The organism is Sphingopyxis sp. UBA6723 (assembly GCF_002454115.1).
GTDB lineage: Bacteria > Pseudomonadota > Alphaproteobacteria > Sphingomonadales > Sphingomonadaceae > Sphingopyxis.
Window position 1 is genome coordinate 167,865 of the sequence record NZ_DKIH01000013.1, and the last position, 226,540, is coordinate 394,404.

At 62.4% G+C, this 226,540-nt stretch carries 209 protein-coding genes, 8 tRNA genes and 1 riboswitch (2 of these 218 only partly in view); of the genes, 108 read left to right on the forward strand and 109 right to left on the reverse strand.

Features of this window, described 5'->3' with window-relative positions:
- The 3 genes from B4F07_RS14155 to B4F07_RS14165 all read left to right on the forward strand — a co-directional run.
- On the forward strand, positions 1–1,430 hold the 3' portion of the coding sequence (locus B4F07_RS14155) for a histidine kinase dimerization/phospho-acceptor domain-containing protein (protein WP_293697004.1). 235 nt of this gene lie to the left of the window's left edge; the window shows 1,430 of its 1,665 coding nt (coding positions 236–1,665); the start codon falls outside the window, past its left edge; its stop codon occupies positions 1,428–1,430.
- A gap of 79 nt (positions 1,431–1,509) precedes the next feature.
- Positions 1,510–2,484 (forward strand): polysaccharide deacetylase family protein, encoded by a 975-nt coding sequence (locus B4F07_RS14160; protein WP_293697001.1) that lies wholly within the window; start codon positions 1,510–1,512, stop codon positions 2,482–2,484.
- Between the two features lie 55 nt (positions 2,485–2,539).
- Positions 2,540–2,615 (forward strand) — tRNA-Ile (locus B4F07_RS14165).
- A 17-nt stretch (positions 2,616–2,632) separates the two neighbouring features.
- On the opposite strand, the gene B4F07_RS14170 is transcribed toward B4F07_RS14165, so the two are convergent.
- Complete coding sequence (locus B4F07_RS14170; RefSeq protein WP_293696998.1) at positions 2,633–2,911, reverse strand: hypothetical protein; 279 nt, start codon at positions 2,909–2,911, stop codon at positions 2,633–2,635.
- A 224-nt stretch (positions 2,912–3,135) separates the two neighbouring features.
- Between B4F07_RS14170 and B4F07_RS14175 the strand changes: the two genes are divergently transcribed.
- The gene (locus B4F07_RS14175) at positions 3,136–4,611 is read left to right on the forward strand and encodes a M20 family peptidase (protein WP_293696995.1); all 1,476 of its coding nucleotides are present in this window, start codon (positions 3,136–3,138) and stop codon (positions 4,609–4,611) included.
- A gap of 28 nt (positions 4,612–4,639) precedes the next feature.
- On the opposite strand, the gene B4F07_RS14180 is transcribed toward B4F07_RS14175, so the two are convergent.
- A tRNA-Pro gene (locus B4F07_RS14180) sits at positions 4,640–4,716 on the reverse strand.
- 16 nt (positions 4,717–4,732) lie between these two features.
- Positions 4,733–5,080: a hypothetical protein gene (locus B4F07_RS14185; RefSeq protein ID WP_293696992.1), complete on the reverse strand. Its 348-nt coding sequence runs from the start codon at positions 5,078–5,080 to the stop codon at positions 4,733–4,735.
- Positions 5,081–5,489: 409 nt separating this feature from the next.
- Between B4F07_RS14185 and ettA the strand changes: the two genes are divergently transcribed.
- Together ettA and B4F07_RS14195 are read left to right on the forward strand one after the other, a co-directional pair.
- Positions 5,490–7,169 carry an energy-dependent translational throttle protein EttA gene (gene ettA, locus B4F07_RS14190; protein WP_293696989.1) on the forward strand — a complete coding sequence of 560 codons (1,680 nt, stop codon included), beginning with the start codon at positions 5,490–5,492 and terminating at the stop codon, positions 7,167–7,169.
- Positions 7,170–7,255: 86 nt separating this feature from the next.
- The gene (locus tag B4F07_RS14195) at positions 7,256–7,633 is read left to right on the forward strand and encodes a PaaI family thioesterase (protein ID WP_293696986.1); all 378 of its coding nucleotides are present in this window, start codon (positions 7,256–7,258) and stop codon (positions 7,631–7,633) included.
- A gap of 9 nt (positions 7,634–7,642) precedes the next feature.
- On the opposite strand, the gene B4F07_RS14200 is transcribed toward B4F07_RS14195, so the two are convergent.
- Positions 7,643–8,281 (reverse strand): carbonic anhydrase, encoded by a 639-nt coding sequence (locus B4F07_RS14200; protein ID WP_293696983.1) that lies wholly within the window; start codon positions 8,279–8,281, stop codon positions 7,643–7,645.
- A 62-nt stretch (positions 8,282–8,343) separates the two neighbouring features.
- Here B4F07_RS14200 and lipA point away from each other — a divergent pair, with 62 nt between their 5' ends.
- Together lipA and B4F07_RS14210 are read left to right on the forward strand one after the other, a co-directional pair.
- Entirely contained in the window at positions 8,344–9,279 is a 936-nt protein-coding gene (lipA, locus tag B4F07_RS14205; protein ID WP_349681330.1) for a lipoyl synthase, read from the forward strand.
- A 7-nt stretch (positions 9,280–9,286) separates the two neighbouring features.
- Positions 9,287–9,766: a type II toxin-antitoxin system RatA family toxin gene (locus B4F07_RS14210; RefSeq protein WP_293696980.1), complete on the forward strand. Its 480-nt coding sequence runs from the start codon at positions 9,287–9,289 to the stop codon at positions 9,764–9,766.
- Here B4F07_RS14210 and B4F07_RS14215 read toward each other — a convergent pair.
- Both B4F07_RS14215 and B4F07_RS14220 read right to left on the reverse strand, forming a co-directional pair.
- Entirely contained in the window at positions 9,709–10,266 is a 558-nt protein-coding gene (locus B4F07_RS14215) for a CinA family protein (protein ID WP_293696977.1), read from the reverse strand. The two genes, B4F07_RS14210 and B4F07_RS14215, sit on opposite strands and share 58 nt — an antisense overlap.
- A gap of 2 nt (positions 10,267–10,268) precedes the next feature.
- Positions 10,269–11,447: a bifunctional 2-C-methyl-D-erythritol 4-phosphate cytidylyltransferase/2-C-methyl-D-erythritol 2,4-cyclodiphosphate synthase gene (locus B4F07_RS14220; protein ID WP_293696974.1), complete on the reverse strand. Its 1,179-nt coding sequence runs from the start codon at positions 11,445–11,447 to the stop codon at positions 10,269–10,271.
- Positions 11,448–11,542: 95 nt separating this feature from the next.
- On the opposite strand from B4F07_RS14220, the gene dusB reads away from it, so the two are divergent.
- The 7 genes from dusB (at position 11,543) to hflX (ending at position 20,754) form a co-directional block, all read left to right on the forward strand.
- The gene (gene dusB, locus B4F07_RS14225; RefSeq protein ID WP_293696971.1) at positions 11,543–12,541 is read left to right on the forward strand and encodes a tRNA dihydrouridine synthase DusB; all 999 of its coding nucleotides are present in this window, start codon (positions 11,543–11,545) and stop codon (positions 12,539–12,541) included.
- Positions 12,538–13,629: a two-component system sensor histidine kinase NtrB gene (locus B4F07_RS14230; RefSeq protein ID WP_293696968.1), complete on the forward strand. Its 1,092-nt coding sequence runs from the start codon at positions 12,538–12,540 to the stop codon at positions 13,627–13,629. Before dusB ends, B4F07_RS14230 begins: the two co-directional genes overlap by 4 nt.
- Positions 13,626–15,035, forward strand: a complete 1,410-nt coding sequence (locus tag B4F07_RS14235; protein WP_293696965.1) for a sigma-54-dependent transcriptional regulator — start codon at positions 13,626–13,628, stop codon at positions 15,033–15,035. The genes B4F07_RS14230 and B4F07_RS14235 overlap by 4 nt, the downstream gene beginning before the upstream one ends.
- Before the next feature lie 93 nt (positions 15,036–15,128).
- On the forward strand, positions 15,129–17,420 hold the full coding sequence (locus tag B4F07_RS14240) for a sensor histidine kinase (protein WP_293696962.1): 2,292 nt from the start codon (positions 15,129–15,131) through the stop codon (positions 17,418–17,420).
- Entirely contained in the window at positions 17,410–18,789 is a 1,380-nt protein-coding gene (locus B4F07_RS14245) for a sigma-54-dependent transcriptional regulator (RefSeq protein ID WP_293696959.1), read from the forward strand. Before B4F07_RS14240 ends, B4F07_RS14245 begins: the two co-directional genes overlap by 11 nt.
- 76 nt (positions 18,790–18,865) lie before the next feature.
- Entirely contained in the window at positions 18,866–19,405 is a 540-nt protein-coding gene (gene hfq / locus B4F07_RS14250; RefSeq protein ID WP_293697499.1) for an RNA chaperone Hfq, read from the forward strand.
- A gap of 8 nt (positions 19,406–19,413) precedes the next feature.
- Positions 19,414–20,754, forward strand: coding sequence for a GTPase HflX (hflX, locus tag B4F07_RS14255; RefSeq protein ID WP_293697497.1), 1,341 nt, complete (start codon positions 19,414–19,416; stop codon positions 20,752–20,754).
- Here the strand turns inward: hflX and mazG are convergent.
- The 10 genes from mazG to B4F07_RS14305 form a co-directional block, all read right to left on the reverse strand.
- Positions 20,729–21,457 carry a nucleoside triphosphate pyrophosphohydrolase gene (mazG, locus tag B4F07_RS14260; RefSeq protein ID WP_293696957.1) on the reverse strand — a complete coding sequence of 243 codons (729 nt, stop codon included), beginning with the start codon at positions 21,455–21,457 and terminating at the stop codon, positions 20,729–20,731. The genes hflX and mazG overlap by 26 nt on opposite strands.
- A 159-nt stretch (positions 21,458–21,616) precedes the next feature.
- Positions 21,617–21,793, reverse strand: coding sequence for a hypothetical protein (locus tag B4F07_RS14265; RefSeq protein WP_293696955.1), 177 nt, complete (start codon positions 21,791–21,793; stop codon positions 21,617–21,619).
- Positions 21,790–22,554, reverse strand: coding sequence for an MBL fold metallo-hydrolase (locus tag B4F07_RS14270; protein ID WP_293696953.1), 765 nt, complete (start codon positions 22,552–22,554; stop codon positions 21,790–21,792). Before B4F07_RS14270 ends, B4F07_RS14265 begins: the two co-directional genes overlap by 4 nt.
- 13 nt (positions 22,555–22,567) lie before the next feature.
- Entirely contained in the window at positions 22,568–23,344 is a 777-nt protein-coding gene (locus tag B4F07_RS14275) for a TatD family hydrolase (protein ID WP_293696950.1), read from the reverse strand.
- A complete protein-coding gene (gene metG, locus B4F07_RS14280; RefSeq protein ID WP_293696947.1) occupies positions 23,344–24,921 on the reverse strand; it encodes a methionine--tRNA ligase in 1,578 nt (525 codons plus the stop codon). Before metG ends, B4F07_RS14275 begins: the two co-directional genes overlap by 1 nt.
- A gap of 38 nt (positions 24,922–24,959) precedes the next feature.
- Positions 24,960–25,946, reverse strand: a complete 987-nt coding sequence (locus B4F07_RS14285; RefSeq protein WP_293696944.1) for a DNA polymerase III subunit delta' — start codon at positions 25,944–25,946, stop codon at positions 24,960–24,962.
- Positions 25,937–26,557, reverse strand: a complete 621-nt coding sequence (tmk, locus tag B4F07_RS14290; protein ID WP_293696942.1) for a dTMP kinase — start codon at positions 26,555–26,557, stop codon at positions 25,937–25,939. Before tmk ends, B4F07_RS14285 begins: the two co-directional genes overlap by 10 nt.
- Before the next feature lie 78 nt (positions 26,558–26,635).
- Positions 26,636–27,637 (reverse strand): D-alanyl-D-alanine carboxypeptidase family protein, encoded by a 1,002-nt coding sequence (locus B4F07_RS14295; RefSeq protein ID WP_349681331.1) that lies wholly within the window; start codon positions 27,635–27,637, stop codon positions 26,636–26,638.
- Positions 27,612–28,544 (reverse strand): septal ring lytic transglycosylase RlpA family protein, encoded by a 933-nt coding sequence (locus B4F07_RS14300; protein WP_293696939.1) that lies wholly within the window; start codon positions 28,542–28,544, stop codon positions 27,612–27,614. Before B4F07_RS14300 ends, B4F07_RS14295 begins: the two co-directional genes overlap by 26 nt.
- Positions 28,545–28,557: 13 nt before the next feature.
- A complete protein-coding gene (locus B4F07_RS14305; protein ID WP_293696936.1) occupies positions 28,558–29,619 on the reverse strand; it encodes a lytic murein transglycosylase in 1,062 nt (353 codons plus the stop codon).
- Between the two features lie 148 nt (positions 29,620–29,767).
- Between B4F07_RS14305 and B4F07_RS14310 the strand changes: the two genes are divergently transcribed.
- Positions 29,768–29,857, forward strand: a tRNA-Ser gene (locus B4F07_RS14310).
- A gap of 5 nt (positions 29,858–29,862) precedes the next feature.
- Here B4F07_RS14310 and rsgA read toward each other — a convergent pair.
- The gene (gene rsgA / locus B4F07_RS14315) at positions 29,863–30,855 is read right to left on the reverse strand and encodes a ribosome small subunit-dependent GTPase A (protein ID WP_293696933.1); all 993 of its coding nucleotides are present in this window, start codon (positions 30,853–30,855) and stop codon (positions 29,863–29,865) included.
- Positions 30,856–31,073: 218 nt separating this feature from the next.
- On the opposite strand from rsgA, the gene B4F07_RS14320 reads away from it, so the two are divergent.
- The 4 genes from B4F07_RS14320 to B4F07_RS14335 all read left to right on the forward strand — a co-directional run bounded on the left by B4F07_RS14320 (position 31,074) and on the right by B4F07_RS14335 (position 38,443).
- Positions 31,074–34,286 carry an autotransporter outer membrane beta-barrel domain-containing protein gene (locus tag B4F07_RS14320; RefSeq protein ID WP_293696930.1) on the forward strand — a complete coding sequence of 1,071 codons (3,213 nt, stop codon included), beginning with the start codon at positions 31,074–31,076 and terminating at the stop codon, positions 34,284–34,286.
- Positions 34,287–34,372: 86 nt separating this feature from the next.
- On the forward strand, positions 34,373–35,041 hold the full coding sequence (locus tag B4F07_RS14325; protein ID WP_349681332.1) for an RNA polymerase sigma factor: 669 nt from the start codon (positions 34,373–34,375) through the stop codon (positions 35,039–35,041).
- On the forward strand, positions 35,031–35,963 hold the full coding sequence (locus B4F07_RS14330) for a FecR family protein (protein WP_293704865.1): 933 nt from the start codon (positions 35,031–35,033) through the stop codon (positions 35,961–35,963). The genes B4F07_RS14325 and B4F07_RS14330 overlap by 11 nt, the downstream gene beginning before the upstream one ends.
- Before the next feature lie 122 nt (positions 35,964–36,085).
- A complete protein-coding gene (locus tag B4F07_RS14335) occupies positions 36,086–38,443 on the forward strand; it encodes a TonB-dependent receptor (protein WP_349681333.1) in 2,358 nt (785 codons plus the stop codon).
- A 142-nt stretch (positions 38,444–38,585) separates the two neighbouring features.
- On the opposite strand, the gene B4F07_RS14340 is transcribed toward B4F07_RS14335, so the two are convergent.
- Together B4F07_RS14340 and B4F07_RS14345 are read right to left on the reverse strand one after the other, a co-directional pair.
- Complete coding sequence (locus tag B4F07_RS14340; protein ID WP_293700436.1) at positions 38,586–39,725, reverse strand: acyl-CoA dehydrogenase family protein; 1,140 nt, start codon at positions 39,723–39,725, stop codon at positions 38,586–38,588.
- Between the two features lie 107 nt (positions 39,726–39,832).
- On the reverse strand, positions 39,833–41,026 hold the full coding sequence (locus tag B4F07_RS14345; RefSeq protein ID WP_293700438.1) for an acyl-CoA dehydrogenase family protein: 1,194 nt from the start codon (positions 41,024–41,026) through the stop codon (positions 39,833–39,835).
- A gap of 164 nt (positions 41,027–41,190) precedes the next feature.
- Here B4F07_RS14345 and B4F07_RS14350 point away from each other — a divergent pair, with 164 nt between their 5' ends.
- Positions 41,191–42,267, forward strand: coding sequence for an MBL fold metallo-hydrolase (locus tag B4F07_RS14350; RefSeq protein ID WP_293700440.1), 1,077 nt, complete (start codon positions 41,191–41,193; stop codon positions 42,265–42,267).
- Here the strand turns inward: B4F07_RS14350 and B4F07_RS14355 are convergent.
- The 5 genes from B4F07_RS14355 to B4F07_RS14375 all read right to left on the reverse strand — a co-directional run bounded on the left by B4F07_RS14355 (position 42,264) and on the right by B4F07_RS14375 (position 47,650).
- Entirely contained in the window at positions 42,264–43,163 is a 900-nt protein-coding gene (locus tag B4F07_RS14355; protein WP_293700442.1) for a PAS domain-containing protein, read from the reverse strand. The genes B4F07_RS14350 and B4F07_RS14355 overlap by 4 nt on opposite strands.
- A 96-nt stretch (positions 43,164–43,259) precedes the next feature.
- Complete coding sequence (locus B4F07_RS14360) at positions 43,260–44,888, reverse strand: TadG family pilus assembly protein (RefSeq protein WP_293700444.1); 1,629 nt, start codon at positions 44,886–44,888, stop codon at positions 43,260–43,262.
- A gap of 2 nt (positions 44,889–44,890) precedes the next feature.
- Complete coding sequence (locus B4F07_RS14365) at positions 44,891–45,325, reverse strand: TadE/TadG family type IV pilus assembly protein (protein ID WP_293700445.1); 435 nt, start codon at positions 45,323–45,325, stop codon at positions 44,891–44,893.
- Positions 45,326–45,505: 180 nt separating this feature from the next.
- Positions 45,506–46,381 (reverse strand): glutathione-dependent disulfide-bond oxidoreductase, encoded by an 876-nt coding sequence (yghU, locus tag B4F07_RS14370; protein ID WP_293700447.1) that lies wholly within the window; start codon positions 46,379–46,381, stop codon positions 45,506–45,508.
- 90 nt (positions 46,382–46,471) lie between these two features.
- Positions 46,472–47,650: a CaiB/BaiF CoA transferase family protein gene (locus tag B4F07_RS14375; RefSeq protein WP_293700449.1), complete on the reverse strand. Its 1,179-nt coding sequence runs from the start codon at positions 47,648–47,650 to the stop codon at positions 46,472–46,474.
- A gap of 140 nt (positions 47,651–47,790) precedes the next feature.
- Between B4F07_RS14375 and B4F07_RS14380 the strand changes: the two genes are divergently transcribed.
- Together B4F07_RS14380 and B4F07_RS14385 are read left to right on the forward strand one after the other, a co-directional pair.
- Entirely contained in the window at positions 47,791–51,030 is a 3,240-nt protein-coding gene (locus B4F07_RS14380) for an amidohydrolase family protein (protein ID WP_293700451.1), read from the forward strand.
- Between the two features lie 161 nt (positions 51,031–51,191).
- A tRNA-Ser gene (locus tag B4F07_RS14385) sits at positions 51,192–51,281 on the forward strand.
- A 79-nt stretch (positions 51,282–51,360) separates the two neighbouring features.
- Here the strand turns inward: B4F07_RS14385 and B4F07_RS14390 are convergent.
- Positions 51,361–51,996: a Yip1 family protein gene (locus tag B4F07_RS14390; protein ID WP_293700452.1), complete on the reverse strand. Its 636-nt coding sequence runs from the start codon at positions 51,994–51,996 to the stop codon at positions 51,361–51,363.
- A 187-nt stretch (positions 51,997–52,183) separates the two neighbouring features.
- Between B4F07_RS14390 and hspQ the strand changes: the two genes are divergently transcribed.
- Positions 52,184–52,558: a heat shock protein HspQ gene (hspQ, locus tag B4F07_RS14395; protein ID WP_293700454.1), complete on the forward strand. Its 375-nt coding sequence runs from the start codon at positions 52,184–52,186 to the stop codon at positions 52,556–52,558.
- 6 nt (positions 52,559–52,564) lie between these two features.
- Here the strand turns inward: hspQ and B4F07_RS14400 are convergent, their stop codons facing one another.
- Positions 52,565–53,437: an ABC transporter permease gene (locus tag B4F07_RS14400; RefSeq protein WP_293700455.1), complete on the reverse strand. Its 873-nt coding sequence runs from the start codon at positions 53,435–53,437 to the stop codon at positions 52,565–52,567.
- A gap of 117 nt (positions 53,438–53,554) precedes the next feature.
- On the opposite strand from B4F07_RS14400, the gene B4F07_RS14405 reads away from it, so the two are divergent.
- Together B4F07_RS14405 and B4F07_RS14410 are read left to right on the forward strand one after the other, a co-directional pair.
- Positions 53,555–54,250: a GcrA family cell cycle regulator gene (locus tag B4F07_RS14405; protein ID WP_293700456.1), complete on the forward strand. Its 696-nt coding sequence runs from the start codon at positions 53,555–53,557 to the stop codon at positions 54,248–54,250.
- Between the two features lie 10 nt (positions 54,251–54,260).
- Entirely contained in the window at positions 54,261–54,659 is a 399-nt protein-coding gene (locus B4F07_RS14410; protein ID WP_293700457.1) for a PaaI family thioesterase, read from the forward strand.
- A 57-nt stretch (positions 54,660–54,716) separates the two neighbouring features.
- On the opposite strand, the gene B4F07_RS14415 is transcribed toward B4F07_RS14410, so the two are convergent.
- Complete coding sequence (locus tag B4F07_RS14415; protein ID WP_293700459.1) at positions 54,717–55,547, reverse strand: outer membrane protein; 831 nt, start codon at positions 55,545–55,547, stop codon at positions 54,717–54,719.
- 168 nt (positions 55,548–55,715) lie between these two features.
- Between B4F07_RS14415 and parE the strand changes: the two genes are divergently transcribed.
- Both parE and B4F07_RS14425 read left to right on the forward strand, forming a co-directional pair.
- Positions 55,716–57,695, forward strand: coding sequence for a DNA topoisomerase IV subunit B (gene parE, locus B4F07_RS14420; RefSeq protein ID WP_293700460.1), 1,980 nt, complete (start codon positions 55,716–55,718; stop codon positions 57,693–57,695).
- A gap of 10 nt (positions 57,696–57,705) precedes the next feature.
- Positions 57,706–59,022, forward strand: coding sequence for a serine hydrolase (locus B4F07_RS14425; RefSeq protein WP_293700462.1), 1,317 nt, complete (start codon positions 57,706–57,708; stop codon positions 59,020–59,022).
- A 10-nt stretch (positions 59,023–59,032) separates the two neighbouring features.
- Here the strand turns inward: B4F07_RS14425 and B4F07_RS14430 are convergent, their stop codons facing one another.
- From B4F07_RS14430 to uvrC, 8 genes are all read right to left on the reverse strand, one after another.
- Positions 59,033–59,512 (reverse strand): YkgB family protein, encoded by a 480-nt coding sequence (locus B4F07_RS14430; RefSeq protein WP_293700464.1) that lies wholly within the window; start codon positions 59,510–59,512, stop codon positions 59,033–59,035.
- Positions 59,513–59,573: 61 nt separating this feature from the next.
- A complete protein-coding gene (locus B4F07_RS14435) occupies positions 59,574–60,368 on the reverse strand; it encodes a LysR family transcriptional regulator (protein ID WP_293700466.1) in 795 nt (264 codons plus the stop codon).
- A complete protein-coding gene (apaG, locus tag B4F07_RS14440; protein ID WP_293700945.1) occupies positions 60,365–60,766 on the reverse strand; it encodes a Co2+/Mg2+ efflux protein ApaG in 402 nt (133 codons plus the stop codon). The genes B4F07_RS14435 and apaG overlap by 4 nt, the downstream gene beginning before the upstream one ends.
- A gap of 17 nt (positions 60,767–60,783) precedes the next feature.
- The gene (locus B4F07_RS14445) at positions 60,784–61,989 is read right to left on the reverse strand and encodes a trans-sulfuration enzyme family protein (RefSeq protein ID WP_293700467.1); all 1,206 of its coding nucleotides are present in this window, start codon (positions 61,987–61,989) and stop codon (positions 60,784–60,786) included.
- A 5-nt stretch (positions 61,990–61,994) separates the two neighbouring features.
- Complete coding sequence (leuB, locus tag B4F07_RS14450; RefSeq protein WP_293700468.1) at positions 61,995–63,041, reverse strand: 3-isopropylmalate dehydrogenase; 1,047 nt, start codon at positions 63,039–63,041, stop codon at positions 61,995–61,997.
- Positions 63,042–63,089: 48 nt separating this feature from the next.
- The gene (gene recO / locus B4F07_RS14455) at positions 63,090–63,827 is read right to left on the reverse strand and encodes a DNA repair protein RecO (RefSeq protein WP_293700470.1); all 738 of its coding nucleotides are present in this window, start codon (positions 63,825–63,827) and stop codon (positions 63,090–63,092) included.
- Positions 63,815–64,189: a PaaI family thioesterase gene (locus tag B4F07_RS14460; RefSeq protein WP_293700472.1), complete on the reverse strand. Its 375-nt coding sequence runs from the start codon at positions 64,187–64,189 to the stop codon at positions 63,815–63,817. The genes recO and B4F07_RS14460 overlap by 13 nt, the downstream gene beginning before the upstream one ends.
- 168 nt (positions 64,190–64,357) lie before the next feature.
- Entirely contained in the window at positions 64,358–66,292 is a 1,935-nt protein-coding gene (gene uvrC / locus B4F07_RS14465) for an excinuclease ABC subunit UvrC (protein ID WP_293700474.1), read from the reverse strand.
- A 70-nt stretch (positions 66,293–66,362) separates the two neighbouring features.
- On the opposite strand from uvrC, the gene B4F07_RS14470 reads away from it, so the two are divergent.
- Both B4F07_RS14470 and B4F07_RS14475 read left to right on the forward strand, forming a co-directional pair.
- The gene (locus B4F07_RS14470; protein WP_293700476.1) at positions 66,363–67,082 is read left to right on the forward strand and encodes an SDR family oxidoreductase; all 720 of its coding nucleotides are present in this window, start codon (positions 66,363–66,365) and stop codon (positions 67,080–67,082) included.
- An 18-nt stretch (positions 67,083–67,100) separates the two neighbouring features.
- Entirely contained in the window at positions 67,101–67,526 is a 426-nt protein-coding gene (locus tag B4F07_RS14475; RefSeq protein ID WP_293700478.1) for a hypothetical protein, read from the forward strand.
- A gap of 58 nt (positions 67,527–67,584) precedes the next feature.
- On the opposite strand, the gene B4F07_RS14480 is transcribed toward B4F07_RS14475, so the two are convergent.
- From B4F07_RS14480 to B4F07_RS14515, 8 genes are all read right to left on the reverse strand, one after another.
- On the reverse strand, positions 67,585–68,118 hold the full coding sequence (locus B4F07_RS14480; protein ID WP_293700479.1) for a F0F1 ATP synthase subunit B: 534 nt from the start codon (positions 68,116–68,118) through the stop codon (positions 67,585–67,587).
- A complete protein-coding gene (locus B4F07_RS14485) occupies positions 68,111–68,608 on the reverse strand; it encodes an ATPase (RefSeq protein WP_293700481.1) in 498 nt (165 codons plus the stop codon). The genes B4F07_RS14480 and B4F07_RS14485 overlap by 8 nt, the downstream gene beginning before the upstream one ends.
- A 71-nt stretch (positions 68,609–68,679) precedes the next feature.
- Positions 68,680–68,910, reverse strand: coding sequence for a F0F1 ATP synthase subunit C (locus B4F07_RS14490; RefSeq protein WP_037515205.1), 231 nt, complete (start codon positions 68,908–68,910; stop codon positions 68,680–68,682).
- A gap of 42 nt (positions 68,911–68,952) precedes the next feature.
- Positions 68,953–69,705 (reverse strand): F0F1 ATP synthase subunit A, encoded by a 753-nt coding sequence (locus tag B4F07_RS14495; protein WP_293700946.1) that lies wholly within the window; start codon positions 69,703–69,705, stop codon positions 68,953–68,955.
- Positions 69,706–69,767: 62 nt separating this feature from the next.
- Entirely contained in the window at positions 69,768–70,097 is a 330-nt protein-coding gene (locus B4F07_RS14500) for an AtpZ/AtpI family protein (RefSeq protein ID WP_293700483.1), read from the reverse strand.
- A 208-nt stretch (positions 70,098–70,305) separates the two neighbouring features.
- On the reverse strand, positions 70,306–70,710 hold the full coding sequence (locus B4F07_RS14505) for a YdbL family protein (RefSeq protein WP_293700485.1): 405 nt from the start codon (positions 70,708–70,710) through the stop codon (positions 70,306–70,308).
- 14 nt (positions 70,711–70,724) lie between these two features.
- Positions 70,725–70,940, reverse strand: a complete 216-nt coding sequence (locus B4F07_RS14510; protein WP_293700487.1) for a YnbE family lipoprotein — start codon at positions 70,938–70,940, stop codon at positions 70,725–70,727.
- Positions 70,937–74,104, reverse strand: coding sequence for a YdbH domain-containing protein (locus tag B4F07_RS14515; protein ID WP_293700489.1), 3,168 nt, complete (start codon positions 74,102–74,104; stop codon positions 70,937–70,939). The genes B4F07_RS14510 and B4F07_RS14515 overlap by 4 nt, the downstream gene beginning before the upstream one ends.
- A 203-nt stretch (positions 74,105–74,307) precedes the next feature.
- Between B4F07_RS14515 and radC the strand changes: the two genes are divergently transcribed.
- Positions 74,308–75,006, forward strand: coding sequence for a RadC family protein (gene radC, locus B4F07_RS14520; RefSeq protein ID WP_293700491.1), 699 nt, complete (start codon positions 74,308–74,310; stop codon positions 75,004–75,006).
- A 76-nt stretch (positions 75,007–75,082) separates the two neighbouring features.
- Here the strand turns inward: radC and B4F07_RS14525 are convergent, their stop codons facing one another.
- On the reverse strand, positions 75,083–75,535 hold the full coding sequence (locus B4F07_RS14525) for a calcium-binding protein (RefSeq protein WP_293704927.1): 453 nt from the start codon (positions 75,533–75,535) through the stop codon (positions 75,083–75,085).
- A 42-nt stretch (positions 75,536–75,577) separates the two neighbouring features.
- Complete coding sequence (locus tag B4F07_RS14530) at positions 75,578–75,871, reverse strand: hypothetical protein (protein ID WP_293700494.1); 294 nt, start codon at positions 75,869–75,871, stop codon at positions 75,578–75,580.
- 202 nt (positions 75,872–76,073) lie between these two features.
- Here B4F07_RS14530 and purB point away from each other — a divergent pair, with 202 nt between their 5' ends.
- From purB to B4F07_RS14570, 8 genes are all read left to right on the forward strand, one after another.
- Positions 76,074–77,390, forward strand: a complete 1,317-nt coding sequence (purB, locus tag B4F07_RS14535; RefSeq protein ID WP_293700496.1) for an adenylosuccinate lyase — start codon at positions 76,074–76,076, stop codon at positions 77,388–77,390.
- Between the two features lie 65 nt (positions 77,391–77,455).
- A complete protein-coding gene (locus B4F07_RS14540; protein WP_293700498.1) occupies positions 77,456–77,809 on the forward strand; it encodes a LapA family protein in 354 nt (117 codons plus the stop codon).
- Positions 77,806–78,480, forward strand: coding sequence for an orotidine-5'-phosphate decarboxylase (pyrF, locus tag B4F07_RS14545; RefSeq protein WP_293700500.1), 675 nt, complete (start codon positions 77,806–77,808; stop codon positions 78,478–78,480). Before B4F07_RS14540 ends, pyrF begins: the two co-directional genes overlap by 4 nt.
- Before the next feature lie 114 nt (positions 78,481–78,594).
- Entirely contained in the window at positions 78,595–79,224 is a 630-nt protein-coding gene (locus B4F07_RS14550; protein ID WP_293700502.1) for a phosphoribosylanthranilate isomerase, read from the forward strand.
- Positions 79,221–80,453 carry a tryptophan synthase subunit beta gene (gene trpB / locus B4F07_RS14555; RefSeq protein WP_293700504.1) on the forward strand — a complete coding sequence of 411 codons (1,233 nt, stop codon included), beginning with the start codon at positions 79,221–79,223 and terminating at the stop codon, positions 80,451–80,453. The genes B4F07_RS14550 and trpB overlap by 4 nt, the downstream gene beginning before the upstream one ends.
- Positions 80,450–81,241 (forward strand): tryptophan synthase subunit alpha, encoded by a 792-nt coding sequence (gene trpA / locus B4F07_RS14560; protein WP_293700506.1) that lies wholly within the window; start codon positions 80,450–80,452, stop codon positions 81,239–81,241. Before trpB ends, trpA begins: the two co-directional genes overlap by 4 nt.
- Entirely contained in the window at positions 81,238–82,089 is an 852-nt protein-coding gene (accD, locus tag B4F07_RS14565) for an acetyl-CoA carboxylase, carboxyltransferase subunit beta (RefSeq protein WP_293700508.1), read from the forward strand. The genes trpA and accD overlap by 4 nt, the downstream gene beginning before the upstream one ends.
- 142 nt (positions 82,090–82,231) lie before the next feature.
- A complete protein-coding gene (locus B4F07_RS14570) occupies positions 82,232–83,572 on the forward strand; it encodes a bifunctional folylpolyglutamate synthase/dihydrofolate synthase (protein WP_293700510.1) in 1,341 nt (446 codons plus the stop codon).
- Positions 83,573–83,735: 163 nt separating this feature from the next.
- Here the strand turns inward: B4F07_RS14570 and B4F07_RS14575 are convergent, their stop codons facing one another.
- Positions 83,736–85,298 carry an AmpG family muropeptide MFS transporter gene (locus B4F07_RS14575; RefSeq protein WP_293700511.1) on the reverse strand — a complete coding sequence of 521 codons (1,563 nt, stop codon included), beginning with the start codon at positions 85,296–85,298 and terminating at the stop codon, positions 83,736–83,738.
- Positions 85,299–85,411: 113 nt separating this feature from the next.
- On the reverse strand, positions 85,412–85,849 hold the full coding sequence (locus B4F07_RS14580) for a response regulator (RefSeq protein ID WP_293700513.1): 438 nt from the start codon (positions 85,847–85,849) through the stop codon (positions 85,412–85,414).
- Positions 85,850–86,003: 154 nt separating this feature from the next.
- Here B4F07_RS14580 and B4F07_RS14585 point away from each other — a divergent pair, with 154 nt between their 5' ends.
- The 4 genes from B4F07_RS14585 (at position 86,004) to B4F07_RS14600 (ending at position 91,076) form a co-directional block, all read left to right on the forward strand.
- Positions 86,004–86,867, forward strand: coding sequence for a pseudouridine synthase (locus B4F07_RS14585; protein ID WP_293700514.1), 864 nt, complete (start codon positions 86,004–86,006; stop codon positions 86,865–86,867).
- A gap of 5 nt (positions 86,868–86,872) precedes the next feature.
- Complete coding sequence (rsmD, locus tag B4F07_RS14590) at positions 86,873–87,415, forward strand: 16S rRNA (guanine(966)-N(2))-methyltransferase RsmD (RefSeq protein ID WP_293700515.1); 543 nt, start codon at positions 86,873–86,875, stop codon at positions 87,413–87,415.
- A 54-nt stretch (positions 87,416–87,469) separates the two neighbouring features.
- On the forward strand, positions 87,470–89,782 hold the full coding sequence (locus B4F07_RS14595; protein WP_293700517.1) for an ATP-dependent helicase: 2,313 nt from the start codon (positions 87,470–87,472) through the stop codon (positions 89,780–89,782).
- A 130-nt stretch (positions 89,783–89,912) separates the two neighbouring features.
- Entirely contained in the window at positions 89,913–91,076 is a 1,164-nt protein-coding gene (locus B4F07_RS14600) for an acyl-CoA dehydrogenase family protein (protein WP_293700519.1), read from the forward strand.
- A 17-nt stretch (positions 91,077–91,093) separates the two neighbouring features.
- Here B4F07_RS14600 and B4F07_RS14605 read toward each other — a convergent pair.
- A tRNA-Ala gene (locus tag B4F07_RS14605) sits at positions 91,094–91,169 on the reverse strand.
- Between the two features lie 96 nt (positions 91,170–91,265).
- Here B4F07_RS14605 and B4F07_RS14610 point away from each other — a divergent pair.
- On the forward strand, positions 91,266–92,282 hold the full coding sequence (locus B4F07_RS14610) for an NADP-dependent oxidoreductase (RefSeq protein WP_293700521.1): 1,017 nt from the start codon (positions 91,266–91,268) through the stop codon (positions 92,280–92,282).
- A 206-nt stretch (positions 92,283–92,488) separates the two neighbouring features.
- Here the strand turns inward: B4F07_RS14610 and B4F07_RS14615 are convergent, their stop codons facing one another.
- Entirely contained in the window at positions 92,489–93,898 is a 1,410-nt protein-coding gene (locus B4F07_RS14615) for a DEAD/DEAH box helicase (protein ID WP_293700523.1), read from the reverse strand.
- 121 nt (positions 93,899–94,019) lie between these two features.
- A complete protein-coding gene (locus tag B4F07_RS14620) occupies positions 94,020–94,544 on the reverse strand; it encodes a hypothetical protein (RefSeq protein ID WP_293700524.1) in 525 nt (174 codons plus the stop codon).
- A 178-nt stretch (positions 94,545–94,722) separates the two neighbouring features.
- Between B4F07_RS14620 and B4F07_RS14625 the strand changes: the two genes are divergently transcribed.
- From B4F07_RS14625 to B4F07_RS14635, 3 genes are all read left to right on the forward strand, one after another.
- Positions 94,723–96,147 carry an FAD-binding oxidoreductase gene (locus B4F07_RS14625; protein ID WP_293700526.1) on the forward strand — a complete coding sequence of 475 codons (1,425 nt, stop codon included), beginning with the start codon at positions 94,723–94,725 and terminating at the stop codon, positions 96,145–96,147.
- 111 nt (positions 96,148–96,258) lie between these two features.
- Complete coding sequence (locus B4F07_RS14630) at positions 96,259–97,038, forward strand: SapC family protein (protein WP_293700528.1); 780 nt, start codon at positions 96,259–96,261, stop codon at positions 97,036–97,038.
- A 14-nt stretch (positions 97,039–97,052) separates the two neighbouring features.
- A complete protein-coding gene (locus B4F07_RS14635) occupies positions 97,053–97,607 on the forward strand; it encodes a cytochrome b (protein ID WP_293700530.1) in 555 nt (184 codons plus the stop codon).
- Positions 97,608–97,640: 33 nt separating this feature from the next.
- Here B4F07_RS14635 and B4F07_RS14640 read toward each other — a convergent pair whose 3' ends face one another.
- Positions 97,641–97,907, reverse strand: a complete 267-nt coding sequence (locus B4F07_RS14640) for a DUF1674 domain-containing protein (protein ID WP_349681334.1) — start codon at positions 97,905–97,907, stop codon at positions 97,641–97,643.
- On the opposite strand from B4F07_RS14640, the gene B4F07_RS14645 reads away from it, so the two are divergent.
- The 5 genes from B4F07_RS14645 to B4F07_RS14665 all read left to right on the forward strand — a co-directional run bounded on the left by B4F07_RS14645 (position 97,906) and on the right by B4F07_RS14665 (position 103,466).
- Positions 97,906–99,201 carry an RsmB/NOP family class I SAM-dependent RNA methyltransferase gene (locus B4F07_RS14645; RefSeq protein WP_293700532.1) on the forward strand — a complete coding sequence of 432 codons (1,296 nt, stop codon included), beginning with the start codon at positions 97,906–97,908 and terminating at the stop codon, positions 99,199–99,201. The genes B4F07_RS14640 and B4F07_RS14645 overlap by 2 nt on opposite strands.
- Before the next feature lie 56 nt (positions 99,202–99,257).
- Positions 99,258–100,568 carry an MFS transporter gene (locus tag B4F07_RS14650; protein WP_293700534.1) on the forward strand — a complete coding sequence of 437 codons (1,311 nt, stop codon included), beginning with the start codon at positions 99,258–99,260 and terminating at the stop codon, positions 100,566–100,568.
- 148 nt (positions 100,569–100,716) lie between these two features.
- Entirely contained in the window at positions 100,717–101,385 is a 669-nt protein-coding gene (locus B4F07_RS14655; RefSeq protein WP_293700536.1) for an RBBP9/YdeN family alpha/beta hydrolase, read from the forward strand.
- The gene (gene cysK / locus B4F07_RS14660; RefSeq protein ID WP_293700537.1) at positions 101,382–102,302 is read left to right on the forward strand and encodes a cysteine synthase A; all 921 of its coding nucleotides are present in this window, start codon (positions 101,382–101,384) and stop codon (positions 102,300–102,302) included. The genes B4F07_RS14655 and cysK overlap by 4 nt, the downstream gene beginning before the upstream one ends.
- Before the next feature lie 9 nt (positions 102,303–102,311).
- Complete coding sequence (locus B4F07_RS14665) at positions 102,312–103,466, forward strand: cell wall hydrolase (protein WP_293700539.1); 1,155 nt, start codon at positions 102,312–102,314, stop codon at positions 103,464–103,466.
- A gap of 255 nt (positions 103,467–103,721) precedes the next feature.
- Here B4F07_RS14665 and B4F07_RS14670 read toward each other — a convergent pair whose 3' ends face one another.
- From B4F07_RS14670 to B4F07_RS14690, 5 genes are all read right to left on the reverse strand, one after another.
- Entirely contained in the window at positions 103,722–104,852 is a 1,131-nt protein-coding gene (locus B4F07_RS14670) for a zinc-binding dehydrogenase (protein ID WP_293700541.1), read from the reverse strand.
- 159 nt (positions 104,853–105,011) lie between these two features.
- Complete coding sequence (locus B4F07_RS14675) at positions 105,012–105,755, reverse strand: 3'(2'),5'-bisphosphate nucleotidase CysQ (RefSeq protein WP_293700948.1); 744 nt, start codon at positions 105,753–105,755, stop codon at positions 105,012–105,014.
- Position 105,756: 1 nt separating this feature from the next.
- Positions 105,757–107,661 carry a sulfate adenylyltransferase subunit CysN gene (gene cysN, locus B4F07_RS14680; protein WP_293700542.1) on the reverse strand — a complete coding sequence of 635 codons (1,905 nt, stop codon included), beginning with the start codon at positions 107,659–107,661 and terminating at the stop codon, positions 105,757–105,759.
- A complete protein-coding gene (cysD, locus tag B4F07_RS14685) occupies positions 107,661–108,566 on the reverse strand; it encodes a sulfate adenylyltransferase subunit CysD (protein ID WP_293700544.1) in 906 nt (301 codons plus the stop codon). The genes cysN and cysD overlap by 1 nt, the downstream gene beginning before the upstream one ends.
- 82 nt (positions 108,567–108,648) lie before the next feature.
- A complete protein-coding gene (locus B4F07_RS14690) occupies positions 108,649–109,551 on the reverse strand; it encodes a LysR family transcriptional regulator (RefSeq protein ID WP_293700546.1) in 903 nt (300 codons plus the stop codon).
- A 101-nt stretch (positions 109,552–109,652) separates the two neighbouring features.
- Here B4F07_RS14690 and B4F07_RS14695 point away from each other — a divergent pair, with 101 nt between their 5' ends.
- The 8 genes from B4F07_RS14695 (at position 109,653) to B4F07_RS14730 (ending at position 116,817) form a co-directional block, all read left to right on the forward strand.
- Positions 109,653–110,822, forward strand: coding sequence for an isovaleryl-CoA dehydrogenase (locus B4F07_RS14695; protein WP_293700548.1), 1,170 nt, complete (start codon positions 109,653–109,655; stop codon positions 110,820–110,822).
- Positions 110,819–111,169: a hypothetical protein gene (locus tag B4F07_RS14700; RefSeq protein WP_293700550.1), complete on the forward strand. Its 351-nt coding sequence runs from the start codon at positions 110,819–110,821 to the stop codon at positions 111,167–111,169. Before B4F07_RS14695 ends, B4F07_RS14700 begins: the two co-directional genes overlap by 4 nt.
- Positions 111,166–111,459: a hypothetical protein gene (locus B4F07_RS14705; RefSeq protein ID WP_293700551.1), complete on the forward strand. Its 294-nt coding sequence runs from the start codon at positions 111,166–111,168 to the stop codon at positions 111,457–111,459. The genes B4F07_RS14700 and B4F07_RS14705 overlap by 4 nt, the downstream gene beginning before the upstream one ends.
- The gene (locus B4F07_RS14710; protein WP_293700552.1) at positions 111,456–113,054 is read left to right on the forward strand and encodes a carboxyl transferase domain-containing protein; all 1,599 of its coding nucleotides are present in this window, start codon (positions 111,456–111,458) and stop codon (positions 113,052–113,054) included. The genes B4F07_RS14705 and B4F07_RS14710 overlap by 4 nt, the downstream gene beginning before the upstream one ends.
- Positions 113,055–113,066: 12 nt before the next feature.
- Complete coding sequence (locus tag B4F07_RS14715) at positions 113,067–113,330, forward strand: hypothetical protein (protein ID WP_293700554.1); 264 nt, start codon at positions 113,067–113,069, stop codon at positions 113,328–113,330.
- Positions 113,327–115,261 (forward strand): acetyl/propionyl/methylcrotonyl-CoA carboxylase subunit alpha, encoded by a 1,935-nt coding sequence (locus tag B4F07_RS14720; protein ID WP_293700555.1) that lies wholly within the window; start codon positions 113,327–113,329, stop codon positions 115,259–115,261. Before B4F07_RS14715 ends, B4F07_RS14720 begins: the two co-directional genes overlap by 4 nt.
- 168 nt (positions 115,262–115,429) lie before the next feature.
- On the forward strand, positions 115,430–115,879 hold the full coding sequence (locus B4F07_RS14725; protein WP_293700557.1) for a MaoC family dehydratase: 450 nt from the start codon (positions 115,430–115,432) through the stop codon (positions 115,877–115,879).
- 86 nt (positions 115,880–115,965) lie between these two features.
- Positions 115,966–116,817 carry an HpcH/HpaI aldolase/citrate lyase family protein gene (locus B4F07_RS14730; protein WP_293700558.1) on the forward strand — a complete coding sequence of 284 codons (852 nt, stop codon included), beginning with the start codon at positions 115,966–115,968 and terminating at the stop codon, positions 116,815–116,817.
- Between the two features lie 99 nt (positions 116,818–116,916).
- Here the strand turns inward: B4F07_RS14730 and B4F07_RS14735 are convergent, their stop codons facing one another.
- From B4F07_RS14735 to hisI, 5 genes are all read right to left on the reverse strand, one after another.
- Positions 116,917–118,428: a phospholipase D-like domain-containing protein gene (locus B4F07_RS14735; RefSeq protein ID WP_293700560.1), complete on the reverse strand. Its 1,512-nt coding sequence runs from the start codon at positions 118,426–118,428 to the stop codon at positions 116,917–116,919.
- A gap of 45 nt (positions 118,429–118,473) precedes the next feature.
- Positions 118,474–120,276 carry an acyl-CoA dehydrogenase C-terminal domain-containing protein gene (locus tag B4F07_RS14740; RefSeq protein WP_293700561.1) on the reverse strand — a complete coding sequence of 601 codons (1,803 nt, stop codon included), beginning with the start codon at positions 120,274–120,276 and terminating at the stop codon, positions 118,474–118,476.
- A 54-nt stretch (positions 120,277–120,330) separates the two neighbouring features.
- Entirely contained in the window at positions 120,331–120,762 is a 432-nt protein-coding gene (locus tag B4F07_RS14745) for a MerR family transcriptional regulator (RefSeq protein ID WP_293700562.1), read from the reverse strand.
- A 66-nt stretch (positions 120,763–120,828) separates the two neighbouring features.
- Positions 120,829–121,371 carry a hypothetical protein gene (locus B4F07_RS14750; protein ID WP_293700563.1) on the reverse strand — a complete coding sequence of 181 codons (543 nt, stop codon included), beginning with the start codon at positions 121,369–121,371 and terminating at the stop codon, positions 120,829–120,831.
- Positions 121,355–121,735, reverse strand: coding sequence for a phosphoribosyl-AMP cyclohydrolase (gene hisI, locus B4F07_RS14755; protein ID WP_293700564.1), 381 nt, complete (start codon positions 121,733–121,735; stop codon positions 121,355–121,357). Before hisI ends, B4F07_RS14750 begins: the two co-directional genes overlap by 17 nt.
- Before the next feature lie 142 nt (positions 121,736–121,877).
- Between hisI and purF the strand changes: the two genes are divergently transcribed.
- The 3 genes from purF (at position 121,878) to B4F07_RS14770 (ending at position 124,522) form a co-directional block, all read left to right on the forward strand.
- Positions 121,878–123,335 carry an amidophosphoribosyltransferase gene (gene purF / locus B4F07_RS14760; protein WP_293700566.1) on the forward strand — a complete coding sequence of 486 codons (1,458 nt, stop codon included), beginning with the start codon at positions 121,878–121,880 and terminating at the stop codon, positions 123,333–123,335.
- Between the two features lie 4 nt (positions 123,336–123,339).
- Positions 123,340–124,074 (forward strand): SDR family NAD(P)-dependent oxidoreductase, encoded by a 735-nt coding sequence (locus tag B4F07_RS14765; RefSeq protein WP_293700567.1) that lies wholly within the window; start codon positions 123,340–123,342, stop codon positions 124,072–124,074.
- Between the two features lie 61 nt (positions 124,075–124,135).
- Positions 124,136–124,522 (forward strand): hypothetical protein, encoded by a 387-nt coding sequence (locus tag B4F07_RS14770; RefSeq protein ID WP_293700569.1) that lies wholly within the window; start codon positions 124,136–124,138, stop codon positions 124,520–124,522.
- A 77-nt stretch (positions 124,523–124,599) separates the two neighbouring features.
- Here the strand turns inward: B4F07_RS14770 and B4F07_RS14775 are convergent, their stop codons facing one another.
- The 6 genes from B4F07_RS14775 to B4F07_RS14800 form a co-directional block, all read right to left on the reverse strand.
- Positions 124,600–125,676, reverse strand: a complete 1,077-nt coding sequence (locus B4F07_RS14775) for a serine hydrolase (protein WP_349681335.1) — start codon at positions 125,674–125,676, stop codon at positions 124,600–124,602.
- A gap of 116 nt (positions 125,677–125,792) precedes the next feature.
- Complete coding sequence (locus B4F07_RS14780; RefSeq protein WP_293700571.1) at positions 125,793–127,073, reverse strand: SAM-dependent methyltransferase; 1,281 nt, start codon at positions 127,071–127,073, stop codon at positions 125,793–125,795.
- A gap of 35 nt (positions 127,074–127,108) precedes the next feature.
- On the reverse strand, positions 127,109–128,497 hold the full coding sequence (locus tag B4F07_RS14785) for a cryptochrome/photolyase family protein (protein WP_293700572.1): 1,389 nt from the start codon (positions 128,495–128,497) through the stop codon (positions 127,109–127,111).
- Positions 128,494–129,453, reverse strand: coding sequence for a metal-dependent hydrolase (locus B4F07_RS14790; RefSeq protein ID WP_293700574.1), 960 nt, complete (start codon positions 129,451–129,453; stop codon positions 128,494–128,496). The genes B4F07_RS14785 and B4F07_RS14790 overlap by 4 nt, the downstream gene beginning before the upstream one ends.
- Positions 129,454–129,540: 87 nt before the next feature.
- Complete coding sequence (locus tag B4F07_RS14795) at positions 129,541–130,578, reverse strand: 2-oxoacid:ferredoxin oxidoreductase subunit beta (protein WP_293700575.1); 1,038 nt, start codon at positions 130,576–130,578, stop codon at positions 129,541–129,543.
- Positions 130,575–132,437 (reverse strand): 2-oxoacid:acceptor oxidoreductase subunit alpha, encoded by a 1,863-nt coding sequence (locus B4F07_RS14800; protein ID WP_293700577.1) that lies wholly within the window; start codon positions 132,435–132,437, stop codon positions 130,575–130,577. The genes B4F07_RS14795 and B4F07_RS14800 overlap by 4 nt, the downstream gene beginning before the upstream one ends.
- Before the next feature lie 198 nt (positions 132,438–132,635).
- Between B4F07_RS14800 and B4F07_RS14805 the strand changes: the two genes are divergently transcribed.
- Positions 132,636–133,583, forward strand: coding sequence for an alpha/beta hydrolase (locus B4F07_RS14805; RefSeq protein WP_293700578.1), 948 nt, complete (start codon positions 132,636–132,638; stop codon positions 133,581–133,583).
- Positions 133,580–134,056, forward strand: coding sequence for an RNA pyrophosphohydrolase (locus B4F07_RS14810; protein WP_293700580.1), 477 nt, complete (start codon positions 133,580–133,582; stop codon positions 134,054–134,056). The genes B4F07_RS14805 and B4F07_RS14810 overlap by 4 nt, the downstream gene beginning before the upstream one ends.
- On the opposite strand, the gene B4F07_RS14815 is transcribed toward B4F07_RS14810, so the two are convergent.
- A complete protein-coding gene (locus B4F07_RS14815; RefSeq protein WP_293700582.1) occupies positions 134,017–134,706 on the reverse strand; it encodes a uracil-DNA glycosylase in 690 nt (229 codons plus the stop codon). The genes B4F07_RS14810 and B4F07_RS14815 overlap by 40 nt on opposite strands.
- A gap of 23 nt (positions 134,707–134,729) precedes the next feature.
- On the opposite strand from B4F07_RS14815, the gene folK reads away from it, so the two are divergent.
- The 4 genes from folK (at position 134,730) to galE (ending at position 137,622) form a co-directional block, all read left to right on the forward strand.
- The gene (gene folK / locus B4F07_RS14820; RefSeq protein WP_293700584.1) at positions 134,730–135,251 is read left to right on the forward strand and encodes a 2-amino-4-hydroxy-6-hydroxymethyldihydropteridine diphosphokinase; all 522 of its coding nucleotides are present in this window, start codon (positions 134,730–134,732) and stop codon (positions 135,249–135,251) included.
- Between the two features lie 42 nt (positions 135,252–135,293).
- A tRNA-Lys gene (locus B4F07_RS14825) sits at positions 135,294–135,369 on the forward strand.
- Between the two features lie 168 nt (positions 135,370–135,537).
- Positions 135,538–136,542 carry an NAD-dependent epimerase/dehydratase family protein gene (locus tag B4F07_RS14830; RefSeq protein ID WP_293700586.1) on the forward strand — a complete coding sequence of 335 codons (1,005 nt, stop codon included), beginning with the start codon at positions 135,538–135,540 and terminating at the stop codon, positions 136,540–136,542.
- Positions 136,543–136,605: 63 nt separating this feature from the next.
- Positions 136,606–137,622: a UDP-glucose 4-epimerase GalE gene (gene galE / locus B4F07_RS14835; RefSeq protein WP_293700588.1), complete on the forward strand. Its 1,017-nt coding sequence runs from the start codon at positions 136,606–136,608 to the stop codon at positions 137,620–137,622.
- On the opposite strand, the gene B4F07_RS14840 is transcribed toward galE, so the two are convergent.
- From B4F07_RS14840 to B4F07_RS14875, 8 genes are all read right to left on the reverse strand, one after another.
- Positions 137,619–138,191: a TMEM165/GDT1 family protein gene (locus tag B4F07_RS14840; RefSeq protein ID WP_293700589.1), complete on the reverse strand. Its 573-nt coding sequence runs from the start codon at positions 138,189–138,191 to the stop codon at positions 137,619–137,621. The two genes, galE and B4F07_RS14840, sit on opposite strands and share 4 nt — an antisense overlap.
- 17 nt (positions 138,192–138,208) lie before the next feature.
- Positions 138,209–138,393, reverse strand: a riboswitch (yybP-ykoY riboswitch).
- On the reverse strand, positions 138,365–138,586 hold the full coding sequence (locus tag B4F07_RS14845; protein WP_293700590.1) for a hypothetical protein: 222 nt from the start codon (positions 138,584–138,586) through the stop codon (positions 138,365–138,367). It overlaps the preceding riboswitch by 29 nt.
- Positions 138,586–142,815 carry a translocation/assembly module TamB domain-containing protein gene (locus B4F07_RS14850; protein WP_293700591.1) on the reverse strand — a complete coding sequence of 1,410 codons (4,230 nt, stop codon included), beginning with the start codon at positions 142,813–142,815 and terminating at the stop codon, positions 138,586–138,588. The genes B4F07_RS14845 and B4F07_RS14850 overlap by 1 nt, the downstream gene beginning before the upstream one ends.
- Positions 142,815–145,073, reverse strand: a complete 2,259-nt coding sequence (locus B4F07_RS14855) for an autotransporter assembly complex protein TamA (protein WP_414711759.1) — start codon at positions 145,071–145,073, stop codon at positions 142,815–142,817. Before B4F07_RS14855 ends, B4F07_RS14850 begins: the two co-directional genes overlap by 1 nt.
- A 220-nt stretch (positions 145,074–145,293) precedes the next feature.
- Positions 145,294–146,478, reverse strand: a complete 1,185-nt coding sequence (locus B4F07_RS14860; protein WP_293700594.1) for a nucleotide sugar dehydrogenase — start codon at positions 146,476–146,478, stop codon at positions 145,294–145,296.
- A gap of 95 nt (positions 146,479–146,573) precedes the next feature.
- Complete coding sequence (locus B4F07_RS14865; RefSeq protein WP_293700595.1) at positions 146,574–148,037, reverse strand: protein adenylyltransferase SelO; 1,464 nt, start codon at positions 148,035–148,037, stop codon at positions 146,574–146,576.
- 478 nt (positions 148,038–148,515) lie between these two features.
- Positions 148,516–149,163 carry an acetyltransferase gene (locus B4F07_RS14870; protein ID WP_293700596.1) on the reverse strand — a complete coding sequence of 216 codons (648 nt, stop codon included), beginning with the start codon at positions 149,161–149,163 and terminating at the stop codon, positions 148,516–148,518.
- Between the two features lie 34 nt (positions 149,164–149,197).
- The gene (locus B4F07_RS14875) at positions 149,198–149,794 is read right to left on the reverse strand and encodes a sugar transferase (RefSeq protein WP_293700598.1); all 597 of its coding nucleotides are present in this window, start codon (positions 149,792–149,794) and stop codon (positions 149,198–149,200) included.
- Positions 149,795–150,128: 334 nt separating this feature from the next.
- Here B4F07_RS14875 and B4F07_RS14880 point away from each other — a divergent pair, with 334 nt between their 5' ends.
- The 5 genes from B4F07_RS14880 to B4F07_RS14900 are packed head-to-tail and all read left to right on the forward strand — an operon-like array spanning position 150,129 to position 155,879.
- Positions 150,129–151,166 (forward strand): polysaccharide biosynthesis protein, encoded by a 1,038-nt coding sequence (locus B4F07_RS14880; protein ID WP_293700600.1) that lies wholly within the window; start codon positions 150,129–150,131, stop codon positions 151,164–151,166.
- Positions 151,163–152,290: an NAD-dependent epimerase/dehydratase family protein gene (locus B4F07_RS14885; RefSeq protein ID WP_293700618.1), complete on the forward strand. Its 1,128-nt coding sequence runs from the start codon at positions 151,163–151,165 to the stop codon at positions 152,288–152,290. The genes B4F07_RS14880 and B4F07_RS14885 overlap by 4 nt, the downstream gene beginning before the upstream one ends.
- A 4-nt stretch (positions 152,291–152,294) precedes the next feature.
- Positions 152,295–153,449, forward strand: coding sequence for a non-hydrolyzing UDP-N-acetylglucosamine 2-epimerase (gene wecB / locus B4F07_RS14890; protein ID WP_293700620.1), 1,155 nt, complete (start codon positions 152,295–152,297; stop codon positions 153,447–153,449).
- Positions 153,450–153,467: 18 nt separating this feature from the next.
- Positions 153,468–154,682 (forward strand): glycosyltransferase family 4 protein, encoded by a 1,215-nt coding sequence (locus B4F07_RS14895; protein WP_293700622.1) that lies wholly within the window; start codon positions 153,468–153,470, stop codon positions 154,680–154,682.
- A 21-nt stretch (positions 154,683–154,703) separates the two neighbouring features.
- Positions 154,704–155,879 carry a DegT/DnrJ/EryC1/StrS family aminotransferase gene (locus tag B4F07_RS14900; protein WP_293700623.1) on the forward strand — a complete coding sequence of 392 codons (1,176 nt, stop codon included), beginning with the start codon at positions 154,704–154,706 and terminating at the stop codon, positions 155,877–155,879.
- A gap of 59 nt (positions 155,880–155,938) precedes the next feature.
- Here B4F07_RS14900 and B4F07_RS14905 read toward each other — a convergent pair whose 3' ends face one another.
- From B4F07_RS14905 to B4F07_RS14935, 7 genes are read right to left on the reverse strand one after another with little or no spacing between them, the layout of a single operon-like run.
- A complete protein-coding gene (locus B4F07_RS14905; protein ID WP_293700625.1) occupies positions 155,939–157,258 on the reverse strand; it encodes an O-antigen ligase family protein in 1,320 nt (439 codons plus the stop codon).
- On the reverse strand, positions 157,255–158,370 hold the full coding sequence (locus B4F07_RS14910; RefSeq protein ID WP_293700626.1) for a glycosyltransferase: 1,116 nt from the start codon (positions 158,368–158,370) through the stop codon (positions 157,255–157,257). Before B4F07_RS14910 ends, B4F07_RS14905 begins: the two co-directional genes overlap by 4 nt.
- 6 nt (positions 158,371–158,376) lie before the next feature.
- Positions 158,377–159,423, reverse strand: a complete 1,047-nt coding sequence (locus B4F07_RS14915) for a hypothetical protein (RefSeq protein WP_293700627.1) — start codon at positions 159,421–159,423, stop codon at positions 158,377–158,379.
- Between the two features lie 43 nt (positions 159,424–159,466).
- Positions 159,467–160,894, reverse strand: a complete 1,428-nt coding sequence (locus B4F07_RS14920; protein ID WP_293700628.1) for a lipopolysaccharide biosynthesis protein — start codon at positions 160,892–160,894, stop codon at positions 159,467–159,469.
- A 24-nt stretch (positions 160,895–160,918) separates the two neighbouring features.
- On the reverse strand, positions 160,919–161,686 hold the full coding sequence (locus B4F07_RS14925; protein ID WP_293700629.1) for an FkbM family methyltransferase: 768 nt from the start codon (positions 161,684–161,686) through the stop codon (positions 160,919–160,921).
- Positions 161,683–162,609 (reverse strand): FkbM family methyltransferase, encoded by a 927-nt coding sequence (locus B4F07_RS14930; RefSeq protein ID WP_293700949.1) that lies wholly within the window; start codon positions 162,607–162,609, stop codon positions 161,683–161,685. Before B4F07_RS14930 ends, B4F07_RS14925 begins: the two co-directional genes overlap by 4 nt.
- Before the next feature lie 5 nt (positions 162,610–162,614).
- Entirely contained in the window at positions 162,615–163,601 is a 987-nt protein-coding gene (locus B4F07_RS14935; protein WP_293700630.1) for an NAD-dependent epimerase/dehydratase family protein, read from the reverse strand.
- A 352-nt stretch (positions 163,602–163,953) separates the two neighbouring features.
- Here B4F07_RS14935 and B4F07_RS14940 point away from each other — a divergent pair, with 352 nt between their 5' ends.
- The 8 genes from B4F07_RS14940 (at position 163,954) to B4F07_RS14975 (ending at position 171,492) form a co-directional block, all read left to right on the forward strand.
- Positions 163,954–164,616, forward strand: coding sequence for an FkbM family methyltransferase (locus tag B4F07_RS14940; protein WP_293704868.1), 663 nt, complete (start codon positions 163,954–163,956; stop codon positions 164,614–164,616).
- Between the two features lie 217 nt (positions 164,617–164,833).
- Entirely contained in the window at positions 164,834–165,649 is an 816-nt protein-coding gene (locus B4F07_RS14945) for a glucose-1-phosphate cytidylyltransferase (protein WP_293704869.1), read from the forward strand.
- Positions 165,640–166,743 carry a CDP-glucose 4,6-dehydratase gene (gene rfbG / locus B4F07_RS14950; RefSeq protein WP_293700635.1) on the forward strand — a complete coding sequence of 368 codons (1,104 nt, stop codon included), beginning with the start codon at positions 165,640–165,642 and terminating at the stop codon, positions 166,741–166,743. Before B4F07_RS14945 ends, rfbG begins: the two co-directional genes overlap by 10 nt.
- A gap of 36 nt (positions 166,744–166,779) precedes the next feature.
- Positions 166,780–167,964, forward strand: coding sequence for a glycosyltransferase (locus B4F07_RS14955; protein WP_293700950.1), 1,185 nt, complete (start codon positions 166,780–166,782; stop codon positions 167,962–167,964).
- On the forward strand, positions 167,951–168,823 hold the full coding sequence (locus B4F07_RS14960) for an NAD-dependent epimerase/dehydratase family protein (protein ID WP_293700636.1): 873 nt from the start codon (positions 167,951–167,953) through the stop codon (positions 168,821–168,823). Before B4F07_RS14955 ends, B4F07_RS14960 begins: the two co-directional genes overlap by 14 nt.
- A 112-nt stretch (positions 168,824–168,935) precedes the next feature.
- Complete coding sequence (locus B4F07_RS14965; RefSeq protein WP_293700637.1) at positions 168,936–170,087, forward strand: N-acetyl sugar amidotransferase; 1,152 nt, start codon at positions 168,936–168,938, stop codon at positions 170,085–170,087.
- Positions 170,084–170,695 (forward strand): imidazole glycerol phosphate synthase subunit HisH, encoded by a 612-nt coding sequence (gene hisH, locus B4F07_RS14970; protein ID WP_293700638.1) that lies wholly within the window; start codon positions 170,084–170,086, stop codon positions 170,693–170,695. Before B4F07_RS14965 ends, hisH begins: the two co-directional genes overlap by 4 nt.
- Positions 170,674–171,492: an AglZ/HisF2 family acetamidino modification protein gene (locus B4F07_RS14975; protein ID WP_293700639.1), complete on the forward strand. Its 819-nt coding sequence runs from the start codon at positions 170,674–170,676 to the stop codon at positions 171,490–171,492. Before hisH ends, B4F07_RS14975 begins: the two co-directional genes overlap by 22 nt.
- Positions 171,493–171,521: 29 nt before the next feature.
- Here B4F07_RS14975 and B4F07_RS14980 read toward each other — a convergent pair whose 3' ends face one another.
- The 6 genes from B4F07_RS14980 to B4F07_RS15005 all read right to left on the reverse strand — a co-directional run bounded on the left by B4F07_RS14980 (position 171,522) and on the right by B4F07_RS15005 (position 180,141).
- Positions 171,522–172,778 (reverse strand): hypothetical protein, encoded by a 1,257-nt coding sequence (locus tag B4F07_RS14980; protein WP_293700641.1) that lies wholly within the window; start codon positions 172,776–172,778, stop codon positions 171,522–171,524.
- Complete coding sequence (locus tag B4F07_RS14985) at positions 172,778–174,955, reverse strand: GumC family protein (RefSeq protein ID WP_293700642.1); 2,178 nt, start codon at positions 174,953–174,955, stop codon at positions 172,778–172,780. The genes B4F07_RS14980 and B4F07_RS14985 overlap by 1 nt, the downstream gene beginning before the upstream one ends.
- A gap of 58 nt (positions 174,956–175,013) precedes the next feature.
- Positions 175,014–175,772: a polysaccharide biosynthesis/export family protein gene (locus B4F07_RS14990; protein WP_293700644.1), complete on the reverse strand. Its 759-nt coding sequence runs from the start codon at positions 175,770–175,772 to the stop codon at positions 175,014–175,016.
- Positions 175,773–175,780: 8 nt separating this feature from the next.
- Entirely contained in the window at positions 175,781–177,112 is a 1,332-nt protein-coding gene (locus B4F07_RS14995; protein ID WP_293704871.1) for an O-antigen ligase family protein, read from the reverse strand.
- 89 nt (positions 177,113–177,201) lie between these two features.
- Complete coding sequence (locus B4F07_RS15000) at positions 177,202–179,178, reverse strand: polysaccharide biosynthesis protein (RefSeq protein WP_293700647.1); 1,977 nt, start codon at positions 179,176–179,178, stop codon at positions 177,202–177,204.
- 198 nt (positions 179,179–179,376) lie between these two features.
- Positions 179,377–180,141 carry a metallophosphoesterase family protein gene (locus B4F07_RS15005; RefSeq protein ID WP_293700649.1) on the reverse strand — a complete coding sequence of 255 codons (765 nt, stop codon included), beginning with the start codon at positions 180,139–180,141 and terminating at the stop codon, positions 179,377–179,379.
- A 241-nt stretch (positions 180,142–180,382) separates the two neighbouring features.
- Here B4F07_RS15005 and wecB (B4F07_RS15010) point away from each other — a divergent pair, with 241 nt between their 5' ends.
- The 12 genes from wecB (B4F07_RS15010) to B4F07_RS15065 all read left to right on the forward strand — a co-directional run bounded on the left by wecB (B4F07_RS15010) (position 180,383) and on the right by B4F07_RS15065 (position 192,204).
- On the forward strand, positions 180,383–181,504 hold the full coding sequence (gene wecB, locus B4F07_RS15010) for a non-hydrolyzing UDP-N-acetylglucosamine 2-epimerase (protein ID WP_293700651.1): 1,122 nt from the start codon (positions 180,383–180,385) through the stop codon (positions 181,502–181,504).
- Entirely contained in the window at positions 181,491–182,786 is a 1,296-nt protein-coding gene (gene wecC, locus B4F07_RS15015) for a UDP-N-acetyl-D-mannosamine dehydrogenase (RefSeq protein WP_293700653.1), read from the forward strand. The genes wecB (B4F07_RS15010) and wecC overlap by 14 nt, the downstream gene beginning before the upstream one ends.
- 45 nt (positions 182,787–182,831) lie before the next feature.
- Positions 182,832–183,638: a class I mannose-6-phosphate isomerase gene (locus B4F07_RS15020; RefSeq protein WP_293700654.1), complete on the forward strand. Its 807-nt coding sequence runs from the start codon at positions 182,832–182,834 to the stop codon at positions 183,636–183,638.
- Between the two features lie 55 nt (positions 183,639–183,693).
- Positions 183,694–184,260, forward strand: coding sequence for an ATP-dependent protease subunit HslV (hslV, locus tag B4F07_RS15025; protein ID WP_293700656.1), 567 nt, complete (start codon positions 183,694–183,696; stop codon positions 184,258–184,260).
- A 5-nt stretch (positions 184,261–184,265) separates the two neighbouring features.
- Positions 184,266–185,567 carry an ATP-dependent protease ATPase subunit HslU gene (gene hslU / locus B4F07_RS15030; protein ID WP_293700657.1) on the forward strand — a complete coding sequence of 434 codons (1,302 nt, stop codon included), beginning with the start codon at positions 184,266–184,268 and terminating at the stop codon, positions 185,565–185,567.
- A 143-nt stretch (positions 185,568–185,710) separates the two neighbouring features.
- A complete protein-coding gene (locus tag B4F07_RS15035) occupies positions 185,711–186,577 on the forward strand; it encodes a helix-turn-helix domain-containing protein (protein ID WP_293700658.1) in 867 nt (288 codons plus the stop codon).
- Positions 186,578–186,691: 114 nt separating this feature from the next.
- Entirely contained in the window at positions 186,692–187,636 is a 945-nt protein-coding gene (locus B4F07_RS15040) for a tetratricopeptide repeat protein (protein WP_414711700.1), read from the forward strand.
- Complete coding sequence (gene tilS, locus B4F07_RS15045; RefSeq protein WP_293700661.1) at positions 187,590–188,594, forward strand: tRNA lysidine(34) synthetase TilS; 1,005 nt, start codon at positions 187,590–187,592, stop codon at positions 188,592–188,594. The genes B4F07_RS15040 and tilS overlap by 47 nt, the downstream gene beginning before the upstream one ends.
- An 81-nt stretch (positions 188,595–188,675) precedes the next feature.
- A complete protein-coding gene (gene ftsH, locus B4F07_RS15050) occupies positions 188,676–190,622 on the forward strand; it encodes an ATP-dependent zinc metalloprotease FtsH (RefSeq protein ID WP_293700663.1) in 1,947 nt (648 codons plus the stop codon).
- A gap of 126 nt (positions 190,623–190,748) precedes the next feature.
- Positions 190,749–191,057 carry a hypothetical protein gene (locus tag B4F07_RS15055; RefSeq protein WP_293704873.1) on the forward strand — a complete coding sequence of 103 codons (309 nt, stop codon included), beginning with the start codon at positions 190,749–190,751 and terminating at the stop codon, positions 191,055–191,057.
- A gap of 33 nt (positions 191,058–191,090) precedes the next feature.
- Positions 191,091–191,576 (forward strand): hypothetical protein, encoded by a 486-nt coding sequence (locus tag B4F07_RS15060; RefSeq protein WP_293700666.1) that lies wholly within the window; start codon positions 191,091–191,093, stop codon positions 191,574–191,576.
- A gap of 22 nt (positions 191,577–191,598) precedes the next feature.
- On the forward strand, positions 191,599–192,204 hold the full coding sequence (locus tag B4F07_RS15065; RefSeq protein ID WP_293700668.1) for a DUF3800 domain-containing protein: 606 nt from the start codon (positions 191,599–191,601) through the stop codon (positions 192,202–192,204).
- A gap of 52 nt (positions 192,205–192,256) precedes the next feature.
- On the opposite strand, the gene rpoZ is transcribed toward B4F07_RS15065, so the two are convergent.
- The gene (gene rpoZ / locus B4F07_RS15070; protein WP_088443692.1) at positions 192,257–192,601 is read right to left on the reverse strand and encodes a DNA-directed RNA polymerase subunit omega; all 345 of its coding nucleotides are present in this window, start codon (positions 192,599–192,601) and stop codon (positions 192,257–192,259) included.
- Between the two features lie 140 nt (positions 192,602–192,741).
- Between rpoZ and B4F07_RS15075 the strand changes: the two genes are divergently transcribed.
- Positions 192,742–193,938, forward strand: coding sequence for a phospholipase D-like domain-containing protein (locus tag B4F07_RS15075; protein ID WP_293700672.1), 1,197 nt, complete (start codon positions 192,742–192,744; stop codon positions 193,936–193,938).
- Here B4F07_RS15075 and B4F07_RS15080 read toward each other — a convergent pair.
- A complete protein-coding gene (locus B4F07_RS15080; RefSeq protein WP_293700674.1) occupies positions 193,935–194,573 on the reverse strand; it encodes a class I SAM-dependent methyltransferase in 639 nt (212 codons plus the stop codon). The two genes, B4F07_RS15075 and B4F07_RS15080, sit on opposite strands and share 4 nt — an antisense overlap.
- Before the next feature lie 152 nt (positions 194,574–194,725).
- Here B4F07_RS15080 and B4F07_RS15085 point away from each other — a divergent pair, with 152 nt between their 5' ends.
- A complete protein-coding gene (locus B4F07_RS15085; protein ID WP_293700676.1) occupies positions 194,726–196,036 on the forward strand; it encodes an MFS transporter in 1,311 nt (436 codons plus the stop codon).
- Here B4F07_RS15085 and B4F07_RS15090 read toward each other — a convergent pair.
- Positions 196,033–198,360 carry a CDC48 family AAA ATPase gene (locus tag B4F07_RS15090; protein WP_293700678.1) on the reverse strand — a complete coding sequence of 776 codons (2,328 nt, stop codon included), beginning with the start codon at positions 198,358–198,360 and terminating at the stop codon, positions 196,033–196,035. The two genes, B4F07_RS15085 and B4F07_RS15090, sit on opposite strands and share 4 nt — an antisense overlap.
- 154 nt (positions 198,361–198,514) lie before the next feature.
- Between B4F07_RS15090 and B4F07_RS15095 the strand changes: the two genes are divergently transcribed.
- Positions 198,515–199,393, forward strand: a complete 879-nt coding sequence (locus tag B4F07_RS15095; protein WP_293700680.1) for a LysR substrate-binding domain-containing protein — start codon at positions 198,515–198,517, stop codon at positions 199,391–199,393.
- Between the two features lie 22 nt (positions 199,394–199,415).
- Here the strand turns inward: B4F07_RS15095 and B4F07_RS15100 are convergent, their stop codons facing one another.
- The gene (locus B4F07_RS15100; protein ID WP_293700682.1) at positions 199,416–199,583 is read right to left on the reverse strand and encodes a hypothetical protein; all 168 of its coding nucleotides are present in this window, start codon (positions 199,581–199,583) and stop codon (positions 199,416–199,418) included.
- A gap of 400 nt (positions 199,584–199,983) precedes the next feature.
- Here B4F07_RS15100 and B4F07_RS15105 point away from each other — a divergent pair, with 400 nt between their 5' ends.
- On the forward strand, positions 199,984–201,024 hold the full coding sequence (locus tag B4F07_RS15105; protein ID WP_293700684.1) for an acyltransferase family protein: 1,041 nt from the start codon (positions 199,984–199,986) through the stop codon (positions 201,022–201,024).
- A 190-nt stretch (positions 201,025–201,214) separates the two neighbouring features.
- On the opposite strand, the gene B4F07_RS15110 is transcribed toward B4F07_RS15105, so the two are convergent.
- Entirely contained in the window at positions 201,215–202,435 is a 1,221-nt protein-coding gene (locus B4F07_RS15110) for a hypothetical protein (RefSeq protein WP_293700686.1), read from the reverse strand.
- 1,187 nt (positions 202,436–203,622) lie between these two features.
- Between B4F07_RS15110 and B4F07_RS15115 the strand changes: the two genes are divergently transcribed.
- Complete coding sequence (locus B4F07_RS15115) at positions 203,623–205,599, forward strand: hypothetical protein (RefSeq protein ID WP_293704875.1); 1,977 nt, start codon at positions 203,623–203,625, stop codon at positions 205,597–205,599.
- On the opposite strand, the gene B4F07_RS15120 is transcribed toward B4F07_RS15115, so the two are convergent.
- On the reverse strand, positions 205,574–206,239 hold the full coding sequence (locus B4F07_RS15120; protein WP_293700689.1) for a hypothetical protein: 666 nt from the start codon (positions 206,237–206,239) through the stop codon (positions 205,574–205,576). The genes B4F07_RS15115 and B4F07_RS15120 overlap by 26 nt on opposite strands.
- Before the next feature lie 119 nt (positions 206,240–206,358).
- Positions 206,359–206,433, reverse strand: a tRNA-Thr gene (locus B4F07_RS15125).
- A 106-nt stretch (positions 206,434–206,539) separates the two neighbouring features.
- Here B4F07_RS15125 and B4F07_RS15130 point away from each other — a divergent pair.
- A complete protein-coding gene (locus tag B4F07_RS15130) occupies positions 206,540–206,680 on the forward strand; it encodes a hypothetical protein (protein ID WP_293704877.1) in 141 nt (46 codons plus the stop codon).
- On the opposite strand, the gene B4F07_RS15135 is transcribed toward B4F07_RS15130, so the two are convergent.
- Complete coding sequence (locus tag B4F07_RS15135; protein ID WP_293700692.1) at positions 206,670–206,984, reverse strand: DUF1905 domain-containing protein; 315 nt, start codon at positions 206,982–206,984, stop codon at positions 206,670–206,672. The genes B4F07_RS15130 and B4F07_RS15135 overlap by 11 nt on opposite strands.
- A 122-nt stretch (positions 206,985–207,106) precedes the next feature.
- Positions 207,107–208,027 carry a peptidylprolyl isomerase gene (locus tag B4F07_RS15140; protein ID WP_293700693.1) on the reverse strand — a complete coding sequence of 307 codons (921 nt, stop codon included), beginning with the start codon at positions 208,025–208,027 and terminating at the stop codon, positions 207,107–207,109.
- A 73-nt stretch (positions 208,028–208,100) separates the two neighbouring features.
- On the opposite strand from B4F07_RS15140, the gene B4F07_RS15145 reads away from it, so the two are divergent.
- Positions 208,101–208,191, forward strand: a tRNA-Ser gene (locus B4F07_RS15145).
- 59 nt (positions 208,192–208,250) lie between these two features.
- Here the strand turns inward: B4F07_RS15145 and B4F07_RS15150 are convergent.
- Positions 208,251–209,231: an NAD(P)H-dependent flavin oxidoreductase gene (locus tag B4F07_RS15150; RefSeq protein WP_293700695.1), complete on the reverse strand. Its 981-nt coding sequence runs from the start codon at positions 209,229–209,231 to the stop codon at positions 208,251–208,253.
- A 133-nt stretch (positions 209,232–209,364) separates the two neighbouring features.
- Here B4F07_RS15150 and B4F07_RS15155 point away from each other — a divergent pair, with 133 nt between their 5' ends.
- Genes B4F07_RS15155 through B4F07_RS15170 form a run of 4 tightly spaced genes read left to right on the forward strand, consistent with a single transcriptional unit; the run spans position 209,365 to position 213,732 of the window.
- The gene (locus tag B4F07_RS15155; protein ID WP_293700696.1) at positions 209,365–210,459 is read left to right on the forward strand and encodes an acyl-CoA dehydrogenase family protein; all 1,095 of its coding nucleotides are present in this window, start codon (positions 209,365–209,367) and stop codon (positions 210,457–210,459) included.
- Positions 210,456–211,661 carry an acyl-CoA dehydrogenase family protein gene (locus tag B4F07_RS15160; RefSeq protein ID WP_293700698.1) on the forward strand — a complete coding sequence of 402 codons (1,206 nt, stop codon included), beginning with the start codon at positions 210,456–210,458 and terminating at the stop codon, positions 211,659–211,661. Before B4F07_RS15155 ends, B4F07_RS15160 begins: the two co-directional genes overlap by 4 nt.
- Positions 211,662–211,674: 13 nt before the next feature.
- Entirely contained in the window at positions 211,675–212,457 is a 783-nt protein-coding gene (locus B4F07_RS15165) for an SDR family NAD(P)-dependent oxidoreductase (RefSeq protein ID WP_293700700.1), read from the forward strand.
- Positions 212,458–212,481: 24 nt separating this feature from the next.
- Positions 212,482–213,732 (forward strand): acetyl-CoA C-acetyltransferase, encoded by a 1,251-nt coding sequence (locus B4F07_RS15170; protein WP_293700702.1) that lies wholly within the window; start codon positions 212,482–212,484, stop codon positions 213,730–213,732.
- Positions 213,733–213,742: 10 nt separating this feature from the next.
- On the opposite strand, the gene B4F07_RS15175 is transcribed toward B4F07_RS15170, so the two are convergent.
- The gene (locus B4F07_RS15175) at positions 213,743–215,083 is read right to left on the reverse strand and encodes an alkaline phosphatase PhoX (RefSeq protein ID WP_293700704.1); all 1,341 of its coding nucleotides are present in this window, start codon (positions 215,081–215,083) and stop codon (positions 213,743–213,745) included.
- Between the two features lie 116 nt (positions 215,084–215,199).
- Here B4F07_RS15175 and B4F07_RS15180 point away from each other — a divergent pair, with 116 nt between their 5' ends.
- Positions 215,200–216,330: a CaiB/BaiF CoA transferase family protein gene (locus tag B4F07_RS15180; protein WP_293700705.1), complete on the forward strand. Its 1,131-nt coding sequence runs from the start codon at positions 215,200–215,202 to the stop codon at positions 216,328–216,330.
- A 110-nt stretch (positions 216,331–216,440) separates the two neighbouring features.
- Here B4F07_RS15180 and B4F07_RS15185 read toward each other — a convergent pair whose 3' ends face one another.
- The gene (locus B4F07_RS15185; RefSeq protein WP_293700707.1) at positions 216,441–217,160 is read right to left on the reverse strand and encodes an acyl-CoA dehydrogenase family protein; all 720 of its coding nucleotides are present in this window, start codon (positions 217,158–217,160) and stop codon (positions 216,441–216,443) included.
- The gene (locus B4F07_RS15190; protein WP_293700709.1) at positions 217,157–218,296 is read right to left on the reverse strand and encodes an acyl-CoA dehydrogenase family protein; all 1,140 of its coding nucleotides are present in this window, start codon (positions 218,294–218,296) and stop codon (positions 217,157–217,159) included. Before B4F07_RS15190 ends, B4F07_RS15185 begins: the two co-directional genes overlap by 4 nt.
- A gap of 50 nt (positions 218,297–218,346) precedes the next feature.
- Here B4F07_RS15190 and B4F07_RS15195 point away from each other — a divergent pair, with 50 nt between their 5' ends.
- Both B4F07_RS15195 and B4F07_RS15200 read left to right on the forward strand, forming a co-directional pair.
- Positions 218,347–219,150, forward strand: coding sequence for a crotonase/enoyl-CoA hydratase family protein (locus B4F07_RS15195; RefSeq protein ID WP_293700711.1), 804 nt, complete (start codon positions 218,347–218,349; stop codon positions 219,148–219,150).
- Between the two features lie 2 nt (positions 219,151–219,152).
- Entirely contained in the window at positions 219,153–219,935 is a 783-nt protein-coding gene (locus B4F07_RS15200; RefSeq protein ID WP_293704879.1) for a tyrosine-protein phosphatase, read from the forward strand.
- Positions 219,936–220,040: 105 nt separating this feature from the next.
- On the opposite strand, the gene B4F07_RS15205 is transcribed toward B4F07_RS15200, so the two are convergent.
- From B4F07_RS15205 to B4F07_RS15235, 7 genes are all read right to left on the reverse strand, one after another.
- The gene (locus B4F07_RS15205) at positions 220,041–221,366 is read right to left on the reverse strand and encodes a metal-dependent hydrolase family protein (RefSeq protein ID WP_293700715.1); all 1,326 of its coding nucleotides are present in this window, start codon (positions 221,364–221,366) and stop codon (positions 220,041–220,043) included.
- Between the two features lie 84 nt (positions 221,367–221,450).
- Entirely contained in the window at positions 221,451–221,879 is a 429-nt protein-coding gene (locus tag B4F07_RS15210) for a hypothetical protein (RefSeq protein WP_293700717.1), read from the reverse strand.
- Positions 221,880–221,923: 44 nt separating this feature from the next.
- On the reverse strand, positions 221,924–222,577 hold the full coding sequence (locus B4F07_RS15215; RefSeq protein ID WP_293700719.1) for a phosphatase PAP2 family protein: 654 nt from the start codon (positions 222,575–222,577) through the stop codon (positions 221,924–221,926).
- 46 nt (positions 222,578–222,623) lie between these two features.
- Complete coding sequence (locus B4F07_RS15220) at positions 222,624–223,241, reverse strand: hypothetical protein (RefSeq protein WP_293700721.1); 618 nt, start codon at positions 223,239–223,241, stop codon at positions 222,624–222,626.
- Between the two features lie 229 nt (positions 223,242–223,470).
- Positions 223,471–224,883 (reverse strand): dihydrolipoyl dehydrogenase, encoded by a 1,413-nt coding sequence (lpdA, locus tag B4F07_RS15225; RefSeq protein ID WP_293700723.1) that lies wholly within the window; start codon positions 224,881–224,883, stop codon positions 223,471–223,473.
- Positions 224,876–225,286: an endonuclease domain-containing protein gene (locus tag B4F07_RS15230; RefSeq protein WP_293700725.1), complete on the reverse strand. Its 411-nt coding sequence runs from the start codon at positions 225,284–225,286 to the stop codon at positions 224,876–224,878. Before B4F07_RS15230 ends, lpdA begins: the two co-directional genes overlap by 8 nt.
- 118 nt (positions 225,287–225,404) lie before the next feature.
- Positions 225,405–226,540: the 3' portion of a pyruvate dehydrogenase complex dihydrolipoamide acetyltransferase gene (locus B4F07_RS15235; protein ID WP_293700727.1), read on the reverse strand. 202 nt of this gene lie beyond the right edge of the window; 1,136 of the gene's 1,338 nt are visible here — the last part of the coding sequence; the start codon falls outside the window, past its right edge — the gene reads right to left on this strand; its stop codon occupies positions 225,405–225,407.

Below are 226,540 nucleotides of genomic sequence, written 5' to 3' on the forward strand. Positions count from 1 at the left end.
TGGTCGCGTTTTACGGCAACGACGTCCCCGCCGTCGCGGCGATCATGTTGCGCGGCGCGCAATTGTCGGAAGCGGACTGGCTGGCGATGCTGCCAGCGACCAATGCCATGGCGCGATCGGTGCTCGCTGGACGGACGGATCTACCGCAGGGTGTTTATCGTGCGCTGGCGAGTTTGGGCAGCGGGTCGGTCGCGCTGCCGCGGCCCGTGGTGGACGCCGAAGCCGCCCCGGCACCGGTGTTGTCGCTGCACGCGGCACCCGATGCTGCGGTGGAAAATGGCACCAGCCAGATCAGCGAACTTGTCCGCCGGATCGATAAATATCAATCGACCCGCAGCCAGCCTGACGCAGCCAGGTCCATCGCCGCACAGACGCCGCGATCGGCGTTCCTGTTCGAGACCGGCCCCGATGGCGTGATCCATTGGGTTGACGGCGTGACCCGAGGCGCGGTGATCGGCCTGTCGATCGCCGAGGCGGCATTTGGCGGCGAACCCGGCACCGACGGTGTCGCGGCAGGCGCCTTTCGTCAACGGGCCGAGATCCTCAACGCGCGCATGATGCTCGAAGGCACGCCTGCGGACGCAGGCGAATGGCGCTTTTCGGCGCTGCCATGGTTTGACCCGGCCACCGGGCAGTTCCGCGGCTATCGCGGCAGCGCCCGCCGCCCGAACCGCAACGAGACCCCTTATGGCCGCCCGGTGGCCGAAGATTCGGGCGACTCGATCCGTCAGTTGATCCACGAACTGCGCAGTCCGCTCAACGCCATTTCGGGCTTTGCCCAAATCGTTGCGGGTCAGATGTTCGGGCCGGTCAGCCAAAGCTATCGCACGATGGCCGACACGATCGTTGCCGACGCCCTGTCGGTGCAAACGATCATCGACGATCTGGAGACAGCAGCGCGCAGCAACGCCATCGCCGCGATCGATCCGGCGCCGGGCGAAATCGTCGATATCGGTGCGATCGTGACCCAAGTCGAAAGCGACCTGGCGGCGTTGCTGGCCGAACAGCGCGTTGATCTCAGCATTTCGCGCGTCGGCGGGCCGTTCAGAGGGCTGGCGAACGATGCCAATGCGCGCCGCATGATCGGCCGCTTGCTGACCGCACTGATCGATGTATCCGAAACGGGAGCGATACTGGTCGGCCAGCTCGTCACCGAATCGCCGCATGACGACATGCTTCAGCTGCGGATCGTTCGGCCCGCGACGATTCGTTTCGCCACCGCATCCGACCTGCTGGACCCCGGTTTCAGCCCTGAGGGCGAGGCGCCGGGCGCCGCGGTGCTCAGCCTTGGCTTTTCCTTGCGGCTAGTCGACAGCCTGGCCCGTGCGGCGGGCGGACGGCTCGACATCGGGCATAACGCCTTGACCTTGCACCTACGCTCGGCCAACTCGAAGGCCGAAGCCGGGCTGGAGGCCCAGCAAGGCGAATAGCCGGGGCGGTTGCGGAGCAAAGGGGAGCGTGGTGCAGCCTGCGGGCAATTTCTTTGCTGAGCCGGCACGGTCCGACCTGGTGGAACTTGCAGCGGACGAGCGACCGCGGTTCTGGGTCACGATCGATACCGAAGAAGATTTCGACTGGGAGGCGCCCTTTGCGCGCACGGGCTATGGCCTTGCGTCAGTCCCGGCGCTCGCCGACTGTCAGGGCTATTTCGAACGTGCGGGGGTAAGGCCGATATATCTGGTCGATTGGCCGATCGTTGCCGACGACCGCGCGTTGGAAATCCTGGGCGCAGCGCAGGCCAATGGCGCGTGCGAGATTGGGGCGCAGCTTCATCCGTGGGTGACGCCGCCGCATGACGAGGCGGTCAGTGCCCGCCACAGCTATACCGGCAATCTGCCCCGCGACCTGCAACGCGCAAAGATGACCGCGCTGCGCGATGCGATCCGGGATCGCTTCGCAGCCGCGCCGACCGTGTATCGCGCCGGGCGCTATGGGCTCGGCCCCGACACCGCGACGATGCTCGCCGAACTTGGCTTTCGCTGTGATACATCGGTGCGGTCGGGGTTCGATTATCGCGCTGGTCATGGTCCCGACTATCGCAGCGCACCGCTGCATCCCTGGTGGGTTCGGACGGAGGCAGGGGCGGTGCTAGAGATGCCGGTGACAACCATCTTCAGTGGTCTGCTCGGCGGCGCTGGCCGCGCGGTTTACCATCGCCTCGCGCGCAACGGTACGCACGTCGGCGCGGCGCTGGCGCGGCTTGGAATGGTCGAGCGGATCGCGCTGACGCCCGAAGGCATTCCTGCCGCGCGGGCGCGCGAGGCGATCGACATCGCCGTCGATCGGCGCCTGCCCGTGCTCAACTTCTCGTTCCATTCGCCATCGCTGCAACCCGGCAATACCCCCTATGTCCGTACGCAGGACGATCTCGACCTGTTCTACCGCTGGTGGGATGTGGTGCTCGACCATTTGGCGCGGCGCGGGGTCGAGCCGACGACGGGGGCCGAGATTCTGGCGATGGCAGAGCGCAAGGCGATCGCTTGAGCCTTGGTGCTTGCCAACGCGCCGCGGCCTCCGCTATCGCCGCATCTCCCCACGGGGGCCTGTAGCTCAATGGTTAGAGCTGGCCGCTCATAACGGCTAGGTTGCGGGTTCGAGTCCTGCCGGGCCCACCATTTCCTGTTGGCATGCGCTAGGGGGCCTTTGTCCGGAGTCGCTGCGCCGCGGTCAGGTCGCGCAGCACCTGCGCCCGCATCTCAAGCTCGCGCCGTTCGGAATCGGACAAGCCATCGCGCGCGTAACGGTCAGCCAGCGTCGAAATTTGCGCGGCTTCGCGGCGGAGCGCGCGGGCTTCGCGTTTCGACAATTGACCACTGTCGCGACCATTGCTGATCCGCTCACGGGTTTCGCGAAGATCATGGCCGACCGTCGACTGGCCATGCTGCCTGCCCATATCGGAGATCCCCGGCATTCGATCGCCTGGGGACGGGGCTCGCGGTAGGAACTGCGCAAGTGCGAGGGTCGGCGCCAGCAGGGCGGCAAGAAGGATCAACAAGCGCATGGTCGGTCTCATCTTCAGTGGTGCGCCGAAAATCGCGCCGATGCCATGAACGCGTCATGAACCCGAGCCCGCCCGTATTCTGCTTGCAAATCGAAACCGATGGAGGTCCATTGCGGCGGGAGAAGGAGAGGGACATGCGAAAACGGCGGATCCTATTGCTGGGCGGGCTGGCGGTCATTGCAGTGGTGGCGGGAACGGTCGCGGTGCGCACCGCCAGCTTTGCGCCGACGGACATCGCCGATGGCAGCGATATCCGGCTGGCCGCGGCTCCCAGCTATAATCTCGACACCGCGGTTGCGAACCTCAGCGCGGCGGCGCAGATCCGCACGATCTCGCATCAGGATCCCGCGGACGATGACGTCGCCGAATGGGACCGCTTGCACGCGTGGCTCGCCGCGACCTACCCCGCCACTCACCGTGCGATGACCCGCACCATTTTGCCGAACCGGACGCTGATCTATCATTGGCCGGGTAGCGATGCTTCGCTGGCGCCGATCATCGTCATGGCGCATCAGGATGTGGTGCCGGTGACGGAAGGGACCGAAGGCGACTGGAAATATCCGCCCTTCGCGGGCATGATCGCCGAAAAGGCGGTGTGGGGGCGCGGTACGGTTGACGACAAAGGATCGCTCGTCGGCCTGTTCGAAGCGTTGGAAGCGCTTGCAGGGCAGGGCTTCCAGCCCAAACGGGGAATTTATCTTGTCTCCGGCCATGACGAAGAGGTCGGGGGATCGGGCGCCGCCGCGGCAGCGGCCAAATTGAAAGCCGAGGGGGTACGCGCCTTGTTCACTCTCGACGAGGGCAGCGTGGTCCTGCGCGACACCCCTGTCATCAACGGTCCCGCGATCCTGATCGGGGTTGCCGAAAAGGGCTATGCGACGCTGAAAGTGACCGCCAACGCACCCGGCGGGCATAGTTCGATGCCGCCAGCCGAAACCGGGGTGACGACGCTGGCGCGCGCGGTGCTGGCAATCACGGAAAATTCCTTTCCGATGGAAATGCGCGGGCCCGGCGCGGCAATGGTGGAATCGCTTGCTGCGCATAAGGGCGGCACGACCAAGATGGCGGTGGCCAATCAATGGCTGTTTGCGCCCCTTCTGAAGCGCCAGCTCGGTGCTTCGCCTTCGTCGGCGGCAGCGTTCCACACGACGATTGCCCCGACGATGCTGGAGGGAAGCCCGAAAGAGAATGTCCTGCCGCAATCGGCCACCGCGCTGATCAACTATCGCATCGCGCCATGGAACACGTCGGCCGACGTCATGGCGCGGGCGAAGGCGGCGGTGGGCGAGGCACCTGTGGAGTTCAGCTGGGTCAAACCGCCGAACGAGCCGTCGCGCGTGTCATCGACCAGCTCGCAAGGCTGGAAATATGTTGTGGCGGCAGCGCGTGCCGACGCGCCGGATGCCGTCGTTGCGCCTTTCCTGGTGGTAGGCGCAACCGACAGCCGCAGCATGGCGCCGATTTCAGAGGATGTGTACCGCTTCATGCCGATGCACTTCTCGCTGAAAGAGACGGCGATGATCCATGGCACCAACGAACATATGACAATCGACAGCTTCAAGCGCATGGTCGATTTCTATGCGCGGCTGATCGCAACGTCCGCCGGATAAACGCGGCGGGGATAATGTGGGAAGACAGTGGTCGGGGAGACAGGATTCGAACCTGCGACATCCTGCTCCCAAAGCAGGCGCGCTACCGGGCTGCGCTACTCCCCGACTACTGGGGGGCGCCTTAGACAGCGTGGGCGCGCAAGTCTATCCCGCCCGTGCAAAAGGCAAAGAAAAAGGCGGCCTTCCCGAAGGAAGACCGCCCGTTTCTCGTTTCAGTCAACGCCCCGAAGGGCTGCGACTTACTTCTTTTCTTCAGCCGGAGCGGCAGCGGCATCAGCCGGAGCAGCAGCGGCATCAGCCGGAGCAGCCATGGCATCAGCCGGAGCAGCAGCAGCGTCGGCACCAGCGGCAGCAGCTTCGGCACCAGCAGCAGCGGCGTCGGCGCCAGCAGCAGCGGCGTCAGCGCCTTCTTCAGCAACAGCTTCAGCAGCCGGGGCTTCCGTGGTGGCTTCTTCAGCAGCCTTTTCACCGCAAGCGGCGAGGGCGAACATGCTGGCAGCAACGGCGATAGCAGCAAATTTCTTCATGATGTGTGGGCTCCCTAAAATGCCTTACCGCGATGGGGAAACTTCCCGTCCCGCGAGCGGCGGGATTTAGCCGTTCCGTATGGATCGTCAACAAAAATAATTGAGATGTCCCGCGCTGGCGGAAATCTGTCATTCTTGCGCAACAAATAGGCTGGCCTGCTATAGCGGCGCGGAACGAGAATCGCGAAAATCTGATGGCCCGATCGCATGGGAGCATCGCAGCAACCTCTGCCTGCCGCCGCGCGAGCCGGGTAGGGCAGGCGCCGATTGCCAAGCGCGCGCCCATTCGCTAACCGGCGCGCAATATCTCTCCCGGCCGCACGCGGCCGAGCCACTCATCGGAGCATATCCATGGCCGCCCAATATAGTTTCGTGATGAAGGGTCTGAACAAGACCTATCCCGGCGCGCAAAAGCCGACGCTCAAGGATCTCAGCCTGCAATTCTACCCCGATGCCAAGATCGGCATCGTCGGGCCGAACGGCACCGGTAAATCGACGCTGATGAAGATCATGGCCGGCATCGACACCGAATTCACCGGCGAGGCCTGGGCCGGCGACGGGATCACCGTCGGCTATCTGGCGCAGGAGCCCGAGCTCGACCCGACCAAAACGGTCAAGGAAAACGTCATGGACGGCGTCCGCGGCGTTGCCGACATGATGGACCGCTTCAACGAGATCAGCACCCTGATGGCCGATCCGCCCGCCGACGCCGATTTCGATGCGTTGATGGAGGAAATGGGGACGCTCCAGGAAAAGATCGACGCGGTCGACGGCTGGACGCTCGACAACCAGCTTGAGATCGCCATGGAAGCCTTGCGTTGCCCGCCGGGTGACATGGGTGTGCAGAGCCTGTCGGGCGGCGAAAAGCGCCGCATCGCGCTCACCCGCCTGCTGCTTGAGAAGCCGTCGATCCTGCTGCTCGACGAACCGACCAACCATCTGGACGCCGAAAGCGTGGCCTGGCTCGAAAAGCATCTCGTCGATTATCCGGGCAACGTCATTCTGGTGACCCACGATCGCTACTTCCTCGACAATGTCGTGAACTGGATCCTCGAACTCGATCGCGGTCGCTATTTTGTCTATGAAGGCAATTATTCGACCTATCTGGAAAAGAAGGGCAAGCGGCTCGAACAGGAATCGCGCGAGGATGCCGGTCGCCAGAAAGCGATCAAGGACGAACTCGAATGGATCCGGCAGTCGCCAAAAGCCCGTCAGGCCAAATCGAAAGCGCGTATCAAGAGCTTTGACCAACTGGTCGAGGCGCAGGAAAAGCGCATCCCGGGCAAGGCGCAGATCGTCATTCAGGTGCCGCAGCGTCTGGGCGGCAAGGTGATTGAGGTCGAAAACATTTCCAAAGCCTATGGCGACAAGCTGCTCTTCGAAAATCTGTCCTTCTCGCTGCCCCCGGGCGGCATCGTCGGGGTGATTGGCCCCAACGGCGCAGGTAAATCGACCTTGTTCAAGCTGATCACCGGGCAGGAAACCCCCGATAGCGGCAAGGTTGTCATCGGCGACACCGTCCACCTTGGCTTTGTCGATCAGAGCCGCGACGATCTGAAACCCGACAACAATGTCTGGCAGGAAATTTCAGGCGGCGCCGAGATGATGAGCATCGGCAAGCACGAAATGCAGACGCGGGCCTATGTCGGCGCGTTCAACTTCAAGGGCGTCGATCAGCAGAAGAAGGTCGGCCAGCTGTCGGGTGGCGAACGCAACCGGGTCCATATGGCCAAGATGCTGAAACAGGGTGGCAACGTGCTGCTGCTCGACGAACCGACCAACGATCTCGACACCGAAACCCTTGCAGCGCTCGAAGAGGCGCTCGAAAATTTCGCCGGCTGCGCCGTGGTCATCAGCCACGACCGCTTCTTCCTCGATCGCCTCGCGACCCATATTCTGGCGTTTGAAGGCAACAGCCATGTCGAATGGTTCGAGGGCAATTTCGAATCCTATGAAGAGGACAAGATCCGCCGCCTTGGCGACGATGCGACGCGCCCGCACGCGACGTCGTACAAGAAACTGACGCGCTGATCGCGATGGGGGAGGGGCAGCCGCCGATCTCGGAGCCAATCTCTTCAGGCGCCATTCGACTTGATGCCGATGCGCTCAACGCATTCATGGCCAAAGCCTTTCCCCATTCGGCGCCCGGCGCGCGCGGAACCGTCGTGTCGGCTGTACCGGGGCATATTCGGGCGCGGATGGACCCTGGCGACACGGCGCTGCGTCCTGGCGGGCTGATTTCCGGCCCGACCCAGATGGGGTTTGCCGATATGGCGGCCTATGCGCTGGTGCTTGCGCATATCGGACCCGTCGCGATGGCGGTGACCAGTGCCCTAAACTATCAGTTTCTGCGTCCGTGCCGCCCGGGATCACTGTTCGCCGATGCGTTTTTGCTGCGCCTTGGCAAGCGGCTGGCCGTTATGGACGTGCGGATATGGACCGACGACGCCGACAAGCCGGTCGGGCAGGCAAATGTGACCTACGCAATACCTTGAGTTTGCGGATCAAGCTGCGCGGAATTCGCCGGTCGTATCGTCCAAAAGATGCAGTACCCCGTCGCTGATTGCGAAAAAGGCGCCGCGTAGCCGCAGCCTGCCGCGCTGTTCCTTGTCCTGAATGCAGGGGAAGGTGCGCAGATTGTTCAGGCTAACGCGCACGGCGGCCATTTCCATCGCGCGACCGGCGTCGCGGTTGTCGATGTCGGCATAATCGCGCCGTACTTGCGCGCTGGCGTCGTCGAGCAGCGCGATCCAGTCGGCGATAAATCCGCCACGGCCCGGTTCGGCACCTGCCATCGATCGGTGCAGCGCGGCATGGCAACCGCCGCACAGGCCATGGCCCATGACGACGATTTCTTCGACCTTCAGGAATTGAACCGCGAATTCGAGCGCAGCGGACACGCCGTGGCGCCCCGGTGTCGTTTCGAACGGCGGTACCAGCGCCGCGACGTTGCGGACGACAAAAATTTCGCCGGGGTTGGTGTCGAAAATCTGCGACGGTTCGACGCGACTGTCGGAGCAGGCGATCACCATCACCTTGGGCGCCTGTCCCTCGGCCAGTCCCTCCCAGCGCTCACGCTGTTCCTGCCAGCCGCCGCTACGGAAACGACGATAACCGTCGATCATGTCTGCAAAGTGAGTCATGCTCGGCCCTTAGCATAGGTACAGAGGTTGAGAAGAGGGACACACGCGACTATGTGGGCGAAATGAACGCTCCCACACAGCCCGTTTTGACGCCCAGCCAGCGCACCCGCAAGCCCGACTGGATTCGCGTCAAGGCGCCCACCAGCCCCGGCTACGCCGAAACGCGCAAGCTGATGCGCGAGCTGAACCTCAACACCGTGTGCGAAGAGGCGGCGTGCCCGAATATCGGCGAATGCTGGACCAAGAAACATGCGACGGTGATGATCCTGGGCGATACCTGCACCCGTGCCTGTGCGTTCTGCAACGTCAAGACCGGGATGCCGCGCGCGGTCGATCCGCTCGAACCTGAACATACTGCGATTGCGGCGGCCAAGATGGGGCTGAGCCACATCGTCATCACCTCGGTCGACCGCGACGACCTGCCCGACGGCGGCGCCAGCCAGTTCGTCAAGGTGATCAACGCGTTGCGCCGCGAAACGCCGCAGACGACGATCGAGATCCTGACCCCCGATTTCCGCAACAAGCCCGAAGGCGCGATTGCGGCGATCGTCGATGCGCGACCCGACGTGTATAACCATAATCTCGAAACCGTGCCGCGGCTCTATCCGACGATCCGCCCGGGTGCGCGCTATTATGCGTCGCTGCGCCTGCTCGAAAGCGTCAAGCGCCGCGATCCGTCAATCTTCACCAAGTCGGGCATCATGCTGGGGCTGGGTGAACAGCGCATGGAAGTGCATCAGGTGATGGACGATATGCGCAGCGCCGACATCGATTTCATGACGATGGGCCAGTATCTGCAACCAACGCCGAAACATGCCAAGGTGATCGACTTTGTGACGCCGCAGGCTTTCGACGCCTACGCCCAGATCGCGCGCGCCAAGGGCTTCCTGCAGGTCGCATCGTCGCCGCTGACGCGCTCCAGTTATCACGCGGGCGACGATTTCGAGCGGATGCGCGCGGCGCGCGAGGCGCAGCTGGCGCGCGCCAGCGCTGGCTGAACCTGCGTTGCCGAGGCATCACGAAACCCGCGTCCTGCCGTATAGCGACGAGCAGATGTTCGCACTCGTTACCGATATCGAGCGTTATCCAGAGTTCCTGCCCTGGGTGATCGCGCTGCGAATCCGGAGCGACAGCGAGGATGAAGCGGTCGCCGACATGATTGTCGGCTTCAAAGGGTTGCGCGAGAGTTTCTCTTGCCGCGTTCACAAGGATCGCCCGCGCGCCGTAACGGTCAGTTATATCGACGGCCCGATGCGCCATTTGAGCAACGAATGGCAATTCACCGCCGTCGATGGCGGCGCTTGCCGCGTCGATTTCATGGTGGATTTCGCGTTCCGCAACCGGATGTTCGAAGCGCTGGCCGGTCAGATGTTCGACAAGGCGCTGCGCAAGATGATCGTCGCGTTCGAATCCCGCGCCGATGATCTTTATGCGGCGGGCAAAGTGAAATCGTCAGAAGGACGCAGCGCGTCCTTTTCCGGATGAAGCAAATCGAGCGCGAATAATGTTGCATGATGGCGGATCGCAGCACGATCGCCGCCTTCGAATTGCACCCGCTGGGTAAAATAATCATCCGAACTTTGGCCGCGCAACGCGCGGGCAAAAATGACCAGCCCGACCGGTTTCTTTTCCGATCCGCCGCCTGGACCGGCAATGCCGGTAATCGCGACCGCAATATCGGCATCGCTGTTGGCGAGCGCGCCAGTCGCCATCGCCCACGCGGTCGCGAGCGATACTTCGCCGAAAGTCTCAAGGATTTCGCTGCTGACGTCGAGTTGGCTTTGCTTGGCATGACCCGAATAGGTGATGAACCCCGCGGTGAACACGTCCGAACTGCCGGCAATGTCGGTCAGCGCGGCGCTGACCATGCCACCGGTGCAGCTTTCGGCAACCGCGACTTTTCGCCCCGCAGCGCGGTTATTGGCTAGCACGCTGGTCGCCAGCGCGTTGCGCACGGCAAGCCGCGATTCATCGTCAGGCAGCACGGTCAATTCTCCGGAAGTTGCAAAGTCGCGACAGCCTGCGCAGCGATCCCCTCGCGGCGACCGGTGAACCCCAGCCGCTCGGTCGTTGTCGCCTTCACACTAACCCTTTCGAGCGGAATCGCAAGGATTTCAGCGATTCGTGCCCGCATCGCGCCGCGGTGCGGACCGATTTTCGGTGCCTCGGCAATGATCGTCAGATCGACATGATCGATCCTCCCGCCCCGCTCCGCCACCCGTTCCGCAGTAAAGCGCAGGAAGCGATGCGATGCGGCGCCGCGCCATTGCGGGTCGCTGGGCGGGAAATGGTCGCCAATGTCGCCGTCGGCCAGCGCGCCGAGGATTGCATCGGTCAATGCATGAAGCCCGACGTCAGCATCGCTATGACCTTCAAGTCCATGACTATACGCGATTTCTATGCCACAAATCCAGAGCGGCTTATCCGCGACAAGGCGGTGAACGTCATAGCCCATGCCGACCGCGGTACGTGTCATCGTCTCAATCCCCAGCAATCCATTCAGGACCGCCATATCCTCGGCATAAGTCAGTTTGTGGAGCCGCGCGTCGCCCGGCACCGTCGCGACAGCGACACCCAGACGGCGGACGAGCTGCGCGTCGTCGGTCGCCGTGGCGTCGATAGCTTGGGCATGGGCGCGGCGGAGCGTCCCAAGATGAAACGCTTGCGGCGTCTGAACGCGCGCAAGGGCACCGCGATCGACGACGTCACCGGCAACGCTCCCGCCTTGTTCAACCAACGTATCGGGAACGGGCAGGGTGGGGATTGCGGCTTCCGCAATATCCAGCGCGGCAAGCAGTCGATCGATAAGCTCGGCGATCACCCCCGGCCGCGCGGCATCGTGCACCAGCAGCGGCGTCTCGTCCTCGCGGTCAGCCAGCGCGGCCAGTGCGTTGGCCACCGACTGCTGTCGCTCGGTTCCGGGATTGGCGGAAATCCAGCCATCCGGCAGCGTCCCAAGCGCCGCCATGACGTCATCATTGGCCACCAGCACGCCGCCGCGGATCGCCGGATGCGCGGCAAAAGCGTCGAGGCTCCAGCGGAGTACTGGTTTGGACCCGAGCATCGCCAACTGCTTTGGCATGGCGAAGCCGGCACGGCTGCCCTGGCCACCCGCGAGCAATATGACGATCGCGCACGGCGCGGAGGAAGGGGCGGACTCGGCCATTATGCGCGCCGGTTAGCGCAGCCGCGGCTTGCGGGAAAGCGGCTTAGCGTGTACGGGCTGCTCAAATTTTAGGCAATCAGACGAAAGCTCCCGCCATGGCGCCGCTTCGGCCCATCCAGATCGGCAATATCACCATCGCGGATCCCGTGATCCTGGCGCCGATGACCGGCGTCAGCGATATGCCGTTTCGTACCCTCGTGCGCCGTTACGGCTCGGGGCTGAACGTTACCGAGATGATCGCGAGCCAGGCGGCGATCCGTGAGACGCGTCAGTCGATCCAGAAAGCGGCGTGGCATCCGGTCGAAGAGCCCGTGTCGATGCAGCTGGTCGGCTGCACCCCGTATGAAATGGGCGAAGCGGCGAAGCTCAACGAAGATCGCGGCGCCGCGATCATCGACATCAATATGGGCTGTCCGGTGCGCAAGGTGACGAGCGGCGATGCGGGGTCGGCGCTGATGCGCGACCTGAAACTCGCCGCAGCGCTAATCGAAGCATGCGTCAAGGCGGTGCAGGTGCCGGTGACGGTCAAGATGCGGATGGGCTGGTGCCACGACAGCCTGAATGCGCCAGAACTCGCGCACATCGCGGAGGATCTGGGCGCCAAGCTGGTGACGGTCCATGGGCGAACCCGGAACCAGATGTACCGGGGTGAGGCCGACTGGAGCTTCATTCGCAAGGTCAAGGATGCCGTATCGATCCCGGTGATCGCCAATGGCGATATCTGCTCTGCCGACGATGCCCGCACCGCGCTGGCACAGAGCGGTGCGGACGGCGTGATGATCGGCCGCGGTGCTTATGGTCGCCCATGGCTGCTGGGACAGGTGATGGCGGCGCTGCGCGGGGAGGGCGATCGGCCTGACCCCGGCATCGACGAACAATATGACGTCATTACATCCCACTATCGCGCGATGATCGACCATTATGGCGAGATTACCGGGGTCAATATGGCGCGCAAGCATCTCGGCTGGTACGTCAAGGGCCTGCATGGATCGGCCGAGTTTCGCAACATGGTCAACCAGATCCCCAGCAGCCGCGACGTGCTCGACGCACTCGAACGCTTCTACACGCCCTTCCTGAGCAAGGCCGCGGCGTGAGCGCGCTCACGTCGAGCATTCCGAGCATCGACCACGACGAACTGATCCATTCGCACCCCGTTCCGACGCTGTTGATCGACAGAGGCGGGGTCGTCCTGTTCGTCAACGCGGCGGCCGAGCAGATGTGCAACATGAGCCGGTCGGCAATGATCGGGCGTGTCGTTTACGACGTCATCGACATGGATCGCAGCTATCGCCAGCGGATGAGCGACGCCGCGACGTCGGCGTTGTTTGCGCATCGCGCCGAAATTTCGGTCGGCAGTCGCAAAACGATCTTTGTTGATATGCAGATGGTCCCCTATGGCCAGAGCGGCCATCGGATCCTGGCGCTGATCCCGGCGCAAAGTGACGCCGAGCTGATGGGCGGTGCCATCGGCCGATCGGGGCGCGCCGCTGGCGGGGCCGCATCGATGCTGGCGCATGAGATCAAGAACCCGCTTGCGGGCATCAAGGGCGCGGCACAGCTCTTGGCGCGCAAGACCGACGCCAGCGGCGAACGCTTCACCACGCTGATCGTGGCGGAGGTCGATCGGATCGCGACATTGATCGATCAGATGGAGCATTTCTCGCGCGGTCAGCCGATCGCCTGCGGCCCGATCAATCTGTACCAGCCCATCCACCAAGCCATCGAAACCGCGCGCGCACGGCAGTTTCCGGGGGTTCGCTTTGCCGAGGATTTCGACCCGTCGCTGCCGCTGGTGCATGGCAACCATGACGCCATGGTGCAGATCTTGCTCAATTTGGTGACGAATGGCTGCGAGGCGCTGGGCGGCCGCGACGACGGCGTCGTGCGAATTGCGACCGCCTACCGCCACGGTCTGTCCATCGACAATGGCGACGGGCGCGGGCGGATCGCGCTGCCGATCGAGGTCAGCGTCAGCGACAATGGTCCGGGCGTTCCCGCCGATATTCGTGGCGATCTGTTCGACCCGTTCGTGACCACCAAGCGCGAAGGGCGGGGGCTGGGATTGGCGCTCGTCGCCAAGCTGGCGCGTGACATGGGCGGCACAGTTCAGCATATGCGCGACGGCGAATGGACGCGCTTTCGTGTTCATCTGCCGGTCGCGCAAAAGGGAGCTGCAGCATGAGCAGCGACAAAACCATCCTGCTGGTGGAGGATGACCCCGCGATTGCGATGATCATTCGCGAGACGCTGATCGGCGAATGCGCGCATTTCGCGTCGGTCGGAAGCATCGCCGAGCGCAATGCCTGGCTTGCCGATCGCCGCCCTGATCTTGTTATCACCGATGTGGTTTTGCCCGATGGCGACGGTATCGATTCGCTGCGTGTGGATGCCGGGACCCCCGTGATCGTGCTGTCGGCGCAGAACACGCTCGACACCGCGGTGCGCGCGACCGGGATCGGCAGCTATGATTATCTGCCCAAACCGTTCGACCTCGACGAGCTGACTGCGAGCGTTCGCGCGGCCCTACAACGCCGCGCCGAGCCGACGGCACGAACTGACGTTGCGCCCGCCGACAGCCACGGCCTGGTCGGCCGTGCGCCCGCGATGCAGGCGGTGTATCGAACCATCGCGCGCCTCGCTTCGAACGATCTTGCGGTGCTGATCCTGGGGGAATCGGGTACCGGCAAGGAGGTCGTTGCCCGCGCGATCCACGCCACGGGGCTGCGTCGAACTGGCCCGTTTGTCGCGATCAACATGGCGGCGATCCCGCGCGAGTTGATTGAGGCCGAGCTGTTCGGCCACGAAAAAGGCGCCTTTACCGGTGCACATAGCCGCAATGCGGGCCGGTTCGAGCAAGCCGCAGGTGGTACCTTGTTTCTTGATGAAATCGGCGACATGCCGCTGGAGGCGCAGACACGGCTGCTCCGCGTGCTGCAAAGCAACGAGTATACGACCGTCGGCGGCAATCTGGCGCTCCGCGCCGATGTCCGCGTCATCGCGGCCACCCATCGCGATATGCGGACGTTGGTCGCCGATGGCCGCTTCCGCGAGGATCTGTTTTATCGCCTCAACGTCATTCCGGTAACACTGCCGCCGCTGCGCGACCGGCGCAGCGACATTGCCGCATTGGTACGCCATTTCGTCGATGCGGGGCGTGCTTCGGGCCTTCCCGACCGCCAGTTCGCGCCTGCGGCGATGCAGTGGCTCGAACGCTATGACTGGCCCGGCAACGTCCGCGAGCTGGGCAATGTCGTTCAGCGGCTGGCGGTTCTGTCGCGCGATACCGTTGTCACGGTGCGCGATGTGGAGACGGTGCTGCACGAAAGCGGCGAAGGCGGCGGCGCGGCGGCGCCCGCCGACCTGATCGCCCGCGCCATCGACGATTGGGCGCGCGAGCAGATGGCGAGTGACGCACCCGACGGTGAACTGCACGGCCAGCTTGAAGCGATCGTCGAAGCGGCCCTGTTTCGCCGCGTCCTGCGCGATGTGCGCGGTAATCAGCTGGAGGCCGCACGGCGGCTCGGAATCAATCGCAACACGCTGCGCAAACGGCTTGGACAGCTGGATATCGACCCCACACACCCATGAAGCGGGACCACGAGCGTATAATAGCGGCGTTCGACCGTCCCAAGCGCAGTTTGTGTGTTTTCTATGCAACAGGTTTGTCGTAGCTTAGCAACAATGGCGCAAGCGGCACCCCTGACTCACGATATTGACCCAGCCGAGGAGCATGTGCGCTCGGGCTTTTGGCGTTTCGCGGTGCCCGAGTATTACACGCTCGCGCTCGTGGTCAGCGTCGGCATCGCGACCTATGTCTTTGTCACGGGTGATGCGCAGAGCGAGCAGTTGCTCACCCCGGCGCTGGTCGCGGCGATCATGGTTGCCAATCTGGTGCCCGCAATGGCGCTGATCGTGCTGATCGGAAGTCGTGTCGCGCGCGCGCGCGCGGTGCGATCGATGGAGGGCGGTAATGGTCGCCTCCATGTCCGGCTGGTCGCACTGTTTTCGCTAATTGCAGCAGCGCCGACGTTGCTTGTGGTGATTTTTGCTTCACTGCTGTTCCAGTTCGGGGTCGATTTCTGGTTTTCGGACCGGTCGCGCGGGATGTTCGAGAATGCAGCCAATTTGGCTGAGGGTTATTATCAGGAGAACCAGCGGCAGGTCGGTGACAACACGTTTGCGATGGCCCAGGATCTTGGAAACCGTTTGACTGCCTTTCCCATCAATAGTCCAAATTTTTCGAGCTATTATTTGCAGCAGGTTGTCGTACGCAGCCTCAATGAATCGGCCGTTATCGAAATCGGCAAAGACGGCGTCGCGCGTACTGCGGTCGCTATCGATCCCGACGACCGTGCGGCGGAAAATCGGCTGAATGACGAGATGGTCCAGCGGCTCGACGCTGGCGAAGATGTCGTGGTGGTTCGCCAGGAAAATCGCATTGAAGCCGCGGCGCGGTTGCCCGGGACCGGGAGAGCCTATGTTTATGCATCGCGGGACACCAATGTTCCCGGTTTCCAGCAGTCAGCCCGAGCAGGCGCAGTTCTTGCAGATTACAACGCACTGTTTCAACGCTCGCAATTACTGCAGCTGCAATTCAACGGCGCCCTCTACCTCGGTTCGCTGTTGCTCCTTGCGCTGGCGGTGATCGCCGCAATCGTCGTCGCCGACCGCATCGTTCGTCCACTCGGCACGCTGATCGGCGCGACGCGGACTGCGGCGGGCGGCGATCTGTCGGTCCGCGTCACCCCGCCGGCGCGCGATGACGAGATTTCGGTGCTGACCCGCGCGTTTAACCGGATGACCGAGCAGTTGCAGGGACAGACCGGCGCGCTGGTGAGCGTCAACGAACAGCTCGAGGCAAGGCGCAGCTTTATCGAGGCGGTCCTTAGCGGTGTGTCGTCGGCGGTGGTGTCGGTCGATGCCGACCACCGCATTCAGCTCGCGAACGCCGCCGCCGAGCGCTTGATTTGCGAATCGGCCGATTGCCTGACTGGTCGCCCCTTGGCCGAGGTGGCGCCCGAACTTGCGCGGTTGTTGGTCGGTGACGAGCGCGAGGCAATAGTTCAACTGGCGCGCCCCAACGCCGAACCTGCAACACTCGCGGCCAAGGCAGTCGCGCAGGGCGACGGCTTTGTGCTGAGTTTTGAGGATATTACGCAGCAATTGCTCGATCAGCGGCGCGCCGCCTGGTCCGACGTTGCGCGGCGCATCGCGCATGAGATCAAGAACCCGCTGACCCCGATCCAACTTGCCGCCGAGCGACTTCAGCGCCGGTTCGGCGACAAGATCGAAGGCGACAGCGCGACGTTCAAAAAGTTGACCGATACGGTGATCCGTCAGGTTCACGATATGCGCCGAATGGTCGACGAGTTTTCGAGCTTTGCCCGTATGCCCAAGCCGACCTTTGGGGTCGAGGATGTCCGCGACATCCTGCGTCAGGCGGTGTTCCTGTTTGAAGTCGCCAAGCCCGATATTGTCTTTGCGGTAAAAACCCCGGACGAAATCGAGCCGATCGTTTGCGATCGTCGTCTGTTGTCGCAGGCCATGACGAACATCGTCAAGAATGCTGTAGAAGCGATTGAAGAAAATTCGAAAAATTCGGAATCAACTCCCATCGGACATATTCATGCCGAGCTGGCGAGCGGGCTGCGCGGTGAGGTTGTGATCCGCGTTGCCGACGACGGGATCGGTTTGCCGCAGGCGCGCGATACCATCGCCGAACCCTATATGACGACGCGGCAGGGCGGCACCGGATTGGGCCTCGCGATCGTGAAAAAGATCGTCGAGCAACATTATGGCGAGCTCGAGTTTTCGGACAATCCGGCGGGGCAGGGGACGTGCGTCACGCTGACGCTTCATCCTGACCGGCTGCAAGGATTGGCAGGGAAGGGCGACGAAACAAGCATGGGGTACGCAGAATCGGTTCCGGGGCGGATCCGCAACCGACAGGACAGAGAAGAACATGGCGCTTGATATTCTGATCGTCGACGACGAGCGCGACATTTGCGACCTCGTCGCCGGCGTCATGGAAGACGAAGGGTATGAGGCGCGGATTGCCTCCGACAGCGATTCTGCGCTCGAAGCGATCCGCCAGCGGCGTCCGTCGCTCGCCCTGATCGACGTGTGGTTACAGGGGTCGCGGCTCGACGGGCTGGGGCTGGTGGAGGCGATCAAGGCCTTCGATCCCACGCTGCCGATCATCGTGATTTCGGGTCATGGCGGGCTCGACACGGCGGTCGCGGCGATCCGCCGCGGCGCTTATGATTTCATCGAAAAGCCGTTCGAGGCATCGCGCCTGCTCCATTTGGTGGCGCGCGCGACCGAGAGCGAACGGCTGAAGTTCGAATATGAACAGCTGCGCGAGAAAGCCGGGCCTTCGGATGAGCTGACGGGGACCAGCGCCGCCATCAACAACGTCCGTGCGACGCTGAAGCGCGTGGCGGGGACGGGCAGCCGGGTGCTGATCACCGGTGCCGCGGGGGTCGGCAAGGAAGTCGCGGCGCGCGTGCTCCATGGGTGGAGCGGACGGCACAATGCGCCGTTCCGCGTCATTTCGTCGGCGCGCATGGATCCCGAAACGGTCGAGAACGAGTTGTTCGGATCGGAAAGCGACGACGGCGCGATCCGCGTCGGGCTGCTCGAACAAGCGCATGGCGGAACCTTGTTTCTCGACGAGGTCGCCGACATGCCGCTGACGACGCAGGGCAAGATCCTGCGCGTGCTAACCGATCAAAGCTTTACCCGCGTCGGCGGCCGCACGATGATCCGCGTCGATGTGCGGATCATTTCGGGATCGGCGCGCGACCTGACGACCGAAATCGCCGAAAGCCGATTTCGCGAAGACCTCTATTATCGGCTCAACGTTGTGCCGGTCCACATTCCGCCGCTCCGGGAACGCCGCGACGATATTGCCAGCCTATGCGACCATTATATCCGCCGCTATGCCGCCGATCGCCGCGTACCGCCGCCCGAAATCAGCTCGGAAGCGATGGCGGCGTTGCAGGCGCATGAATGGCCGGGCAACGTCCGCGAACTGCGCAACGTGATCGAGCGGGTGATGATCCTGGCGCCGAGCGACCGGCTGGCGCGGATCGACGCCGATATGCTGCCCGGCGAGTTGGTGCGGGGCGGCACCGACATTCTGCCTAATTCGGAGTCGATCACGGCAATCCCGCTGAAAGAAGCGCGCGAAAATTTTGAGCGCGAATATCTGCGGATCCAGATCAACCGCTTTTCGGGTAATATCTCGCGCACCGCGACCTTTATCGGCATGGAACGATCGGCGCTGCACCGCAAACTGAAACTTTTGGGGCTCACGGAGAGTTCAGACGGCGAGGGATGAGGCTTTGCGCTAGACCTTGGGCAAGCTTTGCCGCATATTGACAGAGATACGAAGGTCTTAAAGCCGGAAAACCGGTATATACCCGCGGTCGTACCGCCAAAAACAGGAGGCAAATGTGTCCGATAAGAACCAGAATCTCCAAGATATTTTTCTGAACGCGTTGCGCAAGAGCAAAACGCCGGTCACGATGTTTCTTGTCAAGGGGGTGAAGCTTCAGGGCATCATCACCTGGTTCGACAATTTCTCGTTGCTGCTGCGCCGCGATGGTCAGTCCCAGCTCGTCTACAAGCATGCGATCTCGACGGTGATGCCGTCGCACGACTTCGACCTGTCTTTGCTCGGCAGCAATTTGCGCGAGGCGCCGGCCAGTAAGGGCAAGGCGTTGCAGGATGTATTCCTGAATGCGGTGCGCAAATCAGACGAGTCCGTGACAATGTTTCTGGTCAACGGGGTAATGTTGCAGGGCGATATCGTCGCATTCGACCTGTTCTGCATGCTGCTTGAGCGCGAGCGGCAGGTGCAGCTCGTCTATAAGCACGCGATTTCGACGGTGCAGCCGAACGGCCCGATCAACCTGACCGATAGCGAGCCGGACGCAGAAGCGGACAACGCCTGATCGCCTCGATTATTGACAGTCCGGAAGAAGTCACCCGCGGCGCCGCCGCGCTCCTCGTTGTGCCCGAATGGCATAGCCAGCGGCTAGCGCGCGATCTTGACGCGCGGGCCGAGGAGGCGAAGGGGCTAGCGCTGGCGATCGGGCTCGACGTAGTTGCAGTCCACACCTTACGGCTGCGCCAGACGCGCGCTGCAACCTTGCTGGGCGTTGGTCAGATCGAAGCCATCACGCCCGACATCGAAAAATACGGCGTTCAGCTGGTTGTCGTCGATGCGGCGCTCAGCCCGATCCAGCAGCGCAATCTGGAAACGGCATTCGGTACCAAGGTCATCGATCGCACCGGTCTGATCCTCGAAATTTTCGGTGAGCGCGCTGCCACCGCCGAGGGGCGGATGCAAGTTGAACTCGCGCATCTCGATTATCAGGCGGGGCGGCTGGTGCGCAGCTGGACCCACCTGGAACGCCAGCGCGGCGGCTTCGGCTTTCTCGGTGGACCGGGCGAAACCCAGATCGAGGCCGACCGGCGGATGATTCGCAACCGCATGGCGCGGATTCGGCGCAGCCTTGACGATGCACGGCGGACCCGCCAGTTGCAGCGGTCGAAGCGACAGCGCGCACCGTGGCCAGTGGTTGCGCTCGTCGGCTATACCAACGCTGGGAAATCGACGTTTTTCAACCGCTTGACCGGTAGTGACGTCATGGCGGAAGACATGTTGTTCGCGACGCTCGATCCCACCATGCGCGAAATCCGGCTTCCCGGCATCGACAAGGCGATCTTGTCCGACACGGTGGGTTTTGTGTCGGATCTGCCCACCGAACTGGTCGCGGCGTTCCGTGCTACTTTGGAAGAGGTTACGACGGCCGACCTGATCGTCCATGTCCGTGACATCGCCCATCCCGACAGTGACGCGCAATATGATGATGTGCGCGCCATCCTCAACTCGCTGGGGGTAAATGGACCGGACGATGACGGGGAGGGTGATGCACTCCCGGCGATCCCCCAGCTCGAAATCTGGAACAAGATCGATACCGCGGACGCCGATGCGCGCGCCGCGATTGCCGAAATGGCGGGGAAACGCTCTGACGTCGCGGTGATATCGGCCGTAACGGGCGAAGGCGTTGAGGCCGCGCGCGTGTTGATGGCGGCGCAGCTGACCGCACTGCATAAGGTCCAGCGGATTTACCTCGATTATCAGGATGGCGAAGCGGCGGCGTGGCTTCACGCGCGCGGTGAGGTGCTGGCCGATGAACCGGAGGGTGAGGGCCATGTGTTGACCGTCCGGCTCGATCCTGCCGACAGCGCTCGGTTCGAGCGGCTGTGGCCTACGGACGGCGCTCCGACACCTTGACCGCGACCCAATGGGCTTCCTGTTCGTCGAGCGACAGGCCCGCCAAGCTGCCGCCTGCGCGATCTTCCATCGCGGCAAAACGGCGCGCGAATTTGGTGTTGGCATCGCGCAGCGCGCTTTCGGCGTCGACTCCCAAGTGGCGTGCATAATTGACGACCGCGAGCAGCAGATCGCCGACTTCCTCATGCCGCTCGGCGTCCGTTGCCGCGGTCGCTACTTCGGCCAGTTCCTCAGCGATTTTGTCCCGCGGACCGTTAATATCGGGCCAGTCGAAGCCGACGCGCGCGGCGCGTGACTGGAGCTTTTGGGCACGCAGAAGCGCTGGCAACGACAGCGCGACTCCCGACAGTGCACCCTTGGGGCCATCCGCCGCGCGCTCGTCGGCCTTGATCTGCTCCCATTGCTGACGGACGTCGTCGGTCTTGCCGTCACCAAAGATGTGCGGATGGCGACGTTCCATCTTGTCGCTGATAGCCGTGGCAACGTCGTCAAACCCGAACAGGCCCGCGTCGGCGGCAATCTGGCTGTGGAATACGACCTGAAGCAACAGGTCGCCGAGCTCGTCGCAAATCGCGGCCGGATCGCCGCCTGCGATCGCATCGGCGACTTCATAGGCTTCCTCAATCGTGTAGGGCGCGATCGTCGAAAAAGTTTGCGCCAAATCCCATTCGCAGCCGCCGTCGGGGTCACGCAATCTGGCCATCACAGCGAGCAGGCGATCGATGGGGGACTGGAGCGTCGCGTCAGACATCATCTTATCCGATAATATATATTATGTTAAATTTCACTTCTGATGGGGAGGACTGGACCCCCCTCCCGTTGAAATCACGTGATTTTGATCCGCCTTGTGCTTGCACCGCAATCAGGTCACCACCTGCCAAGTCCGGATAACCAGAAACACCAAGCCGAAAATCGCAACCCAGGCTAGCGCCATCTTGAACCAGTCGGCCATCGGCAGTCGCCGCGCCAACAACGAACTGACTACCAGCGCAAATGCGCCGACGAACCAGACCAGTTGCACCCCAGTCTCACCGCTCATAGTTGCACCTCCAGCCCGTCATAGCCCGGCTCGACGCCGGGCGGCAATTCGGCCGCCAAGTCGTCATAATCCATCGTATTGTCCATATGCGTGATGATCGCGCGGGGGTTGCCGCATTTTTCGAGCGCCGCGAGCGTCATCGCCAAATGCGGATGCGTCGGATGCGGATAGCGGCGCAGCGCGTCGATAACAAACAGGTCCACACCTTGAAAGAAATCGACCATTTCGTCGGTAAACTTTGAAAAATCCGTGGCATAACCGATCTTATGGACACCATCGCTAAAGATCAGTCCGCTGGCTTTGATCGGCCCGTGCGGCATTTCAATCGCCGAGACCTCGATCGGGCCAATCGATTGGTGATCCAGCAAATCGATCGGATCGACCAACGCCGGATAGCCGGCGTTTCCGGCAAAGGCATAGGTGAAACGCCACTTGAGCGTGTCGAGCACATGGTTGCGGGCATAGGCTGGGACCAGCGAGCCGCGTAAATGCATGATCTGGCGCAAATCATCGAGCCCGTGGCAATGGTCGGCATGCTCGTGGGTCCAGATGATCCCGTCGACGGCGCCGACCTCGGCATCGAGCAATTGCAGCCGCATTTCGGGACTGGTGTCGACGAGCAGGCGAAAGCCGCCGAGCGAGATCAGGATCGAGGACCGACTGCGCAGGTTGCGCGGATTGTCCGGGTCGCACTGCCCCCAATCGTTGCCGATCCGCGGTACACCCGACGACGTGCCGCAACCCAGGATGCGAACCTTCATGGAGCGTATGACGTCATGGCGCCGCCTTGTTGAATAGCGCGTAGAAATTCGCGCTCGTCGCCGCGCCTAGGGCTTCGGGATCCTCATCGCGAAGTGTAGCGAGAAACGCCAGCGTGTCGGCAACAAACGCCGGTTCGCCGGTCTTGCCGCGGTGCGGGACCGGGGCGAGGAAAGGGGAGTCGGTTTCGATCAGCAGCCGGTCCTGCGGCAGCCATTTGGCGGTCGCTTGCAGATCGGCGGCGTTCTTGAAGGTCACGATGCCCGAGATCGAAATGTACAGGCCGAGGTCGAGCGCCTGGCGCGCGAAATCGTCGCTCGCGGTGAAGCAATGGATCACGCCCGGGTAGGTCGCCCTGCCCATTTCCTCGCCGAGGAGCCCCAACGTGTCGGCCTCGGCGTCGCGCGTGTGGACGATGATCGGCAGCCCGGTCACCTGTGACGCGTGGATGTGGCGGCGGAAGCTGTCCTGCTGCCGCACGCGGTCGCTTTTGTCGTAATAATAGTCGAGGCCGGTCTCTCCGATGCCGATCACACGCGGGTGTGCGGCGCGCTCGACGAGCTTCGCGGTGTCGACGTCGGGATGATGATCGGCGTCATGCGGATGGATGCCGACGCTGGCCCACACGTCGGTATTGGCCTCGGCCGCCGCCAGCACGTCGTCCCATTCGCTTTCGCGCGTCGCAATGTTGAGCATCGCGGTGACACCGCGCGCGCGAGCGCGGTCCAGCACCTCGCCCTGCTGTTCGGCGAGCCCCTTGTAATTGAGGTGGCAGTGTGAATCGACGAGCATCAGGCCTCCCCTTCCCCTTCGGGCAGATCGAGGCGCGGGAAGAGGGGGATTGGCTGACCAACGACAAACCCGCTCGCGGCAAGGTTCGCAAACCAGTCATCGTCGTCGAGAGCGGCGAAGTTGCGTGCGTCGTCGCCAATGCCCATCTGGTCGAGCAGCGTGTCGGCTGCGGTCGGCACCACCGGGCGGATCGCGATTGCCAGCGTGCGGACGACCTGGAACAAGGTCATCAGCACCGCGCGCATCCGGTCGGGGTCGGTCTTGCGCAGCGCCCAAGGGGCTTGCGTATCGACATATTGGTTGCACGCGAACACGGCACGGAGCCACTCCTCGATCCCGACCGAGAAAGCGAGCTGTTCAAATTCGCGCGGCAGCAGGTTGCGGCACGCATCGTTGACGATCGACAGCAGCGCGCGATCATCATTGTGCACCGCATAGTCTGCTGTCAGGATGCCGTCCAAATTCTTGAAAATCATCGACAAGCTGCGCTGTGCCAGATTACCGAAGCTGTTCGCCAGATCGGCATTGGCCGTGCGCACGATAGATTCTGCCGAGTAAGTGCCGTCCTGCCCAAAGCTCACTTCGCGCAGCAGATAATAGCGCAGCGGATCGACCCCGAAGGTGTCGGCGAGCGCCATCGGATCGACGACATTGCCCAGCGACTTCGACATCTTTTCGCCGCGGTTCAGCAGGAAGCCATGGCCGAACACCTGTTTGGGCAGCGGCAAACCGGAACTCATCAGGAAAGCCGGCCAGTAAACGGCATGAAAACGCACAATATCCTTGCCGATCATATGGATACTGGCGGGCCAGAATTTGCCAAAATCGCCATCGCGATCGGGATAGCCCAGCCCGGAAAGATAGGTGGTGAGCGCATCGACCCACACATACATCACATGCCCCGGCGATCCCGGCACGGGTACCCCCCAGTCGAAGCTGGTGCGCGAGACGCTGAGATCCTTGAGCCCGCCCTCGACGAAGCGCATCACTTCGTTGCGGCGGCTTTCGGGGCGGATAAAATCCGGCTTGTCGTTGTAGAGCGCGAGCAGCTTGTCCTGATAATTCGACAGGCGAAAGAACCAGCTTTCCTCGACGGTCCATTCAACCGGAGTGCCCTGCGGCGACAGGCGGACGCCCCCTTCCCCGTCGACCAGTTCGCTTTCGTCGTAAAAAGCTTCGTCGCGAACCGAGTACCAGCCTTCGTAGCGATCGAGATATAGATCGCCATTGGCCTCCATTGCGCGCCAAATCGCTTGCGAGGCCGCATGATGCGCCGCATCAGAAGTCCGCATGAAATTATCATAACTGATGTTCAGCTTGGCATACATCTCACGGAAATAAGACGACATTTCATTGGCCAGATCAATCGTTTCGCGGCCTTGGTCGCGCGCCGTCTGGAACATCTTGAGCCCATGTTCGTCGGTGCCGGTGATCAGCCGCACGTCGCGGCCGCGCGCGCGCTGGAACCGTGCCATCACGTCGGTGGCGATCGCTTCATAAGCGTGGCCGATGTGCGGGCGGCCATTGGGATAGCTGATCGCGGTGGTGATATAGAAAGGGGCGCTGTTTTCGGACATGGCCGCGCCTTAGCCGCTGGCGCGCGTGAGGGAAAGCGTCAGCGTGCCGAGTGCGCCGAACGCGGCGCCAGTTCGGCGAGGCAGTTACCGATTTCAAACCCGACCATCGTGCCGTCATAGGAGCCGCGGATCGCATCGCGCACGGTCCGCTGGACACGGTCCCATTGCGCGAGGATCGGCGCGATCTCAGCCACCGAACGCTCGCGCGCCAACTGCGCGAGCAGCCCGGGAACGATGTCGATAACGAGTTCAAGCTTTGCGCGGTTGGCGGTGCCGCCGACCTCGCGCGCCAGGGCCTCGCGAAGCCGGTTTTCTGGATCACCCGAACTGGCAATCGCCAGTAGTTTTTTCTCCATCGCCGCAACATCGCTCTCGATCAGCGCCAGCGCCTTGCCCGGCACCCCGCCCGACGCGGCGACGATCGCCCGCACCTCGGCAATTTCGAGCATCGGGCGCAGATTATGCAGCCAAGCTGTCATGACGTCACGATCAACCGGTTGAAAACGCAGCGGTCTGCATCGCGACCGGATCGTCGGCAGCAAGCGCCCTGGTGAGTGGCTGACCAGCAGGAACAGCGTTTTTGCTGGCGGTTCCTCGAGCGTTTTGAGCAGCGCGTTGGCGGCGTCGGTCTCCAGATCGTCGATCGCATCGACGATAATGACGCGCCAGTCGCCGAGCGACAGCGACAGATGCAAGCGGCGGATCATCGCCCGCACCTGATCGATCGTGATGTTGCGCGCGAGCTCTTTGCTCTTGTCCTTGAGCTGGCGCGTCAAGTGAAGGATCTCAGGGTGATTGCCTGCGTCGACCAATCGCCCAGCGGCACTGTCGCCCGGATCGTCGAGCGCAACGGCCTGCCCGTCGCCGCCGCGGCCATGGGTGACGAGGAAGCGCGCGACGCGGGCGGCAAAAGCCCCCTTCCCCATCCCCTGCGGCCCGGCGAGCAGCCAGGCGTGATGCAGCCGGCCCCCCTGCCAGCCTTCGAGAAAGGTCGCCTCGGGGTCATGATGGCCGATCATAGCCATTCTGCTAGTCCTGCCAGGATTGCTGCCGTTACCTGCTTCGCGGGGGCATCGGCGTCGATAATCCGCCAGCGTTCGGGCTCCGCCTCGGCCATTTCGACGAAGCGCGCGGCCAAACGCGCCTGATAATCCGCGGGCTTGCTGCCCATGCGGTCGCTGCCGCCGCGTGCCGCAAGGCGGCGTGCGGCTTCGGCGGGGCTTACGGTGAGCAGGAAGGTGCGGTCAGGCAACAAGCCTTCGGATCCTACGCCGTGAAGCGCCAATATGTCCGCGTCGGTGAGACCGCCACCACCGCCCTGATAGGCGCGGCTCGAATCGACGAAGCGGTCGCATAGCACCCACGCGCCGCGCGCCAGCGCCGGGCGGATCGTGCGTGCGACATGGTCGGCGCGCGCCGCCGCGAACAACAAGGCTTCGCTGCGCGCGTCCCAGCGGTCATCGCTGCCTTCCATCAGCAGCGTCCGGATCGCTTCGGCGCCGGTGCTCCCACCGGGTTCGCGCGTGGTGACGACGTCGATGTTACGTGCGGCCAGTGCCGCCGCCAACGCCCGGATCTGCGTCGATTTGCCGACCCCCTCCCCGCCCTCCAGCGTGATGAAGCGCCCGTGCGTCATGCCGATAACCTGCAAGGTTGGAAAAGGACGAAGCGCACGTGCATTATGTGGCGGTAGCCGCCAGCAGGCGCTTTGTCATCACGGTGCAGCGCGGCCGCTGCCACTCGCGGCTTTTTTGCCCGTGCTGCCATCGTTCGCCGCCAGCGGTACCCCGAACCCCCAACGCATCAGCCGCTCGGCCTCGTCGCGGCGGGCCTTGTCGCTCGGCAGCCCGGCAACGACCATGATCAGCCGCCGCCCGTCGCGCTTAGCTGAACCCAGCAAACAATAACCTGCTTCGGACGTATAGCCCGTCTTTAACCCATCAGCCCCCAGCACCCGCCCGAGAAGCGGATTGCGGTTCGCCTGAACGATCGGCTTGCCCTCGGGCGACGTGCCGTGCTGAAGCTTCGGCATTGAGAAATAGCGCGCGTAACCGGCGGGGTGATCGCGGATTAGTCGGTCGGCGAGCGTGACGAGGTCGCTAGCGCTCACCTTGGTCACCCCGCCGTCGGGCCAGCCGTTCGGCGTGCCGAAATTGCTCGATTTCATGCCAATTTGTGCGGCTACAGCGTTCATTCTTTTGATAAACGCCGCTTCATTGCCGTCGATCCCCACCGCCAGCGCAGCGGCGGCGTCATTCCCAGATACGGTGATCAAGCCTTTGAGCAGATCATCGACCGAAACCTTTTCGCCAGGGCGCAGGAACATTGTCGATCCGCCGTTGTTGCCTCTCCATTTCTTCCACGTCGCTTCGCTGACGGTGAATTGCTTGTCGCGCGCCAGTTCGCCCTTTTTGATCAGGTCGAGCACGACATAGGCGGTCATTACCTTCGCCATGGAGGCTGGTGCAAAGCGCTTGTCAGCCCCGCGCGAAAACAGGATTTCGCCCGAATCGAGATCTTTGAGCATCACGATTGGCGCCTGCGTGGTGTAGGACGGACGCGCTGTCGCCGTACTTTTTGGACGTGGGTCGTCCGCGGCAGCCGCGGGCATCGCGAGCGTCAGTGCAAATCCTGCCAACATCGCAGCGCTCTGGATTGGAATCTTTGAGAGTTTTATCACGCGTTGCCCGTTACCGATCGCGCTGGACCACTGCATCGCGGAAACCCTTGGCCTTCGCCGTTCCGAGTGCACCGCGCGCGTCGGCGTCGCTGGCGAAGGGGCCGATCCGCACCCGCCATAGGTTGCCTGCCTTGCTGACGGTGCCGCTGACCGATTTTGCCGCGGCATTGGCGCGGCTTTCGCTGCTGAACGCGCCGACCTGAACGACATATTTGCCGCCAGCGGTCGTGGTCGGCTGGGCTACCGATTTCGCAGGCGACGCTGCATCAACCGCCATCCGGTCATCGCCGGGCTTGGCCTTTCCTGACGCAATTGGGGCAGCGGGCTGCGCTTCAACCGGCGGCGCGGCGGCGAGTTGCTTCGGAACCGGCATGGCTTTCAGCTTCGTGCGCAGAATCGATAGCAGCGAATCGGGCGTGGCAATGCGTTCCGGCACTGCGCGACCAGCGCGTAGCTGCGCCCGTTCGGCGAGAGGCGGATTGGTGCGGCGTACCCGCACGGCGGACACACCGTCGGTCAAGCCCAGTTGCTCGGCGGCGCCGCGCGATAGGTCGATCAGTCGGTCGCCGACCATCGGGCCGCGATCGTTGACGCGCACCAATATCGTGCGTCCGGTATCGAGCGCGGTCACCTCGACATAGCTGGGCAGCGGCAGCGTCTTGTGCGCGGCACTGATCCCGGCGGGATCGAATATCTCGCCATTGGCGGTCGGTCGTCCGGCCAATTCATCACCATACCAGCTGGCATAGCCGACATCGTCATAATCGGCGATGTCCGACGGGGTGTAGGTCGTACCGCCGATCGTATAGGGATCGCCAATCTTGACCGGCGTGTCGCTTACGCCGCTGGCCGATTGCGCGGGGGCTGGGCTGGCGGTCGGCCCGCCATCGCGCTCGCCGCCGAAACTGCCGCATCCGGCGAGCAGCAGCATTGCCCCCGCCATCAGCGCCGTTTTTCTACCGATCGATTTCATCCGCCAGCAACCCCACTGATAGTGCATAAAAATTGGAACAATTATAGTCCAATATCGCACGATAGTTACCGGTCAGCAAATATGCGGTCCGTCCGGGGCCATCGGGTTCCAGCAGCACCGCCTGAACCTGTCCGTCGGGCCAGCGGCCGCCGATCGGCTGAATGCCGTCGGCGCGCCATTCGGCCATCGAGCGCCAACGGCTGTGGCGCGCGAAAACGCGGGGGCAACGAGTGGGGTTGAGGCGGCTAGCGAAACGATTGCGATCAAAGCTGCTCGGCACCGTCACGGCCACGCCCCACGGCTGTCCGGCGCGCCAGCCGGCGCGGCGCAGATAAGCGCCGATCGATTCGATGGCATCGGCTTCGCTCGACCAGATGTTGGCACGACCGTCACCGTCGCCATCTTCGGCGACCGCCAGATAGACCGAAGGCAGGAACTGCGGATAGCCAAAAGCGCCGGCCCAACTTCCCTTCAGCACGTTGCGCGGCACACCCTTTTCCACCATTTCCAGCGTCGCGATGAATTCGGGCTCGAAGAGGCTACGGCGGCGTCCTTCATACGCCAGCGTCGCCAGCGCTTCGGGCAGGTCAAAGCTGCCGGTGACCTGGCCGTAGGCGGTTTCGTGGCCGTAAATCGCGATCATGATGCTGGTCGGCACGCCAGTACGCGCCTCGATGCGCGCGAGCAAAGGCAGCAGTCGGTCATGAACGCGGCGGCCGCCATTGATCCGCGCTGCATCGACATGCCGTGCCTTATAGGGCGCGAAGTTCGGGATCGGCGTGTCGTTGGTCGGCGGACTGCCCAGATTGTCCCGGTCGAGCGCGATCACCCGCGGATTATAGCGCAAACCCGCAGTGACGCGGTCGAACGTCTGTCGGGAGACCCCGCGCGCCTGCGCCTTGGGCCATAACGACTGGACATAGGCATCGAAGCCGCTGTCGCCGCCCTGCGCGTGTAACGGCGCCGATGCCGTGAAGAGGCTGGCCGACAGGACGGCGGCGGCGAGAGCAAAAATGCGCCCGATTTTCGAAATGATAGCATGCATGACGTTCCCACCCATAAGATGTGTCTCGCACAGATGCGAGCGCCTTGGCTAGGCAATGGCGGGACGAGCCGAGTCATCTGCGCGACAGGCCGATCGAAGAAGGTTTTTCTTGCCGCATCGGCCCATCGCGCTATGGCGGCGGCCGTGCGGACAGGTGGCCGAGTGGTTTAAGGCAGCGGTCTTGAAAACCGCCGTGGGTGCAAGCTCACCGTGGGTTCGAATCCCACCCTGTCCGCCAAATGGCTATCGGCGGCGCTTTGGCGGATTGGCTGCGGCGCGGTCCTCGGCAGCCAGTTTCTGCCAGCGATCGAAGCGGTCGGCGGTCAGTGTGCCAGCGTTGATGGCGGCGCGGACGGCGCAGTCCGGCTCTGCGTCATGCGCGCAGTCGGAAAAGCGACATTGCTCTGCCACCAGAATGAAATCGTCGAACATCTCGGCAATGCCCACCGCCGCTTGCGGCAGTTGGAGCTCGCGCATCCCCGGCGTGTCGAGCAACCAGCCGCCGTGATCGAGCCGGTGCATTTCACGGACGGTGGTTGTGTGGCGTCCGGTATCGTCGTGCGGGCGGATCGCCTGGGTGGCGATATCGCTCGATCCGCGCAATGTGTTGACCAATGTCGATTTTCCGACGCCCGATGAGCCAAGCAGCGCCACAGTCTCGCCCGGCCCGCACCATGCTGCCAGGCGCGCAACGCTCGCAGGATCGCGGCCATTGACCGGTTCGACGCGCAATCCCGGTTCGATCGCGCGCGCGGCGGCGACGAATTTCCCAGGATCATCGGTCAAGTCGGTCTTGGTCAAGACGACGACCGGTTTAACCCCCACTTCGCGTGCCAGAACCAGATAGCGCTCCAGCCGCGCAACGCTGAAATCCTGATTGCAGGACGCGACGACGAACAGCGTGTCGACATTGGCCGCGATCATCTGCTCGCGGTTCGGATCGCCGGGTGCGCGCCGCTTGAACAGGTTCTGCCGTTCCAGAACGCGGGCAGCCTCCTGTGTACTCCGATCGATGAGCAGCCAGTCGCCGACGGTCGGGTGGGGGTCGGATGGCCCGGCACCGACGATATAAGGAGAGATAAGCTGCTGTCCGCCCGCACCTGCGACGGAAATCTGACCGCGGTGAACCGTCATGACCCGGACCGGTAGGCATGTCGCAACCTCATCATCAGTCATCTGCTCGGCAAAATAAGGACGCCAGCCGAGTGTTTCCAAAATTTCGTTGGCAGATGTCATGGGGTGCTGATGCGTCTTTCTGTTGCGGCCTGCGCATATGTCGCCCGCGACCGCGCTAGGCCTTTTCGGCGCTTTGCGCTGCCGTGGCAACCGCATTGGGTGCTGCGACGCGGCGCTGGTGGGACGGGGTGATCTTAATTCCAAGGCTGAGCCGCAGGGGCTCCGTCTTGTGATTGTCGCCGGGATGCCATCCCGGCCCCGATCACAAGAGGAACCCGATGCGCAACACCTTGCTGGCCACCACATGTCTGGCCGCCCTGCTTTCGACGACGGCCCAGGCCGAAACGACGATCACCACCGCGACCACCGCGCCGGTGCGGACGTCGACGATCAAATCGGGCGCGCCTGATGATATCAAGATCACGTCTGCGGGCTCGGTGAAGCCGACGGGCGGCACCGCGGTGACGATCGACAGCAATCACAAGGTCATCAACGAAGGCACGATCGAGATCAGTAACGTCAACGGCGCACGCGGCATTGTAGCCAATGCCGGGACGGTCGGTGCGATCACCAATGCCGCAACCGGCAAGATCATCCTCGACGAGCCCTATGCCCCGACCGACATCGACAACGACGGCGACATCGACGGCGCCTTTGCGCTGGGCAGCAACCGCGTCGGCATCGCGACGCTCGGTGCCTTCACCGGCAATATCGTCAACAGTGGGGCGATCACGATCGAGGGGAATGATTCGGCAGGGATCCGCTTGGGCGGGCCGCTGACCGGCAATTTCACCACCGACGGCACGATCTCCGTGCTCGGCGATCGCGCGCTCGGCGTCGGGTTGCAGGATGTGACCGGCAATGTCCGGCTGGCTGGCACCATCACCGCTACCGGCCTCGACGCGACGGCTGCGCGGCTGGCAGGCAACATCACGGGTGCGCTCGTCGTTCAGGGCAATCTCACGGCCACCGGCTATCGCTTCACAACGCCGCCGGCCGATCCCTCAAAGCTTGATGCCGACGATCTGTTGATCGGTGGTCCGGCGCTGTCGATTGAAGGCAATGTGACCGGCGGCATCGTCCTCGCGGTCCCGCCCAAGGACAACAGCACCACCGACAATGACGAGGACAAGGACGGTATCCCTGATGACAAGGAGGGCAGCGTCGCGGTGCGGTCGTTCGGATCGGCCGCCGCGGTACGGATCGGATCGGCAACCCAAAGCGTCACCATTGGCCCGGTCGCCGGTACGGGAACCGGGCTTGGCTTGATCATTGATGGGTCGGTGATCGGCAACGGACTTTATGCCGGCAAGGACGGCAACGGCATGCAGATCGGCGGCTTGGGCGGCGCCGTGACCATCGCGGGTGGCATCGGCATCGGCGCAACCGGCAGCGTCGCTGCGCTGTCGAGAGATGTTGCGGCGACGGCGATCCGGATCGGCAGCGGGGCGACGACCCCCGAATTGCGCAACGCGGGCAAGGTTGAGGCGACGACCGCGGGCAATGTCGCCGGTTCGATCGCGACTGGGGTACTGGTCGAGGCAGGCAGCGACGTGGCGCTGATCCGCAACAGCGGCACGATCGCGGCGAAAACCGGCGGCGACAATGGCACGGCCCGCGCGATTGTCGATCTTTCCGGCAATGTCGATGTCGTCGAGAATAGCGGTGCGATCAGCGCCACCGGCGCGCTGGCCAGCTCCGACCGCAACGTCGCGATCGATCTGGCAGCCCATGCGACCGGCGCAACGGTGAAACAGACCGCCGTGGCATCGGGCATCACCGCCCCGAGCATCGTTGGCGACGTGCGGTTCGGCGGCGGCAATGACGTGTTCGACATCGCCGACGGCTCGGTGAAAGGAAACAGCTTCTTTGGCGGCGGCAACAACCGTCTGGCGCTGTCGGGCGACGCCACTTATGCGGGCAACGCACGCTTTGGGGCGGGCAATGACAGCATGACGCTGGCCGGAACATCCAGATTCACCGGCGCTGCCGATTTCGGTGGCGGCAACGACACGCTGAGCATCGGCGGCACGTCCATCTTTTCGGGTTCCTTGGCCAATGCGCAGGGTCTTGCCGTGTCGGTCAGCGGGGGGACCTTTGACGTATCCGGCGCGGCGCAAATTGCCTCGCTGGCGGTCACCGACAAAGGGACGCTGGGCGTTCTGCTCGACACCGGCAGCACCGGTACGGCGTTGCAGGTGACCGGGAACGCCAGCTTCGGTGCCGAATCCAAACTGGCGTTGCGGCTGACCAGCATCGAACAGGCCGAGGGACGCCACATCGTCCTGACCGCGGGATCGCTGACCGGGGCAAGCAATCTCACCGCATCGCAGACGCTGCTGCCGTTCCTCTACAAAGGCACGCTGACGTCGAACGCGACCCAGTTGATCATCGATGTAGCGCGCAAAAGCACCAGCGATCTTGGGCTCAATCGATCCGAAGCGGGTGCGTTCAATGCGGTGATTGATGCCGTGGTGGCGGACCAGAAGGTCGAAGACGTCTTCCTTGGCATCACCGATGGCGATCAGTTCCGCGCCCAACTGGGCCAGATGTTGCCGGAACATGAAGGCGGCGTGTTCGAAACCGTTACCTCAGGCTCGCGTGCGCTGTCGCGCTACCTGCAGGATCCCAATGCGCCGTTCCAGGATGAAGGAAAATGGGGCTATTGGGTTAATCAGGCAGTGTGGGGGACGTCGAAAAGCATTGGCGATACGGCCAGCTATGACGTCAGCGGCTGGGGCATCGGCCTTGGCGCGGAAATCAAGAGCGATGTCGGCAATTTCGGCGGTTCCATCGCTTTCCTCAGCGGCAAGGACGGCAATGGCAGCAATGCCAATGAGGTTAGCACCAGCCAGTTCGAAGGCGCGTTGCATTGGCGCTTGCGATCCAAGGGCTTTATGGCCAACGCCCGCGTATCGGGTGCCCCGATCAGCCTGAAAGGCACCCGTATTTTCAGCGCGGAGGCCGGCGCCGACGATATCGAAAAGACGATGAAGGGCAAATGGGACGGCACTTTGTGGTCGGCTTCGGGCTCGCTCGCCTATGATGCGCACGCCGGCGGGATCACGATCCGCCCGATGGTTGCAGTCGATTATTTCAAGCTGACCGAAAAAGGCTATCAGGAAACCGGCGGCGGCGATGCGCTCGACCTGAAAGTGCTCGGCCGCGATAGCGACGAGTTGGCCGTGTCGGGCACCGTTGCCCTTGGCATGGATTTCGGCGGCCTCGACCAATATGACGGCTGGACGCGCTTTGAGATTGAGGGCGGGCGCCGCCAGATTGTCGGCGGCACGCTGGGTTCGACCACCGCGTCGTTCAAGGACGGCACGCCGTTCACCCTTACCCCTGATGATCGCACGAGCGGCTGGGTCGGCCGTCTCCGTGGCATTGCTGGCAATTCGGCCTTTCAGGTCGCTGGCGAAATGTCCGCGGAGGAACAGCAAAACCGCGTTGGTTGGGCGTTCCGTGCGAGTCTGCGGGTCGGCCTCTAGCCCCCCGGCCGGCCCCGCGTGCAAGGGGGAGGCACATCCCTACCCCCGCCTCCCCCTTGCTTAGACAGAAATGAACGAAGGTACCGATGCTTGCACTGCCCCTCCTCTCATATCCGCCGCCGCAGTTGCGCGGCGAGACATGGGCGCTATATGACGGCGACATCGGGGGAACCTATGGCGTGCGCCGGGGCGGCGCTGACCGGCGGAAAATGGCGTTCCAGAGCAAACAATCGATGACCAGTTCGCGTGACCGAACCGATGCCGCGCAAGGCATCGAAGGCGTATTGCTCGCCAACCGGGACCGGATCGTCCGGTTCTTGCACGTACGCGGCGCGGGCGATGCGGCCGAGGATCTGTTTCAGGATCTGTGGATGCGGCTGACCGATCGCCCGATGGGACCAGTCGCGGATCCGCTGCCCTATGTGATGCGCGCCGCGAACAATCTGATGCTCGACCGCTATCGCTCGGCGCGACAGAGCGCGCTGCGTGACAAGGCGTGGGGTGAGGCCGCGGCGGGACATCACCCCTCCGCCGAGACATCACTGATCTCGCGTCAACAGCTGGAACAGGTCGATGCAGCGATTGCCGCCACCGGCGAGCGGGCGGCGCGTATTTTCAAACGGTTCCGGATCGACGGGGTGGCGCAGCGCGATATAGCCCAGGAAATGGGGGTCAGCCTGAGCACAGTCGAAGCCGATTTGCGCAAAGTCTATGCCGTACTTGCTGCGCTACGGAGGCAGTTTGATGCATTCTGACATGAACAGCATCGAAGCGCGCGCCATCGACTGGCTGATCCGCCAGCGTGATCCGGCTTTTGACGATTGGGACGGCTTCGCCGACTGGCTCGCCGAGAATTCCGAGCATGTCGCGATCTATGATGCGGTGGCGAGTCTTGATCAGGATCTCGACGCGCTGACCCAGGTCGCCAAGCCCGTGCCCCTGGCCATGCCGACCACCCCGCGCCGTCCGTCGCGTCGTGCCTGGGTCGGCGGAGCGATCGCAGCCGCGTTGGTCGCGGTGATCGGCCTATCAACGCTGAACCCGTTTGGTAATGCCAACCGGATCGAGACTGCGGCGGGGGAACATCGCACGATCGAGCTCGCCGACGGATCGCGGATCGAAATCAACGGGGGCTCGGTAGTCGAAATTGACAAGGATCGCCCGCGCTTTGCCCGGCTGGAAGCGGGCGAAGCGATGTTCCATGTCGTCCATCGCGACGACGACCCCTTTATCGTCGAAACGGGCAACGACCGGATCGTCGACCTTGGTACCGCATTCAACGTCGTACGGCGCGAACGGCAGACATTGGTCGCGGTGTCGGAAGGCATTGTCCTCTACAATCCCGACCGCGACAAGGTCCGCCTCGTCGCAGGCAAGGCGATCGAGGCCCGCGACAACGATAGCCAACCCCCGGCAGTACAGGACGTCGATATCGCCAGCATTGGTGGGTGGCGAACCGGTTTGCTGGTTTACAATGACGCGCCGCTTGCCGTTGTTGCCGAGGATCTGAAACGCACCGCCGGAATCGAGGTCCGCATTTCGCCCGGCGCGGCCGACCTGTCGTTCCGCGGCGCGCTGATTATCGACAAGAACCGCAATCGCACGATCGCCGATCTTGCCGCCCTTTCGGGAACGAAGGCCGAGCGGCAGGGCGACGGCTGGATCCTGATCCGCTGAGCATCTCATCGCGCCTTTCCCTTGTCGCCGCTGCGACGCTGCTGAGCCTGCCCGTGCAGGCTTTGGCGGCCGAGGAGCGCGCGTTCGACGTGCCAAAAGGGAGTCTGTCAACCGCCCTACCCGTGATCAGTCGTCAGGCCGGGGTCAGCATCAGCGTCGTCGATGCCAAGTTGTGGCAGGCACGGGTCAAACCCGTTCGCGGTCGGATGCGCGTCGAGGACGCCATCCGGCGTCTGCTCAAGGGTTCGGACGCCCGCGCCGTCCGCGTCAGCGCCACCAGTTGGCGGATCGAGCGCCGCCCCGCTGCCCCGCGGATCGCACAACGCCCTGCCCCGCAACCGGCGCCGCAGCACCGCGCGCGCGAACCGGCGCACGACATGGTCGCTGGCGTGCAGGACGAAATCATCGTTACTGCTTCGAAAACCGACCTCCCCTATTCGCATTTTGCCGGCGTCGTCACCCAGCTGAGTGGCGGCGATTTGGCGTTTGGCGGCGAACGCGGGATGGAATCGATCCTGTCGCGGACCGCAACCGTTTCGTCGACCCATTTGGGATCGGGGCGCAACAAGCTGTTCATCCGCGGCATCGCCGATTCCAGCTTCACCGGTCCCACACAATCGACGGTCGGCCAGTATCTGGGCGATATCCGTCTGAGTTATAACGCGCCCGATCCCGACCTGCGGCTCTACGACGTCGACAATGTAGAAATCCTCGAAGGTCCGCAGGGGACACTCTATGGTGCCGGATCGCTCGGCGGCATCATTCGGGTTGTCCCCAAAGCCCCTGATCCGCGTGCGATGACGATACAGGCGATCGCGGGCGTTTCGCTGACCCAGCATGGCGACCCCGGCGGCGACATCGCTGCGATTGCCAATCTGCCGGTCGGGGACAAGGGTCATGCGCTGCGGCTGGTCGGCTACATGCTGACCGACGGCGGCTATATCGATAACCCGCTGCGCGGTCAGAACGACGTCAATCGTGTTCATGTCCGTGGTGGTCGCGGGACTTTTCGCTTTGAAGCAGGCAATGATTGGACGATCGATCTGGGCGGCGTTTACCAATCGATCAAGTCCAACGATGCACAATATGCCGACAAGGCCGCCGACCCGTTGACCCGCAATTCGATGGTCGAACAAAATGCGTCGGCGCGTTATGGTCTCGGCACGGTCGTCGTTATGAAGGATTGGGGCGACCTGCATTTCCAGTCGTCCAACGCCTTCATCGACCACCGCCTGTTCGAACGCTTCGACGCCAGCCTGCCCGATGCACCGCCCGGCACCGTCATCACGACGGGCGCGGTGGATGTCGAACGCCTGTTCGCGCCGGTTCAGGTGACGCCGCTCAGCACCGTGCCGCGGGTGCTCGACCAGCGCAACGCCACGCGCATGTTCGTCAGCGAGAACCGACTGTCGCGCCCGTATCACGACGGTCTCGGCTGGGTCGTCGGCGCGAGCGTCATCGACAATCGCGCCCGGCAGGACCGCGAATATGGCTATGGCACCCTCCGTGCCGTGTTGCCCGGCGTGACCAACAAGATCACTGAGGTCACTGGCTATGCCGAGGCGACGGTCGAAGTCATGCCTGACCTCGTCGCCTCGGGCGGCGTGCGTTTGTCGCACGCGCGGCTCGGCGGCATGGCGGAAGGCGTGAGCGTCGCCCTCGCGCTGGCGGGACGGGCAACGACCGCGTCGCGCAATGAAACCGACCTGTTACCGTCTTTTTCGCTGCTCGCGACACCGCTGCACAATGTCCGCGTTTATGCGCGCTATCAGGAGGGTTTCCGTCCCGGCGGTTTGGCGGTCGATGGCAATTTTGTCCGGCGATTCCTGAACGATCAGGTTCGGACATGGGAGGCCGGGGTGCGATTCGGCGACAAAGGGCAAAGCCTGTTCGACGCCAGTCTTGCCATATCGCACAGCCGCTGGCGCAACATTCAGGCGGATTTCATCGACAGCACCGGCTTTCCGACCACCGCCAATATCGGTGACGGGCGCATCACCAGCATCTCCGCCGCGTTAGCGATGCGGCCGACCGAGACGCTGACGTTCGAACTGGGCGCGGTCCATAATCACAGCCGGGTCGATGATCTGGCGCTGGAGATCCTGCCGGTCTTCGCCGCGGCGCCGGGCCGCCTCGGCCGCATCCCCAATGTCGCGAGCCATGCAGTGCGTGGATCGGTCAACTATGCATTGGTCATCGGTGATGAGGATTTCCGCGTAAACGGCTGGGCCAATTATATCGGGCCATCGCGGCTCGGCATTGGTCCGGTGCTGGGCGAGAGTCAGGGCGACTATATCGACACCGGGCTGGCAATGCGCATCGGCAACGACCGCCGCGGGTTGTCGCTGACGCTGACCAACCTGTTTGACTCGCGCGGCAACCGCTTTTCGCTCGGAACTCCGTTCGTGGAGGGTAACGAAGGCTTCATGACGCCGCTTCGGCCTAGGACGCTGCGGATCGCGGTGGATGTAGCGTATTAATTTGATCCTCCCTGTGGCGCAGTCATGGGGAGGTGGCAGCGCGAAGCGTTGACGGAGGGGCTTTGACGCGGCCGTTGCGGCCCCTCCACCCCTCGCTTCGCGAGCGGTCCCCCTCCCCATCGCTGCGCGACAGGGAGGATTATCAATCCGCCAGAACCAAACGTTCGTACCGGTCCATGTGATAATCATGGCTCCCGAACTGGCTCTCGATCATCGTGGCGCGCTTGAAATAATGGCCGATTGCCAGCTCCTGCGTAATGCCGATGCCGCCGTGGGTCTGGATCGCATTCTGGCCGACGAAGTTGGCGCCGCGCGCGACCTTCGCCTTGGCGGCGGAGACCGCGGCCATGCGCTCGTTCGCTGGCAAATCGAGCTTGAGCACGCCCATGATCGTCATCGAACGCGCCTGTTCGACCTCCATGAACATATCGACCATCCGGTGCTGGAGCACCTGGAATTTGGCGATCGGCACCCCGAACTGCTTGCGCTGTTGGGTATATTCCAGCGTGCCTTCGTGCAGCTTCTGCATCACGCCGGTCGCCTCGGCGCACACCGCGACGGTCGCTTCATCGACGATCTGTTCGACCAGCGGCAGGCCGGTGCCTTCGCCGCCGAGCAGCGCGTCGCCAGGGATCGCGACATTTTCGAAATAGATTTCCGACGCGCGGCTGCCATCGACGGTCGGATAGTCGCGGCGGACGATGCCGGGCAGATTGGCTTCGATCAGGAACAGCGATACCCCCTCCCGGTCGCGCGTGCCGCCACCGGTGCGCGCCGTGACAAGCAAATGGGTTGCCCAGGGCGCGGCATAAACGACACCCTTGTGGCCGTTCAGCACATAGCCCGCGCCGTCTTTCTTGGCGGTGGTGCGCAAATTGGCGAGGTCGTAGCGCCCCTGCGGTTCGGCATAGGCAAAGGCGACGATAACGTTGCCGGCAATAATTTCGGGGATGATTGCATCGGCCTGTGCGCCGCCCACGGCCTTCAGCGCCCCGCCGGCGATGACGACGGTCGGGAGATAAGGTTCGATCCCGATGACCTTGCCCAGTTCCTCCATCACAATCGCGTTTTCGAGCGCGCCACCGCCCAGCCCGCCGTGGACTTCGGCAAAAGGTGCCCCAAGCATACCCAGTTCCTGCGCCAGCGCCGTCCAGATCGCCGGATCGCGGCCGCTGTCCGAATTGATGAACTTCTGGCGCGTGTCGAAATCATAGGTGTCGCTGAGGAAGCGCGCGAGCGTGTCGCGGATCATGTCCTGCGTTTCGGTGTAGGTGAAATCCATTTTTACATCCCCGTCGCCCCCGCGAAGGCGGGGGCCGCTATAGGTTTATACTGCGGCGCCGAGTCAGGCCGATTGCGGCCCCCGCCTATGCGGGGGCGGCGCGTGCATCAGAGACCCAGAACCATCTTCGCGATGATGTTGCGCTGAATCTCGTTCGACCCGCCATAGATCGTCGTCTTGCGCATGTTGAAATAGGTCGGCGCGGCGCGGTGGGCGTAGTCGGGGCCGATCGGATGCTCGTTGTCGCCCTCGCCGAAACCGCGGAAATAGGGCGCACCATAATGTCCGACCGCTTCCAGGCTGAGTTCGGTCAGCCGCTGCTGGATCTCCGATCCCTTGATCTTGAGCAGGCTCGATTCCGGGCCAGGTCCGCGTCCGGCATTCGGGCCGGCCAGGCTGCGCAGCTCGGTGAATTCCAGCGCCGCCAGATCGACTTCCAGCTCGGCCACCTTGCGCTTGAAAAACGCATTGGCGAGCAGCGGCTTGTTGCCGTCGACTTCGGTGCGGGCAATCGCCTTGACCTTCTCGATCCCGCGCTTCGACGCCGCGACCCCAGCGATCCCGGTGCGTTCGTGGGCGAGCAGGAACTTGGCGCAGGTCCAGCCCTTGTTTTCTTCGTACACGCGGTTGGCGACGGGGACGCGGACATCCTCCAGCCACACTTCATTGACCTCATGCTCCCCGCCCAAGGTGATGATCGGGCGCACGGTGATGCCGGGCGACTTCATGTCGATGAGGAGGAAGGAAATGCCTTCCTGCTGCTTCGCATCCTTGTCGGTACGGACGAGGAAAAAGCCCCAGTCCGCGTGCTGCGCCAGCGTCGTCCAGGTTTTCTGTCCATTGACGATATAATCATCGCCGTCGCGCACGGCGGTGGTGCGGAGCGAAGCGAGGTCGCTGCCCGAACCAGGTTCCGAATAGCCTTGGCACCACCAATCCTCACCCGACAGGATGCGCGGCAGGAAATGGGCCTTCTGTTCGGGCGTGCCAAAGGTGTAGATCACCGGGCCGACCATCGCGAGGCCGAAGGGCATCAGCCGAATGCAATCGGCGCGCGCGGTTTCTTCGGACCAGATAAAGCGCTGTGTCGGGGTCCAGCCGGTGCCGCCATATTCGACCGGCCATGCGGGCGCGATCCAACCCTTTTTGTGCAGGATCTTGTGCCAGACGAGGAAGTCCTCCTTGGACATTTCCTCGCCCTCATCCTGCTTTTCACGCAGATCGGCGGGGTAATTTTCGGCGATGAAGTCGCGCACTTCCTGCTGGAAGGCGAGATCTTCGGGGCTGAATTCCATGTCCATCACGAATCTCCCGTTGGGTAATGGCGCGCTTATACTGCGCGCTCACCTTTACGTAAACGGCAAGTTGCGACTTGCAACTTTCCTTGGCCCAATGATTGCGCGTAACATCGCCGCTTGTCCAGCGCGTGCATTCGTCACGGGCGGACAAAGTTGGGGGATGGGATATGACAAAAGGCACGCGTACAGCGCTCTGGGTGGCAACGATCCTTGGCATCGCGCTTCTGTCGGCGTGGTTGTTTCAGCGACCGATCGGCCTTTGGCTCTTCGAGCGCGCGGTCGAACGCGCGGCGGCGCGCGACACGCTCAAGGATCTGCCAGACGGATTGCACGTCGGTCTCTGCGGCACCGGCTCCCCCCTCCCCAGCCGCGAACGCGCGGCGTCCTGCACCGTCGTGATCGCGGGCAAGGCGATGTTTGTTGTTGATGCCGGAGAGGGCGCGGCGCGCAATATCGCGCAGATGGGTTTGCCCAATGGCCGCATCAAGGCGATGTTCCTGACCCATTTTCATTCGGACCATATCGACGGGATGGGGCCAATGATGCTGCTGCGCTGGACCGCCAGCGGCAACAGAAGTCCCCTGCCCGTTTATGGCCCGCCGGGTGTCGAGCAGGTTATTGCCGGGTTCAACGCCGCCTATGCACTCGATAACGGCTATCGCACCGCGCACCATGGCGAGGCGATCACACCCCCCGCAGCTGCCGGTGCCACAGCGATCGCCTTTGCGCTCCCGGCGGCACCGACGGTCATCTACGACGCGGCCGGCCTTCGCGTCACCGCTTTTGCCGTCGATCACCGCCCGGTGCAGCCGTCGGTGGGTTATCGTTTCGACTATAAGGGACGCAGCCTCGTCGTCAGTGGCGACACGGCGCCATCGAAGTCGCTGGAAGTAGCTTCCAAAGGCGCCGACCTTCTGATTCACGAGGCATTGAACCCCGCGATGGTCAAGACGCTCGCAGCCAAGCTCGACAAGGCGGGCCGCAAGCAGACTGCACAGATCATGCGCGACATCCTCGATTATCATGCCAGCCCGACGCAGGCGGCCGACAGCGCGCGCGTCGCAGGGGTTCAGATGCTGGTGCTCAGCCATGTCGTGCCGTCGATGCCGTCGTCCTACTTCAATGGAGCCTTCCTCGGCGGCGCCGAAAGTCACTTCGACGGGCCGATCATCGTCGGCGAGGACGGCCAATCCTTCTCGCTGCCCGCTGGCAGCAAGACAATCGAACGCGGCAGCTGGTTCTAGGCGGCGCGCCGGGTGACCAGAACAACCGCACCATCGCTGGCATAAGGTCCGCGGACTTCGGCGATCGTCAGATCGACGTCGATGGCGTCGCCGTCGCGCGTCACCATCTGGGACGCAATGCACACGGGCTGACCCGAACGGAACAGCGCCTCCAGTCCCTCAGAAAAAGCCGGACGATCGCTGACCGCCAACAACGCCGAAAAACGCACCCGCCGGATCGCGGCGGCATCGACCCCGAGCATAACGAGTAGCGTGTCGTTCGCCGCCTCGACTGCTCCGCGCACGGATATACGGGCGTGACCGATACGGCCCTGCGCCTCGATCGCCCTGGCCAACGCCTGGCGCGCGTCGTTCGCGGCAAAGTCGGCCAGCGCGTCGCTGACATCGCGCAGGATGATCGCCCCGCCGACCGGCACAGGAACCAGGTCAACACGCAGCCATTGGCGCGGCCGCAAGATGTCCGGCAGGTCGCCGGAAAAGCGCTCGCGATGATCGATCAGGCGGATCATATGCTGCGCCAGCAAGCTCCCCTTGATCCGCGGCACGGCGGTCATTAACGGCTCTCCGATCAGGGCAGCGCACGCGCTTTCCAGCATGTCGGACGCGGCGGGATTGACCGTCACAATTCGCCACTGCCGGTCGATCAGAATCACCGCGTCGCGGATCGATTCGACGACCCCCGCAAGCGAAGACTGTGGGCAATCGGGCGTCCGAACGGCGTCGGGTCCATCACGGTCCAGACGACGATAATCGTCGAGCGAGATGAGTACATGCGCGTCTTTGCCGTGATGCGTCACCACGACCGGCTTGCGCGCCGATTGCAGGCGCCAATTGGCAAAGCCGCGGATGAAATCTGCCGCCGAGACGCGCTGTGGTTCCTGGGTTGCTCGCACCATGGCCTCCCCGATTGTCGGATCACTGTTGATCCTTTTGGGGTGGATCGCGCGAAGATGGCCAAAAACTTTGTCCGCCGCGACGCCGATATGGCGCAATCATACCAGCTTGGCTTTCCCGCAACGCAGCGCGTTGACCCGCGCATCGGCCTGCCCGACGTGCACGCCAAGCAACCCGGTCAGATCAGCCAGCACCGTGTCGAGCACCGGCGCTGCGAGCGCCACGGTGTCACCGACAACCGTTCGCAGCGCATTGAGGTTCAGGCCTAGCCCCAGCACGTTCACGCGTAAGTCCATACGATCCGAAAGCGACTTTGCGGCACCCGCGACCAACCCGGAGCTCGACACGGTCTTGACCCGTCCGTCGTCTATGTCGCTGCGCGAAAAGGGGACCTGTTTTTCGTTCAGGTCCGACAGCACCAGTTCGGCTTCAGCATCGACGCTGGCGAGCGGAAGCTTAATCACGCGAGCCGATCGGGGATCGAGCGGGCGCTGCATGTTCTGAAAATCGGCAGCGTCCACGGTACCGATCGCCAGCATCGCCGGCGAAGTAACGACGGCAAGCGAGACCGCGGCGCTGCTGTTGGGGCCGCAATCGATGTCGGCAATTCGCGCCGATGCCGATCCCAGTTCGGCCAAGACCGGGATATGGACACTCGCCAGCGGTGTCTGGACCTTGGTGTCGAGTTTCAGCCGCACCTGTGCGGTGCGCACGATCACGTCGTTGGTGTCCGTCACCGCGATCAATGGCGAATGCGCGGGTGGCTCCCCGATCAACAGCGCGATGTCGATTCCCGATCCTCCCGGCAAGTTGCTCGCCACGGCCAGGTCGACCTGACGATTGGCGCTGCCGAGCAGCAGCATTGCGCGCAGCAGGCTGAGCGCGTTGACCTTGACCGGATTGGCGGGATCGACGCGGATGCTTGACGAGCGCGGCCCCAGATCGATCGCGCGCGAAGGAAACAGGCCGCGCGGCAGGGCGCGATCGGCGATATGTTCCAGCGCGCTCGCGGCTTGCCCCTCCGACGAACGCGCCAGCGCCGAAATCACCTGCGGCATCGTCACCTGACTGTCGAGCGTCTGGCCAAAGGTCAGCACTTCGGCGTCGATTTCGGTTCGCAGCGCGTCAGAAAACGCCAGCAGATCGATGTCTGTGCTGGCCAGCGCGTTATAGTCCATCACCGAGAGATTGATGTGGCTGCCCGTCAATCCCGACAGAAGCGCATTGGGCAGGCCGCCATTAACCGCCGCAACCCGCGAACCGAGCGAAAAGGCGGCATAGCCACGCCGCGCTCCGGTCGCGGTGGCTTGGATGATGCTTTCGCTGCTGCCCGTCAAAAAGCGCCCGAAATAGAGGGGACGGTCGCGGGTCAGGACGATCCGCACCGCATTGGCCGAAGCGCCGCCCGCGGCAAATCGCTGTTCGGCCGCAATCGCGGCGTCGGGGGTGTAGGTACCCGTCGTCAGCGCCGCAATGCGGATGCCGCAATCGCAGTTCGCCGCGATGATCCGCTGCGCCGCTGCCTGCTCTTCGCCCGGTCGGCCCGCCGCCGCCATCGCCGCGGCATCGGCGATCCCCTGCAGTTTGCGGCGGTCGAGATAGAGCGAGCCGACATCGACCGCGAGCGCCGCGGCGCCGATCAGCATCGTCATGGCGAACGCCGTCGCAATGCTGATCCCCGCCCGGTGATCTTTGGCAATGGCGCGAAGGATTTCCAGCAGCGCCATGATCAGTCCACCGGCAATTCAAAGGTCGCGCGCGAACGAATGACATAGGTGGGCGACGGGATCAGCGACGAGCGCAGAAAACTCTCCTCCGGGGCGGTATAGGTCACCACGACGGTGATTGCCTCGCTCGTTTCGGACACCGCCACGCTGTGCGCTCCGCTCACCGCTTGCAGGCTGCGCCCGACCGCTCGCGTGGCAACTGCCCGGCGGTCGGCCGCGTCGAGCCCGACGATGGCGGCGCGGGCGCCATCGTTCGCCGCCTGCTGGACGCTGTGCGCCAGCATGAAATACTGACCGTAAACAAGCACCCCCATCAACAGCGCGAGGAGCAGCGGCAGCACCAGCGCCATTTCGACAATAGCGGCACCGCGCTCTTCATCGACCAAAGGGCGTGCGGGTTTGCGGGCATTCCGCGGCAAGCGAAGGGAAGCTGTCATGCCGCGCAGCATGTGGTCGCCGGAGTAAAAACGGCGTCGAAAGAGCCCGACGCCGTTTTTGCGCAATTTGCTAATTTTTCCGGCGTCGCGCGAAACCGATATGCCAACGATTCCGGGCAACCCGACGCTTTGCTTACAAAATGCTAATCGCGCCCAAAGCTGGCGCTGCGCAGAATATGTCTATTCAGCCGCCTCCAGCTTGTCCTGCGTTCGCAGGTCAAAGTCCGACGCATCATGCCGTTCGCGCAGCTGACTCGCCGGGTCGCCGGTCACCCGGTTGACCATCCGCCCGCGCTTCACCGAGGGACGGGTCGCAAGCTGATCAGTCCAGCGCTGGACGTTTTTATAGTCCTGCACCTGCAGGAACTCGCCCGCATCATACACCAAACCCTTGGCGAGCGCGCCGTACCACGGCCAGATCGCCATGTCGGCGATCGTGTAGTCGGCGCCCGCGATATATTCGCTTTCCGCCAGCCGCCGATCGAGGACATCCATCTGGCGCTTCACCTCCATCGCATATCGATTGATCGGATATTCCTGCTTGGTCGGCGCATAGGCATAGAAGTGGCCGAAGCCGCCGCCGAGGAAGGGGGCGCTGCCCATCTGCCACATCAGCCACGACAGCGTCTCCGCGCGCTTTGCCGTCTCGGTCGGCAGGAAGGCGCCGAATTTTTCGGCAAGGTGGATCAGGATCGCGCCCGATTCGAACACCCGGATCGGCTCGGCATCGCTGCGATCGACGAGGACCGGAATCTTGCTGTTCGGATTGGCCGCGACATAGCCGCTGGAGAATTGATCGCCCTCACCGATATTGATCAGCCACGCGTCATATTCGGCGCCGCTATGTCCTGCCGCGAGCAGTTCCTCCAGCATCACCGTGACCTTCACGCCATTGGGCGTGCCGAGCGAATAGAGCTGGAGCGGATGCTGGCCGACCGGCAGATCCTTGTCGTGCGTCGGTCCGGCAATCGGGCGATTGATATTGGCAAAGCGTCCGCCGCTGTCCTTGTCCCAGGTCCAGACCTTTGGCGGCACATATTCGGCTTGATCGCTCATCTCGACACTCCTGGCTTGTTTGGGGGGCAGGTGAATTTCGTACTGATCGGTATTTAAGATGTCAGGGCGCCACCGTCCACCCCATGCGGCTCAAATAATCCTTGCCGCGCGCAAAGCCGAAATCTCTTCGGCGTCATAGCCAAGTTCGGCCAGGATTGCGTCGCTATGCTCGCCAAGCTGCGGTGCTCGTTCGGACGCGACCTTGGCGATCTCGGACAATCGGATCGGAGCCCGGATGACGGGCGCCTCGGTCGTAGTTCCCGGATAGATGGCGGGCTCGACCAGCCCCATCGCGGCCACCTGCGGCTGCGCCAGCGCCTCGTCCGCGCGCAGCACGGGCGCGGCGGGAACGCGCGCCGCGCCCAATTCGGTAATCGCATCGGCGCTGCTGCGTTCGCTGCACCAGTTCTGCATGATGACGCTCAGCGCCGTACCGTTGTCGCCGCGCAAAATGTCGCTGGCATAGAGCGGGTCATCGACCAGTTCGGGTCGCCCGACCAGATTGGCCCAGCGTGCAAAGATGCCGCCGCCGACGATCTGGGTCACGATCCACCCGTCGCGGGTGCGGAAGATGTCGGTGGGTGCCGAGCTGTAACTGCGATTGCCAATCGGTTGGCGCTCTATGCCGTTAAGCGCGTGATCGATCGTCAATGCGTTGGAAAAGGCGAGCGCGGTGCCGAGCAGTGATCCCGAAACACTTTGCCCCCTCCCCGTTATCTCGCGCTCGCGCAGCGCCAGCATTACGCCGAAGGCGGTGTGCAGCGCGGTACCGAAATCGACATAATTGACCTGCGCGCGATACGGCTGATCGGGCGTCCCTGTCAGATGCACCGCGCCCGACATCGCCTGTCCGACCGCATCGAAGCCGACGTTTTGCGCCAGCGGTCCCTCGCTGCCAAACGCCGAAGCGGTGGCCAGGATGATGCGCGGATTGATTGCCGACAGGCTGGCATAATCCAGCCCCAATTTGGTCAGCGTATCGTGCGGCAGATTGGCGACGACGACATCGGCCGTTTCGACCAGCCGCCGCACAATCTCGCGGCCTTCGGGGCTGCCCGGTTTCAATGTCAGGCAACGCTTGCCCCGGTTCATCTGCATGAACATCGCGCCCGATCCATCGTCGGCGACCGGTACCGTATAGCGATCGTCATTGCCGCCCGGCGCTTCGATGCGGATGACGTCGGCGCCATAATCGCCGAGTAGTGCGGCGCAATAGGGTCCGGCGATATAGCGCCCGAAATCGAGGACTCGTATTCCCTTCAGCGGCACGCCTTGCTCTCCCCGACCTGGTCTTTCGACCGCGCTAGCAGTCGCTCGTCGACGCTGCCAGTTCTTCGTCGAAACCTGTCGCTTGCATGTTCGTTACAGGGTCATATGGTCGGCAGATAATTTCAAACGGGGATAACATCATGGCGCGCTTCGCTCTCGCCCTTGCGGCGACTTTGGCTTGTTCGACTTCGGTTTTTGCACAGCAGGCAGCGCCTGCGCCCGCCGCCGATGCGAAGGCCGATAAATGGGACGTCAATGCGCCGCCGGGGATGGCGACGCGCAAGGTGCCGATTGCGGTCGATGAAGGCAGCTGGATGAACATCGACGTCGCGCCCGACGGCCGCACCATCGCGTTCGATCTGCTCGGTGATATTTATACAATGCCAATCGAAGGCGGCACCCCGACCCGGATCGCCGAAGGGCTGGCGTTCGAGCATCAGCCGCGCTTTTCGCCCGACGGCAATCGTGTCGCCTTTGTTTCGGACGCAGGCGGCGGCGACAATATCTGGCTGATGAACCGTGACGGCAGCGGCAAGGTGCAACTGAGCAAGGAAGATTTCCGCCTGCTCAACCAGCCGAGCTGGAGCCCCGACGGCCAGTTCATCGTCGCCAAGAAACATTTCACCACCGGCCGCTCGCTCGGCACCGGCGAGGTGTGGATGTATCATGTGTCAGGCGGCGCGGGTGTGCCGCTGGTCAAGAAACCCAATGATCGTCATCAGAAAGAACTCGGCGAGCCGATCTTTGCTGCCGACGGCAAGAGCGTGTTCTACACGCGCAACGTCACCCCCGGCCCCATCTTTGAATATGCGCAGGACAGCAACACCGATCTGTTCCACATTGAACGCTATAATCTGCAGGAGGCAAAGGTCAGCACGGCGGCGTCGGGCGCGGGCGGCGCAGTTCGCCCCACCCCCTCACCCGACGGCAAATATCTGGCGTTCGTGCGCCGCGAGGCGACGCAGTCGAAACTGTATGTCAAAGACCTCGCGTCGGGCACCGAGCGCAAGGTGTATGACGCGCTCGACCAGGATGTGCAGGAAACCTGGGCGGTCACCGGCGTCTATCCCAACATGGCGTGGACCCCGGACAGTCGCGACATTCTGTTCTGGGCGGGCGGCAAGCTGCGCCGCGTGAGCGGTCAGGGCGGCGAGGCGCGCGTCATTCCGTTCAGCATCAACGACGACCGCGTGATCATCGACGCCACTCATCCCGTGGTCGAGGTCGCCCCCGACAGCTTCACGACGCAAATGCCGCGCTGGGCCGAAGTGTCGCCCGACGGGCGCAGTGTCGTCTTTGAAACGCTCGGCAAGCTTTATGTGCAGCCCGCCAGCGGCGGCACCGCGCGTCGGCTGACTGCCGCGAAGGACGATGCGATGGAGGCGTGGCCGAGCTGGTCGCGCGATGGCAAGTCGCTGGTCTTTGTACGCTGGACCGACACCGGCATGGGGGAAATTCACACCATCGGTGCGGGCGGCGGAGTGTCGCGCAAGGTGACGAGCGTCCCCAGCCTCTATGCCGAACCGCGCTTCTCACCCGACGGCAAGACGATCGTTTTCGAACGGCGTCGCGGCGGTGGGCTCACGTCGGCGCGCTGGAGCGAAGATCCCGGCGTCTATCGCATCGCTGCAACCGGCGGTACCGCAGAGCGGGTGAGCGCCGACGGTGCCAAGCCGCAATTTGGCGCGACCAGCGACCGCATCTTCATGGTCACTGCGGGCGACGGCAAGAGCCAGCTGGTCAGCACCGATTTGAGCGGCCAGGACAAGCGCACCCACGCCAATGGCGAACTGGTCAGCGATTATGAGATTTCACCCGACGGGCGCACGTTGGCGTTCCGCCAGAATTACGACGCCTATGTGACGCCGCTGATGCCCGGCGGGCAGGATATCGCGCTTGGCACCAAAAGCGGCGCACTGCCGGTCACGCGCGTCAGCGGCAGCGGGGCTGAATATATTCACTGGTCGGACGGCGGTCGCCGCCTCCACTGGAGCCGCGGCGCGACGCTCTTTAGCGCCGATCTCGCCAGGCTGTTCACCAACGCGCCCGCCGACGACAAGGCGCCCAAATTCTCGCCCCCGACCGATGGCGTCTCGCTCGCGATGACGCAGGCGGCGGCCAAGCGGCGCGGCACCGTCGTCATCACCGGGGCGCGGATCGTCACCATGGCGGGCGCCGACGGCGGTATCATTGACGATGGCGCGATCGTCATCGAAGGCGACCGCATCACCGCGGTCGGGCCGCTGGCGTCGATCACTATCCCGGCGGGCGCCGTTACCGTCGATGCGGTCGGCAAAACGATCGTCCCCGGCTTCGTCGACGCCCATGCACACGGACCCCACGGCGACGACGAATTGATCCCCCAGCAAAACTGGTCCGAAATCGCTAACCTCGCCATGGGGACCACGACCAGCCACAACCCGTCATCGCGCGCGTCCGAAATCTTCGTCTCGTCCGAAATGCAGCGCGCCGGACTGATCCTGGCGCCGCGCATCTTTTCGACCGGCGAGATCATCTATGGCGCGAAGGCAGCAGGCGTTTATGCCGAGATCAACAGCTATGACGACGCGCTCGCCCATATCCGCCGCCTGAAAGCGCAGGGCGCGCACAGCGTCAAAAACTATAACCAGCCACGCCGCGATCAGCGCCAGATGGTCGTCAAGGCGGCCCAAGCCGAGAACTTGCTCGTCGTGCCCGAGGGCGGCTCGCTCTACACGATGGACGTGTCGCTGATCCAGGACGGCAATTCGACCGTCGAGCACAACATCCCGCTCCACACCTTCTACAAGGACCTGGTCCAGCTGTGGGGGCAGACGCAGGTCGATTACACCCCGACGCTGGTCGTCACCTATGGCGGCCCGGCGGGTGATCCTTATTGGCGTGCCCACACCAATGTGTGGGAGCATCCGATCCTGACCAAACATATCCCGCCTGCGCAGCTGGCGGCCAACAACAAGCGTCGCACGATCGCGCCCGAGGGCGATTATGTCGACGATGATTCGGCGCGCGAGGCGGGCAAGATTGCCGCGGCCGGTCGGATGGTGTCGATCGGCGCCCACGGCCAGCAATCGGGCCTCGGCGCACATTGGGAAATCTGGTCGTTCGTGCGCGGCGGTTGGAGCAATATCGACGCGCTGCGTGCCGCAACGATCATGCCTGCGACCTCGTTGGGCTATGGCAAAGACGTCGGCTCGCTCGAAGCGGGCAAACTCGCCGACCTGCTGATCCTCGACGCCGATCCGACGCAGGACATCCGCAACACCGAACGCATCCATCGCGTCATGCTTGGTGGGCGGCTCTACGATCCGCTGACGATGAACGAGGTGACGACAGGCAACCGCAAGCGCGCTGCCTATTGGTGGGAAGCGGAAAAGCCATAACCCATTGTCTGTCACCCTGGCGTAGGCCGGGGTCTCGCCGTTGCGTCATGAAGCGACGTAGAGATCCCGGCAGACGCCGGGATGACGCAATTCTGAGAAGGTTTGTGACGAGAGGGTTGCAACTCGTACGGACCGCCGCTAGGGGCGTCTCCTCTCAGCGAGGAGAGTTGGCTGAGTGGTCGAAAGCGTCGCACTCGAAATGCGAAGTGCCGGCAACGGTACCGAGGGTTCGAATCCCTCACTCTCCTCCATTTTACCCCTGATCTGACCACCACTCGACCATCACGAGGGCAACCGCCCCGGCCCTACCGCCTGGACGGCTGATCCTCCTTAAATGCTGATGCCGGGCAGCGACGGTGCTGTTAGCGAGGCGACGATCGCGCCGACGATCAGGAACAGCACGATCGCGACGATGATCACGACCACGGTGTAGCCTAGCGCCTTGTCCTGCGGCACTTTCATGAGGATCGGCAGTCCCAGAAAGAGCAGATAGAGGCTGTAAAGGCCAAGCAGCCCCAGAATGGCGAGCGCCGGGATCAGGCCGAATATGCCGGCAAGCCAACCGGCCGTCGCCGAATAGGCGGCGACTTTCAGCGCCTGAATCTGGTTCTTTTGGCCCCCGAAATTCGGCGCCAGCCCATCAATCACCAGCGAAAGCGCAAAGACCGTCGCCAGCGCCAACCCATAGGAGAGTATCGCCGATACCAGCGCGGTGCCGATCGGCGGGTGGAAATTGATGCCAAAGGCGCCGTAACCAAAAACTTGGCCACCGATGAACTGCGCGATTGGCCCGATCGCGGCCAGCACCAGCACGTAGGGCATATAGATCGATTGGGTCGTCGCGGGTTCAGCGTCGATTGCGACCCACGTTTCTTTGGGTTTGAGGATGATATTCTTAGCCCGCTCGATAATGCCCGATGCGGGGCTAGGCGGAGGCGTCGGGTTGCTCGTTGGTAAGTCGCTCATGCTATGCCTTTCCCTGTTGCAATCAACACGGCCCGCAATCCAGCCTGGTACACCGGCGGCCGAGCAGGCAAGGTAGCTCGGCGTGCGTCATCGTCTGTAACGCCTATCACAGCCGGGATTCGACCCACCGGCGGGCAGCCGAGTGTAACAGGGTTGAAACAACAGGGAATAGCCATAGATTAGGATCATGATGTCCGAATCCCCCTCCGCGCGGCGCGCGAGCGTCACCGCACCGCTGATCGGCGCCGCCACTTTTGCGCCAGGCGACATCGTGCGCCATCGCATGTTCGATTTTCGCGGCGTGGTGTTCGACATCGACCCGGTCTTTGCCAACAGCGACGAATGGTATGAAGCGATACCGGAGGAAATCCGTCCGGCGAAAGAACAGCCCTACTACCATCTGCTCGCCGAAAACGGCGGTTCATCCTACATCGCCTATGTCAGCCAGCAGAATCTGGTGCCCGATGCCGAAGGCGGGCCGATCGACCATCCGCAGATTGAAGCGATGTTCGAAGGGCTCAACGACGGCCGCTACCGCGTCCGCGCCATCCATCGCCACTGAGTTCGGTCAGGCTTTCAGTTTCCAGCCCGATGCCAGCAGGCGATAGGTCAGCAATCCCAGCACGATATTGACCCCGACCAGCACCAGGATCGCGGTCAACACCGGGTTGGCGATCGTCGAATCGACCGTGCCGATGAAGCCGTAGCGAAAGCCCATGATCGCATAATAGACAGGGTTCCCGTGCGCGACGGTCTGGAACCACGGCGCCAGACGATCGACCGAATAAAATGTCCCGGAAAGCAGCGCGAGCGGGGTGACAACAAAGTTGGTCACCGCGGCGGCATGGTCGAATTTCTCTGCCCAGACTGATGTGATCAAGCCAAGGAAACCGAGCATCGACGCGCCAAGCACGCCGAATACCGCAACCGCCCACAGATGCTCCGGCATCACGCTGACCCCGGGCCACAGCGACATCGCCAGCCATAGCGCCAGCCCGACAAGGATCGCGCGGGTGATTGCAGCGCCAACCAGCGCGATGATCAGTTCACCGACCGCGAGCGGCGGCATCAGATAATCGACGATCGTCCCCTGAATCTTCCCGACGAGGAGCGAGAAGCTCGAATTGGCGAAGCTGTTCTGCAGCATCGCCATCATGATCAGCCCTGGCGCAATGAAATCGGCGAAGGGAACGCCAATGACTTCGCGCCCCGCGCCGCCCAGCGCGACGGTGAAAATGACAAGGAACAAGAGCGTGGTGATGGCCGGCGCCCAGATTGTTTGCAACTGGACCTTGAAAAACCGCTTTACCTCCTTGACATATAGGGCCTGCATCCCGGGCACATTGAGCGTCCGGATGTGCGGCACCCCCGGTTCGGCAAAGGGCGGGGTTGCCGCGAATTTAGCCGAGTCGGGTCGCGAAATTTGGGGCTGGTCGTTCATGGCGTTCTCGCCTATCGCCTCCCCGATCTTACCGCAAGCTGGGCAGTGGCGCCGGTCCGCAAGGATCGTATCGATAACCGCGACATAGCCCGCGGCGTGGAATGATAAGGAATTGATATGTCATGGACCGATGAGCGCATCGAAAGTCTGCGCACGATGTGGGAAAAGGGGCTGACCGCCAGCCAGATCGCCGAAGAACTCGGCGGCGTCAGTCGCAATGCGGTGATCGGCAAGGCGCACCGCCTGGACCTGAAATCGCGCCCCTCACCTGTCAAGGCGACCGACAAGGTCAAGCCGGCCAAGGCGGCGGCTCCTGCGGCGCCCAAGCCGGTAGCACCAGCTGCGCCGCCGCGCGCCGCCGCGACTGTCGCTCCGCGTCCGATCAACACCGCGCCGCCGAAATCCGAAGCGCGCCCGACGGTCGATACACCGACCGCCGATGGTTCGGTCGGTGAACAAATCCCCAAGGCCGACCAGCCGCGCATCGTGTCGATCGGCCCCGGCGGCTTTATCCGCCAGGGTCCGGGCGATCAGCAGGCGCCGATCCCACCCGCGCCGCCGCGCCGCCTTGTCCCCGCCAAACCGAGCCCGGAAATCGCCGACAAGACGACTTTGCTCGACCTCAACGACCGCATCTGCCGCTGGCCGATGGGCCACCCAGGTGAGCCCGACTTCCATTTCTGCGGTCAGGCGGTGAACCCCGGCTTCCCCTATTGCGTCGAACATTGCGGTCGCGCTTATCAGGCGCAGCTGCCGCGCGGCACGCGCCGCCCGCCACCGCCGCCGCCGTTTGGAGGTCCCCGAGTTCGTTAGGCCGCGTTCGGTGAAGCCGTTCGCGCAAGAGTTCGAATTCGCGCGCGCGCTCGGCCTGCAAATGGTCGAGCGCGGCGACGGTCGCTGCACGATGGCGATCGATGTCAATCCGCAGCAGCATTTTAGCCCGCAAGGCGCCGCCCATGGCGGCGTCGCTTATTCGCTTGCCGACACCGCCATGGGCGGCGCTTTGACTAGCTTGCTCGATCCAGAGCAATGGTGCGCGACGCTGGAAATCAAGTTCAACTATCATGTGCGCGTCGGCGAAGGCCGCCTGACTTGCAAGGCCGAAGTGCTGCACCGCGGCAAGCGCGTGGCGAACATTGAAGCGAAACTTTATCAGGACGACCGCCTCGTCAGCAGCGCCAACGGCAATTTCGCCATCTTCGCGGCGCCAACAGCGAAATAACCGAAAGGCGCCGGACCTTTCGATCCGACGCCTTTCAATTGCTGCATCTATATTGGCTTAGAAGCGGAAGCTCAGCGTCCCGCGCACGCTGTGGGTGCGGAAATGGTCGCTGCTGCGCTTCATATCAGTCCCGCCGCCATTGAGCAGGAACGGGTTGGTCGCGGGTGCGGTACCCGGGCCGACGTTGACGACAAAATCGTCATCCTTGATGTCTGTGTAGAGATACTCGAGGCCAAGGGCGATATTGTTCGTCACCATGACTTCAGCGCCGCCACCAGCGGTGTAGCCCCAACCATGGGTCTTGCCATTATCGGCAAAGCTATTGGCACCGTTGCTGGTCGAGAAACGGTTGTCGAGGCGCGCGTAGGCGCCGCCGCCGGTCACATAGAACAGCGCGCCGCCACCGGGCGTGTAACCCGCGCGGAGGCGAGCATTGGCCTGATAATCCGCTTCACGGCTGAACGTGTAGCTCGCAGGCGTTGTCGAGAAAGCCGAGACGCTGTCCCGCGCTTCGCTACGACCGCCTTCGATCACCGCGCCGAGAACGAAATTGCCCATGCGCTTGTCGAAACCCAGACGCGCAAAATACTCGGGACCGTCCTTGTCATTGCGGCAGTCGATATTCGCGCTGCTGGTCGCGGCGCCATTACAGAAGCCGGTCGAAAACGCGTTCAGACCGCCGACGGTGGTGACCTGGTCGCCATAGGTGCCGTCGCGGTTGGTATCGAACAGCACGGTTTCGCCGCGATCATTGCCCTGCAACGTGCCGCCGCCGCCAATGCTGATGTAAGGACCATCAAAGTCCTGCGACGGGTCGCGGTCCTGTGCGAAAGCCGGGACGGCAACGGTGCTGGCCGCCAGAATGGCGAGGAGAGAGAGAGTTTTCATTTTATACTCCGCTTTTTGAATGACTTTTTAGTCTCCGGCCAAACCCCCTCCCCGTTGCCAAAGTTCCATGGTGACAGATAAACGGGATCAGCCGAGTGGCGATCACTGCGGTTGAAGGCGCCAAAACCACGCTTGCCAGCGGGCTTTCCTGCCCCCTATAGCCATGCCATGAGTCACGATTTGTTCGACACCGCGACCCCGGCCACCGACAGCTACAATGCGTCGCAGATCGAGGTGCTGGAGGGTTTGGAGCCCGTTCGCCGCCGCCCCGGCATGTATATCGGCGGCACCGACGAACGCGCGTTGCACCACCTTGCCGCCGAAGTGATCGACAACAGCATGGACGAAGCCGTGGCCGGCCATGCGAACCGTATCGAAGTGACGCTGGAAGTTGACAACCGGCTAACCGTCACCGACAACGGCCGCGGCATCCCGATCGATCCGCACCCTAAATTCCCGGGCAAATCGGCGCTGGAGGTCATCATGACCACGCTCCATTCGGGCGGCAAGTTTGAGGGTAAGGCTTATGCGACATCGGGCGGCCTGCACGGCGTCGGGATCAGCGTCGTCAATGCGCTGTCGGTCGAGACGGAAATCGAGGTTGCGCGCAGCAAATTGCTCTATCGCCAGCGATTTGCGCGCGGCACGCCGGTGGGCGGCCTTGAAGAGCTTGGCTCGACGCCAAACCGCCGCGGGACCAGCGTGTCCTTTATTCCTGACCCCGAAATCTTTGGCGATCATCAGCGGTTCAAGCCGCAGCGCCTCTACCGCATGGCGCGCTCAAAGGCCTATTTGTTTGCGGGCGTTGAAATCCGCTGGAAATGTGCGCCTGAGCTGATCGGCGACGACACCCCCGCCGAAGCGATTTTTCAGTTCCCCGGCGGTCTCGCCGATCATCTGAAGGAACAGATCGGCACCCGCGAATGCGCGACGGCCGAGCCGTTCATCGGGCGCCAGGATTTTCCGGGCGACCAAGGCCGCGCCGAATGGGCGATCGCCTGGCCTTTGTGGTCCGACGGATCGTACAGCTGGTATTGCAACACCATTCCGACACCCGCCGGGGGTACACACGAGGCCGGGCTGCGTTCCGCGCTGACCAAGGGTTTGCGGGCGTTTGGCGAGTTGATCGGACAAAAGAAAGCGGCACAGATCACCGCCGAGGACGTCTTCAACGGGGGCGAGATGATGCTGTCGGTGTTCATCCGCGATCCCCAGTTCCAGAGCCAGACCAAGGACCGCCTCTCCAGTCCCGAAGCGGCGCGCTTGACCGAAAACGCGGTGCGCGATCATTTCGACCATTTCCTGTCGGACAATATGGACCGCGGCCGCGCACTGCTCGGCCTGATCCTCGACCGCATGGACGAGCGCTTGAAACGCAAGGCCGAGCGCGAAGTGAAGCGCAAGACGGCGACCAGCGGGCGCAAGCTGCGCCTACCTGGAAAGCTCACGGACTGTGCGAATGACGGTCCTGAAGGCACGGAATTATTTATCGTCGAAGGCGATAGCGCTGGCGGCAGCGCCAAGCAGGCGCGCGACCGCAAGACGCAGGCGATCCTGCCGATACGCGGCAAGATCCTGAACGTCGCCAGCGCCAGCAACGACAAGATCCGCGCCAATCAGGAAATCGCGGATCTCGCGCTCGCGCTTGGCTGCGGGATGCGCAAGGATTGCGACGCCGACCGGCTGCGGTACGAAAAAATTGTGATTATGACTGACGCCGACGTGGATGGCGCGCATATCGCGACCCTGCTGATGACCTTTTTCTTTCAGGAAATGCCCGACATCGTCCGAAAAGGGCATGTTTATCTGGCGCAGCCGCCGCTGTATCGCATCACGTCGGGCAGCACCTCGGTGTACGCCCGCGACGATGCGCACCGCGCCGAAATCGAAGCGACGCAGTTCAAGGGCAAAAAGGTTGATGTCGGGCGCTTCAAGGGGCTGGGCGAGATGAACCCGAACCAGCTCAAGGAAACGACGATGGATCCCGCCACGCGCTCGATGCTGCGTGTCACGCTGCCGCAGGAATATGAGGAGCGGCATCTGGTCAAGGATCTGGTCGACCGGCTGATGGGCAAGCACCCCGAACACCGCTTCCAGTTCATCCAGGCCAACGCGGCGACGCTCGACGAGGCGGCGATCGACGCCTGAGGAGGGCGGCATGGTACGTCGGACTTCATGGGTAATGGCGGTGTCGGTTTTGGCCGTTCTCGTGCCGCTCTCCTCCGCAGCCCAATCGCCCACGGCGGTAGCCCCGGCCACCCAGACCCCATTTGATCGGCGCGCGGCGCAGTTGGTGGACGTGCTGCGCGGCAGCCTCGACTTTTCCGACTATTTCGCCCCGTCGTTCCAGACCGCAATCCCCGAGGCGCAGTTCAAGGCCATTTCCGCCAGCTTGATCGCCCAATATGGCCAGCCGCTTCGCATCGATAAAGCAACATCGACCGACGGCCAGTCGGGAACAGTCCTGTTGCGGTTCGAAAAAGGGGTCGGCACGATCGTGCTCGACGTCGATACATTGACCGACGAACGCGTCACCGGGCTGCGATTGACGGGCTTTGTCGTCGCCAACGACAGCTATAGCCAGATCGCGGCCGAGATGGCGGCGCTGCCCGGGAAAACCGGGTTTCTTGTCGCCGAACTTGGCGACGCCGATATGCGCACCCTCGCCGCCGCCAATGATGACGTGCAGTTTGCGGTCGGATCGGTCTTCAAACTCTATGTCCTTGCCGAACTCGCGGCGCAAATCGAGGCGGGCCAGCGGCGCTGGTCGGACGTTGTGCCGCTTTCGCATTTCAGCTTTTCGTCGGCGGCCACTGCAAACTGGCCCCGGGACACCCCGGTGACGTTGCAAACGCTGGCCAATTGGATGATCTCCGTCAGCGACAACGGTGCCGCGGATACGCTGATCCACCTGCTCGGCCGGGAAAATATCGAAGCCCGGATGCGCGCCGCAGGGCATAGCGCTCCGTCCCGGAACATCCCTTTCCTGACAACGGTTGAAGCCTTTGCCCTGAAGGGCAATAATTTCGGCGACGTGCGCCCACTCTTTATCGCTGGGGACGACACCGTGCAGCGGCGGCTGATCGCCGACCATCGCGACCGGTTGATCCTGCCCAATGTTGACGGCGTTAGTTTTACCGCTGGACCGCGTTTTATCGACAGTCTCGAATGGTTCGCCAGCCCAAATGATGTCGCGCGATTGATGACTGACCTGCGCGCGCGACGGGCGGAGCCGGTGCTTGCCGCGATGGCGATCAATCAGGGTGTTGGTCCGGTCGCCGCCGCAGATTGGCGCTATCTGGGCTATAAGGGTGGATCGGAAAATGGCGTGCTGTCGATGGCGCTGCTCGGCGAACGCAAGTCGGACGGTCGCTGGATCGTGGTCACGGCGAGTTGGAACAATTCCGACGCCAATGTCGCACCCGAACCGCTGATCGGGCTGGTAACGCGGCTGTTGACCTTGGCCGCCAAATAAGCGGAAGCGATCAGTCCGCGCCCGCGACACCCCGCAGACGGAGCGCGTGTCCGGCGTGCAGCGTCAGCACCAGACATCCGGCCAGCAGGACGGCATCCTTGAACAGGAATTGCGCAAGCGATCCCATGAAGGGAAAACCATAGCCCTCTTCCCACAACGGCACGCCAAAGGTGAAGCTTAGTGTCACCAGAAAGGTTGCCATTCCCATCAGGCCACCGATCAGTCCGGCGCGGTGCGACCATGCCCCCAGTGCGATCAGGGCGCCAGTCACCAGTTCGATGCTGCCGATGACATTGCTGGTCCCCTGTTCGCCGATCAGCGGATACATCCACGCGAACAGCGGGTAGTGCATGGCGATACGCGCGACCCCCTCGGCTTCATAAGCGGCGAATTTCGCGATTCCGAAAAGCGTGAAGACGAAAAGCAGCGACCAGCGAAGTGCGCTGATCCCCACCCCCTGCTGCGGCAGTTTGTCCAGAATTTTTAGCATGAAATTGGTGCCCCGAATGACCGTTCCCGACCTATTCGGCTGCTACGCGATTTTGGTTACATCAATCGGCCGTCAGCGCCGCGACCAGCGCCTTTACCTTGGCCTGTCGCCATTGCGGCGTCGGGGCGACAAGCCAGTAACCGCGCTTCACCGGCGTCGGCTCACCAACCTGCCGCACGCGGCCCGCTGCGATGTCGGCCTCGGCCAGCATCGCTGGGACATTCGCATGTCCCAGCCCGTTCGCTGCTGCGTCGATTGCCAGTCCGGCATCGCCCAACCGCAGCGCGGGTTCGCCATCGGCCACCGGGCAGCCCGGCCAGGCGATGCGCGTGTCGCTGCTGCTGCCGGGACCGGCGACAGTGACCATCAGCGGTTCAGAAAGCGCCACGCCTTCATGGTCACCGACACCGTCGGACCAGAAAATCGCGAGATCCAGATTGGCCTCGGTAAAGTCGATACCACCATCAGCCGACACCAAGGTGAAGCGCACGTCTGGCGCCTGCTGGCTGTACCGCGCCAAACGCGGCGCCAGCCATTTGGCGGTCAGGTCGCGCGGTGCGGCGATCGTCAGCGACTGCGACGACTGCCCCGCCTGCATCGCGCGCACCGATTCTTCAAATTGCAGGAACCCCTGGCGCAGGGCGTCCAGGCCTGCATCGGCCTCGCCTGTCAGCTCCAGCCCCTTCGGCGTGCGGCGAAACAGCACGACGCCCAGCATATCTTCGAGCGCGCGGATTTGCTGCCCCACGGCGGCAGGCGTCACCGCCAGCTCGTCGGCGGCGCGCGTGAAGCTGAGGTGCCGGGCCGCGGCGTCGAACACGCGCAAGGCGTTCAGCGGCAGGTGCGTACGCTTCATGCCGCGGTCGCAGGCGCCACAAGCGGGAAATGCGGGATGGCGACCAGCATTTCCGATCCGTCGCCAAGCTCCATCGCATAACTGCCGACCATCGACCCCTCGGGCGTCGGGAGCGGACAGCCCGAAACATAATCATAAGCCCCGCCCGGTGCGATCAGCGGCTGTTCGCCAACAACCCCCTCGCCCTCGACTTCGCTGATCTGGCCGCGCCCGTCGCTGATCCGCCAGTGGCGGCTGATCAACTGGACCGCGACGTCGCCATGATTCTCGACCCGGACATGATAGGCCCAGAACCAGCGGCCGAGCGCCGGATGCGACTGTTCGGGCAAATAGCTGACCGACACGCGCACGGTGACGGGGCCGGTCGTTTCGGCAAAGGGGAAGAAGGAGTCGATCATCACGCGGCCAAGGTCGCTCAAAGCCCGACCTTGGTCAATGCCTGGTCCAGGTCGGCGATCAGATCGCGCGGATCCTCCAGCCCGATGTTGATCCGCAGCATCCCGTCGACAACGCCCATGTCGGCGCGCGCTTCGGCGCTGACGCTATAGTGGGTGGTCGACGCCGGATGGCAGCACAGGCTGCGCGAATCGCCGATATTGTTCGAAATGTCGACGAGTTGGAGCGCATTGAGGAACGCCATCGCCTGTTTCCGATCTTCGAGAATGAACGAAAAGATAGGTCCGCACGCCTCCATCTGGCTCATCGCCAGATTATGTTGCGGATGGCTCGCGAGTCCCGGGTGGAGGATCTTTGGTACCCTCTTTTCAACGAACTTGCCGACCGCTAGCGCATTTTCGGACTGCCGCCGCGCCCGCAGATCAAGCGTTTCGAGGCCTTTCAGCACCACCCACGCGTTGAACGGCGACAGGTTGGGGCCGGTGTTGCGCTGGAACGGCAGCAGCACGTCGTTGATGAACTTCTCGGTCCCGCACACCGCACCGGCCAGGACGCGGCCCTGCCCTTCCATCAGCTTGGTCGCCGAATAGGCGACGACATCGGCGCCAAAATCCATCGGTCGCTGGAGCACCGCGGTCGCAAAGGCATTGTCGACGACCGAGGTTATGCCATGCGCCCGGGCGACGCCGCAGACGTGCTTCATGTCGACGATGTCCATCGTCGGATTGGCCGGGGTCTCAAAGAAGAAAACCTTGGTGTTCGGCTGGATCGCCTTTTCCCACGCGTCATTGTCACGCCCGTCGATCACCGTTGTTTCGATCCCGAAACGCGGACAGAGCTGATCGACCAGCCAGCGGCACGATCCAAATGCGGCCTTCGCCGCAACGATATGATCGCCCGCCGACAGCTGGCACAGCAGTGCCGTGGTCATTGCTGCCATGCCCGTCGCCTGCGTCCGGCACGCCTCGGCACCCTCCATCAGCGCGATGCGCTCCTCGAGCATCGCCACGGTCGGGTTCTGGAGCCGCGAATAGGTCATGCCGGTCTCTTCACCGGCAAAGCGCGCCGCGACCGTCTCGGCGTCGTCATAGGTGTAGCCCGACGTCAGGAACAGCGCCTCCGACGTCTCGCCATGCTCGCTGCGCCAGGTGCCGCCTCGCACCGCCTGCGTCGCCGGGTGCCAATGGCGGGTAGTGTTGCGATCGAAACCCGTGGTTTTCTTCATTCCATCTATCCGTTCAAAGCCATAACAACCGCATCGCCCAGCGCGGCTGTGCCCATCGTTCCACCCAGATCAGCGCCGCGGCACCCGTCGGCCAGCACTTTTGCCACCGCGGCCTCGATCCGCGCCGCACTCACTTCGTCGCCGCCCGAATGGCGCAGCAGCATCGCCAGCGACAGGATCATCGCCAGCGGATTGGCGACGCCCTTGCCCGCAATATCAGGCGCGCTGCCGTGGATCGGCTCGTACAGCCCCTGCGTGCCTTCGCTCAGCGAGGCCGAAGCAAGCAGGCCGATCGACCCGACGCACATCGACGCCTGATCGGACAAGATGTCGCCGAAGAGGTTGCCGGTCACGACGACGTCGAACTGGCCGGGGTTGCGCACCAGCTGCATCGCAGCATTGTCGACGTACATATGGGTCAGCACGACATCGGGATAATCGGCCGCAACCTCGATCACGACATCGCGCCACAGCTGCGACGTTTCCAGCACATTCGCTTTATCGACCGAACACAGGCGACCTTTGCGTCCCTGCGCCGCGCGAAAGGCGACGTGGGCGATCCGCCGCACTTCGCTCTCGGTGTAGGACATGATGTCATAGCCTTCGCGCTGTCCATCGGCGGTCGTGCGCGTGCCTTTTTCGCCGAAATAGACGTCGCCGTTGAGTTCGCGCACGATCAGCAGATCGATTGCCGACGCGACTTCGGGGCGCAGCGCCGAGCTGTCTTCCAGACCGGTGAACATCTTGGCGGGGCGGAGATTGGCAAATAGGCCAAGTTCGGCGCGGAGGCCCAGGATCGCCTGTTCGGGACGCAAATGGCGCTCGACATTGTCAAAGCGCGGATCGCCGACGGCGCCGAACAGGATGGCGTCGGCGGCTTTCGCCTTTGCCAGCGTCTCGGGCGGCAGCGGATGGCCGGTCGCGGCATAGGCGGCGCCGCCGACCAGCGCACGGTCGAGCGTCACCGGCAGCGCGAGCGCGGTCAGCACCTTCTCGGCCTCGACCATGATCTCCGGACCGATTCCGTCCCCGGCCAGCAACAGGATGTTCAACGCATCGCCCTTTCGTGTCTCGCCCGCCGCTTAGACAGCGGCGGCGCATCACGCAACCGCCCTGCCCAGCCGATCGATCAATCGCGCGCGAACGCTAAGCAAATCACGCGCGCGGCCGTCGAGCAGATCGCGGTCGATGAAATACCCCGTGATCGCCAGTCCGTCGATGACATCGCCCAGCGATGGGCTGGAATCGGCACCGCGGAGGAAGGGTGGCAGGCGTAGCAATCGCTCCTCGTAGCCCGCCGCTGCGGCCAAACTCACGGCGCCGCCCGTTTTGGGGCTGACGAACGCCAGATCGCTCGCCGTTCCCGTCACCACACATTCGTCGAGATCAAGCCCGAACCCCAGTTCGGCAAGCAACAGCAATTCATAGCGCGCCAGCGCCGCCGCCCATTGCCGCGCCGACGATGCAACGCCGATTGCGTCGAGCAGTCCCGACAGCGCCGCATAGAGCGCCGGATAGGGCTGGCTTTCGGGCAGGATCGTCGCGGTGACGCTGGTCACCCAGTCAATCGCCGCCGCCGCCAGCGGTTCGGCGAGCAGCGGTGCGCGGCTGGTCAGCAGTTCGGCGGTCGCGCTCGCCAATTGCTCCTCGGTGCGCGCGCGCAGTTCGAGCGCGATCAGATTGCCCGCCATCAAGATCGGACGCAGCCGCGTCGATCGCCCGCCGCGGACATAGCCCGCGACCAGCCCCGCCTCCTCGGTCAGCGCGCGCAATATCGCCCCGTGTTCGCCATGCGCGCGCACCGCGCAGACGATCGCCGGGGCGGTCAGGCTGGCCAAAGCACCAGCTGCGTCTGCGTCACCAGCGCGACATCGGCACCTTCCTCGGTCGCGATACGCGTCTGCCACACTGACAAGCGTTTGCCGATCTTCACGGGGGTCGCTTCGCCCACCAGCACCGATCCGACCGGCCCGGCGCCCAGGAAATTGGTCTTGCTTTCGATCGTCGTCGTCCCGCTCGCGCCCTCAGGCAGCGTCAGAAACGCGCCGACCGCGCCCAAGCAATCGGCGAAGGCCATGATCGCGCCGCCATGGACTATCCCGCCCGCGGTGCAGATGTCGGGGCGCACGGGCAGCTTGCCCGCGACGCGGTCTTTGCTGCCTTCGTGGATGGTCAGCCCGAGTGTGGCGGCCAAGGGCATTATTGCGGCGAAATCCATACTCATCCTCTCAAGGCAATTGGGGGCTGCAATCAAAATTCCGTTCGCCCTGAGCTTGTCGAAGGGCCGTTCTTTCTTCTGATGGCGTCAAAGGCAAGGACGGTGCTTCGACAAGCTCAGCACGAACGGATGTGGAGTAGCGCAGAAAGTTCACCGCCCCGCATGATAGAAATCATGCACCGCCTGCGCCACCGCAGCGCTCACCCCTGGCGCCTTCTGCAAATCCTCCAAGCTCGCGCCGCGCACCGCCCGCGCGGTGCCGAAATGCATGAGCAGCGCCTTTTTGCGCGACGGGCCGATCCCAGGCACTTCGTCGAGCGGCGAGCTGCCCATCGCCTTGGCGCGCTTCGCCCGGTGCGCGCCGATCGCAAAGCGGTGCGCCTCGTCGCGCAGCCGCTGGATATAGAACAGCGCGGCATTGTTCGGCGGCAGGGTGAACTCGCGCCCGTCGGGCCAGTAGAAGGTCTCGCGCCCGGCGTTGCGATCGGGGCCCTTGGCGACCCCGACGAAGGGCAGATCGTCGATCCCCAGCTCGGCGAACACCCCGGCGACCGCCGACACCTGCCCCTTGCCGCCATCGATCAGCACCAGGTCGGGCCATTCGCCCTTGGTGCGCTCGGGGTCTTCTTCGAGCGCGCGGGCAAAGCGGCGCTGGAACACCTCGCGCATCATCGCAAAATCGTCGCCCGGCATCGTCTCGGCGCGTTTGATGTTGAACTTGCGATACGCGCCCTTGATCCACCCCTCCGGGCCCGCGACGACCATCGCGCCCAGCGCATTGGTGCCCTGGATATGGCTGTTGTCGTAAATCTCGATCCGCTGCGGCGGGTGTTCCAGATCGAACAGTTCGGCGAGCTCGCGGCCCAGCTTGGCCTGCGAACTGCTCTCGGCGAGCCGTCGGTCGAGCTCCTCACCGGCATTGCGCACCGCCTGTTCGAGCAGGCGGCGGCGGTTGCCGCGCTGCGGCACACTGATCTCGACCTTGCGCTCGGCGACTTCGCCCAGCGCCTCGGCGAGCAGCGCCATCTCGGCGGGTTCGCGATCGACGAGGATCGTCTTGGGCGGCGGCACGCCTTCGTAAAACTGCATCAGGAAGCTCGCCATGACTTCCTCTTCGGGTACGCCTGAGACATGCGCCGGAAAAAAGCTGCGATGCCCCCAATTCTGCCCGCCGCGGATGAAGAAGCCAGCGACGCACAACTGCCCGCCCTTCGCCGCCAGCGCAAAGACATCGGCATCACCCAGCCCGTCGGCATGTACCGACTGGCTGCCCTGAATGAAGGTCAGCGATTTCAGTCGGTCGCGCAGCACCGCCGCCTGCTCGAAGTCCATCGCTTCGGCTGACTTGGTCATCGCGTCGCCAAGCCGTTTCTGCACCGCGGTCGAGCGGCCCTCCAGAAAGTCCTGCGCATCGCTGACCAACGCCGCATAATCCTCTTTCGTAATGCGATCGACGCACGGCGCGCTGCACCGCTTGATCTGATACAACAGGCATGGTCGCGAGCGGTTGGCGAAGAAGCTGTCGGTGCAGCTGCGCAGCAGAAAGGTCTTTTGCAACGCGTTCAGCGTTTTTGTGACCGACCCCGCGCTCGCGAATGGCCCATAATAGCGCCCTTTGGCGCGCCGCGCGCCGCGATGCTTCTGCACCCGCGGAAAATCATGGTCCATGCGCAGCAGGATGAAGGGGAAGCTTTTGTCGTCACGCAGCAGGACATTGTACGGCGGGCGATAGCGTTTGATCAGCTGTGCTTCGAGCAACAGCGCCTCGGCCTCGCTCGTTGTCGTGACGATTTCCATCGCGCGGGTCTGCGACACCATACGCTGGAGCCGCTGCGGCAACCGCGCGACCTGCGTATAATTGGTCACCCGGTTCTTGAGCGCCCGTGCCTTGCCGACATACAGGACATCACCGCGCGCATCGAGCATGCGATAGACGCCGGGCCGCGTCGGCAGTTTGCGCACGACGCTGCGGATCGCCTCGGCGCCGCGTTCCAGATCGGGCTTGTCATCGGCCTCGCCGCTGCCGCGGATGACGTAGGTGGCCTTCTCTTCGTTGAATCGGTCGGGAGCGTTCGGGCGAGCCATGATTTTGCATGTAGGCGAGGACGATGCGACCCGCCATAGTGTGTGAGGTAAACAACATGGGAGGGGTCGCATGGACGTCAGAGGAAAATTGGCACTGGTTACCGGTGGCAGCGACGGCATCGGGCGCGAGATCGCGCTGCAATTGCAGGCGGCGGGCGCAGATGTGATCGTGACGGGGCGCTCGGCCGAGAAGTTGCAGGCGATGGCGGCGTTGGGGTTTGGGACGATAGCGGGCGACTTGTCGACCGCTGCGGGGATCGATGCCGTGGTTGAGGGGGTTGCAGGCAAGCTGCTGGCGCTGCTGGTCAACAATGCCGGGGTGGGCAGCGAATATGAACTGGATGACGCCGCGACGCTGGAAAGCGCGGCGCACTGCATCCGCACGAACCTCGACGCGCCGATCGCACTCTGCACCCGTTTGCTCCCGACGCTGCGCGCCCAGCGCGAGGCGGCGATCGTCAATGTGACGTCGGGGCTCGCCATTGCGCCGCGCGCGGGCGGATCGATCTATTGCGCGACCAAGGCGGGGCTGCGGAGCTATACGCAGGCGATCCGCTATCTTCTCAAAGACAGCAATGTCCGGGTGATCGAAGCGCTGCCGCCGGTGGTCGAAACCAACATGACGGCGGGCCGCGACGGCAAAAAGATGAGCGCGCACGACTGCGCCGCCGAAATCGTCCGAGGTATCCGCACCGGTAAAAGCGAGGTCAATGTCGGGATGGTGAAGATATTGCAGTTTGTCCACAGCATCTCGCCCTCACTGGCGCGGCGGATCATGATCAAGTTTTGATTTTCGAAGGACGCTCACTTGAAAATCTTGCTGTGGATTGCGCTGCTTCTCTCGCCGGAGAGAACTTCACCGCCGTCGATGGACGCATACTCCTGTGCGATGGAAGGTCGCCCCGGCGGCGAGAAGTTTACGCTGCTGATTCGATCAGGTTCTGGCCAGAGCTGGATTTCCGATGGCGGCGGCCTCCAACGTCACAGCGTCAAGAGATCAACGGAGACCATCACAATTGGAGAGGAGGTTGCGCCCGCGTCCGACGGCGGTGGGTTTGAGATCGCTTATGAGCTGGATAGGAAGACGCTTTTTATCCGACTGCTTGTGCTCGTGGGCGGCAAGATCGACGCATCGCTTCAGGGACGCTGCGAACAGTTCAAACACGTCGCAACTCCACCCGGTCTCAAACGGGCAACGCCAATAGCCCCGGCTCCGATCATGCCGCGCAACTGACACAGCAAAACGCCCGCGGAAATCCGCGGGCGCCTTGTCTCAGCGATGTCGAAGCATGTCAGCCCCTGGCGACACCCGCAATCGCCTGATCGACCAGTGCCTTGTCGGCAGCGGCGTTATGCTTGTCGGCGATCAGGGCCGCCGCAGCAGCGGTTGCTGCCTTGGCTGTAGCAGCGCGGACTTCGCTCAGCGCGGTGGCTTCGGCCGCGGCGATGCGGTCTTCGGCCATTTGCTTGCGGCGACCGATCAGCGCAGTGGCGTCGGCCTTCGCCTTGGCAACCAGCGTTTCGGCTTCGGCTTCAGCACGGGCGCGCATATCGTCGGCTTCCTTGGCTGCAGCGGCAAGCTTTGCCTCATATTCGGCCTTCAGCGATTCGGCGTCGAGGCGCAGCTGCTCGGCCTCGGTGAGCTGCTTCGAGATTTCGGCAATCTTGTTGTCGAGGATGCCTGCGACCATCGCCGGCACCTTTTTCCACAGCAGGATACCGATAAAGATCGCCATCGCGATCGAAACCCAAACAGTCGCCGTCACAAACCCGAACGATGCCGGTTCGGCAACGCCTTCAGCCAAAATCAGAGAAAAATCAGCCATGGAGCACCGCCTTCACCGCCGCTTTGGCGTCCGCCGCGGCCACCTTCACGCCCGACAGCTTCGCAACGAGGTCGCTCGCTGCGTCCGCCGCGACCGATTCGATCTCGGCCATTGCCGACGTGCGCGCTGCCGAGATATCGGCCTCCGCCGCCGACAGCTTGTCGGACAATTCGGCATCGACTTTGGCAAGACGCTTTTCCGCGTCCTTTGCAGCCTTGTCCTTGGCATCAGTCACCGCCTTTTGCGCAGCAGCGCGGCTTGCGTCACTCTGCTGCCGGTAGCTTTCTTCCAGACTGTCTGCGGCGGCATGAGCGGCTTTTGCCGCAGCCAAATCGTCGGCTACCTTGCGGTCGCGCGCATCCACCGTCGCTTCGATCTTCGGCAGCATACCGCGGCCGATGACGAAAAAGACGAAGCCGAAAGTAAGCAGCACCCAGAAAATCTGCGACGCGGCGTACCAGCTTTCAGCGAATTGGCTGATTTGAGGCATGGATTTACTCGACCAACAAAAGGAAACGCAGTCGCGGGACCGACCCTAGCGAGCCGGCCCCGCCGACGAAATCAGGCTGCCTTGAGGTACAGCAGGATCGCGATCAGGAACGACAGCAGGCCGAGAAGTTCGGCAGCCGCGAAGCCGATGAACAGGCGACCCTGCTGGCCGTCCGCCGCAGCCGGATTACGCAGCGCGCTTTCAAGGAAGCTACCGAACACGTTGCCCACACCGATGGCGGCCATACCGGCACCGATAGCGGCCAGACCGGCGCCGATGAGCGAAGCAGCTTGAACGTCCATTTTATACTCCTTGGGAAAAACAGTGATTACGTGGTTGAAATATCAGTGCAGATTGATCGCGTCATTGAGATAGAGCGACGTCAGCAAGGCGAACACATAAGCCTGGATACCGGCGACCAGCAGCTCAAGGCCGCTGATGCCGACCATTAGCGCCATGCTGGGAATACCGACGCCCAAACCGACCAGCGGCCCCGCGGCAACGCCATCGATGATGAACGACGCGAACACCTTCATCAGCACGTGCCCCGCCGTCATGGCGACGAAAAGTCGCAGCGCGAGGCTGAACGGGCGGACGAGAAACGACACCAATTCGATCACGGGGATGAGCCACAGCAGCCACCAGGGCGTGCCATGCGGGACGAACAGCGAGAAGAAATGCAAGCCGTGGCGCCAGAACCCGACGATCAACACGATTGCAAAGCTGAGGATCGCGAGGAAACCGGTGATCGCGAAGTGGCTCGTGACCGTAAAGGGATGCACGCCGAACAGTCCGAGCGGCATCAGGCCGATTACGTTCAGCATCAGGATGAACATGAAGAGTGAGAAGACATAAGGCGTATATTTACGCCCTTCGGGACCGATGTTGGCGTTCATCATGCCCGAAATAAAGCCGGTGAAGCCTTCGACCGCGACCTGCCAGCGACCGGGGACCAGCTGGCGCTTCATCCCGCCGATCATGAAGACCCACAGAAGCAGGCCAGCGATGACCATCCACATGGCACTGGTGGTAAATGCGACCTCGTGATTGCCGACATGGAACATGTCGAACATCTTCTGCACCTCGAACTGGTGCATCGGGTCCACTTTGCCTTGATCCGCCACGCGATACCTCGCCTAAATCCCAAGTCAGTCCAGCGTCAATCCGGCTTTGAAGGCCGGATATTCGCAATTCGAAATATGTTCCTGAAGGCGACAGCTACTCCTAGGAATAGCACCACCAACAGGCCCCAAGGTGCGGTGCCAGCAAAATAGTCGATCGTCCATCCGACCAACGCGCCGCCACCGATACCGCCCAGCAGTTCGGCCAGAACGCGGTTGCCGAGCCGGTAGTTGGCATCGGATTCCGGTCCGGCGTTCACCGCGGTCCGTTCCGCCTCTGCGGCTTCGGCCCGGTCCAATCGCTCGGTGAGCGAGACCAGGCGCGAATCCTCCGAGCCAAGTTCCGGATCGCTGCCGTTCCCCGTCATTTTGTGCCATCCTCCTGAAACAGAACCGGAAAGTCCCGATTCCGCCTGCGAAAAAAGGCCCGAAAATTCGGGGGACCCCTAAGGCGCGGTTCGTTTAGGAATGACGCCCGATGAAGTCAATGCTTGTGCGCAACTGCACAAAAATGCCGCCGCGTTTAGGGGCGCGGCGGCATGTGACGCCCGCGGGCGCCTTTGGAAGACCGAGAGCTTACGGGCAGCTGGCGTTGCGCACCGGCGGACTGTCGTCACGCGTCAGCCAGCGGCCGTCGGGCGCCTGATATTTCTCGCCCGGTTTTGTGTTTGCAATCAGGTTGCAACCGCTGGTGAAGGCAAATTGTTCGACGGTGCTGCCGGTCGCCTGCGCGCGTTCGGTATAGGCAGCCTTGCGCTTGATATTCAGATCCTGAACCAGCGCCCGGATTGCCGGGGTCGGGGTGCTGGCAAAGCCCAGATAGCCATCGGGCTGCTCGCCAATCTGGCCCGCGGCGCGCGCCGCGGCATAGGCGGGATCGCGCTGCGCCATCGCAGACGGCACCGCGAGGGCAACGGCGGCGGTCGCCGCGATCGCGGCCAGCGCCAGTCCGGTCGGTTTCCACATCTTCAAACGCATCATATCATTCCCTGTCATCAGAATATCTCGCTATTCTGTTCGATGAGCTTTTTGGCGTCACCATCCAACCTGTACACCACTTCCTGACGAATGTTGATGTTCAGGTTGATTTCGATTGGCTTGTCGGGCGTTTCGATCTGGACGCAGCCGCTCAGGACTGTCGCACCGATCAGAGCCGCCAGACCGTAACCGACGATGGCCCGCCTCCTTGCTTCTGTCTTGGGTGTGTTCATCGCATAGGCTCGCTTTCTGGAGGCTGAACGGGGGCAGATCGGGCTTTTTCGGCCGCTTCGGCTTCTTCCTGGGCGCGCATCAGCGCGGGCAGATTTTGTTCGATCAGCAGCGACGGATCGTAAAATCCTTTCGCCGAAGTCAGCAACTGGCGGAACGGCGCGGTAATCTTCACATTGAACACGAGCGGGATCCTGGCCACGGCATTGGTCAGGAAATTTCGCGTCGCGCCTTCGCCCTGCCCCACGCCGCCAAAGCGGATGTCGGTCACCATTTCGCCATCGAGATCCCCGTTCAGCACGATCGTGAGATCATCATATTTCAGGCTGCGGAGCGCGCCAAAGGCAAAATTGGCGATTACCCCCAGATTGCGGTTCGACAATTCGCCGACATAGGCGAGCGTGCCGCCGCCAGCGCGCGAATCGATGCGTCCGCCGACAATGCGCCCGCCCAGCCCGCTGAATTCTACGGGCAGTGTCCCGTCGAATTTGCCGGTCGCGTTGATATTGTCGAACCCGAAACTTTGCAGGAACACGGCGGCATCAACCCCGACGATGTCAAACGACAGCCGACGCGTCTGCTCGGCGCCAAAGTCGAGCGTCGTCGGGTGGAGCAACAATTGGCCCCCAGCAAAAGGCCAGCTGCCGCCCTCGACCCGCACCCGATTGTCGCCGAGCAGCTGATATTCGATTTCGCCGTCGAGCACCGGGATGCCGGGATTGATTTCCCTGATTTTCGCAATCTGGCCGGGCGCCGAGCGCAGCCCGATCAAGTCTTCGAAGGTCAACGTCGACGTCAGCCCGCTCACCGGGCCGAACGCCGCCGCCAGACTCGCGTCGGCGGTCGCAAAAGTGCCGCGGCTGGTCACGCCGTCGGCAGTCCACGCGATGCGCCCGTCGCCGACGACAGATCCTTGAACATTGGCGACCACGCCGAGCGCGAGGCTGGTCAGCTGGTCGGGCTGAAACCGCTCGTCGAACCGCAGTTCCTTGACCAGCAAGTCCGCCGAACCGCTGCTATCGGCCAACCGGTGCCGAATGACGGTATCGAGGATCTTTGTGCCGGTTTGCCTTTCGTTGAAGCCCGCCCTGGCGTCGATCAGCCCATTGGCGAAGCGCAAAGTCGCGTCATTGCTGACCAACGGCGCAAAGCGCGCCTCCGGCGCTGCATCGGTCAGCAGCAGCCCACCGTTGAGCGTCAGCGCCCCATCGGCCCAGCGCCATGCGCCACCGATCTCGCCCATATTGAGCGGTACTGCACCAATCTTGCCGCTGGCGCCAACCAGCTCGCCGACCATGCCCTGCGCCGTGGCCCGTCCGGTGATGCTCTGGGCGCTAAAGCGGGTGACGCTCTCCCCCTCGCCCAGCCGGAAATCGGCGAGCGCGAGCGACCAGCGCATCGCGGTCAGATCGACATTTGCCGGACCGCTGGTCACCGTGAACGGTGAACTACCGCTGGTGCCGCGCAGATTGGTGCCGGGGATGCGAATATAGCCGCGCAGCCCGCCTGGTCCTGCGCTGAGCAGCGGCGCGCCGGGACGACTGCACAGATTGATCGCGCTTTGGCCAAGCTGGAAACCCGACACGGTGATGCGGCCCGCGCTCACCCGGCTGCATCCACCGTCGAGCGCCAGCGCGCCGGTCGGCGCCAGAAAGCCGTTCAGGGGGACGTTCAGCCGCTCGATTCGGCCACCGGCCAACGGCCCCGACAACTCGGCGCGTGTCGCGAAGCGCAGCAGGCCGGTGCTGTCGCCCGAAAAGCGCACCGGCGCCAGCGCGAGTCGGGCGCCATTCGCCTGATAAGGATCGAGGTTCGCCAGCCCGGTGATCGATCCGTCACCGCGGCGATCGAGGCTGAGCGAACCCGTCGGCAGGTCGCCGCCGCCAAAACTCCAGCGACCCGTCGCCAGAACCGCGGGCTGCGCGGCTCCATAAACATAGCTGATGCGGCTGTCGGCGTTGCCGGTAAAGCGCGCGCCGCTCGCGCTCGCCAGTTGCGGCGCGACCAAGTCGATGCGTGCCAAATCTGCTTCGCCAGCCAGCGTGAAATCGGCGCTGCCGCCGACATCGGCCAGCATCCGACCGAGTGCGGCGCTGGCTTTGGTCGCCAGCGGCCCGAGCGGCGTTTCAGCAATGCTGCCGACACTCTCTGTCAGCGCGCGCCGCATTGCCGCGCTGCCGCTGGCCCGTGCAAAGCGGATCTGGCCGTCTAGTTTCGGTGCGGCGCTACCGACGACACCCTTGGCATTGATGCTCACCATGCCGGCGGCAAAGTCGGCACCGCTGACCCGCGCCATATCGGCGTCCACGTCGAGCTTGGTGGCCGCCGCGGTGCCTTCAAACTTGGCCAGCAGCCCCAATCGATCCGCCCGCACCGGTCCCGCGACCAGCGCCGCAACGCTGGCGTCAGCCTCACCCTTCCAGCTTTGCAAATCTTCCGACAGCGACACGTCGAGCGCCATCTGCGGCGAAGCGGCGGTCACCCTGCCATCGGCGCAGGACAGATTACCCCCGCGCAAAGGGCCGACGAACTGCGGACGAACATCGCGAACGAGCAAAGTGCCGTAAAAACTGATATCGCGGCCGCGGCATCCGGCAGCCGCAACATCGGGCGCGACAAGCGCGAGCTTGCCGGTGAAATCGCGGCGCAGATTGCCGCCGCCGTTCAGCGCCGCACCGACATTGCCCCATGGCGTTTCGACCCGCGCCCGGGCATCGCGCAGCACGACGGTCAGGTCGGGCAAGGCGAACGGGTCGGTGCTGGCCGGGTCGCGAAACTTGTCGAGCGCACCGAACGACAGCCGGTCGTCGATGAAACGGCCATAAAGCCGGACGCCCTCAGCGCGGATTTCGGTGACATACGGGCCGGACCAGCCATAGCCCAACAGCACTTCGACCTTTTTTGCCGTCAGATCGGGATTGGCGGGATCGCCGATGACGACGTTCGACAGCCGCTCGCTGCGGAAACCGATCGCATCAATCTGATAATGTGCGGGTACGCCGCGGCTGCCGAGCTGATCGGTGATGAAGCGATCGGCAATCGGCTCGCGCGCTATCCACACCCCGGCGATCACCACGATAACGGCGCCTGCGGTCATCCAGCGCTTCTTGAACAGCACCGTCCGGTGATGCCATTTGCGCCGCGGCGCCTCCCCTGCGTCAATCATGGCAATGCCGCAACGCGCCGGAATTATCGCATGATCGCAGGGCGGCAGCTGACGTCATGGCGTTCAATTCGTCCCTCGACCCGCGGGTTTCCATCAGAGCAACGCCAGAAATCCTGTTTCGCTGCAACAAATTGGTCCGGATCGCCATCATCGGTGTCCTATGCCCGTTGAGTGCGCCTCACAAGGCGGTTATTCGGACAGCGATGGCCGATGCCGACACGCCCGCTCCTCCCCCCGACCATGCGGGCCACCGCGCGCGTTTGCGCGGTCGGCTGCTTGGCGGCGACGCTGACGGAATGGCGGATTATGAGCTGGTCGAATATCTGCTGGCCCTCGCCATCCCGCGCCGCGATACCAAGCCGCTGGCAAAGGCGCTGCTGCGTGAATTCGGCTCGCTGGCCCAGCTGGTCAGCGCCGATCCTGAATCGTTGCGCCGGGTCGATGGCTTGGGCGACACCGGAATTGCGGCGCTGAAGATCGTACATGCCACCGTTCTGCGGCTGCTCAAGGGTGAATTTCGTGACAAGCCGCTGTTGTCGAGCTGGGATGCGTTGATCGATTGGCTGCGCGCCGACATGGGGCCGCTCGATATCGAGCGCGTCCGCGTCCTGTACCTCAATTCGCGCAACATGCTGATTCGCGACGAACTCGCGAGCGAGGGGTCGATCGACCAGTCGGCGATTTATGTTCGTGAGGTCGTCAAGCGCGCGCTGGAGCTTGGCGCATCGGCGATCATTCTTGTTCACGACCACCCCAGCGGCAGCCCCGAACCCAGCCGTCAGGATATCACCATGACCCGCGATATTGCCGATGCCGCGAGCCGGCTCGGCATCGCGCTGCACGATCATATTGTCATCGGCGGATCCGAATTCCGCAGCTTTCGCGCCATGGGACTTTTGTAACGCACAAAATTTCGGGCGCGCAAACCGATACAGCCGCCGGATCGCTCCGACGGCTGCACCACCTCGCGCGTGGCGGTTAAGCGCCGCGCGACAGGAACCCGGTAAGCTCGGTCTTGTTGACCGCGCCCGATTTGTCACCATCGGCGGCGGCGAAGGCCTGACCGATCCACGTTTTCATATCGGCCGATTCAGGATCGACACCCGGCTCGGTCGCGGCCCGGAGCTTTTTCATCCATGCCGCAAATTCGGCTTCATTCAGATCACCATTCGTGTCTGCATCGTAAGTCGGAAACTCCGCTTCCACGATCTGCGCGATCTGGGCCGGCGTTGCCGCAGCGCCCGAAGGGGCCGGTTCCGCTGCTGCCGGGGGCGCCGACGCATCCGGCGCAGGTGCCGGGCTGGTCGGCGTCGTCGGGCTTGAGCTGGGAGCCGGTTCACTTGCGGCGGGCGGCGCCATTGGGTCTGCGGCCGGAGCGGTGGTCTGGGCCAGCGCCGGGAAACTCACGGCAGCGGCGCCGATCAAAAGCATCTGTTTCAACATCGTCGTTCTCCTAAATCATTCGTTGGGTTGTTATTCCGGGTCCGGTTCGGGGGTGGGTTCGGGCTCCGGAGCAGGCTGGTCAGCCGGCGGCTTCGGCTCGGCTGCCGGCGGTGTTTCGGTCGGCATGGCGTCCTCGGTCGGGGCCGTGTCGTCCGTCGGGTTGGCATCGTCGGCGGGCTTTTTATCCGGCGTCGGTGCCGTGGTATCGGTGGGGGCGGGCGGCGTCTGACTGGTGGGCGCCGGTTCCTCACCCGTCGGCGCAGTCGTCTGCGCTAACGCCGGGAAGCTGACGGCCGCCGCGCCGATCAAAAGCATTTGTTTCAACACAGAATTTCTCCTTTCGCGGCGACTTTTTGGGTGTTTGCGACCCGTCGCCTTGTTAGTGGGGCACAGGAGCAACCCGCCGAATTCCGTCATGGTTGCGGTATCGCAGGGTTTGGTGAAACGGCCTGTCCCTGCTAGGGGGCGGCCCGTCACGGTTCCGCTGCGATTCCGCGACAGAGCGCCCTACAAGGAAGGAAATTCAATGGTTCCGCGTTACGCCCGGCCAGACATGACCGCGATCTGGTCGGCCGAAAATCGGTTTCGCATATGGTTCGAGATCGAAGCGCACGCGACCGACGCCCTTGCCGAGCTTGGAACCGTTCCCAAATCCGCCGCGAAAGCCTTGTGGGACTGGTGGGCCACCAAGCCCGTCATCGATGTCGCCGCAATCGACGCGATCGAGGCGGTAACGAAGCACGACGTCATCGCCTTTCTAACTTGGGTGTCCGAAAATGTCGGCGAAGAAGCGCGCTTCATGCATCAGGGCATGACAAGCTCGGATGTGCTCGACACCTGCCTGGCCGTTCAATTGGCGCAGGCGGCAGACCTGTTGATCGCCGACCTCGACGCGCTGCTCGCCGCAATCAAGCGCCGTGCCATTGAACATAGACTGACCCCGACGATCGGCCGCAGCCACGGCATCCACGCCGAACCCGTTACCTTCGGTCTGAAACTGGCGCAGGCCTATGCCGAGTTCGACCGCTGCAAGGCGCGCCTGATCGCCGCCCGCGCCGAAGTCGCCACTTGCGCCATCTCTGGCGCGGTCGGCACCTTCGCCAACATCGACCCGCGGGTCGAGGCGCATGTTGCGGCGAAACTGGGCTTAGCGATCGAACCGGTCTCGACGCAGGTTATTCCGCGCGACCGTCACGCAATGTTCTTTGCCACGCTCGGCGTCGTCGCCGGCTCGATCGAACGCCTCGCGACCGAAGTCCGCCATTTGCAGCGCACCGAAGTGCTGGAGGCCGAGGAGTATTTCGCGCCGGGGCAAAAGGGTTCGTCGGCGATGCCGCACAAGCGCAACCCGATCCTGACCGAAAACCTCACCGGCCTTGCGCGGATGGTGCGCAGCGCGGTGGTCCCGGCGCTGGAGAATGTCGCGCTGTGGCACGAGCGTGACATCAGCCATTCGTCCGTCGAACGCTTCATCGGCCCCGACGCGACGATCACGCTCGATTTTGCGCTCGGGCGTTTGACCGGGGTGATCGACAAGCTGTTGATCTATCCCGAACGGATGCAGAAGAACCTCGATCGCATGGGCGGTCTGGTGCATTCGCAGCGCGTGCTGCTGGCACTGACGCAGGCGGGCGCGAGCCGCGAGGACAGCTATCTGCTGGTCCAGCGCAATGCCATGCGGGTGTGGGAAAGCGACGGACAATTGTCGCTGCTCGAACTGCTCAAGGCCGACGCCGACGTCACCGCGCGACTGTCCGATGCACAGCTGACGGAACTTTTCGACCTCGGATATCATATGAAGCATGTCGACACGATTTTCGATCGCGTCTTCGGCGCGGCATAGCCGGACTGGAAAGCCGCGCCAATCTGGCTTAGGGTCGAAATCGACCGACAGAGGAGCATGGACTAGTGGGAATTCTGCGGACGATCATCTGGGTTTTGCTGACCGCAATCCTGGTCATTTTTGCCATGGCCAACTGGCTCGCCGTCACCGTGACCATCTGGCCGGGCCAAGTGCTCGACACCAAATTGCCGGTGCTGATCCTAGCATCTTTCCTGATCGGCAGTGTGCCGATGTGGATCGCGCTGCGCACGACCCGCTGGTCGCTCAAGCGTCGCCTCGACGCCAGCGAGCGCCAGCTCGCGGACATGCGCGCGCTCGCCAACCGCCCCGTCGAGCCCGCAACGGTGGTGACGCCTGCATCTGCTCCGGCACCGACCACCGGAACTGCATCCCCCACCCTGCCACTGGACATTCCATGAGCTCACCGCTTTATCTCGCCATCGACCATCCCCACCTCGACGCCGCCGTGACGCTGGCGCAAAAGGTGCGGCATCATGTTGGCGGGTTGAAGTTGGGCCTCGAATTCTTCTGCGCTAACGGCCATCATGGCGTGCACGAAATGGCGAAGCTTGGCTTGCCGATCTTCCTCGACCTCAAGCTGCACGATATTCCCAATACCGTTGCCAAAGCGATCCAGGCGTTGCGCCCGCTCGAACCCGCGATCCTGACCGTGCACGCCGCGGGCGGCCGCGCGATGCTGGAGGAAGCGAAAGCGGTAGCGGGGCTGAATACCAAGGTGGTCGCGGTGACCGTGCTGACCAGCCTCGACGCGCCCGACCTCGACGACATCGGCGTCGGCGGCACGCCGCACGATCAGGTCGTCCGTCTCGCCGCGCTGGCACGCGAATCCGGGCTCGACGGCATCGTTTGCTCGGGTCAGGAAGTGAAATCGGCGCGCAAGGCGTGGCCAGGCGGTTTCTTCGTCGTTCCGGGAGTGCGTCCCTCGAACGGCAGCGCGGGCGACCAGAAACGGGTCGTCACCCCGGCGCAGGCGATGGCTGACGGCGCATCGATCCTGGTGGTCGGCCGCCCGATCAGCCAGTCGCCCGACCCCGACCTTGCGGCGCGCGAGATCGAAGCGACGCTTTAAGCACCTCCCCATTTCCCGTTCGTGTCGAGCGAAGTCGAGACACCCGTCTGAATAACGATTGTCGAGGGACATCTCGACTTCGCTCGATGCGAACGGATAGCTTGAGATTATACCATGTCCCTCCTCGTCAAAATCTGTGGCCTTTCCACCCCCGAAACCGTTGACGCCGCCATCGAACAGGGCGCCACGCACATCGGCCTCGTCCATTTTGAGCCAAGCCCGCGCCACGTTGATCTCAAGACGGCTGCCGAATTGCGCAAACGCGCCGGGCGTCACGTTCAGGTCGCTCTGTTGCTCGTCAATGCGTCACAGCAGCTGACCGGAGAGGCGCTAGCCGCGGTGCGTCCCGACATCATCCAGTTTCACGGCAACGAAAGCCCCGAATGGCTCGCCGTGGTCAAGCGGATCGCGCCCGCACAGGTCTGGAAGGCCGTCGGCCTAAAGGACGCCGGGACGCTGGAGCGGGTCCAGAAATATCAGGGGGCCGCCGACCGCATCCTGTTCGATGCCCCCGCAGCAGCGCTTCCCGGCGGGACCGGCACGCGTTTCGACTGGTCGCTGCTTCAAAATCATCGTCACACCATGGATTGGGGCGTTGCGGGCGGCCTGACCCCCGCGAACGTGGCCGAAGCGATCGCCGCGACCGGCGCGCCGCTGGTCGACGTGTCGTCAGGCGTCGAAAGCGCCCCGGGCGTTAAGGATGTGGACAAGATCGCCGCTTTCCTTAAAGCGGCGCGGTCATGAGCACTCAGCCCAACAGCTTTCGCACCCAGCCCGACGAGCGCGGCCATTTCGGGATTTTCGGCGGGCGCTTCGTCGCCGAAACGCTGATGCCGCTCGTCCTCGACCTCGAACGCGAATATCGCGCCGCGCAGAGCGATCCCGCCTTCGCCGCCGAATTCGACGATCTGCTCACCCATTATGTCGGGCGCCCCAGCCCGCTCTATTATGCGGAACGGCTGACCGAGGAACTGCGCAAGGACGCCCCCGCGGGCAAGGGCGCCCAAATCTGGTTCAAGCGCGACGAGCTCAACCATACCGGCGCGCACAAGATCAATAATTGCATTGGGCAGATCCTGCTCGCGCGCCGCATGGGCAAAACGCGGATAATTGCCGAGACCGGCGCAGGCCAGCATGGCGTCGCGACCGCGACCGTCTGCGCCCGCTTCGGCCTGCCCTGCGTCATTTACATGGGCGCGCGCGACATGGAGCGGCAGCAGCCGAACGTGTTCCGCATGAAGCTGCTCGGCGCCGAAGTGATCGGGGTCGAAAGCGGCGCCCGGACGCTCAAGGATGCGATGAACGAGGCGCTGCGCGATTGGGTCGCGAATGTTCACGACACTTTCTATATCATCGGCACCGCTGCGGGCCCGCACCCCTATCCCGAACTCGTCCGCGATTTTCAGAGCGTGATCGGCAAGGAAGCGCGCGCGCAATTGCTCGAACGCACCGGGCGCCTGCCCGACCTGCTCGTTGCCGCGATCGGCGGCGGATCGAATGCGATCGGGCTGTTCCATCCGTTTCTCGACGACCCGTCGGTCAGGATGCTCGGTGTTGAAGCCGCAGGGCATGGGCTCGACAATGAACATGCCGCCAGCCTCGCTGGCGGCGCGCCGGGGATTCTCCACGGCAACCGCACCTATCTGCTCCAGGACGAGGATGGGCAGATCGACGAAGCGCATTCGATCAGCGCGGGCCTCGACTACCCCGGCATCGGACCTGAACATGCCTGGCTGCGCGACATCGGCCGGGTCGAATATACCAGTGCGACCGACACGGAAGCGCTGGGCGCCTTCCAGCTGCTCTGCCGCACGGAGGGCATCATCCCCGCGCTCGAACCGTCGCACGCGATCGCCGCGGTAACCAAGGTGGCGCGCGAGATGAACCGCGACGCGATTATCGTCGTCAATCTGTGCGGTCGCGGCGACAAGGACATTTTCACCGTCGCCGAGGCGTTGGGAACGCGGATATGACCCGCTTCGCCGCCGCTTTCGCCAAGCCGCACGCTGCGCTCGTCACCTTCGTCACTGCCGGGGACGGCGACACCGCCGCCGTCCTCGACGCGCTCGTCGCGGGGGGAGCGGACGTCATCGAACTGGGTATGCCGTTCACCGATCCGATGGCCGACGGCCCCGCGATTCAGGCCGCGAACCTGCGCAGCTTTGCCGCCGGAACCACCACCGCCGACATCCTTGCCATCGCCAAGGGATTTCGCGCCCGCCATGCCGACATCCCGCTCGTCCTGATGGGCTACGCCAATCCGATGACCGTGCGCGGCGCCGACTGGTTCGCCGCTGCCTGCAAGGATTCGGGCGTCGATGGCGTCATCTGCGTCGACATCCCGTTCGAGGAAGACGACAGCCTTGGTCCCGCGCTGCGCGCCGCCGGGGTCGATCAGATCCGCCTTGCGACCCCGACCACCGACGCGGCGCGCCTGCCTGCGGTGCTCGATGGCGCCGGCGGTTTCCTCTATTATGTCAGCGTCGCCGGGATCACCGGGCTGCAGCAGGCGGCGCAGGCGAGCATCGAAGAAGCGGTCGCACGCCTGCGTACCCAGACCGACCTCCCGATCGCGGTCGGCTTCGGCGTGCGCACCCCCGAACAGGCGGCGAATATCGCGCGCGTCGCCGATGGCGTCGTCGTCGGATCGGCGCTGGTCGAACTCGTTGCGCAGCATGGCGCCGATGCGCCGCGCCACATCGAAAGTTTCACCCGCAGCCTGGCCGCTGCTATCCACGGCGCAAAGGAGATCGCCGCATGAGCTGGCTCGACCGCGTCCGCAACGCCCTGCCCTTTGGCGCCAAGCGCGATACCGCCGACAATTTGTGGCACAAATGCCGCCAGTGCCAGCAGATGGTGTTCGTCAAGGAATGGGAAGATAATCTGAACGTCTGCCCGCGCTGCGACCACCACGACCGCATCGGCGCGACCGAGCGCTTCGCGCAGCTATTCGACGGTGGCCAGCACGAAATCCTGCCAGCCCCGGCGGCTCCCGAAGATCCGCTGAAATTCCGCGACACCAAGAAATATGTCGATCGGATCAAGGCGGCGCGGGCGCAGACCGGCGATCGTGATGCCTATCAGAATGCCTTTGGTCGCATCGCCAGCCAGCCCGTCGTCGTCGGCGTCCAGGATTTCGCCTTCATGGGCGGGTCGATGGGCGTGGCGGTCGGCGAAGCCTTTGTGGCCGGGGTCGAACAGGCGATCAAGCGCGGCTGCCCCTATATCGCCATCACCGCGGCGGGCGGCGCGCGGATGCAGGAAGGCACATTGTCGCTGATGCAGATGCCGCGCGCGACCGTGGCCTTGGCCCGCCTGCGCCGCGCGGGGCTGCCCTATATCGTGCTGCTCACCGATCCGACGACCGGCGGCGTCACCGCCAGCTATGCGATGCTCGGCGATGTCCAGATCAGCGAGCCGAAGGCGCTGATCGGCTTCGCGGGCCAGCGCGTCATCGAAAACACGATCCGCGAGAAATTGCCCGAAGGCTTCCAGCGTGCCGAATATCTGCTCGATCACGGGATGATCGATATGGTGGTGCACCGGAAAGAGTTGCCGGAGACGCTGGGCCGGTTGATCGGCTATCTCGCGCCGGAAAAGGCGGCGTAAGCCGCTCCAAGCTGACCTCCTTGCTTCGTCACCCCGGACTTGAGCCGGGGTCCATGCCACGGTTGTGCAGATGGATGCCGGATCAAGTCCGGCATGACGACGATGGAAAAGCCGAGCGCCCTTAACCATCAAGGCACCCACCATGCCCGACCACGCCCACTCCTCCGACCCCGCGGTCCAAACCCAGCTCGACCGCCTCGCGGCGCTGTCGCCGGGCCGCGACATCCTGGGGCTGGAGCGCATCGCCGAACTTTGCAAACGCCTCGGCAACCCGCAAAACCAGCTCCCGCGCATCTTCCACGTCGCGGGTACCAACGGCAAAGGGTCGACCTGCGCCTATCTGCGCGCGATCCTCGAAGCGCAGGGGCGCCGCGTCCACAGCTACACCAGCCCGCACCTCGTCCGCTTCAACGAACGCATCCGCCTCGCCGGCACGCTGATCGACGACGCCCTGCTCGCGGCGCTGCTCGAAGAAGTGCTCGACGTCGCCGCCGACCTGCAAGCCAGCTTTTTCGAAGTCACCACCGCCGCCGCCTTCCTCGCCTTCGCGCGTATCCCCGCCGACGATTGCATCATTGAGGTTGGCCTCGGCGGGCGTCTCGACGCCACCAACATCATCCCCGCCCCGGCAGTGTGCGGGATCGCGTCGCTGGGCATCGACCATGAGGCGTTCCTGCTCGCGCCAGAGGAAGGCGTGCCAGCCGAGGCGATCGAACGCATCGCATGGGAAAAGACCGGCATCTTCAAACGCGGCGCGGCGCTCGCCACGCTCGCTTATCCCGATCATGTGATGAAGCTGGTCCGCGACCGCGCCGCCGCGGTCGATGGCACGCTATTTTCAGAAGGCGATGGATGGGCGGTCGTCCCCGAGATCAACGGCTTCCGCTGGCAATCGAACAGCGGTTCGATCGCGCCGACCCTGCGTTCGCGCATGGCGGGCGCGCATCAGATGCGCAACGCCGGTCTCGCGATTGCCATGCTGCGCAGTACGCCCGACCCGCAGCCCACCGATGAAGACATCGCAAGAGGCGTCGGGGCGGCCTTCTGGCCCGGGCGAATGCAGCGGCTGGGCAAGGGGCCGCTGACAGGGCTACTCAGCGACAGCGCCACGATCTGGCTCGACGGCGGCCACAACCCTGATGCGGGGGCGGCGCTGGCGATGGCGCTGGCCGACCAGCCACCGCTGCATATTGTCTGCGGGCTGCTCAAGAACAAGGACGCGATGGGTTTCCTGCGCCCCTTCGCCAACAAGATCGCGTCATTTCAGGCAGTGCCGATCCCGGGCCATGAGCATCATGATCCCAAAGACCTGTGCCATTGGGTGCAAAGCGAGCTCGGCATCGCCGACGCGCAGCCGTGCGACGACGTGGCGGCGGCGCTCCGCCATATCGCGGCGCATCGTCAGGCGGGCGATGTCCTGATCTGCGGGTCGCTCTACCTCGCGGGCGTGGTGCTGGAGGAAAACGGCGAGTTACCGGTTTAAGGGATGACAGCGTTAGGTTGGTTTCCGGACCCCCCCTGTTTCCGTTCGTGTCGAGCGTAGTCGAGACACGCGAAGGGACACGCGCCCCATAGGTGTCTCGACTACGCTCGACACGAACGGGATCTATATGTGGGTGTGACCGCTAATGCCCGATGCTCGCCCCTCACGCGACCTTCGGCGCCGGACCTTTCCACGCCAGCAGCGCCCCGGCGACAAGGGCGGCGAGCGACGCATACATGATGGTGGATACCAGTTCGAGTTGGTTGGCCAGCAGCACGCCGACGACGCCCGCGACGATCAGCGCGAAGCCGACGACACGCGCTGCGCCGACAGGCTTGCGGAGCTTGCCTTCGTCGAGCTCGACCGCGCCGCTCTGGCGGATGGATTGCACGACATAACCTTTGCGCCACATCATCCACAGCAGGATCATGCCGGGAATCGCGGCGAGTACCGTCAGCCCCCAGAAGCCGGTCCAGCCAAGCTTCTCCGCGGCATAGCCAGCGGGGCCGGCCATGAAGGTCCGCCCGATCACTGCAACCGATGAGAGCAGCGCAAACTGCGTCGCCGTATAGGCGATGTTTGACAATCCGGAGAGATAGACGGCAACGACGGTGAGGCCGATGCCGCTGGTTATATTCTCGGTCACGATCGCCGCAACCAGCATCCAGTAGTTATTAGCCGCTATCGACAGCGCCATGAACATCAGGTTCGAAAACATCATCAGCAGAACCGAAACCAGCAGCGCCCGGCCCATTCCGAGCCACAGCACGAAGGGCGCACCCAGAGCGGACCCGATAATGAGCGCGGCAAAACCCCATATCTTGTTTGCCGTGATATAATCGAGGTCGGCAAAATTCAGGTCCACGATCATCGGGCCAAGCATCGCCTGCCCCATGGCATCGCCGACCTTATAAACCAGGATGAACAGAAGGATCATCAGAGCGCCATCGCGGGTCAGGAACTCGCGAAACGGATTGACCACGGTTTCGACGAGCCACTGGCCGGGCTTCATGCCCGATGCGTTGCTGAATCTATCAACAAATTTGCCTTCACCGGCCCAGATGGCACCGATAACTGCGGGCAGAACGCAGAGGGTTGTCAGCGCGTACGCCATGGCCCAGCCAAGCCCCAAGCCTTCCTGCGAAGCGAAATAGATTGTCCCGGCGCCCGCGATCAGATTGCCGGTGCGATAGCCGAACTGGTTCGTCGCGGTTCCGTGCGCAAACTCGTCCTCTTCCAAGATTTCGATACGGTAGGCGTCGATGACGATGTCCTGCGTCGCCGAAAAGAACGCCGTGACGACGGCCCAGAACAGGAACCAGCGATAATCGTCCGGCTGCGGGTCGCTCGCGCCCATCTGCCAGATGGCGATCACTAGGAAGAACTGCACGAAAAATAGCCAGCTTCGCCGCTGGCCCAGCGCCTTGGTCAAAATCGGCAGGGGAAGCTTGTCAACGAGGGGCGCCCACAGGAACTTGATCGTGTAGGGGATGCCGACCATCACCGCGAAACCGATGGCCGTCGGCGTGAAGCCAACTTTCGCGAGCCAGAAGGTCATGGTGGCGGCAATCAGCGTGAAGGGGAAGCCGCTCGAAATGCCGAGAAGGAAGGCCACCGCTGGATTCTTGCGCAGATAGGGCCGGAAGGCGGGGACCGCGAGCGCCACGACGACCAGCCCGGCGAGGACACCAGCGAAAATGAGAAAACGGATAAAGTCGACGGACATTCGGTGCTCCCCGCGGACCGCTGGCGAGCGGTTCTGTGCTTGGCGCCAAGGCCTAATGCCTTGGGGTCAAATTGGAAGCGGGTATTTGCCGCGTACGCGGCTAACCGTGCGACTTACGCTGCCTCAGGCCGCCAATAGGTGACCAGCCCGCTGACCTTGCGCGGCATCTTGTTCTGACAGGTCATCGTTTCCACCGCGCGCAGCGCCGCGACCAGTGCCGAGGCACTATGCGGCTTGCTCAGGCACGCCACCGCGATGTCGGCTGCATCATCGGGGCATTGCCCGGTCACCAGCAGCACGGCGATACCGCGATCGCGCGCCAGCCGAGCGACTTCGCGGCCCGTCATATGGCCCGCCAGCCCCAGGTCGAGCACAACCGCGTCAATCTGTTCGTCGGCGATGATGGGCACCGCCGCCTCGCCCGAATCGACCGTCGCGACGATGTCGTACCCGCTGTGCTTCAGCGTCCGCTCATTGTCGAATGCGACCAGCGGATCATCCTCGATGATCAGCAGCCGCTTGATGCAGGACGGGCGGGACGCGAAGAGCATAGGGTCTCCCTTTAATCGCGCCATGACGCGCTCAAAGGCGTCGCGCAAGATTGCTTCGGCTTGCCATCGACGAAGCGACACGTTTCCGGCTATGAGCGTGGCCACAGGGCAACACTCTTGCCCGCATAACGACAAGAAAGCCGTACCCGTTCCCATGACCACCCGCCGACCTCCCCGCGCCGCGCCGCGCTCCGCGCGCAAATCCGCCGGCGACCGCGACGCCCCGAAAGGCCGCCGTGCCGCGCGCGGCGCCACCTCCGCGCTCAAAGCCAAGCCCGCCGACGCCGAGCGTGACGAGGACGGCCCACAGCGCATCGCCAAACTGCTCGCGCGCGCCGGGGTTGGCTCGCGCCGCGATGTCGAGCGGATGGTCGAGGAGGGCCGCATCGCGCTTAACGGTGTCGTCGTTGTACAGCCTGCGCCGCTGCTGACCTCGCTCGAAGGGCTGACGGTCGATGGCAATCCGGTCGCCAAGCCCGTCTCGACGCGCCTCTACCGCTTTCACAAACCCTCCGGCTGCATCACCGCCGCGCGCGACCCCAAGGGGCGCAAGACGATCTATGACATATTGCCGAAGGATCTGCCCCGGCTGATGCCTGTCGGCCGACTCGATTATAATACCGAGGGTCTTCTGCTGCTGACCAACGACGGCGAATTCAAACGCCAGCTCGAACTGCCCGCCAGTGGGGTCGAGCGGACCTATCGCGCTCGCGCCTTTGGAGACATCAGCCAGGAACAGTTGGAGGAACTCGCGATGGGCATCACCATTGACGGGGTCACCTATGGCAAGATCGACGCCAATCTGGAGCGCCGCACCGGGCGCAACCAGTGGGTCGAAATGACGCTGACCGAGGGCAAGAACCGCGAAGTCCGCAAGGTGCTCGAACATTTTGGGCTGCAAGTTAGCCGTCTTATCCGCACCCGTTATGGCGCGTTCGAACTCGACGGTCTGCCGATGGGTGCGGTCGATGTCGTGCCACGCGATGAATTGTTCAAATTCCGCCGGCATATGGGCTGACGGCGATGCGAGTCATTTCCGGCGAATGGCGCGGCCGCAAGCTGCTGGCGCCCAAGGGCGACGCGACACGCCCGACCGCGGATCGCACCCGCGAGACCTTGTTCTCGATGCTGACCAGCCGCCTGGGCAGTTTCGAAGGGCTGGTCGTCGCCGACCTGTTCGCGGGATCGGGCGCGCTCGGCATCGAGGCGCTGTCGCGCGGCGCCGCCACCTGTCTGTTCGCCGAGCAGGACCGCGACGCGCTCGACGTCCTGCGCGGCAATCTGTCCACTCTGGGCGCCACTGTGCGCGCCAATGTCCGCGCCGGATCGGTGCTGGGCCTTGGCCCGGCGCCGCGCGCCTATGACTTGCTGATGCTTGACCCGCCCTATGGCACTGGCGCGGCGAGCGTCGCGCTGGACAAGCTCAACCGGCTCGGCTGGATCGGGCCCGACAGCTGGGTGTCGGTCGAAACCGGCCACAGCGAAACCGTGGAGGTGGCAGGCTTTGCCATCGATGCCGATCGCAAAGTCGGCAAGGCACGGCTGACGTTGCTGCGGCTCGCGTAACGACCTACCGCGCCAAGCTGGACAGCGCCGCCGCTGTTCCCTAATCGTTCGCGCGTGACCCTGCCCCCCGCCTCGCTGCCCGACCTGCCCCCGCCCGATCCGTCGGACCCGCCCTATCTGCGCGGACTGAACGGGCCGCAGCGGCAGGCCGTGCTGACCACCGAGGGGCCGGTGCTGATGCTCGCGGGCGCCGGGACCGGCAAGACGGCTGCGCTCACCGCCCGGCTCGGCCATATCATCGCGACGCGGCGCGCCTGGCCGTCCGAAATCCTGGCGGTCACCTTCACCAACAAGGCGGCGCGCGAGATGCGCGAGCGCATCGGGCGCATGATGGGCGACGCGGTCGAGGGCATGGCGTGGCTCGGCACCTTTCACAGCATCGCGGCCAAAATGCTGCGCCGCCATGCCGAACTGGTGGGCCTGCAAAGCAATTTCACCATCCTCGACACCGACGATCAGCTCCGCGTCCTAAAACAGCTGATCCAGGCCGAGGGACTCGACGAGAAGCGTTGGCCCGCGCGCCAACTCGCCGGGCTGATCGACAAATGGAAAAACCGCGGGCTAGTCCCCGCCGACCTCGACGCCGCCGACAAGGAATCCTATGCCGACGGCAAGGGACAACATTTCTACGCGCTTTATCAGGCGCGGCTGAAAACGCTCAACGCCTGCGATTTCGGCGACCTGCTGCTCCACATGCTGGTCATCCTGAAAAACCACCGCGACGTGCTCGAACACTATCAGGAGCGCTTCAAATATATCCTTGTCGACGAATATCAGGACACCAATGCCAGCCAATATCTCTGGCTCCGGCTGCTCGCGCAGCAACGCAAGAATATCTGCTGCGTCGGCGATGACGACCAGTCGATCTATTCGTGGCGTGGCGCCGAGGTTGCGAACATCCTGCGCTTCGAAAAGGATTTCCCCGGCGCGACCGTCATCCGCCTCGAACAAAATTACCGCTCGACCCCACAAATTCTCGCCGCCGCGTCGGCGCTGATTGCGCAGAACAGCGGGCGGCTGGGCAAGACGCTGTGGACCGACCTTGAACCGGGCGACAAGCTGCGTGTTGTCGGCGTGTGGGATGGACCCGAGGAAGCGCGGCGGATCGGCGAGGAGCTGGAAACGCTTCAGGTTCGCAAGGTCAGCCTCGACCGCGCCGCCATCCTCGTCCGCGCGCAGTTTCAGACCCGCGAGTTCGAAGACCGCTTCATCGCCATTGGGATGCCATACCGGATTGTCGGCGGCTTCCGCTTCTATGAACGCGCCGAAATCCGCGACGCGCTCGCTTATCTGCGCCTTGTTCAGTCGCCCGCCGATGATCTGGCGTTCGAACGCATCATCAACACGCCCAAACGCGGCCTCGGCGACAAGGCCCTCGCGCGTATCCACCAGTTTGCGCGGATCGAGCAGGCGCCGCTGCTCCGCGCGGCGGCGCGCATTACGGAAACCGACGAACTGACCCCGCAGGCCCGCCGCCAGTTGGTCAATTTCGTGGCGCTCATGCGCGGCTGGCAGGAAAAGGCCGGCAATCTTTCGCACCCCGAGCTGACCCAGCTGATCTTGGACGAGTCGGGCTATACCGCGATGCTGCAAGCCGACCGCAGCGTCGAAGCCGCAGGGCGCCTCGAAAACCTGTCCGAGCTCGTCCGCGCGATGGAGGATTATGATTCGCTGGAGGCGTTCCTCGAGCATGTCAGCCTGGTCATGGACCGCGACCAGAATGACGACACCGAAACCGTCACCATCATGACGATCCACGCCGCCAAGGGCCTGGAGTTCGACCATGTGTTCCTCGCCGGGTGGGAGGATGGCGTGTTCCCGTCGCAGCGTTCGATGGACGAAGGCGGCACCGCCAGTCTCGAGGAAGAACGCCGCCTCGCCTATGTCGCGATCACCCGCGCCCGCGTGCGCGCCAGCATCTATCACGCCGCCAACCGCCGTATCTATGGCCAGTGGATGAGCAGCATTCCCAGCCGCTTCATCGCCGAAATCCCCGCCGAGCATGTTGACAGCGAAAACAGTTTCGGCGGCGGGCAAAGCCTGTGGCGCGCCAATTGGTCGGCGCAGGGCGATCCGTTCGCCCATGTCGCGGAACGCCAGCCGTCGCGCACCATGACCCGCGGCCCAGCGTGGCAGCGCGCCGCCGCGCAATCCTCGACGATCACCCGCGCCCCCGCCCCCAGCGAGAAAGGCCCGGCGGCGTCGGTCGGCGCCAAGCCGCGCGCCGATCTGGCGATCGGGATGCGCGTGTTTCACGAAAAATTCGGCTATGGCGAAATCGCCGACATCGACGGCAACAAGTTGGAGGTCGCATTTGCGCAGGCCGGCCACAAGCGCGTTCTCGACAGCTTTGTGACGCTCGCATGATCGCAGGCGGCGATGCGCGAAAGCCAGAATCGACTATTTGATAAATCGCGCCGCGGTGCGCTAGGGTTGGACGACACCCGCAAACATAGGACCAAGCGAACCAGGCTTTGCGCAAAACGAAAGATCAATAATGACCAATCCGGGAATGGACGCCGACATCTACGATGCTTTCATGGACCAGTTGCAGCGCTATGTTCGCGAACGGCTGATCCCGGCGGAGGATCAACTCGAAAAGCTGGGCCGCGTCCCCGACGACATATTGGCCGAAATGCGCGATATGGGGTTGTTTGGCGTCACCATGCCCGAACAATATGGCGGCGCCGGGATGAATGTCAGCCAATATGTCGGCTTCATCCGCGAGATCGCCTACGCCTCGCCTGCCTATCGCTCGATCGTGTCGATCAACATCGGCATGGTGTGTAAATCGCTGGTCGGTTTCGGGACCGAGCAGCAGAAGGACCATTGGCTGCCCAAGCTGGCGATGGGCAGTATCGCCGCATTCGGCTTGACCGAACCCGACAGCGGATCCGACAGCGCGGCTATGAAAACCCGCGCAGTGCGTGACGGCAATGGCTATGTCCTGAACGGCACCAAGCGGTACATCACCAACGCGCCCTTTGCCGACGTCATTCTGGTGATGGCACGCACTAACGCCGAAGCCTTGCCCAAGAATGCCCATGTCAGCGCGTTCATGGTCCCGCGCAACGCTCCCGGCGTGTCGATCGGCAAACCAGACGGCAAGATGGGACAGGCAGGATCGCAGATCGCCGACGTCATCCTTGAAGACGTCCATGTCGATGGCGACGCGCTGCTCGGCGGTGAAGAGGGTATCGGCTTTCGCGCCGCTATGCAGAGCCTGGATAACGGCCGCCTGTCGGTCGCCGCGGCCAGCGTCGGCTATGCGAAGCGAATGCTCGACGTCGGCCTGAAATATGCGATGGAGCGCAAGGCATTTGGGGAACCGATCGCCAATTTTCAGCTGATCCAGGCCATGCTTGCCGACAGCAAAGCGGAAATCTATGCCGCGGAATGCATGTTGAACGATGCGTGCGCGCGCGCCGATCGCGGCGAGAAAATCCTGGTCGAAGCCGCGGCAGCCAAGATGTTCGCCAGCGAAATGTGCGGCCGCGTCGCCGACCGGGTGGTACAGATCCACGGCGGCGCCGGTTATCTCAAGGAATATCTCGCGGAACGTTTCTATCGCGACTGCCGCATTTACCGGATCTATGAAGGAACCACGCAGATCCAGCAGCTAGTCATCGCCAAGAACATGATCCGCGACTACGCGGGCTGAAGCTGCGGGAGGGTCGCTGGTGGAGCCGAGGGGAATCGAACCCCTGACCTCTGCAGTGCGATTGCAGCGCTCTCCCATCTGAGCTACGGCCCCGCGACCGCGGCGTAATAAACGCACCGCATTGCAGTGGCAACGGCTTTTCTGACCACCGCCGTGACCACCATGCGAAATCAGGGAATGGGGGTTCCGATGAGCAAAGCCTGGCATCTGATTAGCCGTCCGCAAGGACTGCCGACGATGGACAATTTCGCGCTCCGCGATTTGCCCGAGGCGCCGCTGGAGGCCGACCAACTGCGCGTGCGCAATCTTTGGCTCTCGGTCGATCCCTATATGCGCGGGCGGATGAACGACGCCAAAAGCTATGCCGCCAGTTTCCAGATTGACCAGCCGATGACCGGCGGCGCAATTGGTGAAGTGGTGGAAAGCCGGATGGAGGGTTTTGTCTCCGGCGACCTGATCCTGCACATGGGCGGATGGCGCGATGGCGGCATCATCGGGCTCGACATGATGCCAAACAAGCTCCCGCCCGCGGCGCTGGACGCGGGGATGACGCCGCAGACCTTCTTGCACAATATGGGCCTGACCGGCGGCACCGCGTGGATCGGCCTGCTGCGCGTTGCGGCCGCCAAACCCGGCGATACGATCTTTGTCTCCGCCGCGGCGGGCGCCGTGGGATCGGCGGTCGTGCAAATCGCCAAGGCGCGCGAGATGACCGTCATCGGATCGGCGGGCGGCGCTGAAAAATGCGCATGGGTCACGCAATTGGGTGCCGATGCGGTCATCGACTACAAGGCTGGACCGGTCCTGTCGGAACTGGTGAAAGTGCTTGCCGAACTCGGCAAGCCCGGCATCGATGTCTATTTCGACAATGTCGGCGGCGAGCATCTCGACGCCGCCTTTGCGACCGCCAATGATTTCGCGCGCTTTGCGATCTGCGGGATGATCGATGTGTATAACGACGGCAAGGCGCAGGAGATGAAATATCTCATCCGCACGATTCCCGCGCGGATCCGCATGGAAGGGTTTATCTACACCGACCAGTTTTTCGACTGCATGGAAGAATTCTACGCCGACATGGGCGGCCTGATCGCCAGCGGTGCGGTGACGATGCGCGAGACAGTGCATGATGGGATAGAGTCGGCGCCTGATGCATTTCTGGGGCTGTTTTCGGGCGCCAATGTGGGAAAGATGCTCGTTCGGCTGTAGGCTTGTAGCCGCTAACGACCAAAAGCAGACTTACACTCTCGTCATCCCGGACTTGATCCGGAATCCATCTGCCCTCTCAGCGTAGGCCGGTGCAAGGCCGCATGGACCCCGGATCAAGTCCGGGGTGACGAACGCATGAGGGCCGCATCCCATCCCAAAGCCGACTTCGGCTCCTAGGTTGAGCGCCTCAAAAAGTCAGAAAGTTCTCAGCTACCGAAACCAACCGACAGGAAACCCGGCATCGGGCCGTTCCAGCCGTCGTCGGGGCCATCCTGGTCGTCGCGGCGCGGTGCGGGTGCTGGTTTCGGCGTGACGGCTGCTTTGCGATCATCGCGCGGCTTGGATGCCCTTGCGGGGGCGGCTTTGGGCTCGTCGACCGGTTGCGCGGCAACCTTCTCCGGCTTCGCTGCGCCGCGGCCCCGTCCGCCACGTTCCGAACGCGCGCGGCGGGGCTTTTCTTCGGCTTCGCTGGGCGTTGCCGGGGCCGGTTCAGCCGCCGCCGTTTCAACGCCATAGACCGGAATCTTGTAACCGGTCAGCTTCTGAATGCTGTCGATCGCCTCGTCATCCGACGGGGTCACCAGCGTGAAGGCGCGCCCCTGTGCCCCCGCGCGACCGGTACGGCCGATGCGGTGGACATAGTCGTCGGGGTGCCAGGGGGCGTCGAAGTTGAACACATGGCTGACGCCTTTGACGTCAAGTCCGCGCGCTGCGACGTCCGATGCGACCAATATATTGATCGTGCCGTTCTTGAACCGGTCGAGTTCGGTGGTGCGGCTCGACTGGTCCATGTCGCCCTGAATCTCGCCCGCGCTGTAACCCGAACGCTGGAGCACCTTCGCCAGCTCGCGCACCGTCGTCTTGCGATTGCAAAAGATGATCGCGGTATGAACCTTCTCGGATTCGATCAGGCTGCGCAGCGTGTCGCGCTTGCCGCGTTCCGATGTCTTGACCAGAAACTGCTCGATATTCTCGTTACGGCTCGCGGGACGCGCAACTTCGACCGTCTTGGGGTTTGACAGGAACTTGTCGGCGAGCCGCTTGATCGGCGCCGGCATCGTTGCCGAGAACAACAGGGTCTGACGGTTCGCGGGCAGCTTGGTGCAGATATTCTCGATATCGGGGATGAACCCCATGTCGAGCATGCGGTCGGCTTCGTCGATCACCAGCAGGTTACAGCCGGTGAGGAGAATTTTGCCGCGTTCGAACAAATCCATCAGGCGGCCCGGGGTCGCGATCAGCACGTCGACGCCCTTTTCGAGCGCTTTCACCTGATCGCCCATCTGGACCCCGCCGATCAGCAGCGCCATCGACAGCTTGTGATATTTGCCATATTTTTCGAAATTCTCGGCGACCTGCGCCGCAAGTTCGCGCGTCGGCGCGAGGATCAGCGAGCGCGGCATCCGCGCGCGGGCGCGGCCGTGGGCGAGGATGTCGATCATCGGCAGCACGAACGATGCGGTCTTGCCCGTCCCGGTCTGCGCGATGCCGATGATGTCGCGCATCATCAGCACCGAGGGAATGACCCCCGCCTGGATCGGCGTCGCTTCGTCATAGCCCGACTCGTCGATCGCGCGTAAAAGTTCGTCGGAAAGGCCGATCTCGGCAAATTTCATAAGATTATCATGTCCGGAAATAGAGGTGACGCCCAGCCTTCCACGCAGGCGGCGCTGCGCGGGCCTTGGGCAAATAGCGATGAAAAGTCAAGAAATGGCGACGAAAAGCGCGATTAAACGCCTAATCATCGTCGCGAACGGGAACCATCAGCCGAAACTTGTCGATTTCGCACTTCGCACCCGTCCGCGCGTGGATCTGATCGCGGTCCTCACACAGCTTCCCGTCCTTGCTGCCCTGCATGTAAAAGCCCGCATAAAAGTCGAGCGCGCGGCACCCACGATTAAGCTGCGCGCGCAGCCGCTGTTTCTGCCGCGTGATGATGTCGATGCTGTCGCGCTGGGTCGCCTGCATCCCCATGATATTGCGCATCGCCACGCATTTGGGCGCCTTTTTCTCTTTCCACACGATCGGGATTTCGGTCGCCCGCCGCGAAGGCATCGGTCCCGCGGCGAAATTATTCAGCTGCGACCGCTGGGCGGGGACGCGAATTATCAGCTGTTGCTCGACCACGACTTGCCAGAAGGGCGCGATCTGTTCCGGCGTCGGTGCGGTAAGCGCAATCAGGGGTTCGGGCGCCGTGACGGGTGACGGCGCATCGGCAGCGGGGGCCGCTACCGCAATCCACAGGGCCGCAGCCGTCAGCACAAGCGCGCTGCCGCTCCTTCGGCGTCCTGACAGAATTGGCTGATCACTCGTCGCTCCCCCCGCCCAAACTCACTGGACGAAAATCGGATATTCATTCAATCCTCGCTTTAGCAAGGATCATTGAACATCAAATGAACTATATTCGCCATCTTACTCCCACAAGTTCGGGATATGCCGTATGAGCCGGGCACCGCCGCCAGCGTTGCTCGACCGGCTCGCCGCACTTTTGGGGCCCAAGGGCTATACGACCGACCCCGATACCATGGCGCCGTGGCTGACGGACTGGCGCGGCAAATATACCGGCCAAGCGGCGGCGATGCTGTCGCCAGCCTCGACCGAAGAGGTCGCGGCTGTCGTTCGGCTCTGTGTCGCAGAACAGGCGGCACTGGTTCCGCAGGGCGGCAACAGCGGCATGGTCGGCGGCGCGACCCCCAATGCCGGTGGCGACCAATTGTTGCTCAGCCTGCGCCGCATGAACCGGGTGCGTAGCATCGATATGGCGGCGCGAATTGCGGTGGCCGAGGCCGGTGTGATCCTCGAGACCTTCCACAACGAAGCGCTCGCCCACGGTCTGCGTTTTCCCCTCACTTTGGGCGGCAAGGGGTCCGCGACGATCGGCGGTCTCGTCTCAACCAACGCCGGCGGAACCCAGGTGCTGCGTCACGGCACGATGCGCGCGCTGGTCGCGGGGATCGAGGCGGTGCTCCCCGACGGCAGCATCTTCGACGGCCTCGCCCCGCTCAAGAAAGACAACCGCGGTTATGACTTGCGACATCTGCTGTGCGGCGCCGAAGGAACGCTCGGTATCGTCACCGCCGCCAGCCTGCATCTCGTCCCAGCCGCCACCGCACGGCGGACAGCGTGGGTCGCCATCGATTCGCCTGAATGCGCCCTGCGGCTGCTCCGCCAGCTCGACGCCTGCATCGGGCACGAGCTGGAGGGATTCGAGATCCTCCCGCACGGCTGCCTCGACGCGGTGCTGCGGCACATCCCGCAAACGCGCGCGCCGATGGCCGCCGAGCATCCTTGGTACATATTGGCCGAACTGGCGGGCAACGATGACGAAGCCTTGGGCAACGCGGTGGAACGCGAACTTGCGGTCGCGCTGGACGCGGGACTGATCCGCGACGTTGTGCTCGCAAAAAATGACCGGGAAAGCGATGATTTCTGGCGCCTGCGCGATTCCATTTCAGAAGCGGCGCGCGCCGAAGGACCGGCGTTGCAGCATGACGTCAGCGTTCCAGTCGATGTGATGCCGACCTTCATTGCCGATAATCCGGTACGGCTGACCCAGGCGTTTCCCGGCGCCCGGGCGCTGTCATTCGGGCATTTGGGCGATGGCAATGTCCATCACCATGTTCAGCCCCCCGTCGACATTGACGGCGCCGCGTGGATTGCGGAGCATGGCGCCGCTGTCAGTCGGCTCGTTTATGCGCACGTCATCGAACTTGGAGGATCGATCTCGGCCGAACATGGCATCGGCCAGATGAAGCGCGACGTTCTCGCTGAACTCGACAGCCCGGCGCGACTGGCGGCGCTCCGCGCGATCAAGGCAGGTCTGGACCCATCGGGTATCTTCAATCCCGGCAAGCTGATCGCCTGAACTGCGCGCGCGGCGCACCATCGCCCCCTTGCGCCGTGCGGCGCAGGTCAATAAGGCGCGCTGTTATCTTTTGCGTCCCGGCTGGTCGGGACACCCTACCGGAGTTTTATCATGGCCACTGCGCCCGCCCCTGCCAATCTGCCGCTGTTCTACAAGGACCTGGTGCCGCTATCGAGCGTCGATCATGCCGATTTCCACGCGCGTCCGCTGGACAAGGCCGACTTCCTGGTCAACCAGCACGCGATCCCGCTGACGTCGGACGAATTCGTGTCGGCCTGCCGCTTCTTCCCGATTGTCTTTTCGGCGGGTGACAATCCGGTGCCGCTGGCGCTGATGGGTCTCAACGAAGGTGTGAACACCTTTGTCGACGATGAAGGCAAGCTGCTGAATCCCGTTTATGTCCCAGCCTATGTTCGGCGCTACCCGTTCCTGCTGGCTCGGTTGCAACAGGACTCGGAAGAATTGTCGCTTTGCTTCGACCCGACGTCGGGAGCAGTCGGCAAATTTGATGAAGGCGATGCACTGTTCGAGAACGACCAGCCTACCGCCCCGGTTCAGGCCGTCCTCGAATTCTGCAAGAATTTCGAAGAAGCTGGTCAGCGTACCAGCATGTTCATGGACGAGCTTAAAAAGGCCGATTTGCTGATGGAAGGTGAAGTCAGCATCCAGCAGGAAGGCATTGACAAGCCGTATATCTATCGCGGTTTCCAGATGGTCGATGAAAATAAGCTGCGCGAACTGCGCGGCGACGTGTTGCGCAAGATGATGCAAAACGGCATTCTCGGCCTGATCTTTGCCCATCTTTTCTCGCTGCAGTTGATGCGCGAAGTGTTCGCTGAGCAGGTCAAAGCGGGCAAGGTACCGCTAATGCAGGAAGTGCCGGCGATTTAAGGAGCGTGAATCGGATGGCCACCCTGGCAGAAACCACCGGCACCGCCGGATCGCGTTATACCAAGGTGGCCATCTGGCTCCACTGGCTGATCGGTCTGGCGGTCATCGCCAATATCGGCCTCGCGATGCTGACCGAGGGTCTGCCCCGCGAAACACAGCGGGCTGCGATGGATATTCACAAAGCGCTGGGGATCGCCGTGCTGGTCCTGACAGTTATTCGGATTCTTTGGCGGGTGGGGCATAAACCGCCACCGCTGCCCGCCGCGATCCCGACTTGGCAGCGGTGGCTTGGGCAAGTCACGCATGTGCTATTTTACGTGCTGTTGATCCTGTTGCCGCTGTCGGGATGGGTCTGGATGTCGGCGGCAGATCGGCCGATCGATTTCTTTGGCTTGTTCACGATACCGACGATCGTCGCACCGAACGAGGGTCTGGCCGACGTCATGCACGACCGTCATGAAGTGCTGGGTCTGACGATGCTTGCGCTCGCCGTGATCCACATCTTGGCGGCGCTCAAACATCAATTTGTCGATCGTACCGGGCTGATCGGGCGGATGAACCCTTTTTGACGCACATGTTCGACGCACAGCGTCGCCGCGGCGTCAAAAATCGATGGCAATGCCCTTCAACTCCCAGTCGCCATAGCGCACCGGGTTTCGTCCGCCGGGTTGATCCTCGGCCTTTTCCTCGCGGATCGGCGCCGGGGATGGTACCGGGCTGGTGGTCCAGCTGGCAGGCGCCTTCACATGCGCGGGACGCTTCGCTGCGCGCGGCGTGCCGCCAATCATTTCTGTTTCGCTGCATTCGGCCATAAGCCGCACCATATAGGATTTTTCATGCCTCAAGCCAACCTCGCCGAACATCGTCATGACTGACCGCCCGCGGCGTCCTAAACAGCGTGGGCCGCACGAGCCGGACCCGGCGGGGACCACGGCTCGCCGTGCCGCGCTGCGCCTCGTCGATGCGGTGCTGCGCCGCGGCGATCCGCTGGACGTCGCGATGCACGCGGCGGCGCAGGGATTGACCGGCGCCGATCGCGCCTTTGCGGTGGCCATCGCGTCCGAAACCTTGCGCTGGATGGTCGATATCGACGCGCTGATCGACAGCGCAACGGCGCAGATCTTGCCCGATGACGTCAAATCGCGCACCGTGCTGCGGATCGCGCTGGCGCAATTGCTCGTCCTTAAAAGCCCCGCCCACGCCGTGGTGGCGACCGCCCTGCCCCTCGTCGCGGGCGGCCCCCGGCGGCTGGTCCACGCGATCCTGTCGCGCGCCCAGCAGGACGAATGGCGTTTGCCCGACCGCGCCACCCTGCCCTTGCCCACCGCCGAACGATGGGCCGAGCAATGGAGTCTGGCGATGGTCGAAGCCGCCGAAGCAGGTTGGAGCGCGCCGCCGCCGATCGACCTCAGCTTCGCCGCCGAACCCGGCCCGGACGAGTGGCCGGACGCGATATCACTAGCCCCACGCCATCGCCGCCTGCCGCGTGGACAGGCGGTCGAGGCGATGCCGGGTTACAGCGAAGGCGGCTGGTGGATCCAGGATCTGGCGGCGAGCCTTCCCGCGCGCCTGCTGGGGCCGGGCGAAGGTCGTGCCGTGTTCGATCTGTGCGCGGCGCCCGGCGGCAAAACGATGCAGCTGGCCGCCGCGGGCTGGCAAGTCATCGCCGTAGATTCCAGCGCCAAACGCCTCGGCCGCCTCAGCGACAATATAGCCCGCACCGGCCTGGCCGCCGATGTTGTTCAGGCCGATATTCGCTCATGGGCGCCGACAGCGCCCGCCGACGCGGTGCTGCTAGACGCTCCCTGTTCGGCGACGGGCATCTTTCGCCGTCACCCCGACGTGCTCCACCGGATCGAGCCGCGCCAGATCGCCGAAATGGCAGTGCTGCAAAGTGAATTGCTCGCCCGCGCCGCGCACTGGGTCAAGCCGGGCGGGGTTTTGATCTACGCCACCTGCTCGCTCGAACGCGCCGAGGGCGAGGATCAGGTCGCGACGTTCCTGAACCATCACGCATCTTGGTGCGTTGATCCGGTGCGCGCAGACGAGCTGCCCGCCGGGATCGCCCCCGACGCCAGCGGTTTCGTCCGCACCCTTCCCGGGCTGCTCGCCGACGTTGGCGGTCTCGACGGTTTCTTCATCGCCAGGCTGCGCGCGCCATAGCCGACAGGCGACGTCCGGGCTGGACAGCACGCAAAAGCCGTTTAGGGGCAAAGCTGATGGCGACGATCCCTCCCCCTGAAGGCGTAGAGCCGGTGATGCCGGAACCGGCGTCCAAAGTCCCCTCGCCGCTCAGCTATCCCGACTATCGCTACTTCTGGGCTGCGCGTTTCACCGCCGTGATGGCGACGATGGCGATGGTGGTGGTCATCGGTTACCAGCTCTATGACACCGCCCGCACCGATTATGGCATGTCGATCCGCGAGGCGTCTTTTCAACTCGGGCTGCTCGGGCTGGTCCAGTTCGTTCCACTGGCGATCCTGACGCCCGTCGCGGGATGGGTCGCCGACCGCTTCGAGCGGCGCAAGGTCGCGATCTTCGCCAATATGATCGACCTTGTCATCGCGGTCCTGCTGGGCTGGTTTACATGGACCGATGCGCTGACCTTGCCATTGCTGTTTGCGCTGGCCGCGCTGCACGGCGTCGCGCGCGTTTTTGTCGGTCCAGCCATGAGCGCGATCGCGCCCAATATCGTGCCCCCCGCCGTCCTGCCGCGCGCCATCGCGATGAGCAGTATTGCGTGGCAGTCGGCATCGGTCGTCGGCCCCGCCGCGGGCGGACTGATCTACGCTGCGCACCCCGCGGCGGTCTATGTCTTTGCGGCGGTCCTGCTTGCGCTTTCGGCGTTTACGATCAGCCGCGTGCGCCCGGTGTTGCCGCCACCCACCGAAGTGCGCCGCCATCCGCTCCGCGAAATGGCCGACGGGCTGCAATTTACCTGGCGCGAGCGTTTCCTGTTCGGGACGATCACGCTCGACCTGTTCGCGGTGATTCTCTCCGGCGCGACCGCGCTGCTGCCCGTTTTCGCGCGCGACATTTTACAGACCGGTTCGGAAGGCCTTGGCTTCCTGCGCGCTGCCCCCGCCGTCGGCGCGGCGGTCGTTGCACTTGGCCTCGCCTTCCGCCCGATCGAACGCAATGTCGGCGTCAAGATGCTGTGGGCGGTTGCCGCGTTCGGGGCCGGGACGGTGGCGTTTGGCCTTTCGACGAATTTCTTCCTCTCGCTCGGCCTGCTCGTGCTGATGGGGGGGGCCGATATGTTCTCGGTCTTTGTGCGCGGGACGCTGATCCAGCTCAACACCCCCGACCATATGCGCGGCCGGGTCAGCGCCGTGTCGGGGCTGGCGATATCGGCTTCCAACGAACTGGGCGAGATGCGGGCCGGCACGATGGCCGCGGCGATTGGCCCGATCAGTGCGGTCATTTTCGGTGGCGTGGCGGCGATCGGCGTCACCGCGCTGTGGGCGTGGCTGTTTCCCGAACTACGCCGCGCGCGGACCTTTGAACCGCAATTCCGGCAGACTGATTGAGGCGATCTCGACGTTCGAATGACCGTTCGGCGCTTCGTCGCAAAGCTGCGTCCGTTCATCACATGGCTATTGTCAACTTAATCAATTGAGTTATGGTTAGCCCACCCGTCACCGCGGTTCCCTTTGTCCCCCAAAAGGAGCAGCCGTCATGCACAGCGCGACGATCCGCCACAAAATCCTGACCATTCCCGGCCTGAACAACAGCGGCCCAACCCATTGGCAAAGCCCATGGGAGCATAAATTCCCGAACAGCGAGCGTATCGAACTTGGCCGCTGGAACGATCCTGACAAGGATGAATGGGTGGCTGCAATCGCCGCCGCCATCGACGCTGAAAACGGTCCGGTGCTGATCGCGGCGCACAGCTTGGGCTGCCACGCCTTTGCGCATTGGTTCGCGGCCGCCAGCGCGCTGACCCGGACGCGCATTGCTGGGGCGCTGCTCGTCGCGCCGCCCGACCTGTCGCGTCTGCGCCACGAACATGGCGTCGCCGGTTTTGCCGATTCGCCGCCCTTCACGTCGCGCATCCCGATGACCGTCGTCGCCAGCGATGACGACCCCTTTGCGAAGACCGCCCATGTCTGGCGCCTGTCGCGGCAGTGGGACGCGCGCTTCGTCAATGCTGGTCCGTTTGGGCATATCAATGCCGACTCGTCGATCGGCGACTGGCCTTATGGACAGTATCTGCTCGCCTCGTTACAACCCGCGCCGACGCCGGCCCTGGCGGACGAGGCCCGCTGGCTCCGCGCCGGTGACTGGCCAAATCGCGTCCGCTGCGACCCGCGGTTCGAATTCAACGAAAGAGCGCACCGATCATGAAAGCCAATTCGATCCTCGATACCATCGGCAACACGCCGCACATCCGCATGGGCAAGCTGTTTCCGGACGCCGAAGTCTGGATCAAGTCGGAACGCAGCAATCCCGGCGGGTCGATCAAGGATCGCATCGGCCTCGCGATGATCGAAGCCGCCGAGCGCGACGGCAGCCTCCAGCCCGGCGGCACCATCGTCGAGCCGACGTCGGGGAACACCGGCATCGGCTTGGCGATGGCCGCCGCGGTCAAGGGCTACAAGCTGGTCCTGGTCATGCCCGAAAGCATGTCGATCGAACGCCGCCGCCTGATGCTCGCTTATGGCGCGACATTCGACCTGACGCCGCGCGAAAAGGGCATGAAGGGTGCGATCGAACGCGCCATCGAGCTGGTCGAAACCACCCCCGGCGCGTGGATGCCGCAGCAGTTCGAAAATGAAGCCAATATCGACGTCCATGTCCGCACCACCGGCCCAGAAATCCTCGCGGATTTCAAGGACACGCCGATCGATGCAATTATCACCGGGGTCGGTACCGGGGGTCATATCACCGGTACCGCGCAGTTCCTGAAGCAACATTGGCCGAACCTGAAGGTGTTCGCGGTCGAACCCGAAGCTTCGCCGGTCATTTCGGGCGGCCAGCCTGCGCCGCACCCGATCCAGGGCATCGGCGCCGGGTTTATTCCGCGCAACCTGCATACCGACCTGCTCGACGGCGTGATCAAGGTCGATGCCGCGGCTGCCAAGACTTACGCGCGCCGCGCCGCGACCGAGGAAGGGATGCTCGTAGGCATCTCGTCGGGCGCCACCCTCGCCGCGATTGCGCAGAAACTCGCCGAACTGCCTGCGGGCAGCCGCGTGCTCGGTTTCAACTATGACACCGGCGAACGTTATCTGTCGGTCCCCGATTTCCTCCCGGAGATCTGAGGCCCGACCATGCGCCCCGACGGCGATCAAGCGGCGTTGCCGGTACGGCGCGACTGGACCGGTTGGCTGTTCGTGCTGCTGGCCGCGCTCGCCGTCGGGCTCGTACTCTACGCCAGCGACCGCAGCGCCGATCGCGCGAGCGCGGCGCGCCCGCATCCCGTCGCGCCGCCCCCCGATGTCGTCCCCGACGTGCTGCCGATGGAATTCGCCCCGGTGGCGGAGGACGACGCCCGCGCCGCCAATGCGCGCATCGCGCTGATCACCAAGGGTTTCGTTGCGCCGCGCCCGTTCATTTATTCGGGAACCGGCGATGCCAAGGCGCGCGCGCGCGACTGCCTTGCCGCGGCGATGCTCTACGAAGCGGGTGACGACTCAAAGGGTCAGCAGGCGGTCGGCCAGGTCGTCATCAACCGTGCCCGCCACCCGGCCTTCCCCAAATCGATCTGCGGCGTGGTGTTCCAGGGGTCCGAACGCGTCACCGGCTGCCAGTTCACCTTCACCTGCGACGGCGCGTTGAACCGCCGCTACTCGGACGCGGCGTGGCAGCGCGCGCGCAACAATGCCGACCTGATGCTGTCGGGCGGCACCTATCCGCCCATCGGCCTCGCGACCCATTATCACACCGATTGGGTGCGTCCCTATTGGAGCGACAGCCTCGAAAAAATCGCGATCGTCGACACGCATCTGTTCTTCCGCTGGCCGGGCTATTGGGGCACCCCGGGCGCATTCCGCGGTGCGGTTTCGGGCGGTGACGGCCCGGTCGCAAAGCTCGCCGCCATTTCGCCGCTGCACGCCATAGCGCTCGGGCTGCCGACCGAGTTGGCGACCGGCGTCGATGCCAATGCCGCGGTGGGCGAAGCGCGCGTCGTCGTCGGCGCGGGGGAAGCGACAGGCCGCGACACCATCTACACCCAGCTCGACCGCCGCGCCGCGCCCGAAAGCTTCGTGACGACGGCGCTCAGGCTGTGCGGCGACAAGCCCTATTGCAAGTTCATGGGCTGGACCAACCCAGTGCTGAAACCCGACAGCGACGCCATGACTGATACCCAGCGCGCCGCGATGACCTTCTCCTACCTGCGCGACGACAAGGCGGGGTTCGAAAAGGCGCTGTGGAATTGCAGCGAATATAAGCGCGACGATGTGCGACAGTGCATGAAGCGGTAGGTGGCGGTAACCTTGATCGATGGCGTTAAGGTCAGAAGCGCCAAACTTCCTCTCCCCTCGTGGGAGAGGATAGCGCAGCTTGCTCCGTCAGGAGCTAGCGAAGCTTGGTGAGGGGGTTGGACGCCAGCGGGCGCGAGAACCCCTCTCAACTGCGGCTAGGCAGCAAGCTGCCAAGCCTCCGTATCTCTCCCTCAAGGGGAGAGAGGAAGATGCGCGGCGCCCGCAACCGTGGTTAGCGCCCCAATCGCCTCCCCCTTACAGTCGGATCAGATACTTCTCACCCGTCCGCTTCGCATTATACGCATGCGCGACGTCCAGCGACAGCGCCTCGGTGAGCGAAATTTCATGGCTGTAGTGGCTCTTGAACGTCGTCGTCAGCTCATCGACCACCCGTTTACGCAGCCGCATATTGGTTTCCATCCCCGCCTTTTGCAGGAAGGGCGTCAGCAGGAAGCCCGACAGCGACCAGGTTAGCCCAAAGGCGCGGTTGAGGATGGTCGGCCCAAGGTCAAGCGCGCCATAGATATAGACCTGTTTGAACGTGTCCGACCCATAGCGGCTGTATGTCGTCATCCGCTTCACCGCGGCGACTTCCATCGCGGAGAGAATCTGGCCCGCCAGCTTGCCGCCGCCGATCGCATCGAAACCGATCGTTGCCCCGGTGGCGACGATCGCGGCGGTCAACTGGTCGATGAAATCATCGGCACTGCTGTTGACGATATGCGTCGCACCAATGGCTTTCAAGATGTCGACCTGGGCGTCGCTGCGCACGACATTGACCAGCGGGATGCCGTCCTTGGCGCAAATCTTGACCAGCATCTGGCCCAGGTTCGACGCCGCGGCGGTGTGGACGATCGCACTGTGCCCTTCATTCTTCATCGTTTCGGTGAAGGCAAGGCTGGTTAGCGGATTGACGAAGCACGACGCGCCGTCCTTCGGGTCGGTGCCGTCGGGCAGCACCATGCACATCTGCGCGGGCAGGCAGCGATATTCGGCATAGATCTCGCCGCCGATCAGCGCGACGGTCTTGCCCAGCAGCGCCTGCGCCTCGGGCGAATCGCCCGCCGCGACGACGGTGCCGCAGCCTTCGTTGCCGATTGCCAAAGCTTCGCCGATGCGGCCGCCCATCGCGCGCATCCCGGCGGGCGGAATGTCGGCGGTGATCACCGGCAGTCCGTCGCGGGTGGAGGCGCGCGCGGTCGACATGTCGGCACCGCCAAACAGCAGGCCCAGGTCCGACGGATTGATCGGCGTGGCGAGGATCTTGACTAGCACCTCGTGCGCCTTGGGCGTCGGCATCGGACGTCGTTCGAGCGACACCTCCAGCTGGCCCTCTGGCTTGACCAGGGTCAGCATGGTCAGGTTGGTGTCAGGCAGTTCGGTCATTGCGGGTCTCCCGTCGCTTTTCGGTTTCTCGATGCAACGGATTAGGCGGTGGCGATGCGGCTGGCAACCTCTCGCTGCCCGTCATCCCGGCGAAGGCCGGGATCTCGCCGCTGTGAGCGAAATCGACGGTGAGATCCCGGCCTTCGCCGGGATGACGGGCTAAAGCTTTGGCGAATACTCCGCCGCTAACCTGAGCACCTCACCCGCCAATTCCATCCGACAAATCAGCAAATCGGGCAGATATGTATCGGCATTGTTATACCGGATCACCGATCCATCAACGCGGCTGACATGCAGCCCCCCCGCCTGCGCCACCGCGACGGGCGCGCAATTGTCCCATTCATATTGACCGCCGGTGTGCAAATAGATGTCGGCCTCGCCGCGCACGACCGCCATCGCCTTGGCACCTGCGGAGCCCATCGCGAGCAACTCGGCGCCGATCCGCCCGGCCACGAACACCGCTTCGGCGGCGGGGCGCGTGCGGCTGACGAGCATCTTCAGCGGCTGGTTCGCGGGCCGCAAGGATAGCGGCGCACCCGATGTCAGCGTGATCCCCAACCCCGGCAACGCGACCGCGCCAACGGTCGCAACGCCATCGACCGCAAGCGCGACATGCACCGCCCAATCGTCGCGCCCCTCGCCATATTCGCGCGTGCCGTCGAGCGGATCGATGATCCACACGCGGCGGTGCGCCAGCCGCGCCGCGCTGTCCTTTTCCTCTTCGGACAGGATCGCATCATCGGGGCGCGCTGCGCGCAATTCGCGGCACAGCATCGCGTTGGCGGCTTCGTCGCCCGCCTGCCCCAGCGCCTTGCCCTCCAGCCCCTTCGCCCGCAGCGCCAGCAGGATCGCGCCCGCCGCCGTGGCGAGCCGTTCGGCGAGTTGCTCGTCGGTTTCGGTCATCTCAGCCAAGCAGCCGGTCGATGATCATGTTTGCCGCTTCCTCGGGCGACATTGCGGTCGTGTCGATGCGGATCTCGGGAGTCTCGGGCGCCTCATACGGGCTGTCGATGCCGGTGAAATTCTTGAGCTGCCCGGCGCGCGCCTTTTTATACAGGCCTTTGACATCGCGGCGTTCGGCCTCGGCCAGCGGCGTATCGATAAACACCTCGATAAACTCGCCCTCGGGCAGCATCGACCGCACCATCTCGCGCTCGGCGCGGAACGGCGAAATGAACGCGGTGATGACGATCAGCCCGGCATCGGTCATCAGCTTCGCGACCTCGCCGACGCGGCGGATGTTTTCGATCCGGTCCGCCTCGGTAAAGCCCAGGTCACGGTTCAGCCCGTGCCGGACATTGTCGCCGTCGAGCAGGAAGCTGTGCCGGTTCATCCGGTGCAGCTTCTTTTCGACCAGATTGGCGATCGTCGACTTGCCCGATCCCGACAGGCCGGTGAACCACAGCAGCGCGGGACGCTGGTTCTTCAGGTTCGCGCGCATGTCGCGATTAACGTCGCTCGCCTGCCAGTGGACATTTTGCGCACGGCGCAAGCTGAAATGCAGCATCCCCGCCGCGACGGTCGCATTGGTCAGCTTGTCGATCAGGATGAAGCCGCCCAACGTGCGATTGTCGGCATAGGCCTCGAACACTATCGGCTTATCGGTCGACAGCTCGACCACCCCGATGCCGTTGAGTTCGAGCGTCTTCGCCGCCAGATGGTCGAGCGTATTGACGTTGATTTCATATTTCGGTTGCTGGATCGTCGCCGACACCGTCAGTGTTGCGAGCTTGAGCCAATAGGCGCGACCCGCGATCATCGCCTCATCGGCCATCCATACCAGCGTCGCCTCGAACTGGTCGGCGGCCTCGGGCGGTGCATCGGCCGCGGCGATGACATCGCCGCGCGAGCAATCGACCTCGTCGGAAAGTGTCAGCGTCACCGACTGACCAGCGACCGCTTCGTCGACGTCGCCGTCCAGTGTCACAATGCGGTCGACCATCGTGGTTTTACCGCTCGGCAGGACGCGAACCGCGTCGCCGGGCTTGATGGTACCGCTCGCGATCTGGCCCGAGAAGCCGCGGAAATCGAGATTGGGGCGGTTGACCCACTGTACCGGCAGGCGGAACGGTTTCGCCTCATCGGCGGCGGCGGCGATCTCGACACCCTCCAGATGCTCGATCAGCGCCGGTCCCTTGAACCACGGCATATTGTCCGACAGCGCGGTGATGTTATCGCCCTTGAACCCCGAGATCGGGATCGCGGTAAAGTTTGTGATCCCGATCTCGCTCGCAAAAGACCGATAGCTCAACAGAATGCGCTCAAAGACTGTCTTGTCATAACCGACAAGGTCCATCTTGTTCACCGCCAGCACGATATGTTTGATGCCGATCAGATGGGCGAGGAAGCTGTGTCGCCGCGTCTGCGTCAGTACGCCTTTGCGCGCGTCGATCAGGATGACGGCGAGGTCGGCGGTCGAAGCGCCGGTGACCATATTGCGCGTATATTGCTCATGCCCCGGTGTATCGGCGACGATGAACTTGCGCTTCTCGGTCGTGAAAAAGCGGTAGGCGACGTCGATCGTGATCCCCTGCTCGCGCTCGGCGGCAAGGCCGTCGACGAGCAGCGCGAAGTCGATCTCCTGCCCCTGCGTCCCGACGCGCTTGCTGTCGGCTTCGAGCGCGGCAAGCTGATCCTCGAAGATCATCTTGCTGTCGTAGAGCAGCCGCCCGATCAGCGTCGACTTACCGTCGTCGACCGATCCGCAGGTGATGAAGCGCAACAGCGATTTCTGCTCGTGCCGCGCAAGATAGGCGTCGATATCCTCGGCGATTAGCGCGTCGGTGACGTAAACAGGGTCGGTGGTCATCAGAAATACCCCTCCTGCTTCTTCTTCTCCATCGACGCATCGCCGCCATCCTTGTCGATGATCCGGCCCTGCCGCTCGCTGGTCGTCGTCAGCAGCATTTCCTGGATCACTTCCGACAGCGTCTTCGCCTCGCTCTCGACCGCGCCGGTCAGCGGGTAGCAGCCGAGCGTCCGGAAACGCACCGAACGCTCGACGGGCGTCTCACCCGGCAACAGCGGGAAGCGGTCATCATCGACCATCAGCAGCAAGCCATCGCGCTCCACCGTCGGACGCGGCGCGGCGAAATAGAGCGGGACGATCGGGATATTTTCGCGCGCAATATACTGCCAGATGTCGAGCTCGGTCCAGTTCGAGATCGGGAACACGCGGATGCTTTCGCCCTTGGCCTTCTTGGCATTGTAGAGGTTCCACAGCTCGGGGCGCTGCTTTTTCGGATCCCAGCCGTGGGTGCCGGTACGGAACGAAAAGATGCGTTCCTTCGCCCGGCTCTTTTCCTCGTCGCGCCGCGCGCCGCCAAAGGCGACGTCGAAACCATAGAGATCGAGCGCCTGCTTCAGCCCCTCGGTCTTCCACATGTCGGTGTGCAGCGGGCCATGGTCGAACGGGTTGATCCCGCGCTCCATCGCCTCCGGATTCTGATAGACGATCAGGTCCATGCCGCTTTCTGCGGCCATCCGGTCGCGTAGCTCGTACATCGCCCGGAATTTCCACGTCGTATCGACATGAAGCAGCGGGAATGGCGGCGGCGAGGGATAGAAGGCCTTGCGCGCCAGATGCAGCATCACGGCGCTGTCCTTGCCGACGCTATACAGCATCACTGGCTTGACCGCGTCGGCCATCACTTCGCGCATGATATGAATGCTCTCGGCCTCAAGCCGGTCGAGATGGGTCAGCGTATCGGTCATGCCCCGCCCTTGCCCCCGCGCCTCGGGACGATCAAGCTGTATGGCCTTTTGCCCATGCAAGCCAGACTTGTAAGGCGCCCGGTCATCCGGCGGCATCGACCCGTGTCCGCCGCCAATCGGCGGCGATGGCGGTCACCGTATCGCGGGCATGTGCCAATCGCGGATCGACGTCGGGCAGTGCCGCCCACGCCGGATCGACGATCAAGCCCAGCTCGCGCCGGAAATCATAGCCCGCGACCTTGAGCGGAACGATGCCCTCGATCGCCAGCGATACCGGCGCGGTGGTGATGCCGATGCCCGCAGCGACCATCCGCAGGCACCGTTCATCGCTCTCGCTGCGCAGGGCAAAGCGCGGGCGCACGCCGTGCCGGGTGAAGAAGCGGCTGGTCGCGTCGAGAAATTCGCACGAGCGGCGCGCGATCATCGTCTCGGCGGCGAGCTCCTCGGGGCCAACTTCGATCCGCCCCGCGAGCGGATGATCGGCGGCGATAAACATTGCCAACGGCTCTTCGTAGAGCGGCACGACCTCGTCGCCGCGCTCGCCGGGTCGCAGCGGGAGCAGGGCCATATTGATGCGCCCGCTGCCCAGCGATGCGCGGAGTTGGGATTCGCTGTTCTCGATCAGTTCCATGGCGAAGCTGGGCCGCAACGCCGTGACGACCGCCTGCAAAAACTCCCCCGAAACCGATCGGATCACGCCAAGCTTGAGTTCGGTCGCCTGCCGGTCACGCTCACGACCGAAATCGTCGGCGGCGCGAAACCCGCGCTCCAGATCGCGCGCAATCGGCAAGAACCGCCCGCCCGCTTCGGTGAGCCGGATCTGGCGGCGGTTACGGATGAACAGCGGCGTGCCGACCAGTTTTTCTAGCTCGGCAATCCCGCTCGACAACGCTGGCTGCGTCACCCGAATCCGCGCCGCTGCCTGCGTAAAACTGCCGGCATCGACGACGGCGAGAAACTGGCGGACATGGGCGCGCTTAATCATAGATTTTGCTTATGCTAAATCCCCTATCGTTTCAATTTCCATATGATCAATTTTTGGGGCAGTATCGCGCCCTGTCCTGCCCTCGATCGATAGGCCCATCCATGCGCGCAACTCCCGACTTCGATTTCGCGCTCGGCGAAACCGCCGACATGATCCGTGAAACCACCGCCCGCTTTGCCGACGAACAGATCGCGCCGCTGGCCGCCAAGGCCGACGCCGACGACTGGTTTCCGCGCGACGAACTCTGGACGCGGATGGGCGATTTGGGTCTGCACGGCATCACGGTCGAGGAAGAATTTGGCGGGCTCGGCCTCGGTTATCTCGAGCATGTCATTGCGGTCGAAGAAGTGAGCCGCGCGAGCGGCGCGATTGGCCTGTCCTATGGCGCGCATTCGAACCTGTGCGTCAACCAGATCCGTCGCTGGGGCAATGCCGAACAGAAAGCGAAATATCTGCCCAAGCTGATCAGCGGCGAGCATGTCGGCAGCCTCGCGATGTCCGAAGCAGGCGCTGGCAGCGACGTCGTGTCGATGAAGCTGAAGGCCGACCGCGTTCAGGGCGGCTATGTGCTCAACGGCACCAAATTCTGGATCACCAACGCATCCCACGCCGACACGCTGGTCGTCTATGCCAAGACGAGCCCCGAAGCCGGATCGCGCGGCATCACGGCTTTCCTGATCGAAAAGGATATGCCGGGGTTCAGCATCGGGCAAAAAATCGACAAGGTCGGCATGCGCGGATCGCCGACCGCCGAGCTGGTGTTCAATGATTGTGAAGTCTCCGAAGAGCAGGTGATGGGGCCGGAGAATGGCGGCGTCGGTGTGCTGATGTCCGGCCTCGACTATGAGCGCGTCGTGCTCGCCGGGCTCCAGCTCGGGATCATGCAGGCCTGCCTCGACACCGTCATTCCCTATGTTCGTGACCGCAAACAGTTCGGCAAGCCGATCGGGTCGTTCCAGCTGATGCAGGCAAAAGTCGCCGACATGTATGTCGCGCTCCAGTCGGCGCGATCTTACGTCTATAACGTGGCCAAGGCGTGCGACGCGGGGCAGACGACGCGCTTCGACGCCGCAGGCTGCATCCTGCTCGCGAGCGAAAGCGCGGTGAAGGTCGCGGGCGAAGCGATTCAGGCGCTAGGCGGTGCAGGCTATACCAAGGACTGGCCGGTCGAGCGCTATTGGCGCGACGCCAAGCTGCTCGACATTGGCGCGGGGACCAACGAGATCCGCCGGATGCTGATCGGCCGCGAACTGATCGGCGCCGGCGCGTGATCTGGCTTTGGCTGTCGGCAGCCTTCATGGCGACGACGGCCTTGGTGCATGGCGCCTTGGGCGAAAAGCGGCTGATCCAGCCACTGCTCGAACTCGATCAGGGGATCATGGCGGTCGCCCTCGCGCGCCGCGTGTTTCGCTTTGCCTGGCATGCGATGTCGGTGCTGATGCTGGTATCGGCAGCCTCGGTCATCTGGCCGGGAACACCGCGCGACCTGATCTTGCTGATCGGTGCGGCTTGGACCGCGGTGGGGTTGTTCGACGCCGTCTATACCCGCGGACGGCACATCGGCTGGCCGATCCTCACTGCGTCGGGCGTGCTTGCGATCTTGGGCGCGACGGCATGAACGACACGCTGCTTACCGCCCTCCAGTACTACGGCGCCGGGGCATCGACGCTGGCGGCGCTGATCGTCTCGCTGAACCTCGGCCGTCGCCGCACCGGCTGGGCCTTTGTCATCTTTGTTACCAGCAGCATCGCGCTGATCGCATGGGGCTTTCTGCAGCCCGACAGCGAGGGTATCGGCTGGCAGAATATCGCACTGCTGATCATCAATGCGATCGGCGTCTATCGTTACCTGATCCTGAAAGATAAACCGGGCGATCCGGACGAAACGCAGGGAGAGACTGAACAGTGAGCGCACCGGTTCTTGGCACCAATGTCGATCCCGACAGCGACGAGTTTCGCACCCGCGCCGCGTACAATCGTGCGCTGAAGGATGAGCTGTGGGCGCGCGTTGCCGAAGCGGCGCTGGGCGGCAATGAGAAATCGCGTGAGCGGCACACCAGCCGCGGCAAATTGCTGCCGCGCGAGCGCGTCGAGCGGCTGCTCGATCCGGGTTCGCCCTTCCTCGAAATCGGCCAGCTTGCGGCGAACGACCTTTACGAAGGCGAAGTGCCGGGTGCGGGGATGATCTGCGGCATCGGCCGCGTGTCGGGGCGCCAGTGCATGATCGTGTGCAACGACGCGACGGTGAAGGGCGGGACTTATTATCCGCTAACCGTAAAAAAGCATCTGCGGGCGCAGGAAATCGCGCTCGAAAACCGGCTGCCCTGTATCTACCTCGTCGATAGCGGTGGCGCGAACCTGCCGCATCAGGATCAGGTCTTTCCCGATCGCGACCATTTCGGGCGCATCTTTTTCAACCAGGCGAATATGTCGGCGCGGCGCATCCCGCAGATTGCGTGCGTGATGGGAAGCTGCACGGCTGGTGGTGCTTATGTGCCCGCGATGTCTGACGAGACGGTGATCGTGCGAAATCAGGGCACGATCTTCCTCGCCGGTCCGCCGCTGGTGAAGGCCGCGACGGGTGAAGAAATCAGCGCCGAGGATCTGGGCGGCGGCGACCTGCATGCGCGCAAGTCGGGCGTCGTCGATCATCTGGCCGAGAATGACGAACATGCGCTGACCATCGTGCGCGATATCGTCAGCCATCTGGGCTCCGACACCGGATTCGAGGTCGCGCTGAAAGACCCGCGCCCGCCCAAATATGATCCCGAGCAACTCTACGGCGTCGTCCCCGACGACGTCCGCGCGCCCTATGACGTCCACGAAGCCATTGCGCGGATCGTCGATGCCAGCGAGTTTCATGAGTTCAAGGCCAATTACGGCAGCACGCTCGTGTGCGGCTTCGCGCATATCTGGGGCATCCCCGTCGCGATCCTCGCCAACAACGGCGTGCTGTTCAGCGAGTCTGCGGTCAAGGGCGCGCATTTCATCGAGCTGGCGCAGCAACGGCGCATCCCGCTGCTTTTCCTCCAGAACATCAGCGGCTTCATGGTCGGCGGCAAATATGAGGCCGAGGGCATCGCCAAACATGGCGCCAAGCTGGTGACCGCGGTGGCGACCGCGACGGTACCCAAGGTCACGGTACTGATCGGCGGGAGTTTCGGCGCAGGCAATTACGGCATGTGCGGCCGCGCTTACTCACCGCGTTTCCTGTTCACCTGGCCCAATGCGCGGATCAGCGTGATGGGCGGCGAACAGGCGGCGAGCGTGCTGGCGACGGTCCACCGCGACGCCGACAAATGGACGCCCGAGGAAGCCGAGGCCTTCAAGGCGCCGATCCGCCAGAAATATGAGGATGAGGGCAACCCATACCACGCGACCGCGCGCCTCTGGGACGATGGCATCATCGATCCCGCGCAGACGCGCGATGTTTTGGGGCTGGCCTTTGCGGCGACGCTGAATGCCCCGGTCGAGGACCGCGGGTTCGGCGTGTTCAGGATGTGATGGGAGGATATAATGGCAAACGGACGTCCCGGCGACCACCCTTTCACCGACATCTTGCATTATGGCAGTTCGGAATATGGCGAACCAATCGACTCAGTCGTGAAGGAAATGTCGAAACACCCGCTCTTCTTCAAAGTTCGAGACAACGTCGCTGACCTCCTCTGGAAAAAATCCCCTTTTGGACGGCAAGCCGAGAAAGAAGCGCTCCTCGTCGAGACTGAAATTGCCCTAGCTGCAATTTCCAGCCGCTTAGAAAAACTGGCAGAAGAAAAATGATCACCTCCCTCCTCATCGCCAATCGCGGCGAGATCGCCTGCCGCATCATCCGCACCGCGCGCGAGATGGGCATTCGCACCGTTGCGGTCTATTCGGACGCCGACGCCCAGGCGCTGCATGTCCGGCAGGCCGACGAGGCCGTCCACATCGGGCCGTCGCCAGCGCGTGAATCCTATCTGGTCGGCGAAAAGATCATCGCCGCCGCGCAGGCGACCGGCGCCGAGGCAATCCATCCGGGTTATGGTTTCTTGTCCGAGAACGCCGCGTTCGCGCAGGCCGTCATCGACGCCGGGCTGATTTGGGTCGGCCCCAACCCCGCGTCGATCACCGCGATGGGGTTGAAGGATGCCGCCAAGAAGCTAATGGCGGAAGCTGGCGTGCCCGTCACTCCCGGCTATATGGGCGAAAACCAGGACCCCGCCTTCCTCGCCGAGCGCGCTGCCGAAATCGGCTATCCCGTCCTGATCAAGGCGGTCGCGGGCGGCGGCGGCAAGGGGATGCGCAAGGTCGATGCTGCCCCCGACTTCATCGACGCACTCGCCTCGTGCCAGCGCGAGGCGGCGGCCTCGTTCGGCAACGACCATGTCCTGATCGAGAAATATATCCTGACCCCGCGCCATATCGAGGTGCAGGTGTTCGGCGATACACACGGCAATGTCGTCCACCTGTTCGAGCGCGACTGCTCGCTGCAACGTCGTCACCAAAAGGTCATTGAAGAAGCCCCCGCCCCCGGCATGGACAAGGTCACCCGCGAAGCACTGTGCGCCGCCGCGGTCCGCGCCGCGCAGGCGGTCGATTATGTCGGCGCCGGGACGATCGAATTCATCGCCGACGCCAGCGAAGGCCTGCGCGCCGACCGCATCTGGTTCATGGAAATGAACACGCGTTTGCAGGTCGAGCATCCGGTGACCGAGGAAATCACCGGGGTCGATCTGGTCGAGTGGCAGCTTCGGGTGGCAAGCGGCGAGCCGATCCCGCTCAGACAGGAAGAGCTCGCAATTAAAGGCTGGGCAATGGAAGCGCGGCTCTATGCCGAAGATCCGGCCAAGGGCTTCCTCCCGAGTGTCGGGCGGCTGGACTATTTCAGCCTGCCCCGTTTGTATCGCGGCAAACGCTTTCGTGTCGAAACTGGCGTGCAGGAGGGGGATGCGATTTCGCCCTATTACGACCCGATGATTGCGAAGCTTGTCACTTGGGGCGAAGATCGGGCGGCGGCAATTGCCAATCTGAGGGAAATGGCGGAGGACGTGCGTTGTTGGCCGGTCAAAACCAATGCCGGTTTCCTCTACTTGGCGTTATCAGATAACGCTTTCGAAGTCGGCAAAGTGGACACCGGCCTAATTGCGCGCGAAGGTGAAAAGCTGATCCCCGATGCAGAAGCGCCCGAGGCTGTATTGCAGGCCGTTACACACCTTGTTGTCGACAATAGCCTAGGCGGCGGAGCGACGGACATCCGCGAAACCTGGCTCAAAACGGATCATGGGGCGTGGAGCAATGTTGGTTTTCGATTGAATCGGACGCCCGCCTCCACGATGGTTCGCTTAGAAGAAGGTGGCCTTGTCTATGAAATTGCATTTCAGGATCGGAGCATCGACCACTGTCCTTGGGTCGAACGACTAGGGGACGGGTGGGTAGTGACAGAGCACGGGGTGACGCGCCTGTTCCACGAATACCGAGCCTCCGGCAACGCGGCGGGCGGTGCTTCCGACGGCGCAATCCTCTCTCCCATGCCCGGCAAGGTCATTACGGTCGAAGTCGCTGCGGGCGACACTGTGACCAAAGGCCAGAAGCTGCTCACCCTCGAAGCGATGAAGATGGAGCATAGCCTGACCGCGCCGTTCGACGGCGTGGTGGCCGAGCTCAATGCGACCGCAGGCGCTCAGGTGCAGGTCGAGGCGTTGCTGGTGCGGATCGAGGCGGCGGCGGAATGAGCATCCTTCTCCCGGCGGGAGAAGGATATGGAGCCTTATCGCGCAGCGATTAGGCGGAGTTGGATGAGGGGTTGCGAGCTATCGGGAGGGCACAGCCCCTCACCCAGCTACGACTAGCCAGCAAGCTGGCAAGTCTCCGCATCCCTCTCCCCATGGGAGAGGAATTACATGGCCGGCAAATATTTTGACGAATGGACCATCGGCGACACGCTGACTCACGATATCCGCCGCACCGTGACCGAGACCGACAATCTGCTGTTCACCGTGATGACGCACAACCCACAGCCGCTGCACCTCGACATCGAGGCGGCGAAGGCGTCGGAATTCGGTCAGATCCTCGTCAACGGCACCTTCACCTTCAGCCTGATGGTCGGGCTGTCGGTCGGCGACACGACGCTCGGCACGCTCGTCGCGAACCTCGGCTATGACAAGCTGGTCATGCCCAAGCCGGTGTTCATCGGCGATACCCTGCGCGCGGAGAGCGAAGTCATCGGGCTGAAGGAGTCGAAATCGCGCCCGAATGCGGGGATCGTGACGTTCCTGCACCGCTGCATCAACCAGCACGATGAACTTGTCTGCCAGTGCGAGCGTTCGACGCTTGTTCACCGGAAACCATAGATCCCCGTTCGGTTCGAGCGAATTCGAGAACCCTTTGCCCCGCACGTGTCTCGACTTCGCTCGATACGAACGGCATAGGTAATAGTATGAGACTCCGTTCCCTTCTTTTCGTCCCCGGCGACCGCCCCGAACGCTTTGCCAAGGCAGCGGCATCGGGCGCCGACGCGATCATCCTCGATCTCGAGGATTCGGTCTCGCTCGCGAACAAGGACGCCGCGCGCCACGCGATCGCCGACTATCTGGCGGGCGCACGCGAAGTCTTCACGCTCGTGCGGGTCAATCCGCTCGACGGCCATCTGACCGCCGCCGATGTCGCCGCGATCGTCGCAGCCGGCCCCGACGCGATCATGCTGCCCAAGGCCGAGGGCGCGTCAAGCATTGCGCAGCTCGACCTGATTCTGCGCAGCGAAGGCGCGGCTGACGCGTCGCTGCCGCCGATCCTGCCGATCGCCACCGAAACCGCCGCGGCGATCTTCTCCCTTGGCAGCTACCGCGAGACAAAGGATCGCTTGCTAGGACTGACATGGGGCGCCGAAGACTTGCCCGCCGCGATCGGCGCCACCACCAGCCGCGAAGCCGACGGCAGCTACACCGCCCCCTATGACGTCGCCCGCGCGCTGACGCTGTTTGCTGCCCACGCCGCGAGCGTCGCCGCGATCGATACGGTGTTCCCGGCGATAAAGGACGAGGCGGGACTCGCGGCCTATGCCGACCGCGCGCGACGCGATGGCTTTACCGGCATGATGGCGATCCATCCAGCACAGGTGGAGGCGATCAACGCCGCCTTCACGCCCAGCGTAGACGATGTGGGGCGCGCCCAAGCGATCGTCGATGCCTTCGCCGCCAATCCGGGCGTCGGCGTGCTGCAAGTCGATGGCAAGATGGTCGACGCCCCGCATTTGAAACAGGCGAAGCATATGCTGTCGTTGTCGGACTGAAGCATAACTTACCCCGTTCGTGTCGAGCGAAGTCGAGACACCCATCGAGACAGCGCCAAGCCGAGGGGCATCTCGACTTCGCTCGATGCGAACGGACGTTTAGTTCGACCTACGCCGAAACGGCCGATGCCGCTTCATCCAGTCGCGCCCGCGATGCCAGCTCTTTTTCAAACCGCGCTCTGCAAAGCCTTCGAACATCGCATCGGGGCTGGTCGGGTCGAGCACTTCATTGTCGGCGATGAATTCATCCAGCGGACCAGGCGCAATCAGATCGAGCCGTTCAAGCGACCGCCCGTCACCGCGCATGGATTCAATCGTTTCGATCAAGGATCCAGTACGCTCGAACGTCGCTGCGATGTCTTTCTCGGTCACACCCAGATGCTCGGCCATCAGCGACTCGCGCAGGCGCGCAATCACCGGCTCGACGCCCTTGTTCGCCGCCAACGCTGCATCGATCGTGACATCGCATTCGCTGTCGAGCCCCATCGACCGGTTGTTCAGGTTCGACGATCCGATCCGCAGCAGCCGGTCGTCGACGATCGCGGTTTTGGCGTGGACATAGATGGGGTCGCCGCGCTTGGTATGCGGGACATAGACTTTCAGCCGGTCGCCATGCCGCGACTTGGCAATAGAGCGGACGAGCTGCACCCGCGCGGCATCCATCGCCATCTGCTCCAGCCACCCGTCGGCGGTCTTGGGCATCACCATCACAAATTCGGGCGGATCATCTTCATCGAGCCGCGCGGCAATCGCCGCCGCGATCGCGCCGCTCGTGAAATACTGGTTCTCGAAATAGATGAAGCGCCGCGCGCCCGCGATCATGTCGAGATACAGTTGCTCATTTTCACGTACCTCGGCGCGGCCATCATATTCGGCGCTGGTGCGCGAGATGGCGACATCGACATCCGTGAAATCGGGTTCAAGATCGTCGGGCCAGTTCTCACCGGCGCCACTCAGGTCGCGGAGCGGCTTGTTCGTCGCGCGCTGCCAACGCTCATTCCCCAGTTCCGCCAGCGCCGTTCCGATCGGGCCCGACAGGATCATCGTCGAATCGTGCCACGGCATATAGCGTTTGCCGTTGGGGCCGGTACGCCGCGGATCGTCGTCGACATGGTCGCGCGTGTCCCAGCGCGCCGAGCTGACGTCGATACCGCCGCACACCGCCAGATGGTCGTCGAACACCGCAACCTTCTGGTGGTGGCTGCACCCGACGGGATGCGCGCTGTCGAGACGGAAACTGATCGATTTCGTCATCTTCCAGCGCAGCACCATCGCGACAATCGACGGCACGAACAGATGTTTCAGCCCACCGAAGTTCCAGCGCAAAATGTCGATGTCGCGCTTCGGCTGATCCTTGGCGAGACGGAGCAGGTAATGGCCGAGCGATTCACCTTTCCCCTGCTCATCGGGGATCAGCGGGATGCGCGGATCGAAATCCCAACCGATCAGCAGGATGCGTTCCTTGGCGCCCGCCATTAACCGCTCGAGCAGCGCATAATAATCGGCGGCATCGACGATCATTCGGGCTTTGTTGGCGCGTTCGATGCGCCAGCAATTGCGCCCTTCGACGACGATGGGGGCCAAGCTCTGCGGGCGTTCGGGGTCGCTCATCGCCGACGCCACGCATGGCGGCGGCGATCGTTCCATCGGGCGCGATCAGGCGGCGTAAAATTGCTCCGGGGTCAGCGCCATCATCGCTTCGCTGCCCGCTTCGATCTTGCGGCGCAGCGACCCGGCGTCGGGCAGGAACCGTTCGCCAAAGTGGCGCGCGATGACCAGCTTGGCTTGGAGGAACGCCTTGTTGCCGCGGCCTTCGGCGAGCGCCTTCTGCGCCGCTTCGGCCATCATCAGCCACATCGATCCCAGCGCGACGATGCCCATAATGTGCATATAATGATGCGCGCCGGCGCCGATATTGTTGGGGTTCGCCATGCCGTTCTGCATGAACCACATCGTCGCGGCCTTGAGTTCGCCGTTGGCTTTTTCAAGGCGGCCTGCGAAGTCGGCGAGCGCTTCATTGTTTTTCGCGCGACCACATTCTTGATCGATGATGGCAAAGAACGCCTGAATCGCGCGACCGCCATTTTGCGCCAGCTTACGCCCGACCAGATCCATCGCCTGGACGCCGTTGGCGCCTTCATAGATCATCGTGATGCGGGCATCGCGAACATATTGGCTCATGCCCCATTCCTCGATGTAGCCATGGCCGCCGAACACCTGCTGCGCGTTGGTCGCGACGTCATAGCCCTTGTCGGTGCCATAGCCCTTGATCACCGGGGTCAGCAGGCTGACGAGGTCGTCGGCGCGCTGGCGCTCCTCCTCGGTCTCGGCGACGTGCGCCAGATCGACCTGCAAGGCACCCCACAGGCACAGCGCGCGAAGTCCCTCGACGGTCGCCTTGGCGTCCATCAACATGCGGCGCACGTCGGGGTGGACGAACAGCGGATCGGCTTTTTCCTGCGGGTCTTGCGGCCCGGTCAGCGCGCGGCCCTGACGGCGGTCCTGCGCATACGCAACGGCGTTCTGGAACGCGATGTCGGCTTGCCCCAGCCCCTGGACACCGACGCCAAGGCGCGCCGCGTTCATCATCACGAACATTGCGGCTAGGCCTTTGTTTTCCTCGCCGACCATCCAGCCCTTCGCGCCGTCATAATTCATGACGCAGGTCGAATTGGCGTGAATGCCCATCTTGTGCTCGATCGACCCGCATTGCAGCACGTTGCGGTCGCCGAGCGAGCCGTCGTCATTGACCAGAAACTTGGGCACGATGAACAACGAGATGCCCTTGACGCTGTCGGGCGCGTCGGGGGTCTTGGCGAGGACAAGGTGGACGATATTCTCGGTCAGGTCATGCTCGCCCGACGAGATGAAAATCTTTGTCCCGCTGATGGCATAGCTGCCATCGCCGTTGGGGACCGCGCGGGTGCGGATCAAACCAAGGTCGGTACCGCAATGCGGTTCGGTCAGGTTCATCGTCCCGCCCCACTCGCCCGAAATCATCTTCGGGCAATAGGTCGCCTTTTGCTCGTCCGATCCCTTGACCAGGATCGCGGCGACCGCGGCCTGGGTCAGCCCCGGATACATCGCAAAGGCCTGGTTCGCCGCCATGCGATATTCCTCAACCGGAAAACCGACGACATGCGGCAGCCCCTGCCCGCCAAATTCCTCGGGCTGGGTCAGCAGTGTCCAGCCCGCATCGCAATAGGCCTTATAGGCTTCCTTGAAGCCCTTTGGTGTCGTCACCGATCCGTCGTCGTGGCGCGTACACCCCTCCAGATCGCCCGACTGGTTGATCGGGAACAGAACTTCCTCACAGAATTTGCCGGCTTCGGTCAGCACCGCCTCGATCATGTCGGGGGTCGCATTGGCGAAACCCGGCAGGTTGGCGTAGCGCTCGACCCCGAGCACGTCATTGAGGAGAAAGAGGCTGTCTTGCACGGGGGCGCGATAGACGGGCATGGGAAATCCTTCTGAAAATCAGCTTCGCAATGTCAAACTTGCCTGGGGAGAGGCTCAACTGACCTTTTGGCCGGCGTCGACTTTTTTCACCATATCGATGAACCGCGACAATTCTTCGACAGCGCTGTCGATATCGTCACGCTGTCGCTGCAACAAGCCAATGCGCTGTTCGCATTTCTCGATCGTTACCTGGCGTTGCAGCTTGCGGCCGTCGCCAACGTCGTAGAGGTCGATCATCTCGCGAATGTCGGCCAGGCTGAACCCGGTACGCTTGGCGCGCAGTATCCATGCCAAGCGCGCGCGGTCGCGTTTCGAATAGATGCGCGACAATCCCTTGCGCGAGGGGCTGATCAGCCCTTCATCCTCATAGAAACGCAGCGCACGCGCGGTGACGCCAAACTCGGTCGACAAGTCGGTGATGCTGAATTGTTCGCGGCCCAAGTGATCGGGCGTGTCGATATGGGCGTGGCCATATGGTTCGGTCATGCCGTTGAAACTAGTTTCCGTTGACGTGAACGTCAAGACCGGCAAATCGGCCCGTTTTGGCGCCAATCAGGTCTCGCAAGGTTGGTGCATATTGCCCTGTCGATCGCGGATCTGCAAGCCCCGCGCATCGCCCTCCGACCAGCTCGCCCGCGGTAGTCGCAAACCTGAAAGCGAGACGCGAGCGGGGCAGAGCTTTGCGCACTGGGGCGGCAGGCGTCCGGGAAGGCGCAGCTCGTCCTCTTCTTCTTGTACCAGCGCGTCGCAGCCTTGGGCGCCGGCAAAGCGCATCCGCCAGCCGTCGCCTTCGCGCACCATCGTTCCGCTGGCGGCACAGGACAAGGTCGTGCCGAAGGCGGCAGTCACCGCAAACCGCCACTGCCCCGCGCCGTTGGGAACGACGCACATCGCGTCGCGGCCCAGATCGTGCGAGCGTTCGAATACCCCGACGGGAGTCGTGGCGTCAGGACTGACGACGCCGCGTTCGCGTGCCGCGATTTCCAACGGGCTATCGGCGTCGATCCCCTGCGCGCTCCGATCCGGCGCGTGCCGCTCGCAGCCGCTGAAAAACAACAGGCCCAGCGCGAGTACAACCTTAGCGTTGCGCATCATCGTCCAGAAACGTCAGCGCCCCGTCCGCCTCGACCCGGCGATAAAAGCACGACCGGCGCCCGGTGTGGCAAGCCGGTCCGGCGGGCGTCACGCGCAGCAACAGCGCGTCCTGATCACAATCGACGCGCATCTCGACCAAAGTCAGCCCGTTGCCCGACGTCTCGCCCTTGCGCCACAGCGCGCCCCGCGATCGCGACCAGAAATGCGCCTGCCGTGTCGCCTGCGTCCGCTCGATCGCCTCGGCGTTCATGTGCGCTACCATCAGCAGCACGTCGGTGTCCGCGTCGGTGACAATGGCGGTCACCAACCCGGCGGCATCGAAACGCGGAAGAAATCGGTCGGTTGTGTCGCGCTGGTGGTCCATGCCCCGCCCTTTAGAGCAGAATTTGGATCCCTGTCATCCCGTCGTTCGCGCGGCCGATGACAATAACATGAATATGGGGGGCGACATTTGCGATCACCCTCCCTATATGCGCGCCAGTCACTGCCCTCGCTGCTGGACCATCATGCTCACCACACACCCTTTCGACGACGACAAGCTCCGCGAGGAGTGCGGCGTCTTTGGTATTCATGGCGCTGACAGCGCTGCCGCGGTCGTTGCGCTGGGACTTCACGCTCTCCAGCACCGCGGACAGGAAGCCGCAGGCATCACCGCCTTCGACGGCAAGGAATTCCACACCCACCGCGCGATGGGGCATGTCGCCGGCAATTTCGACCGTGACGAGATCATGCGCCAGTTGCAGGGCGGGTCGTCGGTGGGCCATGTCCGCTATTCGACGACCGGCGAGACCGCGCTGCGCAACGTCCAGCCGCTGTTCGCCGATCTGTCCACCGGCGGCTTTGCGGTCGCCCATAACGGCAATATTTCCAACGCGACCGCGCTCAAAAAGGTGCTCGTTCGCCGCGGTTCGATCTTTCAGTCGACCAGCGATACCGAGGTGATCATTCATCTCGTCGCGACGTCGAGCTATCGCTCGCTGATCGATCGCTTCATCGACGCCCTGAAACAGGTTGAGGGCGCCTATTCGCTGATCTGCCTGACCGCCGAGGGGATGATCGGGTGCCGCGACCCACTTGGCATCCGCCCACTCGTCATCGGCAAGCTCGGCGACGCGCATATTCTGGCATCGGAAACCGTCGCGCTCGACGTTGTCGGCGCCGAATTTGTGCGCTCGGTCGAACCCGGCGAACTCGTCATCATCCGCGATGGCCAACTGACCTCGCACAGGCCTTTCGCGACGCAGTCGGCGCGCCCGTGCATCTTCGAATATGTCTATTTCTCACGCCCCGATTCGATCGTCGACGGCACCAGCGTCTATTCGGTACGCAAGGCGATCGGCGCGGAGCTGGCGCGCGAAAACCCGGTCGAGGCCGACCTTATCATCCCAGTTCCCGACTCGGGGACGCCTGCGGCGATCGGCTATGCGCAGGAATCGGGTATCCCGTTCGAACTCGGGATCATCCGCTCGCATTATGTCGGCCGCACGTTCATCCAGCCGGGCGACAAGGTCCGTCACCTGGGCGTCAAGCTGAAGCACAACGCCAACCGCGCGCTGATCGCTGGCAAGCGCATCGTGCTGATCGACGATTCGATCGTGCGCGGCACGACGAGCCTTAAAATCGTCCAGATGATGCGCGATGCGGGTGCCGCCGAAGTCCATATGCGCATCGCCAGCCCGCCGACCCAGCACAGCTGCTTTTACGGCGTCGACACCCCTGAACGCGCCAAATTGCTCGCGGCGCAGATGACGGTCGGCCAGATGGCGAACTTCATCAATGCCGACAGCCTTTCCTTTGTAACCATCGACGGGCTCTATCGCGCGCTGGGTGAAGCGAAGCGCACCGACGATGCGCCGCAGTACTGTGATGCCTGCTTTACCGGCGATTATCCGACCACGCTCACCGATTTCGACGAGCATGGGCTGGAAGATCAATTTTCGCTGCTTGCCGAACGGGTTGTCTGACACCATGACTAACAAGACCGAAGAATTGACGGGCCAAGTCGCGCTCGTCACCGGGGCGAGCCGTGGCATCGGCGAAGCGATTGCCGAAGCCTTGGCAGCACGCGGCGCGCATGTCGTGATCACCGCCCGCACCGCGGGCGGGCTCGAAGCGCTCGAAGACCGCATCCACGAAGCGGGCGGCGCCGCGACGATCGCGCCGCTTGACCTGACCGACGGCGACAGCATCGCGCGCCTCGCCAGCGCGATGGCCGAACGCTGGCAGCAGCTCGACATGCTCGTGCTCAACGCCGCGATGCTCGGCACGCTGACCCCGGTCGCGGCGATCGACGGCAAGGAATTCAACAAGCTGTTGACGCTGAACCTGATCGCGCAGCAGGCGCTGATCGCCAATTTCGACCCACTGCTCCGTCGCGCCGCGAACGGCCGGCTGCTCGCCTTGTCGAGCGGCGTCGCCCGGACCCCGCGCGCCTATTGGGGTGCCTATGCCGCATCGAAAGCCGCGTTTGAAACGCTCGTGACCAGCTATGGCGCCGAAATGCGCAACATCTCGACCGTCCGCACCGCGATCCTCGATCCCGGCGGCACCCGGACCCAGATGCGTGCCCGCGCCTATCCCGGCGAAGATGCCAAGAGCATCAAGGAACCCGCAGCAGTCGGGGAGTTTGTCGCCAAGCTGATGGTTGATGGCTTCGATAGCACCGCCTTCCACGCCCTGCCCAAAGTGATGGAAAAGGCTTAACGTCCTCTTTGTTTTCCGGCACTAAGGCAGCCCGATACGACGGGTTTGCAAGGGCGTAGTGATGACCAAGGATGTTTTGCGATCGGCAGTCGCGGCGGTGATCGGAATCGCCGTCGCCTTTGGACTGATCTGGCTGGCGCAATATGCGGGTAACGAAATCTCGCCCGCTGAATATGATCTCGACACCGGCGAAATCTTGATCCCGATCGGATCGACGGTCGCCCTGATCGTCGGCTGGTTCATCGGCACCTTCGCCGGTGGCTGGCTCGCGATGCGGGTCTCCACAGGCACCGGCGCGGGCTGGATCGTCGCCGGGTCAGTAATCGGCGCGGCCCTCTACCGCGCCGTCACCCTGGCCGATACCTGGTGGATCATGGCGCTGGGCGTCGCGGTACCGCTCGCGGCCGTGTGGTTGGCGCAGCGGGCGACAAGGATCATCGCCGACTGAAATACCGTCGCCCCCGCAAAGGCGGGGGCCGTTAGCAGCCTGCCCAGCGGCCCCCGCCTTCGCGGGGGCGACCGGCCTTATTTCGCTTCATTGTCCACCGCAGCCTGCACCGATTTGTAGAACGCCTCACGCGCCGAGCCGACGCCTTCGGGATCGGTCGCCGTCGGCCAGTTGCCGTTCGACGCAATCACCAGCTTGCGCTTGGGATCAATGAAAATGCCCTGACCGAAAATGCCCTGCGCCGCGAAGCTGCCATCGTCGTTGGTCCACCACTGATAGCCATAACCGCGGCCCGGTACATTGATCCCCGCCTGTTTGGTCGTTGCCGCCTCGATCCAGTCGTCGGGGACAATCTTGACCCCGCCCGCAACGCCTCCGTCCAACACAAACTGGCCAAGCCGCGCATAATCCTTGAGGCTCGCCGATATGCAGCACCCGCTGATTTCATGTCCGGTGGCGCCCAGCATCCAAATGGCATCCTGCTCCATACCGAAAGGCTTCCAGACCTTCTCGGACAGATACGCGGAGAGCGTCTTGCCGGTGGCGCTCGATACCAAAACCCCGATCAGGTTCGTTTCGCCGGTGCTGTAAAGCCACTTGGAACCCGCCGGAACATCGCGCGGCAAGGTTTTCATGTAGCTGACAGTGATGTCTTCGCCGGCGACGGGTTTTTGCAGATTGAATAGCGCCACGTCGGATTTCGGATCGGTATAATCCTCGTTCCATTTTACCCCCGACGTCATCGTCAGCAACTGGCGCACCGACACATCGTCATAGGCCGATCCCCTCAGCCCGGGAATATAGACGGTCACCTTGTCGTCGAGGCTCTTGATATAGCCATCCTTCACCGCCGCACCAACGAGGGTCGAGGTAAAGCTTTTGGCGACCGAAAAGCTGGTCCAGCGTCCGTCCGGCCCATAGCCAAGCGCGTATTTCTCCAGCCGTATCTTGCCGTCCTGGACGATGATCAGGCCGGCGTTGCGCTGCTTCGCCATATAGGCATCGACATCGACACTCACGTCGAGCGGGGCGCCTTGCGGCAACGGATAGACCTTACCGCCCGCTTCAACCGTGTTGAATACGACCTTGGGCATGGTTTCGAGGGTGCGAAAGGCGCCGTCGCGTTGATCCTGGGTCCAGAATAGCACATTCATATCCTTTGGCAGCGTGTCGGTCGTTTGGGTGGATGCGGGCGCACTGCACCCCGCCACCGCGGCGCACAAAAGCGCCGCTACCAGATATCGTCGCATAGAAACCCTCTCCCCTGTTTTCAGGCCGTTTTCTCGAGCGTGACTTGCGCAACATTGATACCACCGCCGCGAAACCCGCCCTCGCAATACTGCAAATAATAACGCCAAAGCCGCACGAAACGGTCGTCGAAGCCGGCTGGTAACTGATCGGCAGCGACCGCCGCATCGAACCGTTCGCGCCACTGGCGCAGTGTTTCGGCATAATCCTCGCCAAAGTGGTGGACGTCGCGCCATGCCAGCCCGCGCGCTGCGGCGAGCGCGCGGAAGCGGCTTTCGGAGATCAGGCAGCCCCCCGGAAAGATATAGGCCTGAATGAAGTCGCTGCTCGCCGCGTAGCGCTCGAACAGCGCATCGTTGATGAGGATATATTGGATCGCCGCCTTGCCGCCGGGGCGCAGCAAGCGCGCGATGGCGTCGAGATAGGTCGGCCAATAAGCCTGCCCGACGGCTTCGACCATTTCGACGCTGGCGATCGCGTCATAGGGGCCCTGCGCGTCGCGATAGTCGCAAAGTTCGATGCGCGAGCGTCCTGACAGATCGACCGCTGCGAGCCGTGCATCGGCGATCTCGGCCTGCGACGGAGACAAGGTGATGCCGGTGTAGATCACATCGTGGCGCTCGACGGCACGTTCGGCCAGCGCACCCCAGCCACAGCCGATTTCCAGCAAGCGGCCACCCGATCGCAGATCAAGCCGGTCAAGAATCGCATCGACCTTGCCCGTCTGCGCCTCCTCCAAGGATTGGCCCGGATCGGCGAACAATGCGCTGGAATAATTCATCGCGTTGTCGAGCCACAAGCGATAGAAATCATTGCCCAAATCATAGTGCGCATGGATGTTTCGTTTCGCGCCGCGACGGTCATTGCGGTTCAGGAGATGCGCGAGCTTGTTCAGCCAGCGCAGGGGACCGCGCGCGCGCGCAACGTCGCCCAGCGATTCGCCATTGCGCATGAATAGGTCGAACAGCGGCACCGGATCGGGCGAGGCCCACTCACCCGCGTCCCAGGCGCGATACCAGCCCACCGATCCCGACATCGCCAGCCGCGCGAGAGCGGCCCAGCTATGGAGATGAACAATCGCGGTAGGCCCTTTCCCGCGCCCGCCCAGCAGTCGCACACCGCCATCAGGCGTGTGTGCCTCAATCGTACCGAGCGCGAGCCCCGTGTCGATCCGGTCGAGCAATCGGTGAAACAGTCCGGCAGGCGCCAATGCCAGCAGCCGCGCCATCGCGCCGCCGCTGCGATAAGCGCGATCGGCGCGGAGCAACTGCTTGCCACGGCGCGGGCTGACATGCGTGTTCATAGCGCCCTCCTGCCCCAAAGTCCGGCGCCTGACAATCAGTTGCCGCGCGCCTTCATGACGTCATAGGCCGCCAGCGCACGCTCCCTTGCCTCGCGGTGTCCGATAATTTTTGCCGGGTACGTCGGCGGGCGCTGTCCAAAGGCGTCGGGGTCGTGGAGAGCCGGTTCGGTCAGCTCTGCCAGTTCGGGAACCCAGGCGCGAATATAGTCTGCGGCATCGAACTTCTCCGACTGGGTCAGCGGCGCCATGATCCGCGGAAACATATTGCTGTCGACCCCGCTCCCCGCCACCCACTGCCAGTTGACGGCATTGGAGGCGTAATCGGCATCGACCAATGTATCCCAGAACCATTGCTCGCCCTGCCGCCAGTCGATCAGCAAATGTTTGATCAGGAAGCTCGCCGCGATCATCCGCACCCGGTTGTGCATCCATCCCGTCGCCCACAGCTGGCGCATCCCGGCATCGACAATCGGATAGCCGGTGCGCCCCTGTTGCCAGGCCGCTAGATCGGCATCGGCCGAGCCACCGCTCCGCCATGGCAAAGCGTCATCGAATGCCGAGCGCGCGCTGCGGCTGCCATAATCGGGAAATTGGAGGATGACATTCTGCGCATAGTCGCGCCACCCGATTTCGCCGAGAAAGACATCGACAGATCCCCCGGCATCGGCCGTGCGGTGCCATATTGTCACGGGTGACACCTCACCGAAATGAAGATGCGGTGACAGACGCGAGCTGCCCTCCTGCGACGGCAGGTTGCGGAGGCGATCATAGTCCGCCGCCACATCAACGAAAGCCGCGATCCTTTTGCACGCGCCGGCCTCGCCCGGTGCCCATTCTGCGGCAAAGCCGGTGGCCCAATCGGGCTTGGTCGGTAGCAGCCCCCAGTCAGCGAGCGCATCCGAAGCGGGCCACATATGGGGCGCCGTGATGTCACGCGGACAATTCAACGGACTGGGCGGCGGCATATGCTCCTTCAAAGCCCGCCAGAACGGGGTGTAGATCTTGTACGGCGTGCCGCCCCCGGTGGTCAGCGATCCCGGCGGCAGCAAGTAGTTGCCATCGTGGCACTGCAAGTCGAGCCGCTTCGCCACCGCCTTTTCGGCGTTGCGCCACCATGGTTCGTAGTGGCGCAGGCAGTGCACCGCCGCCGCACCCGTTTCTTCTGCAATCAAAGCGAGTTGTTCTTCACACTTTCCGCGCCGCAGGATCATTCGCGATCCCTTTTCGCGCAGGCTCGCGTCAAGGCTGGCAAGGCTGTGGTGCAGCCACCATCGCGATGCCGCGCCCATGCGGCGATGCTTGGGTGTTTCGTCGTCCAGAATATACACCGGTATCACCGGCCCTGATGCCGCTGCGGCGACCAGTGCTGGCTGATCCGACAGCCGCAAGTCGCGCCGGAACCAGAGAATGACGGGCGCTGTCATTCGTCGCGCGTCGCGGTATCAGGCGCGGTCAGCCGAACCTGGAACCGGTCCTGCGACAAAGGATGCATGAAGCGCTGGTCGCGCAGCATGATGGCGTCCCCGTCCTTCTGCGCCACCGGCATCCGCGCCCAGAATAGAAACGCGCGTGCGTCAGGATCGCCCATCAGCCATAGTTCCAGCCGGGGATCATCCATCCCGGTCGGCTGGCCACTGATGTCGAGATTGCCGCCAACGCCAGGGGTGAAATCGCCGCTCCCGTACCGCTCAGGCGTGCGCCAGAAGATATCGCGCTGCCAGAAAGCCAGCGGCGGAGGGCTGGCAACCACCAGCGCGTCACGATGCCCACTCGCGGCGAGCGCACTCGCGGTCGTCCGTTCGGCGGCGCCGGTGATCAGGCCGTTGGCAAAGATATAGGCGCACACGACTGTAAAGCCGACCCATGCGGGCCTTTGCCAATTCGCCGTCCCGCCTCGCTCTCGGCGTAGCGACAGCCAGACCGACAGGCCGAGCGCGATCCAAATCCACAAGTCGATAATGAAGATCGTGTCGCCATAAAACCATTGCGACGAAAAGGGCTCGAGTAGGCGGATGCCGTAATTGTTCAGCCAGTCGAGCGCCGGGTGGCTGAGGCAACCGATATACGCAAGTGCCAGCAGCCAGCCCTTGTCGATAGGCAGCCGTCCGGTGGGGCGCTTGCCGCGCTTCGTCTGCCAGCGATCGAACCCCAGCATCGCCGCCCACAGCAGGATCGGCAGCACCAGCATCGCGATCGGCCCATGCGTAATCCCGCGCCGAAAGCCCAGATGCTGGACCCCGTCGAGCCACGCCAGACAGGCAGCGTCCACGTCGGGCAGGTTTGCCGCCAGAATCAGCGTCGGGATCGCCAGGCCAGTTTTCTTCTTGAGGCCCATCTGGCCCAGAACCGCGCCGAAGAGGCTGTGCGTGAGATTATCCATCGCCGCTTGGTGGCGTGGATCGGTCTGCTTTGCAATGCGCTATGCGGACCGGTTCACGATCATGTTGTGAGCACCAACGGCTAACGCCTAAAGTTCCGGTCCACCCTCGGTCACGGTCCACGTCTGACCTTTTTTGAGCAGGCCTTGCAAATCGGCAGTCTTGCCCTCGCGGGCGGCCGCATTCTGGCGCCAAACATCGGATTCAAAGGTCGGGCGCGGGTCGTCATACAATACGCCAAGCGCCATCGGGAATTCGCCGAACGGCATTTCGACCAGCATATGCGCAACGCTGCGGTTGGTGACATCATGGACGATCACCCCGGCGGTCTGCCAGTCGCCATCGACGACGTCGACGGTCTTGAGGTGCAGCGCCTCGGCGTCGAGCGCGATCCCTTTGGTGCCTTTGGCATAGAGCATCGGTTCGCCATTTTCGAGCCAAAGCTGGCGATCCTCGGCACCCTTTGGTGCCGCAAAATCCTCGAATACGTCTTTGTTATAGACGATACAGTTCTGGAAAATCTCGATAAAGGCCGCGCCCTTGTGGGCATGAGCCGCTTTCAACACCTCGGGCAGCTTCTTCGACACGTCAAAGCCGCGCGCCACGAAGCGCGATCCGGCGCCCAGCGCGAAAGCCGCGGGCTGCGCCGGGCGATCGACCGAGCCATAGGGCGTCGATGGGCTGGTCGTACCGACGCGGCTGGTCGGGGAATACTGCCCTTTGGTCAGGCCATAAATCTCGTTGTTGAACAGCATGATCTGGCAATCTAGATTGCGGCGGATCAGGTGCATCGTGTGATTGCCGCCGATCGACAGCCCGTCGCCGTCGCCGGTGACGATCCACACGTCGAGGTTCGGGTTGGCGAGCTTCAGCCCCGTCGCAAACGCCGGCGCGCGGCCGTGGATCGTATGAAAGCCATAAGTTTCCATATAATAGGGAAAGCGCGACGAGCAGCCGATACCGCTGATGAACACGGTATTCTCGGGCGCGGTGCCGATTTCGGGCATCGTGCGCTGCACCGCTTTGAGGATCGCATAGTCGCCGCAACCGGGACACCAGCGGACTTCCTGATCGGTTTCCCAATCCTTGAGCGTCGTCGTCCGCGCGATGGTGGTCATCTCGTTCATGCTAGTGCCTCCTCAATGGCGGCTTCAATCTCGGCGATCGTGAAGGGCTGGCCCGACACTTTGTTCACCGGTTTGGCGTCAACCAGATACTGATCGCGCAGCACGGTCTTGAGCTGGCCGGTGTTCATTTCGGGTATGATGACCTTGTCATAGCTTTTGAGCAGTTCGCCCAGATTGGCGGGCAGCGGCCAGATGTGGCGGATATGGATATGGCTGACGTCGGCGCCCTCGGCGCGCTTGCGGCGCACCGCCTGATGGATCGGGCCAAAGGTGGAGCCCCAGCCGACGACCGCCAGCTTGCCGCTTTCTGCGCCAAGTTCGACGATCTGGTCAGGCACTTTGATGCCGTCGATCTTGGCCTTGCGGATGTCGGTCATCATCTGATGGTTCGATGCTTCGTAATTGATGTGGCCGGTATCGATTTCCTTCTCGATCCCGCCGATACGGTGGAGCAGGCCGGGGGTACCGGGCTTGACCCACGGACGCTTGAGGTTTTCGTCGCGGCCATAGGGCTTGAAACCGTCCTCGGGCACCTCCGTCAAGAATTCGACCGGGAACGCTTCGTAGGTCGTGAGATCTGGCACCGCCCATGGCTCAGCCGCATTGGCGATATAGCCATCGGTCAGCAGGATCACCGGGGTCATATATTGCACCGCAATCCGCACCGCCTCAATGGCACATTCGAACGCATCGCCGGGCGAGCGCGCCGAAATCACGGGCATCGGCGCATCGCCGTTGCGGCCATAGACCGCCTGATACAGATCCGACTGCTCGGTCTTCGTCGGCAGGCCGGTCGACGGGCCACCGCGCTGCGAGTTCACGATGACCAGCGGCAGCTCGGTCATGATCGCGAGGCCCATCGCCTCGCCCTTCAGCGCGATCCCAGGCCCTGACGAGCTGGTGACGCCGAGCGATCCGCCATAGCTCGCGCCGATCGCCGAGCAGATGGCGGCGATCTCGTCCTCGGCCTGGAAGGTCGTGACGTCATATTCCTTGAGCCGCGACAGGTGATGGAGAATCGCCGACGCCGGCGTAATCGGATAACCGCCAAAGAACATCGGCAGTTTCGCCAGCTGCGCTCCCGCAACAAGCCCGAGCGCGATGCCCTCGGCACCGGTCAGCGTGCGATAGAGGCCCGGCGCGACGGGCGCGGGATCGACATGGTGCTGCTTGAGCGGCCCGGCCAATTCGGCGGTCTCGCCATAGGCATGACCTGCGTTCAGCGCCGCGATATTCGCCGCGGCCAAATCGGGCGCCTTGGCAAATTTCGCGTTGAGCCAATCGACGAGCGGCGCGCGGTCGCGGTCGAACATCCACAGCGCCAGCCCCAGCGTCCACATATTCTTGCAGCGCAGCGCTTCCTTGTTGCCAAGTCCGAAGGGCTTCACCGCATCCATCGTCAGCTGGCTGATGTTGAGCTTCAGCAACTGCCACTTTGCCAGACTGCCGTCATCGAGCGGGTTGGCGTCATATTTCGCCTTGGCGAGGTTGCGGTCGTTGAACTCGCCCTCGTCGGCGATGATCAGCCCGCCCTGTTTGAGCGAAGGCACATTGGTCTTAAGCGCCGCCGGGTTCATCGCGACGAGCACGTCGGGCGCATCGCCAGCGGTGTCGATCGCCGAGGACCCGAAATTGATCTGGAACGCCGACACGCCAAACAAGGTGCCCTGCGGTGCACGGATCTCGGCGGGAAAATCGGGGAAGGTCGCAAAATCGTTGCCCGCGAGCGCCGAGGACAGCGTGAACTGACCACCGGTCAACTGCATTCCGTCGCCGCTATCGCCTGCAAACCTGACTACCACTGCATCCGAAAGGGGGGACTGCCGCTTGCCGGCTTCGTCCACTACCGCTGTCGCCATTTTATCTTCTGCCTTGAATCTTGCGAACCTGTGACGCTGGCCTAGGCCTGTGGGCGCGATGCCGCAATTCAGAAAAAATTGTGCGCTGCAAACTTCAAACGCCCGAATGGGTTGCCAATTGCCATTGAATTATCCGCCGTGATGCCGAATAGCAGCGCGAACAACAGGCCGCCCAAGCGGAAAGAAGGGATCAGCAGGATGACCGACGGTACCACCCATTTCACGCGTCCCGACGTGGCGATGTTCCTGGCGTTTCTCAACGCGCAGGAAGGCCCCAAGATGGAAGAACTTCCGCCTGCCGAGGCGCGTGAAATGTTTCGGATGATGGCCCAGATGGCCGACGCCCCGCGCGGCGAGATCGCCAAGGTCGAGGATCGGACAATTCCCGGCCCCGCGGGCGAGATTTCAATCCGTCTCTATGACAATCGTCCCGACCGGGAGCCTGGCCCGGTGATGGTCTTTTATCACGGCGGCGGTTGGGTGATCGGCGACCTTGATACCCATGATTCCTATTGCGCCGAAGCTGCGCGGATACTCGACATGCCCGTGATCGCGGTCGATTATCGCCTCGCCCCAGAATATCCCTTCCCTGCCGCGCCCGATGATTGCGAAGCGGCAACGCGCTGGGTTGCCGATCATTTCCCCTGCACCGGCCTGGTCCTGTCGGGAGAAAGTGCCGGCGGGAATCTGACTATCGCGACCGCGCTGACCCTGCGTGACAAACCGGCCTCAAAGCCCGTGATTGCCATGCACCCAATCTATCCCGCCGTGACAACGCACGATGACTGGCAAAGCTACCGCGATTTCGGCGAAGGTCATTTGCTGACAACCGGCAGCATGACCTGGTTCGGCAATCATTATGCCGCGGACCCCACCGATTATCGAGCGTCGCCGCTCGATTTTCCGGCGGAAGGCCTGCCGCCAACCTTGCTCACCACCGCGGGACTCGATCCGCTCCGCGATCAGGGCCGCGCCTATGCCGCGAAGCTGATCGAAGCTGGCGTGCCGACAACCTATCGTGAAGCGGCGGGCAGCATTCACGGCTATATCAATCTCGCGCAAGGCATCCCGAGCGCAAGGGAGGACATTCGCGGCGCCTTGATGGTCTTGAAAGCGATCGTGGCCGAGGCGAGCGGGGCGGCATGATCGACCCTGCCGCCCTGCCCTACCGGCCCTGCGCCGGCATTATGCTCGCCAACCGCGATGGCCGCGTCTTTGTCGGCCAGCGGCTCGATACGTCCAGCGAGGCGTGGCAGATGCCGCAAGGCGGGATCGATCCTGGCGAGGATGCCGAGGAAGCGGCGATTCGCGAGCTCGGCGAAGAAACTGGCGTCCATGGCGGACTGGTCGAAATCATCGCGCGCAGCCGCGAGGAGTATTTCTATGACCTGCCCAATCAATTGATCGGCAAGATGTGGGGCGGAAAATATCGGGGCCAGCGCCAGCACTGGTTCCTGATGCGCTTCATGGGCGAAGACCACGACATCAACATCCACACCAAGCACCAGGAATTTCGCGCTTGGAAGTGGGCCGAACTGAACGAAATCGAAAAGCTGATCGTCCCGTTCAAGCGTGTCCTTTATCGCAGCTTGGTTGAGGAATTCGGCCCGCTGGTCTGATCGCGTAGCGCCAGCGCCGTGCGAAAGACGTCGGCGAACATCTCGGGGGTCAGTCGCCCGGTGTTCGTGTTGTACCGCGAACAATGATAGCTATCGACCAGGCGCTGCCGATCCCCGAGCCGATGAATGGCGCCATGACCGAAAGAATGCGCCGCCAGCCGTACTCCAGCCGCTCTCAGCACGGCATCATGTGCGATACGCCCCAGCGCGATGATAACGCGCACATGGCTCAAGGCGGCCAGTTGCTTCTCGAAAAACGGTCGGCAATTCGCAATCTCTGCAGGCGTCGGCTTGTTCTGCGGCGGCAGGCATTTGACGCTGTTGACGATGATCGCACCATCCAGCCTGAGCCCATCGTCGATCCGGCCATCATATTGTCCTTTGCTCAGCCCGAATGCAGCCAGCGTGGCGAACAGCAGGTCGCCCGCATAGTCGCCGGTGAATGGCCGCCCCGTCCGGTTGGCGCCATGTTTGCCCGGCGCCAGCCCCGCAAAGGCGAGCCAGGCGTCGGGATCGCCGAATGTATAAACCGGCGCGTTCCACCAATCGGGATGCTCGGCCTGACACGCTCGCCGAAAGGCGACGAGCCGCGGGCAGCGCGCACAATCGCGCGGCGGCTCGGTTCCGGGCAATGGGCTGTCAATTTCCACGCATCTGCGATAGGCGCGGGACCATGAGCAACGCAATGCCGCTTCCGCTTTACGCCATCGGGCTCGGGTCGAACCGGCGCCACGCGTGCTACGGCGATCCGCGCGCGGTTCTGCTCGCAGCGCTCGCGGCGTTGGAGAGTGACGACATCGAGGCCGTCGATTCCAGCCCGATCATTGCCAGCGACCCGGTCGGTCCCTCGCGCCGCCGCTATGCCAACGCGGTCGCCTTGGTCGCATCGACGCTGAGCCCGCCCGAAATGCTCGCAAGACTGCACGCGATCGAAGCCACCTTTGGCCGCCGCACCGGACAGCGCTGGAGCGCGCGGACGCTCGACCTCGACATTCTCCTCTGGTCGGGCGGCATCTGGTCCGACAGCACGCTCACCATCCCTCACCCCGCGATCGAACAGCGCGCCTTTGTCCTCGGCCCGCTGCGCGCGATCGTTCCCGAATGGCAGCACCCGCTCCACGGTCGGAGCGTCCGCCAACTCGCCGCGCGCCTCGCACGTCCAAAGCCGGTTGACCGGGGCGCAGCGGCGCACTAGGGCGACGGCTCACTTCGCACGCCGCCTTTGCAGCGCCGCGATGGGCCCTTAGCTCAGTCGGTAGAGCAACTGACTTTTAATCAGTAGGTCGCTGGTTCGAACCCAGCAGGGCTCACCATATTTGATGGTTTGCAACGATAGACCGGCGCGCGTGGCGCCGCTGGTCATCTGCACGCGTCGATATTCGTGCGTCCATTACCTCCGAATTTACCGATTGGCTTGATAAGAGAGCCTTCGGCAGCGCATGGCTCTTCTGCGCAATTCGGTGTTTCGGCGGGAATCAAAGTTGACAACACTCATTACTGGCGCCGCTGGCTTTATCGGGATGCATGTGGCAACGACACTGCTGGGCCGTGGCGAGCGTGTCGTCGGCATCGACAATTTCACCCCCTATTATTCACTCGCGCTCAAACGCGCGCGCGTGGCGCATCTGGCGGAGCGCCATAGCGAACGGTTTACATTTCTGGACGTCGATTTCGGCGATGCGGCCGCACTCGACGCGGCGCTTGCCGATGCCAAGATCGATCGGATCGTGCATCTCGGGGCGCAGCCGGGGGTGCGTTATTCGCTCGAAAACCCAGCAGCTTACATCCATTCGAACATCTCGGGGCATGTGAATATACTTGAGCTCGCGCGTCATCGCAGCGTTGCGCACCTCGTCTATGCGTCTTCGTCGTCGGTCTATGGGATGCGGGCCGATACGCCGTTTCGGGTCGCGGACCGCGCCGATACACCGATCTCGCTCTACGCCGCAACGAAACGCGCCGATGAGTTGATGAGCGAGACCTATGCGCATCTCTTTCGCATACCGCAGACCGGTCTGCGCTTTTTCACGGTCTATGGCCCCTGGGGTCGCCCCGACATGGCGGTCTGGAAGTTCACCGAGGCGGTCCTGCAAGGCCGTCCGATCGACGTATACAATCACGGTGACATGCTGCGCGACTTCACCTTTATCGATGACATCGTCAACGGCGTGGTGCTGGCGCTCGATCAACCGCCAGAAGATGACAAGCGCGAGAAACCAGGCGGCTTCACCACGCCACATCGATTGTACAACATCGGCAACAACCGCCCTGAGCAGCTGACCGACTTGATTCGCGCAATCGAGGCCGCGTGCGATCGCAAAGCCGAGATCAACCTGCTGCCAATGCAGGACGGCGACGTGTATCAGACCTTCGCCGATATCGACGATATCAGCCGCGACCTCGGCTTCGCGCCGACGACACCGATGGCGGTCGGTATTCCCGCATTTGTCGATTGGTATCGCCAGGATTGGCAGAAGCGCCAGTAGGATCATGGTGCAAGGCGCGCTATCCCATCGCGTCCGAAGATTCGTTCAAAGGCAAGGCACTTCATGAAAATCCTATTGACCGGCGGCACGGGATATATCGGCAGCCACGTTGCAGCGGCGTTGATAGCGTCGGGCCATCTGGTCGTCTGTTTCGACAACCTCGCCAACAGCGATGCTGCGGTGATCGACCGGCTTGAGGCAATTACGGGGACCGCCATTCCGCTGATCGTCGGTGACATTCGCGATGGCGATGCTCTGCGCAACGCCCTTATTGCCCATAACATCGAAGCCGTCATCCATTTCGCAGGCCTGAAAGCCGTCGGCGAATCGGTCGCCGAGCCGATCAAATATTACGACAATAATGTCCGCGGCACGCTGTCGCTCGTGCAGGCGATGACCGATTGCAGGGTCAAAACGCTCGTCTTTTCGTCCAGCGCAACGGTCTATGGCCAGCCGCGTTATCTGCCGCTCGACGAAAATCACCCGACGTCGGCCACCAATCCCTATGGCCGCACCAAGCTGATGATCGAGGAAATGCTGACCGATATCGCGGCTTCCGATCCCCAATGGCGCATCGCGACGCTGCGCTATTTCAATCCAGTCGGCGCGCATGACAGCGGCCTGATTGGCGAGAATCCGACGGGCATTCCGAACAATCTGATGCCCTTCATCAGCCGCGTTGCTGCCGGTCGGCTCGCTGAGCTGTCGGTCTTCGGCAACGACTATGACACCCCCGACGGCACTGGCGTGCGCGACTATATTCATGTCGTCGATCTCGCCGACGGCCACGTCGCAGCGCTCAACACGATCGCTGACACCGAGCCCGGCCTGTCGACCTGGAACCTCGGCACCGGACAAGGCTATTCGGTCCTTGATATGGTTCAGGCGTTCGAACGCGTGAACGGCGTCAGCATCCCCTATCGCATCGCGCCACGCCGTGACGGCGATGTGGCGAGCTGCTACGCAAGCCCCGAACGCGCCGCGCAGGAACTGGGCTGGACTGCGCAGCGCGATCTCGAAGCTATGTGTGCGTCGAGCTGGAGCTTCGAACGCACGCTGGCAATGCGCAATTCGGGCTAGCCGAACCAGCCCGCGGTCTGGACGAGTACCCACAGGCCGATCAACAGGAAGAGCGCCGCCGCGATCATCCGCACCATTGCGAGATCGACGCGCTTGAGCAGTTCATGCCCCAGGAAGATCGCTGGCACGTTTGCGATCATCATGCCCAGTGTCGTGCCGGCGGTGACCGCGACGACATCATGATATTGCGCGCCGAGCGCAATCGTCGCGATTTGCGTCTTGTCGCCCATTTCGACGAGAAAGAAGGCGACCAGCGTCGTCAGGAAGGCGCCGAAGCGCGGCTTCGGCGCATCCTCGTCATCGAATTTATCAGGGATCAGTGTCCACGCCGCCATCGCGATAAACGACAGGCCGATCGCGTAGCGGAAGATATCGCTATCGAGGAAGCTCGCCGCTGACGCGCCCAGCAGCGCCGCGAGGGCATGGTTGGCGAGCGTCGCGACCAGGATGCCGAGGATAATCGGCAGCGGGCGATTGAACCGCGTCGCGAGCAATATCGCGAGCAATTGCGTCTTGTCGCCGATTTCGGCGAGCGCGACGACCGCGGTCGAGGTGAGCATGGCTTCCATGAAAAAACTCCGGGGCCGAGCGGCTTCGCGAATCCAACGGACATCGAACCCGCCGCCCGGCCCGGACGAAGGTCGATGCCATTGGTCTCGCCCAAGCAGTTTCCCGCTTCCACCGCACCACGGCCTCTCGGCCGAGTATGTTGACACGGTGGCCCGTCCGATCGGACGGCTGGCTACTCCCCAGATGACGCGCGCGGGTTAGACCGCTTGTCGGCGCGAGGCAAGTCCCGCGATGCTGTCGCCGCGGCTTCTTCCGATTCGGCGATATCGGCATCCATCGCCTTGGCGCGCGCTTCAATCTCCTCGGCCGCCTTGTCGTAGCGCGCCTCGAAATCGGGTTCGTCCTTGCACCCCGCCAGCAAGAGCAACGGCAGCAGGATCAGCGCGCCGCGCATCAATAATCCTTGCGGTAGCGGATGCTGAGGTTCGACTGACCCGAACCGCCCGCCTGACTCAGCAGCGACAGCGCGCGGGTCAGGCTGATCTCGAGCTGCGTTGCGGTGTAACCGCGCGCGTCGGTGATGACCTCCAGATAGATATCCTTGGTGATATATTGCCCGGCGGCGAGCGCGGTACCGCGCCCGACCGTGTCGTCGGGACCGAGCACCCGCAGTCGGTCGATGCCGGTCGCCGACTGCAGCGCGCCAAGCGGGCTCAATCCCCCGCCCCCACTGCTCAGCGTATTGAGTGACGAAGCGAGCTGCACGGCTTGCAATGGCGACAGCGTCGTGATCGAATCGCCGAACAGGATACGCGAGACGATCTCGTCCTGCGGCAGGCCCGGAACGCTGGAGAACGCAATCTGCGGGTTGCTCGCACGGCCCGACACCGCGACGTTCACCGTCACCGTCTCGATCGTATCGCTCGCGAGCAGGCGGATCGCCGGATCGTAGGCGTCGCCGGTCGGGAAGGTCACGCGGCCTTCCTGTAATTCGAATGAGCGTCCGGCAAACCCCAGCGTCCCGCGCACCAGCTCGATTTCACCCGTCACGCGCGGCGCCAGCGTTGTCCCGCGCAGGACGATATCGGCCATCCATTCCGATTCGAGCCCCATGCCGCTAACGTAGATTTCATCCGACGCCTTCAGCGCGATATCGAGCCGGATCAGGTCGAACAGGCTGCCGCCGACCGCTGCCAGTCCGTCGCCGCTGATCCGCGGGCGCCCCGCCGCGGGTTTGCGCCTGATGCCGGTCAGCACCGGCACCTGCGCCGCGCCCTCGCGCACGATACGATAGCGCGTTTCAGGAAGGCGCAGGCTGCCCGACAGCAGCGCCGCCTGCCCCGCGACCTTTTCGAGCACCAGATTGCCCGTCGCGCGCGCCGCGATATTCTCGCTGCGTGCGAGCCGCGCATTGTCGAGCGTCATCGCGATATTCATCGGGTAGCCATCTGCCTGCGCCAGGCTGATATAGCCCTTCGCTTCGACCTTGCCGTCGCCAGCCGTCGCGGTCAGCTGATCGATCTCCAGCCGGTTTCCGTCAAAGCGACCGGCTACGACCATGTTGGTCAGGCGCGTGCCATAGGTCTGGTTTTCATAAACCATATCCTTGCCGCGCACGACACCCGACAGGCAAGGGTCGGCGACGCTGCAACTGAAATCGGCGGCAACCGCGATCGGCCCTGACACACCTTGGTCGGCGGGCCCGAAGAAGGAATAAAGCGTGTCCGATGGGCCATTATAGCGGATGCCGCCGCCCAATGGCGCCGCGCGCAGGCGCGTCGTCCAATCGCCTGCGCCGGGACCGAGGGGCCGCAGCGACGCCTGCATCCGTCCGATCACGCTGCCGCGCTTGCGCATCACCGCGCGCGCTTCGCCGCCGTCACTGAGCAACTTGCCGGCGAAATTGACATCGACCGGCTGGCTGACCGACGCCGCGGTCGTCCGGGTAAAGCCGGTGATCGTCAGCCGCGCATCGGCGCGCGGGAAGCTTTCCGAACTCGCCTGCTCGAAATCGAGGCTGCCCGTCGCGCGCCCGCCAAGCCCCATGTCGGGATAGACGGCGTTGAGGATCGCCATGTTGACGCGCTCGAGCCGACTCTGGATCATGATACCGTCGCCGAACCGCCCGGCTACCCGCGCGCTGCTGCCGCGTCCCAAATTGACCGTCGTCGGCAGCAGTTCATAGCTATCCGAACCGGGGATGATCCGCGCGGGTGATGTGGTGCGGAAGTTGATCCCCGTCGCGCGGCCCTGCACCGACGCGCGCCACAGCTCGGGGGTCAGATCGGCGTTGGCGGCGATGCGGAACGGCACCCCGCTGGTGCCCTCGACCAGCGCCTGCGCCTTGCCGCGCCCGTTGCGGTAATCGATCTTCACCCGTCCGACCGCGATATCGTACTCGCGGATGCGCGTCTGCGCGATCTGGATATCGGCGACGACATGCGGGGTGTCATACAGCGTCACATCGGCATCGACGATCGCCGATCCGACCGCCAGCTTGGCGGGCCCAGGCAGCACGACATCATTGGCCCGGACATTGATCGCCGCCGCCTGATACTGGCCCGCAGCGCTCAACCGGACGAGGCCGCCCAGTCCCTGCCCTGATGCGTTGAGCTGTCCAACGAACGGCCCCGCTCTGCTTTGTACCAAGCGCCCGTTAAATCCGATGCCCGACAAATCACCGCGCGCGATATCGATCGTCAACGGACCCGTTGCGGTCAGCAGCACGACATCGGCGGACAACGGTCCGTAATCGGTGTCGCCCGTCGCGGCGAGGTGATAGCCATTCGGCGCCCCATTGATTTCCGCGACCAGATTGGCGAGGCCGATGCCAAGCCCAGGACGTTCGGCGGTCAGCGTCGCGCGCGGATCGCTGATTGTCCCCGCCAGCTGGACGCCAAGCGGGCCGTAGTCGGTGGAATTGGCGCGCGCGGTCAGTCGCACCTGTCCGTTCGGCGCATAGCTCCCTTGCCCGCCAACGATCCGCAGCAGCGGTGACGTCATCCGCAGATTGGCGAAACGGACGATCCCGTCGGTGCCATAGCGGACGTTACTGGTCGCCACCGCATTGCCGCCCAGCAGGTCGCGTACCCCCGAATTGAACAATTGGGTCGATCGTGCGCGAACACGTCCCGCAATCGCAAAGCCGCCGTTCGGCGCAGTTTCCAGATCGGCGTCGGTATCGATGTCGAAAATGCCGACACTTTCGATGCGATAGTCGTTGATCCGCCCGTCGATCGCCCCAGTGTAAAAACCCCGGTTCAGGTCAGCGATGACGATTGCCTTGGCATCGATGCGAGGCGACCGCAGCCGCAGATTGTCGCTGAGGATGCGGCCATTGCTGTAGGCAAGATCGCCGTCGAGCCGTACCTGCACCAGCGTCCCGCCCGCGACCGCGTCGAGGCCGCGGATCCGCGCCGCGCGGCCCGCGACCGGAATAATGATTTGATCGGCGTCGACGCGCGCCTTGCCCGACAGACTCAACGTGTCGATCACAATGTCGTTGACCGCGAGTGCATTCGCATTCGCCTGATACGCGACAGTCGGCAGGTCCAACCCCCCGTCCAGCGTCGCCGTCGCCCGCACACCATCGGCGCGAACCGACGGCGCAATGGCACCGGGGCGGAGCAGAACGAACGCCAGCTGCAATGCTTCATACCGGCTGTTGCCCAGATCGAGCCCGCCGCTCACCCCCAAGCGGAAGGCATCGGACGAAAAGCGACCATCGAGATCGGCTTTGCGCTCTTCAAGCCGCGCCGTCAGGTCGACCGCCGTTTCCGGCCCCAGCAGCGCTGCCGTTGCACCCGTGAACAGCCGCGAAACCTGCGCGCTCCCTTTGACTGCAAAGGTACCGTTACGGCCGGTCAGCGCCAATCGTGCGAGAGGCGCGGCACCAAGATCGGCTATGAGATTGCCATTCCAGACTTTCCAGTCACCGCGTCCCGCCAGCTTGGCTGTCAACGGCTCTTTGAAGCCGCCCATGGCCGCAATTACCCCGCCCTGAGGCGCTGTCACATTCAGGGTGACGTCAAACCGGTTCGCTTCCGGAACGGCAACGAGCAGCAGCGCCAGCGTGTCGCCCTTGGCATTGGCGCCGATCGTCGCGGCATTCGCCGTGATCTGCGCGCGCCGATCGGCAATAGCGATCTTTCCCGCCAACCGCGCTGCCTGCCGCTCACCGGCGACGGCGGGGTCAAAAATGAAACGATCGACGCGCAACGCGCCGATGTCGATATCAAGATCGGGCAGCAGCGGCTCGCCGGTATCGGGCACGACCTTGAACGCCGGCATCTTGCGCATCGTCATCGTCGCGGCAGTTGCCGAGCGGACGTCGACATGGTTGGCGAAATAGCGGAGTGGGCGCCAATCGACCTGCACTTCGGGCGACTCAAGAAAAACGCCCTTGGGATCGGACAGCGTGAAGTTGCGGATGACCATGCGGCCATAAAGCGACCCGTCGAGCCGCCCGATGCCGATCTTCATCCCGTTTTCGAATTCATATTTCTCGACCTGGGTAACGACGAAACGCCGCCCGGCATCGCTGTTCAGGCCCACCAGAAACAATGCAAACAGCAGGATCAGCCCGAGCAGCGATAAGCCGATCCAGCGGAGAATCGTCATCGGCCAGCTGCGCGCCTTTACACGCACCGCGGCATCTGCCGCCACGGGCGCGTCATCAGCCATCAGAAAGCTTGCCCGATCGACACATAGACGCTGACCAGCGCTTCTCCCGGCTTGCGTCCGATCGGCGTCGCGACGTCCAGCCGCATAGGACCGAAGTTGGTGTAGTAGCGCGCCCCGATGCCAGCGCCAAAGCGCAGGTCAGAGAAGGTCGGTGTCGAACCGCGATACACCTGCCCCGCATCGACAAAGCCGACGACGCCGAAATTGCCGAAACGATAGCGTCCCTCGAACGCCGCCTCAGCGACACTGCGCCCGCCGATCGGATCATCATTGGGATCCTTCGGTCCGAGTTCCTGATAGCCAAACCCGCGCACTGATCCGCCGCCACCGGCATAGAAACGCCGCGATGGCGCCAACCGTTCGCGCGCGGCGCCCAGGATCGACCCGGCGCGCACGCGCCCCGCCAGCACGATATTGTCGGCGACCGGATAATAGCCGCTGACGTCAAGACGAGCGCGCGCGTAGGGCGAAAATTGCCCGGCGAGCGATCCTTCAGGCTGAATGAGTGCGGTCACGCGAAAGCCTTTGGTAGGATCGAGCAGGCTGTCGGTGCGGTCCATCCCGACCTGCCCCGTCAGACCAAAGATTGTATAGAAATCGCGGTTCCGCTCGGCGCGCGCGAAGTCATAATCGTCTTCGCTCGTCGCGATCAGCTCGGCGCCAAAGGCATAGGTGAATTTCTTTTGCCAGATCGGCGTCGAATCATAGCTGACGCGCGCCGCGATACGCCCGGTGATCGCGTTGAACGCATTATAGTCGCTCCGCGTCGCTTCGGCGACCAGTTCAAAGGTGCGATCGCGGCGTCCGGCGTTCGAACGGCGCAAAGTCGCGCCGATGCCCTGCTCCTGCGTCCCCACTACGCCGCGAAAGATCAGCGCACCTTCAGGCGGCAGCAGGTTGCGGTGCGTCCAGCTGCCCTCGACGCGCAGCCCCTCGCCGGTGCCGTAACCGGCGCTGGCGGCCAGGGTGCGCGGCGGCCCCGCTTGCTGCGTCACCAGCATCGTCACATATTCCGTATCGTCGCCCGCGCTCTCGCCGGTCGGCTGCGGCTCGGCAGCGACGGTGGCGAATAGGCCGGTCGCGACCAGCGCCTGACGCAGATCATCGACCTTGCGGCTGTCGTAAAGTTCGCCGCGATTGAAGCGCGCGAGCACCGCGACATGCTCGGCGTCGAACGCCAGATCGCCGGTCGTCTCTATGCCCCCGAACCGTGATCTTTTGCCGATGTCGATGGGCAGCGTATATGCGCCGTCCCCGGTCGCCCCATCGAGCAAGATGTCGCGCTGGCCAACCTCAGCAAAGGGGTAGCCCTCTTCGGGCAATTTAAGCGCGATCGCCGCCTCGGCGCCCTGGACGCGCTGCGCGACAATCGGTTCGCCGACGCTGAGCGGAAAATTGTCGGCAATCAGGTTTGGAGGGATGGTGGGATCGGCCTTCAGAATGATCTCGGCCAGCTTGTACTGCGTTCCCGGCTTCACATCGATAACCGCTGTGAGGGGGCGGCGCTGGCGCGGTTGCCCCTCCTGTCCTTCTTGACGTTCACCGCGATCGATCCGGGTATCGACCACCGCGTCATAATAGCCCTCGGACGCCAGGATGCGCTGCATCAACTCGCCATCGGCGGTCAGGCGGGCGCGTACCATCGCGGCATTGTCGGCCTTGCCGTCGCCGTCATAGAGCGCCGACAAGTCTCCGAACAGGTCGGCGAGGTCAACATCGGTGCTGTCGTCGGCAGGGGCCAGTCCGTTGACCTGCACCGTATAGGCGACGCTGACATTCTCGCGGTCGTCCTCCGCCTCGGCGAATTCGACCGGTTCGACATCGAAATTTTCGAGCGGCGGCAGCGGCGCGGCGAGTTCGCGGTCGGTAATCAGCGCATCGCCGATGACCTCCACCGCATCGCCATCAGCCAGCGCCGGGACCGGCACGCCATCGACCGCGGGCGTCGCGGCATCCGCTGCTGCATCGGCAGTCGTCGACGCATCGGCGGCTTGCCGCCGTTCAAAGTCGGCAATCGATTCGAGCGGTCGGTTGAGTTCGGGATCGTCCTCCGCGAATATCTGCGGAATCGCTTTTTCAAACTCCTCGTCGCTGATGATCGGCGCCACTTCGGGAAATGCGACATCGGGCGGCGGCGACGTCGGAGCCGCGATGGAATTTTCGGGTGCGGGTTCAACGGTCGGCACGACTTGTGGCGGCTCAACCGGCTGCGCGCCCGCAGAGGTCGCCCAGGCCAGGCCAAAAACAGACGCCGACACGATCAATAGCGGTCGCGACCGCATCAAACGCATCGGGTGATAATCACAGGAGGTTTCAGTGTTTTGCATCTATGGGCCGCCGATATGGCATCTCTGACCGTCGTGCGGTGGCGGCGCAACTGGTTTCTATGTGCCCAAAGCGGCGACTCCGCTTCGCTTCGTCGCATTTTCTTGCCGCTACCGATGCGTGGCAGAACAGCGGCAGGATCAGGTGTCGGCGTCAGGAATCGACGCCGAACAGGTCGCGGCTGTAAACCTTGTCTTCAACGTCTGCCAAGTCGTCGGTCACCCGGTTGGCGATAATGACATCGGCCTCGGCTTTGAACGCTGCCAGATCGCGTACCACGCGCGAATTGAACAACCGCTCGTCATCGATCAGCGGTTCATAGACGATCACCTCCACCCCCTTCGCCTTGATCCGCTTCATTACTCCCAGTATGCTGCTGGCGCGGAAATTGTCCGATCCCGCCTTCATCGCCAAACGGTGGATGCCGACCACGCGCGGACGGCGCTTGAGCACCTCGGAGGCGACGAAATCCTTGCGCGTCGTGTTTGATGACACGATCGCCTGGATCAAATTTTGCGGCACCTCGCTGTAGTTGGCCAGCATCTGCTTGGTGTCTTTGGGCAGGCAATAGCCGCCGTAACCAAAGGACGGGTTGTTATAGAAACTGCCGATCCGCGGGTCGAGGCACACGCCCTCGATGATCTGGCGCGAATCGGCACCGTGCATCGCAGCGTAAGTGTCGAGCTCGTTGAAGAACGCGACCCGCATCGCAAGATAGGTGTTGGCGAACAGCTTGATCGCTTCGGCCTCGGTGTTACCCGTCTGCAAAACGGTAGCGTCATGTTTCAAAGAGGCGGAAAGTAAGAGCTGGGCGAATTCCGCCGCGCGCGGGTGCGTGTTCCCAACGATAATCCGCGATGGGTGCAGATTGTCATAGAGCGCCCGTCCTTCGCGCAGAAATTCGGGCGAAAAGACGATCGCGTCGGTCTTGTGCTTGGCGCGCATCCGATCGGTGAATCCGACCGGTACCGTCGATTTCACCACGATCACCGCGGCGGGGGCCAATTCCAACGCGTCAGCGATCACCGATTCGACCGAGCCGGTGTTGAAGTAATTGGTGTCGGGATCATAATCGGTCGGCGTCGCGACCACGACAAAATCGGCGCCCTCATAAGCAGCTTGCTTGTCGATGGTTGCCGTCAGATCGAGTTTGCGGTTTGCCAGATACTCCTCGATTTCGGGATCAGCGATCGGGGAGCGGTGGGCATTGATTTGATCGACCTTGCGGCTGTCGATATCGAGCGCCACAACCCGATTATGCTGTGCCAGCAGCACCGCGTTTGAGATACCGACATAGCCGGTGCCAACGATTGTGATTTTGACCGGATCGTTCGGCACTGGTGTTATTCTCCTGTAATGGCTGCCGCCACCTAACAGCCGGGGCCAAATCGCTCAACCACGACGCGGCCGGAGCTGCGACGACAAAGCCGCAATCAGGTACCGCAAAAGGTTTTGTAAGGGTCAGCGTCGACTGGCGCCGGCTGCGCGAAAGCAGCCCACTCGGCGCGCTCGACATAGGGGTTTTGCACGACTTGCAGAAGTTCGGTCCAAGGCGCCATGTCCCCTGCCTCCGCCGCAACCAGCGCAGCCTCGACGAGATGATTGCGCGGAATATAGAGCGGATTCACCGCATCCATCGCGTCAGCGCGCTCCAGCGGTGCAATCGCTTCGCGCTCAAGCTGCGCCCACCAATCCGCGATCCACGGCGCCATTGCCTCAGCATCGGGCAGCAGAGCTTGCAGCATGTCGCCATCGCCGCGCAGTAACTGCGCGAGCGCGCGGAAAAAGGAGGTAAAATCGACGGCATGCTGTTCCAGCTCGCCGAACAGCGAATCGATCAACGGCTCATCGGCCTTGTGTGGCTGCCCCAGCCCCAGCTTCGCGCGCATTTCGTCGAGCCATATCGCGCGAAACCGGGCGGGAATCGCGTCAACCAACGCCTTGGCCGCGTCGACGTCAGCAGGATTTACGGCATGGATCGCAGGCAACATAGCCTCTGCATAACGCGCCATATTCCAGTGCGTAATTTGCGGCTGACGCCCGTAGGCATAGCGCCCGTTCGCATCGATCGAACTGAACACCGTGTTCACGGCAAAGCGATCCATGAAGGCGCAGGGACCGTAATCGAGCGTCTCGCCGCTGACAGCGACATTATCGGTGTTCATCACCCCATGAATGAAACCCACACCCATCCAGCGGGCGACAAGCTCGCATTGCAGGCCAATGACGCGATCGAGCAGCGCGAGGTGCGGATTGGCGGCCTCGACGAGCTCAGGAAAGTGACGACGGATGGTGTAATTGGACAGCCGGATGACATGGTCGGCACCAAAATGCGCCGCAAAAAACTGAAAAGTCCCAACCCGAATATGACTGCTCGCAACGCGCGTCAGCACGGCGCCAGGATGCGTCCGCTCACGCTGCACCTGATCACCGGTTGCCACCGCAGCCAGCGACCGCGTCGTCGGCACCTCCATCGCGGCCATCGCCTCGGACACGAGATACTCGCGTAGAACTGGGCCAATCGCCGCTTTGCCGTCGCCGTTGCGCGAGAAGGCAGTGGGGCCAGATCCTTTGAGTTGAATGTCGAAGCGCGCACCGCCCGGAGCAATGATCTCGCCGAGAAGCAACGCACGACCGTCGCCGAGTTGCGACGAAAATTGTCCGAACTGATGGCCAGCGTAGGCAAAGGCGAGCGGATTCGCACCTTCGGGCAATTCCAACCCCGAAAGAAAATGCCCGAGTAGCTGGTCCGTTGCCTTGCCGACTACCACTCCCAGGCGCTTGGCCAGCGCGTGATTGAATGCCAGCAGCGCCGGGGCGGAAGGCCTTGCTGCCACGGCGGGAGCATAAAAGCCCTCCATCGATGCGTGAAAACTATTGCTAAAGGCAAAATCCATGCAAAGGCTCCCGAATCTGGTCTACTTCAAGTCTTGCTGCGAGGACTGCAAGAATTAAGCGACAGCTCTAGCCGGGCACGGCCGGAAACGATCGCGGCTGCGGATCGGAGGAACTTGCCCGCCCGATCCAACATGAACGTCAACGCCCCGTTTCACCTCGAGCGGTCCAGGCGTTCTGTAAAAATGCAATGTCGTTCTCCCATCATAACGTAATGAGCAGCGCTGATCGAATTGCGCAGCGATCCTGTGCGGCCAACGGCGAAAATGCGCTACCGGGAGCAAACGGGAGAACAGCTGCGTTCGGATTTATCCGCATTCCTGCCTCCGGCCTTTCCCCGCTACACAAATCCTCGTCCCCGCATTGAACTGCTAATGTGAAAAGCCAAGGAGCACTTACCAGTTCGGTCTACATGGCCGCCAGCAAGACCATATGAGGACGGGGAAGCTCGCGCTTCCAACGGTACCACCGAACTGGAAGTCATTTTTTCTGCAACAGGCGCGCAGGATTACCTATGACCGTTTCTCCGGGCGGAACATTTTTCGTAACCACCGCGCCCATGCCAATCACCGCACCCGCGCCGACTACAAGCGGATTCTCGGCTGTGCCTTGGCGAAGTATGGCTCCCGTCCCAACATAGGCATAGTCGTGGATATGCACATTTCCGTTACATTTTGCGCCCGGCGCGAGCGTCACAAAATCACCAATGATACAGTCATGTGCCACGTAGCTATAGATGTTGGCATGAAAGCCGCGTCCTATCCGGACGTTCGAGGTAATGGATGAAAACGGCTGCAGAATTGATCCTTCACCTATTAGAACATCGTCGCCAATAACGGCATTTGAAGCGCGAATTTCACAAATCGCTACACCGGCCTTGGTGCAACGTTCCATGAGCTTCTCGCGAACCGGCGCGTCTGCGATTGCGATCGCAACCCCCAAGAACGAACCAGCCCGCAGAAAAGAATCCCAAGTGAAAATCTCATGTTTATTTACTCGGTCGACCGACCGGGTCGTGTCGTCATCTATGAAGACTAGCCGGTCACCGTTTCGCTCGTACTGCTCTCGCGCGATTGGCATTACCTCCCGTCCGAAGCCACTAGCCCCATAAATACCGATCAGCCGCATTATGTATTTCTCCTACGGAGGATATCGCGCCACGCTATTGGTCACGTGTTCCGACAAACTTTGGCATCGTGGCTTCGCCGTCGGCGCTAATTCCTTCGCGCTTCAGAACCTTCGCAAGCGTCGAGAAAAGGATGCTGACGTCTAGCCAAAGGCTGCGGTTGTCCACATACCAACTGTCGAGCGCGAATTTTTGCTCCCAAGTTAACGCATTGCGACCGTTGATCTGCGCCCACCCTGTCACACCAGGCCGCACGTCGTGTCGACGCGCCTGTTCGGCATCGTAGAGAGGAAGATAGTCCATTAACAAGGGGCGCGGGCCAACAAGACTCATCTCCCCCTTCAAGACGTTCCAAAGCTCAGGCAATTCGTCGAGGCTCGACGCGCGCAGAAAGCGGCCGAAATCGGTAATTCGCTCGGCGTCGGCGAGCGGCTGCCCATCCTGGTCGACCGCCTCGCGCATGGTACGGAATTTCAGCATTTCGAACGGCTCGCCATGCAGCCCTGGGCGCTGCTGGCGAAAAATCACTGGCGATCCCATCTGGCAGCGGACTATCAGCGCGACAATCACCACCACCGGCAGCAGAACCGGTAGCAAGGCTATCACCAGCACAAGATCAAACACGCGTTTCATTGTTGCAGGTATCCGAACTCCTTTGGCGGCGGAACTATCACATGGATGCCCTGCCACGATTCATTTCGCCGCCCATGCAATTACCGCCACCCTAACGCAAGGCATTAGGTTGGCCTGTAGGCACTGCGGCCTCGACGTGCACAAGTAACCGCAGTTAAGCTACTGAACGCGGGCGCTATATTGCGTCCAATATCAAGCAAAATGAACAGCCTGCATTGCTGACGTGCGCGATTATCGTCATTGAATCCAACCATGATGTCTGCAATAGGAGCCGCGGCTTTTTAAGGTAACGAAAAGTGGCGGGCGCAGGGTGTTTGTGCTCCGAGGAAGATAGATGATCGACGGAAACTCGCGTATTCTGATCACCGGCGGCACGGGGTCGTTCGGAAAGACAATCTTAGCACAGCTGCTCGACGACGGTGTGGGCGAGGTTCGCGTCCTCAGCCGAGACGAAGAGAAACAGGATGCCATGCGCGCCGAGCTTCACGATCCGCGCGTTCGTTATTACGTCGGCGACATTCGCGACCGCGCTAGCGTCGACCGCGCGATGCATGGCACAACGGCAGTTTTCCATGCGGCGGCGCTGAAGCAGGTACCAAGCTGTGAGTTCTTCCCGCTCGAAGCGGTACGGACTAACATCCTAGGGTCAGAAAACGTCATCCGCTCGGCGATCGAATCGCGCATCAGCAGCCTCGTCTGCCTATCGACGGACAAGGCGGTCCACCCGATCAACGCGATGGGCGTGTCGAAGGCGATGATGGAAAAGCTCGCCAACGCCGCAGCGCGTGAGATCGGCACCGACGCCGACACGACGATCAGCTGTGTGCGTTACGGCAATGTCATGTGCTCGCGTGGCTCGGTCATTCCGCTATTCATGAAGCAGATCATGGGCGGCCAGCCGATCACCGTCACCGAGCCGGCCATGACACGTTTCCTGATGCCTCTGCGCGACAGCGTGGCGCTGGTACGCTTCGCCTTCACCCATGCGCGGCAGGGTGACCTGTTCATCAAGAAAGCGGCGGCATCGACCATCGGCGACCTTGTCAACGCGCTAAAGGAACTGTTCGACGCGCCGGATCACCAAGTCAATGTCATCGGCTGGCGCCACGCCGAAAAGCTCTATGAAACGCTCGCTAGCGCACAGGAACTTGGCAAGTCAGAGGATCTCGGCGAATATTGGCGCATCAAGCTCGACGCCCGTGATCTGAACTATCCCGCCTATTTCAGCGAAGGTGACGATCTCGATTCCCAACGCGAGGATTATCATTCGCACAATACCGAGCAGTTGGACGTCGAAGGCGTCAAGCAGCTGCTGCTGAGCCTTCCCGAAGTCCGCGCGCAGCTTGCGCTTTGGAAAGGAGAGGCAGCTTGAAGATCGCCGTCACCGGCGTCAAGGGACTGCTGGGATGGCACGCCGCAGCCCGGCTGCACGCGGCGAACTGCGCAGCGCGCTTCCGCGGCGATGCGCCACCCTATGAACTGGCGCTGCTGGATCATGCCGCATTCGAGGATAGCGATCAGCTCGGCGCTGCGGTGCAGGGCGCTGCGGCGGTGCTGCATTTCGCCGGGGTCAACCGCGGCGCCGAATCCGAGGTTGAGGCCGCCAATCCGGCAATCGCGCAAAAGCTAGCCGACGCCTGCCGGTGCACCGGATCGACGCCGCACATCGTCTATGCCAACAGCATCCACGCAAGCGGCGACACCTTCTACGGCCGTTCCAAACGAGTCGCGGGCGAAATTCTGGCCGCTGCCGGCGGCACGTACAGCGAGATGATGCTGCCGCATATCTTTGGCGAATGCGCGCGCCCTTATTACAACAATGTCACCGCGACGCTGATCGACCAAATCTGGAAGGGGGAACAGCCGACAATCAATCCCGAGGGACGCGTTTCGCTGTTCCACGCGGGCGCCGCCGCCGATCTGGCGATCGACGCCGCGCTTGGCAAATGGTCGGGCACCGCGGCGCCGGCGGGCCGCGATATGAGCATCGTCGAACTTTACGCCCGACTGACGGCTTTTCACGCGCTCTACAGTGCGAACCTCTTCCCCAATCTTGGCGATGGGTTCGACCTAGCGCTGTTCAACAGCTATCGCACCGGCGGCTTTCCGAATTTCTATCCGAAGAAGATGGATCCAAAGAGCGACGCCCGCGGCACCTTGTTCGAAACCAGCAAGGCACATGGCGCGTCGCAGACGTTCGTGTCGACCACCCTGCCTGGCGCGACGCGCGGTGACCATTTCCATATCGACCTCGTCGAGCGCTTCGTCGTCGTGTCGGGCCGTGCGACGATCCGCGTTCGCAAGGTGCTGACCAACGAGATTCACAGTTTCTCGGTGTCGGGCGATGAGCCGGTTGCCATCGATATGCCGCCGTTTCATACCCACCATATCGTCAATGATAGCGGGGATCATGTCGTGACCTTCTTCTGGTCGCACCGACAGTTCGACCCGGCAAACCCTGATACCTTTGCCGATCCCGTCCTTATCCAGGCATAAGATTATGAGCACATTGAAGGTCACAACCATTCTCGGTACCCGGCCCGAGATCATCCGCCTGTCGCGCGTGATGGCGCGGCTCGATACGCTTACTGACCACCGGATCGTTCACACCGGCCAGAATTGGGACTATGAACTCAACGAACTGTTCTTCAGCGACCTCGGCGTACGCAAACCCGACAATTTTCTCGGCGTCGACACCTCCACTCTCGGTGCGGTCCTCGGCGGTATCCTGATCGAGACCGAGAAAGAATTGAAGGCGAACCGCCCCGACGCGCTTCTCGTTCTCGGCGATACGAACAGCGCGATCGCGGCGATCATAGCGCGCCGGATGAAGATCCCGGTCTATCATATGGAAGCGGGGAACCGCAGTTTCGACCGCAACGTACCCGAGGAAACGAACCGTCGGCTGGTCGATCACATCGCCGACTTTAATCTCGTCTATACCGAACATGCCCGCCGCCATCTGCTCAGTGAAGGGATCCAGCATCGCCGCGTCTATCTGACCGGATCGCCGATGAAGGAAGTGCTCGATCACTATCGCCCGCAGATCGAAGCGTCGGATGTGCTGTCCCGCTTGGGGCTAACCCGCCGCGGCTATTTCATTGTCTCGATGCACCGCGAGGAAAATGTCGACAGCAAGGATCGGCTAAAAGCGCTTGTCGGCACGCTGAACGCGCTCGCCGACACCTATGACCAGCCGGTGGTCGTATCGACCCACCCGCGCACGCGCAAACGGCTCGAGGCGCTCGAGGGCGTCACGCTTGACCCGCGCGTCCAATATATGAAGCCGTTCGGCTTCCACGATTACAACCACCTCCAGATGCATTCGCATTGCGCCATTTCGGACAGCGGCACGATCGCCGAAGAAAGCTCGATCCTGGACTTTCCGGCCATCACACCGCGCGATGCGATCGAGCGGCCCGAGGCGATGGACACCGGCAACATCATCGTCACCGGGCTCGATCAGCAGGCGATGCTCGAGTCGATCGCGGCGGCCGTGAAGATTCACGCTGAACGCGTGGGGGCCGGCCTGCCCTCCGTCGTCCCCGCCGACTATCAGATCGCAAACACGAGCGAACGCGTCGCCAAGCTACTCCTCGGTACTGCACGGCTGTCGAACGGCTGGGACGGCATCCGCATGCACGATTATGTCTGACGCAGGATAGTAGCGCCGATGCGCATTCTTTACCTCACCCAATGGTTCGATCCCGAGCCTGCAGTCAAGGACGCGGGCTTCGCGCGCGCGCTCGTCGATGCCGGGCATAAGGTCGAAGTGGCGACCGGCTTTCCCAACTATCCGGGCGGAAAACTCTATCCGGGCTATCGGCTCGGCCCTTATCGCACCGAGACGATCAACGGCGTCAAGGTCCATCGGCTGTGGCTCTATCCGTCGCACGACGCCTCGTCTTTGAAGCGTGTCTTCAATTATCTCAGCTTCTTCCTGTCGACCCTGATCTTTGGTCTGTTGCGCGGTAGGCGCTATGATCTCATCTATATATATCATCCGCCGCTGACCCCCGCCCTCGCGGCCGCGCTGTTCTGCAAGGTCCACCGCAAGCATTTCATCGTCGAAATTCAGGATCTCTGGCCCGACAGTGTAAGCGCGTCGGGTATGGCAAATCCGAATATCGTCCGGGTGCTCGAGCGCGCCTGCGCCTTCGTCTATCGCCGCGCGGCCCGCATTGTCCCGCAGAGTAACGGCATGAAGGCCGAACTGATCCAGCGCGGCGTTCCTGCCGAGCGGCTGGCCACGATCTTTAACTGGGCGACCTATCTTCCCCCTGCCCCAGGACAGGATCTCCCGGACGACATCGCGGCAGCTTTCGCGGGGCGCATCAACCTCGTCTATGGCGGCAATATCGGGCAAGCGCAGCAACTCGGCGTACTTGTCGACGCGGCGGTCGCAGCCCACCGTAGCAATCGGGCGATACGGCTGCACCTAGTCGGAGGCGGGATCGAGCGCGAACCGTTGCAACAGAAGGTCCGCGACTTGCGAGCGGACGACGCGGTGCATTTCCATCCGCCGATCGCGCGCGACATTATGGACCGCGTTTTCGATGCCGCCGACATATTGGTCATGCATCTGAAGCACGACCCGCTCTATCTGATCACTATCCCATCGAAAACGCAGCATTATCTTGCTTGCGGCAAACCGATCGTCGCCGGCCTGCCAGGCGAAGCCGCCGACATTCTGAAGCAGTCGGGCGGCGCAATTGTCTGCGCCCCCGGCGACGCGGCGGGGATGGCAGAAGGCCTGGAACGGATCGCGGCGATGACCGTCGGCGAAAGACGCACGATGGGCGCGCGCGCGCGTGCCTTTTACGATGCGAATTTCAGCATGAGCCGTGCGGTGGAAAAGACCGTGCAGTTGATCGAAGAGCAGCGTTGAGCCGATAGCACGGAGCAGAAGATGGTAACCGAGAAGTCCAAGTGGCCAAGTTTTGATGAAGAAGAAATCGCGGCGGTCGCGGCGACGCTGGCATCGGGAAAGGTCAACTATTGGACCGGAACCGAGGGTCGCGATTTCGAGCGCGAATTTGCCGCATGGACGAAAACGCGCCGCGCGATCGCCCTTGCCAACGGCACTCTTGCTCTCGACGTAGCGCTGAAAGCGTTGAACATCGGTCCCGGTGACGAGGTGATCGTGACCCCACGCACCTTTATCGCCTCGGTGTCGTGCGTCGTCAACGCGGGCGCCACGCCGGTCTTCGTCGATGTCGATCGCGATAGCGGCAACATGTCAGCTGCCACTATCGCACCTGCCGTTACCGACCGGACACGCGCTATCATCCCGGTTCATCTCGCCGGCTGGCCATGCGATATGGACGCGATCATGGAGATCGCCAATGCGCGCGGGATCAAGGTGATCGAGGATTGCGCCCAAGCCCACGGCGCGGCAATTAGCGGCCGTCCGGTCGGCTCGGTCGGTCACGTCGGCGCTTGGTCTTTTTGCCAGGATAAGATCATGACCACCGGCGGCGAAGGCGGCATGGTGACCACCGATGACGAGGAACTATGGACTGCCATGTGGTCATACAAGGATCATGGCAAAAGCTGGAACGCCGTTTACGAGCGCGATCATCCGCCGGGTTTTCGGTGGGTTCATGAAAGCTTCGGCACGAATTGGCGGATGCTGGAAATGCAGGCAGTCATTGGACGCATTCAGCTGCGGCGCATGACTGATTGGACTGCGCGAAGGACCGAGATCGCCCAGCGCTTCGCCGCCGTGTTGGCCGAGTTTCCCAACATTGTCCGCGTTCCGCTGCCTGCGGCGGGCGTCACACACGCCTTTTACCGACTCTATGGCTATGTCCGGCCTGAAGCTCTGCTAGCCGGTTGGTCGCGAGATCGCATTGTCGCTGAGATGAGCCACCAAGGCGTCGGCGTGATGCAGGGATCCTGTTCTGAGGTTTATCTGGAAAAGGCGTTCGACAATACGCCTTGGCGTCCAACCCAGTCACTACCCGTTGCAAAGCAGCTAGGAGAAACCAGCCTCATGTTTCTCACTCACCCCACGATGACAGACGCAGAAATAGCCGATCAGTGTAACAAAATCCGGATCACATTGCTTAAACTTGCAGCCTAGCGAGCCGTGGCCGACGCGGGCGCGACCACCCGCTGGTCAGTGGCGGACCCATTTCGCATTCATGCCATCGGTGATCTCGCCAAATGGCCGCCCCGGGCTAAGCCAGGATCGTTTCGGGACGAAACCTCAACCATCGCATTACGAGGGCGACCGTTGATCGCAACCAGCGAGTAAACAGACACCAAAGCGCCAACAACGCCCCAGAGGATCGTTGCCTGGCTGATCGTGCCGGAGAATTGTGCGGCGAAAATCTGTTGGATAACCAGCAGGGCAAGCCAGCCAAATGCCGGCACTCTCCGCAACGTCCGATAGGATGCCACGACGGTCAGGATCAGGATCGTTATCATTAACAGACCGCCAAAAAGGCCGGTTGCCATGAAGGCCTCAATTATCAGATTGTGTGGGTATCCTCCGAAAACCGGATCTTCCAGACCATATCCAGTCAGCGGAAATTTCGTAAACTGGCTCCAGGCTGATGCATAAAGGTCGATGCGACCGAGCGTGCTGACCTCATCGAACTGGGAGGAACCCAATAGCCGCTCATAAATCTGTGTGCCGGCGATATGATCGACGAGCGTTACTATGGGGACAAAAGCCACGGCGCCTGCCAGGATCAGACCGACGATCCAGTATTTGCTTCGCAAGTTAGACGCCATAACAGCGAACAGCAGGGCGATCACGAGGCTGACGAGAGGACCACGCGAATTCGCGACGAGTGCAAGGTAGACGCCCACCACCAGCGCCACCGAAAACATCAGCTTGCCCAATAATAATTTCTGATCGGGGCGTAGGAACAGCGCCCACAACGACAACAGGACAAGTTGGACGCCGAGATGACCCAGCGAGATCGGATTTAGAGCGGTCAGCGCCGCGCGCCCACCGTCATAGGCTCCGTAATCGCTCTGCACCGTTGTAGACAGGTTCGGCAGTGCCAGGAGTGCCGCGCCAAAGGCGAAGACGAAACACCAGTTGAAATAGTGGCTTGCGTCCTTCAACTGGTAGCGACCGCGGGCAAGGCCAAAGAGCGGTATGATCGAACCGCCAATCGCCCAAAGCCAATAACTGGAAGGCTCGTAGAAGAGGCTGTATGATTTCAATAAGGTATCGTTCGTCATCCGGAGGACATAGGCTAACCAAAACCCAAGGCACGCCGCCATCGTCCACCACCATATCGCGTTACGGTTGGGAGACACGGACACAATCAGCAGGACAGCGCAGAAAAGCGCGGTGACTCCGCGTATCGCGATGGAGAATGGCTGGCTCGGCATATCAATGATCTGCGACAACGCCGCAACAAGCGGGAAGCCCGCAACGACAGCCGCCAAGGCGAAAGCCTCCAGGAAGACGATCCAGCCCCTTGTCGCGGTGCCGTCGTTCATTTCGCATTATCCAGCTGGTTTATGAGAGATACGACGCGATCGGCCATTCCGCACGTGTTGTAAAGGTGATGTGCGCGACGCAAAGCCTCGTCGGACCATCGATCCAGGCTCTCTGCGTCATCGATGGCCACAACGATCTTTTCGATTAGATCAGCCTTATCGTTCCTGGCAAAAGCGACGCCGGTAGAACCCTCTTCAAAGGCCGTGATCTCGGGCATGTTTCCCCATCGATCATTGTTGACGATTGCGGGCAGTCCGTATGCCATGGCATGGATCAAGCTCAATCCTACCGCCCCTGGATAGATGAAGAGACGGCAGCCGTTTGCAACCTTTGCAATCTCTGCTTCGTCCGAAGTGCCGCCGTGCCACACGACTGCATCGGAGACTTGCAACCGCTCCGCCAGCAATTCGAGTTCGGGGCGAGCCGGCCCATCGCCCACGATCTGCAGCCTGACCCCTGTCAGGCGCGGGTCAGCTAGCGCCTTGATCAGCAAGTCTGCCTGACATTTTTCCTGGATCCGACCGATCAGCAGGATATCGCGGGGCCGATCTTCGGCGCGATAGGGCAATCTGACCTCGGCAATCGGTTCAACGTTGATGCCATTGTTAACAGCACTGAGAGGGCGACGGTCATTGTGTCCGAAGCCATCACGATACTCTTCGACCTCTTGGTCAGTATAAAAAAGGACCGCGTGGACCAGCTTCATCAGCATCATGCGAAGGTAAAAGCGATAGGATTTCGAAGTGCTGCTCCAGTAATGGCCGAACCAGATCGTTTTGACCCGGCGGAGGCGCGCCTTCAGCAAGAGTACCAGCGTCGACACAGTGCGCGGACCGCCACAGACGATCAGCGTATCCCCGCGCTGCATCGGCACGCTCATGACGCCAGGCTGCCATTCAATGACGCCGGGAATCAGCGGCTGCATCAAACCTACCGGCCGTTCCCAATGAAAAGGCTGCGTGCGCTGGGTCAGAACCCCCATGTCGGTGGGAGAATAGTAAAGCGCAAAGCGCTGCCCAAGCAGCTTTGCCAGCCGATCAAAGAAATCAACCCGGTAGGCAGGCAATGCCGGCTGGCAGAAAATGACGCGGGGGCGAGACTGAAGGTTCACTGAAATCTACAACTTATCGTATGCGCGGTGGCCGGCACCGATGCCGCCATCCACCGCGCGTATAAATTCCCTGCGCCATTCACGCAACACGGCTGGATCCGCCGTTCGAACTATCTCTTGACCAGTCAATTCCGCAATCAATGTTGCTGCGGCTTGGCGCGGGTCTTCGGAAAGCCGGACGGCATCGATCCCCAGCCGCTCCACGTAACTTCCAACGATCACGGCACCCTCGCGGATCACTGGGCGGCGGCCCCGCTGGACAGCGCGCCCGAAAATACCCGACGCCTGGTCATAGTCAGGGTGATAGCAGGCCCAGACTGCTGAGCTGGCGCGATAAAGCGCTGCCAGCTCGGAATCGCTTGTTCGGCGATCCCACACGATCGCGCCCGCCTTAGCGGCAGCATCGGCATCACCAGCGCTATCTTTCTGAACATGGCCAGCGATCACGACACACAACTTTTCTGTCAGCGTCGGGTCCGCAGCGATGATCGCTGCCAGGTGGCCGAACCCCTTACCCGCATTCACGGTACCGAGGAACGTCAGGACCGGCCGCCCGTGGGCTTCGGCTAACACCCTAGCGGCCAAGGCCTCGTCGATGGCGTCGTCATCGTCGACCACATCCCAAAGTTGAGGGTCATGAACCGCATCGGTTGCGACGCCTCTCAACTGGGGCACCGCCTCGAACGGCAGGAGTGACAGCGTCGACACAAGGGGAACCCGACGAAGTGAACGAAACAGCTGGCGCTTGATCCACCCGCGAGGGCCGCTGAAAAAACAGCTCTGCGGCCGCATAAAGATTCCTGCGGTGCGCCGCCCACGCATCGTTCGCGCTAGCGCAACTATCACGAAACCGCGGACATCGTCGTCGAGCGTTGCGAACATGAGTTGCTCAGCACGAACGAGACGCCTGAAATTTACTGCACCGACGCCCCCAATCGACGCATCGAGCCCGAACCAGCGGTGGAACAGGTCGATGAACGAACGATGATGCCCGCCGATATGATTGAGATGCAAAAGATGCTCGCGCGCAGGGGGCGAGGCAGGCTCTATCATTATACTCTCCGGAGCTTCGACTATCTACCCGACTGATGGCAGTTCACGTGTGCGACCAATGATTGAAGAAATTTGCGATCTGAACGGCTCCGCCCCACATCGTTCCGCAAGCAGCGACGATGATCAGCGCGAGGATAATCACGACCGGGAGTTCCCGAGCGAATTGCGCCCGCACTCCAAATGACCAGGCATTTCCCGCAGCGGTAACCACCGCGCCGGCGATCAGTCCCGCAGCAACGCCGATCACTACGCCCTCGCTTCCAAACGCCGGCATGAGAAGCATCGCGCTGGCGACAATAACAATGCCGATCGTCGCGTGCGACAACATGTTCCAACGCAACATGCCCTGCCCCTGGGCCGCAAGATAAAGAGCTAAGGAAAATATGTTGATACTCCATCCCAAGGCAAGCAGAGCGTTGAATCGGAGGACCTCAACCGATACCTCACGCAAGATGACGAGACACATAAACGGCGCTGCAGACAATGAGATCAACGTCACGGTGAGCGCGGCGACATTCGTGTAGCGTTGAGCTCGATGCAGCAGGCTGGCAAAGTAGGAATCGCTGGGAGTTTCAGCCATAGCAAAGGCAGGGATTAAAGGCGTGGTGCTGCTGATGACGAGATTGCGCGCCTGCATTGCAAGCCGCGCCGCAAGTTCGTAGAGGCCAACTGCGGCGGTACCACCCGAAAGGTTGATGCAATATTTGGTCAGGGGTTCAAGCGCCAAGCTAAGGGCGCCGATCACGTTTAGTCGCAGAGCATAGCCAGTGGTGCGCCGGAAGATCGTCGGCCGCCATCTCGTCGGCAACCAGCCCAGGCGGTCGACGCGTCGCCTCAAGAAAAGCCATCCGCCTACTATCACGATGGCTTGCTGCACCGTTTGAGCTAGCGCGAAACCCGGCAATCCCCAGCGCGGGATCGCTATTGCTGCAATCGCCAAACCGATTACAGCAGCTATCGATGCCAAGACGGAACGAATATCGGCGCGCATATGCCCATCGATCGCTGACGAAACGCCAACAGCCAGCGGGGTCATCAGCATCAGCGCAGCTATCCAGGGAAACAGGCGCCATGCGTCCGCCCATTGCGAGGGGCTTATCATGTGCGCCAGCAGCGCGGGCGCAGCAAGCAGCAGAAGAGCAACAAACGCGCCGTTGACCGCTATGCTCGTTAACAGCACGGTATGAATTACCGTTGCGCGCTCATGTTCCGCAAAATCCAGGCCGTGCCGCGCCACAGATCGGGCCAGCGCGGACGCCCCGCTGACGTCGAAGCTGCTCGCGACGCCACCGAACAGCATGAGCAGCGACCAGAGCCCCAGGCTTTCAATCCCTTCGCGCTCGACCAACATGCGGTAGGACAAAAAAATACATATGATGGCTACGACGCTCTGTCCCAGCGAGAACAAACCGTTGCGCCCCAGCCCGCCGGCGCGAACTCGCTCGACGATTTTGCCGAACCTAGCAATCATTGCGACAAGCCTTTTGATGTCGGGCTAGGAAATACGATCGGGATGGAACAACACCACATCGATCTGCTCGAGCTTGTGACTATCGCTATCACGATAAGCCGGCGCGATGTCGAATACTACAAAGCCAGCATCGAGGAGGGGCGCAAGCACATCAAACGCAAGCGGCTGCCGATCGTACAGTTCGCTGAGCGAAAGCTCGATCATCAGTCCCGCGACATGATCGAGCGTAGTCTGCGCGCCAGCCAGTACAAGCCCCTCACCCCCTTGAACATCGATCTTGAGGAAAGATCGCTGCCCCTCCATCGAATAACCCCCGAACACGTCGTCAAGACGGCGCGTCGATACATCGACGATGGCGCGCGGTCGAATGCCTGGGATTGTATTCTGCGCCTTGCTCGACGCGGCAAGAAGCGAGCTGGTTGCGTCACTGTCATTAACATGGAAAGCAACCATTCCTTCGCGATCGCTCAGTGCGATCGCCGGCGCCACCTGCCAGCGCTCCCCTACCCGCGCGGCCGCAGCGGTTAACTCGCGGTGGGCATGTGGCATGGCCTCGAACGACACGATTCGCCCCCGATACCCATTGGCCAGGAGTTGGGTGGCAAACTGCCCTCGATTGGCGCCAATATCTAGCACCAGACGGACATCATAGGTCGCTAGGAAATTCGCTAGACGCAGATCGTCGCGCGCGGAGGGCCCGTTACGCCGTATTTCGAGGCCAATGCTACGTCCCGCAATCTGTATGGCTGCCGGGATGTTTCCCGCTCTCAAAGCTCGCCAAGCGTTCATCATGTCGAGGTCTTCGTCCGCTGTGCGAGCAATGCAACATCTGCCGACGGAAGCGCTACAATCATCGAATAATGGTCCGGCTGAAGCGCGTTCACTGGGATGATATCGTATTGGATGCCGTCAAGCACCTTACGTAAGGCGCCGAAAACCTGACTTACAGTACCGTGCCCGACGTTCCGTTTTGAAAGCACGCAAAGCACATAGCCCGCCTGTTGTAATAATTCGGCGGCTTCACTGCGCCCATTAACGAAAGCACCAACGTTCTGCTCGAAAACGACAATCGGCTGACTCCGCTGCAACATCTCAAAAGCGCCCCGAAGTACTGACGCCTCGAACCCCTCGACGTCGATCTTGATCAGGGCGACGTCTCCCAAGCCGGAAGCAAGATCATCGAGCCGCTCGACGGTCACGTCGCAACGATCGCTCGGGGTGGCGTCCTCGGCAGCGACAAGCGTCGCTTCGCCGACATTTAGCGGGTCAAATTTGAGCGGCAGAACGCCGCGCATGTCTCCGAGCGCAAGATTATGTACGAAGATGTTCAATGCCAATTGAGCATTCACCGAAAGGACACCAAAAGTTCGGGGGTTGGGCTCAAAACTGTGAACCGCAGCGAAGCGGTTCGCGAAGAATAGACTATGGTTTCCGATATTGGCGCCGATGTCGAGCGCCGTAGACGACGAAAAGCGCTCACGGAACGGAGCGAGGAAGTCATCAAGCACCGCCAGATCGTCGCGCTCGAACCGCCCGTTCAAAGCAATATCGCGCCCGATGAAGTCGAATGCGAAGACGGCGACAGGCGAATACCCCGTCTGCACATGGTGCCGCGCCCGCGCTGCAAGATACCGTCCCACCACATAGTTGCCGATGCGCTGAAACAGGTCAAATCGTTGGGACGATGTATGCAGGGGCTTGCCGACCGGCGCCATGAGCGTCAAGCGGCGCGCTTGTTGTGACCGAGCCTAGCCTGTTCTGAAATCCACCGGTAGGTGACTTCCATTCCAGTCCGCAACGGCTGGTTAGGCGCCCAGCCGAGCCTTTCCTTTATGAGTCGGTTGTCCGAGTTGCGGCCGCGTACGCCGAGCGGTCCTGGAATATTGTTGATCCCGATATTCTTGTCCGCGATGTCAATCACCATCCGGGCGAGCCCGTTGATGCTGATCATTTCGTCTGAACCGATATTCACAGGCCCCTCGAAATCCGAACGCAACAACCGAACTGTCCCCTCGACGCACTCATCGACATACAGGAATGAGCGAGTCTGTAGCCCGTCACCCCACACGTCGATTGCACCGCCATCGAGCGCGGCGGCGACCTTGCGGCACATCGCGGCAGGAGCCTTTTCCTTGCCTCCGTCCCAAGTGCCCTCAGGGCCGAAGATATTGTGATAGCGCGCGATACGACACTGCATGCCGTGATTGCGGTTGTACGCCAGATACAATCGTTCGGAAAACAGCTTCTCCCAGCCATATTCACTGTCGGGATTGGCGGGATAGGCGCTATCTTCGGCGCAGTTGGGATTATCCGGGTCGAGCTGGTTGTGCTCGGGATACATGCACGCCGAAGACGAATAAAAGACGCGCTTGATGTTGCGCTTGTGACAGATGTCGAGCACGTTCAAGTTAATCGTCGCCGAATTGTGCATGATGTCAGCGTCGTTCTCACCGGTGAAGATATAGCCCGCCCCGCCCATGTCAGCGGCCAGCTGATAGACCTCATCGAAACGGCGATCGATTACCGAGCGCACGAAGGATTGATCGCGAAGATCACCGATAGCGAAATCATCGGCTTCCGTTTCGCTATACTCGTTCATCTTCAAATCGACGCCACGTACCCAATGGCCTTCACGCTTGAGACGCTTGACAAGATGCCCGCCAATAAAGCCTCCAGCACCGCACACTAGCACAGTCTTCGTCGTCATCGAGTTATCCTATTGATTGAACGTCCATGGCGCCGAATTGATCGTGACGCCATAATAAGGGCAGGCGCGCCCTTTATTGGGAGACCGGGAAAGAGGCAACCATTATCATTGCATTTCACGCGATGCCTCCGGATTTATCAAAATTTATCAGTCTGTTCGTTCAAATCACCTACTCGAAGACTATGTGCCGAAACACCCCGTCCCGGTCGCTAATCAAACAGATTTCCGATCCTATGAAACGTTCATGCGCCGATTGAACATCGCAGAGCGACTCTCCGGCTTGCCGCATAGCGTATCTTAGGGCATTGCGCCGACGATGATACACCGTCTTAAGACCATAGCTCGCCGTATAATGCGGCCACCACTGCATAAACCTGACATCAAACTTGCCTATGAAGTATTGGGCACGAGCTACGGCGGCTGGCCGTTGCTGACGAATGAGACGCCGTCAACGCCGTTGATATATTCGTTCGGTGTCGGTGAGGATGTGTCTTTCGACCTGAAAGCGATCGAGAAAATTGGTGCAATTGTCCATGCATTTGATCCAACCCCGAGGTCCTGCCGGTGGATCGCGCGCCAGTTGTTGCCGCCATCATTTCACTTTCATCCGGTTGGACTGGCTTCAGAAGACGGCGAAGCCGAATTCTTTGCTCCCGAAGTCGATGCGTATGTTTCCTTTTCGGCTCAACCTGCTCCTAAATCGGCTCCAGAGCTTGCCATCCGCGCTCCGGTGCAGCGCCTATCGACCATCATTGAAAATCTCGGGAACGGCCTGCCCGATGTGTTGAAGATGGACATTGAGGGCTTTGAGTACGAAGTTCTCGACGATTTGATCGCGGGCACCCTGCGCCCCGCGCAACTGCTTGTCGAGTTCCATCATCGGATGTACGACATTCCAAATGAGCGAACAATCGAACAGATTGAACGCTTACGTGGTGCTGGTTATCTGATATTCTATATTTCTGAAAGCGGCCACGAATATGGACTGGTGCATCAGTCAGCCGTACTGACTTAATCGCCGTCTTCGGTCCGTTGATGCCGGGGGAACAGGACCACGACCATACAGCACTGGCCATACGACGAGCGTTGTCGGCGCAGATTCTTGAGTCGGGAATGCTATCGGGCTTATTACGGTTCAGGCACGGGAAGATAGGGTCACCGGCGACCTCTCGTATGACAGCTACAGGCTCTGCTTTGCACGATGCAATCCGCCAGTGCAAAACACGCAGCGGGTGTCGCAGTTTTATGATCTGAAAGGAAGTTCGTACGTGAAGGTTGTTTTGCTCTGTGGTGGAAAAGGCACGCGTCTCGGTGAGCTGACAGGTCGCAGGCTTCCCAAGCCGTTAGTCGAAATCAACGGTCGCCCTATCCTTTGGCACATTATGAAGTCCTACGCCCGCCAGGGTTACAACGATTTTGTTATTTGCGCGGGCCATCTGTCGGAGATGATCAAACAATATTTTCTTCATTCCAAGCTCTATGGCGGGGACATGCGAGTCAATACGGGGACCGGCGAAGTCGAGTATCTGGGCGGTGACGACGATAACTGGACGGTGACTATTGCAGACACCGGTGCAGAGACGCAAACCGCGGGCAGAATCGCACGTGTCGCGGGCTATCTTGAACCTGAAGGCCCATTTTTCCTGACATATGGCGACGGCCTCTCGGATATCGATCTCGGGCAACTACTCGCCTTTCATCACAGCCATGGCAAGCTGGCGACCATCTCCGGCATTGCCCCGCCGGGCCGTTTCGGTGAGCTAGATCTCGACGGCGCCCGCGTCGCCGAACTGAAGGAAAAGCCAGAATCAACCGACCGGTACATCAACGGTGGCTTCATGGTGCTCGATCGACAGTTTGTGCGGCGATATTGCGAGGTTCCCGATGCCGACAACATCATGCTCGAACGTGCGCCACTCGAACGTGCTGCGGTCGATGGCGAATTGATGATGTTCGCGCATCACGGCTTTTGGCAGTGCATGGACACCGCGCGCGATTGGGAATTGCTCGAAAAATTGGCCAGCGCGCCGCAGGTGCCATGGCAGTGACACCCCATTTTCTCAAGGCTTTTCGCGGCAAGCGGGTCTTGGTCACCGGCCATACTGGCTTCAAAGGCAGCTGGCTGAGCCTCTGGCTGGAAAAGCTCGGTGCCGAGGTCTCAGGTTATTCTCTGATGCCGCCGACCGTTCCAGCGATGTTCGACCTCTGCCAGGTCTCAGATGGGATCAACCACCGGGTCGGTGACATACGCGACGCCGCGGGCATGACGGCATTCATGCGTGAAATACGCCCCGACATAGTGTTTCATCTTGCCGCGCAACCGATCGTTCGCCAATCTTATGAAGATCCGATCGAGACCGTGACGACGAACATTGTCGGCACCGCAAATGTGCTCGAAGCGGTGCGCGCGCTCGGCGCGCCTTGCGCCGTCGTCGTGGTAACTTCGGACAAATGCTACGAGAATCGCGACTGGATCTGGGGGTATCGCGAAGACGACCCGATGGGCGGCCACGATCCCTACAGCATGAGTAAGGGCGCTACGGAGTTAGTCGTCTCATCGTGGCGGCGAAGTTTCTTCGGAGAGTGCAGCGGCGTGAAACTTGCCTCGGCGCGCGCAGGCAACGTCCTTGGCGGTGGCGACTGGGCGAAAGACCGCATCATCCCTGACTGCATCCGCGCCTTCTCGCGAGGCGAAAAAGTCGAGTTGCGCAACCCCGGCGCCACGCGACCTTGGCAGCATGTTCTCGAGCCCCTCGGTGGCTATTTGCTTCTCGCCGCACGTCTGTTGTCAAAGGACGCCGGCCAGTATTGCACCGGCTGGAATTTCGGACCGAGCGCTGACGATGTGCAACCGGTCGGCACAATCGTAAGGATGCTCGCGAGCGAATGGGGCGACGGCGCCGACTCAACAATATCAGGTGGTCCACATCCCAAGGAAGCGGCGCTGCTGGCACTCAACTGCGACAGGGCGATCGGATTGCTCCACTGGAAGCCCTGCTGGCATCTGGACGACCTTGTCCGGCACACCGTCGATTGGTACCGGCGATGGCTGCGCGCGCCCGCCGATCTTCGCCAGATCACGCTCGATCAGATCTCGATCTTCGAAGGCGATATGACTGCTCGCGGTATCGGCACAGCGTGACCGGATGACATGAAAATACTACTGATCATCGACGGCATGCACCCGCGCGACGGCGGCCCGCCTGCGGTTGTCGCGGGATCGGCAACCGCGCTCCGCCGGCACGGCCGCGATGTTACAGTGCTGACGACATTGCTCCCTAACGATGAGGACGACGTCCGGCTGACCTGGGGGGGGATGATCAACCATGGCGTCGCGCTGAAATTCTGCGCGCCTGTTACGCTAAAGCATCTGCTCGGTCTCGCGGCTATCGATCCCACGATGCAGGAGGAGGTTGCCGCCGCCGACGTCGTGCACATCCACGGTTTTTGGACTCCCGCGCTGCTTGCAGCTGCCAAAATGGCACGGCGCGCGGGAAAGCCATATTTCTTATCAACCCATGGTCTGCTCGACCGGCGCGCAATGACTTCGGTGCGCACCAAGTGGATCAAGAAGCGTCTGGCAATATCATTGCTCGGCTTTCGGCCCGTTTTCCGCGACGCCAGCGGCGTGATTTTCGGCAGCGAAACCGAGGACAACGAAAGCTGGAATCCGGTAGCAGGGATGCGCAAGCATTATATTCCCAATGGTGTCGAAGCGAGCGTTGGGCGCAAGCAAGTAACCGCCAATGCGCGCGACCGACTACACGCGGTTGCACCGCAGTTTGACAATTGCAACCGATGGCTCCTCTTCTACAGTCGCATCCACCCGGAAAAGGGGTTGGATATGCTGGTCCGCGCCTTTAACGCAGTTTGCCTGGACTTCCCCGGCTACGGCTTGCTGATCGCTGGCATTATGAAAGACAAGGAATATGGTACATACGTCAAGGAGTTGGTCCTGCAGTGTCCCGCGCCCGATCGGATCGTCTTCACCACCAGCCTAACCGGACCCGAAAGCCATTTCCTCTACTCGCTTTGCGACATTTTTGTCCTGCCATCTCACGCCGAAGGCTTTTCGGTCGCGCTGACTGAGGCGCTCGCGCATGCGCTACCTTCGCTGATCACCCGCTACTGCCACCTGCCGCTTGTGGAAAGTGAGGGCGCAGGCGTGGTGGTCGATCCGACCGACAAGTCGATTGAGGCGGGGCTCAGGGCCCTGCTCAGCCTCTCGGACGATGCGTTGGCCGAGATGGGTGCAAATGCCCGCGCGCTGTTCGACAAGCGGTTCACATGGGACCGCGTCGCGGAGCAATTATGCGTCGCTTATGCGGCGGCCGTGGCCGAAACCCTTCATGACCAGCGCTGACGTAAACCTCATCACCGGGGCGGCTGGGTTCGTTGGGCGCCGTCTTGTCGAGGCGCTGCGCGCTCAGGGCCAGGAAGTCTACGCCTGGACCCGTAACGATGGCGATTTGCGCGACAGCGAAGTGGTCCGAGCGGCACTTGGCCAGATCCGGCCGACGTGCGTCTATCACCTCGCGTCCACGCCTCCCGGCTCAGGCGATGAAAACTGGTACCGCATTGCCGACGAGCAGCAGATGGTCGCGAATCTCGCCTATGCGCTGCCCGACCAAGGTCGACTGATCTATGCCGGCAGCATGGCCGAATATGGCCAATCGGGCACCCTGTTCGAGTATCAGCAATGCACCCCTGATACCTGCTATGGATGTGCAAAATTCAGTGCCTCGACACTTGCACTCTCGCTGCGCATGCTCCACGGGTTCGACATCCGCGTGGCACGGCTTTTTGGGGTTTACGGTCCCGGCGAAGCGTCGGCCCGGCTGCTCCCAACGTTGATTGCGAAACTCGGGCGCGGCGAGGCCGTTGCACTCAGCGACGGCGCGCAGTTGCGGGACTTCATCCATATTGACGACGTTTGCTCGCTCCTCGCACGTTATGCGGCCGAGCCAATGCAAAGCGCGCCCGCGGTTAGTAATATCGGAACGGGCGAAGGCATCAGTGTTCGCCAGGTCTGCGAGCGCGTTGCCGAAGTCATGGGCGCCGATTCGGCACTGCTGCGGTTCGGCGCCATTCCGCGACGGTCCGTTGACAAAGACCGCTTGGTTGCGAACGTTGACCAGATGAAGCTCTTTGCACCCGTCCCGCCGCAACGTTGGCTTGACCACGATCTGTCCGAGGCGGTGGTGCGCTCTATGGCCATTTGACCCGAGTTTTGGAAAAATCTGTCCCACGCCCTTTGACCGGAGGTGATTATTGGCTAGTCGCAGCGGGGCAAGCGAACCGTGCAATTGCAAGATTCAGGAAAGTTTGAGCTCAATGATCAGCGAACGAGCGCCGGCCTATCAGATTTGCAGGCGCTGCATTATGGACACATCGGATCCCAACATCACTTTCGATGACTCGGGGGTTTGCGAATATTGCCGTAATTTCGATGAACAAATCCAACCCAGCTGGGACACTGGCAAAAAGGGCGCTGCCGAGTTGGATCGGCTTGCTGCGGAAATCCGCAAAGCGGGCGCCGGAAAAGAATTCGACTGCATCATCGGTTTGAGCGGCGGGCTCGACAGTTCCTATGCTACCTATATCGCCAAGGAGCGCATGGGCCTGCGGCCGCTGCTCGTCCATGTGGATGCGGGATGGAACACCGATCAGGCAGTCGGGAACATCGAGAAGCTGGTCGACGGTCTTGGGCTTCAACTCTTCACCGAAGTCATCAATTGGCAGGAAATGAAGGATCTGCAGACTGCATTCCTTCGGTCCCAGATTGCGGATCAGGATATTCCGCAAGATGTTGCCTTCTTTTCCGGGCTTTACAAGTTTGCCCGTAAGCATCGCATCAAATATGTTCTGACGGGCGCGAATTATTCGACAGAATGCTGCCGCGAACCCGAGGAATGGGGTGCCTATCCCGGCATCGACAAGCGGCTGATCAATGCAATTCATCACCGCTTTGGCAAACGGGAGCTCAAGACCTTTCCAATCGTCGACATATTGGTTTACAAAATTTGGTATCAGCAAGTTATGGGTATGAAAATTGTCCGCCCGCTCAATCTGGTACCCTACATCAAGGCGGAAGCCGAGGCCGAATTGGCCAAACTATTTGGATGGCAGCGCTTCCAGCACAAGCATCATGAATCACGGTTCACGCGTTTTTATGAAGACTATTGGATGCCCCGAAAATTCGGGTTCGAAAAGCGCCGCGCTCATTTCTCCAGTCTGATTATGACTGGTCAGCTGAGCCGCGACGCCGCGCTTGATCGGATCTCGCGACCCGAAATGGATAGCCATTTCATCACGCAGGAATTTGAATTCGTGGCAAACAAGCTCGATATGACCGTCGACGAATTGCAGACGATATTTGAGGGCGAAAACAAGACATTCCACGACTATCCCAATAAACGGTGGGCGATCGGAATCGGCGCGCGCATTATGCGCGCCCTCGGCATGGAAAAGCGACTGTTCAGATGATCAGGATCATCGACTACGGCCTCGGCAACGTTCAGGCGTTTCTGAATACGTACAAGCGGCTCGGCATTCCGGCAGGACGCGCTGAGAACCCCGCCGCGCTCGATGGCGCAAGCCATGTGATCCTCCCCGGAGTTGGCGCCTTCGATCACGCGATGGAACTTTTCGATCGATCCGGCTTTCGTGGGCCGATGGAACGATTGATCGCCACTACCGACCTGCGCGTCCTTGGGGTTTGCGTCGGGATGCAAATGCTGGCGGAAGGAAGCACCGAGGGCCAGCGTCCGGGGCTGGGGTGGGTCCCCGGTATGGTACGCAAGATTGATACGCTTGAATCGGCAAAACGCCTGCCGATGCCCCACATGGGCTGGAACGATGTCGAAGCCCAAGGCGATGGCCGACTTTTTGGGGGCCTCGACGATCTACGCTTTTATTTTCTTCACTCCTATTTTTTCGAGTGCCGCAACAAGAACCAGATTCTCGCGACCACGGAGTATGGCCAACGCTTCAGCTGCGCAGTCGCGAACGACAAGGTCTACGGCGTGCAGTTCCACCCTGAAAAAAGCCATCATTGGGGCCAAGCCCTGTTGTGCAATTTCGCAACGATCTGACAATGTTGCGACCCCGGATCATCCCAACCCTGCTCGTCCATGACGGCGGCCTCGTCAAAACCATCGGTTTCAAAGATCCCAAGTATGTTGGGGATCCGATCAATGCCGTCAAAATCTTCAACGAAAAGGAAGCCGACGAACTGGTCGTTCTCGACATTGATGCGACGGCCAAAGGCAAAGCGCCAGACTATCGCATGATTGCGAACCTCGCCGCCGAATGCCGGATGCCACTTTGCTACGGCGGCGGCATCGGCACCGTTGAGCAGGCGGAGAAGATCATCAGCCTCGGCGTCGAAAAGGTTGCGTTGAGCGCCGCGGCGATCGAGCGCCCGGGCCTACTCACCGAAATCGCCGAGCGCGTCGGTCGGCAAAGCGTAGTCGCGATCATCGATGTCCGGCATCGCTCCGGCGGGCTGTTTCGCAAAGACAGCTATGAGGTGACAACTCTGAACGCATCGCGTAGTCACGACATCGCGCCGCTCGATCTCGCGGAAACCCTCGCGCACGCGGGCGCGGGCGAAATCGTGGTGAATTCGGTAGACCGTGACGGAACAATGACGGGCTACGACCTCAAGCTGGCTGCCGCCATGCGCGAGCGCATCGACATTCCAATCACCATTCTAGGCGGCGCCGGCTCGCTCGACGACATGTCGGCGCTTTTGGAAACGTGCGGCACCGTCGGAGCGTCGGCAGGTAGCCTTTTTGTTTTTAAAGGGGCGCTGCGCGCTGTGCTGATCAATTATCCGGTTAGGGAAGTGAAAGACGCAATCTATGCGGCGGCCCTGCGTCAGCCCTGACGGATATTCGGGCCGGTCGACCCGTTCGACTACGTCGCCTTGAGCATCGTCAGGTCTTCGACGATCAGGCTCGCCGGATTGGTGCCGATACCTCCTGCTATACGCATATCGATACGCACGACATTGCAATTGGCGGGCAACGGCATAGCCAAGACCTTGCCCTGCACGACCGACCGGTCGAGCAGGTTGATCGAGGTCTGCCGTGCACCCTTGGCTTTACCCGCAACACAAGTTGCGATCCAATTCGCGCTGCTTTGAAGATTTGTCGATCTGTCTCGCACGCGCCAACGAAATTGCGTCGCTGACGCGGGTTTTACCAGTTTGGAGGCGGCTATCCCGATAGTTCCAGAAGCGCCGTAAAACTCCATGCCTGTACTCTTCGAATTAAGGCTGACAAACGTTGCGCCATAGGCATCGTTGGCAAACGACCAGACAAAAGGTGGATAACCGACAGCAACTTTGCCATTGACCATGCCGTTTATGTTGCTGAGGACTTCCTTGTTCCCTTTCGGAAGTTTGGGGTAGACCTGCAATGCGACATCGACTGCGCCTTCATTGACCATCTTGATCATGAGGGCTGCGTAGGTTTGCTCCAAACCCTCAATGTCGGGCGCTTTGGCCCGGCGCTCAAGCAGCAGCCGACCGACAGGCTCTGCCTTCGGAAGATTATTCGTCGCCGTAGTCAGCAAGGGTGAGAACCAAGGGTTATTCGCGTGAGCATAAGGCAGCAAGTAGCGTCGACCCTCGGGAGCCACGACAATCGCAGCAAGCCGCGGAAGAATTTCTCCCATGGCCGCGGGTTCCGAACGCATGATTAGATCATAGTGTGCAAGGCCAACGCCAATGGACCGACGACGAAATGCTTCGTCGGCCAACCACAACTGGACCGCAGCATCACGGCGCGTGATCTTTTGCGCGCGCGACATTGCGCGCATCGCGGCCTCCGTCTTCCCTTGCGCTTCATAACCTTTGCCGATCGTCCACAGCGAACGAGCCGATAAGGGAGCGTAGGTCAAGCCGGCGCGACCTGAGAGGATTAATCGCTGGGCATCAACCTTCTTGCGCTTTGCGAACAGGTCGACAACCAAAGCCCGCTGGGAAGTACGCCAGGCAAAGAAACTACCGCCCAAGGGACGGAATGTCTCCAGTGACAAACCGGTCGCCGCTGCTGACTGCGAGAACGCCAGCACCGACAACAACAGCCCTGCGAACAATGCTACGAAGGTCTTTGGAGTAAAGAAAAGGCGTGTGGAGGTGACGCCGCTTCCTCGGTCGGCGATCCGCATCAGCTCTGCGTCCCCTCGTCGTCTTTTTCGCGACCGTAGCCGTAACCGTAGCCGTAGCCGTAGCCGTAGCCCGTCTGTTTTGCGCTATACTTGGTCAACAGAACGCCGAGAACATGCGCCCGCGAATCGCGCAGGCGTTGAATTGCCGATTGCGATGCACGGACGGCTGTCCGGTCGGCTTCGATCACATAAATCACGCCCTCAACGACTGTCCCAATCAGCGGTGCGTCGGAAAGACCAAGCATTGGCGGGCTGTCGAGGATGACGTGATCGAAGCGACTTGCCAGATGCTTGACGAACAGCGCCAGGCGCTCGCCGCTGAGGAGTTCCGACGCGCTCGGGGGCGTCGGTCCGGCAGCAACGAAATACACATTCGGCGCACCCGTTTCCTGTATCAGAGCCTGCCAGTCATCATCTCCCGCAAGAAAATTCGATACGCCGCGATTGCTCTCTAAACCCAGGCGCGATGCAAGAATCGGGCGACGCATATCGACATCAACGAGCACGACCGACCCCGAGGTGCGTCCGAGCACGCGCGCCAGCGAGTAGGCCGACGTCGACTTGCCTTCCGAAGGGGACGTGCTGGTGAGCGCAATGGTTTTTGGAACACCGTGATCGGTCGAGAAGCTTAGGTTGGTCCGAACCGTCATATAGGCTTCGGAAAGGATGGATTTTGGATCGTCCATATTCTCGAGTGCGTCTGTGTCCACAACGGGGATCGCGCCGAGAAGCGGGACGTTGAGCTTCGTCGCAACCTGGCTCGGCTCACGCAGACTTTCATCGAGGTTTTCGAGGACGAAGATTGTGACCGCAGCCAAGCCTGACCCCGCCAGTAGCGCCAGAATGAGATTCAGCAGCAGCTTCGGCGACGAGGGGCTCTCGGGCGTCGGTGCAGGATCGACTATCGAGATATTGTTCGTGCCAACACCTGCTACGCCGATTTCCTTGTATCGCTGCAGCAAGGAATCATAGAGTTGGCGATTGGTGTCTACTTCACGCTGATAAATATTGTACTGAATGCTTGAACGACTTTCAGAGTCCAATTCATTCAGAAGCTCGCTAACCTTAGCGCGCAATTCCTTCTCGCGCTCCGACGCAGATTCAAAATCCGCCAGATAAGAGTCGCGAACACGTTTTTCTTCGGACGATATCGAACGGTCGAGCGCCGAGATTTGTTCGCGTAAGGCCTGTGCTTCCGGATACTGGGGCTCAAAATGAACGAGCAGGTCCTGATACTTCGCATTGGCCTCCGCGCGGCGTTGCCGCAAATTGTTCAGGGACTGATTCTGCATTCCAAGTTGTGTGCTGCCCGGTGATCGGGCCGAGCGCAAACGCGCCTCCGCCTGCGTGCGCTCGGCGGTCGCCTCGATGAGTACCCGATTGAGTTGGTCGAGATTGCTCGACGCCAATGTCTGGGTGGTTTGGGTTCGCCCTTCGTTGCTTTGCGTTTCTGACAGCCGCACGATCCCCTGGCGAGCGGCATAGTTCACAAGATCGCGTTCGGACTGTTCTAGCCTCTCACGAAGCCCCTGCAGCCGCGATTCCAGATACACGCGAGCATCGGCAGTCGAGGCGAACCGGCGGTCCATGCTTTGCTGCGCGAATTCATTCACCCAAGTCTCCGCAACGAGTTGCGAGATCGCGGGTGATGCGCTGGTATAGCTCACGTCCACGAGTGCGGAACCGCGCACCGGAGAAATGGAGAGATGATCGATCAGGAGGCCAACCGCCTGTCTTTGCCGACCACGCATGTCGGCAACCGACAAAGTCCCGCCATCACTCTTGCCCGACAAAAACCCCTCGCCTTCTGGGGTAACGCCGTGCGCGTCGAAAAATGCCTGGTTGGTGGCCAGCCGCAATCGACGCTCAACCCGTTCGGCCAGCGAACGAGCGTTGAGGAGCGAATATTGTGTCTGATAGAATTCCAGATTGGGCGTTGCATCCTCGCGTTGCAGGCCCTCAACATTGGTCACATTTGCCTGCTCGCGAGCAATCTCGATCCGCGATGTCGCCGAATATTGCGGCGTCATCAACATCGTTAATATCGCTCCGATGACAACGGAAACCAAAACGATCGCTACCGCCATCCAGAGGTGGCGCTTCAGAGCGTTCCAATATTCGAGCAGCGCAGGTGCCGCCCGGGATCTGGCACCGGCGGCGAATTCATCGCTGGCCATCTGAGCAGGGGATTCCATGTGGGACATCAAAATAAAACTCGCAAACCTGGAGCGGGGGTCAATTGTTGCTGTCGAGAACGGTGACCAGCGGCGAAATCAGCAACGGTACGACGGTTATGAATTGCTGGAGCAGACGACGAGACGGTGAATCCCCGATTACCACCACATCATTGGGGTAAAGGATTGGGTCGGCATAAGCGCCGCGCCTTATGGCCCCGAGATCGTAAAGGGCAATCATTTGCCGACCATTGACCGTTCGGTGGATCACGACTTCGCGCAGCTTTGCGAATTCGCTTGCGCCTTTGGCAGCGGCGACAGCCCGCATCAAGGTCATGTCTGCGACCATCGGATAATTCCCCGGTTGCTCGACTTCTCCGTCGATGGTTACGAAGCGACTGACCGATTCCTGCAGATTGACCGATACACGAGGGTTTCGAACATAGCCCGTGCGCAACTGCTGCGTTAGCCGCTCCGAAGCTTCAGCAATGGTCAGATCGTTCAGATTGACTGCCCCGGCGATGGGCAAAACGATCGCGCCACTACCGTCAGCCGTCACGCGACGATCGGCGAACTGGTCAATACCCAAGACATCAATGATCAGCTTGTCGTAAGGTCCAATACGATAGCTATAGCGTTGTTCGGTACCCAACTGCCCTTCCGGCCCAGGCAACTCGCTGGCTTCCACGCGGGTAATGGTCGCTCCGCCCAGTCCGCCCGCGGTGAGCCCTTTCGCGCAACCGGTGAGGGACATCAGCACGACTGCAGCCGCCCCTACGAAAGCAGCTTTGGCAGCATGCTTGAAATCGACCTGCGACATAAACCTCTTCATTTTTGAGCGGTCCTATAGGCGTTAGAGCACCACCCGGCGGCGATCACCGCGAGGAGCATGAGTGACGGAGCGCGCAGCGGATAGTCGGCGGCGCTATTGAGTGCAAGCATGGCAATAATCGCCATCCCTGCCCTTCCCAATATTTGAGACTGAAAACCGGGACTGTCGTGCGCCAATTTCCGAAGTTTGATCTGCGACTGCAGGGCAAAAAAGCCGAGCGCCAGTGCCCATAGCACCAATATGACCCCCGGGATTCCTGCGGTCAGTAGCAGTTCAATGAAATCGTTGTGCGCATGATTGAAATAGGAGGATGCGATCAACTTGTCCGGTTCGAACATCTGATAGGTCTCGACAAAAGTCCCCAAGCCGCTGCCGACAGGGAAAAACTCTTGCGTTGCCTGCATCACGATCGGGAAAGCAGTCACGCGCAACTCGTCGGTGGGATCAGTCTCGAGCAGTCGCTGAACCGCCGGCGTTCGCATGGCCACGATCGCGGCACAAACGAGAAGCAACGACACAAGACCGATGCTAATCATCCGTGTCCTTTGTTCCGTTCCCCGTTCGGCCGACCTCACGTTGGTGATTGGCGGACGATAGACCCACCAGCTCGTGGCAATGCCCACCGCCGCAAGTACGATGCCGGCACGAGAGCCCGTCATCAGGATAAGAAGAAGTAGCATCATTCCGGCTACAACCGCGACAGCGCGCTGGAAAGACAGCTGCTCGGGCTTACCCTTAAAAAGAGAGAGATAGGCGGCGATCAGCGGGAACATGGCGGCAAGAAACATAGCCTGGTGATTGCGATTGGCGAAAAGCCCGACGCTGAAACCATTGTTGGTAATGCGATAGAAATAAAGCGGGCCCTGCGCCGGCCCGACCGCCTGAAGCATCCCCAATATTCCGCTCGCGAAGCCCAATCCGATCAGAAGCAGCAAAATGCGGCGCTGCCACTGCAAGTCGATCGAAAGAACCATGATCAAAAGCGCAAAGGGTGCGGCGAGCGAGAACAGCGCATTCCATGTTCGCGCTTGGGCGATGGAAATCGGCTGCCACGGAAGTGCCATGCCTGCGTCGCGATAGATGGCGGCAATCAACTCGCGGCCGGGCAGCGAGGACCATATCGCAGGCGGCAAGGGAATGAGATGCAACGCGGGCAAGAGAACTACCGCGAAGGCGAACCACAACAGGTGCCGCCCGTTCTGCAACGCGTCGTGCCAACAGAATGTGATCGCCAGCGTCAGGAATATCATCGAAAAGGGCCGCCATAGAAGCAGCGAGAGCAAGTCGTCGCGACCACCACCTGCGATCAAAAAACCGATCGCCAGCAAAATGGCGACCCCTATAAAGGTAAATCGACCGGGATTTAGCTGAGACGCAGAACGCGATGGGGAAACGCGACGTTTTGGCATTATTCTCATCATTGGTTCGTTGATTTCTTAACTGGCTCGGTCAGATCTTGAGATACGCTGTCCTTACCCGAAACATAGGGTCTATAATCAGGAACCACCCGGCGCACCACCATCATCGCAGCGTGGACGTCGCCCGCATCCAGAGCACGCGCCATTTCCTCAAGACAAGAAGATATTTCGGCCCAACTGAGACGATTCTCTTTCGCGCGCATGATACGGCTATGGTCTGTCGGCTCGGGATTATCACCGATCAACAGCTCTTCATACATCTTCTCGCCAGGGCGCAAGCCGATTTCCTCAATCGCGATATCGCCGTCGGGATTTTCATCGTCGCAAACTGTGCAGCCGGACAGCTGGATCATCGCGCGTGCGAGATCTACAATGCGGACGGGCGGGCCCATATCGAGCACAAATACCTCGCCGCCCTTCGCCATCGCTCCGGCCTGCATCACGAGCTGGGCCGCTTCGGGAATTGTCATGAAATAGCGAGTGACCTCACGGTGCGTCAGCGTTACCGGCCCGCCTCTATTGATCTGCGCTTGAAATCGCGGGACCACCGACCCGCTCGAACTCAGGACATTGCCGAAACGCACCGACGAAAAGATCGTCTTTGAGTCGCTTTGGGCTGCCCGGGCTTGGACAACCAACTCACAAAAGCGCTTCGACGCACCCATGATATTGGTCGACCGCACCGCCTTGTCGGTACTCACGAGAATGAAGCGCGACGCGCCGACGCGCTCCGCCTCCATGCAGCAGTTGTAGGTACCTATTATATTGTTCCGAAGGCCCGAGATTGGGTTGGTCTCAACCAACGGCACATGTTTGTAGGCAGCCGCATGAAACACTGTCTGCGGACGGTGGCGTTCCATCATTCGACGCACGGCCGCGACATCGGATACATCTACTAGTTCGGGCACCAACGTGACATTTTCGAAGATCGCCGCTCTCTCTTCCAGCTCGGACAGAATGCTATAGAGTGCAAATTCCGATTGCTCGACGAGGACCAGCGAACTCGGGCCGCGCGCGATCACCTGGCGGCAAAGCTCGGAACCGATCGATCCCCCGGCGCCCGATACAAGCACAATCTTCCCCGATATGGCGCCTCCGAGAAGGGCTTCATCGGGCGGCACCGGATCGCGGCCAAGCAGATCCTCGACGCGGATGTCCTTCAGATCCCTGATCGAGACTTCGCCGTCGATGATGTTGCCGATGCTCGGCAACGACCGCACCCGAATCGGGTAGTTTTTCAGTCGCTCGACGATTTCGCGACGACGCGTGCGCGACGCGCTAGGCAAGGCGAGCAGAATCTCGTCGATGCCAAGTTCACCGATGTATCGGCCGACGTCGGCACTGGAACGGATAATGATACCATCAATCCGGTCACCTGCGAGGCTGTGGTTGTCGTCGAAATAGCTGGTCAGGACAAGATGTCCCTCATGGCGAAGGGCAAGTCCAAGTTGCTGGCCCGCACGGCCCGCACCGTAGATGGCGACGCGCTGCTGGCGGCCACGATGCACGAGATGCAGCACGTCGACCAGCGCATAGCGAATGGCGACGCGGCTTATCGCGAGCAACATCAACAGAATCATCGGCTGCAGGACGCCGATCGTGCGCGGAACGCCTGCGATCCCGACAAGCGAGAATATCGTCACCGTTGCGAGCGAGAGAAACAGGCAGGCCATGCCGATGTCAGCAATCGTCCTGCCGCCTGCGAGCCGGATAATCGACCGATAGATGCCGGCTAGGTTCGCAATTACGAACCACGCGGGCAGAACGACGGCAATGACGATCAGTACCGGCTCACCGAATAAATTCCATTCGCCGACGCGAATGGAAAAGGCGAGCCAAACCGATACGACGCACAACATCGCATCCATCACAAAGGCTATGAAACGCCGTAACGGACGTGGCAAATCGGCCATCCAGCGCAAGAGTGTGACGATATGCACAATCAGAGCGGGCGAATCCTTGGACTGAAATTCCATCACATCAGAAACTGCTAAACTCGAACCAAGATGCGTTGGGCCAACCGCATTCGTCAAAACCGCGCTTCAGTGCAAAGCATTTCCCTGCATAGATCACCGCAGGCACAGCGCCATAAAGACACCGCCAAAGTCAGGCAATCAGATTCCCTCAACATTGCGCATTTTGCGGGCTCGAACGACAAACTATCCCGGTCCGACCTATCCCTGGGTCTTGAGATACTGGCGTTCGGCCCCTTCCAGCATGACCGCAGTCAACACACCCGATTTGTAGGCCCCGGTATCGATCCCAATTCGATTGGGCCATTCGTCGACGTCGTCTTGGATCGTATGGCCATGCACAACCATCACACCGTGGTCGCGTTTGTCCTCAAGGAAATCTTCGCGTATCCAGCGCAAATCAGCGAGGGTTTGATTTTTGAGCGCGATGCCTGGGCGAATACCGGCATGAACGAAGACATAATCGCCGATTTCGATAACATCTTCGCCAGCGCCCAGAAATTCGACATGCGCCGGTGGCACCATCGCTGGCAGTTGCTCCGAGACCTCTTCGAATGTCGCCTCTGCCAGATCAATTGCGCCGTTCCAATAGCTCCGCACGGTCGCCTCGCCACCGATCCGCATAAAATACCGCAGCCGTCGGACATCACCGGTCAGCGCTGCGAGAAAGCATTCTTCATGATTGCCAATCAGTAACCGCGTGTCCTCGAACTCGTCTCGCAGGCGAATAGCACGTTCAACAACCTCGGCCGACTGAGGGCCGCGATCGATGAGGTCGCCGAGCAAAATCAACGTGACGTCCGCCGGATCGCGCGCGGCATTGTCAGTGCGGATCAAGTCGATAATCTGCGCGAATAAATCATCGCGTCCGTGAATATCACCAATCGCATAGACGCGACGTCCAGAGGGAATGGCGAACGCGGTCGGCGTGGAGGAGGGTGATTTGCTCTTGCGCTTCCAGAACATCCGTTAAGTCCGACTTAAAAACAATATGACCCCACGGGTCGCGCCGTACGGCGGCAGGCACGTAGCCTGCCCTGCTAGCGGTGGCAACATATGGCCGTTATCGCACAATTATCGCTACTGCTCCATTCGGCGGTACTTTCTCCAAAGGTCGTCGCAGTCTAAGACGTTGCAGCTTGATCGCCTTGTGCCGCTTTTGCCACCGCTACGGCCAACACGGAGCTTCGCGCAGCCGGAGGATTAGATGAAAAAGGTGCTAACGATCTTTGGGACGCGTCCGGAAGCAATTAAGATGTTTCCTGTGGTCGAAGCCCTGCGCCGCCAAGCGGAGGTCGACGTGCGTGTTTGTGTCACCGCGCAGCACCGCGAGATGCTCGACCAGGTGCTTGAAATTGCAAGAATTTTTCCGGACGTCGATCTGGATGTCATGACGCCCAACCAGTCGCTTGACGCACTGCTTGCGCGGCTCGTCGTCGGGCTTGGCGAAACATTTGACGCCGAAAGGCCCGACCGCATCCTCGTTCATGGCGACACTCTAACGACGATGGCGGCAACGCTCGCCGCCTATTTCCGTAAAATCTCTGTCGGGCATGTCGAAGCAGGCCTGCGCAGCGGCGACATCTATCACCCGTGGCCCGAAGAAGTGAACCGGAAGGTCGCCGGCGCTATTGCCGACATGCATTTCGCGCCAACCGAGCTCGCGGCGGCGGCGCTACGCGCAGAAAATGTCCCCGCAGAGCGCATTCACGTCACTGGAAACACCGTCATCGACGCGCTGCTGGCGACCAAGACGCGGATTGACGAGTATCCTTCGTTGGCCATAGGCCTCGATCCGCTTATCGCGCGCTTTGCCGGTAAGCGGATCGTTGCCGTCACCTCGCACCGGCGGGAGAATTTCGGCGACGGTATGAAAGCCATTGCCGACGCGATCGCCGCGATCGCTGCGCGCGACGACGTCGGGGTCGTGTTCCCCGTCCATCCGAACCCGCATGTGCGCAGCGCGATGGAACCGATCCTGGGTGGACTGCCGAACGTCGCGCTGATCGATCCGCTCGACTATCCGCATTTCGTTCGTCTGCTGGCGACCTCCGACCTCGTGCTGACCGACAGCGGCGGGGTGCAGGAGGAAGCGCCAGCGTTCGGCAAACCTGTCCTCGTTATGCGCGAGACGACCGAGCGGCCGGAAGGCATCGAAGCGGGTACAGCCAAGCTGGTCGGAACCGACAAAGCGCGTATTGTTTCCGAAATTTTCAGGCTTCTCGACGATAAGGACGCCTACTCGGCCATGGCCCGCGCCCATAATCCCTTCGGTGACGGCACGGCGGCCAAACAGATTGCGGAGATTGTTGCGCGTGCCCATCGATAACGAACAGACGGTCGCGGTCCTGGGTTTGGGTTATATCGGCCTGCCGACCGCCGCGCTGATCGCGCGCTCGGGCTGCAAGGTGACGGGCGTCGATGTCAGCCAGCATGTCGTCGATACGGTGAACAACGGCAAGGTGCATATCGAGGAAGTCGATCTCGACGGCTTGGTTCAGGGGGTGGTTTCCCGCGGCGCGCTGGTTGCGTCGACCGAAGTCTCGCCAGCCGACACCTTTGTCATTGCGGTCCCGACCCCGCACGATGACGAATATCGCCCCGACATCAGCCATGTCCTGTTGGCCGCGCGTGCGATCGCGCCAAAGCTGGAGGCCGGAAACCTGGTCATCCTCGAATCGACTTCCCCCGTCGGCACCACCGAAAAAGTCGCGGCGCTCCTTGCCGAGTTGCGCCCCGACCTCAAGGTCCCCGGCGCCTGCGCCGGCGCTGCCGACATCTTCGTCGCTTATTGCCCCGAGCGCGTGCTGCCGGGCCGTATCTTGGTCGAGCTGGTCGATAACGACCGTTGTATCGGCGGCATTACCCCGCGCTGCGCCCGCCGCGCGATGACCTTTTACCGCCAGTTCGTGCGCGGCGCGTGCGTCACTACCTCGGCGCGCGCCGCCGAAATGGTGAAGCTGGTCGAGAACAGCTACCGCGACGTCAACATCGCCTTTGCCAATGAGCTGTCGATGATGGCCGAGCAGATGAGGGTCGATGTCTGGGAGGTCATCCGCCTCGCCAACCGTCACCCGCGGGTCAACATCCTGCAACCCGGCCCCGGCGTCGGTGGCCATTGCATCGCGGTCGATCCTTGGTTCCTTGTCCATGGCGCGCCCGAGCACAGCCGCCTGATCCGCACCGCGCGCGAGGTCAATCTCGCGAAGACCGCGCATGTCATCGGCGCAGCCGACATGCTGGTGTCACAGTATCCCCAGGCCCGCGTTGCCTGCCTCGGCCTCGCGTTCAAACCCAATATCGATGATTTCCGTGAAAGCCCCGCAGTCGAAGTCGCAGCGGCGCTGGCACGCCGCTTCGGCCAGCAGATCCAGATCGTTGAGCCCTATGCCCGTGGCCTGCCGATGGAGTTCGCCGGAACCGGCGCCGAGCTGATCGACCTCGACAGCGCACTGGCCGCCTGTGACATTGTGATCGTGCTCGTTGACCATGAACTGTTCAAATCAATTCCGCTCGAAGAACGCAGCGACAAGATCGTTTATGACACCCGTGGGTTGTGGCTCGACCAGCCGCCACCCGGAAACCGCAATCTCCTTCGTCAAGCGGTCTGACTCATCGATCTTGACGCCTTATGGCGCGCTCCGCATGGTGCTGCGATGTTAACCCGGCTCGAAACCATCATCGTTGAAAAGCCGTGGGGAAGAAGTGACATTCCTCGCGATTTTGGCGATTTCGGTGATCGCCGCATCGGGGAGATCTGGTTCGCCCATCCCGCGGGTGACGCCGCACCGATCATGGTCAAATTCCTTTTTACATCTGAACGACTGTCGATTCAGGTGCATCCCGACGACGACGCAGCGCGGGCAGCCGATTTTCCGCGCGGCAAGGAAGAATGCTGGTTGATCCTTGACGCCCAGCCCGGCGCCGAACTGGGTGTCGGACTCAATGCAATGACGACGAGAGACAAGCTGCGCGATGCGGCACTCGACGGCTCCATAGTCGATATGATCGACTGGCGGCGTTCCAAAACGGGCGATTTCGTTTACAATCGCGCAGGTACGATACATGCGATCGGTCCGGGGCTGACCGTCGTTGAAGTTCAGCAAAATGTCGACTGCACTTATCGGCTTTACGACTATGGACGCCCGCGCGAATTGCACCTCGACGAGGGGCTGGATGTCGCGATCACCGGTCCGGTGCATGATCCACGTGACACCTTCGTCGATGCAAGCACGAACCGCCTGCTCATCAGCGGTCCGCATTTCCATCTGGTGCACCTGGCCTCACCGATCGACCCGGCGCTACTCCAAAGAGCGACCGGTGAGCTGACATTTGTCCCGCTTTCACGGGGTTGCCGTGTCGCAGGCGAAATCGTAGCGCTCGGCGAAGCAGTGCTGCTCACCGATCCCTCGTCGATCGAAATGGATCAGGGCGCCCGTGCGCTTCTGACCTGGCCCGCCTGACCACGGCACGACCCTCCCCTTGCGGCTCCGCCCGCGATCTCCCATATCGCGCCCCATGACCAATAATCACGCGCAAAGTGCCGCGCCCTGGCACGGAACCACCATCCTCTCCGCCCGCACCGAAGGTAAGGTCGTCGTCATCGGCGACGGACAGGTATCGATGGGCCAGACGGTGATGAAGCCCAACGCGCGCAAGGTGCGCCGCCTCCACGACGGCAGCGTCATCGGCGGCTTTGCCGGCGCCACTGCCGACGCCTTCACCCTGTTCGAACGGCTTGAAGCCAAGCTTGAGCGCCATAACGGCCAGCTGCTGCGCGCTGCGGTCGAGCTCGCGAAGGATTGGCGCACCGACAAATATCTGCGCAACCTCGAGGCGATGATGATCGTCGCGGACAAGGAGGTGACTTTGGTTATCACCGGCAACGGCGACGTGCTCGAACCCAAGGGCGGCATCGCCGCGATCGGATCGGGCGGCAATTACGCCCTTGCTGCCGCCACCGCGCTCGCCGAATATGAAAAGGACGCTGAGATACTGGTCCGTAAAGCGATGCAGGTCGCCGCCGACATCTGCGTCTATACCAACGACCAGTTCACCCAAGAAACCCTCGAAACTCAGGCGTAAAGCAGATGAACAAAGACCTGACTCCCAAGGCGATTGTCGCTGCGCTCGACACACATATCATCGGCCAGGATGCCGCCAAGCGCGCGGTCGCGGTGGCGCTGCGCAATCGCTGGCGCCGCCAGCAACTGTCTGCCGATCTGCGCGACGAAGTGACACCGAAGAATATCCTGATGATCGGCCCTACCGGCTGCGGCAAGACCGAGATTTCGCGCCGTCTGGCCAAGCTTGCCGACGCACCGTTCATCAAGGTTGAAGCGACCAAGTTCACCGAGGTCGGCTATGTCGGCCGCGACGTCGAACAGATCGCCCGCGACCTGGTCGAGGAAGCGGTGCGGCTGGAAAAAGACCGCCGCCGCGAAGCGGTGCGCGCCGCCGCCGAAGAGGCCGCGATGGAACGTCTGCTCGATGCGCTCACCGGCAAGGGCGCGAGCGAGGCGACGCGTCAGAGCTTCCGCCAACGGATCCGCGAAGGCCATCTCGACGACAGCGAGGTCGAGATCGAGGTCGCCGACGCACCGACCATGCCGTTCGAACTCCCCGGCCAACCGGGCCAGTTGGGCATGATCAACCTGTCCGACATGCTCGGCAAGGCGATGGGCGGGGCGCCAAAAAAGCGCCGGAAGCTCAAAGTCATCGAGGCCGCAACGCGGCTGATTGAGGAGGAACAGGACAAGCGGCTCGATCAGGACGATGTTGCCCGCATCGCGCTCGCCGATGCCGAAGCCAATGGCATCGTTTTTCTCGACGAGATCGACAAGATCGCGGTCAGCGACGTGCGCGGTGGATCGGTCAGCCGCGAAGGCGTCCAGCGCGACCTGCTGCCGCTGATCGAAGGCACGACCGTCGCGACAAAATATGGCCCGATGAAAACCGACCATATCCTGTTCATCGCCTCAGGCGCCTTTCATGTCGCCAAGCCGAGCGACCTCCTCCCCGAATTGCAGGGCCGCCTGCCGATCCGCGTCGAGTTGAGCGCGCTCACCGAAAGCGACTTCGTGCGTATCCTGAGCGAAACCAAGGCTGGTCTGCCCGAACAATATGCGGCGCTGCTCGGCACCGAGGGGGTCACGCTGTCGTTCACCGACGATGCGATCGCGCGCGTCGCCAAGCTCGCGGCCGAGGTCAATGAGCGGGTCGAAAATATCGGCGCCCGGCGATTGCAGACGATTATGGAGCGGCTGGTCGAAGAGGTAAGTTTTGGTGCCGAGGACATGACCGGCACCACGCTGGCGGTCGATGCCGCCTATGTCGATCGGCAGCTGGCCGAGGTGGTCGGCGATACGGACCTCAGCAAATATGTGCTGTAGCCCGCGGCGGTTCGGGCGAGCGTATTAAGGCATCTTTTCAGCCGGTCGTTTGCCGAACTTCATTTGACTTTTTCAGCGCGTCAATGCGATGAGCGGTGCGACACGGTCGACACGGGTTGCAACCGACCGGCGCGGAGACAGTAATGACAGACGAGGATGTCGCCCCGGAGCAGGGCGAGCTGGCGATCACGCGCACCGGCGATCGGCTTCGGCTGGCGCGGGAGGCCGCGGGGTTGTCACTCGCCGATGTTGCGACCCGCACCCGGATCACCCAGCGTCACCTTTCTGCGATTGAAAAATCGGATTTCTCGGAACTTCCGGGCCGCACCTATGTTACCGGTTTCGCGCGCGCATACGCCCGCGCGGTCGATCTTCCCGAAGCCGAAGTGGGCGCTGCGGTGCGCCGCGAACTCGAAGAAGACGCTTATGGTGCGCGGCCGCTGTACGAAGCCTATGAACCGACCGATCCGGCGCGTCTGCCCACTGCCAGGATGACGTGGACGCTGGTGATTATCGCCGTTCTGCTCGCCTCGGCCTATGGCGTATGGCGCTTTTTGTCGGTTGAACCGGGCGAAGCGTTGATCGCGGCACAGAATCGCGCCGCTGACGCGTCGGAAGCGCCGCAAAGCGATGCGGCAGTGCCACCGACGACGAAGGTCGGTACGCCCCAGTCGGCGACCGCGGCCAATGCGCCGGTGATCCTCACTGGTATTTCCGAAGTCTGGATCGGGTTCGATGATGCGGCGGGCAAGACCGAAAACTGGCGGACGCTGGACCCGGGCGAAACCTATCAAGTGCCGCCGGAATATATCGAGCAGTTCACTCTGCGCACCAGCATTCCGCAGGCGCTGAAAGTCACCGTTGGCGGCCGCGACGTCGGGTCGATTGGCCCTGCCGATACGCTGGTCAAGGGCGTTTCGCTCAAGCCTGCCGATCTGATCGCGCGCGCCGAAGGAAACGGCGCCTCGAGCGCCGCGGCGCCAGCGACACGCGCGCTCCCCAAGGGCTGAGACGGCCATCTTTTGGGGCGGCACGAACGGCAGCGCGCCGAATTGGGTTTGCGCTGCTGCACTGTGCCGCGTTATGAACGACACAATGGTTAATTGGTGGGGGCCTAACGGCAGATGAGAATGCGTCAGATCACTTTCCTCGGGGCTACGACATTTGCGCTCGCGGCCACCATGCCCGCGCCGGCGCAAGAAGGTGCTATCGACAAGCGGGTCGAACGGCTCGAAAAGGAAATGCGGGCGGTCCAGCGCTCGGTCTTCCCCGGCGGCAGCCCGACCTTCTTTGAAGGTGAAATCGCGCCCGACAATACGCCCGGGGAACGCGCGCGCAGCAATGCACCGGTGATCGACCTGACCGCGCGCGTCGATGCGCTGGAAAGCCAGCTCCAGGCGCTGACTGGTCAGACCGAGCAGAACGCTTTTCAGCTCCGCGAACTTGAAAAACAGTTCGCCGCTTATAAGACCGAAATGGACAAGCGTTTTGCCGATCCCGCGGCCGCTGCGACCCCCGCCAGCCTGCCCCCTACCCCAACGGTAAAGCCGCCAACAGCGGCATCGACGGTTGCCGCCACCCCGGCGAAGAAACCGGCGGTGACCACTGCCAAACCAGCCGCGACAACGCCCAACGCGGCGCGCCTAGCGCTAGTCAAAAAGGTCGAGATTCCGGCAACCGGCAATGAAACTAAGGACGCTTACGACTATGGCTATCGGCTGTGGGAAGCGAAGCTCTACCCCGAGGCGCAGGCGCAGTTGAAACAGGTCGTTACCAAATGGCCGAACAGCAGTCAGGCCAGCTTTGCCCAGAACCTTCTCGGCCGCGCCTATCTGGACGAGGGCAAACCGAGCCTCGCAGCGGTCGCTTTCTACAACAATTACAAGGACCGACCCAGCGGCGCCCGTGCGCCGCATAGCCTGATGTATATGGGGGTCGCGCTCGACAAGCTGGGTCGCAAGGCCGATGCCTGCAAGGCATTCCGTGAACTCGAAGAAGTCTATGGTGACAAGGCTCCGCAGGATGTCCGAACCGATGCAGCCGCCGCAAAAACAAAAGCAGGTTGCTGACCGCGACTGTGCCGACCGGCTGGCGGGCGATCTTCGCGCGCTCGCAGGATCCGAATGGCACCGTCTGCACTATGGCGTCGCGGTGTCGGGCGGTCCCGACAGCATGGCGCTGCTCTGGCTGATGGCGACGTTGTTGCCCGGGCAAGTCTGGGCAGCGACCGTCGATCATGGCCTGCGCAAAGGGTCGGACGATGAAGCGCGAATGGTCGCCAGCTTCTGCAACCGCGAACATATCCCGCATTCGACCTTGCGCCCCGCGGCGCCGATCAAGGGATCGTTGCAGGCCGCGGCGCGCGCCGAGCGTTATCATCTGCTCGACCAGTGGCGCGGTGCCAATGCGCTCGACCACATCCTCACCGCACATCATGCCGACGATCAGCTGGAAACGATCGTCATGCGGCTCAACCGCAGCAGCGGGGTGGGCGGCCTCGCCGCCATTCGCTCGCGTAGCGGCATCGTCATGCGCCCGCTGCTGCACTGGCGCCGTGCCGAACTGGTCGAACTGGCGCTGGAGCATGATCTGCCGTTTGTCGACGATCCGTCGAACAGCGACAATCGCTTCGATCGCGCGCGACTGCGTCAGGCGCTAAAATCGCAGACGGTGCTCGATCCCGCCGCCGCCGCGCGGTCGGCGGGCTGGCTCGCCGAAGCCGACGAGGCGCTCGACTGGTCGGTCGAGCGGCTGATTGCGTCCTGGCCAGACGCGTCTGACATCGCGGTGATCCGCAACGAATCCTATCCGCCCGAGTTGTTCCGCCGTATCGTCGCGCTGCGACTTCGCGCCAATGCCGCACAATTGGCAATCCGCGGCGCCTCGCTCGACGGCGTGATCGCCGCAATGCACAAGGGCAAGCGTGCGATGGTCGGCGCCCTGCTGATCGACCCGGTTCGCGGCTTTGAAGGGACGATTTGGCGTATTTCTGCTGCGCCGCGCCGGAAACTACCCAAAAAGGCCTGATTGCATCATTGTCATTTAACCTGATTATCCTATCTTGTGGGCGTAGGAGCGCGTTGCCGCGCCGATGAGGAAAGTATGCGCATGCAGGACGACAAGGAACCGCAGGGCAATCCCTGGATGAAGAGTGTGATGATCTGGAGCGGCATTTTGCTCGCCATGCTCCTCGTCGCCTCGATGTTCGGCGGTGCCGCGCAGCCCGCAGGCAGCGCGCTGGCCTATTCCGAGTTTCGTCAAAAGGTTGAGGAAGGCGCCGTCAAGGACGTCGTCCTGTCCGAAGACAAGGTCACCGGCACGCTGTCGAACGGCGACCGTTTCACCGCGAACGTCATCCGCGACCCTGACCTGCTCAAAATGCTCAACGACAATAATGTCAAATATGACGGCAAGGCGACCGAAGCACCGAACTTCTGGATGTATATGCTTATCCAGTCGCTGCCATTCATCCTGATCCTCGGCATCGCCTTTTTCGTGTTCCGCCAGGTTCAGAAGAACAATGGTTCGGGCGCGATGGGTTTTGGCAAATCGCGCGCCAAGATGCTGACCGAAAAGCAGGGTAAGGTGACCTTCGACGACGTTGCGGGCATCGACGAAGCACGCGAAGAGCTCGAAGAAATCGTGGAATTTCTGCGCGATCCGACCAAATTTTCGCGTCTCGGCGGCCAGATTCCCAAGGGCGCGCTCCTCGTCGGCTCGCCCGGTACCGGTAAAACGCTGCTCGCCCGCGCCATCGCGGGTGAAGCGGGCGTCCCCTTCTTCACCATTTCGGGTTCGGACTTTGTCGAAATGTTCGTTGGTGTCGGCGCCAGCCGTGTCCGCGATATGTTCGAACAGGCCAAGCGCAACGCACCGTGCATCGTCTTCATCGACGAAATCGATGCCGTCGGTCGCCATCGCGGCGCCGGGCTGGGCAACGGCAATGACGAGCGGGAACAGACGCTGAACCAGCTGCTCGTCGAAATGGACGGCTTCGAAGCCAACGAAGGCATCATCATCGTCGCGGCGACGAACCGCCCCGACGTGCTCGACCCCGCCCTCCTCCGCCCGGGCCGCTTCGACCGTCAGGTCGTGGTGCCGCGCCCCGACATCGAGGGCCGCCAGAAGATCCTCGAGGTCCACACGCGCAAAAAGCCGCTCGCCCCGGACGTCGACCTGCGTCGCGTCGCGCGCGGCACCCCGGGTTTCTCTGGCGCCGATCTCGCCAATCTTTGCAACGAAGCGGCGCTGCTCGCGGCGCGCAAGGGCAAGCGCCTGATCGCCAACGACGAGTTTGAAGAGGCCAAGGACAAGGTCATGATGGGCGCGGAGCGCCGGTCGATGGTGATGACCGAGGACGAGAAGAAATCGACCGCCTATCATGAAGCCGGTCACGCGCTCGTCTCGCTCCACGTCGATGGCTGCGATCCGCTGCACAAGGTCACGATCATTCCGCGCGGCCGCGCGCTCGGCGTCACGTGGAACCTGCCCGAACGCGACCGTTATTCGATGAGCATGAAGCAGATGAAGGCGCGCCTCGCGCTCTGCTTCGGCGGCCGCATCGCCGAACAGCTGATCTATGGCAAGGACGAGCTCAACACCGGCGCATCGAACGACATCCAGCAGGCAACCGAAATGGCCCGCTCGATGGTCATGGAATATGGCATGTCGGACAAGCTCGGCTGGTTGCGCTATCGCGACAATCAGGACGAAGTGTTCCTGGGTCACAGCGTGTCGCGCGCGCAGAATATGTCCGAAGACACGGCGCGCCTGATCGACGCCGAGGTCCGCCGCCTGGTCGAAGAAGGCGAAAATGTCGCGCGCAAGGTGCTCACCGATCATCTCGACGAGCTCCACCTGCTCGCCGGCGCGCTGCTCGAATATGAGACGCTGTCGGGCGAAGAGGCCAAGCGCGCGATCAAGGGCGAAGACATCGGCCGCGAGGACGATGCCGACAAGCGCGGTACGCCAGTGTCGGGCCACGCTGGTTCGTTGCCGCAGATCAAGCGCAAGCCGCGCGGTCCATTCGGCGATCCGAAACCCCAAGGCGCCTAGCGCGTTCGATTCAGGGGCTATTCATTGGCGGACGGCAAGTTGCGGCGCATGACCTTCGGGAAACGAGCCCGCATTTTGCCTATCCTTTTCGCGGCGCCGTTCCTTTGCGGGATGGCGCCGGGTGACATGAGCGTCGCCGCCTTTCTGATGCGCGCCGATTCGCTCGCCCGTCTCGGCCCCCTCGCGCTCGCGACCCCGCAAGGCAATCAGCTGAAAGGCGAGGTCATCGCCGCGGGCAAACGCTACAAGGCGCGTATCGACGCTGATCGCCGCGCCGGGCGCAAAACGACAAGCTGCCCGCCTGAATCCGGAACCCTGACCCCCGATCAGTGGCTGGCCCATCTCCGCTCCTATCCCGCGCCGATCCGCAAACGGGTCAGCATCAACACGGCGTTCGATGCCCTGATGAAGAAACGCTACCCCTGCCCCGCCTGATCCGCCATGGAGCGATCGACAAAGGAGACGGTGATGATCCGTAAATCGTGGACCATAATGGCGCTGGCTGCCGCCCTGGCGATGGGCACGCAACCCGCAGCGGCACAAGGCACCGGCGTGCTGACGAGCAAGGCCGAACTGGAGAAATCGGATCCAGCCGTTGATGGCCGCGAGGGCGCCAAGACCTACACCACGCCCAATGTCGTCGTACCAGGCGACCGAATCCGTCTGACGCTCACTTTCACGAATAACGGCGCCGCCCCATCGGCCAAAATGATCCTGATGAATCCCATTCCGACGGCTTTAGTTTTTGACGGCACGAGTGACACGACGGGATTTGCCGTTTCCGTCGATGGCGGCAAGACGTTCGGCGCGCTGGGAGATCTGAAAGCGGGCGTTGAAGATGCCGCGCCGCGTCCCGCCGTTGCTTCGGATGTCACGCATGTCCGCTGGGCATGGCCCGATGCCATAGCGCCCGGCGAAAGCCGATCAGTCGCCTTTTTCGGCCGCGTCCAGTGAGCCAACGGCGGCGCCAAAGCCAGTGACGATTTACTGTGATGAATCGGGCGGTCTGAACGCGGGTGCGATGACCTTTGCCGCGGTCATGCTGACGCCGCAGATCGCCGCCGACATTCATGCGCGGTTTCGCAGCGTCACGGGCCTGCGCGGCGAGCTTAAGGGCAGCCGGATCAGCGTCGTTGAACGCGCCTATCTGCTGGAACTGTTCGACCGCGCCGGTGGCCGTGCCTGGGTTGCGGTGGCCAAGCGCGACACGATCGGCGGAAAGCCGGACAACGCCGTCCCCAGCGACCTGTCGGTCTATGCCGCGCTTCTCAACCTCGCGGTCGGGCGCTGGCTGCCCGAAACCGGCGGCGTCTGCACCGATGTCGTAATCGACGACGGTCGCTACGACCCAACGATTCTCGGCAAAGTCCGCGAAGAGATTCAGGCGGGGCTCGGCGCGTGGGGCCGCGCCTCGCTTGCTGACAGCCACCGCAGCGACGGCGTGCAGATCGCCGACGTCATCGCCAACAGCCTGTTCAATATCGCCGTCGGGTCACCCCGAGCGCACCGCATCCATAAGATAATCGAACCCATGCTGGCATCGAAAGCGATCCGCGTGGTCGAATTGACGCGCGTCGGCTGACACAAAAAGGGCCGCAGTTTCCCGCGGCCCCTTCGTTCACATGTCGCAGCGCTTATTCGAAGTCGCTGCCACCGCCCGCGGGGCTGCGCGGCGGCGCGGCGGCGGTCAGGCGGAGGGCTTCGGCCGAGCGGCTGATCGAGCTGATTTCATCAGGCGTATCGTCATCGTCGATAACGACCTTCTGCAGCGTTGTGATCAGCGTTTCTTTCAGATCCTTCGGACGCACGGTCTGTTCGGCGATTTCGCGCAGCGCCACGACGGGGTTCTTGTCGCGGTCGCGGTCGATGGTCAGCTCCGAACCACCCGAAATCTCGCGCGCGCGGTGCGCAGAGAGCAGGACCAGGTCGAAACGGTTGGGAATCTTGTCGACGCAATCCTCGACGGTAACGCGGGCCATGTTGTTTCCTTAGAATATCGGAGAGACCAGCCCTTTTTGAAGGCGTGGCGGCAAGCGCTGCGCGCTAGCAGCAAGGCCCGTCCGTGTCAATCGAAGCACTGCCCTTGCGGCGCTTGTATCGCCCCGCCTATGAGCGGGCGATGACTGATGCACTCAGCCCTGCCAGCGATCCCGATACGCTGACCGCTGACGTCGCCGATCACCGGCTGGAGGTCGTCGTCGACGGCGATCAGCGGCTTGAACGCATTCTTGCCCTGCTCGCTGGCGCGATCCGCAGCATCGACATTATCATGTATATCTTCGAGCATGATGCCGCCGGGACGCGCGTCCTCGATGCCATGACCGCAGCCGCGCGGCGCGGGGTGCGGGTGCGCGCGGTGATCGACAGTTTCGGGTCGTCGGATATTTCGGACAGCATATTTGTGCCGTTGCGTGAAGCGGGCGGCAGTGTGACCTTTTTCTCGCGGCGTTGGCGATCGAGCTATTTGATCCGCAACCACCAGAAATTGCTGTTGATCGACGACGATGTGGCAGTGACCGGCGGGTTCAACATCGCTACCCCCTATCTGGCCACGCAGCCGGACAGTTGCTGGTTCGACCTGGGCATAATCGTGCGCGGGCCGTCGGTGGCGCGCATGGTCGCGTGGTTCGAGGAAATCCACGATTACACCGTGAACAACGACGGCAAGCTGTTCATGCTCCGCCGGCTGATCCGTGAATGGCCCGTAGAGGCGGGGCCAGTGACTTGGCTCGTCGGCGGTCCGACCCAGCGACTGTCGCCATGGGTGCAGGCGGTGCGCACCGATCTGGTTGGTGCGCGCCAGCTCGACATGGCGATGGCCTATTTCTCGCCGGGCCAAGGCATGCTGCGGCGCCTTGGCCGCGTCGCGCGACACGGCCGTGCGCGCTTCATCATGGCGGCGAAGTCGGACAATGCGGCAACCATCGGCGCCTCGCGCCTGCTCTATGGCTATCTACTGCGTAAAGGCGGACATATCTGGGAATATCGGCCGTGCAAGCTGCACATGAAGCTGATCGTCATCGACGACGTCGTCTATATCGGCACCGCCAATTTCGACATGCGCAGCCTGTTCGTGAATGTCGAAGTGATGCTGCGCGTCGCCGATCCCGGTTTTGCCGAGCAGATGCGCGGCTTCATCGCGGCGCAGCAGGCGAATTGCGACGACATCACCGCCGCAAAGCACAAGGCGCGCGCCGGATGGCTGACGCGGCTGCGCTGGACGCTGGCGTGGTTTGTCGTGGGCGCCGCGGACTACACCGTGTCACGCCGCCTCAATTTCGGTCTCGGCGAAACCGATCCCGATCTGGAAGTTTAGTCCTTCCAGCCCCAGAACAGGAAGCAGGGCGGTACATTGACCCATTCGAATGCATTATCGATGCGGGCGAAGTGCGGCACGAGGAAATCGCGCGCGCGAGCGCGAAACTGATAGACAAGGAACGCGCCGCCGGGGCGCAGGACGCGATGCGTTGCCGCCGCAATCGCCGGGCCCACCCCAGCGGGCAGTGTCGAGAAGGGCAGACCCGACAGGACATAGTCGGCTTTCTCAAAGCCGTGCGCTGCAATGATCGCTTCAACTTCGGACGCAGAGCCATGAACCGCGATAAAGCGGCTGTCGCGGATGTCCTTGCGCAGATAATCGATAAAATCTTCATTGGTGTCGATCGCGATCAGCGTCGCATCGCCCGCCATGCGTTCCAGCACCGGGCGACAAAAGGTGCCAACCCCCGGTCCATATTCGACGAACAGCTTGGTGTTCTGCCAGTCGACGGGCTTCAGCATATGACGGATCAGCGTCGGCGACGAGGGCACGATCGACCCGACCATGACCGGATGCTTGATAAAGCCACGGACAAACATGCCCCACGGTCCGAAAAAGCGCTTGATGCTCTCGCGGACCCGGCGGCCCAGCGGAGCTTTCTTTTCTTGGGCCTGCGCCCGCGGATTGGTCATGTTGGCTTTCGCGTTGTTGCGGTTGCCGCTGGCGTGGCAAAAACGGCGCGTTGGCGCAAGGAAAGAGTCTGTCTTGACTCTGGACAGCGGGACGCTCGCGTGTAGGGAAAGGCCCGATTGCGGACGTTGGACGGCGAAGGGGGATTTCCGGCATGGCGACATTATCGCGCTCGATCCCTGCCGATCGCATGGCCGTTCTCTTCGCGGTCATGCTGGTCGCCGCGGCAGGCAACACCGCGATGCAGTCGATCCTCCCCGCGATCGGCGCCAAGCTCGACATCCCGGATGTCTGGGTCAGCTTGGCGTTCAGCTGGTCGGCGCTACTATGGGTGATGACGGCACCTTATTGGGCGCGCCAGTCGGATAAACGCGGGCGCAAAGCCTTGATGGCGCTCGGCGTGATCGGGTTTATGCTGTCGATGGCGCTGTGCGGACTAGCGCTGTGGGCCGGGCTGGCGGGCTATCTCGCCGCGGGAACGACGTTCGTGATATTCGCGCTGTTTCGCAGCTTGTACGGCGGATTCGGATCGGCGGCACCTCCGGCGGTCCAAGCCTATGTTGCGTCGCGCACCGACCCTGAGGAGCGCACGCAGGCGCTGTCGCTCGTGTCTTCGTCGTTCGGGCTGGGAACAGTCATCGGCCCGGCGATCGCGCCCCTGTTCATCCTGCCTTTTGTTGGGTTATCCGGACCTTTGCTGGTTTTCGCACTGATCGGGTTGATCGTGCTGATCATGCTGCGTTGGCGGTTGCCCGACGATGTCCCGCGGTTTGCCGCACGCGGCGCGATTGCAGACTATCCGACCGCCGCGGGATCGACGGCCTCGGCGAGTGAAGACAGCGACCAAGACGTTGAGGATCGCGATACTCCCCCGGCGACCCCGCTGCGCTGGACTGACAAGCGCGTTCGGCCCTGGATGCTCGCCGGGCTCTACGGGGGGCAGGCGCAGGCGATGATGCTGGGCGTCATCGGTTTCCTGATCCTCGACCGCCTCGAGCTTCGCGCCCGCCCCGACGAAGGCGCCGCGATGACCGGCATCGTGCTGATGGCCGGCGCCTTCGCAACCTTGTTATCGCAATGGGGGCTGATCCCGTTGCTCAAGCTGTCGGCGCGCACCGCGGTGCTGATCGGCGCGGCGCTCGGCGCGGCCGGGTTGATCATCACCGGGGTTGCGCAAGACCTGCACGGTATCGTGATCGGCTTTGCGCTCGCCTCGTTGGGTTTCGGGCTGTTTCGCCCGGGCTTTACCGCCGGCGCTTCGCTATCGGTGCCGCGCCGCGATCAGGGCAGCGTCGCGGGGATGACCGCGTCGATCAACGGATCGGCCTATATCGTGTCCCCAGCGATCGGCGTGCTGCTCTACAACTGGCATCCGATGGTCGCTTACGGCCTGATGGCGGGATTTTGCGGCTGGCTGGTGCTGTGGGGCTGGTCCGCGCTGCGGCTGGACCAGCCCACCGCCTAATCCTTTACCGCGTCGTCGCCATGCTTCTGTTCGCGCACCGGCTTGAGCATGCCGGGCGCGAAAAAGCCGATCGGATTGACGCTCATCGCCTGCTGCTTGATCTCACCCTGGATCTTTTCATAATCCTTTTCCATCGCTTCGGTGACCGAAGCGCGGGTGTCTTTCAGCGCAGCTTCGAAATCGGCCATTGTCACCGTGTCGCTGTTGATCGATCGTTTGAGCGCGGCTAGACCCGCGCGGCGGGTCAGATCTTCCAGATCGGCGCCGGTGAAGCGGTCCGATTTCTCCGCCAACACCGCCAGATCGACATCATCCGCGAGCGGCATCTTGCCGGTCTGGATTTCCAAGATCCGGCGGCGCCCTTCCTTGTCGGGCACCGACACATAGATCAGTTCGTCGAGCCGTCCCGGGCGCAGCAGCGCGGGGTCGATCAGGTTCGGGCGGTTGGTTGCACCGATGACGACCACCGACTGCATCTCCTCGATCCCGTCCATTTCAGCCAGGATCGTGTTGACCACCCGTTCGGTCACCTGCGGTTCGCCCGACGTGCCGCTGCCGCGCGCGGGCACCAGGCTGTCGAGTTCGTCGATAAAGATGATCGTCGGCGCCACGGCGCGCGCGCGGGCGAACAGCCGGGCAATCTGTTGCTCGCTCTCGCCATACCATTTCGACAGCAGGTCCGACGATTTGATCGAGATGAAATTGGCATCCGATTCGCGCGCTGCGGCCTTTGCCAACAGCGTTTTTCCGGTGCCCGGCGGGCCATAGAGCAAAAACCCTTTGGCGGCGCGGATACCTAGGCGCCGGAACGCCTCTGGATGCTTCAGTGGCAGTTCGATCCCTTCGATCAGCTTCTCACGCGCCGCGTCGAGCCCGCCAATGTCGCTCCACCGTGTCGTCGGCGCCTGTACCATCACTTCGCGCATTGCCGATGGCTGCACGCGTTTCAGCGCATTGCTGAAATCGTCGCGCGTTACGCGCAATTCCTCCAGCACCTCGGGCGGGATCGTCCCCTCGGCCAGATCGAGTTTGGGCATGATCCGCCGCACCGCCTCGATCGCCGCCTCGCGGGTCAATGCCGCCATATCCGCGCCGACAAAGCCAAAGGTCGTGCGCGCCAGTTCGGCGAGGTCGACATCCTCGGCCAACGGCATGCCGCGGGTATGGATGCCCAATATCTCACGACGTCCGCCTTCGTCGGGAACGCCGATGATGATTTCGCGGTCGAACCGGCCCGGACGGCGCAGCGCTTCGTCGATGGCGTCGGGGCGGTTGGTGGCGGCGATGATCACGAGATTGGTGCGCGGCTCGAGCCCGTCCATCAGCGTCAACAGCTGGGCGACAAGGCGCTTCTCGGCCTCGCCGGTCACCTGCCCGCGCTTGGGTGCGATCGAATCGATTTCGTCGATGAACAGGATCGACGGCGAGGCCTTGGCGGCCTGCTCGAAAATGTCGCGCAGCCGCTTTTCGGACTCGCCATAGGCCGACCCCATGATCTCGGGGCCGTTGATCAGAAAAAATTGCGCTTCGCTCTCATTGGCGACCGCGCGCGCCAATCGTGTCTTGCCGGTACCCGGCGGGCCATGCAGCAGCACCCCGCGCGGCGGATCCACTCCTAAACGACGGAACAATTCGGGATAGCGTAGCGGCAACTCGACCATCTCACGCAGCTGATCGATCGTCTCGCCTAGTCCGCCAAGATCGTCATAGGTCACATCGGTGCGGCGCGCGTCGTGCGGCTCCTGATATTCGGGCAGCAATTCGATTTCGGTGTTTTCGTCGATAAACACCACGCCCTTGGGCGCCGCCGACACGACGAGCAGGCGCACCTCAGCCAGCGCATAGGCCGGCGCGTTGAGCATCTGGCGCAACTGCGGCGGCATATCGCCCGACGGCAGCCGCTGCTGCCCCGCGGTCGCGACGGTGTCGCCCGCGACGACAGGGCGCCCGAAGAAGCTGCGTTTCAGTGCGTTCGCTGATCCCTGCAGCCGCAGATTTTCCTGCGCCGGCGCGAATACCACGCGCGTTGCCGGGCGCGTCTCAACCCGGCTCAACATTACCATATCGCCCGCACCCGCGCCCGCACTGGCGCGCTGCAGGCCGTCGAGACGGATCACCTCCAGCCCCTCATCCTCGGCGTAAGGAAGCACCACGCGCGACGCAGTTTGCCGCTTGCCACTGATCTGGATGATATCCCCCTCGGTGACGCCGAGTTCGGCCATTGCCGAGCGCGGAATGCGCGCAATCCCGCCTCCGCTTTCCTCGGCGCGCGAATTCGCCACCTGCAGTTTCACCTGTTTTTCTTTTACCGCTGCATCGGCCAAGGCGCGTCTCCCTCAAAAAGCTCAATATGCCGAAGATAGGGTTGTCGTTCCCGATTTGCGACCCCCGCCCGTCGGTTGGCCCCAGACCGCCCTATGCCGCACTGCACAAAACTGTGGCGAGTCGCGCGGCGGCATGTCATCATCGACACCGAATATGCCTCGCCTTCCTCCCCTCAGCAGCATGGAGGCCTTCTTGGAGGTCGCCCGCTACGGTACCGTCAAGGCGGCCGCGATCGAGCTCGGGCTGTCGATGCCCGCGCTGTCGCGGCGGATCCAGACGCTCGAACATGCCGTCGGCCGCCCGCTGTTCAACCGCCATCATCATGGACTCAGCCTGACCGAGGCGGGGCGCACGTTGCAAGGCCAGTTGGCGCCGATCCTCGACGAATTGCGCACGGTGATCGGCCAGGTCGGCAGCCCCGACGCATCGCTGCGCCTGCACCTCAACGTCCTGCCGCTGTTCGCCCAGCAGCGGCTGTTCCCCCGCCTTCCCGAACTGCGCCGCGAGCATCCCGAACTGCATATCGATATCGACACGATGTCGCATGCCGAAGCGCGGCTTGGCGACGGCATCGATGCCGCGATTGCGCTCGCGCGTTCAATCGATCCGGCGCTTTACGCCGCGCGGCTCGATCAGGACAAGGTGTTTCCAATCGCCGCGCGGACGCTGACCGATGGCGACCGGGCCTTCGTCGTACCTGAGCAACTCCAGCGCATGACTGTACTCCTCCACCGCGAAATGCCCGAGACGTTCAGCGAGTGGAAAAAGGCGATCGGCATGCCGTATCTCGAACCTGCCGGGATCGATTATTTTGATTCGGGACCGCTGATGCTCGAGGCTGCCGCGCAAGGCATCGGCGTCGCCTTCATGCACGGCCACCATTTCGACGACGCGCACGACCCGCGCTTGGTGCGTCTGTTCGATTTCGACGTCGATAGTCCTTATAGCTATTGGTTCGTGTGCCGCCCACGTGCGCTGAGGCAGCCCGCGGTAAAGCTGTTCCACGACTGGTTGCTCGCAGCGAAAATTTAGCGCCGCGGAACGTCGCGGCGGCTTATTCTGATGTATCTGCGGCTTCCACGCGGTCACGGTGCCGTTGATCTTCGCGCTCGCGTTGACGAAGATATTTGCGGTCGTGGCGGTTATAGCGAACATAAGCGATACCGGCGACCGCAGCCGCCAGCATCAGGGCGATCAGGCCGTAAGCGACCCATAATCTCATCTCGATGTCATTGACTCCGTAGTGGACAATAATTCCGCCGCTCTATCTTACGGTAGCCACGCATAAAGGTTGCGTTACCACAAGGAGAAATGCCGAACTCTGTCCGTCACGTGCGACGCGCCCGGAAACAGCAGAGGCCATTGGGAACACCGCTAAGCGGCTGGAATGAATAGTAAGCGCCGAATCAGGTGCTAGCTGGTGATCGGCACGGCACGATTATCAGCATCATATGGAGTTCTCAGGCATGGCAGGAATTCTGCCCTGAAAACTATCGCCGACTCCGCTCGCAGGCCGCTGCAGACGCAGCGCATTCCTCGCGTCCCATGAGCGATCATCATACAGCCTCAGAATATATTAAAGAATGCAATGCGACTTTCGATCAGACTCCGCGTTGTTGGGTATGGAAACCAAAAACTCGGCATATATACCCGATCTTGACGTCTTGCGGGCTTTTGCCGCGCTGACGGTGTTTATGTGGCATTATCTACATTCTGAGCGGATGCCGGCGCAGGAAGTCTATTGGCCCGGCTTGGCAATCTTCGAAGAGGGACACATCGGAGTGTCCTTATTCATGGTCCTGAGCGGCTTCCTTTTTTTTAAAATTACCTATCGCAAGAATGTGCGCTGGGACATTTTTGCCTTGAACAGGATGAAGCGGATATTCCCTCTGCTTTTGATTACTCAGTCCATGTGGATCGCTGCGGGCTATCTGGGCGCCATTCCATACACGCCCCGCGATTTCATCGTTGGGGTTGTGCAGCCGACATGGGCCGGCGGAGCTTGGTCGATCGCTGTCGAGCTTCACTTTTACCTCATACTACCTGCGCTCCTTTGGCTCGCTTATCGCAGCCCAATTTTTCTATTGGGGTTTATGATCGCTATGATCATCCTGCGAACTACAGTGCCGTTGCTACAAGATCCAATTTTAAGCTATTACACGATAATTGGCCGCATAGATCAGTTTCTTATCGGCGCGCTCGTATTTTTGTACTGGAGTAGGATCCCGCGGCGGGCAGGCATATCATTATTCATATTCTTTATCGCTTATCTTGAACTGTTCAATGCGGGTGGTGGACATGCCCGCTTCCTTGCCGGGGAGCACGCCTATTTCTCCAACAATTTCATACGCTGGACGGTCGAAGGCTTAGGGTTTGCAGGATTGATGATATGGATTCTGAAATCAGACTGGCGTATCAAGGAAACTTGGCTCTGGTCAGCGATCGCTTGGGTCGGAACAGTATCTTATTCATTGTATCTTCTGCATTTTTTCGTTCTGCGGGTCTGGTTCAGGGGGATGGAGGCGCTCGATCTCGGAACATCAGCACGGATGGCGCTTTTGATCCCCTGCTTGGCTTCGACGCTGTTCATGTCATCGATTAGCTATCGACAGATCGAAATGCGTTTTTTGCGAATGCGTGCCAAATATATTGAGGTCCAGTAACGTGACCCCCTGATTTCCACCCGCCAGGATCGTCGGCTCCTTGCGTCGGGACATGATGAGACTTCTTATTACCCATTATACCCGCCCGCGCGCGGAAATCATGACAGTCCCAAGTTCCCTCAGTCACCGGGCCCAAAATACGCTCGTTAGAATGATTATGAACGTGCAAAGCGCGTCCGCTTCCCGCGGCCTACCACTCTTCCCCCGCATGGTGAGAAAACAGAGTCGCCCATCTCGTCACCCCGTCTGCAGTACTGGCAATCAGCACGTCGCCATCGGCACCCTTGCCATTGCCATCACTCATCCAAACCACACAATTCCCCTCGGCGGGCGCGGTCGGATCTGCACTCCGTTCCAACAAATGGATACGGTCGTGGAAATAGCGGTCGCCAACATTAATCTGATCGCTGCCCGTTGCACTGTCGACCTGCTTGTTGAGACCCACGACAATGTTCCGCTCGCCGGTCGTCAAGTCGCTGCCAGCGCCGCTGCCGACCAAAGAGTTGGCTGTACCAGTCGTAACATTGTAGCCGGCCCGATAGCCCAAGGCAGTATTATCATCCGCGCCAGTCTTGATGCCGAGCCGCATAGCTTCCGCGCCTATCGCCGTGGTTCGATTAACATCGTAGTAGGTAGCTACGCCATCCTCGATATCTTCCCCGCGTCCCGCAGTAAAACCGGCGAACAGATTATCGTTGCCAGCTTTCTGGCGATAACCGGTCGCGAAGCCGAAACCCGAGTTACGACTGCCCTCATTGGCATCGAGCGCATAGTTGGCAAATGCGCTGTTGTGGCTGCCAGCGATATTAGCGACGAGTGCTTCCGCACCGAATGCCGAATTTAGTTGGCCAGTGGTCGTCGCGGCAGCCGCGTTGTGGCCAACACCAATAGTGCCAACGCCGGTAGTAAGGCTCTGGCACGCACCGATACCGATCGCCACAATGCCCGATAACCCTTCGGCATTTCTCAACGCCGAACTGCCCAACGCGACACAGTTCGAACAACCCGTCGCGGCCAACATAGTATTAAGGCCTATCCCCACATTTCCTGAAGTAGATGTCGTCGCATTTCCACAGTCCGCACCGAGGAACACATTGTAGGAGGCCGAGGTCAAATTCACTCCAGCATATCCGGCAAGCACATTAAAATAGCCAGTCGTTATCGACTGCCCCGAGTTAGATCCGACCACGACGTTACGAAAGCCTGTCGTTAGACCGGAGAGGACACCATCACCAATCCCGACGTTTGTAGCGCCGGTTGCCTCTGGCCTGACGGCGTTTAGTCCAAGCCTGAGGTTGCCACCGTCGCGCCCGATCCGGGCCGTTGCAACGAAGATGTCAGTCGCAAATGTCTGAGTTGCCGTCCATGTGTGGCTGAACGAATCGTAATTCTGCGCCGGTTCTTCGGGCATATTGATCTCCCTTGAAGCGATAGATACCGCTTAGGAAAGGCGCCCACCCCTCCCGCTTGACCAAACCTGTTCCGACCACAAGCTAGTAATTCGCTGCTTTCGGAAGAGAAACTCACTCTGCAGCAGCCTTTGCCAAGTCGGTACCTCCGCGGCTACCAAATCTCCCAAGGCGATTGCAAATGACTTCGAGACGATCGGACGCGCTATTGGCATTTAGCGCTGTCATACGGACGTTCAAGCTGGCCAGCTCAATTGGATACCCGACCATAATCACCCGAACTCGGGTCACTGACGAAGCAATGCGATCAGCGTCGACCTAGAACTAAACTTTGATCGCGCTGGATTTCGTTCGCCGATAGAACCATTAATTGGCAAATGTGGCTGGTCCAACATGGCGAAATTTTTGGGAACCAAGCAAGTGTCTCGTGGTGCTGCTGGGGAGGATTGAACTCGTCCAGCAACCCCAAAAAAAACCGCCGTTTTCCGCCATTTGCTGACCTTCAATTGTGGGCGGTTATGTAGCAGTTTTGCGAAGCACTGCAAGGTCGCAACATGTTCCCGTTGTTGACGGCAGCCGAGCATGCGCCAGGCAAGCTAAAGCGGCCTCGACGTTCATCGTCTCAATATCGATCCCGCCCATCACGAGAAAGCGGTTCTTAGTTTGGCTGCTCTCGTCGATATATATATCACTGAGCGGGGACGAGCCGACGGGGGCTGGACGGTTGGTTGCTATGATGGCCATGCTTCACTGTGCGCCAAGCGTACTGATTCGCACCGGCCGCACCATGGCTCATTCGGTGGAACGCCATGGGGGCTATTTATTGATGCGCGACGGCAGCGAACTTCCTTATTGCTCCGCAATGATCCTTCGCAAATCTGCGGCCCGGTGGTCAGTTCGTCTCGTCCATCATATTTGCGGTGCCGTCGCCAGCGATTCTTCCGCTCTGGGCATGAGCCCAAATAATTTAAGGCTTCCTCTAAGCAGTACCGTGCATGGCTGACCCGACGGAGACATTATGGACTTTCGCGATGAAAAGATTGGTCGGCGGGGGCTGCTGGTAGCGGCAGGGTCCTTGGCGATATGGGACTCGTCTGCAAAGGCTGGCGCTGACAAAGGCGAGACGCCGCAGAGCTTACCAGCGCTGGCGCGATCGATCGATCGTCTCCGCTCGCCCACTGGTGGTGAGATGATTGGACTTGGCGACACGACTTTGGGCAGCGTTCTTGCCGCTGCCTGCTACCCAGAGACTTTCGGCGTGGTTGATGATCCGAACTATCTGGACGCCGGGACGCGCATCGATCAGAAGGCTGAGATACAAGCGTGGCTTACATATGCCAAGACGAACCGGCTGACAGCGCGCTGCAACAGGCCTATCCGCGCCTATTCGTCGGCAACGCTCAATTACGATCCCTCCAATGACATCGGCGGGCAGCGTATGCCCGACATCGACCTTGGCAACCTTAACCTGTCGATCAACGCCACACCCGGCTTTGTGCTTGGCAGCGCCGGGGCGTGGATCGACGGCACCAGCATCCGCCCGCCGAACGTGCTGCGCTCCACCCTGTCATGGGTCGGCGCGCCTAACACGATGGTCGGCGGTGTCGTGTACATGAACATCCGCTATTCGACGATCTATCTCAGTGACGCCCGCCGCTTTCCTGTGGGCCATCAATACTGGTCGGAAGGCCGGGGCTTCGAGCGCAACACCTTCATCGGTGGTGTCATGGTGGACAACCGCTATGGCGAGGTTCGCTGCTGCGTTGGGGCGGGGTCGTATATCAACGAAAATGTCTGGCTGGGCGGCTCCTGCTCGAACGGCAGCGATAGCGTGGCCGAGACTGCGGCGGCAGTGATGGGCACCTATAGCTGTGTCGGCACTGGCGGCTCGCCGGGGTCGAACAACAATCGCGTCTATGGCCGTTCCTACGAGGGCTGCGACAGCACCACGCATCCGAACATAACCGAGTGCATCCCCGTCTGGTACGAGGGCTGCGGCGGATATGACCATTACCGCGATTGCCGCGTTGAGGGTTGGCAGGGGCCGATCCTGCACGTTCGCGGCGAAGTCAACGGCGATGCCAACGCGATCTACGGCATTCATATTGATTTCGACGCCAGCGTTATCGGTGACATCGGGGCGGGCAATGGCAAGGCGATCTGCCGTCAGGTTGCGGGGGCCTATGGCAACCGGGTAACCGGGCCTGAACATAGCTGCGAACGCGAATGGCATTCTGGTCCGCTGCGTGATTTGCTCTATTCGGGTGGCGGGACGGATGCCGCGAGGACTGTCGCACCGTTCATCATGCGTGAGGGGACGAGTGCGACCGATCTGCGCGAAACCACGCTCTCCAATCGCTATCAGACCAACATTTACGGCGTCCAGATCAACAACGGCATCATCGGGACTTACATCGATACCAGTCGGTGCAAGGATTTCGAGTTTATCGCCGACACGCTGCCGGGGAACGACGGGCGCTGGACCTTCGCCGGGTATGATGCCAATTTGATCCTGCTCAGCGCAACGCATACCGACGCCTACGCTATCGAGCGCAATATCAAGTTCGGTGGGGCGACTTTCACCGCGCTTTATGGCGGCTGCTATTCGACCAGCGGCGACGGGGCGGGGCGGGTCCGCGTTACCGTCAGCGATGATTGCAAATGGCTGTTCTTCGGCGTCGGCTCAGGGACAGCGCCTGCGGTGCTGAATGGCTTTGGCTTCAAGGCATATCTCGCGTTTGAGGATGCTGCCGGGGTTACGGCGCTTTCCGGTCCATTGATCCGCGACACGCTGTTCGGCGGGCTTGAGGGCCAGCGCACAGCAACCGCCAACCCTGCTACCGCTGGGACGCATGGTTTCTGGTCACCGGGGCAAATTGCTTGGGACAACACGCCGACATCAGGGCAGCCGATGGCATGGCTCAGCAATGCAGGGGTTGCGCTTGGGGTGCCGTTCGCAACGTCCACGGCCTTTGCGGTCAAGGGCCAGGTGGTCATCTCTGACACCGGTACAAAGGCCTATTACGTCAAGACGCCGGGGACGACATCGGGTTCGGGTACGGGGCCGAACGGCACAAGCACCACCACCGATTACACTGATGGCACTGTCGTGTTCCGATACATCGGGGCGAAGGCAGCATTTACCGCACTGGCGAACGTGCCGTGATGCGAGACGGTAGCAAAAGCCCCCGCCTTGCGCCCCTCGTCCGCCCACGGAGACTGCCACGGCCCTGAGCTGAATATCGTTGTGAGCTGGTCCACTTCGAAGCGGTCCCGCTTGTCCTCTGGAGCGACCGGATCGTGGACCATAACGGCGTTGAGGCGATCCACTGCTCTTGCCGCGCCCATTTGAACACAGCGGCGATGGTGACGATGTATTTGCTGTTCACAGTCTTCGGCTGGATTGTGGGCAGGCCGAGCTTCTGCGCCTTCGCGACCGCTTGCGGGATAGTCAGATCCTCCAGCGCCTTCTGGCGCCCTAAGTTCACCGGAAGGCGCTCTAACAGCTTCCGCAGTTCCTTGGCGGCGTCTCGCGAGATGCCCCCGATATCGCGGTCGCCAAACACATCGCGCAGCAACCGCGCGACTGGCTCGCAGGCTCTTTTGGTCGCCACGCTCCACCCTGCCACCTTGTCGGCCTCATATTCATCAATCGTCCGCGCCGCATCGATCCGGCTGTGATATTCTGCCGTGAGGACCGGCAGCCGTGCTTCGGCGGCGCGCTTGTCCTCCTCACGGGTGGATTTCACGAACTCTTCGCCGAGGATTCCCGCAACATCGGTTGGCCACCGCTTGCGAAATACCACTTGTTCGAACCCTTGCGCTTGCTCAATTCGCACATGGGAACCATGCCTTCCGTGTAACAACTTTGTGGTACAGTGGAAGGTCAAAAAGGTCGGAAAACTAGGGTTTCCGGGGGTTGCAATGGTGCTGCTGGGGAGGATTGAACTCCCGACCTCGTCATTACCAATGACGCGCTCTACCACTGAGCTACAGCAGCAACCGAAACACCCGCAAACGCGTGTTTGCTGGGCAGGCGCGGCCTATGGCGGGGCGCCCTGCGCCTGTCAAGGTGCGAGGCTTGACGATGGGGCAATTTCGCGGGCATGGCCGTGGGCGTGAGCAAACCACCCTCCCCCGCCGACATTGAACGCGAACGCCGCCTGGCCGAGGCGCTGCGCGACAATCTGCGTAAGCGCAAGGCGCAAGCGCGCGACGCGAAGGCCGAAGCCCCGGCTAAAGACTGACGGTCACCGTCACTTCGTCACCCTCGACCAATCCCTCGGCTTTGCGCACCGCGGCCTTGACCGGCAGTAACCAGCCGCCGCTTTCCTTGTGCGGAAACACCGATGTCTGCCAGCTTGTCTCGCCAATCGTCGCATCCACCCGCGCCGATCCGAACCCCTTGCGTCCGTTCAGCCACTGACCCGTGATCGCTGCTACGCGGATGCCATCAGCGGCGTCGCCAGCTATTGTGACGAAGAACCACGCAGCAGGGGCGGTCGCTGACTGCCAGCGCCAGAGCGGGGTCGTGACGGTGAAATTTTCCAAGCTGCTCCCTCTTTCTCATCACCCTCAACTTGTTTCAGCGTCCATGCCCCGTTCCTTATGCTGACGCTGCGACGCCGGAGGCCTCAGGTCACGGATGCGGAAACGAGTTCAGCATGACGATATTATTTTGAACCTTCACCGACCGCGCGCACTGGCACCGGGATATTGCAGATGTCCGCCCCGCCCGCCGGCTTGATGAAAAACGGATCACGGCGGTTGGCGCGGGCGTCGGCGTAGCGCGCGAAGCTGTCGCTTTCGGTCGACAGATATTCGAAGCGCGGCTGGTTGGCTTCGGGTAATTCGGTAGCGATACGGACCGAGGCGATCGGAACGCGCTCGGCTTCGGTCTCATAGAAGCCCAGCGCACCAGTGCCGCGCGGCAAACTCGACAAATGTTCGATCCCGCTGATTACGCGGCCAACGAGCGCGATATTGCGGTCAAGGTGGCGCGGAGCGTGGCCGATGACGGTATATAGCTCCGCGCCCGTGCCGGTATCGGGCGACAGGTTGCGGCCCACGCCGACCATCCCGTAGCAGTGGACTGGCCACGCCGCATCGACATTCCACGCGACCGGCCATCCTGCCACAACGCCGTGATGAGGCGCATATGCGCCATTGGTAAACGGCAGCCAAGTTGTTCTGCCGCGCTGGCGCTGCGAGAGATACGCGTTCTCAGGCACCATCACCAACCCTTCCGGCATCGCCTTCTTCTCGGTCGCATCGCCCCATTGCACGACATAATTGTCCTGCACCCGGTTGATGCTCGTCCCATCCCACCAATGCGCGGCGGAGAGCTTGCGGATATTGCCGATCCACCCTTGGCTGAACGGCGCGGGCATCAGCTGAATCACGACGCGGCGCGCCTTACCCCGGGCGTCGGGTGCGAGGTCCATCACGAGCAGGTCCGATGGGGCAATCGCGGTCCAGTCGCTCGCGGGCGCCGCGGCCGCGATCTCGCCCGGTGACGGGATGGGCGCAGGCTCCTGCGCGGTAACCGGAAAGGCGAGCGAAGCGACAGCAGCCGCGAGAAGCAGATGTTTCATCCCGCCTGTGTGCCATGCTCAACCGACTTGCGAAAGCCCTGCCCAGCGACTAGGGCGCGCGTTCCAAGCATGCGGAGCGGTGGCCGAGTGGTCGAAGGCGCTCGCCTGGAAAGTGAGTATGGGTCAAAAGCCCATCGAGGGTTCGAATCCCTCCCGCTCCGCCATTGACCCCACTCAAAACCATGCGCCCGCAGGCTGTCCGGAATTGTCCAGGATCGCCGCGCTATCGCCGCATCGATGCCAGTCGCTGATCGACGATCGCGTCGGCCTCGGCAATGATGCGCTCGATCAGTTGCTGACAGGTCGGGATGTCGTGGATCAGCCCCTGTACCATCCCGGCCCAAAACACGCCTTTGGACAAATCGCCGGTTTGCAGCAATTCGCGCCCCGCTTGGCCATTCACCAGTTCGGCGACATCGGCAAAGGTCGCGTCGGGCTGCGCGAGGCGGCGCACAACCTCTTCGCTCACCGCGCTCTTGCCAACACGCGCCGTGTTCTTGAGGCTGCGGAAGATGAGGAAGCTGCCGCGCTCGTCATTGTCGATATAGGCCTGCTTCACATTGTCGTGGATCGGCGCTTCAACCGTCGCGCAGAAGCGTGTGCCCATGTTGATCCCCTCGGCTCCCAGCGCCAGCGCGGCAACCAGCCCGCGTCCATCGCCGAAGCCACCCGACGCGAGCATCGGGATCTTCACTTTGTCGGCGGCGGCGGGAATCAGGATCAGGCCAGGAATATCATCCTCGCCCGGATGCCCCGCGCATTCGAAACCATCGATCGAAATGATGTCACAGCCCGCGCGCTCCGCCGACAAAGCGTGGCGCACCGCGGTGCATTTATGCAGGATCGCGATACCATGCGGCTTGAGCATCTCCCAGATTTCGCGCACTGCGGGCGTTCCCGCGGTCTCGACAATCTTGACCCCACCGTCGATGATCGCCTGCGCATAGGCCTTGTAATCGGGGGCGTTGATCGTCGGGAAAACGGTCATGTTCACGCCGAACGGCTTGTCGGTCATTGCGCGGCAGCGTTCGATCTCGGCGCTGAGCGCCGCGGGGGTTGGTTGGGTCAGCGCCGTGATGATGCCAAGCCCGCCCGCGTTAGAAACTGCGCTTGCCAGTTCGGCATAGCCGACGCTCTGCATCCCACCCTGCACAATCGGATGTTCGATCCCCAGCATGTCGGTAATGCGTGTCTTGAAAGCCATCGTTCGTCCCTCCCCATGATCGGTCGCAGCAATTTGACGCTACGTCGTCGCCGTGCCGGAATTGACTTGACGTTTACGTCAACGTCCGGTTCATTGGCAAGACAAGATATATGGGAGCGGGACAAATGCGGCCATGACGATCCTCTATGACGAAGGCCAACAGGCGATTGCGACCGAATCGCGGCGGGTGCTTGAAGCCCGAATCAGCAAGGACGCCTTGCTGCCGCTGCTCGAATCGGTTGGTGATTATCATCACCCCTTCTGGGACACGGCGAAGGAGCAGGGTTGGACCGCGCTAGCGATGCCGGAAGCACATGACGGCTTGGGGCTCGGCCTGATCGAGCTCGGGTTGATCGCGCATCAGGCGGGCCGCTCGCTCAGCGGTGCGCCGTTTCTGACGTCGGGCTTTGGTACTGCCAAGGCGATCGAGCTTTACGGGTCGGATGCGCAAAAGGCGCGCTGGCTGCCTGCGCTGGCGTCGGGTGACAGCATCGGCGCGATTGCTTTCGCCGCAGGGCCCGACGCGCTACCGGCGCGGCCCGACGTGACGTTTACCGACGATCGCCTCGACGGCACCGCCCGCGGCGTCTCCGGCGGACTGGCGGCCGATGTCGCGATCGTGCTGTCCAATGGTCCGGGCGTGCCGGTGCTGGCGCTGGTCGATCTGACCGGCGTCGAGCGCATTGCCGTGCCAAGCTTCGACAACAGCCGCTGCGTCGCCGATCTGAAATTTGCCGATGCTCCCGCCGAAACGATCGCAGTCGGAACTGCGGCCCGCGATGCCGCACTACATATCTTGGCGCTGCAGGCCGTCGTCACCGCGCACGAGCAGACCGGCGGCGCCGAGGTGCTGATGGAAATCGCACGCGACTACGCATTGACCCGCCGCGCCTTTGGTCAGCCGATTGGCGCCTTTCAGTCGGTGAAGCACCGGATTGCCGAGCTTTACGGGCTGGTCGAACTGGCGCGGGCCAATTGCATCCACGCTGCCTCGCGCGAAGGCGCCGCCGACTTCATCACAGCCGCTGCCGCCGCCCGCCTGTCGGCGACCGAGGCTTATGACACCGCTGCGCGCGATTCGGTGCAAATCCATGGCGGCATCGGGGTGACATGGGATCTGGGGCTCCACCTCCATATGCGGCGCGCGCGCAGCCTTGCGATCGAGCAGGGCAGCAGCCTGTTCTGGGAAGATGTCCTCGTCGACCGACTGGCAGGAGAAGCGGCATGACCGATCTGGAAACCTATCGCGCCAAGGCGGTGGCGTGGCTCAAATCGATGGCGCCGACCTATGGCCGTGAGGCGCGCAAGGGGCTCGCCGAGGCCGACGACCTTGCGCTTGGGCGCCGCTATCAAAAGGCGAAGTTCGACGCGGGCTTTGCCGGCATCAACTGGCCGACCGAATATGGCGGCCAAGGGCTAGGGCATCTCGAAAAGGTCACTTTCGAGGCCGAAGAAATGAAGCACGGCTTCCCCAATTTCTATTTCGGCATCTCGCTCGGTATGCCGGTGCCGGTGCTGATGCAGTTCGGCAGCGACAAGGAATTCGTCAAGGAACGCGTGCTCAAGGCGCTGCAGGGCGAGGAAATCTGGTGCCAGCTGTTCTCCGAACCCTCGGGCGGTTCCGACCTTGCAGGTCTGCGTACCAAGGCCGAACCCGACGGCAACGGGTGGAAGATCAACGGGCAAAAGGTGTGGACCAGCTGGGCGCACTATAGCGATTATGGCGTCATCGTCGTGCGCACCGACCCGACCGTTCCCAAGCACAAAGGCCTGACCTACTTTTGGGTCGACATGAAAGCGCCGGGGGTCACCGTCCGCCCGATCAAGCTTGCGGGCGGCGACAGCCACGTCAACGAAGTCTTCTTTGACGATGTGAAGATCAGCGACGATCACCGCATGTCGCCCGTCGGCGGCGGCTTTGCGGTCGCCATCACGACACTGATGATCGAACGCTATGTCGCAACCGACAGCGCCGGCTTCGGCCCGCACCTCGACCTGTTCGTCGATCTGGCAAAACACATCTCGCTCAATGGCAAGCCCGCGATCGAAGACGGGCGGATCCGGCAGCAGATCGCGCGCAACTATGCAATGCGGTCGGGTCTCGATTCGATCAACGTTCGCGCGCGGCTGATGATGCAAGCGGGGATGATCCCCGGCGCCGAAGGGTCTCTGAACAAGCTCGTCGCGGTTCGCTCTCGTCAGAAATTGTCTGAGCTTGCGATCGACCTGCAAGGCACCGGCGGCTTCGTATTCGACGAACATGCCTCGCCAAAGGAAGATTGGGCGTCGAGCTGGATCAACGCACCGACGGGCCGCATCGCGGGCGGCTCGGACGAAACTTTGCTCAACACGATCGCCGAAAAGGTGCTGGGCCTGCCGCAGGACCATCGTCCCGACAAGGGCATCCCGTTCAACCAAATTCCGGCGTGAGGAGGCGCAACGCATGAAGTTCGAGTCCAACACCGCGGCGGTCGTCACCGGCGGCGCATCGGGCCTTGGCCGCGCGACCGCCGAAGCCTTGGCAGCAGCAGGCGTGAAAGTCGCGATTTTCGACATCAACGAGGCGCTCGGCGAAGAGGTCGCCGCGACGATCGGCGGGCTGTTCTGCAAGGTCGATATCACCGACGAGCAATCCGTTTTGGACGGCTATGCCAAGGCCCGCGCCGCGCATGGCCAGGAGCGCATTTGCGTCCACTGCGCAATGACCTCGCGCCGCGGCAAAACGCTCGCCTATGACAAGGAAACCCGGACTTTCCGCCGCACCCCGACCGAGGATTATGCCTATGGCGTGGCAGGCATCTTGACTGCAAGCTATCGCATCGGATCGATCGCCGCCGAGGGCATGGCGACCTTGCCTGAAATGGAAGACGGCGAACGCGGCGCGATCATCTACACTGCCTCGGTTGCGGCGCAGGACGCGCAGATCGGCCAGGTCATCTACGGCTCGGCGAAAGCGGGCGTGAACGGCCTGGTGCTGCCGATGGCGCGCGACCTGATGGACTTGGGCATCCGGGTCAATTCGATCATGCCCGGCGTTTTCGGTACGCCCTTGCTCGGCAACATGAACCCGAAGGTGAAGGAAAGCCTCGAAGCCTCGGTCCCCTTCCCCAAGCGGCTCGGCAAGGCAGAGGAATATGCCAGCCTCGCGATGGAAATGATCCGCAACACCTATTTCAACGGCCAGGCCGTCCGCCTCGACGGCGCGATCCGCATGGCCCCCCGTTAAAACACGCCCCGAAAGGAATATCTCATGGCCGAAGCCTATATCATCGACGCCGTCCGTACCCCGCGCGGTGTCGGCAAGCCGGGGAAAGGCGCTTTGTCGCACCTCCACCCGCAACATCTTGCCGCGACGGTGCTGAAGGCGATCAAGGACCGCAACAATCTCGACACCGCGACCGTCGACGACATCATCTGGTCGACGTCGAGCCAGAATGGCAAGCAGGGCGGCGACCTTGGCCGGATGGCGGCGCTGTCGGCGGGTTATGACACCAAGGCATCGGGGACGACGCTCGACCGCTTCTGCGGCGGCGGCATCACCTCGGTCAACCTTGCGGCCGCTACCGTCATGAGCGGCATGGAAGATTGCGTCATTGCGGGCGGAACCGAGATGATGAGTTACACCACCGCTTACGCCGCTGAGCAAGCGAACGCTGGCCTGCCGCCGCGCCTGATGGGATCGGGTCACGAAGCGCTCGATGAACTCCACCCGCAGTCGCACCAGGGCGTGTGCGGCGATGCGATCGCGACCATCGAGGGGATCAGCCGCGAAGATCTCGACGCGCTCGCGCTGGTCAGCCAGCAGCGCGCCGACCGCGCAATCAAGGAAGGTCGCTTTGCCAAATCGGTCGTCCCAGTGCTTAACCCCGACGGCAGCGTCGCGCTCGACCGTGAAGAATTCCCGCGTCCCGAAACCACCGCCGAAGGACTGGCATCGCTCAAGCCCGCTTTCACCGGGCTCGCCGATTTCGACCTGGGCGGCGGTTTCACCTTCCGCAAGCAGATCAACCGCCGCTATCCCGATGTCGAAATCCAGCATTTCCATCATGCCGGCAACTCGTCGGGCGTTGTCGATGGCGCCGCCGCGATCCTGCTCGCGTCCAAGGACTATGCCGACAAGCACGGCCTGAAACCCCGCGCGCGCGTCGTCGCCTATGCCAATATCGGCGACGATCCGACGCTGATGCTCAACGCCCCCGTCCCCGCAGCGAAAAAAGTGCTCGAAAAGGCCGGACTGACCAAGGACGACATCGACGTCTGGGAAATCAATGAAGCCTTTGCCGTCGTCGCCGAAAAGTTCATCCGCGACCTCGACTTGCCCCGCGAAAAGGTCAACATCAACGGCGGCGCGATGGCACTCGGCCACCCGATCGGCGCCACCGGATCGATCCTGATCGGCACTGCGCTCGACGAGCTTGAACGGTCGGGCGGTCGCTATGGCCTCGTCACCATGTGCGCCGCGGGCGGCATGGCACCCGCGATCATCATCGAACGGATCTGAGCACGTCGGGTCAAAACGGGCCGCGAATTGCGAGGGTTTTGGTCGGACTATACAGGTTCACAAACATGGTCTTGCCGTCGGGCGCGAAACAAACGCCCGCCGGTTCGGTTTGAACGCGGATCCGGCCAAAGGCATAAACTTCGCCATAAGGAGTCACCCCGCGCAGATGATTGTCGACCGTGTCCTCATATTGGTCTTCGCAAACGATCAGATGGCCGTTGGGTGCGACGGTCAGATTGTCGCCGTAGCTATATTGGGCGGGATCGGTCGATTCGAGGAACAATTGCAGCCGCCCGGGATTCGATCGTTCCTGCGCTGTCCCTTCATAATGCGAGGGGCGATAGCGCATGATCTGACCTTGCTTCGCTGGCCCGCCCGACGTGCACGTGAAATACAGCTCGTTGTCGCCCCAATGAATGCCCTCGCCGCGCGCAAAACGGGCCGCGCCCTTGGTTGCGCCGCGCAGGCGCAAATCGTCAGCCGGGCTTTCAGGATCGTCGAGGTCGATCCAGTTGGTAAAATGCCAGCTGCCCGGCTGCATGACCACCGCCGATGCCCAGTTGCGGCTGTCCGCGATGCTTTTGTCGAAGAAGGCCAGCGCCTGCAATCGTCCGCCGCGAGCGAGCGAGCCAGGAACGTCAGGCAAGAAGCGGTAGAACAGGCTGTCGTCGCGATCCTCGGTCATATAGACAATGCCGGTACGCGGATCGACCGCGGCGGCCTCGCGCACGAACCGGCCCATGGCTTTCAGCGGCTCAGCCTTGACGAGCTTGCCGGCATCGGCAGGCACATCAAAAATCCAGCCATGCGACTGGCCGACGCCGTCGGCGGGGCCGGCGACGCTCTCTTCGCACGACAGCCAGCTGTTCCACGGCGTCACACCGCCTGCGCAATTGCGGATCGTGCCGAGCAAGCTGAGATATTGTTTTTCGACCGCCAACGTGTCGCCATCAAGGACCAGCGTCGTCGTGCCACCGGGGATCGCGGCATCTCCAACGCGATCGAACGTTCCTTCAGGCACCGCCGCGCCCGCGTTCAAAGGGCCGCTGGAAACATGCTTCGGTCCCAGCTCGTGATTGCGCACCAGCGCCAGTTTTCCGCCATCCAGCCGGAAACAGCCCATGCCGTCGGCGCGATCGGGAACGCGATAACCGTCGCTCATCGGCTCACCGAGCTGGGAAATAATCTGATAGGAAAACCCGGGCGGCAGGTCGATCAGTCCGGCAGGGTCGTTTTGCAGCGGACCATAGCCGGACGCCGTCGCCATCAATCCGCCCGCGGCAGCGCGGCTCTGCGCCGCAAGCCCCGCAAAAGCGAACGCGGTCATGGAAAATTGGCGGCGATTCAGCATGGCAGGCAACTCCCTTTCGGATTCAATGACGCGCTAGAGTCGCTTTTGGACACTTCAAAGACAATCGGGCAACGGTAGCTGCCCGCCATCGAATATCAGCAAATAGGGAGAGAGTTATGTCAGGTCCGTTGCGCGGAATCAAAATCATCGAATTTGCCGGCATCGGTCCGGGCCCCTTTTGCGGAATGATGCTGGCGGATCATGGTGCGGAGGTGATCCGTATCGATCGTCCGGGCGGTTTCATGGACCCGCGCGATCCGCTGTCGCGCAACCGCACGTCGATCGTGCTCGACATGAAAAATCCGGAAGCGGTAGCGATCGCGCGTGACCTTTGCAGAAGCGCGGACGGGATCATCGAGGGCTATCGCCCAGGCGTGATGGAACGTCTCGGGCTCGGTCCCGACGTCCTCCTCACCGACAATCCGAAGCTTGTTTATGGCCGCATGACCGGCTGGGGTCAGTTCGGACCCTATGCGCAGGCGGCGGGCCACGACATCAACTATATTGCGCTGTCAGGGGTATTGCATGGCATCGGGCGCGCAGGCGAGAAGCCGGTGCCGCCGGTCAACTACGTCGGCGATTTCGGCGGCGGCGGCATGATGCTGGCGTTCGGCATGGCGAGCGCGCTCGTTCATGCCGCGCGCACCGGCGAGGGCCAGGTGATCGATTGCGCGATGACCGACGGCTCGGCACTGCTCGCGGGCATGACGTGGGGTTTCAACGCGATGGGGCGGCTGAAGGACGAAGCGGGAGCCAATATGCTCGACGGCGGCGCGCATTTCTATGACAGCTATCTCTGCGCCGACGGTAAATTCATCTCGATCGGGTCGATCGAACCGCAATTTTATGCACTGCTGCGGGAAAAGACCGGGCTGACTGATGATCCCGATTTCGATGCACAGATGGACCCCTCGAAATGGGGGCCGCTGAAGGACAAGCTGACGGCGCTCTTCCTCACGAAGACCCGCGACGAATGGTGCGCAATCATGGAGATGACCGACGTCTGCTTTGCGCCGATCCTGTCGCTGGGCGAGGCACCGCAGCATCCGCACAACGTCGCACGCGAGACGTTTCTGGAGGTCGGCGGAGCGGTTCAGCCTGCGCCTGCGCCGCGCTATTCGGCGACGGTCAACGACACTCCGCGACCCGCTCCGGCGGTCGGCGCCGACGGCGATGCTGTGTTGGCAGGGCTTGGTTATGACGCGACCAAGATCGCGGCGCTCCGCAACGGTGGCGCGGTGCGGTGAAATAAGAAGCATCCGTGTCCCCGCGAAGGCGGGGACCCATCTCCGGTTGGTTCCAGTTGGCACGGACAGGTGATGGGCTCCCGCCTGCGCGGGAGCGCGCGGCTTTCAGATTACACCGATTGAAATATGTCATCCGACCGCGAGGTCATCGCTCCCCACAGCCCCTGACCACCAAGCCCGGCCACCTGCCGCCCCAGCTTCGCCGCCCAATACGCATCATTCCCATGCTCGCCGCGCCACCGCATCAGCGGCACCGTGACGCGGTGGAGGTCATATTCTTCGGTAAAGCCGATCGCGCCGTGGACTTGATGCGCGATCGACGTGACAAGGCCCACCGCGCGGTTGGCGCGCTGTTTCGCCGCAGCCATCTCGAAATCCGCCGCGGCGGGATCGAGCCCTACCGCATCCAGCCGCGCCGCCAACGCCCCTGCTGCCGCTTCCACCGCGCGCACTTCGCACGCCATCACCGCAAGCGATTGCTGCACCGCCTGGAATTTGCCCAGCGGCCGCCCGAATTGCTGGCGCGTGTTCACATGCTCGATCGACAGCGTGAGCGCTTGACCCATAGCACCCGCCATCAAGCTGACCGTCGCGGCGGGTAGCAGAGCGTCAGTCACGATCAGCTCGGCTACCGGCAGGTCGGGAACCATGACCCCCGCGACCTGCAGCACGGCATTTACGTCGCCCCAATCACCGCCGAACCCGCCCTTGTCTTCCGCCACCAGCAGCAGGGCAAAACCGGCCTCTTCGACGGGCGCAACCCCCGCCATGGCCGCCTCGGCAAACACCGCGCGCGCCGTGTCGCACAGGATCTCGCGCGCCGCGCTCATCGCAGGCCCAGTCCGCGCGCGATGATCCCGCGGATCACTTCGCGCGTGCCGCCGCGCAGCGAAAAGCTGGGCGATGCGATCAGCAAGGCGCGCAGCAAGCGGCCAAGGTCGCTCGGATCATCCCAAGGGCAATCGACGATCGCCTGCACACGGCGCGGCATGTCCTGTTCGAACGCATTGCCCAATTCCTTGACCACCGACGCCTCGACCATCGGATCCTCGCCCGCCGCCAGTTTCGCCGCGGTAGACATCGACAATTGCCGCAGTGTCCACATTTCGGCGGTGAGTTCACCGATCAGCACGGCAACCGCCGGTTCGGGATCGGCGCCCGCCGCATCGATCAGCGCCGCGAACAGCGCATGGCTCGACAAATATCGCTCGGGGCCCGAGCGTTCGAGACCCAGCTCGGCGGTGACCTGCTGCCACCCCTGCCCGCGCGTGCCGACCAGCGCGCTATGTGGGACAAGTACGTCGTCGAAGAAGACTTCGTTGAAATCATGGTGCCCCGCCATGTCGATGATCGGGCGGATCGCAATGCCAGGGGTGTCGAGGTCGATCAGCAGCTGGCTCAACCCCGCATTGCGCTCGCTGCCCTCTTCGGTGCGAACCAGCGCCAGCATGATATGCGAGAAATGCGCGCCGGTGGTCCAGATTTTCTGGCCATTTATGCGCCAGCCTTCGGTCGTTTCCCGCGCCGTGGTCCGAACAGCAGCAAGGTCAGACCCGGCTCCCGGCTCGGACAGGCCGATGCAGGCATAGAGCTCACCGCGCACGATCCCCGGCAGGTATCGCTCGCACTGTTCCGCGCTGCCGTACCGCACGATTAGCGGCCCGGTCTGGCGATCCGCGATCCAGTGCGCGCCGACGGGCGCCCCCGCTGCCAGCAATTCCTCGATCACCACATAGCGTTCCAGCGGATGGCGATCACCGCCGCCGTACCGCGTCGGCAACGTCATCCCGATGTAACCGGCAGCGCCGAGCGCACGACTGAAGTCGGCATCGAAGCTTGCCCAACAATTGGCGCGCGCGACGATGTCGCCCTGCGGCTGGTTCACCGCAAGCCATGCCCGCAAGTCGGTGCGCAGAGCCGCGACGTCGCCGGGTGGATCGAAAGGATAGAGTGCAAAGCCTTGCATGTCCCGACAGCCATGCAATAGCCTTTGCCAACAGGAAAGGAATTTTGATCATGGGCGAGTTTTTGAGTGTCGAGCGGCGGGGCAAGATTGCGATCCTGACCATGATCAAACCTGAGAGTATGAACGCGATCGGCACCCATGAAGACTGCCAGGACATCATCGACACGCTCCGCACCCTCGGCGACGATCGCGGCGTCAGCGCGATCATCCTGACCGGCAGCGGCAAAGCGTTCAGCGCCGGTGGCAACCTCAAAGGCATGCAGGACCGCACCGGGATCGGCGTGCTCGACCAGCCCGACTCCACCCGCGCCAATTACCGCAAGGGCGTGCAGGCGGTGATCCGCGCGCTGATGGACTGCGAAGTGCCGATGATTGCCGCGGTCAACGGTCATGCCATCGGCCTCGGTTGCGACCTCGCCTGCACCTGCGACATCCGCATCGCCGCCGAAAGCGCCAAATTCGCGTGCAGTTTCATCAAGGTCGGGATCGTCCCCGGCGACGGCGGCGCGTGGCTGCTGCAAAAGGTGCTCGGCTATCCGCGTGCCGCCGAACTCTTCCTCACCGGTGACCGCTTTGACGCGCAGCAGGCAAAGGAATATGGTCTGGTGACGGACGTCGTCCCCGACGCGGAACTGCTCGACCGCGCCGTGGCGATTGCCGAACGGATCGTGTGCAATCCGCCGCGCGCGCTGCGCCTGACCAAGCGCTTGCTCCGCGAGGCGCAGCATAGCCGGATGAGCGACATATTGGAGCTCAGCGCCGCCTATCAGGCGATCGTGCACGAGACGGCCGATAATCGGGAGGCGATCAATGCCTTTGTCGAAAAGCGCCCGCCGGTGTTTACAGGAGAATGACCATGATGGCCGAGCGCGTCCTGCCCCTGTCCGGCATCCACAATTTCCGGGATTATGGCGGCTATGCGGTCGAGGGTGGCGGGAGACTGCGCGAGGGCGTGCTGTGGCGCTCGGCGCATCACGAAGCAGCGACCGACGAGGATCTGGCGGCGCTCGATGCGCTCCGGCTGGAAACCATCATCGATCTGCGCGGCGACGACGAGCGCGAATTGCATCCGTGCCGCCGGTCGGAGAATTTCTCGGCGCGCGTCTTGTTCGCGGGCGGCGTGACCGCAGGCCTCGCGCCCCATCTTCAGGCGGCAGGCGGCACAATTGATGTCGAGACGGCGCGCGCGCGGATGATCGATACCTATGCCGGGATGCCCTATCGCCCCGCGCTTGTCGCCACGCTGCGGCTCTATCTTGCCGCGCTGGCCGAATATGACGCGCCCAGCTTGGTACACTGCGTGGCAGGCAAGGACCGCACCGGCTTTGCCGTTGCCGTCGTCCACCGGCTGCTTGGGGTGCATGAGGACGATCTGATGCACGATTATCTGCTCACCAACACCGCGGGCAAGATCGAGGAGCGGATCGCGCAGGGCGCGGCGCATATCCGCTCGCGCTACGGTGCCGAAATTCATGACGACGCAATCCGCGCGCTGATGTCGGTGAACCCCGCCTATCTCGACGCCGCGCTGGCGACGGTGCGCCGCGATCATGGCGATGTCGCGACCTATGCCGAGGCGGTGCTGAACTTCACCCCCGACATGCGCGAGGCGATCGTGGACAAGCTGGTGGTGTATTGAAAAGCCGCGCCCCTGCGAAGGCAGGGGCCCATCACCCATCGGCGACAAATTAAACGGCAGGTGATGGTTCCCCGCTTTCGCGGGGACGCATGCTGGCGAGGAACGCTATTCCCCCTTCACCAGCACTCCGCCTTTGACTACCGCATCGACGCTTTCCAGCTCGCGCACACTGGCCAGCGGATCGCCATCGACCGCCACGATGTCGGCATAACGCCCCACCGCAATCGCTCCGACGTCCTTCTCGCGCCCCAGCGCCTCGGCGGCGTTCTTTGTCGCAGTCTGGATCGCCTGCATCGGCGTCATCCCATATTCGACCATGACGCGGAACTGGCCCCCGACCTGACCGTGCGGCATCACCCCGGCGTCGGATGCGAATACCATCCTCACCCCAGCGCGGTGCGCCTTGCGAAAATTGTCGCGCTGGATTTGCGCGATTTCGCGGTCCTTGCGCAGATTATCCTCAAGCACGCCGTTCTTCGCACCTTCGGCCTGCGTATATTCGGTGTTGAAGATGTCCATCGCGAACCACACCGGCTGCTTGCGCGCGACCGCCATGCGAATGCCCTCGTCATCGACCAGGCTGGCATGTTCGATCGTGTCGATCCCCGCCGCGATCGCGGCGCGGATGCCTGCGCCGCCATGCGCGTGGGCGGCGACGCGCAGCCCCCATTGATGCGCCTCGTCGGCAATCGCGCGCAACTCATTCTCGGGCACCTGCAACTGGCCCGGCTCGGTGTTGCGTGAGAAGACGCCCCCGGTCGCGCATACCTTGATCACTTCGGCGCCATATTTGCGCTGGCGGCGGACCTGATAGCGCAATTCTTCGGGATTATCGCCGATCCCCTCTTCCTTGCCGTCCTTCTTTTCCAGGCTGGGGGGCAGGAAGGTGCTGTCGCAATGACCGCCGGTCGCGCCCAGCGCATAGCTCGCCGGCACGATCCGCGGCCCGACCGCGTAGCCCGCGTCGATCGCCTGCTTCAACCCGATGTCGTTGCGGTCGCCCGACCCGACGTTGCGCACCGTCGTGAACCCGGCGTCGAGCATGTCGCGAGCGTTCTTGACCGCGGTCATGCCCCAGAAACTGTCGGTGAATTCCAGCCCGCGATAACCGCCGATGTCGGCGGGTCCGTCGAGGTGGACGTGCATGTCGATCAGGCCGGGCAGCAGCGTCTTTTGCCCCAGGTCGATATGTTTGACGTCGCTGCCCCAGCGTACCGTCCGCGCATCGGCAATGTTGGTGATGCGGCCATCGGTACCGACGAAGATTGCGGGATATTCGACCGTCTTGCCGGTCAGCACATCGACATAGCGCGCCGCGGTGATGACGGTTTGACCCGCGGGTGCCTGCGCCGCCGCCGACGCAGCGAAAAGCGCCGCCGAGCCCAAACCGATTCCCCGCAGAAAACTGCCGAACTTCACTCGCGATTGCATGTTTGACCCGCCCTGTTGTTGGTGCCCGCAAATGTGATGGCAAAGCGGCGCACAATAGGACAGCGGAAAGTTGGGGTCAGGATCCTAAATCGTCTTGCGACCAAAGCTGGCGGGACGGGGCGGCACCGGCGCGACGGGTCCACGATCGGCAGGATCAACCGTCACATCGCCCACCACGCCCGCTTCGCGCTTGCGCATATAGCTGGCGAATGCCGCGTCGGCGTCGAACTCAGGCTCGACGACGACTACGCCGGGCTTGAGTTTCGCGTCGACGCTGGCGCCCGGGACGCGGTTCACCCCGGTCGCGGCGCGCAGCAATTTGATGATCAGCGGCAGCGCGAACAACAGCCCGACGATCGAAAGCCCGATGACCGTCGGTCCCAGCCCGATTCCTGCGACGCCTTCGGCCGTGCCGCCGCCGACGCCGATAAAATGATACAGCAGCCAGCCGATCCAGACGAGCGGGATGAGCCCGCCGATGATACCAAGCACTTTGCCCAAGGACGTATTCATGCCGAAGCTCCCGAAAATCCGGGAGCGTTGATAGCAGCGAGAGCTTACTTTTCCCTTAGTGCGACGATTTCGGACACGCCGCGCGGGCCAACCCACCAGGCTGCGGCCAGCGCGAAGGCGGCGCCGAGCAACGTCCCGCCGACAATGTCGCTGGCCCAATGGACGCCGAGCATGATGCGCGAGAAGGCGTTGAGGATTATGATCGACGCCGCAAGCGCGCAAGCCGCGGCGCGCCAGCGCGGCGGCGCCAGCCATGCGAGGAGGAGGTACACGACCGCCGCACTCGTCGCATGGCCGCTGGGATAGGCAAAGCTCGTCTGGTGATCGAGATGCGGCACCAGATCGGGGCGCGGGCGCCCGAAGGACATTTTCAGCACGCTCGAGGCAAAATTGGCCAGCAAGGACGCCCCGCCCAGCGCCACCGCGCAGCGCGGCCCGCACCAGTGCCAGACCAGCGCGCAAAGCAGAATGACGATGCCCCAGCGCGGCAGCCCGCCGCCGATCCAGCTGACCCCCTGCATGAACAGGATCCACCAGCGCGGCGCGGTGTCCACCGTCATCACCAGCGCGGCGCTGACTTGTCGGTCGAGGCCATCGACCAAACCCGCCATCACGACGGTGCTGACGAGTACGAACAGCATCAGCGTGGCAATCAGGGCGTTGCGGATCATGGCGGTGCGGTTGGGAGCAGCTTTCACGCCATCGTCTATGGCCAAAGCCCGCCCGGAGCGCAACAAACCGCCGTCAGCGATCGACGCGCCTGTGCGCCCGGCGCCAGATATCGACCTGCGCGGCAAAGCGCCGAAGCTGTTCGGTTCCGCCCTCGATGTCATTGTCGATCACGCGCGCCTCGCCGCTCGTTGAGCCCGACCGATAGTGCAAGTAGAGGCCGTGCCGGGTTCTGGCGCCGAATTTCGCCGCGCTGGAACCGATGCCCAGCATCGCCAACCCAGCTGTTTCGGGCAGGCGATCGGCGCGATCGAAGATCGCGGTATCAATATGCTCGACGGCCAACTTGCCGGGCATCGCGCCAAAGCTCGGGTGAAAATGCAGCTGGCCGCCCTCGATCTTGATCGCGACGGCGCGGGTAAGCGCACGCTTTGCGTAGCGCCCGACATAAAACAGACCGACGACGCTCGTCCCCAGCAGCAGGGTTATTTTAAGCGGCAGAAATGGATCCGGACGCGGCGCTGGCATCGGCAGCACCAGCCCGCCCGGCAGCGCCTGCGTTGTCGGCGCGCGGTAATTTCGTTCGTCCAGCATCACGAAAGCCAGCGAAAAGGCGGCCGCCGTCATGATGGCGAAGACCACCGCCTTGAACGCGTTTCCGATACGCGAAAAATGGAGGATCGTGGGGTTCATCGCGCGGGCCGTTGCAGCGTCATATGTGAGCCGTCGTGGGGGGCTTCTGCGGACAGCGCAAGCACGGCTTGGTACCGGTCCATCTAATGCGACGACTGGTACGCTGCACCACGACAAAAATACTCTCGTCATTATCCCGAGCAGACGTAAACCGCTTTGGATTGCTTCTCCCGGCTTTCGCCGGGATCGCAATGACGGGACAAGAGTGCAGCGCTGATGAATGAGGCCGTCAGATATGCAGCGGCCGCCCGAATGCCGCCAGCACGCCCTCGTGCATCGTTTCGCTGAGCGTCGGATGCGGGAAGACGGTGCCGATGAAATCATCTTCGACCAGCTCGGCGGTCTTTCCGATCGTATAGCCCTGGATCAGTTCGGTGACCTCGGCGCCGATCATGTGCGCGCCGAGCAGTTCGCCAGTCTTCGCATCGAACACGGTCTTGGTGAAGCCTTCGGATTCGCCGAGCGCAATTGCCTTGCCGTTGCCGATGAAGGGGAAGGTTCCGGCCTTGACCTCGTACCCCAGTTCCTTGGCCTTCGCTTCGGTCAGCCCGACGCTGGCAATCTGCGGGCGGCAATAGGTGCAGCCGGGGATGTTGCGCGGGTCCATCGCGTGCGGGTGGCCTCCCGCAATCGCCTCGACCGAGATCACCGATTCGTGCATCGCCTTGTGCGCCAGCCATGGCGGCGCAGTAACGTCGCCGATCGCCCAGATGCCGGGGACGTTGGTGCGGCACATCGCGTCGGTGTCGATATGGCCCTTGGTCGTCTTTACGCCGAGCGCTTCGAGGCCGATATTTTCGGTGTTCGGGACGATGCCGATCGCGACGATCGCGTGGCTGAATTCGGCGCTTTCGGTCTTGCCGTCCTTGGTCTTGATCTTCGCGGTGACGCCGTTGGCGGTCGCCTTCAGTTCTTCGACCCCGGCGCCGGTGAAGATCGTCATGCCCTGTTTCTTGAGCTGCTTTTCAAGGAACGCCGACACATCGGCATCCTCGACCGGGACCAATCGGTCGAGCATTTCGACCACGGTCACCTCGGCGCCCATGTCGCTGTAGAAGCTCGCAAATTCGATCCCGATTGCGCCCGATCCGATGACGAGCAATTTCTTGGGCATTTCGGGCGGGACCAGCGCGTGGCGATAGGTCCAGATGCGCTTGCCGTCGGCGGGCGCGAACGGCAGGTCGCGGGCGCGGGCGCCGGTCGCGACGATGATGTTCTTGGCGCTGAGGGTTTCGGTCCCCTTCTCGCCCTTCACTTCGAGCTTGCCCAAACCACCGTTAGGCGCTGCGGTCAGCTTGCCCTCGCCCATATGGACGGTGATCTTGTGCTTCTTCATCAGGAAGGCGACGCCCTGGCTCAGCTGCTTCGCAACGCCACGGCTGCGTTTGACGACCGCGTCGATGTCGGCGCTGATCTGCTGGGCGATCAGGCCGTAATCGCCTGCATGCTGCATATAATGATAGATTTCGGCCGACCGCAGCAGCGCCTTGGTGGGGATGCAGCCCCAGTTGAGGCAGATGCCGCCGAGATTCTCGCGCTCGACGATCGCGGTTTTCAGGCCGAGCTGCGCCGCGCGGATCGCCGCGACATAGCCGCCGGGGCCGGAACCGAGGACGATGAGGTCGTAAGAGGTGTCAGCCATTATGGGCTCCTGCAAAAGCCCCTCTCCCCTTGCGGGAGAGGGGTTGGGGTGTGGGGTCGGCGCGCGTCTGCGCGCCTGAAGAATCGATTGCGCGCAATATCGCTTCGGCAACGCTATCACTGTTGGTCAGCACGTCGTTGTTCCAGAAGCGCAGGATGCGGAAACCTTGCGTGGTCAGATAGGCATCGCGGTCGGAGTCATGAGGATTCTCGGCATGTTGCCCGCCGTCGGCTTCAACGATCAGCCGATGTTCGAAGCAGATGAAGTCGGCGATGTAGAGGTCGTCGATTATGACCTGCCGCCGCCATCGCAGGTCGGCCAATCGCTTGGCACGCAGGATCGACCAGAGGCGACGTTCGGCATCGGTGGGGTTGGAGCGCATCGCGCGGGCGCGGTCCAGCAAGAGGGCTTTGCGGGCGAGAACTTCGGAAAGAGTCTTTTGCGCCGCAGACGCGGCGCGGACCCCACTCCCCAACCCCTCTCCCGCAAGGGGAGAGGGGCTTTGGCCCTTCGCGGACATTTTACGCCACCAGCCCCAGCGGGTTCTCCACCAGTTCCTTGAAGGTCTTCATCAGCAGCGCGCCATCGGCGCCGTCGATCGCGCGGTGGTCAAAGCTACCCGTTGCCGACATGACGGTTGCGATCGCCAGCGCGTCGTCGACGACATAAGGCCGCTTTTCGCCCGCGCCGATCGCCATGATCATCGCTTGCGGCGGATTGATCACCGCGGTGAATTGCTTGATCCCCATCATGCCCATGTTCGAGATGCTGGCGGTGCCGCCCTGATATTCGCTGGGCTGGAGCTTGCCTTCCTTGGCTTTCGCGGCAAGCTCGGCCATTTCGGTAGAGATTTTCGACATCGACTTGCCGCCGGCGTCGGTGATGATCGGAGTGATCAGGCCGCCGGGGATGCTGACCGCGACCGAGATGTCGGCGCGGCTGTACTGGCGCATGACATCGCCGCCGAAGCTGACGTTACAGGCAGGGACGCGTTCGAGCGCGACCGCGAGCGCCTTGATCAGCATGTCGTTGACGCTGAGCTTGACCCCGCGGCTTTCGAGGCTGGCGTTGAGCTCGCCGCGCAGCTTGAGCAGCGCGTCGAGGCGGATGTCGACGGTCAGGTAGATGTGCGGCGCTTCCTGCATCGACTGGGTCAGGCGGCGCGCGATCGTCTTGCGCATGCCGCTAAGCTTGGTGTCCTCGTGCGGGATGCCGAAATCGGGGATCGGGCCTGCGGGCGACGCCGCTGCCGAGACCGCCGGAGTCGGCGCCGTGCCGACAGCGGCCCCCGCCTGCGCGGGGGCGACGGATGTAGCTGCGCCATCTAGGTCGTCCTTGACGATGCGGCCGCCGGGGCCGGTGCCGGTGATCGTCGCCAGGTCGATGCCGCGCTCGGCGGCGAGACGCTTGGCGAGCGGGCTGGCCTTGATGCGGTCGCCCGATGCCGCGGGGGCAGCAGCTGACTTATCCGGCGCCCCCGCGGAGGCGGGGGCCGCTGGAGTTGGAGCGCTACTGCTAGCGGCCCCCGCCTGCGCGGGGGCGACGTCTTGGGGTTCCGCGGCCTTCGCCTCTTCCTTGGCAGCGGGCGCCGGAGCAGCCTTCGCGCCCGCATCCTCGCCTTCACCCGTGATCACCGCAATCACGGTGCCGACCTTCA

What these genes read in the sequence shown, in the direction of transcription:
- B4F07_RS14240 (WP_293696962.1), top strand. Translation starts at nt 15,129, where the DNA reads ATGGCGCAAGCGGCACCCCTGACTCACGATATTGACCCAGCCGAGGAG.
- B4F07_RS14750 (WP_293700563.1), bottom strand. Translation starts at nt 121,371, where the DNA reads ATGATGCGCAACGCTAAGGTTGTACTCGCGCTGGGCCTGTTGTTTTTC.
- B4F07_RS14770 (WP_293700569.1), top strand. Translation starts at nt 124,136, where the DNA reads ATGACCAAGGATGTTTTGCGATCGGCAGTCGCGGCGGTGATCGGAATC.
- B4F07_RS14730 (WP_293700558.1), top strand. Translation starts at nt 115,966, where the DNA reads ATGAGACTCCGTTCCCTTCTTTTCGTCCCCGGCGACCGCCCCGAACGC.
- B4F07_RS14795 (WP_293700575.1), bottom strand. Translation starts at nt 130,578, where the DNA reads ATGAACGAGATGACCACCATCGCGCGGACGACGACGCTCAAGGATTGG.
- B4F07_RS14690 (WP_293700546.1), bottom strand. Translation starts at nt 109,551, where the DNA reads ATGATTAAGCGCGCCCATGTCCGCCAGTTTCTCGCCGTCGTCGATGCC.
- wecB (WP_293700620.1), top strand. Translation starts at nt 152,295, where the DNA reads ATGAGCACATTGAAGGTCACAACCATTCTCGGTACCCGGCCCGAGATC.
- B4F07_RS14905 (WP_293700625.1), bottom strand. Translation starts at nt 157,258, where the DNA reads ATGAACGACGGCACCGCGACAAGGGGCTGGATCGTCTTCCTGGAGGCT.
- B4F07_RS15095 (WP_293700680.1), top strand. Translation starts at nt 198,515, where the DNA reads ATGCCTCGCCTTCCTCCCCTCAGCAGCATGGAGGCCTTCTTGGAGGTC.
- B4F07_RS14495 (WP_293700946.1), bottom strand. Translation starts at nt 69,705, where the DNA reads ATGCACCAGTTCGAGGTGCAGAAGATGTTCGACATGTTCCATGTCGGC.
- B4F07_RS15100 (WP_293700682.1), bottom strand. Translation starts at nt 199,583, where the DNA reads ATGAGATTATGGGTCGCTTACGGCCTGATCGCCCTGATGCTGGCGGCT.
- B4F07_RS14435 (WP_293700466.1), bottom strand. Translation starts at nt 60,368, where the DNA reads ATGAAGCGTACGCACCTGCCGCTGAACGCCTTGCGCGTGTTCGACGCC.
- B4F07_RS14275 (WP_293696950.1), bottom strand. Translation starts at nt 23,344, where the DNA reads ATGCTCGTCGATTCACACTGCCACCTCAATTACAAGGGGCTCGCCGAA.
- B4F07_RS14650 (WP_293700534.1), top strand. Translation starts at nt 99,258, where the DNA reads ATGGCGACGATCCCTCCCCCTGAAGGCGTAGAGCCGGTGATGCCGGAA.
- B4F07_RS14705 (WP_293700551.1), top strand. Translation starts at nt 111,166, where the DNA reads ATGAACGACACGCTGCTTACCGCCCTCCAGTACTACGGCGCCGGGGCA.
- B4F07_RS14200 (WP_293696983.1), bottom strand. Translation starts at nt 8,281, where the DNA reads ATGACTCACTTTGCAGACATGATCGACGGTTATCGTCGTTTCCGTAGC.
- B4F07_RS15200 (WP_293704879.1), top strand. Translation starts at nt 219,153, where the DNA reads ATGATGGCCGAGCGCGTCCTGCCCCTGTCCGGCATCCACAATTTCCGG.
- apaG (WP_293700945.1), bottom strand. Translation starts at nt 60,766, where the DNA reads ATGATCGACTCCTTCTTCCCCTTTGCCGAAACGACCGGCCCCGTCACC.
- B4F07_RS14505 (WP_293700485.1), bottom strand. Translation starts at nt 70,710, where the DNA reads ATGATGCGTTTGAAGATGTGGAAACCGACCGGACTGGCGCTGGCCGCG.
- B4F07_RS14780 (WP_293700571.1), bottom strand. Translation starts at nt 127,073, where the DNA reads ATGAACACGCATGTCAGCCCGCGCCGTGGCAAGCAGTTGCTCCGCGCC.
- B4F07_RS14175 (WP_293696995.1), top strand. Translation starts at nt 3,136, where the DNA reads ATGCGAAAACGGCGGATCCTATTGCTGGGCGGGCTGGCGGTCATTGCA.
- B4F07_RS14630 (WP_293700528.1), top strand. Translation starts at nt 96,259, where the DNA reads ATGGCCACTGCGCCCGCCCCTGCCAATCTGCCGCTGTTCTACAAGGAC.
- B4F07_RS15105 (WP_293700684.1), top strand. Translation starts at nt 199,984, where the DNA reads ATGGAAACCAAAAACTCGGCATATATACCCGATCTTGACGTCTTGCGG.
- B4F07_RS14925 (WP_293700629.1), bottom strand. Translation starts at nt 161,686, where the DNA reads ATGATGAACGCTTGGCGAGCTTTGAGAGCGGGAAACATCCCGGCAGCC.
- B4F07_RS14460 (WP_293700472.1), bottom strand. Translation starts at nt 64,189, where the DNA reads ATGCCCTTGGCCGCCACACTCGGGCTGACCATCCACGAAGGCAGCAAA.
- B4F07_RS14695 (WP_293700548.1), top strand. Translation starts at nt 109,653, where the DNA reads ATGCGCGCAACTCCCGACTTCGATTTCGCGCTCGGCGAAACCGCCGAC.
- B4F07_RS14840 (WP_293700589.1), bottom strand. Translation starts at nt 138,191, where the DNA reads ATGGAAGCCATGCTCACCTCGACCGCGGTCGTCGCGCTCGCCGAAATC.
- B4F07_RS14895 (WP_293700622.1), top strand. Translation starts at nt 153,468, where the DNA reads ATGCGCATTCTTTACCTCACCCAATGGTTCGATCCCGAGCCTGCAGTC.
- B4F07_RS14870 (WP_293700596.1), bottom strand. Translation starts at nt 149,163, where the DNA reads ATGCGGCTGATCGGTATTTATGGGGCTAGTGGCTTCGGACGGGAGGTA.
- B4F07_RS15165 (WP_293700700.1), top strand. Translation starts at nt 211,675, where the DNA reads ATGAAGTTCGAGTCCAACACCGCGGCGGTCGTCACCGGCGGCGCATCG.
- B4F07_RS14980 (WP_293700641.1), bottom strand. Translation starts at nt 172,778, where the DNA reads ATGCGGATCGCCGACCGAGGAAGCGGCGTCACCTCCACACGCCTTTTC.
- B4F07_RS14580 (WP_293700513.1), bottom strand. Translation starts at nt 85,849, where the DNA reads ATGCTCTTCGCGTCCCGCCCGTCCTGCATCAAGCGGCTGCTGATCATC.
- B4F07_RS14380 (WP_293700451.1), top strand. Translation starts at nt 47,791, where the DNA reads ATGGCGCGCTTCGCTCTCGCCCTTGCGGCGACTTTGGCTTGTTCGACT.
- wecB (WP_293700651.1), top strand. Translation starts at nt 180,383, where the DNA reads ATGAAAAAGGTGCTAACGATCTTTGGGACGCGTCCGGAAGCAATTAAG.
- B4F07_RS14735 (WP_293700560.1), bottom strand. Translation starts at nt 118,428, where the DNA reads ATGAGCGACCCCGAACGCCCGCAGAGCTTGGCCCCCATCGTCGTCGAA.
- ettA (WP_293696989.1), top strand. Translation starts at nt 5,490, where the DNA reads ATGGCCGCCCAATATAGTTTCGTGATGAAGGGTCTGAACAAGACCTAT.
- rfbG (WP_293700635.1), top strand. Translation starts at nt 165,640, where the DNA reads ATGGCAGTGACACCCCATTTTCTCAAGGCTTTTCGCGGCAAGCGGGTC.
- B4F07_RS14510 (WP_293700487.1), bottom strand. Translation starts at nt 70,940, where the DNA reads ATGAACACACCCAAGACAGAAGCAAGGAGGCGGGCCATCGTCGGTTAC.
- metG (WP_293696947.1), bottom strand. Translation starts at nt 24,921, where the DNA reads ATGTCCGAAAACAGCGCCCCTTTCTATATCACCACCGCGATCAGCTAT.
- B4F07_RS14865 (WP_293700595.1), bottom strand. Translation starts at nt 148,037, where the DNA reads ATGGATTTTGCCTTTAGCAATAGTTTTCACGCATCGATGGAGGGCTTT.
- B4F07_RS15005 (WP_293700649.1), bottom strand. Translation starts at nt 180,141, where the DNA reads ATGTTCTGGAAGCGCAAGAGCAAATCACCCTCCTCCACGCCGACCGCG.
- B4F07_RS14615 (WP_293700523.1), bottom strand. Translation starts at nt 93,898, where the DNA reads ATGAAATTTGCCGAGATCGGCCTTTCCGACGAACTTTTACGCGCGATC.
- hisI (WP_293700564.1), bottom strand. Translation starts at nt 121,735, where the DNA reads ATGGACCACCAGCGCGACACAACCGACCGATTTCTTCCGCGTTTCGAT.
- B4F07_RS15140 (WP_293700693.1), bottom strand. Translation starts at nt 208,027, where the DNA reads ATGAAACATCTGCTTCTCGCGGCTGCTGTCGCTTCGCTCGCCTTTCCG.
- B4F07_RS15175 (WP_293700704.1), bottom strand. Translation starts at nt 215,083, where the DNA reads ATGCTGAATCGCCGCCAATTTTCCATGACCGCGTTCGCTTTTGCGGGG.
- B4F07_RS15040 (WP_414711700.1), top strand. Translation starts at nt 186,692, where the DNA reads ATGAGAATGCGTCAGATCACTTTCCTCGGGGCTACGACATTTGCGCTC.
- B4F07_RS15210 (WP_293700717.1), bottom strand. Translation starts at nt 221,879, where the DNA reads ATGAATACGTCCTTGGGCAAAGTGCTTGGTATCATCGGCGGGCTCATC.
- B4F07_RS14625 (WP_293700526.1), top strand. Translation starts at nt 94,723, where the DNA reads ATGAGCCGGGCACCGCCGCCAGCGTTGCTCGACCGGCTCGCCGCACTT.
- B4F07_RS14570 (WP_293700510.1), top strand. Translation starts at nt 82,232, where the DNA reads ATGCCCGACCACGCCCACTCCTCCGACCCCGCGGTCCAAACCCAGCTC.
- B4F07_RS14655 (WP_293700536.1), top strand. Translation starts at nt 100,717, where the DNA reads ATGCACAGCGCGACGATCCGCCACAAAATCCTGACCATTCCCGGCCTG.
- pyrF (WP_293700500.1), top strand. Translation starts at nt 77,806, where the DNA reads ATGAGCTCACCGCTTTATCTCGCCATCGACCATCCCCACCTCGACGCC.
- tmk (WP_293696942.1), bottom strand. Translation starts at nt 26,557, where the DNA reads ATGACGCACGGGCGCTTCATCACGCTGGAGGGCGGGGAGGGGGTCGGC.
- B4F07_RS14645 (WP_293700532.1), top strand. Translation starts at nt 97,906, where the DNA reads ATGACTGACCGCCCGCGGCGTCCTAAACAGCGTGGGCCGCACGAGCCG.
- B4F07_RS14300 (WP_293696939.1), bottom strand. Translation starts at nt 28,544, where the DNA reads ATGGCGGGGGCAATGCTGCTGCTCGCCGGATGCGGCAGTTTCGGCGGC.
- B4F07_RS14635 (WP_293700530.1), top strand. Translation starts at nt 97,053, where the DNA reads ATGGCCACCCTGGCAGAAACCACCGGCACCGCCGGATCGCGTTATACC.
- B4F07_RS14515 (WP_293700489.1), bottom strand. Translation starts at nt 74,104, where the DNA reads ATGATTGACGCAGGGGAGGCGCCGCGGCGCAAATGGCATCACCGGACG.
- B4F07_RS15020 (WP_293700654.1), top strand. Translation starts at nt 182,832, where the DNA reads ATGTTAACCCGGCTCGAAACCATCATCGTTGAAAAGCCGTGGGGAAGA.
- B4F07_RS14985 (WP_293700642.1), bottom strand. Translation starts at nt 174,955, where the DNA reads ATGGCCAGCGATGAATTCGCCGCCGGTGCCAGATCCCGGGCGGCACCT.
- B4F07_RS14670 (WP_293700541.1), bottom strand. Translation starts at nt 104,852, where the DNA reads ATGACCGAACTGCCTGACACCAACCTGACCATGCTGACCCTGGTCAAG.
- B4F07_RS14640 (WP_349681334.1), bottom strand. Translation starts at nt 97,907, where the DNA reads ATGACGATGTTCGGCGAGGTTGGCTTGAGGCATGAAAAATCCTATATG.
- yghU (WP_293700447.1), bottom strand. Translation starts at nt 46,381, where the DNA reads ATGAGCGATCAAGCCGAATATGTGCCGCCAAAGGTCTGGACCTGGGAC.
- B4F07_RS14390 (WP_293700452.1), bottom strand. Translation starts at nt 51,996, where the DNA reads ATGAGCGACTTACCAACGAGCAACCCGACGCCTCCGCCTAGCCCCGCA.
- B4F07_RS15115 (WP_293704875.1), top strand. Translation starts at nt 203,623, where the DNA reads ATGATTGGACTTGGCGACACGACTTTGGGCAGCGTTCTTGCCGCTGCC.
- B4F07_RS14600 (WP_293700519.1), top strand. Translation starts at nt 89,913, where the DNA reads ATGACCAATCCGGGAATGGACGCCGACATCTACGATGCTTTCATGGAC.
- cysK (WP_293700537.1), top strand. Translation starts at nt 101,382, where the DNA reads ATGAAAGCCAATTCGATCCTCGATACCATCGGCAACACGCCGCACATC.
- B4F07_RS14270 (WP_293696953.1), bottom strand. Translation starts at nt 22,554, where the DNA reads ATGAAGGTTCGCATCCTGGGTTGCGGCACGTCGTCGGGTGTACCGCGG.
- B4F07_RS14745 (WP_293700562.1), bottom strand. Translation starts at nt 120,762, where the DNA reads ATGACCGAACCATATGGCCACGCCCATATCGACACGCCCGATCACTTG.
- B4F07_RS14480 (WP_293700479.1), bottom strand. Translation starts at nt 68,118, where the DNA reads ATGGCTGATTTTTCTCTGATTTTGGCTGAAGGCGTTGCCGAACCGGCA.
- B4F07_RS14235 (WP_293696965.1), top strand. Translation starts at nt 13,626, where the DNA reads ATGAGCAGCGACAAAACCATCCTGCTGGTGGAGGATGACCCCGCGATT.
- B4F07_RS14920 (WP_293700628.1), bottom strand. Translation starts at nt 160,894, where the DNA reads ATGATTGCTAGGTTCGGCAAAATCGTCGAGCGAGTTCGCGCCGGCGGG.
- B4F07_RS14610 (WP_293700521.1), top strand. Translation starts at nt 91,266, where the DNA reads ATGAGCAAAGCCTGGCATCTGATTAGCCGTCCGCAAGGACTGCCGACG.
- trpA (WP_293700506.1), top strand. Translation starts at nt 80,450, where the DNA reads ATGACCCGCTTCGCCGCCGCTTTCGCCAAGCCGCACGCTGCGCTCGTC.
- B4F07_RS15160 (WP_293700698.1), top strand. Translation starts at nt 210,456, where the DNA reads ATGACCGATCTGGAAACCTATCGCGCCAAGGCGGTGGCGTGGCTCAAA.
- dusB (WP_293696971.1), top strand. Translation starts at nt 11,543, where the DNA reads ATGGCGCCGCTTCGGCCCATCCAGATCGGCAATATCACCATCGCGGAT.
- rsmD (WP_293700515.1), top strand. Translation starts at nt 86,873, where the DNA reads ATGCGAGTCATTTCCGGCGAATGGCGCGGCCGCAAGCTGCTGGCGCCC.
- folK (WP_293700584.1), top strand. Translation starts at nt 134,730, where the DNA reads ATGAGCAACGCAATGCCGCTTCCGCTTTACGCCATCGGGCTCGGGTCG.
- B4F07_RS14400 (WP_293700455.1), bottom strand. Translation starts at nt 53,437, where the DNA reads ATGAACGACCAGCCCCAAATTTCGCGACCCGACTCGGCTAAATTCGCG.
- rpoZ (WP_088443692.1), bottom strand. Translation starts at nt 192,601, where the DNA reads ATGGCCCGCGTTACCGTCGAGGATTGCGTCGACAAGATTCCCAACCGT.
- cysD (WP_293700544.1), bottom strand. Translation starts at nt 108,566, where the DNA reads ATGACCGATACGCTGACCCATCTCGACCGGCTTGAGGCCGAGAGCATT.
- B4F07_RS14725 (WP_293700557.1), top strand. Translation starts at nt 115,430, where the DNA reads ATGGCCGGCAAATATTTTGACGAATGGACCATCGGCGACACGCTGACT.
- B4F07_RS14575 (WP_293700511.1), bottom strand. Translation starts at nt 85,298, where the DNA reads ATGTCCGTCGACTTTATCCGTTTTCTCATTTTCGCTGGTGTCCTCGCC.
- B4F07_RS14790 (WP_293700574.1), bottom strand. Translation starts at nt 129,453, where the DNA reads ATGGATAATCTCACGCACAGCCTCTTCGGCGCGGTTCTGGGCCAGATG.
- B4F07_RS14900 (WP_293700623.1), top strand. Translation starts at nt 154,704, where the DNA reads ATGGTAACCGAGAAGTCCAAGTGGCCAAGTTTTGATGAAGAAGAAATC.
- B4F07_RS15205 (WP_293700715.1), bottom strand. Translation starts at nt 221,366, where the DNA reads ATGCAATCGCGAGTGAAGTTCGGCAGTTTTCTGCGGGGAATCGGTTTG.
- B4F07_RS14940 (WP_293704868.1), top strand. Translation starts at nt 163,954, where the DNA reads ATGCGGCCACCACTGCATAAACCTGACATCAAACTTGCCTATGAAGTA.
- B4F07_RS14365 (WP_293700445.1), bottom strand. Translation starts at nt 45,325, where the DNA reads ATGACAGCTTCCCTTCGCTTGCCGCGGAATGCCCGCAAACCCGCACGC.
- B4F07_RS14360 (WP_293700444.1), bottom strand. Translation starts at nt 44,888, where the DNA reads ATGGCGCTGCTGGAAATCCTTCGCGCCATTGCCAAAGATCACCGGGCG.
- uvrC (WP_293700474.1), bottom strand. Translation starts at nt 66,292, where the DNA reads ATGGCTCGCCCGAACGCTCCCGACCGATTCAACGAAGAGAAGGCCACC.
- galE (WP_293700588.1), top strand. Translation starts at nt 136,606, where the DNA reads ATGAAAATCCTATTGACCGGCGGCACGGGATATATCGGCAGCCACGTT.
- parE (WP_293700460.1), top strand. Translation starts at nt 55,716, where the DNA reads ATGAGTCACGATTTGTTCGACACCGCGACCCCGGCCACCGACAGCTAC.
- B4F07_RS14785 (WP_293700572.1), bottom strand. Translation starts at nt 128,497, where the DNA reads ATGACAGCGCCCGTCATTCTCTGGTTCCGGCGCGACTTGCGGCTGTCG.
- B4F07_RS15130 (WP_293704877.1), top strand. Translation starts at nt 206,540, where the DNA reads ATGGCCGTGGGCGTGAGCAAACCACCCTCCCCCGCCGACATTGAACGC.
- B4F07_RS15075 (WP_293700672.1), top strand. Translation starts at nt 192,742, where the DNA reads ATGACTGATGCACTCAGCCCTGCCAGCGATCCCGATACGCTGACCGCT.
- B4F07_RS14325 (WP_349681332.1), top strand. Translation starts at nt 34,373, where the DNA reads ATGCTTGCACTGCCCCTCCTCTCATATCCGCCGCCGCAGTTGCGCGGC.
- B4F07_RS14295 (WP_349681331.1), bottom strand. Translation starts at nt 27,637, where the DNA reads ATGCAGTGGTCCAGCGCGATCGGTAACGGGCAACGCGTGATAAAACTC.
- B4F07_RS14305 (WP_293696936.1), bottom strand. Translation starts at nt 29,619, where the DNA reads ATGCATGCTATCATTTCGAAAATCGGGCGCATTTTTGCTCTCGCCGCC.
- B4F07_RS14915 (WP_293700627.1), bottom strand. Translation starts at nt 159,423, where the DNA reads ATGATAGAGCCTGCCTCGCCCCCTGCGCGCGAGCATCTTTTGCATCTC.
- B4F07_RS14765 (WP_293700567.1), top strand. Translation starts at nt 123,340, where the DNA reads ATGACTAACAAGACCGAAGAATTGACGGGCCAAGTCGCGCTCGTCACC.
- B4F07_RS15190 (WP_293700709.1), bottom strand. Translation starts at nt 218,296, where the DNA reads ATGCAAGGCTTTGCACTCTATCCTTTCGATCCACCCGGCGACGTCGCG.
- B4F07_RS14485 (WP_293700481.1), bottom strand. Translation starts at nt 68,608, where the DNA reads ATGCCTCAAATCAGCCAATTCGCTGAAAGCTGGTACGCCGCGTCGCAG.
- hspQ (WP_293700454.1), top strand. Translation starts at nt 52,184, where the DNA reads ATGATGTCCGAATCCCCCTCCGCGCGGCGCGCGAGCGTCACCGCACCG.
- B4F07_RS14720 (WP_293700555.1), top strand. Translation starts at nt 113,327, where the DNA reads ATGATCACCTCCCTCCTCATCGCCAATCGCGGCGAGATCGCCTGCCGC.
- cysN (WP_293700542.1), bottom strand. Translation starts at nt 107,661, where the DNA reads ATGACCACCGACCCTGTTTACGTCACCGACGCGCTAATCGCCGAGGAT.
- B4F07_RS15180 (WP_293700705.1), top strand. Translation starts at nt 215,200, where the DNA reads ATGTCAGGTCCGTTGCGCGGAATCAAAATCATCGAATTTGCCGGCATC.
- B4F07_RS14550 (WP_293700502.1), top strand. Translation starts at nt 78,595, where the DNA reads ATGTCCCTCCTCGTCAAAATCTGTGGCCTTTCCACCCCCGAAACCGTT.
- B4F07_RS14805 (WP_293700578.1), top strand. Translation starts at nt 132,636, where the DNA reads ATGACCGACGGTACCACCCATTTCACGCGTCCCGACGTGGCGATGTTC.
- trpB (WP_293700504.1), top strand. Translation starts at nt 79,221, where the DNA reads ATGAGCACTCAGCCCAACAGCTTTCGCACCCAGCCCGACGAGCGCGGC.
- hslU (WP_293700657.1), top strand. Translation starts at nt 184,266, where the DNA reads ATGAACAAAGACCTGACTCCCAAGGCGATTGTCGCTGCGCTCGACACA.
- B4F07_RS14740 (WP_293700561.1), bottom strand. Translation starts at nt 120,276, where the DNA reads ATGCCCGTCTATCGCGCCCCCGTGCAAGACAGCCTCTTTCTCCTCAAT.
- B4F07_RS15055 (WP_293704873.1), top strand. Translation starts at nt 190,749, where the DNA reads ATGAGCGTCGCCGCCTTTCTGATGCGCGCCGATTCGCTCGCCCGTCTC.
- B4F07_RS14285 (WP_293696944.1), bottom strand. Translation starts at nt 25,946, where the DNA reads ATGGCTATGATCGGCCATCATGACCCCGAGGCGACCTTTCTCGAAGGC.
- B4F07_RS15060 (WP_293700666.1), top strand. Translation starts at nt 191,091, where the DNA reads ATGATCCGTAAATCGTGGACCATAATGGCGCTGGCTGCCGCCCTGGCG.
- B4F07_RS14525 (WP_293704927.1), bottom strand. Translation starts at nt 75,535, where the DNA reads ATGCTTTTGATCGGCGCCGCTGCCGTGAGTTTCCCGGCGCTGGCCCAG.
- B4F07_RS14845 (WP_293700590.1), bottom strand. Translation starts at nt 138,586, where the DNA reads ATGCGCGGCGCGCTGATCCTGCTGCCGTTGCTCTTGCTGGCGGGGTGC.
- B4F07_RS14850 (WP_293700591.1), bottom strand. Translation starts at nt 142,815, where the DNA reads ATGGCTGATGACGCGCCCGTGGCGGCAGATGCCGCGGTGCGTGTAAAG.
- B4F07_RS15220 (WP_293700721.1), bottom strand. Translation starts at nt 223,241, where the DNA reads ATGAACCCCACGATCCTCCATTTTTCGCGTATCGGAAACGCGTTCAAG.
- B4F07_RS14245 (WP_293696959.1), top strand. Translation starts at nt 17,410, where the DNA reads ATGGCGCTTGATATTCTGATCGTCGACGACGAGCGCGACATTTGCGAC.
- B4F07_RS15085 (WP_293700676.1), top strand. Translation starts at nt 194,726, where the DNA reads ATGGCGACATTATCGCGCTCGATCCCTGCCGATCGCATGGCCGTTCTC.
- B4F07_RS14875 (WP_293700598.1), bottom strand. Translation starts at nt 149,794, where the DNA reads ATGAAACGCGTGTTTGATCTTGTGCTGGTGATAGCCTTGCTACCGGTT.
- B4F07_RS14955 (WP_293700950.1), top strand. Translation starts at nt 166,780, where the DNA reads ATGCACCCGCGCGACGGCGGCCCGCCTGCGGTTGTCGCGGGATCGGCA.
- radC (WP_293700491.1), top strand. Translation starts at nt 74,308, where the DNA reads ATGGCCGATGCCGACACGCCCGCTCCTCCCCCCGACCATGCGGGCCAC.
- B4F07_RS14800 (WP_293700577.1), bottom strand. Translation starts at nt 132,437, where the DNA reads ATGGCGACAGCGGTAGTGGACGAAGCCGGCAAGCGGCAGTCCCCCCTT.
- B4F07_RS14500 (WP_293700483.1), bottom strand. Translation starts at nt 70,097, where the DNA reads ATGACGGGGAACGGCAGCGATCCGGAACTTGGCTCGGAGGATTCGCGC.
- lipA (WP_349681330.1), top strand. Translation starts at nt 8,344, where the DNA reads ATGAACGCTCCCACACAGCCCGTTTTGACGCCCAGCCAGCGCACCCGC.
- B4F07_RS14415 (WP_293700459.1), bottom strand. Translation starts at nt 55,547, where the DNA reads ATGAAAACTCTCTCTCTCCTCGCCATTCTGGCGGCCAGCACCGTTGCC.
- B4F07_RS15195 (WP_293700711.1), top strand. Translation starts at nt 218,347, where the DNA reads ATGGGCGAGTTTTTGAGTGTCGAGCGGCGGGGCAAGATTGCGATCCTG.
- rsgA (WP_293696933.1), bottom strand. Translation starts at nt 30,855, where the DNA reads ATGACATCTGCCAACGAAATTTTGGAAACACTCGGCTGGCGTCCTTAT.
- accD (WP_293700508.1), top strand. Translation starts at nt 81,238, where the DNA reads ATGAGCTGGCTCGACCGCGTCCGCAACGCCCTGCCCTTTGGCGCCAAG.
- B4F07_RS14490 (WP_037515205.1), bottom strand. Translation starts at nt 68,910, where the DNA reads ATGGACGTTCAAGCTGCTTCGCTCATCGGCGCCGGTCTGGCCGCTATC.
- B4F07_RS14775 (WP_349681335.1), bottom strand. Translation starts at nt 125,676, where the DNA reads ATGAATGTGCTATTCTGGACCCAGGATCAACGCGACGGCGCCTTTCGC.
- tilS (WP_293700661.1), top strand. Translation starts at nt 187,590, where the DNA reads ATGTCCGAACCGATGCAGCCGCCGCAAAAACAAAAGCAGGTTGCTGAC.
- B4F07_RS14675 (WP_293700948.1), bottom strand. Translation starts at nt 105,755, where the DNA reads ATGACCGAAACCGACGAGCAACTCGCCGAACGGCTCGCCACGGCGGCG.
- B4F07_RS15110 (WP_293700686.1), bottom strand. Translation starts at nt 202,435, where the DNA reads ATGCCCGAAGAACCGGCGCAGAATTACGATTCGTTCAGCCACACATGG.
- purB (WP_293700496.1), top strand. Translation starts at nt 76,074, where the DNA reads ATGGTTCCGCGTTACGCCCGGCCAGACATGACCGCGATCTGGTCGGCC.
- B4F07_RS15150 (WP_293700695.1), bottom strand. Translation starts at nt 209,231, where the DNA reads ATGGCTTTCAAGACACGCATTACCGACATGCTGGGGATCGAACATCCG.
- B4F07_RS14170 (WP_293696998.1), bottom strand. Translation starts at nt 2,911, where the DNA reads ATGCCGGGGATCTCCGATATGGGCAGGCAGCATGGCCAGTCGACGGTC.
- B4F07_RS14880 (WP_293700600.1), top strand. Translation starts at nt 150,129, where the DNA reads ATGATCGACGGAAACTCGCGTATTCTGATCACCGGCGGCACGGGGTCG.
- B4F07_RS14355 (WP_293700442.1), bottom strand. Translation starts at nt 43,163, where the DNA reads ATGGTGCGAGCAACCCAGGAACCACAGCGCGTCTCGGCGGCAGATTTC.
- B4F07_RS14965 (WP_293700637.1), top strand. Translation starts at nt 168,936, where the DNA reads ATGATCAGCGAACGAGCGCCGGCCTATCAGATTTGCAGGCGCTGCATT.
- B4F07_RS15155 (WP_293700696.1), top strand. Translation starts at nt 209,365, where the DNA reads ATGACGATCCTCTATGACGAAGGCCAACAGGCGATTGCGACCGAATCG.
- B4F07_RS14330 (WP_293704865.1), top strand. Translation starts at nt 35,031, where the DNA reads ATGCATTCTGACATGAACAGCATCGAAGCGCGCGCCATCGACTGGCTG.
- B4F07_RS15185 (WP_293700707.1), bottom strand. Translation starts at nt 217,160, where the DNA reads ATGAGCGCGGCGCGCGAGATCCTGTGCGACACGGCGCGCGCGGTGTTT.
- B4F07_RS15170 (WP_293700702.1), top strand. Translation starts at nt 212,482, where the DNA reads ATGGCCGAAGCCTATATCATCGACGCCGTCCGTACCCCGCGCGGTGTC.
- B4F07_RS14195 (WP_293696986.1), top strand. Translation starts at nt 7,256, where the DNA reads ATGGCCAAAGCCTTTCCCCATTCGGCGCCCGGCGCGCGCGGAACCGTC.
- B4F07_RS14405 (WP_293700456.1), top strand. Translation starts at nt 53,555, where the DNA reads ATGTCATGGACCGATGAGCGCATCGAAAGTCTGCGCACGATGTGGGAA.
- B4F07_RS14930 (WP_293700949.1), bottom strand. Translation starts at nt 162,609, where the DNA reads ATGGCGCCGGTCGGCAAGCCCCTGCATACATCGTCCCAACGATTTGAC.
- B4F07_RS14445 (WP_293700467.1), bottom strand. Translation starts at nt 61,989, where the DNA reads ATGAAGAAAACCACGGGTTTCGATCGCAACACTACCCGCCATTGGCAC.
- B4F07_RS14585 (WP_293700514.1), top strand. Translation starts at nt 86,004, where the DNA reads ATGACCACCCGCCGACCTCCCCGCGCCGCGCCGCGCTCCGCGCGCAAA.
- B4F07_RS14220 (WP_293696974.1), bottom strand. Translation starts at nt 11,447, where the DNA reads ATGGCCGAGTCCGCCCCTTCCTCCGCGCCGTGCGCGATCGTCATATTG.
- B4F07_RS14470 (WP_293700476.1), top strand. Translation starts at nt 66,363, where the DNA reads ATGGACGTCAGAGGAAAATTGGCACTGGTTACCGGTGGCAGCGACGGC.
- B4F07_RS14350 (WP_293700440.1), top strand. Translation starts at nt 41,191, where the DNA reads ATGACAAAAGGCACGCGTACAGCGCTCTGGGTGGCAACGATCCTTGGC.
- B4F07_RS14430 (WP_293700464.1), bottom strand. Translation starts at nt 59,512, where the DNA reads ATGCTAAAAATTCTGGACAAACTGCCGCAGCAGGGGGTGGGGATCAGC.
- B4F07_RS14990 (WP_293700644.1), bottom strand. Translation starts at nt 175,772, where the DNA reads ATGTCGCAGGTCGATTTCAAGCATGCTGCCAAAGCTGCTTTCGTAGGG.
- mazG (WP_293696957.1), bottom strand. Translation starts at nt 21,457, where the DNA reads ATGGCCAGATTGCGTGACCCCGACGGCGGCTGCGAATGGGATTTGGCG.
- B4F07_RS14960 (WP_293700636.1), top strand. Translation starts at nt 167,951, where the DNA reads ATGACCAGCGCTGACGTAAACCTCATCACCGGGGCGGCTGGGTTCGTT.
- purF (WP_293700566.1), top strand. Translation starts at nt 121,878, where the DNA reads ATGCTCACCACACACCCTTTCGACGACGACAAGCTCCGCGAGGAGTGC.
- B4F07_RS14265 (WP_293696955.1), bottom strand. Translation starts at nt 21,793, where the DNA reads ATGAGCGGTGAGACTGGGGTGCAACTGGTCTGGTTCGTCGGCGCATTT.
- B4F07_RS14665 (WP_293700539.1), top strand. Translation starts at nt 102,312, where the DNA reads ATGCGCCCCGACGGCGATCAAGCGGCGTTGCCGGTACGGCGCGACTGG.
- B4F07_RS14320 (WP_293696930.1), top strand. Translation starts at nt 31,074, where the DNA reads ATGCGCAACACCTTGCTGGCCACCACATGTCTGGCCGCCCTGCTTTCG.
- B4F07_RS14425 (WP_293700462.1), top strand. Translation starts at nt 57,706, where the DNA reads ATGGTACGTCGGACTTCATGGGTAATGGCGGTGTCGGTTTTGGCCGTT.
- B4F07_RS14715 (WP_293700554.1), top strand. Translation starts at nt 113,067, where the DNA reads ATGGCAAACGGACGTCCCGGCGACCACCCTTTCACCGACATCTTGCAT.
- B4F07_RS15000 (WP_293700647.1), bottom strand. Translation starts at nt 179,178, where the DNA reads ATGGAATTTCAGTCCAAGGATTCGCCCGCTCTGATTGTGCATATCGTC.
- B4F07_RS14810 (WP_293700580.1), top strand. Translation starts at nt 133,580, where the DNA reads ATGATCGACCCTGCCGCCCTGCCCTACCGGCCCTGCGCCGGCATTATG.
- hisH (WP_293700638.1), top strand. Translation starts at nt 170,084, where the DNA reads ATGATCAGGATCATCGACTACGGCCTCGGCAACGTTCAGGCGTTTCTG.
- ftsH (WP_293700663.1), top strand. Translation starts at nt 188,676, where the DNA reads ATGCAGGACGACAAGGAACCGCAGGGCAATCCCTGGATGAAGAGTGTG.
- B4F07_RS14935 (WP_293700630.1), bottom strand. Translation starts at nt 163,601, where the DNA reads ATGACGACGAAGACTGTGCTAGTGTGCGGTGCTGGAGGCTTTATTGGC.
- B4F07_RS15080 (WP_293700674.1), bottom strand. Translation starts at nt 194,573, where the DNA reads ATGACCAATCCGCGGGCGCAGGCCCAAGAAAAGAAAGCTCCGCTGGGC.
- B4F07_RS14345 (WP_293700438.1), bottom strand. Translation starts at nt 41,026, where the DNA reads ATGGACATGGAATTCAGCCCCGAAGATCTCGCCTTCCAGCAGGAAGTG.
- B4F07_RS14340 (WP_293700436.1), bottom strand. Translation starts at nt 39,725, where the DNA reads ATGGATTTCACCTACACCGAAACGCAGGACATGATCCGCGACACGCTC.
- lpdA (WP_293700723.1), bottom strand. Translation starts at nt 224,883, where the DNA reads ATGGCTGACACCTCTTACGACCTCATCGTCCTCGGTTCCGGCCCCGGC.
- B4F07_RS15035 (WP_293700658.1), top strand. Translation starts at nt 185,711, where the DNA reads ATGACAGACGAGGATGTCGCCCCGGAGCAGGGCGAGCTGGCGATCACG.
- hslV (WP_293700656.1), top strand. Translation starts at nt 183,694, where the DNA reads ATGACCAATAATCACGCGCAAAGTGCCGCGCCCTGGCACGGAACCACC.